This window comes from Halorussus salinisoli (assembly GCA_005239435.1).
Taxonomy (GTDB): domain Archaea; phylum Halobacteriota; class Halobacteria; order Halobacteriales; family Haladaptataceae; genus Halorussus; species Halorussus salinisoli.
On sequence record SZNP01000001.1, the window covers coordinates 786,506 to 1,008,760 of the forward strand.

The following is a 222,255-nucleotide window of genomic DNA, read 5'->3' on the forward strand; positions in this document are numbered from 1 at the left end:
CCGACGAGGACCGCCGAGAGCAGGACGCCGACCGCGGCACGGACCCACGGGAGCGTGGCCGGGCCGCCGAGTCCGACCGCGAGAGCGTCCGCCACGTCTACGAGGACGACTACCAGCAGGACCCACGAGACCTTGACCCGGGTCGGCCGGGAGACCTTCTCCGGCGGGTCCGGAACCGGGAAGACGAGTCGGATTCGCTCGGGGAGTTGCATCTCGGGGAGCGAAATCGGCGGGAGTGAGAAGCGGAACCCGGGGTCGTCGTCGCGCTCACGCGGACTCTCGCGGGGTCGGCTCCGACCGGCGTCCTCGTCAGCCATAACCTGTCTTACGTCACCGAGGCCCAAAGACTATTCGTCGCGGTCCGAGAGCAGTCGCTCGACCGCGACCACCGCCGAGTCGATTACCTCCTCGGGCGACCGGGTGGCGTCGATGCGGACGAATCGTTCGGGTTCGGCGTCCAGCAGCCGCTCGTAGTTCTGCTGGACTCGGCTCAGGAACGCGGCCTGCTCGAACTTGTTCGTCGCCCCGCTCCGGGCCGCGCCCGTCTCGGGGTCCACCTCGAAGTAGAGCGTGGCGTCCGGCGGCCGAGTCCACGGCTGGTGGACGCCGCGGATGTATTCGAGCGGTCGCTTGACTCGGTCCTCGATGCTGACCGCCTGATAGGCGTACCGCGAGTCGGAGTATCGGTCCGAGACGACGACCTTCCCGTCTTCGAGCGCGGGCCGAACCGTCTCCGAGAGGTGAGCGGCGTGGTCGGCGGTGTAGAGGAATAGCTCCGCGAGCGAGTCGGCATCGTCGTCCGACACCGAGCGATTCACCGCCTCGCCGTACCACGTCTCGGTCGGTTCGCGGGTGAAGACGAACTCGGGGAACTCCTCGCGCAGGACCTCCCAGACCGTCGTCTTGCCGCTCCCGTCGAGTCCCTCCAAGGTGATGAGCATACTGAAAGGTGGCTTCGGCTCGATATAAAGACCTGCGGGTCACCGTCGAAGCGGGTTCTCAGCAGTTAGTTTTACTTCCCGTCGGTACGTATTCCTGATATGAACGTTCTCGTCGTCGGAGGAACGGGTTTCGTCGGCACGCATCTCGTGGCCGAACTGGCCGACCGGGGCCACGACGTGACGGCGTTGGCGCGTGACCCCGACGAGGCCGACTTCTCCGCGAGCGTCGAGCGAGTGCGAGGCGACGTGACCGCCTACGACTCCATCGAAGGCGCGTTCGAGGGCCAGGACGCGGCGATAAATCTCGTCGCACTCTCACCCCTGTTCAAGCCCTCCGGCGGGAAGTCCCACATGGAGGTCCACCTCGGCGGAACGCAGAACGTGGTCGAGGCCGCCGAGGACCACGACGTGCGCAAAATCGTCCAGATGAGCGCGCTCGACGCGAACCCGACCGGTCCGACCGAGTATCTCCGCGCGAAGGGGCAGGCCGAGCAGGTCGTCGAGGACGCCGACGTGGCCCACACCATCTTCCGGCCCTCGGTCATCTTCGGTGACGGCGGCGAGTTCGTCTCGTTCACGAAGACGCTCACGACGCCCTACGTCACGGCCCTGCCCGGCGGCGGACGCTCGCGTTTCCAGCCGATCTGGGTCGAGGACGTCGTTCCGATACTCGCCGACGGGGTCGAAGCCGACCACGACGGCGAGACGTACGAAATCGGCGGTCCCGAGGTGTTGACGCTGGCCGACGTGACCCGCCTCGCCTACCGCGCCGACGGAAAGTCGGTGACGGTACTCCCCCTGCCGATGGCGCTCGCGCGAATCGGACTGACCGCGGCCGACCCGATTCCGTTCGTCCCGTTCGGGGCCGACCAGTATCGGTCGCTCCAACTGGACAACGTCGTAACCCACAACGACGTCGGTGCATTCGGCGTCGAGGAGTCCGACTTGACCACGCTCGCCGAGTATCTCGGCCTGTCGGACCGGCGGTAGCCGACCGACAAATCGGAGTCCGACGAGCGTCTGACGCGAGCGCAACTCCCGGTCGTTCTCGACATCTCTGGTTGCGTATAAACTTAAAGGGACATGTTCGAGAACTGGTGGTGGATTCCACTTGAGAGAAACGTCGGCGTACTGTCTTGCGATTTCTCGTAATGGGTCGTTTCTGTTTGTCGTGGAACGGACCAAAAAGATTATCACCCCTTCGCGGTTGTGTTTCTCCCAACGGAGTACGGTCCGGAAAATGAAGCTTGCAATGATTGGTTTCGGGCAGGCCGGTGGGAAAATCGTGGACAAGTTCCTGGAGTACGACCAGCGAACTGGAAGCGAGATCGTTCGGTCGGCGGTCGCGGTTAACTCCGCGAAAGCCGACCTGATGGGTCTCGACAAGGTTCCCCAGGACAACCGCGTCCTCATTGGTCAGTCCCGAGTGAAAGGACACGGAGTCGGAGCGGACAACGAACTCGGCGCGGAAATCGCCGAGGAGGACATCGACGAGATTCAGGGAGCTATCGACAACATCCCCGTTCACGAAGTCGACGCGTTCCTCATCGTCGCGGGGATGGGCGGTGGCACCGGTTCGGGTGGTGCCCCGGTCCTCGCCAAACACCTCAAACGAATCTACACCGAACCGGTGTACGGCCTCGGTATCCTGCCCGGTGGCGACGAAGGTGGGATTTACACGCTGAACGCCGCGCGGTCGTTCCAGACGTTCGTCCGCGAAGTGGACAACCTGATGGTGTTCGACAACGACGCGTGGCGACAGTCGGGCGAGTCCATCGAGAGCGGGTACGCCGAAATCAACGAGGAGATCGTCCGGCGATTCGGTATCCTGTTCGGCGCGGGCGAAGTCGGCGGCGACGACGAAGTCGCCGAGAGCGTCGTGGACTCCAGCGAAATCATCAACACGCTCGCTGGAGGCGGGATTTCGACCATCGGCTACGCCGCGGAGGAAGTCGAGAACCCCGGTTCCTCCAGCGGTCTGCTCTCGCGGTTCACCGGCAGCGACGAGGAGCAGACCGACACCGCCAACACCACGAACCGCATCACCAGCCTCGTCCGAAAGGCCGCCCTGGGGCGACTCACCCTGCCCTGCGAAATCGAGGGGACCGAGCGCGCGCTGCTCGTTCTGAGCGGTCCGCCGCGACATCTCAACCGGAAAGGCATCGAGCGCGGCCGGAAGTGGCTCGAAGAGCAGACCGGTTCGATGGAGGTCCGCGGTGGCGACTACCCGGTTGGCGACTCCCAATACGTCGCCAGCGTCGTGCTCCTGTCGGGCGTCAACAACGTCCCGCGCATCAAGGAGCTCCAGGAGATCGCCATCGAGGCACAGGACAACATCGACGAGATTCAGGAGGAGAGCGAAGAGAACTTGGAAGAACTCGTGGAGGACGACGACGATGAACTCGAACCACTGTTCTAAACTCCTCGCGCTGTTGCTCGCAACCACGCTGGTCGTCTCGGCGGTCGGTCCCGCCGCGGCGATGTCGGCGTCGGCCAGCGGCGCGCCCGACGAGAAGAAGGTCGGCGAAGAGGTGGAATCTACGTTCACGATCACCAAGCCGTTCAGCGAGTACGACACCTGGACGCTGAACGGGGGGACTCAACTGACGGACGTGACGTGGACCGTCCAACTGTACGACCAGGGCGGGTCCAAAATCGACCAGAAGTCCTACGACGGTCAGTCGTTCAACCACTCGCTCGAGAAGAGCGACGCCTTCGAGGTGAAAATCGTCGTCAAGGGTACGGTACCCGAAGTCGAGAACTTCACCTACGACCCGGCCCAGGAACTGGTGCTCGCCGAACTGAACCAGGTCCGGGACGGCGGTAGTAGCGACTCCATCGACACGTGGACGTTCCGACCGTACACCGAAGACAGCGCCGAGGCCCGCGACGCCATCGACGCGGCCCGCGAGTCCATCGACTCGGCCGACAGTTCGGGTGCGGACGTCTCCGAGGCCGAAGGCACGCTCGAAAACGCCGTCTCGGCCTTCGACGCTGAGAACTTCGGCAACGCAGTGGACCTCGCCAACGAGGCCCAGACGAAGGCCGAAGACTCCGAGCAGTCGAGCCAGCAGACCCAGATGCTGCTGTACGGCGGTGCCGGACTGCTCGCGCTGGTCGTCGTCGTCGGCGGTGCGCTCTGGTACCGCTCCAACCAGCAGGACGACTACGACAAACTGCGCTGACGCCGCCTCGGCTTCCGGACCGATTTCGGGAGAATACTTTTCCGCGCGTTTCGTTGCGGACGCGGACGTCACAACTGTAGATACTCTTCTCGGAAAGAATCCCCGTCCTCTCAGCAACGTCTTTCGTTCCCGGCGATTTTCCGTAGCCTCTTAAGGGAGGGCGAGCGAGTTGCTACTCGAATGCGGGTCGTCGTTCCGTACGCCGCGACCGAACCGAAGACCCGGCTAGCCGACGTGCTGTCGGCCGACGAGCGAGCGGCGTTCGCCGAGGCGATGCTGGCCGACGTGCTGGCCACGGTGCGAGCGACCGGCCGGGAACCGGAGGTGCTGGCCACCGCGCCGGTCGAAGTGGACGCTCCGGTGACGGTGGACGACCGACCGCTGACCGAGGCGGTCAACGCCGTGCTGGCCGAGACCGACGAAACGGTCGCGGTCGTGATGGCCGACCTCGCGCTGGCGACGCCCGACGCACTCGGGCGGTTGTTCGGCCGCGAGGACGTCACCGCGGAGTCGGCAATCGGCGGCGAGGTCGCCATCGCGCCGGGTCGCGGCGGCGGGACGAACGCACTGGTCGCTGGTCACCCCGAGTTCCGGGCGGACTACCACGGTACGTCGTTTCTGGACCATCTGGCGAACGCGCGAGAGGTGGGTGCGGCGGTTCGCGTGGTGGACTCGCACCGACTGGCGACCGACGTAGACGAGCGCGCGGACCTAGCAGAGGTGTTGATTCACGGTGACGGGGCGGCTTACGACTGGTTGAGAGAGGCGGGTTTCGGACTGGCGGGCGACGAGAGTCGGGTAGGTGTGGTTCGAGAGAAGTGACCATTCGGCGGACGACCGGCGTTTCCGAGTAGCAATCGTTTTGAGCGCCGCGTGAAAAGAAGGGGACGATGATTCCGGGGGCCGACGACTACGACGTCGACGTCACCTTCGACGAGACCGAAGTCCAACAACTCCTCTCAGTAGAACCCGCAGACGTAGACGCCGCCGACGAACTCACCTTCGCCAAGAACGTCTTCGTGCCCCTGACCACGGCGTGCCGGTACACCTGCACCTACTGCACCTACTTCGACGCGCCCGGCGAGGCCTCGCTGCTCTCGCCCGAGGAGGTCCGGGACGTCGTGAGGACCGGCGCGGACGCCGGATGCACCGAGGCGCTGTTCACCTTCGGCGACGACCCCGACGACCGCTACACGCGGATTCACGATCAACTCGCGGAGTGGGGCCATGACTCGATTCACACCTACCTCCGGGAGGTCTGCGAAATCGCCCTGGACGAGGGTCTGTTACCCCACAGCAACCCCGGCGACCAGACCCGCGACCAGATGGAACTGGTCGCGGACGTGAACTCTTCGATGGGCGTGATGCTCGAAACGACCGCCGACGTGGACGCCCACGCCGGACCCCGAGTCAAGAACCCCGGCCAGCGTCTGAACACCATCCGAAACGCGGGCGAGCTCGGGGTCCCGTTCACCACCGGCATCCTCGTCGGTATCGGCGAGGACTGGCGCGACCGGGCCGAGAGCCTGCTCGCCATCCGCGAGATGCACGAGCGATACGGCCACGTTCAGGAGGTCATCGTCCAGAACGTCGTCCCGAACGAGCGGTCGAACTACGACCGACCCTCGGTCGAGACGATGCGCCGGGTCGTGGCGATGGCCCGGTACTGTCTGCCGGAGGAGGTGTCGGTGCAGGTCCCGCCCAACCTCTCGCCGACCCGCGACCTGCTCGACTGCGGCGTGGACGACCTCGGCGGCGTCTCGCCGGTGACGGACGACCACATCAATCCGGAGTACAAGTGGCCCGCCTTGCAGGAATTAGAGGACATCGCCGACGAGGCCGGGGTCCCCCTGCGCGAGCGTCTACCGGTGTATCGGCGGTATCTCCCGGACGACCTCGGCGGCGATAGCGAGAGGAACGAGTGGGTTTCGGAGACAATTCGGGACGCCATCGCGGCCGACGACGAGGCGGGCGAGCGGTATCGGCGAGTTCTCGACGCCCGGTAATCACCGCAGGAACCGCGTCTCGATCTCCGGCAGTCGCTTCCTGACCGCGACGTACACCACCGACACCGCGAGGGCGACGACCGTTAGAGTCCGGACTGCGCCGTCGAAGACGAACAGGCCCGGCAACGAGAACACCCCGGCCAGCACGAGGTCTTCGGGCGCGCCGTCGTACCGAATCCAACGTCGCGGCCGAATCCACCTGCTCGCGGGGTGGACGTACACGCCGCGGTCGTCGGTCGCTTCCCACGGTCGGAGTTCCAGACCGCCACCGGCCGCGTCGGTGACGCAGTGAAGTGCGGCCGACAGTAGAAAGAACGCAGTGGCGACCGTCGCGGGGCCGGTAGCGACGACGGCCAGTGCGCTCGCCGCGAACGCGGCGACCGAGTAGTAGACCGGGAAGTGCAGCGTCCGGCGGTGCTGGCCCGACAGCAAGTCGAGATCGGGGAACGCGCCGCCGGCGAATCCGGCCAGCGCCGCCGCGGGCGCGAGTTCGGGCGCGACGAACGCGAGCGGGGCTGCCGAGGCGACTCCCATCGCGGCGTGAGTGGTGTTCATCATGCGTCGTGGCGCTCGTGCGTCGGCCCCTCAGTCGTCGGCGGGCGAGGGGTCCTCGGCCGGTGCGGGAGTCGCGTCGGAGTCCACCATCGGCGTCCCGTCCGCCGCAGGACCGAGTCGAGGACCGAACGGCGGGTCGTCGGGGTCGATAACGCGGGTCTGTCGGTAGTCGGTCGAGCGCTCGACCGGCGTCCGGCCGACCGCGGTTATCATCTCGACGTACTCCTCGAACGAGCGGAACTCGCCGAACTCGCCGCCCGCGCGCTTTGTGATTTCCTCCGAGAGGATAGTGCCCATGAAGTCGTTCGCACCGCACGAGAGCATCTTGAGGCCCTGCTCGTCGCCGTACTTGACCCAACTCGACTGTACGTTCTCGACGTTGTCGAGGAACAGGCGGGAGACGGCTATCATCAGTTCGTCCTCGTGTGTCGTCGCGCCCGAGTCTATCGTTCCGCGCTCGGCGAGTGGGGTGTTCGGGTGGACGAACGAGAGCGGGACGAACTCGGTGATGTTACCGGTTCGGTCCTGTAAGTCCCGGATTCGCTTCAGGTGGTGGACGCGGTGGGCCTCATTCTCGACGTGACCGTACATGATGGTCGCCGTCGTGTCGAGACCGACGCTGGCCGCGGCCTCCATGGCTTCGACCCACTCGTCGGAGCCGATTTTGCCGGGGCAGATGACCGACCGAACCTCGTCCACCAGAATCTCGGCCGCGGTGCCGGGCACGCTGTCGAGTCCGGCGTCCGCGAGTCGGCGGTACACCTCCTCGTAGGACCAGTCGGTGCCTCGGCGGGCGTGATACGCCTCCTCGGGGGTCATCGAGTGGAGGTGGAGACCGTCCACGTCCATGGCCTCCATCTGCTCGACGTAGGTTCCGGGGTCGGTCTCGTAAGCCCCCGGGGACTTGTAGTTCAGGTCGCCGCGGTCGCTCGATTCGAGGATCTCTTCGTGTTCGCCGTCCAGCACGAGACCGGGGTGGAGTCCGCTGACCGACGTGACCTCGTAGATGCCCATCTCGCGGGCCGATTCGACGATTTCCCGGGACTCGGCGGGCGTCTTGGTGAACCCGCCGTGGTCCTCGTCGCTGTCTTCCTCGAAGTTCTGGGCGGTGTCCTTGAAGTTGCAGAACAGACAGCCGGTGTTGCACGCGGTCGTGACGTTGTTGTTGAGGTTGGCGACGAAGGTGACGTCGTCACCGACCACCTCGGCCCGGCGGCGGTCGGCGGCCTCCAGCACCCGCTCCTTCCGGGCGAGGTCGATGCCCTCGCTACGGGTACCGGTGGTCAGGAGTTCGATGCCGTCCGCGACCGTGAGTCGGTCGCCGTCGCTGGCTTTCGCCAGTGCGTTCTCGAACGACTGGTCGGTCTCGGGCACGCACTCGAAGTCGAACTGCTCGCGCGGGACGTTCGTCCGGGCCGCGTCTTCCATCACCCGCCACGACGGGGCGAAGGGGTAAAAACCGACGGGTTACGGCAGAGTGAGGTCGGTGAGTCGAGCGGTTTCGTCGCGTGCGAGTTCGGTGTCGCTTCCGTCGATGGAATCGCTCTCCGCCCGATTCGATGCGCGAAAGTGCATACTTCAGGGAGTAAACGGTTCGGAAGTGCGCACAGGAATGGAAACGCCTTAGTCCGGCGGCGGCGACTCCTCGCACATGACTGACAGCGACGAGGTGCGCGCGAGTCGCGCGGCGAATCCCAGGTGGTTACGGTGACGAGCGTCAAGGAGTTCCGCATCGAGCGGGAACCGTCCGCGAACACCCTCGGGCGCGGGGCGTTCGTCTTCACCGACGCCTACTCGGTGTTCGACTGGGGCAAGATGCCCGACGAGATTCCCGACAAGGGCGCGAGTCTCTGCTCGATGGGCGCGTTCAACTTCGAGTTGCTGGAGGACGAGGGCGTGCCGACTCACTACCGAGGCGTCGTTAGCGAGGAGACCGGCGAGGTCGTCTCGCTCGCCAACGCCGACGAACCGCCGACCGAGATGGCGATCGAGTTGACGCAGGTGCCCGACCTGCCCCACGAGGGCCGGGACTACGACTACGACGCGTACCACGCTGCTGCGGCCGACAACTACCTGATTCCGCTCGAAGTCGTCTTCCGGAACAGCGTCCCCGTGGGGTCGAGTCTCCGGCGACGCACCGACCCCGCGGACCACGGTCTGGACTTCGACGAGTGGCCCGATGGCGTCGTCCAACTGGAGGAACCCATCGTGGAGTTCTCCACCAAGTACGAGGAGGGCGACCGCTACCTCTCGCGGGCGGAGGCCGACCGCATCGCGGGACTGGCCGACGTAACGGAACTGGAGCAGGTCGCCCGCGAGGTGAACCGAATCGTGACCGACCGCGCGGCCGAGGCGGAACTGGTCCACGAAGACGGCAAAATCGAGTGTCTCTACTTCGACGGCGAGGTTCGAGTCGCCGACGTGGTTGGGACCTTCGACGAGAACCGCTTCACGTTCCACGGCCAGCAGGTCAGCAAGGAGTTCCTCCGCCAGTTCCACAAGCGCACCCAACCGGAGTGGACGGCGGCGGTCGAGGAGGCCAAAGCCGAGGCCAAGGCCCAGGACGTCGCTTACTGGAAGTCGCTGTGCGAGACGTCGCCGGACCCGCTCGACGACGAGGTGGTCACGGCGGCCCGCGACCTCTACACCGCGGGGACGAACGCCTACGTCGGCCGGGACCTGTTCGACACGCCCTCGCTAGAGGACGCCGTGGCCGCGGTTCGGAACCTCTGAAACGCGCCCTCGAACCGCGAGACGAGCGGTTTGCTCGGTGGTGCGGTCCCCAACACACACCACGTTTCCATTGAAATCTCAGAAATCTAGACGTTGGTCGTTCTGTCCGGCGCTCTTCTGTCACTTTCCACTCGGGCGCACTTCTGTCACTTTTCGTCCCGGAGCGCACTTGCGTCATCGCGCCGTCGGCGCGATTGCTCGGCGGACGCGGGTCGTCCTCCGGCGCGGCGCACGAGCGCCGCGCCAACCGCGTGCGGTCTGCGACACACTCGGGCCGCCCGACCACCAAAAACGTGCCGAGAAGAGCAAAAATGATTCTTTAGCAAATGAAAATGCGCTTCTAAGAAATTAGAATACACGTTACGAGTCCAAAGCCCCGTCTCCACTGCGTACGTTACCCCGGCCCACAGACGCAGAACGCTTATCCACCGTCCCCGAGTCACTCGGACCAACGCCCCGACTCAGCATGACCGACCAGAAGCGAGCGGTTCGAGACGGCTACGACCAGTTGGCCAGCGAGTACGACGCCCGGCGGAGCGACGACCCCGACTTTCTAGACGAGTTCCGCGCCCGCCTGCCGGCAGGCGGGCGCGTCCTCGACGCGGGATGCGGCGCGGGCCGACCCGTCGCCGAGACCGTCGCCCGCGAGTACGACCTCGTGGGACTGGACCTCTCGCGCGAGCAGGTCGGCATGGCCCGCGAGCGCGTCCCCGACGGGCGGTTCGTGCAGGGCGACATGACCGGCCTCCCGTACGCGGACGAATCGTTCGACGGTATCGTGGCCTACCACTCGGTCATCCACGTCCCGACCGAGGACCATCCCACTACCGTCCGCGAGTTCTCCCGGGTTCTCCGGCCGGGCGGCCACCTCCTGATGACCATCGGCGCGAGCGAGTGGGAGGGTCGGAACGACGACTGGCTAGACACCGGCGTCGAGATGCGCTGGAGCGTTCCCGGTCCCGAGGAGAGCGAGTCGATGCTCGAAGACGCCGAATTCGAGGTGGTCTGGCGACGGGTCGTGGACGACGAACTCGGCGGCGAGACGTGCTTCGTGCTGGCGCGGAAATCGACCGGAGCGAACTCGACGTGACCGACGCGCCTACGCCGCCTTCGCGTCGGTCGACGGCGACTGCGTTTCAATCGTCGTCCGACGTGGGAGCGACGAGGTTCTCGTCCGTGGGTTCGTCGGGCGTCGCCCGGTCGAGTTCCGGACCCATGCCGAGTTGATAGGCCGCCGCAGTCTCGCCTTCGTCGGCGCCCTCCCTGAGTTCGGTCCGGCCGCGGTGGACGGTCAGGTCGTCGGCGAGGTGGAGTCGAACCGCCTCTAACAGAACGTCGGCTTCGAGTGGCTGACCGCGCTCTTTGAGGGTCTCGACCGTCGCCCCGTCCGGAACGTTGAACGCGCGCTGGGCGACGATGGGGCCCTGGTCGAGGTCCGTCGTGACGTAGTGGGCGGTCACGCCGGCGATGCGGACGCCTGCCTCCTTGGCCTGCCGGTAGGCCTTCGCGCCGGGGAACGCGGGCAGGAGGCTCGGGTGGACGTTGATGATGCGGCCCTCGTACCGGAAGACCACGTTTGGCCCCAGAATCCGCATGTACCGGGCCAGCACCACGAGGTCGGCGTCGTACTCCCCGAGCAGGTCGAGCAGTTCGTCCTCGTCGGGGTTGCCGTCGGCGTCGCCCACGTCGTGGAACGGGACGCCGTACTCCTCGGCGACCGACCGGAGGTCGGGATGGTTGCCGATGGCGACCGAAATTTCGGCGTCGAGGTCGCCGTCGGCCTCGGCCTCGCAGAGTTGGCGGAGGCAGTGGCTCTCCTTCGTGACCAGCACCGCGATGCTCCTGGTTTCGCGGTCGTCGGGGAATCGGACCCGGACGTCGACTCCGAGGTCCTCGCCGAGTTTCTGGAGGTCCGCGCGGAGGGCGTCCCGCGAGGCGTCCATTCCGCCGGTATCGACGTGCATCGTCATCCGGAAGAGGTCGTCCCGGACCGCCTGGTCCAAGTCCTCGATGTTGATTCCGCGCTCGAACAGCAGGCTCGTGACGCGGGCGACGAGTCCGGTGTCGTCGTCGCCGATGACGGTGATTTCGGTCAGTTCGCGCTGGCTCATCGTCTCACCTGCTCGGAGGACATACTTGGCGGTCCTCAGGGCGGTCGGAGGTAAAAGCCACCGCTTCGGGGCAACATTCCCTGACCTATGCACGTTCGTGAAACGAACACGGATTCCGAAAGGGCTTTTGAGCATGGACGACCACCTCCAACCGATGACTGCCTACACCGCCACGGTCACGGTTCGCCTGAAGGAGGGCGTCTTGGACCCCGAGGCAGAGACGACCAAGCAGGCCTTGGAGCGACTCGGCTTCGAGTTGGAGAGCCTTCGGTCGGCCGACCAGTTCGACCTCGACCTCGACGCCGAATCCGCCGATTCGGCCGCCGAGCGCGCCGAGGAGATGGCCGAGCGCCTGCTGGCGAACCCGACCATCCACGACTACGAGGTCGAAGTCGAGCAGCGATGACGGTAGCAATCGTCCAGTTCGGCGGCAGCAACTGCGACCGGGACGCCGAGCGCGCCCTCTCGCACCTCGACATCGACGCCGAACTCGTCTGGCACGAGGACGGCCTGCCGGAGGACGCCACCGGCATCGTGCTCCCCGGCGGGTTCTCCTACGGCGACTACCTCCGGGCCGGAGCCATCGCCGCCAACAGCCCCGTCATGGCCGAGATTCGGGAGGCCGCCGAATCGGGTACGCCCGTCCTCGGCGTCTGCAACGGCGCGCAGATCGGTTCGGAGTCCCGACTCACGCCCGGCGCGTTCACGACCAACGCCTCCGCACGGTTCCAGTGCGAACACGTCCACGTCCGGGTCGAGAACGCCGACACGCCGTGGACCGCCAACTACGACGAGGGCGAAGTCGTCGAACTCCCCATCGCGCACGGCGAAGGCCGATTCGAAGTCACCGACGACCACCTTGCGGAACTGAAAGCCGACGACCGAGTTCTCTTCCGGTACTGCGACGAGGACGGCGAGGTGACGCCGGAAGCGAACCCCAACGGCTCGAAGGAGAACGTCGCGGGCGTCCTCGGCGAATCGGAGAACGTGGCGGTGCTGATGCCTCACCCGGAGCGAATTTCGCTGCCGGACGTCGGCGGGACCGACGGGCAGGGCATCCTGCGCGGGTTCGAGTCGTAGGCACTCTCGGCTCGAGGCGCAGGAAGGCACCTCCAGTCCGGGTCAGAGTCTCGACTTCTGATTCCGACCGTAGGCGACGAACAGCAACCAGACGAGCGCGACGACGACCAGCCAACCGACTACCGCCACCAGCGACCACGCCGAAAGCGGACCTGCGGGAACCGTCATCGTTCTATCGATACAGGGGTGTCGCTCGCTATCCACTGGTCGTCGGTCTCGTCACTGTTGCGAATCTCGATCCACCCGTTCGAGCAGAAGATAGTTTCGTAGTCGCCCCATCCCTCGGACATTGTGTCCGACACACCGGGTCGGCGACGCCCGGCGAACTCCCCGGTCGCCGTCCGTCGCCTTCGATGTGTCCCCCCGGACGAACCCAAAGGCGACCGAGGACTTTGTTATCCGGGAGGTATCCGCCGAGTAGGGACGGCTTAGAGTACCGAAACGGGTGTTGAATTCGAGTAGCGTGTCACATCCCTGTAGGAGAGTTAGCACTTCGTCGGTCACGTCGGGGTCCGTCGCCACGACGTAGGTTTCCGACGCTCTTCTCTTCCCCGGAACTCCGACAGAAGACATTTGTCGGACGACCACTACTTCTCGGCCGATGCCCTCCAGACGACGCCTCCTCCGGATTTGCGCCACCGGACTACCCCTCGGAGTCGCTGGCTGTCTCGGAACCGGCGGCGAGTCACCGGACGAAACGGCCCGAACCACCGGAACCGAGACGACCGACTCCGGTACCGAGACGATGTCCGACCCGGGAACCGAGACGTCTCCCGGGCCCGAGACCACCGCCGTCGGCCCGCCGCCCGAGGTCCGGGAGGTCGAACCCGACGCCGTCGCCGACCGCGGCGTCCCCACAGGACCGAACGTCGAATCGACCGCCGAGCAACCCTTCCTCGCGTTCGCAGTCGGCGACCGGGACGACGTGGCTAACCCCGACGACAACCTGCCCCACCTCGTCTGGGTCTGGAACGACACCGACGACTCGCAGGAGGTCGGAGTCGCAGTCACGACTGGCGGAACGACCCTGCTGGACGAACGCTACGAGTTCCCGGCCCGTGCCGCACTGGGTTTCGAACTCCGCGAGCCGAGACCGTACGAGTTCACGGTCCGCGCGAGCGACCGCGAGGAGACGGTCGGCGTGGAGCGGTCGCGATTCGACTGCAACGACTCGGCCACCGACGTGATAGTCGAACCGGACGAAATTCGGGAGTTCTCGATTACGACCGATCTGGCCTGTTCGACCGCGACCGCTTCCGAGACGTCATGAACCGACGCCGCCTCCTCGCTGTCGGCGGGTCGGCGCTCGCCGCGTCGGTCTCGGGGTGTCTCTCGTCGGTGCCTCTCGTCGGCGGGCCGCCCGAGGTCCGCGAGAAGTCGGGCGAGTCCCTCGACAGGAGTGTTCCGCCAGCCGTGACCGACCTCTCGGCGGACTCGACGGTCACGACGCTCGTTGTCGGCCGGGGGAGTAACCCCCATCAGGTCTGGGTGTGGAACGAGACCGGTGAAACGCAGGAACTCGCTATCGAAATCGGCAAGCCGGACGCAGCACCGTGGGTCCGCCGGAGCTACGACTTCGGTGCCGACGCGAATCTCGCCATCGACTTGCGGGACGCCCGTCGGTACGCGGTTACGGTTTGGGTCGGCGGCCGCGAGAGGACGGTCGAAATCCCCGAGGCGCGGTTCGACTGCAACGACTCGGCCACCGACGTGTTGGTCCGTGGGGACGAGATGGAGACGACGGGTATCACGACCGACATGGGCTGTGGCGGTCTCTGGTAGAGGGGTTCGATTTTGGACTGCGAACACCGAATACGACGACACGCTAGCTTCGGGCCCGAGCAAATCATACCGCACCTCGGACCTCCCCAACCTCCTCACTCCCGCGCTACGCGCGGTCGTTCGTCCCTCGCACGAGTCGCTCCTTCGCTTCGCTCGTCGCTCCCGCGCGCCTGGATGAAGAAGTAGAGGAGTAGCTGAAAGAGTAGGTAGTAGCTAAAAGAGTAGGAAAGAAGCTGAAAGTGCTACTCTATCGCGCCAGCGGCAGGCTGAAGCTCTTCTCGCGCTCGACGACGGCCTCCCACGTCGCCTCGCAGTCGCACGAGACTTCAGAGAACACCGAGGGGTCCTGGCGGAGGTCGAAGTCCTTGATGGCCTTCTGAACCCGGTCGTCGCACTCGCCGCAGTTGTGCGGGCCGCGGTCGCTCCCGTGGCCCACCGGGTCCGAAACCACGATGGCGTCGGCGTCGGCGGTGTCTTCGAGGACTTCGGCGACCGACCAGAGCCACGGCGGGCGGTAGCCGTCCCGGAAGTAGAGTTGGTCGACCATGGTGTACCGCTGGACGTTGGTCGGATTCATCGAGACCGTGTGGGCGTACTCGGCGCACCGCCGGACGGACGACTTCATGTCCTCGATGGCCTCCGATTCGCTGAGGAACGGCGGCTTCATCAGGAGGTAGGCCTTGATGCCCGCTCCGGCGGCCTCGGCGTGTTCGCTCGCCTCGACGAAGTCCTCGAAGTCGAAGTACTTGTTCACGCAGTCGTGGCGCACGCGGTCGGTCGCTGTTTCGAGGCCGATCGCCACGTCGGTGTCGAGACCCTGCTCGGTGAAGTCCTCGATTTTCTCCTGCTCCACGAAATCCGGGAGGCTCTCGACTACGATTCGCTCGCGGTCGGCGAACGTTTCGGCGATGGCCCGTCGGGTCTCCGCGCCTACCTCGCGCTCGTCGAGGAACGACCCGGAGGTGTAGATTTTGATGAGACCCGACTCGCCGTCGGCCTCGCCCGCCTCGATTTTCTCCCGTTCGTGGTCGAGACAGACCTCTATCTGGTCCATCAGCGCGTCGTGGGCCACCGACCCGCCTTCGACCGACTCGGCGACGTAGCCACACATCGTGCAACCCCCGGCGCGCGCCCACCGACACCCGCCGGTGTTGAGGATGATGGTGAGGCTCTGGTAGACCCCGCCCGGCGTCCGGTCTTCGTCTATCCAGACTCGCGTCGGCTCGTGGGGGTCGTAGGTTTCGTCCTTCTCCGCGCGAATCTCGCGCATCACCTTGTTGTGGGCGTCCATCCCCCGGCCCTGCTCGTAGACGTCGGGCGTCGGCTTGCTCATTACCGGCGGGTAGCGGCCCTGCGCGTAAATCGGCTTCGGGTCCGAGTCAGAAACGTCTCGTGACCGTTCCGGCACTCGACATCCCTCTATTCCGGCGCGCGCTGGCGCGACCCGCGGTTTGGGTCGCGCCAACCGTGCGAGGGACGACTGAGCGAAGCGAGGGAGGGGCTGGGGAGGTGTGAGGCCGTTGCGGTGCTGTGCGGGGCGGTAACTCCTTGGAGTCGGGAGTAGCTAGCGCATTCTCGGCGGAAACAGCGAGAAGCTAGCTACTCCCGACTCCTATCATACCGCACCTCAGACCTCCCCAGCCTCCTCACTCCCGCGCTTCGCGCGGTCGTTCGTCCACTCGCGCGCGCGTTGTTCGCGCGTGCCAGAATATATAGAGCAATATGGAACTACCACAGGGAAATATGGAGAGGTTACCAAGAAATGTAGAGATATCATAGAGCAGTGTAGGAATATCATAGAACAATATAAAAACACCTCAGAACACGGCTGACGAGAACGAAAAACGAAATTCGGGATAGACCGCTACGTCTCCGATTCCGACCGGCGTTTCGACTGGGACCGACCCACGAACCCGACGAAGGCGCGCCAGCCAAGAACCGCCATGCCAGCGCCCACCGCGTCGGCTACCATGTCGGCGACCGAGAAGGACCGGGCCGCGAGCGGGGCCTGCACGAACTCGATGCCGACGCCGTACCCGACAGCGAGCAGGCCCGCGAGCGCGGCCACGACCGTGGGACTGCGGCCGGGCGCGAGTGCGCTCGCGAGCGTCCCGGCGAGCGCTGCGTACGCGAGCGCGTGGAGCCACTTGTCCATCCCGAACGTCCCGAGCGGGCCGAGCGACGGCACCCCCGACGACGGTGGGTCCAGAACCGAGGCGAAGAAGATACCACCGGCCACGACCGCGACCGCGACCCACCGGAGCCACGTCGGCGGTCGAACTGCGTCCATCTCCATCGTCCGAGCGTTGACACCTGCCGCGCTAAAAGGCGGCGGTCGCTGGCGGCGACGCCCGACTCCCGCACTCGACCGACGTAACCGATACCAGTTACCCTTTCAAGGCAATCACTAACACGTTTCCGGCCCAATACAAGTATAGACCGTTACTATGACCGACCTCGGCGGATTCCAAGACCACGTCGCTCGTATCGACCTCAGCGACGAAGGAGTAGACTACGAAAGCATCGACGACGAGGACGCCCAGAAGTACATCGGCGCGCGCGGCCTCGGCGTGAAGTACGTCTTCGACCAAGGACCGGACGTGGACCCACTCGGTCCCGACAACCTCCTCGCGTTCATGAACGGTCCGCTGACGGGGACCCAGACCGTGATGAGCGGTCGAATCGCGGTCTGTACCAAGTCGCCGCTGACGAACACCGTCACCGACTCCCACCACGGCGGTTGGTCGGGCGCGCGACTCAAGTGGGCCGGATTCGACGGTCTGCTGTTCGAGGGGAAGGCCGAGGACCCCGTCTACGCCGTCGTCGAGGACGGCGAAGTCGAGTTGCGAGACGCCTCCCACGTCTGGGGCCGGGGCGTCCACGACACCATCGAGGAACTCGGCGACGAGGTGGACGGACAGGTCGGCAAGAACCTCTCGGTGATGGCCATCGGGCCGGGCGGCGAGAATCAGGTCCGCTACGCCTGTATCATGAACGAAGACGACCGAGCGTCGGGCCGCGGCGGCACCGGCGCGGTGATGGGGTCGAAGAACCTCAAGGCCGTCGTCGTCAAGTCCTCGACCAAGATGCCCAAACCCGCCGACCAGGAGACCTTCCAGGAGGGCCACAAGCAGGCGATGCAGGTCATTCAGGAGTCGGACGTGACCGCCCCGAACGAGGGCGGCCTCTCGATGTACGGCACCAACGTCCTGATGAACCTGACCGAGGAGATGGACGGCCTGCCGACGCGGAACGCCCAGTACACCTCCACCAGTAGCGAACGGGAAGACGACAGCGACGAACCGAACATCGAAGCCGAGAACGTCTCTGGCGAGAACGTCCGGGAGAACATCCTCGTGGACGAACCCACCTGTCACTCCTGCCCGGTCGCATGCAAGAAGGAGGTCGAAGTCGACGTCCACCACAAGGGCGAGGACCACAACATCCGGATGGAGTCCTACGAGTACGAGTCGGCGTGGGCGCTCGGCCCGAACTCGATGAACGACGACCGCGACAAGGTCGCCATGATGATAGACCGGTGCAACGACATGGGCGTCGACACCATCGACGTGGGCAACACGATGGCCATGGCGATGGAAGCATCCGAGGAGGGCCACCTCGACGAAGGGTTGGACTGGGGCGACGCCGACACCATGATAGAGATGATAGAGCGCGTGGCCCACCGCGAGGACGACCTCGCGGACCTCCTCGCAGAAGGGGCCATGCGCGCCGCGGAGGAACTCGGCGACCCGGACATGTCCCTCGACGTGAAGGGCCAGACCATGGCGGCCTACGACCCCCGGTCGATGAAGGGCATGGCCATCGGCTACGCCACCTCGAACCGCGGTGCCTGCCACCTCCGGGGATACACCCCCTCGGCGGAGATTCTGGGCATCCCGAACAAGGTCGACCCCCACGAACCCGAGGGGAAGGGCGAACTCTGCGCGACGTTCCAGGACCTCCACGCCATCAGCGACTCGTTCGACATCTGCAAGTTCAACGCCTTCGCGGAGGGCATCGAGGAGTACGTCATGCAGTACAACGGGATGACGGGCCGCGACGTGAGCGAGGAAGAACTCATGGAGGCGGGCGAGCGCATCTACAACCTCGAACGCTACTACAACAACCTCGTCGGCTTCGACGGGAGCGACGACGACCTGCCGGTCCGCTTCGTGGAAGGCGAACCCAAGGCAATCCCCGGCCGCGGCGGTTCCGAGGGCCAACTCGTGGAACTCGACCAACTCAAAGACGAGTACTACGAGGTCCGCGGGTGGGAGGACGGCGTCGTCCCCGAGGAGAAACTGGAGGAGTTGGGCATCGACGTAGGGCCGGGAACCGGCGTGAGCAGTGGCGGTGCGGCGGCCTCCGGCGACGACTGAGGCTCTCTCCCGCGTTACGTCGCTCGTTTTATCTTCTCATCCTTCAGCGACGATACGAGACGAAACCGACCGCTACGGCTAACCACGATCCGCGCTAACACCGACCATGGAAATTCGAGAAGCCACCGACGACGACGTCTCGACCATCCGGTCGGTCGCCCGCGAATCGTGGCGGAAAGCCTACGCCGACGTGGTACCGGAGTCGGTCATCGAGGACGCGGTTTCGGAGTGGTACGCCGACGAGACGATGACGAGAATCATCGCCGACGACGAGCAGGCGTGTCTGGTCGCTACCGACGACGACGGGGAAATCGTCGGTTTCTGTCACGGCGCGACCCAGAACGGCGAGGGCGACATCCTCCGCCTGTACGTCCACCCCGACCGATGGCACGAGGGTATCGGGACCGACCTGCTGGAGGCGATGGAGGAGCGACTGACCGACATGGGTGCAGAGCGGATGCAGGCGATGGTGTTGGCCGACAACGAGATGGGCAACGCTTTCTACGAGGACCACGGCTTCGAGAAGCGCGACGAGGCCGAGACCCAACTCGACGGGACGACTCGCACCGAGAACGTCTACGTCCGCGCCCACTGAACAGGGGTCTCCGGACGATCGCGCGCGATTTCATACGGTCTTGTTCGGACGTGAAATTTCCGCTACGCGGGCGGCAATAACTGCCGGTATTTGCGACGGTAATATTCATACCGTTCAGATTCTTTCGGCGCATTATTTAGTCGAAGGAATGAAATAGCTCTGCGTCGGACGTTCGATGGTTGTGTATGTCCTCCGAAAAATCGACTGGGGCTGACGACAGACGGTTCGAGACGCTTTCCGTGACCTACGGCGAGGAGCCGGACCTGTCGAACGCAGGTGACGTCACGTCGCCGATTCACCTCGCATCGACGTACGCGGTAGACGGCATCGACATGGACACCGCGCTCGAAGACCTGGACCCCGAGGCCGACGAGTTCCTCTACACTCGGCTGTCGAATCCGACTCGCCACGCCGTCGAGAAGCGGGTGGCGGCGCTCGAAGGCGGCGACCACGCGATGGCGTTCGCGTCGGGCACGAGCGCGATCGTCTCGACCGTGATGGCCGCGGTCGAACCGGGCGACCACGTCGTCGCCTTCGAGGACCTCTACGGCGGCACGAACACGATGCTCAAAGAGCTGTTCCGCGACAAACTGAACGTCGCGGTGGACTTCGTGGACGCGACCGACCCCGAGACGGTCCGGGCCGCGACCACCGACGAGACCGCTCTGCTCTGGATGGAGACCCCGACGAACCCCCTCCTGCGGCTCTGTGACGTCGAAGCTATGGCCGCCATCGCCGACGAGTACGACGCCCTCCTCGGGGTGGACAACACCTTCATGGGACCGTACTTCCAGCGACCGCTCGAACTCGGCGCGGACGTGGTGGTCCACAGCACCACGAAGTACATCAACGGTCACAGCGACTCGCTGGGCGGCGTGGCCGTCCTCTCGGACGACGAGTACGCCCAGGAGATCGGCTTCCTCCAGCAGGTCGGGATGGGTAACGTGATGGCCCCGTTCGACGCCTACATGGTCCTGCGAGGACTGAAGACCCTGCCTCTGCGCATGCGCCAGCACGAGACCAACGCCGCGGAGGTCGCGGCCTACCTCGAATCCCACGAGGCGGTCTCGGCGGTCCACTACCCCGGTCTCGACTCCCATCCCCAGCACTACCTCGCCAACGACCAGATGGACGGTCACGGCGGCGTCCTCTCCTTCGAAATCGACGGCGACCTCGAAGCCGTCGAACGGTTCGTCGCCGCGCTGGAGGAGTTCACCCTCGCGGTGAGTCTGGGCGGCGTCGAGAGCCTGATCGAACATCCCGCGAGCATGACCCACTCGCCGCTTCCGGCCGAGGAGCGCGCCGAGTTGGGGATTACCGACAGCCTGCTCCGGGCCTCTGTGGGCGTCGAACACCCCAAGGACCTGATCGCGGACCTCGAACGCGGATTCGAGGCGATGAGCGAGGCGTCCGAATCGACCGCGGACGCCGAGGCCGAAGCGCCCGAGGCCAGTCCCGGCGACGATTAGGACCCGAGAGCGGCGGTTTCAGGCCCCGACGACGACCGCCTCTCGCACCTCCAGGGCGGTCTCGAACTCCTCGCGTCGGTCCTCGCGCCTGCCGACCCGGAGCAGTTGCTCGGCGTTCGCGCGGGCCACGGTCTCGCGCTCCCGGTCGGACCAATCGAGGTCCTCTCCGACTCGCTCCCAGAACCCCTCGGGCACGAGGAAGATGGTCCGCACGTCGTCCTCGTGGACTCGTTCGTACTGCCTGCGGAGTTCGTCGGCCCGGACCTCCACCGCTCGGCGACCCTCGGCCACGAGGTCCGGCACGCGCTGGCCGCCCACGCTGGCCTTCGCCGCGGTGAGAATCAACACCTGCCCCTCGATTGGATTCTCGGTTGTCATGATCGCTGACTCGGATTCGGGCCGGTCGCGTTCATCCGCCCGCTCGCATCGCCTTCTGCGAGAAGTCCGCGACGAGCGAGTCGAGCGTCGCCTCGTCGCCCTCGAAGACGACCGTGACCTCGGTGAGTTTCACGGACGGGCCGATTTCGACCTTCTCCGACGAGATGCTGGCCCGCCAGTCGTCGGCCACCACGTCGCCGTCGCCTTCCGGGTCGCCGCCCTCGATGTCGCCACCGAGGTTCGAGAGGTACCGACGTGCGAGGCGCTCGGAGATGCCCCGATAGGACTTCTCGACGCGCATCTATCCACCCGCGACCGGCGGGAAGACGCTCAGCGTGTCGCCGTCGTCGAGACGGGTGTCCACGCCCTCGATGTGAACCACGTCCTTGCCGTTCTTCATCACGGACAACTGGGTTCGGAGGTCGCCGTCTTCGAACAGGTCGAGCCCGTACTCGTCGGCGAGGTCGTGTAGCACGTCGCCGACGGTGGTGTCGTCGGGGTACTCGCGTTCGAGGGTCTTCTGGCCGACCGCCTCCCGAAAGTTGGCGAAGAAGCGCAGTTCCAGCGCCATTATCGCCCCGGTCGGATGCCGTCGCTCACGATGCGGGCGTGGCGCTCGCGGTCGATGCGCTCGCCGAGGTCCTCGTGGTCGTACAGCTGCTGCATCAGCGCGCCCATCAGGTCGCGCCACGCCATCGCGTAGATGGGCGACTGGCCCCACGCGCGCAACTCGGCTACGAAGTCGTCGTATTGCTCCCACCGGTTCTCGAACCGTTCGAGCGCGTCAACCACTGCGCCCGCGGCGTCGTCGTCGCTGTCGGCGTCCGCGATGGCGCGGTTGAGTCGTCGTTCCCACCCTTCGACCGCCCGTTCCATGTCGCGGGCGGCGTCCTCGCCGTCGGCCGGGAGCGATTCCGTGATGGGACCGGGCACGGAAAGCGTCAGTTCGTCCATGCCCGCCTCTTGGCCTTCTTCGCTCAAATACCTACGGCCCTCGGCAGCGTTCGGAGGCGGGTCGCGCCGACGGCACGACGACGCCGACGCTCGCCAACCGAGAATTGAAAATATTGCTTTAGCTATTGTAGATATGGTTACAGCGATTGCAGAACGTACCGAAACGTACGTCACGGCTCTCCCGGCAGACTCCCGAACGTGTTCGCACTGGCCTATTCCCCGACGGAGCGCGTACGTTCGGACATGAACGACGGAGAGGCGCGGACCGCCGAGACGACCGAGCGACGGGAACGAGCGCCGGAGCGACGGGACCGAACGGCGGAACGAGGAGACGAAACCGCCGCGAGTCCGACCGAGACCACCGTCGAGGTCCGATGCACCGGTCACGTTCGGACCGCGATCGGCGAGTCGAAGTTGGAGTTCACCTTCGAGGGGACCACGCTCCGGGACTTCCTCGACGCCTTCTTCGCCGAGTACGACGTGAAGGACCTGCTCATCGCCGAAACCGAGGACGAGGCGTCCACCAGCGGGTGGGCCGACCCGCCCGACGACCTCCCGGGAACGTGGAAGAAGAACCCCGAAGGCGAACAGACCCGAACCTACGCCCGCGTCACGGTCGACGGTACGTTCAACGAACACCTCGCGGGTCTCGACACCCGCCTCGACGACGGCGACCGCGTCGGACTTATGTATCCGTTCATCTTCTGTTGCTGACATGGGTGCAGGAGCAGTGACGCGGTGGGCGCGGCGGTTCGTCGCGGCGAGTGCGGTCTTCCTCGTCGCGTGGCAGGTCGCCGCGTTCGGCGCAGTTCTCCCGGCGCAGACCGGCGTCGCCGTCCCCCGCCAGACCCAGGTCGCGCTCGCCGTCTACGGGTTCGTCCTCCACACCGTCTTCGGGAAGGTCTACTCGCTGGTCCCCTCGTACTTCGACCGGTCGCTCGCGCTCCCGCGCGCGCCTGCCGTCCACTTCCCGCTCACGACGGTCGGCGCGGTCGGACTCGCCGTCGCTCCCGTCGCTGGCGTTCCCGAAGTCGTCGGCGCTCTCGGCGCGCTTCTCTGGACCGCTGGCGTCGTCGTCTTCGTCTCGGCGCTCGCGTGGACGCTCCGCGACAATCCGACCGGCCGCGAGACCGGGACGAGCGACGCCAACGCCGACCGCAGGCCGGTCGACCGCTTCGCAAACGCCTTCGTGCCGGTCGTCCTCGCGTATCTGCTCGTCGGGTCCTACGCCACGCTGACCCTCCACCTCGAACTCCCGGGGTTCGCGTCGCTCGGGTTCGCGCGAACGGCCCACCTGCTGGCCGCGGGCACCGCCGCGCTCCTCGTCTTCGCGGTCGGATTCCGTCTCTTCCCCCGGTTTCTGGTCGGCTCCCCGCCGCGAGCGCTGGTCGGCGTCGTCCTGCCCGCCGGAGCGACCGGTCCCGCAGTCCTCGCGTGGGGTCTCTATCGGGGCGCGTGGTTCCGCGCCGGGGCGGTCCTCGAAGCCCTCGCCGTCGCGGGGTTCGCACTGGCCTACGCCGTCCTCTTCGCTCGCTCGGAGCGCCGCCGGGTCGGCTTCTACGCGGTCCTCACCGGAGTCGCGTCGGGCGTCCTCGGCGTGCTGGTCGGCCTGTACTTCGCGTGGGGTAGCTTTGCCACCTTCACGTTCTCCGGGACCGGGTTCGGACTGGTCGAGACCCACTTCCGACTCAACGTCCTCGGGTTCCTCGGCCTGACGATCGTCGGCGCGACCTACCAGTTCTATCCGCCTACGGTCGGCACGTTCCCCGGCGCGTCCGACCGGACCGCGCTGGCGTCGGTCGCGCTCGTCGGCGTCGGCCTGCTCGCGGAACTCGTCGGTGTGCTGGCCGTGGAGCAGGCGGACTCCGCGGTCGTCGCCGGTCGCGCGAGCGCGCTGGTCGGGGCACTCCTGTTCGCGGGCCTCCTCCTCGGCGTGTTCGCCGAGCGGTGACTCCCGCGCTGCTCGCCGCGCCCTACCGCGCTCCGTCTCCGTCGAGTCGCTTCGCCATCTGCACCTCGTCCACGAGTTCGTCATCGACCTTGTAGTGGTCCGCGCGTGTCGCCTCGCGCGTCCACCCGTGTTCGTCGAGCATGTCGAGCGCCTCCTCGTTGGTCGCCGGGAGGCTCTGGTACACCTTCAGGTAGTCGCCGTCGTCGGCCCACGCCATGCCGCACTCGAGTAGCGTGCCACCGACGCCCTGCTCGCGGTACTCGGGAGCGACGCCGACGGTGAGTTCGACGGTGTGGTCCCGCGCCGGGAGTTCGAATCCCTGTAGCTGAACCCAGCCGACGATTTCCCGGTTCTGGCCGTCTCTCTCGTCGTCCTTGTTCGCTTCGTCTCCCTCGACTTTCTCCGCCACGAACACCATCCGGGACTCGCGCTCGTTGCGCCGAATCAGCGCACCGTCTTGTTCGATAGCCTCGGCCACGCGCTCGTCGACGACGATCGCTCCCTCGTCGGCGACGTCGCGGATGAGATCGGCGACCGCACGCCGGTCGTCTTCGCGCGCCGGTCGAACCTCGTACTCGAACTCGTCGGTCTCGTGGGACTCGGTCTCGGCGTCGGGTTCGACCGAGAGTCTCCCGTCGCGCTCGGTGAGGTGTCCGGAGTCGGTCAGCGCCGCGACGTGGCCGTTGAACTCCTCGACCGGCAGGCGAACCGACGGCTCGGTCCCCGACCGGGCGGGCTTGGACTCGGCGCTCTCCGAGACCCGAACCGCGTCCCGGACTTCCTCGCGCGTGGCCGACCCGTGGCGCTCGACGTACCGGTAGATGCGACCCCGGACGTCGCTCTCGAACTGTAGTTGCGGTGTCGCCATGTCGATGTCGAGTACGCCGTCGGCTACCATAGTTATCGTCCTGATACGCCAGATTATGCAGTCGATACACGGGGCGGGAGACGACTCACCGACCGGCGTCGAACGGCGACGTTAGCGCCACTGTCCGTCGTCCTCGACGCAAATTCGCTCGCCGTCGAGAAGTGGGTCCCACTCGTCTCCGACCGGCTCGCAGAGGTCAGGAAGTTCGTCGGAGTCTCCACTGATGAACACTCCGACCGCGGGGGGTCTCCGTCCGGTGAACGACGTTCGTCGTCGTCAGTTGCCACGGAAACTCCTCCTCGGCCACGAACTGTCGTTCTCGTCACCAACACCCATCGAGCGGGCGGTCGCCGAAAGCGGTCCGTTCCGGGCCACGGCCCGGATTCGTCCCGTCCTCCGATTCGAACTCCCGGCTACTTCTCCTCGACGTGTCGGACCGAGGTCGCGATTCCGCGCGTACTCTCGGCCATCTCGGGACCGGACATCTCGGCCCGGCCCACGGCGAACGCCTTCGGGCCTTCGACGACGACCTCGTCGCCGACTCGGATGTCGGCGTCGGCGTCCACGACGCCCGGCGCGAGGACGCTTCCGTGCGGCGCGAAGGCGTCGATTTCGACGCGCTTGGTCGGGGCCGCCGACTCGACCCAGTGCCGAGCGCCCGCGAGGGTGAACGAGAGGACGCCGTACTGGGGAACCATCGCGGCGAGTTGCTCGCCCTCCCGGTCCTGTACGCGGAGTTTGGGATACCGGGCCTCGGTCTGCACGTCCTCGAAGAGGGCGTCGCCCGAACCCTCGCCGAACTGGTAGTCGGCGATAGCCTTCAGGGTGTTGTGCTGGCGCTCGCGCTTGCCGTACTTGAGTTCGCCGTCGAGGGTCCGCATCAGGTTGCCGAGCGATTCGGTCGTCGTGGGGTGGTCTTCGACGGTGTACTCGAACTCCATCCCGAGTTCGGCCTCGACGCGTTCGCAGACCTCGCGGTAGCCCTCCGGCGGAACGTGGGCGATTACCCGGGGGTAGTCGTTGCGTTCGAGGTAGCGCCGGAGCACTTCGGCGACGAACTGCTTTTCGTCCTCCGACCAGCGACCCGTGACCACCGAGTCGTAGTGCTGGGCGGGGTAGGTGAGTTCGAGTTCCTGCGGGACGACCCCGATTGGCGAGGTCATCGAGACGGTGTGGCCTCGGAACTGGATGGCGTCGTGGAACTGACCGTGGCTCTGGGACTCGCTGTAGGGTTTCGCGGCCGAACAGGGAACCAGCACGAGAGGGTTGTCGAACCGGTTCCGATAGCGCGTCGTCACCCGGTCGGCGAACCGCTTGATTTCGACGCGCTGGAGGGTGTCTTCGGTGGTGGCCGAGAGTTCGGCGTCCCGGATGAGCGGCGTGCGCTGTTCGAGGTAGTTCCACTGCTGGTCGAACTCCCGGAAGGCGGCGGTCAGCCACTGCTCGTGGCGGGCCTGGCCTTCGAGGTAGTCCCGGAGTCGGCCCGCCCGGACGCGCTCGCGGACGACGCCCAACTCGGCCCGGAGGGCGTTCTCGTTGTGGTCGGCGCAGTCCTCGCGGGTGAACTCCGAGACGGGTTTCCGGCAGGCCGGACAGGCACAGGGGAGTTCCGTGAGGTCTTCGAGGTAGTGGGTGCCCTCCGAGGTCAGGTACTTCCCCTGGGTTCCGGCCACGACCGCTCGGTCGGTGTCCACGAGGTCCACCCCTGCGTAGACCAGCGTGGCGACGTTCGCGGGGGTCGCCACGCCCGGCAGGTAGAGCGCGCTGTCTGCCGGAATCGCCTCGCGGGTCTCGACGATGGCGTCCTCGAAGCCAGCGCCGTGGCCGACGAACCCCTGCGCGCCCGAGAGGACGTAGGCGTCCGCGCCGTGGTCGTCGGCAGTCTCCGGAGCGACGACTGCGGCGCTCGGGTAGTCCACGTCGGGGTACTCCACCGCGAAGGAGTCCATCACCTCCTCGTCGGTTCCGCTCGGGAATCCGCGGTGGGGTAGAACCGTGAGTTCGTCGTCGCTCCCCTCGGGAACCTCCCGGTCGGCGGTCCAGAGGCTTCCCGCGTCGGCGAGAAGGTCGTCGGCGACTGCGGGCGTCGTCACGGGGTCCGCGAGGCGCAACTCGGCGATTCGCGCCGGGCCGTCGCGCTCGTGGACCTCCAAGTAGTCGGTCATACCTGCCGGTCGGGGGCCGAGAGGCAACTATCTTGCGAGACGCGACTCCGGTTCCGGAGCCTTTCAGAACGTCGGAACCGGTGGATGCCCCCGAAGTGGTCCCGGAGCGTCGGACCCGGCGTGGGACCGACCGGGGTCGTCGTCACGTCGTCGTCACGTCGTCGGCGCGGTCGTCTCTTCGCGCGTCTCGGAGCTAGTGATGGCGTTGTAGCCACCGAATATCGCGACGAGCGCACCCACGACGATTGCGTTCCAGAACGCGACGCCGGTCGTCGTCCAGACGAACGCCGCGACTATCGTCCGAACTCCGAGCAGTGCGGTCAGTCCGCTACTCCACCGGGGAGTCGCGTCCTCGTCGGACGCCACGTAGTAGCCGTAGGCTCTGGGGATAGCGATAGCCGCACCGACTATCAGGTCGTTCCAGTAGTTCGCACCGCTGACACCCCACACGAACGTCGGCACGAGGAACAACCACAAGCCGAGTAGCACGTTCGCGCCGGAAAGCCACTTCGACGCTGCGTTCACTCTCGCACTCATGGTTTATCACCTCGTTCGGGGTGTTCGTCCCGGTTCGGACGTAGGGAAAAAACTCCCAATAAAATGGTTTCGACTCTCCCAGTCGGAAGTGACGGCGTAACCGTCGTTCAATCCGGGTTTGAAGCGCCGGCCTTCCCGAAACGGGCGTCGGTTCCCGTGATTACTCGACGGTCTGCTCGTGGTCGCGGCTATCGACGGCCCCGACCGTCAGCACGTTAGCGACGAGGTTCCCGTGACCTCGCCGGAGTCGTTCCGAGAGGGCCTGATGGGAGATGCCGAGTTCGTCGGCGAGGGTTCGCGCCGAGGTGTCGCGGGGGACCTCGTAGTAGCCGGTTTCGAGCGCAGTGGTCACGGCCTCGTACTGCTGGGTCGTCAGTCCGTGCTGGCTCTGCGTCTCCCGGTGGTCGAGTTCGTGAATCTGCTCGATGTCCGTGTCGAGGTCGCGGTCCAGACAGAACTCGTGGGTCTGGGAGACGGCCTCTCGGTCGGGAAACAGGATGCGGAGGTGCCACCGCTGGTCTCGGCCGTGTGCCTTCAGGATGGCGGCCCCGTGTTCGGTCATCGAGTGGAGCAGGACTTCGACCGACTCGACCCACTCCATCTGGTAGAATCGTCCGTCGGCGAGTTGGGTGAGTCGCTGCTCGTTCTCGACCGAGGGGTCCTCGGCGAGTGCGTCCTCGAAGGCGTCGAGGTTCTCGCCCGCGGCCCAGACGAACGGCATGATGCGGTTCTCGTCGTGGGCGACGACGCGCTCGGCTTCGACCTCCACGTCGGGGACTCGCGGGAGCGTCTCCCGGAGCGCGAACGTCTCTGCGGGAATGCCGAGTTGCGCGATGGTACTCATGTAGCGATGTATCACGACCAGCGGGATAGGGCTTGTAGCCGATTGCTTGCCAGTGTCGGGACTCGAACGAGGGACGAACCGTCGTCCGTCGGGCGCGATTACTCGGCCAAATCGACCAACTTCACGCGGTCGAGCACCAGCGCCAGCGCGCTCTCTGGCCAGTCGTGGTAGGCCAGCGTGAACTCCGTCTCGGGGTTCGCCTCGGCGAGGCGGGCCACTCCCTCCGCGGCCGACCGGTACCCTTCGCCGTCCATCTGCTCGGGGACCTCCGCGGTCAGGGGGTAGGTCTCCGAGAGGTCGCGCGGGAACGGACCGAACGGGGCCACGACCCGCCACGACTCGTCGTAGCGGTCGCTTGGGCCGCCTTCGGTCAGGAGGACTCGACCCTCGGGGTTCAGTCGTTCGAGGCGGTCGTGGTGGCGGACGACCTCTGGTCTGCGCGAACTCTCGCCCGAGAGGTAGAAGAACGCGCTCTTCGAGACCGAGTCCTCGCGCTCCAACTGCTCGGCGTGGTTCGTCAGCGCGCGGTAGCCGTCGAGCATCGCGGGGTGGGCGCGGGCGCGGGTCTCGACCAGTTCGAGCAGGTTCCCCGACCGCAGGGCCTGCTTGATAGTCCGAATCTCCCGGAACGTGACGTGGAGGTTGTGTTCGGCGAGCAGTTCCTCGCGCTCGCGGTCGGCCAGTCCTCGAACCTCCGCCGGGGCGTACTCCGCGCAGACCGGGCACGAGCAGGGGAAGTAGTCGAGGTCCTCTAACTGCTCGGTGCCCCGGACCGTGAGATACCTGTCGTCGCGGGCGTAGAGCGCGTAGGCCGCCGAGTCGAAGAGGTCACACCCCATCGCCACGGCGAGAGCGAACATCATCGGGTGGCCCGCGCCGAAGAGGTGAACCGGCGCGTCCACGCCGAGGCCCCGCTTCGCTCCGGCAACCACGTCCACCATCTCGGCGTACCGATAGTCGTTCATCAGGGGGACGACCGCGCCGACTGGAAATACGTCAAGGTCGGTGGCTTCGGCGTGGCGGCCCGCGTCTTCCCGCAGGTCGGGGTAGGTCGAACCCTGCACGGGCGCGTTCACCAGCATCTCGCCAACGTCCACGCCCTCGGCGACTTCGAGGCGCTTCTGCGTCGTCGCCAGCTCCTCGGCGGCCTGATCGCGGGGCACGTCCGGCGGCGTGGGGATGTCCACGGGCGTCCCGATATCGCTCCCGACGTCGTGCTGGAACTGGAGGATTTCGGGCGTGGTCACGTCGATTTCGCCGTACTCGGCGAGTTGGAAAGACCCGGAGTCGGTCATGATGGCCCCGTCGAACTCCAGCACGTCGTGGAGACCCCGGTCGAGCGCCTCGTCGCGGTAGTCGTCGCTCCCGTAGAAGATGTAGGAGTTGGTGATGAGTATCTCCGCGCCGAACTCGGATTCGAGCCGCGAGGGTTCGACGGTTTGCACGTGGGGATTGACGACCGGGAGAAGCGCGGGCGTCTCGACGGTCACGCCGGCGCGGGGGACCGTCAACTCCCCGATGCGACCAAGTCCGTCCTGGTCGCGTATCTCGAAGTTGTCTCTCATTGGCGCGCTATTGCCGGAGGAGTTGGGTAAGGGTTCCGTTCTCGGGTTCCTCGCTGCCGCCGGGAGTCGTCAGATCGGCACCTCGAACGTCCTCGTCATGCGGTCGCCCTCGACGACTCGGACGGTCAACCGGTCGTCGATGGTCACTTCTGCGTACGTCCCCGTGACGTCCGATTCCGGTCGTTCCTTGCCGAACGCGTTCACCGTGAAGTGGTGCGTCCCGCGGTAACGCGTATAGTCGGTCTCGTGGAGGTGGCCGTTGAAGACCGCGAGCACGCCGTCTCGGTGTTCGATAACGCGATTTACTTCCGCTTTGTTCCCGCAGAACGCCCGCTCCGGCGTCTCGCCGAACCAGTAGTTGTCACGTAGGTCGTGGTAGTGGACCGGGTGATGCACGAACAGCAGACGGTCGTCCGTTCCGTCGAGTTCGTCGTCGAGGAACGCCAGTTGTTCGTCGGTCACCTCGCCGCGCGCTCCCGAGAGCCACGGTGCGGCACTGTCCAGGTACAGCAGGTCAGTGCCGTCGATGCGACCCCAGCGGTCCTGGTCCAACAGCGCCGCGAGTTCGTCCGACGAGAGGTTCTCGACGTCGTGGTTCCCCGCCAAGAACGTGACCGGCGAGTCGAGGTCGTCGAGCGTCTCCGCTACCGCCCGGACGTGCTCGCTATCCCGGTCCGCCGACCCCTCGTCTTCGATGAGGTCGCCGAGTACGACCGTCACGTCCGGTTCGAACGAATCGTCGAACCGGTCGACGACGCCCGAAAGTTCCTCCAGGACCGACTCGCGGTTCTCGGACTGCAGGTGGATATCCGATACGAGACCTATCTTCATCCCGTCGGCCCCACGACCTACGAGAAGTTGAGTACTCCGGCCCGGAGACGCGTGCGATTGAGAAGGCTACTGGTCGGTAGTTCCGAACGCCTCGTAGTACAGTACCCCGAGCGTCGTCCGACCGTCTCGGATCTCTCGCTCGGCAACGTGGGCCCGAAGGTCGTCTAGCGTCGTCGTCTCCACGCGAATCGACTCATTGTGGTCCAACTCCTGCTCGGCGGTCGGCGTACACCCGCGGGCGACGAAGAAGTGCAGGACCGAGTTCGCGATTCCGTTCGCGGGTTCGACGCTGGTCAGGAACTCCACGCGGTCGGCCTCGTGGCCGGTCTCCTCGCGGAGTTCGCGGTGGGCCGCCGCCCCGCGGTCGTCGTCCTCGGGTTCCATCCCGCCGACCGGGAGGCTCCGATTCACCCGCCGGACGGCCTGTCGCCACTCCTCGATGACGACGACTTCGCCGTCGGGCGTGAACGGCAGGACGACGACGCTCTCGGGTTCCGCGAGGTAGTCGAAGTCGGTCTCGGTGCCGTCGGGCAGTCTCACTTCCTCGTGCTCCACGTCGAACCCGGGACAGGAGTACGCGATACGGGAGTCGAGGAGCTCCCACGCGAGCGGGTCGTCGGTCGGTGCGTCGTCGGACATGAGGGGCCGTTCGCCGGCGGAGCGGAAAAGTCCGGCCGTTCGGCCGCGACGCTCCGGCCGACCTCGACGGACGGCTGGTCGTGACTGTTCGCTCCCGTTATTAGCCGGTGTTCGTTTCTGTTTGCTTCTGCCGTCTGTCGGTGAAGGCCCCGAAATATCTCCGATTTCGTACGCGTCTCCGACCGATTCCGAACCAATTGGTGATTGGTACTGACTGAACGTGACTGGTTTTGCGCAAATTTTAAGTCGTTGCTGTATATGTTTATGAACGTCTATGGCAGACAACCGTTCACGGACGAGACGACGATTCATCACTGGTGCCGGCACGGCCGGCGTCGCCGCGCTCGCGGGCTGTAGCGGCGGAAACGACGACTCTACCGAAACGACGACCGACGGCTCCAGCGGCACGACCGTCGGCACCACGATGTCAGGTGGCGAGATGGCAGACAAGATCGTGTTCTACAACGCCGGGAGCCTGAAGTACGACCCCGGGACCGCGGAGAACATCAAGCGGTTCGAGGAGGAGACCGGAATCAAAGTGGAAGTGAACGAGGTCCCGTGGAACAACCTCAAGACCAGCCTCACCACCATCTGGCGGAACAAGGGAAGCAAGGTCGACGCGTTCAACGGGCCGACCTGGTGGCTCGCGGACTTCGTCCGCTCGGGCTGGCTCGAACCCATCGGACTCGACGACGACCACATGGGTAAGTTCCCCGACAACCTCCGGAGTCTGGTCACGTTCGACGGCCAGACGTACATGGCGCCCGAGTTCGGCAAGTGGGGCACGTACCTCTACGACCAGCAGTACCTCTCGGAGGAGGGCTTCGACTCGCCCCCGGACACGTGGGACGACGTGCGCGAGATGGGCAAACAGCTCTCGGGCGAGGACAAGTCCGGCTTCGCGTTCACGTGGGGCAACAAGGACGTGTTCTCGTTCAAGCAGTTCCTCTACCAGGCCGGCGGACAGCTGTTCACCGACGACTACGAGCCGACCTTCGTCGAGGACGGCAAGAAGGTCCTGAACTTCCTCACCGACCTCCGCGAGGAAGGCGTCCTCCCGGACGGCATCTCGAGCCTCGGCGAAGGCGGGGTCGGCGACGCGTTCGTCGCGGGCCAGTACGCCACGGTCGAGTCGTGGACGCCGCTGGGCTCGCGGGCGCTCGGTGCGGACGGCTGGGGCGAGGAGCGCCTCGGCAGTGCCAAACCGCCCAAGGGCCCCGGCGGCTCGCGCTCCACCTTCCAGGACACCAACGGCATCTCGGTGTCGGCCTTCTCCAAGCGCAAGGAGGCCGCCAAGGAGTTCGCGCGGTTCATGACCACTCGCAAATCCTCGAAGACCAACATGCTCGTCGAGGGCAATCCCGCAGTCGTGCCCGAAGTGTACGAAGACTCCGAGCTCCAGTCGGAGTACCCGTCGTGGCTGCTCGAGGACATGAAGTACAACCTCCAAAACGCGAAGAGCGAGACGTACCTCGCTCAGCCGCAGGTCGACGACTACCTCTCCGAACAGATTACGCCGGCGTTCCTCGGCGACAAGGACCCCGAGAAGGCGCTCACGCAAGCCCAGGACAACATCGAGCGTCTCTATCAGGACATCGGTATCCTGTAATCCGGCCACCCCTCTCCAACGTATCATACTTCACTGATGACACAGACGGACCAATCGATACGACGGTTACTCGACAAGCTGTTCGTCCCGCTAACGGTGGGGCCGACGCTCCTCTGGATAGCTGGTATTATCGTCTACCCGACGGCGAAGCTGTTCTGGTCGAGTCTCTTCTTCCAGAACCCGATTACGGGCGCGAAGGAGTTCGTCGGCCTCCGGAACTTCCGACGACTCCTACTGGGCGACGGCGGGGCGCTCCTGAACCCCAGCTTCGTTTCGTTCACGCGAAACACGCTCATTTACGTGGGGTTCAGCGTGACCATCTCGTTCCTGCTGGGGCTCGGTATCGCCATCCTGTTGAACAAGGACCTGAAGGGTCGCGGCTGGCTCCGAACCGCGGTCATCGTGCCGTGGGTTCTGCCCTACGTGATGAGCGGGCTGATGTGGCGCTGGATGTTCCAGACCCAGTACGGCGCGATAAACGGCGTCCTCGTCCAGTCGGGCCTGTTGGGAGACAAAATCGCGTTCCTGTCGGACGGAACGCTGGCGATGATGGCGCTCATCATCGCGGACGTGTGGGTGTTCACGCCGTTCATCATCATCATCCTGCTCGCGGGCCTCCAGAACGTGCCCGAACAGCTCTACGACGCGGCGGAGGTCGACGGTGCGAGTCGGTGGTCGCGCTTCCGGAACGTCACGTATCCGTTCCTCAAGCCGTCCATCCTCGTGGCGCTGACCATCCGCATCATCTTCGACATCCGCGCGCTCGACCTCGTCTGGGTCATGACCCAGGGCGGCCCCGGCAAGGAGACCGAGGTGTGGGCGTCGTGGCTCTACCGGACCGCGCAGGTGTTCGGCAAGCCCGGTGAAGGCGCGGCGCTCGGCGTCGTGATGCTCGCGATCACGTTCGGCATCGTGGCCGTGCTGTACAAGATATTCGGCGAAACTCCCTACGAATCATGAGTACGGAAACGTCTCGACTCGGCCGATTGACGGACAGTCTCGGCCTCGACGCGGACAACGAGTGGCCGAGCGTGGTGCGGGAGCGACTGGTGTCGTACGGCCTGCTCGGGCTGTACGTGTTCGTGGTGTGGTTCCCCATCTACTACATCCTCATCACGAGCTTCAAACCCACCTCGGAGGTCCTCTCGCTCCCGGTCACGTTCTACCCGCACGACGCGACGATCCAGAACTACGTGGACATCTTCAACAACCGACCGTTCGAGCTGTACACGCTCAACAGCCTGATAGTGGCCAGCACCACCACGGTCATCGTGGTGACGCTGGGAACGCTGTCGGGATACACGTTCTCGCGCTACGACTTCGTGGGCAACAAGGCGCTCCTGCTCAGCATCATCGCGGCGCGTATGATTCCGCCCATCGCGCTCATCGTCCCGTTCTTCCAGATAATGTCTCAGCCGCCGCTCGTCGGCGGCATCACGGGAAGTCTCTACGACACCAGAATCGCGCTGATCTTGACGTACACGTTCTTCAACCTGCCGTTCGCGGTGTGGATAATGAAGAACTACTTCGACGGCGTGCCCGAGAGCCTCGACGAACAGGCCAAGGTCGACGGTTGTTCGACGTGGGAGGGGTTCGTGAAAATCATCCTCCCCGTCGCGAAGCCCGGCATCGCCGCGACGGCGATTCTGGCGTTCATCTTCTCGTGGAACGAGTTCGTCTTCGCGCTCGTGCTCACGTCGTCCGAGCAGGCCCAGACGCTTCCCATCGCGGTGAGCCTGTTCGTCGCCGACGACTTCGTGGACTGGGCGCACCTCGCAGCCGGCGGGATGATAGCCGCGCTCCCCGGCATCCTGTTCGGCCTGTTCTTCCAGCGGTACATCGTCAGCGGCCTCACGCAGGGAGCGGTCAAAGAATGATTTCGGAACACACGACAGACGACGGTGGTATCGATGGCTGAAGTAACGCTCACGGACCTCGTCAAGCAGTTCGACGACGTGGTCGCGGTCGACGGCGTCTCGCTCGACATTCCCGACGAGAGCTTCACGGTCCTCGTCGGACCGTCGGGGTGCGGCAAGACGACGACGCTCCGACTCGTCGCGGGTCTCGAACGCGCCACCGACGGCACCATCGAGATCGGCGGTGAGGTCGTCAACGACAAGCGGGCCTACGAGCGCGACATCGCGATGGTGTTCCAGAACTACGCGCTCTACCCGCACAAGTCGGTCGAGGAGAACATGCGGTTCGGTCTCGAACAGCAGGGGACCGACGACGAGATAATCGAGGAGCGCGTGGCCGACGCCGCGCAACTCCTCCAGATAGAGGAGTTGCTCGACCGCCGACCGTCCGAGCTGTCGGGCGGCCAGCAACAGCGAGTCGCGCTCGGCCGGGCCATCGTCAGGGACCCCGACGTGTTCCTGATGGACGAACCCCTCTCGAATCTCGACGCCAAACTGCGGGTCCAGATGCGGGCCGAACTCAACAAACTCCACGACGAACTCGACACCACCACGGTCTACGTCACCCACGACCAGGTCGAGGCGATGACGCTCGGCGACCAGATAGCGGTGATGGACGCCGGGGAGATTCAGCAGGTGGGACCGCCCACGTTCGTCTACGAGAACCCGCGGAACACGTTCGTCGCGGACTTCCTCGGAAGCCCGTCGATGAACTTCCTCGAAGGCGACCTGCGCCGGGACGACGGCGAGTTCCTGCTCGATATCGGTCCCATCGAACACGAAGTGCCCGCCGGGTACCACGACGCGCTCGCCGGTTACGACGGGGAACGCGTCGTCCTCGGCGTCCGGCCGGAGGACGTGACGCTCCGGCCCGACGGTATCCCCGTGACCGTCAACGTCGTGGAACCGCAGGGCGAGAAGACCGTCCTCGAACTCACGCTCGGGGACGAGACCATCAAGGCCTCGGTCGACCCCGGCGTCGCGGTCGAGTCGAACGACCGCGTGAGCGTCGAGTTCGACCGGGAGTCGGTCCACTACTTCGACGCGGCGACCGGCGAGTGCCTCAACTTCGCGCCCGAGGACGAACCCGCGGTCGACTCCGATTCGACCGCAATCGCGGGCGGAAGCGAAGCGTGAATCTGGGGAACGTGAGCGCGCCCACCGCGGTGCTGTCGGCGCTCGGCGGGGTCCTGACCGCCATCGCCGCCGCGAACTACGCCCTCGGCGTCTACGGCGGCGCGACGGTCGCCGGAATCGGCGGCGTCGTCTCGTTCGCGTTCGTCCTGCTGGTCGAGTGACGAACGCGTTCGAGCGAAAACAAAAAGGGTCCCGAACACTTCCACGCGGATAGCGAACACGTCCACGCATGCTTCCAGCCGAACGCAAACGAGAGATACGCGACACCGTGACCGAGCGAGACGGCTGTTCCGTCTCCGAACTCGCCGAGATGCTCGACGTGTCGAAGGCGACCATCCGGCGGGACCTCCGCGACCTCGAAGACGAGGGTCTCGTCGAGCGGTCCCACGGTGGAGCGCTCCCGGTCAGGACCGTCGCCAGCGAGCAGTCCTACAGTCAGCGCGGCGTCCAGAATTTAGACGCGAAGCGCGCCATCGCGTCGCGCGCGCGCCGGGAGTTCCACGACGACCAGGTGGTCTTCTTCGACTCGGGGACGACGACCATGGAGGTCGCCAAGCAGGCACCGAGCGACGTGGGATTCATCGCGGCGACGAACTCGCCCATGCTGGCGCTGGAGTTCGCCGACAACGGGCGCGACGTGAAACTGACCGGCGGCACGCTCCGCCAGCAGACCCGGGCGCTCGTGGGACCGACCGGCGAGTCGTTTCTGGAGCGGACGAACTTCGACCAGGTGTTCCTCGGGACGAACGCCGTCGACCCCGACGCCGGTCTCACGACGCCCAACGAGGGCGAGGCCCGGATGAAGCAGTTGATGTGCGAGCAGGCCCAGCGCGTCGTGCTGGTGGCCGACGAGACGAAGTTCGGCCGCAAGAGCTTCGTGCGGTTCGCCGACATCGAGACGGTCGATTTGGTCATCACCGACGCCGAACTCGACGGCGAGATGCGCGAGGCGTTCGACGCGGCGTCGGTGGACGTGGTCGACGGGGTACGCGAATGATACTGACGGTCACGCTGAACCCCGCCGTCGACCACACCATCAAACTCGACGGCCCGCTGGAAGCCGACGAGGTGAACCGGACGACGCTCGACCAGTACGACGCCGGCGGCAAGGGCATCAACGTCTCGAAGTACCTCGACGCCCTGGAGGTCGAGACCGTGACGAGCGGTCTCCTCGGCGGACTCTTCGGCGAGTTCGTGAAGCGCCAACTCTCCCGGACGAAGGTCCCCCACGACTTCGTGGAGATGTCGGGTTGCACCCGGCTCAACACGACGATACTCTCCGAAGACGGCGAGTACAAGATAAATCAGTCGGGTCACCCGGTGAAGCGTCGGAGCGAGCGGGCCATCCTCGAGAAGATAGCGGACTACGACCCCGAGGTGGTGGTCGTCGCGGGGAGTCTCCCGCCCGGACTCGGTCCTGCGACCATCGACCGAATCGCGGACGCGGGCGACTGGGACACCGTCGTCGACGTCGGGGGCGGACTGCTCGACCGCCTCGGAGTCCCCTACGCGTGCTGTAAGCCCAACCGCACCGAACTGGCGACTGCGACGGGGATGCCGACCGAGACGGTCGAGGACTGCCGCGCGGCGGCCCGCGAACTCCGGGCGAACGGCTTCCGGCGCGTGGTGGCCTCGCTCGGCCCCGACGGCGCGATTCTGGTGACCGAGGACGACGAGTTGTACGTGCAGGCCCCGGAGTCCGACGTGGTGGACACGGCCGGCGCGGGCGACGCGCTCCTCGCGGGCGTGCTGAAGGCGGACGCGGACGGACTGTCGCCGGGCCAGACGCTCCGGTACGGCGTCGAGGTGGCCTCCCGCGTGGTGGAAGCGCCGGGGACCACCGTACCGTCGCTGTCGTCGGTCGCCGAGGAGGCCCGCTCGAACCCGTTGCAGTCGCTCTGACCGCGTAAGACCGAACAGAAACGCGCGAATTCAAAAACACTTTGAACGTTCACTCGCATATGAGGGACAGTAGCATGGAAGAGGGACCGGTCGGGAAGCGGGGGACGCTTCGGTCCGTCAGGGCCGACCTGATGACGGGCGTCACCTACATGATTCCGTTCGTCACGATAGCCGGCGTCTTTCAGGCCGTCGGCTACACTCTGGGTCAGTCGACGACCATCGGGGGCGACCTCGGGACTCTCCCGTGGTACGCCGTGACCGTCGGGTCGATAGCACTCAACGCGATGGTCCCCGTCCTCGGCGGTTTCGTCGCGTACGCCGTCGCCGACCGGCCGGGTCTCGCGCCCGGATTCGCGCTCACGGCCATGATTCAGGACCCCCGCCTCGTCCAGACGACCGGGACGCTGTTGGGCGTGAACACCGGGGACGCGCAGGCGGGCTATCTCGGCGCGCTCGTGGTCGGACTGCTCGCCGGGGTGGTGACGCGGCAGGCCGCGGAGTGGGACGCGCCGACGGCGATACGACCGTTACTCCCGGTCCTCGTCGTTCCGGTCGGCGTCACTGCACTCCTCGCGCCGGTCGTGCTGACCTTCGGCGTCCCGCTCGCGCTGACGATGAACTACGTGGAGTTGCTCCTCCGAGGAGCGTCGCTGCCCGTGCTGGTCCTCGTCGGCGGCACCCTCGGCGCGATGATGGCGCTCGACCTCGGCGGCCCCGTCAACAAGGTCGCGTACGTTTTCGCGGTCGGTCTCCTCCCGGAACTCCTCTTCCGACCGATGGCCGCGGTCATGGTCGCGGGGATGGTCCCGCCGCTCGGTCTCGCCGCCTCCCACCTGCTCGCGCCGAGTCGCTACTCCGACGCGGACCCCGGTCAGAAGAGAGCGGCGACCGTCGCGGGACTGTCGTTCGTCACCGAGGGCGCGCTGGCCTATACCACCCGGACCGCCGGTCGGTCCTCGCTGTCGTGCGTCGCCGGCGGGGCGGTCGGCGGTGCCGCGTCGATGGCGCTCGGGGTCACCATGCCGGCGCCCCACGGCGGACTCCTCGTCGTTCCGCTGGCGAACGACCCGCTCGCGTTCCTCGGGTGCATCGCGCTCGGCGCGGCGACCACCGCCGTGACCGCGACGGTTCGACGACCCAAGATTGATACACCGCGGGCCCCGCAAGGCGAGTAACCGACATGCAATCCGAGGATTTCGTCGCTCCTGCGCTCGTCACGCTGGACGAACCGCCCGCCGAGCGCCGGGCGTGCATCGACTTCCTGCTCGACCTCGCGGTCGACGCCGGACGGGTGACGAACCGATCGGCGGCGCGCGACGCGCTGCTGGAGCGGGAGGCGTCGACGCCGACGGGACTCGGAAACGGCGTCGCCGTCCCGCACGCGCGGACCGACGCGGTCGCCGCCCCGACCGTCGCGTTCGCGCGGTCGGACCGCGGCGTCGACTTCGGCGCGCCAGACGGCGACCCCGCGACGCTCCTGTTCTGCCTGCTCGCGCCCGCAGACGCCGACACGGACCACCTCGCAGTGCTGAGTCGACTCTCGCGGTCGCTCGCCGACCCGGCGTTCCGGACGCGACTCGCCGAGGCCGACTCGGAACGAACCGTCGTGGACGCGATCCGGGAGGCGGTCGCGTGACCGAGCGCCGCGTCACCGTCGCGCGCGAGACCGGACTCCACGCCAGGCCGGCGCGGGCGGTCGCCGACGCCGCCGCCGACTTCGACGCCGAGGTCGCGGTCGCGTACGACGGCGAGACCGCGCGGGCCGCCAGTCCGCTGGAACTCACCGCCCTCGGCGTCGAGTCCGGCGAGTCGGTGGTCGTGCGGGCACGGGGAGACGACGCCGACCCGGCGGTCGAGGCGGTCGCCGAAGTGCTGGTCGGGGAGGCCGACCCGTGACCGACCTCGACGGCGTCGGCGTCGGAACGGGCACAGCGACCGGACCGGCGGTGTGGCTGGCGGGACCCGACGAGACGCCGGACGCCGACGCGCCCGGTCGCGACCCCGACGTGGAGCGCGACCGCTTCGAGAGCGCGCGCGCTCGGACCGTCGAGGAACTCGGCGAGGAGCGCGACCGCGCGGCCGAGGCGGTGGGGAAAGCCGCCGAGGACGTGCTGGCCACTCACGAGACGTTCCTCTTCGACCCGGCGTTCGAGGAGCGCGTCGAGGACGGCCTCGCGGACGGCGACCCGGCCGAGCGTGCGGTCGCGCGCGCGCTCGAAGACTGGATAGAGGCCTTCGAGGAGACCGGCGGCAAGACCGCCGCCCGCGCAGACGACCTGCGCGACCTCCGGGGGCGACTCCTCCGCGCGCTCCGCGGCGAATCCCGGCGCTCGGGCGAGGACCCGCCGGAGGACGCCGTGGCGCTGGCCGAACGACTCGACCCCGGCCGGGCGGTCCGGCTCGCGACTGCCGGGGTCTCCGGCGTCGCGACCGTCGCGGGGAGTCGGACCGGCCACGCCGCGATAATCCTCCGGTCGCGCGGCGTCCCGACCGTGGTCGGCGTCGGCGACGCGCTGAAGACGGTCGACCAGGGCGCTCGCGTCGGCCTGAACGCTGCCGCGGATCGCGTCGCACTCGACCCGCGGGCCGACGACGACGCGAGCGCGACCGAGGCGGTCGCCCCGGACGCGGTCCGCGCGGCGTCGGGGACGCCGCTCGCGGTGACGGCGAACGTCGGGTCGGCGAGGGAGGCGGCGGCCGCTCGGGAGCGCGGCGCGGACGGCGTCGGCCTGTTCCGGAGCGAGTTCCTCGCATTGCGGTCCGACGGCGTCCCCGACGAAGACGACCAGACCGAGGCGTACGCCGCGGCGCTCGACCGATTTCCCGACGGAGAGGTCGCGATACGCACGTTCGACTTCGGCGGCGACAAACCGCTCCCCGGAGCGGACGAGACCGCTCCCCGCGGCGTCGCCCGGTCGCTCGCGGCCCCGGACCGCCACCGCGAGCAACTCCGGGCGCTCTGCCGGGCCGCGGCCAGAGGTGCGGGCGACCTCACCGTGGTCCTCCCGCACGTGACCCGAATCGAGGAGGTGACGGCGGTGCGCAACCACCTCGACGCAGCGACCGACGAACTCGCGATCGCCGACGTCCCCCACGAGCGACCCGCGCTCGGCGCGATGGTGGAGACTCCCGCCGCCGTCGAACTCGCCTCCGAACTCGCGTCGCGGGTCGCGTCCGTCTCGCTCGGCACGAACGACCTCTCGCGGCACGTCCTCGGGACGACGCGCGACGCCGACCCGTCGGTCGCGGAACCGGCCGTGGTCCGCGCCATCGAGCGGGCGGTCGACGCGGCGACCGACGCGCGAATCCCCGTACGGTGCTGCGGCGAAGCGGCGGCCGACCCCGAGTTCGCCGCGCTGTTGGTCGGACTCGGCGTGACCGAGTTGAGCGTCGCGCCCGACGCGGTGCCCGCGGTGAAGCGGCGACTCGACGGCATCGACCTGCCCGCGGCCGCGGCCCTCGCCGAGCGCGCGGCCGCGGCGAGTACGAAGAGTGAAGTGGATTCGCTGCTCACCGAGGGTCCATGAAGTTCGTCGCCGTCACCGCGTGCCCGACCGGTATCGCCCACAGCCAGATGGGCGCGGAGTCGCTGACTCGGGCCGCGACCGAGGCGGGACACGACGTCGAGGTCGAGGTCCACGGCGCGATGGGCACCGAGAACGAACTCGGAGAGGAAGACCTCGCGCGGGCCGACGCCGCCATCGTCGCGGCCGACGTGCGAGTCGACACCGACCGCTTCGCCGACCTCCCGACCGTCGTCGCCCCGGTCGGGACCGCGGTGTCCGACCCGGAGGGTCTCGTCGAGCGGGCCGTCGGTCTGGGTCGAGCCGGAGAGCCCGAGACCGTTCGCGTCGGCGACGACGCAGCAGACGGTGAGGGCCGAGGACTCCTCGACGGGCTCCGCCGACTGTTGGAGTAGGCCGGCACAGGCGCGGACGAACTCGCTAGTTCCTCTTTCTCACCTGTCCGCGCGGACGCGACCACGACCCGAATCGACCGACCAGACTCCGGACTCTCCGTCGTCGAACGACGACCGCGCTGCGCCGAGGCGGTACGTTCCGCTCGCCGACCCGGCGTCACGCCAGAAGAGGATTTCATATAGCTGGCAGAGGTTTACCTCCTCTCGATAGGTCCGACCGGAACCGCACGACCCTCCGCCGCGGCGGTTCGCCGCGCGCCGAAACGCAGTCGGGCGACCGCCGCGGCGACGGCAGTTCGGGCCGCCGGCCACCGACTCGTTCCGGCTATCGCTCGCCACGGTTTCCCGACGGCCTCCAAGGCGTCGACCGGACGGTACCGGAAGTCGAGTTTCGCTGTTACTTCGGGCGCGTGAGGCGGACCCGCACCACTCGTCGCTATCTTCCCGACCGGTTTCCGCGTCGGTTCCGCCGCGCTGTCCGGACCTTCCCCGACGAACCGGTACCTCGGCGGTCGAACTGCGGGCTTGCGCCGCGGGTTTCTGCCGAAACGGTGTCTGAATGGCTCCGGGAGAAGTCCGGACCGTCTACCGGGTCTCGTCCTCGGCGGTCGGAGTTGGCGCCCGGTCCCCTGATAGACGTCGTAGCCCGCGTGGACGGCGATAGCTCGGTCGTAAACCGATTGCTACGATAGGATTTACCCCGGAGCGTGTCGGAGAGATAGCCGTTCGACTTATCCTGTTCAACGACCAACGAATTACGGGGGGAGAAACCATGAGTGAAACGACGACAGCGAACCGAAACGACACGAGTGGGTACATCTCGGCAGCGACCGCGCTAATCGGGGGGTGGATAGTGATCTCGGCGTTCATCTATTCGCCACCCGCGGCCAACTTCTGGAACGACATCATCGTCGGTGCCGCGATCGGAATCATCGCGGGGTACAACGCCTTCAGGGCCGACGACCCGGAGGGCATCAACACCAGTGGTGCGTCGTTGGTCGCCCTGCTCGGTCTCTGGATGGTCATCGCGCCGTTCGTGTTCGAGACGGTCCTCGAAGCCGCGTTCTGGAGCGACGTGGTCAGTGGCGCATTGGTCGCCGTCCTCGCGGGGTACAACGCGTACCGGTCCCGCGAGACCAGACGCCGTGCGCCTGCTGCCGAAGCCGAGACCCGATGACCGAACAGAGTCGAACGAGTCCGCTGTCTCCGATCAGCGGTTATTTCTGACGTTTTGAGACGTAGAGAGGTTTCGTAACAGACAGAAAATATTTCTTAAAGACAATTAAAATTGGCTGAGGCCCCACGACGCGCTCGCTCGGGAGTTCCGGCCGGTCACTCCGTGACGGCCGGAGAGCACTTCCCGGCGCGTCCACAACGAACGGCAGGGAGAGACTGTGGCTTCGATACCACCGATTATCGACATCCGAGACGACCTACGACGTGCCCGAGAAGCGACCAGCGAGGACGTAGAGGAGGACTTCGAGACGGTGTACGACCGCCTCGACGCCTTCGCCGACCGCGACCGCGCCGATCGGGAGGGCGTCGTAGACGAGATAGACAACGAACTGCTCCGAGTCGAGGAACTCCTCGACGACGAAGAGGCGTCCCGTGCGATTCAGTCGGCGCGCAACCGCATCCACATCTACCGGGAGTCCCGTCAGCAGACCGACGAGGACTTCGTCGTCGTGGACTCGGGCGTCCGCCAGCACGAGGAACCGGACGCCGACGGCCTGCTCCCGGTCGGCGAGGTGACGCTGACCGTCACGGTTGCCAACACCGGCGACGACGCCGAAGTAGTGCCGCTCGTCGCGCTCTACGACGAGGACGGCGACGAGGTGGAGTCGGTCCGCGGTCCCGCGTTCGACCTTCCCGCGGGCGTCGAGGAGCGAATAGAGATGGACCTGGACGTGCCGAGCGACGCCACGCACTACGCGGTGTCGGTCACCGAAGCGGGAGTCTGAGTCGGTCTCGCCCGCCGACCGCAAGCCTTTCGGCCCCGCGCTCCACCGTATCGGGCATGGTACTTCCAGAGGGATTTGCGCTCCCGCCACTGCCGTATCTGGTCGTCCTGCTCGCGGCGGTGGCGCTGGTCGCCGGGGCGCTCGCCCGGTCGGACCCGCACGTCTCCGACCGGATCGTCCTCGCGCTCACGCCGTGGGTCGTCGTCGGGTCGAGCCTCCACGCGCTGTTCGTCCTCGAATGGGTGCCCGAAGCGGTCGCGCCGCTACTCGGCACGCCCTCGGTCTACCTGTCCACCTTCGTCGTTGCCGGACTCGTCTGGCTGGCCGGAATTCGTACCGCCGCCGACCCCGAGCGCCCGGTGGTCGTGGTCGGGGTGTTGGCCGCGAGCGCGGTCGTCGCTTACGCAATCGCTCGAGGTTCCGAGACCGGGCTTCGGCTCTTCTGGCCGCTGGTCGGTCTCGTACTCGCGTTCCTGCTCGCCGGGGCGCTCTGGGCCGCGACCAGATGGACGCATCCGAGCGTGACCGCGGCGACGGGCGCGACGGGCGCGCTGGCGCTGTTCGGCCACTCGCTCGACGCGGTTTCGACCGCCGTGGGCGTGGACCTGCTCGGGTTCGGCGAGCGAACCCCGGTCTCGCGGGCCGTCCTCGACGTGGCGGCCTCGCTTCCGACCGCCGAGACGTTCGGCGTCGGGTGGCTGTTCGTCCTCGTGAAACTCGTTATCGCGGAGGCCGTGGTAATCCTGTTCGCCGACTTCGTTCGGGAGGACCCGCGAGAGGGCTTCCTCCTGCTCGGCGCTGTCGCCGCGGTCGGCTTGGGTCCGGGCGCGCACAACCTGCTCCTGTTCGTCGTGACCGGCTGAGTCGGCGACTCACTGTTTCGCGAACCCGGATTCTCTGTCGCTCCGCGAAACTACTCCTTCCCGGCGACTCGAAGAGTCACCCGTCTCTCCTAGACCCTCGTTCCGATTCTCTCGGCACCCACCAGTATTTTGACCGCCGGGTGCATACCGTGGCGGTATGTCGCACGCAAATCGCCGCCACGGCCGCCAGCTATGGTCGAAGTAGTCACCGCCGGCCACGTCAACTGGGACGTGACCCTCCGCGTGGACGCCCTCCCGAACCCCGACGGCGAGGCCCGCATCGACTCCCAGTGCCGGTCCGGCGGTGGAAGCGCCGCCAACGTCGCGGTCGCGCTGGCTGGCATGGCGTTCGACGCCGGACTGGTCGGGAGCGTCGGCGACGACGAGACCGGCGAGTTCGCCCGCCGGGAGTTGCAGGCCGCGGGCGTGGACTGCTCGCACCTGCTGGAAGCCGCCGACAGCGAGACCACGACGAAGTACCTCATCGTAGACGAGCAGGGCGAGGTGATGGTCCTCGGCAACGAGGGCGCGAACGAGGCCGTCACGCCCGCCGACGTGGACCCCGAGTACGTCACCGCCGGCGACCACCTCCACCTGACCAGCCAGCGCCCCGACACCGCCGCGAAACTGGCCCGCGTCGCCACCCAGGCGGGCGTGAGCGTGAGTTTCGACCCCGGCCGACGCCTCGACGAGCGCGACTTCGGCGAGGCGCTGGCCTACTCGGACGTGGTGTTCCTCAACGACCGCGAGGCCCGGACCCTGCTGGACAGCGACCTCGAACACCCCTCGTCGGAACTCCACGGTCGCGTCGTCGTCATCAAGCACGGCGAGGACGGTGCGCAGGTGGACACGCCCGAGGCCTCGTTCGACCATCCGGGCTTCGACGCCGAGGTCGTAGACACCACGGGCGCGGGCGACGCCTTCGCCGCGGGGTTCCTCGCGGTGCTGTTGCGCGACCGTGGCGTCCTCGGAGCGAACGCCGACTACGAACGCGCGCTGGAGTTCGCCAACGCGTGCGGCGCGCTCGCGGCCATGGAGGAGGGCGCGCGGACCGCACCGACGTTCGGCGAAGCGGAAGCGTTCCTGGACGGGCAGTTCTAGAAGTCGTCTCCTTCGCCGGGCGGGAAGGGAAGTTCGCCGAGGTCTTCCTTCCGAACTACGTCCGCGATGAACCGTTTGGTCTCTTCGAGCAGTTCGTCCTCGTCGGTGAACGTGCGACGGTCTACGTTCCAGCGGTCGCCGATCGAACCTATCATCGCACTTCGCATACTCTCTTCGTGGACGAACAGGATGCGCTCGCGCTGGCGGTCGGTCACGTCTTCGAGGACTGCGCCGACTTCGATACCGACGCCGAGGTTCTTCCCGTCGTGAGGCACGACGAACAGCACGACGTTGCTCGCTCGGGCGAACTCGAGGGTCTGGGTTCCAGCGTCCATCTCGTCCAGCGGAATGTCCGGGTCGGTGGCGAGGAAAGCGTTGAACCCCTCGCGCCGGAGGTCGTCACGGACCGTTTCGAGGAAGTCGTACATCTCCTCGTTTTCGGTAACGTGGGACTTGTACGGCCCCATGACGTAGACGAGAAAACGCCTGTAGGAGGTGGAGTCGAGGGTGTCGAGGAGGCGGTCTCGCATTCGTTTGCGAGCGATGCATCACTACTACTTATAAATGGCGGCTATATCAACAGAGGTTGAGTCAAGAAGCATTAAGTGCGGACGACGCTTAGTAACACTCAGTGACACTAATCGGGAACAGCCGTCTCGAACCAACTCCGACAGGAGGCAGGAACTATGGCAAAAGCTGAACGCTACGACCCCCCGAAGCTCCCCGAGGAGAGCATCCTCGAACTCGAAGATTACCTCGCGATGCAACGAGCAGTCAGCGAGGAGACCCGCTACCGAATCGTCGCGGAACTCCTGCGGGAGGGCGAGATGAGCGCGACCGAACTCTCGGACGCCCTCGACACTCCCTCGAACAAACTCCACTACCACCTCGACAAACTCGTAGACGTTGGCGTCGTGAGCAATCGGCTAGAGAAGGAGCGCGGGGCCGACGGCCTCTACTCCTACTACGTCGCTACCTCACTCGGCGAGGCCGTGATGGAACACGGCATCGGCGAACTCATTCGGACCGAGTGGGACGCCCGCGAACGCTACGCCTGAACGTCGGTCTCGACGCGAACCCTCACGCTTTTTCTCCCTCTCCCGAGAACCAACGCGCATGGCGAAACAACCCCATCTCCTCGTCGAAGAGGGCGACCTGAACGACATCGCGCTCATCCCCGGCGACCCCGGCCGAGTGGACCGCATCGCGAACCTCTGTGATTCCTCCGAGGTCGTCGCCGAGAACCGCGAGTACAAGGTCGTCAACGCCGAGTACGAGGGGACCGACCTCACCATCTGCTCGACCGGTATCGGCTGTCCCTCCGCGGCTATCGCGGTCGAGGAACTCCACGCAGTCGGCGTCGAGACGGTCATCCGCGTGGGGACGACCGGCGCGCTCCAGTCGGGCATCGAAATCGGCGACATGGTGGTCGCCACCGGCGCGGCGAAGAACGAGGGCACCAGCAAGCGATACGAGTCGGTCGAGTACCCCGCGGTGCCGGACTACGGCGTCCTCTCGGCGCTCGTCGATTCCGCCGAGGCGAACGACGAGGACGTTCACGTGGGTCCCATCGCCAGCGACGACGCCTTCTACGCCGAGACCGACGAGTACGTCGAGGAGTGGGAGGAAGCCAACATCCTCTCGGTCGAGATGGAGGCCGCCGCCGTCTTCTCGCTGACCCGCCGCCGCGACATGCGCGCGGGAGCCATCTGTACCGTGGACGGCAACCTCGTGGAGGGCACCCAGAAGGGCGAGACCGAAGCGGACGAACTCCCCGAGAAGGCCAAGAACAACGTCGAGCGCGCGATTCGCATCACGCTCGACGCCGTGGTCGAACTCGCGGAGTAGTCGTCTCTTCTTTCTCCTCGCTCGCTACGAATCCCCGAGCGAACAGATATTTGAGTCGCGGCGGCCGACGTGTCGGTAATGTTGGACGGCCTGCGCTCGCGCTACCACGCGGTTCTCCGGCGCGTGCGCCGATTCGAGCGACGCGAAGTTCGGGAGTTCCGCCGGTGGATAGAACACACCACGAATCTCATCCACCTCTCGGTCCTGCTGTTCGTCCCGTTGCTCATCGCGGCCGTGACTGCGGTTTCGAACTCCGTGGACGTGCTGCCGTTCGTCCTCTTCCCGCCGCTGGCGTCGGGCACGTTCACCCTCTTCGCGGAACCGGAGGGCAAGTACGCCTCGCCGACGAAGTTCGTCGGTGGACTCACGGCCGGGGCGCTCTGCGGGACCGTCGCCATCTGGGTCGGCGTCCACACCTCGCTTCACGACCCGATTGCCGCGAACGAATTGGTAGTTTCGCCCGCCGAGGCCGCACTGGCCATCTTCCTCACCGGCGGGGTGACGTGGGCGCTCGACTTCGAGGAACCCTCGGCGTTCTCGACCGCACTGCTGGCGCTCATCGCACCCGTCTTCACCAATCCCGTCGGCTTCGACGAGTTCTTCCTCCAGTTCGTCGTCTCGGTCTTCGTCGCCAGCACCATCGTCGCCGCGGCGTTCCACGTCTGGCGCGAGCAGTTCTACGAGCGCCGGTCGCGACTCCTCTACCAGTCCACGAAGGGCGACGACCACGTACTCGTCCCGATGCGAGGCGAAAAGAGTCGGACCGCGGCGATGTTCGGCGCGCGCCTCGCGGCGGCCCACGACGCCGGAAAGGTCGTCCTGCTCGACGTAGTGGACGAGGAGGCCATCGAAGCGGCCGAGCGCACCATGCAGGTCCCGACCGAGCGGTCCGAGACCGAACTGGTGGACGCGACGGCGGCCGAGTCCGAAGGCGTCGAGACCGAGGAGGTGCAGGTCGCCGACGAGTCGGCCAAGCGACTGGAGACCGAGGCCAACCGCATCGAGACCAAGGTGGGCGTCCCCTGTCAGGTGGTCGTGGTCGGCGACGGCGACAGTCCCGCCCGGACGGTCCTGAAGACGGCCCGCGAGACGAACTGCGACCTCGTGGTCGCGCCCTACGAGGAGGAACGCGGCAGTCTGTCGGGGTTCGTCCGCGGCCTGTTTCGGAGCGACATCGACGCCATCGCGTTCCGGTCGGCGGGCGAACCTCACGACCGCTGGAAGCGAGTCCTGGTCCCGGTTCGACGACCGGGCGACACGGCCCACGCGATGATAGACTTCGCACAGCGCCTGACCGGACTCGCCGGGACCATCAGCGTCTGTACCTGCATCGACCGCGAGAACGAGCGCCGGTCGGCCGAGACGACGCTGGCCGACCTCGTGGAGACGTTCGAGGGGTCGTTCGAGACGCGAGTCTCGCGGTCGTCCATCGAGTCGTTCCTGAGCGCCAACGACACCTACTACGACCTCACTATCGTGGGCGCGAGTACCGACCGGTCGGCCGCCTCGCGGTTCGTCTCGCCGCCGACGTTCGAGCGCCTACACGATCTGGAGTGTGACGTGGCAATCGTTCACCGGGGCTGAAACGGAATCCCCAGTCACTCGGTCTTCGAGGATTCGCCCGCGAGTCGGTCGGCGACGCTCTCCATCTCGTCGCTGCCGAGCGCCGAGCGCACCAGCAGGTGGCCACCGATAGTCGCGGGGCTGATTACCGAATCCGCGCCCGCCCGACGGAGTTTATCCACGTTCTCGCGGTCGGTCGCGGCCGCGACGATGCGTACGTCCGGATTCAACTGTCGGGCGGTCAGGACCGCCAGCGCGTCCTCGGCGTCGTTGTTCGTGGCGGCGACGACGGCGCGGGCCTCTTCGATGCCGACCCGTCGCAGGGGTTCCTCGTCGCTCGGGTCGGCCTTCAGGACTTTGAACCCCCTGTCGCTGAGTTCCGTCGCGTGTTCTGACTGCGGCGTGACGACCACGAACTCGGAGCGTTCGCCGAGTTCGGTGATGATGGGTTCGGTCAGGTCGCCGTAGCCGAGGACGATAACGTGATCTTCGAGGAGTTCGAGTTGTGATTCTGTCATTCTTCCGAGTGCTGAGGCGAGGCGTGCTTCGATGGCCGGGCCGAGCAGGGAGGCCAGCGCGACGGCGAAACTCGCGGTGCCCAGGACGACCACAGACAGACTGAACAACCGGCCGGTCTGTGTCGTAGGCGTGAGGTCGCCGTACCCCACGGTGCTGGCCGTGACCAACGTGTAGTAGAAGGCGTCCAGTGGCGTTTCGACGTTCTGGAAGTGGTCGTCCAGCGCGTACGTGCCCACTGTGCCGTACACCTGTACGCCCGCGAGCGCGGCGACCGCCGCCAGTTGCGATGCCGTGAGGTCCACCTCACGGTCGAATCTGGACCGGACCCGGAGTACCACCGGCAGGGACGCCAGCGAGACCACGACCAGCGGGAGGGAGTAGGGACTCGACTGGACCAACCCCTGCGCCGCGGTCAGCGGGAGCAGGAACACCGTCGAGTACCACGCGATCCGGAGTCTCCGGCGCATCCAGATTGCGCTGGTCAACATCAGAAATCCGGTCAGCGTCCCGGTGAACCCGGCGGTTTCCTGTACCCACTCGGGGATCCGACCGCCGAAGAGGTTCTGAGTCGACGCCGCGGTGAAGCCGATGCTGGAGACGCCCGTGGCTATCGAGAGGACCGCCACCGCGAACGTCAGCGTCACTGTGAGTCGGACGCCGACCCGCTTTTGCCACGAATTCGCCTCCATACCCCTATCTGTTAGCGTCTTCGCCAATAAACGGTCGGTAGTTCTCTCGGAGCGTGCCGGTACTCCCCCTCGAAGTGCGTCGATAGTTCTTTAGGAGTCGTGTGTCTCCCGGACTACGTATGGCTCTCGGTCCGGACCTCCTCGTGGAACTCCTCCTGGGTCTCTACGTCGGCGTACTCACCGCGGTCGTTCCCGCACTGGTGGCGTGGACGCTCGGGTTCACGTTCAAGTACTTCACCGGCGTCACGATTCCGGGGTTCGGTGTCCTCGTCTTCGGAGTCGCCCTCGCCGGGATTCAAGGCGGCCTGCTCGGCCTGCTCGACCCCCAGTTCGTCACGTCGCCCACGGCACTGGTGTCGGCGCTGGTCGTGATGATGGCGACCCTCTACGCCCACGCGCAGGGCGACCGGATGGGAGCGGAGTTCCCGCGGCGACTCACGCTCAGTGGTCTCCGCGAGCGCGGCCTGTCGGCCGACGCCGTAGAGCGCGTCGGTCGGTTCGGCCAGGTTCGAGTGCGCGTGACGGGCGAAGTCGGCGACGTCGAGGGGTATCCGTCGCTCTCCGAGGACCTCCGGGCGTCCATCCGGAGCGACGAGTGGACGTTCCCCGCCGACCTCCCGCTGTCGGAACTAGAACTCCGCCTCGAAGAGCGACTTCGGACCGACCACGACCTCGCGGAGGCGACGGCGAGCATCGACTCGCGCGGCCGGGCGACCGTCAGCGCGGCCCCGCCCGCCGGCGCGCTCTCGCGGCGCGTCCCACAGGGCCAGCGAGCGGTCTCGGTGGACGCAATGGTTCCGACCGGCCTCGCTCGCAAGGACGAGGTGACGGTCTCGACGCCCGAGGGTGAGGTGACGGGAACCGTCCTGAGCGCCCGGTCCGATTCGACCGGTTCGACCCCGGCGGGTCCTCCGACGAGCGGCCCGTCTCCCCCCGACGACGAACCCGCCGAGGGGTCGCCCGAGATGGAGGGCCGGACCGCGACCACGAGCGGGACCGCTACGCAGGCTACAGGCGGGGACGGCCGGGTGACGGTCGCCGTGGCGCGGCGGGACGCCGAGACCCTGCTCGCGGCGGCGGCGGCCGCAGTCCGAGTCCGCGCCCGGGGCATCCGCCGGGAGTTCGAACTGCTCTCGCTCCTCCGGCGAGACGGTAAGCGAATCCAGCGCGTCGAACTGACGGCGGGTAGCCCGCTCGACGGCACGATTCTCGGCGAGGCGGGACTGCGCGAGCAGTACGCCGTCGCGGTGCTGGCGGTCCGGCGCGGCGGCGCGTGGACGGTCTCGCCGCGCGGCGGAACCGGACTCGCGGCGGGCGACGACCTCTACGTCGTCGGGTCGCGCGAGGCGCTCGACGACTTCGCGGCGGTCGCTCGCGGTCCGCGCGGCGCGGAGGTGGACCGATGAGCGTCCTCGCGGCGCTCGAACGCCCCGTGGTGGCACTCGGTCGCGTGGTCGGTCTCACGCTACTCGCCGGCGGTGCGGCCACCGTCGCGGGTCTGGCCTACCGGACGTACGCCCGCGAAGAGATGCCCGAAGGACTCGCCGTGCTGGTCGGTCTCGGGGCCGTCGGCGCGTGGCTGAACACCACCACGGCGCTCCGGCAGTTCCTCAACGACGGGCAGGCCATCCCACCGCCCGAGACCGCGCTGGTCAACGTCGCGGCGTTCGTCTTCGGTGCGGCCGCGGCCGCGGTCGGCGCGCGGTCGGGCGCTCGGTTCCTCGCGGGCGTCGTCGGCTCCGACGCCGACGTGAGTCGCTTCGTCGGGTCGGTCGGCCGATTCGTCGCGGTCGAACTCCCCGAGGATATCGAGGGAATCGACGGCTACGAACCCCTCGACGCCGAGACCACGGAGTCGCTGGCGGGCGAGACGCTCCGATTCCCGCGAGGGCTGACGGTCGCCGAACTCCGCGAACGCCTCGTCGCGCGCCTCCGGGACGACTACGAGGTCGGACACGTAGACGTGGAACTCGCCGACGACGGGACGGTCGAGTACCTCGCGGCCGGAGGTCGCACGGCGGGACTCGGCCCGACGCTCGCGCCGGGGACCGTCGCCGTCGCGGTCCGGGCGGACCCGGCTTTCGGGGCCAGCGCGGGCGACTTCGTCCAGGTGTGGTCGGACGGTCCCGACTCGGAGCGGGTCGCCACGGCCGAACTCCGGGCGGCGGTCGGCGACGTGGCGACGCTCGCGCTCGACGCCGCCGACGCCGCCCGTCTCGACCCCGAGACCGAGTACCGACTCGTGACGCTCCCGACCGAACCCCGCGCCGACCGGGAGTTCTCCGCGCAACTCCGGGCGGCCGACGAGACGGTCGGCGCGGTCACACTCGCCGCCGACAGTCCGCTGGTCGGTGCGCCGGTCGGGAGTATCGACGCGACGGTGGTCGCGGTCCGCGACGAGTCGGGCGTGGAGACGATTCCGCCGGACGACCGCCTCCTCGCTCCCGAGGATACCGTCTACGTGGTCGGCCGACCGGACCTGCTCAGGCGCATCGAGACCGCGGCGGGCGAGGCGAGCGCGACCGCTGACGACGATACGACGGTGGTCTCACAGCGGGACTTGAGCAACTAAATACGTGTCCTAAAGACAATTTCATATATCTCTAACACAGATATACGTTTTCTAACGGTGATTCGAGGTGTCTCTTCACCTCCTCGGCAATCCACGCGCGGCGCGTGCTGGCGCGGCCCGAAGTGGCCGCGCCAACCGCGCGAGGGACGGCGGCCGCATCCGCGACCGCCGAGGCTGGGGAGGCGTGAGGCCCGCACTCGGTGCAACAGACAATCGGGTGGGACTGAAAGGGGCCGCGCGCTCGCGGGCTTTCGAGACCACCGTCACTTCGATGTAGTAGATTCCGATGTAGCAGACTCTGACGTAGTAGATTCCGATTTCACCGATTTCGATTTCGTAGACGATGGACATAGGCGACGATAGAGAGCGATGGAACAAAGTCGGACGACCCCCAAACCCCGGACATGCAGTGGAAGTTGTTCGCGGACCTCGCCGAGATCGCGGGCGGAAAAGAGGTCGAAGTCGAGACCGACTCCGGCGAGACCGTCGGCGCGGCGCTCGCCGCGCTCGTCGCCGAACACCCGGACCTCGAAGACCGCATCTACGACGAGGGCGGCGACCTGCGCGACCACATCAACGTCCTGCGGAACGGGACGAACGTCCACACCGAAGACGGACTCGACACCGAACTCGACTCGGACGACGAACTCGCGCTGTTCCCACCGGTCAGCGGCGGGTGATGGCGGTGAGTGACGCCAGCGAGTGACAGCGGCGGTATAAGGACGGTCTAAAACTCCGTTAGGTGGTCCTTTCGCGGGTCGGACCAGCCAGAAGGTCTTAACGGTGGGGTCCGTTACTCGTAACGGAGATGGGGACCGGGGACTCCGAAAACGACGCCATCGACGAGTTGGTACCTAGCCACCGCTCGCTCGACACGTTGATACCCGGCGACCGCGGTGCACCGTCGTCGCTTCCGGAGCGGGTGAACCACTGGTTTCTCCTGCGGGGCAAGCGAGCGCACGTGACCGCAGTCCTGTTGCTCGGAGTCCTCGTCGTCCTGCTGACGCTGTCGTTCGTCCGACCGGTCGACGTGTACGCACTCCTCAAGGACACGAACACGATTCAGACGCTGTTCAACACGCTACTGAGCGGGATGATTCTGCTGGTCTCGGTCGTCGTCTCCATCAACTCCATCGTCCTCTCCGAGGAGATCACCGACATCGAACACCAGCGCGAGCGCATCGACGCCTCGATTCAGTACCGCGGCCGGATAGAGGAGTTCATCGAGGGCGACGTGAGTCCGGCACGTCCGGCGGAGTTCCTCCGGGCGATTCTCAAGATAATCGACCAGCAGTCGTCGGCGCTCGCCGACATCGCCGCCAACAGCGACGACGACGAGTTCCGCGAGGAGGCCGAGACCTTCTCGGACAACATCACCGACGAGGCCGAGCGCGCGGGCGAGACGCTGACCGACGCCCGATTCGGCACGTTCAGGGTTCTGCTCGCGGGCCTGAACTACGACTACTCGTGGCAACTCCACGTCGCCCGCCGGTTCAAGCGCAAGTACGGACACAATCTGGACGACGACGAGCAGGCGGCGATAGACGACATCGTGGAGACGCTGAAGGTGTTCGCGACCGGTCGGGAGTACTTCAAGTCGCTGTACTACAAGCGCGAGTTCGCCCGTCTGTCGAGTCGGCTTCTCTACGTCTCGCTGCCGGCCATCGTCTTCACCTCCTACGTCCTGCTCGCGCTCGACACCAATCTCTTCCCGGAGGTGTCGTTTTTCGCACTGACCCCGCTGATGGTGTTCGTCAGCGTGGCGTACACCATCGCGCTCGTTCCGTACCTGACCCTCACCGCGTACGTCCTCCGTGCGATGACGGTGACGCTCCGAACGCTCGCCTCCGGCCCGTTCGTCCTCCAGCACGGCGGTGAGTTGGACAACTTCGACTGGGAGGAGGACGACATCGAGGTGTCCGACCCGAACATCCCCACGGAAGACGACGAACGAACCGCCGACGAGCGCACGGACGACCAGCGCGAAGAGGCCCAGCAGGCCGACGAACAGCGCGCCGACGACTGACTCCTCAGCGACGAAGCGGGCGAGACGACGAAACGAACGGCGATAACAGTGCCAGCGACCGACCGTCCGGACCGCCGATCACGCCGTCAGGTCGGCACCCAGTACGAAGTCGGGTTCGTCGGAGACTTCGACCCGGGAGAGCGCGACGTCGCTGACGTGTCGCGGGGTCTCGGGAATCAGCACTCGGGTGTGATCGGCCCCGCGGTCGGCGGCGTCGCGGGCGATGGCGTCGAACAGCACTTGGGCACTCTCGGCGTCGGTCCACGCCCCGACGCCGTACTCGACCCACTGCTCGGTCTCGGGGTCGCCGTCGTCGGCGTCCGGGGCCGGGCGCTCGTACTCGCGGACGCGGTGGGCGAACCCGCGCGTCCCGTCGTTCTGGACCACGAACAGGCCGCCGTCGTCGGCCGCGTCGCGGAGGTCCTCGTGGGTGAGTTGGGAGAGCGCCCACGACTCCTCGGGGTCGAGCGCGAGTCCCCGGAGTCGGTCCCGGGCCTCGCTGTCGGTCCAGAACCGCCACGCGGCGTCTGGATTCGCGGTGATTTCCGTCCCGGACGCCGACGAAGCGTCGGCGTTCGGGTCCGGGTCGGAGTCGGGGTCGGGGTCGGGATGCGCCCACCGGAACTCGGTCACGGGGTCGTAGCCCGTGGCCCGCGACTGGCCGAGACCCGCCACGTTCCACGAGAACACCATGTTCCGGGCGACGGTCGCGCCCTGCTCGCGGGCCCACTCGAAGAGGTCTTCGGTGACGGCGACGCTGACGCCGCTCCCGCGGAACTCGGGGTTCACGCGCAGGCCCTGGTTCCACGCCTCCCACTCCGAGAGCAGGACGGTCTGGGCGAGACCCGCCACGTCGCCCTCGACCACGGCGACCGCGGTGCGCCTGTCCTCGCCGTCTATCCAGTCATGGTAGACGTCGGGGATGTAGTCGCCGCCGTCGCGGTCGGGCCACGTGTTCCGGGTGAACGCCGCGATCTCCTCGTAGTCGTCGTGGCGGGCCGCCCGGACTTCCACGCTCGCGTGCGTACTACTCACTGGACCTCACTCCCACGGAACCGACCGGTCGGTTATCTCGCCAGCGATGGGCGTCTGGACGGTCGCCTCGGGGTCGTCGCTGTTCGCCAGCGCCCACATCAGTTTGACCTTCGCGGTGCCGGGGAGCATGTCCTCGCCCTCCACGACGCCCGCTTCGAGCAGGTCCCGGCCGGTGTCGTACACCCGGTCGCAGACCCGGCCTTCGATGCACTGGCTGGTCATGACGACCGTGGTGCCCGCGTCAACGAGGTCGGCGATGCGGTCGGTCCAGTCGGAGTGGACGTGACCAAGTCCGGTGCCTTCGAGGACGAGACCCGCCTTGCCCTCGGCCACGTCGAGCGCCGACTCGTCCATGCCGGGCGTGAACTTCAGTAGTTCCACCTCGGATTCGAGGTCCGGTGCGATGTCCAACTCGGTCTCGCCGCGCTCGGCGTAGTCGCGCCGGAACGAAATTTCGGTCTCGCCGCCGCCGTACTCGACTTCGCCGAGGGGCTTGCGACCCACCGTCTCGAAGGCGTCCCGGCGCGAGGTGTGATTCTTCCGAACGCGCGTCCCGCGATGCAGGGCGCACACGTCGTCGCTCTCGGAGGCGTGCATGCAGACCATGACCTCCGCGGCGTCGGACTTGGCGGCCTCGACCGAGCAGACCGCGTTCATCACGTTGTCCGAGGAGGGTCGGTCGGCCGACCGCTGGCTCCCCGTGAAGACGACGGGGACCGGCGTGTCGAGCATAAAGGAGAGCGCCGACGCGGTGAACTGCATCGTGTCGGTGCCGTGCATCACGACCACGCCGTCCGCTCCCTTCTCGATTTCCTCGTGGACGGCCTCGGCGAGGTCCCGCCACACGTCGGGAGTCATGTTCTCCGAGAGGATGTTGGCCACCACGCGACCCCGGTAGTTGGCTCGGCCCGCGAGGTCCGGCACCGCCCGAAGCACATCCTCGGCGTCGAACTGGGCGGTCACGGCCCCGGTCCGGTAGTCCACCGTGGAGGCGATGGTCCCGCCGGTCGAGATGAGCGAGATGGTCGGCAGGTCGGGGTCGAACTCCACCGCCGACTCGTCGTCGGTGTCGCCCTCCACGATGTCGTACACGTCGCTTTCGAGCACGTCCACGTCGGCTTCCTCGCGGTCGATACCGACGTTGTAGCCGCCCTCTAGCTTGACGACGAGGTTCTGGCTCGTCGATGAGGGGAGCAGTACGCCCTCGTAGGTCTGGTCGGTCCGCTGGACGCGGACGCGGTCGCCGGGATTCATACCTCGGAGTACCGGCGCGCCGGACTTGAAACCATCTCTTCGGCGCGTGGGGAGTTTGCCCGACTCGCGCCGGGTTCCCACCTGGCGGGAATCGTCTCACCCGGTTATGCCAGAAACTCCCCTACACTCATCTAGGAGGGCCAACTCATGAACACGAAACGAAAAGCGGTCCTAGTCGGTCTCGTCAGCGTGACCATTCTCGGCCTCGCACTGACCGCGACGGCAGGCGCTCACCCGACCGACATCGCCGAAGACCCCGTCTCGACTGTCGGACACGTCGGCGATCACTTGGGGTGGCACAACGACTGGGGTGACCACCAGCACGGCGACTACTGGGGTGACCACCCGCACCACGACGAGAGCGCTGGCCATCATCACGATGGCGCTGGTGGCCCGCACGGCGGGCCTGCTGGACCTAACGACGAGCATCACGGCCCGCACGGCGGTCACCACGGCCACCAGTAGATAGCGATGGGTCACGGGAAAGACCCATAACCTCAGCCGACGACAACTCCACCATGCCCCAGCGCTCCGACCAGCGCACCCGCGACTCGCTCGCGGACGACCTCACCGAGACCCTCCAAGACGACGCCACGGAGGAACAATCGCGGTCCTCGTCGTCGTTCGTCGAGCGCCTCCAGCATCGCACGACCAGCGTGTTCTCGCCGCGCGTGTTCTTCTACGCGCTCGTCCTGCTCGGCGGCGGGATGGTCGCCGGGAACGCCTTCATCCCGCTTCCCTTCCTCGACAGTCTCGCGGGACTCGTCGGCGCGTTCGCTGGCGCGTTCGTCCTCGGTCTCGCTGTCGAGCGTTCGACCATCCTCGAATCGGCCGCCGCGGGCGCGGTCGCGGCCGGACTGGCGACCCTTCTCAGCCACCTCACGCTGACGGTCGCCAGCGGTTTCGGCGTCCCGCTCGCGGCGTTCGGCGCGGGGACCGGCCTGTTGGCTGGCGCGCTCGGAGCCTACTTCGGCGGCGACCTCCGAGACGGCCTGACCACCGACATCTAACCATCGCTCCTCACTCGCCCGCCAGCGTCCACTCCTCGTTCTCGTCGCGCTCCACGAGTCCGCGGTCGGCCAGTTCCGCCAGCGACGACTCCACGACGTGGCCGGGGGCCTCGACGGTCCGACTCACCTCCTCGACGGTGGTCGCGCCGCCCGCGACGGCCGCCAGCACTTCGGTGTGGAGGCGACTCTCCTCGTCGCCGTTCAGGGCCTCGCCGAGTCGGTCCTGTACGTCCGCGATACGGCCGTGAACCCACCGCTGTGCCAGCGATAGCTCGCGCTGGAGTTGCTGGAGTTCGTCGAGTTCCGCCGCGAGGTCGGTCGTCGTCTCGACCGCGTCCTTCCCGCCGACGTCGGAGTCCTCTCGGCCCTCTCCGGCGTCTTCCTCCGGTTCGCTCTCGTCGGCTTCGGCGTCGGTCGCGTCGAACTGGACGTTGAGCGAGAGGTAGCGCCATCGACTCGCGTCGAGGCTCGCGCTCGCGGGGTAGGCGCTCTTCATTCCGAACTCGTAGGGCGAGACGCTCACCTCCAGTCGGAGGTTGCGGGAGATGCTGAAGTACTTCCGACGCTGGTCGTCGGTCCGACTCTCGACGAGACCGGCGTCCTCCAGCTTCCGGAGGTGGTCGATGACGGCTTTGGGGCTGACGCCGAGGTACTCGCTAATCTCGGTGACGTAGCAGGGCCGGCGCGCGAGTAGGCGGAGGATGCGTCTTCGGTTCTCGTTCCCGAGGATGTCGAGTAACTCGGCGGAGTCCATTCGCTACCGGAGGTTAGGAATCGCGCGCTCAAAAGCGTGTCTTTCAGTATCGCGTTCGCGCGTCCCGGTAGCCGCCCGTTTACGCGGAAATCGGCGTGCGAAGGGCGAGTTAGCGAGGTGCGAAGGGCGAGCGAGCGAACGCGGCGGTGCGCGTGCCGAGCGCGGTCTCCACCGGTCCGAAGAGTCCGGTCGTCGCCACGTCCGAGAAGGCGGTCGGGGACGGGTTGTCGACGGTCACGGGCGGAGTCGTGGTGGTGGCGTTCGGAATCTCGCCCGTCGTTCCGTCGGTCCCGTTGTCGGCTAGCTGTGAGTCCCCCACGTCGCTGGGCGGCCCGCCGGGGGTGCTCGCGTCCGAGGTGCCGTTGCCGACGCCGTTCGACGGGCCGGTCGTTCCGTTGCTCGCGCCCGCCGCGTCGTTCCCGTTTCCGACGCCGCCGGGCGGGCCGCGCTCTCCGTTCCCGACGCCGTTTCCGGCCTCTATGCCGGTGACGCTGCGCGCGACCGCGGAGATCTCGGGACCGGTCAGGTTCTCCGTCTCGGTCCGGAGCTCGCCCAGAGCCTGGGTGTCGGCGTTCACCTTCTCCGCGCGCTTCGTGGTCGCGCCGATGGCCGATTCGAGAGCGTTGATCTGTCCGAGGAGGCGGCTAACCTTCGCTTTGTACGCGGTTTCGCTGACGTTGCCTTCCTCCCGTTCGGCGACGAGTTCGGCCTTGCGCTCCCGGAGGTCGTCGAGTTCGGTGCGGAGTTCGTCGGTTCGACGCTCGACCAGTTGGACTCGCCTCGACTGGTTCTCAGTGCTGTTGAACGACGCGTTCCACATGCCGGTCTCGACAGCACCGCCGACCTCGGCGGTGCTCGACTGCATGAACGACGAGATGTCCGCGCCCAGCGACGCGTTGTCGGTGCTGTTGTTCGCGGTAGATGCCTGCCGGACGTCTGCGAGGACGACGCCCGGTTCGGCCGCGTCGGCCGTGCCGGGGGTGGCCACGTCTGGGGTGGCATCGACGCCAGCGTCGGTCGTTGCGCCCGCCGGAACGGCGGCGGCGGTCAGCCCACCTCCGACGACGAACAGCGCCAACAGAACGACTCGGTAGAGGGTCATCGGTTGGTCCTTTAGCGCCCTGACTTAAAAAGTGAGACATTCGTTCGTTCTGTTCACGGTTGCAATTCGGGGACGGAGAGCGATTCTTAGAGTTTAAAATCGTGTTAGAATCACTTTACGTGCTTCCGTCGGCGACCGAAAGTCGGTCGAACACGCTGGCCGCGGCCGCCACTGCCGTCACGGAGAGCGCGACGGTCGCCGCGGGCAGAAGCAGGCCGGGTTCGTACCGGAGCGGCGGGTGGAGACCGAAGAGGTAGTCGATGGCGTCGTTGGCGAGGAGCGCGACGAGCGTCGTCGCCAGCGCTCCGCGGGTCGTCGCGCCGAAGTACGGGAGGACGTACGCCTCGGCGACGAACCCGAGGTGGGTGACGACGATGAACCAGTACGACCAGAAGGCGTCGGGGTTCCACGGCGGACCGAAGTAGGCCGAGAAGCCGAGGTTGAGCGAGACGAACGTCCAGACGCCGTACTTGACCAGCCACGCGAACGCCAGCGTGTGGAGATACGCTAGTGCCCGATTTGTGGGCGCGTCGTCGAGCGACCGACCGAGGTTCGGCAGGAGCGTGACCAGCGACAGCGTCACCAGAAACAGCGCGGCGGGCGAGTCGGCGTAGAACGGCCAGAGGTAGACCGGAACCTCGGGAAGCGTCTCGACGTAGAACTGCACGCCGACGAGCATCGCCAACACGTTCACGGCCAGCAACCACGCGAGGTTGGGACCGTCTTCGAGGTACCGACGCGCGTATCGCTCCAGCATCGTCATGCAGGAGCGGGGAGCGCCAGCGACAAATGTCTTCCCGGAGCGTGCCGGACGACTCGCCGGGGTCGTCGGCGTGGCCGGCCTCCGACGGCCCGCCGGGTCGCTTTTCGCGAGGTATGGAATCGAAAACGTTTCTCTACCGTGTGTTTCGTTGTCTTTAGGAAACGAATATATTCGTGTGCTCCGACGACGTCGGGACTCGGTGGGGACCCGTGGTCCGACGTGCGCCGGCACGATCTGCGCTCGCTTCGCTCGTGCCGAGCGTGCTGAACGTGGCGCTTATCAGGAACCGTCCGTTAGACCCACTCATGCAATTCTGCGACGAATGCGGCTCCATGATGAAGTCCATGGGGTCGAAGATGGTCTGCTCGAACGACGACTGTCAGGGCACTACCGACAAAGACGAGGAGAAGGCCGCCGAGTTCGTGAGTACCGAGGAACAGGGCGACTCCGAGGTCATCGAGACCTCGGAGGACGCCAACTTCGAGGGGAAGCCGACCGCCGAGGACGTAATCTGCGACGAGTGCGGCCACGGCAAGGCGTGGTACACTATCAAGCAAACCGGCTCTGCGGACGAACCGCCGACGCGCTTCTTCAAGTGTCAGGAGTGCGGCCATCGGTGGCGCGAATACAGCTAACGAGTTTCAACCGGTTCGAGGCGCATCGCCGTCTCGACGTGCCGCCGCTACCTTCTCGCGTTCTTCGTCGCCAACGTCTCGTTCCGAATCCATCGCCGAACCTACTCACCGCGTTCCGACTTCCGTCTGGCCGGCGGCGTTTTCGAGACGACGTTGCCGAGCAGGCCCCGGTGGTCGGCGATCTCCCGATAGACGCGCTCTCGGAAGCGTTCGTAGTCCTCGAAGTTCCGGAGGAATCGGACCACCGGACGCGCACCGTCGCCGACGTCCGACCGGACGAACGCCTGTTCGAGCGACTCGCCACAGGAGTACACCTCGCCGTCCGCGAGCAGGTGCGAACAGTCCTCGTAGTCGTCGGGGAGTCGGTCGCGCTCCACGTCGGTGAGTTCCGCGAAGCCGACGACCCGGAACTCCGACCGCGTTTCGAAGAAGTCGGCCCACCACGTACAGAAACCGCAATCGTCGTCGTAGACGAGCGTAACGTCGCTCATACTCCGACGTAGGAGCGTCGGCAACTAATTCCTGCTGGAACCGAGCGTTCGGCGTCCGACCGCGACCCGGGTCTCGTCGCCGTCGGCCTCCGATTTCGCCGCCGTCGGATTTCGGTCTCGCCGTGGTTCGACTCGGGTCTCGTTATCGTCACAACCCGCTGTACGTTGTCTTCAGTTCGAAGCTTAGAGTTCGATTTCAGCAAACACCAAGGTATAAATATCGGCGCTGAATGTCTGACAGTGGAAACAATGGGAGCGGACGTGACGGAACTCGTCGAGGCAGTAACCTCGTCGGACGGCTCTGCCGAAGTCGAGAACATTTCGGGCCACGAACTGCCGCCCGAAGTTCAGGCGCTGATAGACGAGTACGACACCTTCGCGGGAAGCCGCGACTCGTTTCTCTGGAAGTGGGTTCATCGGCTGACGCCTCACTTCACGTTCTCGTTCGTTCCCGACGAACACGTCACCGACGTTCGGACGGCCAAGACGCTCGCCACGGTTTTTATCACGATTCTCGACGATTTCCTGGAGAAGGACCGCGACAAGGAGACGTTCGACGAGGCCGCCAAGATTCCCTGCTCGGCCTACGAGATGAACGCGGAGCGAGCGGAAGTCCAGACCGAGCAGTTGCGGTTCGCTCGGCGCGTCTGGGACGAACTCCGGAACGTTCTGGACGGTGCGCCGCGGTCGGAGTTCTACTTCCCGCTCTTTCGATTCGACACCGAGCAGGCGGTCAACGCGATAGAGTACTCCTACCTACTCGGGCGCTACCCCGAACTCGGCAACTACCAGGAGTTGACGGTCCACGAGTCGCACAACGTCATGATGTTCGCCTACTCGGACATCGACCTGATGTACTCGCCGGCCCTCCCGACCGACGATCTGGCGCAACTCCGGCGCCTGGTCTGGCAGGCCCAGATGATGGCGCGCATCGGCAACTGGGTGGCGACCTGGGAGCGCGAGATTCACGAGACCGATTTCAGTTCCGGGCCGGTCGTCTACGCGCTCGAAGAGGGACTGCTCACCTACGACGAGTTGGAGCGACTCCGAGACGACCCCGAGTATCAGGACGAGGTGGTCGAGCGACTCCGAGACGCGAACGTCGACGCCGCCTTCTTCGACCGGTGGCAGAGCCACTACGAGGAACTCCAACGCCTCTCCGAGGACCTCTCGTCCGTCGACGCCTCATCGTACGTCGAGGGGATGGAGACGGTCCTGCGGTACTTCATCTGGGGCAAGGGGAAGGTCTAACTTCACTTGGTCGGGCGCGTGACCTGCACGTAGGGCGCGGTTTCGACGTGGTTGACGACTCCCATCGACTTGGTGGTTCCCGCGATGGACTTCTCGGCCGCGATGTACTGGATGTCGTTCTCGTGTTTCCACGTCCGGAACATGTGCTGGGCGTCGTAGACGAAGAACTCCGCGAGATTCGTCTCCATCGTCTCGGGGTTGTGGATGTACGTCACGGTGTCGGCGTCGAACGAGACGTTCTCGCGCGCCCAGTAGTAGAGTTCCCGAACCTGCGGTGCATCGAACCACCGGAGGAACGCCTCGGTGTACACCAGCGCGAGGACCGGCCGGTCGCGTCGGTCCGTGATGTCCCGAAGGACGCGCTTGACGAACTTCATCGACATCGTCGCGCTCATACTCATCAGCCGACTGAACAGTCCGCTGGACGACGCCGTGTAGACGTTCTGATGGTCGGCGTAGGTGCTCCAGACGTTGAACGAGTCCAGGACGAAGAGCGAGTCCGACTCCAGCAGTGCCGGGATGTCGTCCTCGCCGGCCGGGAGCATCGACTCGAACCGACCCGGCGTGAGCGACGGTGACGGAACGAGCCAGATTCCCATGCCGGAGTCGAGCGCGCTGGCGGCCATGCCGACGACCAGTCCGTCAACGAACGCCCGGCCGTCGTGTTCGAAGAGGACGCCGCTTCCCTTCGTGAGACCGCCGCTAATCTGGTCGAGACCCTCGAACCCGGTCGAGATTACGTCGTCGTTCACGCCGAAGTCGTGGGTCCGGTTGTGAGGTGTCAGGAACACGCCCTGCTCGTCGATTCCGAGTTCGTACTCGCGGGTGTCGTGGTCGACGCCGCGCATCTTGACGACCCGGAGGAAGCGACGGGAGTTCCCCTCGACCGGACTCCGACGGAGTCGAACGACGCCGTGGGTCGAGAACTCGAGGACGGTCCGGGGAGCGAGTCGACCGCCCTGGTCCCCGTCGGCGTCGGTCACGAGCGACTCGGCAGTGAGCAGTGAGGTCGCTTCGAACTCGTCGGTGAACAACCGAACGAGGTCGAGGATGGCGCGCTGGAAGAAGTGCGAATCGCTTCGGATACCCGCGAGGCTGGCCGTGCTGTCGAAGACGACCCGGTCGCACGGCGCGAAGCGGGAGAGATACTCCTCGATGTACTGCATCTCGAAGGGAGCGGAGTACCCCTCGCCCAGGACCTCGTCACCGTCCGTGGTCTGCATCGTCAGGTTCTGTTCTCCCTCTTCGATGGTTCGTCCGGTCCGAGCGTGGACGTGGACCAACGTCAGATTCGGATGGTCCAGGTCGAAGTCGAACTGGTCGAACGACGACCGGAGTTCCTCGGCCGTCTGCTCGGTCGAGACGTACAGACACTGGTCGCCGTCCGCCAGTCCGTCTTGGAGAAACTGCATGCCGAGCGTACTCTTTCCGACTCCCGGTCCGCCCGAAATCAGTATCGACCGGTTCTCCGGAAATCCGCCGTCGAGAATCCGGTCCAAAACGTCACTCCCCGTGGAGACTGGCATTTGTCGTAAGTTCTCGTCATCACGACTTGAACTTAACACTTTGTCTCCGTCTATTCGCGCACGAATGTTATGAATTTTAATAATAGGGCGATACACCGTCGGTCGGGCACGGTTCTGAACATATTAACTCGGTAACGAGTGGCAATTTTCACGGATTCCGGACGTTTTAGCCTCGCCAACACGTAGGGTGTGATATGCAACTCCACGCCAGAGACGTACGCCGGGACGTGCGCGAACTCGGTGCACTGCTCGGAGACGTGCTGGAAGCCCAATCCTCGGCGGAAGCGTTCGAGGTAGTCGAGTCGGTCCGAACCGAATCCATCGACTACCGGCGCGGCGACGCCGAAACCCGGGACGCCCTGCGCGCCGAACTCGCCGACCTGCCGCCCGAGCGTGCCGGGGTCGTTGCCCGCGCGTTCGCCACCTACTTCGAACTCATCAACCTCGCCGAGGAGCGAGAGCGCGTCCGGGCGATTCGAGAGGGGTCGCAACACGGGACTCTCGCCGACAGCGTGGCCGAGACCGCCGAGGCCCTCGCCGAATCGGGTGCGGATACCGAAACTGTCCAGCAGGTACTGGACGACGTGTTAGTCGAACCCACCTTCACGGCCCACCCGACCGAGGCCCGCCGCAAGACCGTGAAGGCCAAACTCCGGGCGGTCGCCGACGACCTCGAAACGCTGGACGAGCGCCGACTGACCGACCGCGAGCGGGAGACCGTCGAGCGCGACCTCGAAGCCGAAGTCACGAGTCTCTGGCAGACGCCCCAGGTTCGCCAGCGCAGGCCGGAAGTCACCGACGAGGCGCTCAACGTCCAGTGGTACCTCGAAAACACCCTCTTCGAGGTGGTGGGCGAGGTGTACGACGAACTGGAGCGAGAACTGGGCGAGGAGTTCGGGTCGATGGAGATTCCCAAACTCTTCGAGTTCCGGTCGTGGGCCGGGAGCGACCGCGACGGCAACCCCTACGTCACGCCCGACGTGACCGCCGAGACGCTCGAACGCCAGCGCGAGGTCGTCGTCGCGCGCTACCGCGAGGAGTGCAAGCGGCTCTCGGGGGTTCTCAGCCAGGCCGACCGGAGCATCGCGGTCGGCGACGACCTCCGCGAGCGCATCGAGTCCGACCGCGAGCGTCTGCCGGGAGTCGCCGCGGAGGCCCAGGAGCGGTATCCAGACGAACCGTACCGCCAGAAACTGAAGCTGATGCGCGAGCGACTCGACCGAGTGGACGACGTACGGCCGGGCGGCTACGAAGACAGCGACGAACTGCTGGCCGACGTAGACGCCATCACCGAGAGTCTACGGGCGAACGGCGCGGAGACCGTCGCCGAGGCGAAGGTCGCCCCGTTCCGGCGGCGGGTCGCCACCTTCGGCCTCTCGCTGGCGAGCCTCGACCTCCGCGACCACCAGCAGAACCACACCGAAGCAGTCGTCGAGGCACTGGCCCGCGAAGGCGTCGAGTACGACGAGATGGACGAGGACGAGCGCGTCGAGGTGCTGACCGAGGCCGTGCTACAGGACGAGCCAATCGTCGACGTCACGGACACCGACGGCCTCTCCGAGACCGCGAGTCGAGTCCTCACGCTCTTTTCCCGGACCGCCGACTGGCAGGTCGAGTACGGCGTCGAGGCCATCGACACCTACTGCATCAGCATGACCGAGGAGCCGAGTCACGTCCTCGAAGTCCTCTTCCTCGCGGACCAGGCCGGAATCGTGGACCTGCCGGGCTACTCGGGTCTCGACGTGGTCCCCCTGCTCGAAACCGAGTCGGCGCTCTCGGGCGCGCGCCGAATCATGGGTACGCTGTTCGAGAACGAGGCTTACTCGGCCGCAGTCGAGGCCCGCGGAGGCACCCAAGAGATCATGCTCGGCTACTCGGACTCCAACAAGGAGAACGGCTTTCTGGCGGCGAACTGGAGCCTCTACCGCAACCAGAAGCGCCTCGCGGAGATCTGCGACGACCACGACGTGCGACTCCGCCTGTTCCACGGTCGCGGCGGGTCCATCTCGCGCGGCGGCGGCCCGATGAACGACGCCCTGCTCGCGCTCCCGAACGAGACGGTCACGGGCGAGGTCAAGTTCACCGAGCAGGGCGAGGCCATCGCCGAGAAGTACGCCAACCCCCGAATCGCCGAGCGGAATCTAGAGCAGATGCTCGACGCCCAGATTCGGGCTCGCCACGAGTCCATCCGGGAACCGACCGAGGACGTACCCGACGAGTGGTCCGAGGCGATGGAGACCGCCGCCAACGCCGCGCGCGAGGCGTACCGTGACCTGCTCGAAACCGACGGCTTCGTCTCGTACTTCGAGGACGCGACCCCCATCGAGGTCATCGAGGAACTGAACCTGGGGTCGCGCCCGGCCTCGCGTTCGGGCGAGCGCACGGTCGAGGACCTCCGAGCGATTCCGTGGGTGTTCTCGTGGACGCAGGCCCGGTGTATCCTGCCGGGGTGGTACTCGCTGGCGAAGGGACTCGACGCGTATCTCGATTCCGGCGGTGACGTGGAGACGCTCCGAGAGATGTACGACGAGTGGCCGTTCTTCCAGACGACCCTGGACAACGCCGCCCTCGCGCTGGCCCGGACCGACCTCGAAATCGCGGCCGAGTACGCCCAACTCGCGCCCGCCGACCGCCGGGAGGCGTTCTTCCCCCGAATCGAGTCCGAGTACGACCGGGCGGTCGAACTCGTGACCGACATCACCGAGCGCGACAGTCTCCTCCGGCGGGAGTGGCTCGAAGATAGCTTAGACCGGCGCAACCCCTACGTGGACCCTCTGAACCTGCTTCAGACGCGACTGCTCGCCCAATCGCACCTGACCGACGAAGAAGAGCGTACCCTGCGACTGACGGTCAAGGGTATCGCGGCCGGGATGAAGAACACGGGATAGTCCTACAGCTTCGAGACCGTTTCGTCGAGGTCGGCCGGTGGGACTGATACGTCGGAGGCGTCATCGCCGGAAATCTAAGCTGTTTTAGAAGTCCGCGGAACACCTGTCGGGGTAATCAGATAGGTGCCGTTTCCGGTAGTGGCGACAACGATTACGGACGTCGATATCGTGGTGTGTCTGGGATGAGGAAAACGAACAGCGAGAACGAAATCGACCTCGATAGACGTAGCTTTCTGAAGCAGAGCGCGGTCGGCGCGTTCGGATTCGGTGGCGTGGCCGCACAGCAGGAACCGGACCGGTATCGCTCCACGCGTCGAATCGCTTTCGAAGAACCCGACCGACTCTCGGACGACTGGCGGCAACGACCGCTCCTCCTGACCGACCGGACGAACGACGACCCGGACGTGAGCGATGTAGACGGGTGTGCGTTCAGCAACTGGCCGCCCGAGAAGATGACCATCTGGGAGGGAATCGTCGTGGACGTGAAGGACATCGACGACGTAGCCGGATTCTTCGGCGCGGACCCGACGGTTCGCGCCGAGAAGTTGGTCGAACGCAAGCGAATCTTCGTGGACGAACAGCGGACGCCCGTCCCGCTCGGGACGACGTTCGTCATCAGCGGCGTCGTGGACTGCCCCGGCGAGTATCTCGGCGTGACCGCGACCCAGATACCCGGCATCCGAATCAAGACCGGCCCGGGCGTGAGTACCGGCGAGGCGGCGAACTCGACCGACCAGTCCTGAGATTCGGGAGCGAAGGCTTTTACCCGAGAGGAGGAGACCACGAACCGTGGATTCGGACGAACTGCCGCGCGTGGAGGTGTACCCCGGTCGGGAAGCGGTCGTGGAGTTCGACCCCGACCTCACCTTCGAGTGCGTCGAGGGGTGTACCTGGTGCTGTCAGCACGGCGTCCTCCTCTACGACAAGGACTTCCTCGAACTCGCCGAGCGCGCGGACCTGAGTGCGGCGACGACTCAGTTCCGCGGCGAGGACTTCGTGATTCGGGAGGAGAAGGACCGCGACGACCACGTCGCCGACGACGGCGCGGCCTGCTACTTCCTCCGGGAGGACGGTCTCTGCGAACTCCACGCCGAACACGACTGGAAGCCAGCGCGATGCTCGGTGTTCCCGCTGGAGGTGTACCTCGAAGACGGTGAGATACGGGTCACGACCCGCGACAAGGCGTGGGAACACTGCGAGGGGATGAACGTGAGCGACCGCCGGGTAATCGAGAATCTCGACGCCTTCCTCCCGGAGTACCTCTGGGAACTCGACGACCCGGTCACGAAGCGCGAACTCTGAACGACGAACGTCGCTGTCTCGAAGCCTGGTTTCCGCCAGTTGGTGATACGACTCCTGGGTCCTTCGTGCAGTCACGGGTCTTTCCCTCTAGCCTGCACTAACGACTCGTCCACCCCAGCGTGTGCTGGCGCGACTTCGTACCACGAAGTCGCGCCCACGCACGCGATGTCTTCGGGAGCGAAGCGACTGAAGGCTCGGCAGAGCGTGCCGCTGACGGTGGACGAGTAGCGCAGGCCCGTGGTCGAGCAACGCAGGAGGCCGGGGAGGTGTGAGGCTCTCGCGGTGCAGTGCGGTCTTCCTCGGCTCAAGCAGTAGCTAGCTTTCCGTTCTCGCCGACCGATTCCGCGCTAACGACACGACCCGCCGCTCAAGGAGTCGGGAGTGCCCGTCTCGAACTCGATGGCTCGGCCCTCGCGGGCTACCCGGACTGGCGGTCTCCGGCCCCGACTCCGGACGACCGCGCGAAGCGTCCGGGCGAAGTTGGTTCCGCCTTCGTACTTGAACCTTGGTACGGGCCGTAGGGACGTCTACAGCGGTTTCGTAAAAACACTTTCCATGCTCTAACAATTGTGCTAATACATTATAGAAATAGATAGGATTGCGATAGCGGATACGCTCGGATCAAGTTTGCCCGGCGCGGACCGAGCGTTCTCGAAGGCGTCGAGCGATTCCGGGCCGCGAACTCAGGACGGAAGCGGGCAGAGACTCGCTGTCAGGACGGCAGTCTCGTCGGTCTCGTTGCGCGCGCCGTGGACCACGCCGCGTTCGTGGAGGACCACGCCCGGTGCCTCGATGGACTCCTCGTCGTCGCCCTGTATCACGGTCACGGTGCCGTCGAGGACGTGGAAGACGTTGGTCGCGTCGGCGTGGTCGTGGGCCGAGAGTTCCGCGCCGGGGCCGAGCGCGAACGCCTTCACCAGTACGTCGTCGGTCACGGCCAGTTCCGCGTCGATGACCTCGCCCTCGTCGGGGTCGAGGTCCGGATAGCGGTCGAGTCCCATGCCACGGCAAACGCGCCACCGACTCTTAAAATCCGGTCCACTCTATCCCCGGTCGAGCGTCTGTCCTCGGTTCCGAGTTCAGATTCGGCCGGGGGCCGGGTCCACCCCGGCCGGGCGGCCGCCCCGAGAAAAGCGGGGCGACCGAGCAGATCGCAAGGGATAGCGTAGAGCGGCGGTCGATGGGTGCGGTGTGTGCCTCTGCGACGGTCTCTCGGGAGCGACGAGCGGACGCCGAGGCGGTCGGCTGTCGCGCTGACGGAAACCGGGCCAGTGGGCGGGTCCGGCCCGGCCGGGTGTGTTCGTCGTCGCTCGTCGCGCCGGGATGTGCGGTTGCGGTCGGTCGCGCACCACCGGGAGCGGAACGGTAGTGCGTCGGTCGGTGCGACCGCATCAGTTCCTATGGTCGTATCCCACTTCAACCGGAGTGACCGTCCAGATGGTTCAGACTCGTTCACCGCCGGATGAACGGTCGTGAACAGTTCAATAGGGCCGTGAGGCACTCGTCGCGCACTCGAATAAGAATCGAATCGGGAGGAGAGGAGGCGTCCGACCCGCCGGGGCAACTACGTCCGGTGTTCGCCGACGAAACCGGTCGAGAATGCGATCCACGCCAGCACGCTCACGAACAGAATCGGCGGTAGGATGGCGAATCCCCAGAGCGGGTCGATGCCCCACGCGAGCAGCAGTATCACGTCGAACAGCCCCAACGCCAGAAAGGGCAGGACGGCCAGCGCCGCCCGCTTGCGGTCTGTCGACCCCGAGGACGGGAAACGGTTCTCCATACTCGAACGAGGGGCCCGAACCGACAAAAAGCGTCCGTTCGGCGGCGGATGGAGAGCGTCTCTTTGGCGGTGACTGGAGAACGTCTATTCGTCGTCGGCGGAGAGTCCCCGTCCACCGGCGAGGAGCGGGGACAGTGATTTGGGGTATGGTACCGTACCACTCGATATGGCGACTGCGACCCAACTCGAAGCCAGTCCGGACACCGAGTCGGGCGTCTGGTGGCTCGACCTCGGCGGCGTCAACGCGTATCTCGCCGACGACGACGGCGACCTCGTGCTGGTAGACGCCGGAACCCCGCGGAACGCCGGCGACATCCGGGACGGCATCCACGAAGCGGGCTACCGAGTTACCGACGTGGCGCGCGTCCTCGTCACCCACTACGACCTCGACCACGTCGGCGCGCTGTCGAAACTCGGCATCGACGCGCCGGTCTACGTCGGCCGGGCGGACGCGGAGGTGCTGGTCGGACGCGAAAGACCGGACTGGCGCAACCACAAGGGACTGCTCCAGCGCGTGACCGACCCCCTCGTCTCGGTTCCCGACCTCGCCGTCCGGCCGGTCGAAGACGGCGACGAAATCGGAGGTTTCACCGCCTACCACGCGCCGGGTCACACGCCGGGCCACACCGTCTACGTCGGAGAGTCGCCGAGCGTGGCGTTTCTGGGTGACCTCGTGCGCGAATCAGCGGGCAGACTCGAAGCGTCGCCGTGGGCCATCAGCTACGACACCGACGAAGTAAAGCAGAGCATTCGGCGGGTGGTTCGGGTCGCGCCCGACTTCGAGATGGCCGCGATGGGTCACGGCACGCCCATCATGCGCCGCGGGAGCGAGCGCCTGCGGGAGCTAGCGAACCGGTTAGAGTGAACGAGGGAGCAGAACGCGTTCGGAAGGAGCGGATTTCAGGCGGTCAGTTCCTCGGCGACGGCCTCGGCCGACAGGAGCGCGGGGTCCACGATGAGGTCGGTCTGGCCCCGGGCGAAGTCCGGCAGGTCGGCGTCGGTGTAGACGACGACCCGCACGTCCTCGTTGAGGTCCTTGGCGACCGGGACGACGGTCGCACCTTCGGTCTCGGTCAGGACCAGCGTGTCGGCGTCGGTGATTCCGGCCTCTTCGAGGGCGGGCCGGTTGGCCACGTTCTCGATTCGCGTCAGTTCGACGCCCTCGGCTTCGAGGGCGTCGCCCAGTCCGTCTTCGTCAGGTCCGACGAGGATTGCCTTCATCGTCTCTCCGTCATTCGTACTCGATGGTCGCGGGCGGCTTGTGGGTCACGTCGTAGACGACCCGCGAGACGTTGTCGTTCTGTCCGGTGATGCGACTCTGGATGCGCTGGAGGGTCTCCCAGTCGATTTCCTGCGCTCGGGCGGTCATGCCGTCCCGACTCTCGACCGACCGGACCGAGACGACCCAGCCGTGAACTCGGTTGTCGCCCTTGACGCCGGTCGCCTTGCCGAGGACCGCGGCGAACGCCTGCCACGGGTCGTACTCGTCGAGTTCTTCCTCGACGACGTGGGTCGCCTCGCGGGCGACCTCCAACTTCTCGTCGGTGACTTCCCCGAGGATGCGGACCGCGAGGCCCGGACCGGGGAACGGCATGCGCTCGGAGATTATCTCTTCGAGGTCGAGCGCGCGAGCGACCTCGCGCACCTCGTCCTTGTAGAGGTCGCGCATGGGTTCGACGATGCCCTCGAAATCCACGACCTCGGGCAGGCCACCGACGTTGTGGTGGGACTTGATGGTGCCCTCGCTCTCGATGCGGTCGGGGTAGATGGTCCCCTGAACGAGGTAGTCGGCGTCGGTCTCCTCGGCGACCGTCTCGAACTCCCGGATGAACTGCTCGCCGATGACGTGGCGCTTCTTCTCGGGGTCGGTGACGCCCGAGAGCGCGTCGAGGAACCGGTCTTTCGCGTCCACGATGCGGAGACTGTCCATGTAGGAGAACGTCTCCCGAATCTCGTCGGTCTCGCCCTTCCGCATCAAGCCGGTGTCGACGTAGACCGGGGTGAGTTGGTCGCCGACCGCCTCGTAGGCCAGCGCGGCGGCCGTCGAGGAGTCGACGCCGCCCGACAGCGCGATAACGGCGTTGGCGTCGCCGACCTGTTCGCTAATCTCTGCGACCTTCTCGTCGATGAATTCCTCAGTCTGAACCATTAAGCTTCGACCTCCTCGTGCGTTGCGTTCGTTTCGGACTCGTCGAGTACGGCCTCTAGCAGGCCGACGAACGGCGGACTCGCGCGGGTCGGCCGGGACCGGAACTCGGGGTGGAACTGGGTTCCGACGAAGTACGGGTGGTCGGCGAGTTCCAGAATCTCCATCCGGTTACCGGAGCGACCCGAGAACACGAGACCGGTGTCCTCGAACTTCTCGAAGTATTCGGGGTTGACCTCGTAGCGGTGGCGGTGGCGCTCGGTGCAGGAGGTGCCGCCGTAGACCTGCTCGGCCAGCGTTCCGGCCTCGATTTCGGTCTCGTGGGCACCCAGTCGCATCGTGCCGCCGAGGTCTTCGAGGTCGTACTGCTCGGGCAGGAGATCGATGACCGGGTGGGGCGTGTCCGCCTCTATCTCCGCGGAGTGAGCGCCCTCCAGTCCGAGGACGTTCCGGGCGAACTCCACGACCGCGAGCTGGAAGCCCAGACACAGTCCGAGGTACGGGACGTCATTCTCGCGGGCGTACCGGACGGCCTCGATTTTGCCTTCGGTCCCTCGACTCCCGAACCCGCCGGGGACGACGATGCCGTCGGCCCGCCGGAGGCGGTCCTCGTGGTCGTCGTCCATCTTCTCGGAGTCGACCCAGAGGACGTTCACGTCGACGTTCTTCTCGAGTCCGGCGTGCTTGAGCGCCTCGTTGACCGAGAGGTAGGCGTCTTCGAGGTCGTACTTGCCGACCAGCGCGATGTCGACTTCGCCGTGGGTCTCCTGAGTGACGAGGTTCCGCCACTGGTTGTCGCGTTCGCCCTTGGGAATCGCTTCGTCCGCGAGGTCGAACCGGTCCATCACGTACTCGTCCAGTCCTTCCTCTTCGACCATCAGCGGGACGTGGTAGATATCCTCGACGTCGGGGTTCGAGAACACCGCGTCGGTCGGCACGTCGCAGAACAGCGCTATCTTCTCCTTGGTCGAGGGGTCGAGTTCGTCCTCGCATCGCCCGACCAGAATGTCGGGTTGGAGACCGATACTCCGGAGTTCCTTCACGGAGTGTTGGGTCGGCTTGGTCTTCTGCTCGCCGTTCTTCGAGTAGGGAACGAGCGTGACGTGAGTCAGCAGGAAGTCCTCGTCGTCCTCTTCGTGGGCGAACTGCCGGAGGGCTTCGAGGAACGGCATGCCCTCGATATCGCCCACCGTCCCGCCGACTTCCACGATGCACACGTCGTGGCCCTCGGCGGCCTCGCGGATACGGCGCTTGATATCGTCGGTGACGTGCGGGATGATCTGGACCGTCTTCCCGAGGTAGTCACCCGCGCGCTCCTTCTCGATGACGTGCTGGTAGGTCTTCCCCGTGGTGACGTTGTGGTCGAACGTCATGTCGATGTCGAGGAACCGCTCGTAGTTCCCGAGGTCGAGGTCTACTTCGCCGCCGTCCTTGAGAACGTACACCTCCCCGTGCTGGAAGGGGTTCATCGTGCCCGCGTCCACGTTGAGATAGGGGTCGATTTTGACCGCAGTCACGTCGAACCCGGCGTTGGCGAGCAGGCGGCCGGTCGAGGCGGCCGTGATGCCCTTGCCGAGTCCCGACATGACGCCCCCGGTGACGAATATGAACTTGTTCCCGAGGGAAGGGTCGTAATCAGTTTCCGGTTCTGTCGGCATACTGGGTGTCGGCGGGCGCGATTCAAAACCATTTCGGAGCGCGAAAGAGGGCGACAGATGATGCCACGGTAGGACGGACGACTGGGGGACTGCGACCTCCGAGACCGACCGGAGGGACGGGCAAGCACGACATCGATTGACGAGTATCGATCGATGAAACTACGTTATCGTTCCCCGAGCGCTTCGACCAGAAATCCACCTGCCGCGTCGGCAACCTTCCCGTGCTGGCCGACGAAGAAGTGGTCGGCGCTCATCTCGACCGTCTCGTGGCCCAACTCCTCGGCGCGCTTTACCATCGGTTTCCAGTCTGCGGTGTCGTCGCGCGTCCCGTAGACGACCTGCACTGCCCCCGTCACGTCCTCCAGCGCGGCCGCGGCGTCCAACTCCTCGGTCAGCCGAGAGGCGGGCGCGAGGAGCGAAACCGCCTCGGGTTGAGGGTCGACCGTCGCCGCCGCGAGCGTGGCAATCGCGCCGCCGAAACTGAAGCCGAAGATGCCCACGCGCTCGTACCGGTCGCGCGCCCACCGGAGGGCGTTGCGGGCGTCCTCGCGCTCGCCGTACCCCTCGTCCCAGTCGCCGTAGTCGAACCGGAGGCAGGCGATTCCGGACTGGGTGAGGGTTTCGCTCACGGCTTGCAGGCGTTCGTCGCCGCGGTGCCCTCGATGTCGGGGGTGCGGTGGGCAGGCGACCACGATCGCCTCGGCGTCGGATTCGGGGGTGTCCAGCGTCGCGCGCACGTCTCTACCGCCGGGAATCGGCAGGTCCTCAGATTTCATGGGTGGACGTTGTGGAACTGGTCGGATAAGGGTTGTACTCCGGTTTCGGTACCGGTCCGAGTCGGAGAGATCGACAGGAGAACTGATTTAAAATCCCTGCCCGGGTTTGCTGTTCGGCCGAGCGTTCGTGGGCGTACGAGTCGGCCCTCCCTTTCGCTTGCGAGTCGGGCGACCATCGGACTCGTCTGACGACTGTTGGGGAGGTGAGGATTTTAAGGGTCAGGTCACGAAAGAGGGTGATATGGGAGTGCTTTCACGCCTGTCGTACGTCGTCCGGTCGAAGATAAACGCCGCGCTGAATCGGGCCGAGGACCCGTCAGAGACGCTCGACTACTCCTACGAGCAGATGCGCGACGAGTTACAGGAGGTCAAGCAGGGCATCGCGGACCTGACGACTCAGAAGAAACGCCTCGAGATGCAGAAGCGCCGACTCGAAGAGAACGTCGAGAAACACAACGACCAGGCGCGTCAGGCCGTCAATCAGGACCGCGAGGACCTCGCCCGGCGCGCACTGGAGAAGAAAAAGCAGAAGATGAACCAGATCGAGGACCTCGAAGGCCAGATTGCCAGCCTTCAGGAGACCCAGGACAACCTCGTCGAGAAGAAAGACCAACTCCAGAATCGCATCGAGGAGTTCCGCACCAAGAAGGAGAGCATGAAGGCCCGCTACGAAGCCGCCGAGGCCCAGACTCGCGTCTCGGAGGCCATGACGGGGGCTGGCGACGAGATGGAGGACGTGGGGCGCGCCATCGAGCGTGCCGAGGAGCGCACCGAGGACATGGAGGCCCGTTCGGAGGCGATGGACGAACTACAGGAATCGGGCGTCTTCGAGGACGCGCTCTCGGACAAGGACTCGCTGGACCGCGAACTCGAAGAGGTCCGGACCTCGGGCGAGGTGGACGCCGAACTCGAAACGCTCAAAGCCGAGATGGGGAAGGGGTCGACCGACTCCGGCGACACCGAGACCGCCGACGTGGAGGCCGAAGTCGAGACCGAGACCGCCGACGAGGACGTCGAAGCCGAGTTGGAGGAACTCAAGGACGACGACGAGAGCTAACGTCGCTGCTCTCGTTCGGTTCCGTCGCTGCGTCAGCGAGTCGCTCGGCGGTGTCGGACAACTCGGCCGCCGTAATCCGAACCGTCGCGCCGTCGCGCTCCACCACGTAGTGGACGCCCGGCGCGTGGTCGCTGGCCGGGACGAAGATCGCATCGCCGGCCGAGCGTGCGCCGTTCGCGTCGAGCATCGACCGCCACGCCTCGGCGAACTCGCGGGCCTCGTGCTCGGATTCCCAGACCGTCACCCAGTGAGTCGTCGGTCCCGCCGCGCCCGCCGCGGCGTAGTAGTACATCCGGTCGCTGACCCACCCCTCGGCGGCGTCGGCCGCTCGGGCGAACGACAGACCGTTCATCCGGAGCGAGTGGCGGACGACCAACTCGCCCACGGTGTCGACGTGGTAGCGCGTCAGTTTCTCGGACTCAGAAATATCCGGGTCGGCAGGAAGCGGCGTGCGTTCGCTCTCTTCGGTCGGGTGGAGGAGTTCGGCCGTCGAGTTCGGCGGGCCTTCGATCGCGGCGGACCGTTCCGCGGGCGAACTCCCGGTCTTCGCGTAGAACTCGTAGCCGTAGTAGTAGGGCGTCCCGGCGATGCTGTGTGGCCACGCCGCCCGCGCCAGCGTCCGGTTGTACTCCGTGACCGAGTAGCTACCCTCGCCGTATCGCCGGACGTACTGCTCGGTCACCCACATGGCGTCGCCTTCGACCATCGCCGTGGTGACGAGTCGGGAGTCTGTCGTCCAGCGCGGGAACTGCGACCGGAACTGGGTGCGCGAGGGAGTCAGCAGTTCGTGCTGGAACTGGAGCGCGTGGACGAACTCGTGGGCCAACACCTCGTCCTGTGAGACGTCGTACTCCGCGAGGTCGGAGTCGTTCAGCAGGTAGATGTGGACGGCGGCCTGTCGCTGGACCGTGTAACCCAGCGGTTGACGGCGCTCGGTCGAAGCGTTCGAGTACAACTGAAGGGTCTGGGCTCCGACCGGTCGAATTGCACCGAACTCGTCGCGCATGTCGTACCGTTGGTCGGACTCGGCGTCGTACTCGTGGAGCGTGATGCCCTGCACGGCTTCGAGGCCGCGGAGTCGCTCGACCCGGTTCAACACGGTCGCCGGGTCGTAGTCCGGGTCGAACCCCTCCGTCTCTATCGTGACCGTTTCGTCGCTCGACTGTTCGTCGGTCGTTTCGGTCGTCGCTGGTTCGTCGTCCGCGAAGTCAATCTGACTCGGAACGGTCGGCCCGACCGCCGCGGGTTCGACGCTCGCGTCTCCTTCCCCCGGTGTTCGGTCGCTCACCGCCAGGGCCGCGCCCGCGAGCGCGAGCAGGACCGCCAACGCGAGAGCGAACCGCGCCCCCCTTGTCATGTGTTCACGCATGTTCCGGAACGGCAAAAGGCCCGCGGATGTTTCCGCCGGAGGCCCACAGGCGCGTCTACCGGAGGCCCGCGGGTATTTCTGTCGCGGTGTCGTATCCGAGCGCACATGTCGGACAGCGGAGGGTCGAAGAACGGCGGGTCGGGCGACAACGAACCTGACGACGACTCACAGCCCAACGACACGATGCGCGAGCGAGCAGACGAGAGTCGCGTGAAACTCTGGCTGTTACTGGAGGCCAATCGGTGGGCCGTCGCCGGCGGGTTGCTCGCGGGCGTGTTCGTCGCCATGGTCGCGCTCGGCGTTCTCGACCCCTCGCCGCTCCAGCAGTCCGTGGCCGCCTCGGACCCCACCGAGACGCTGTTTCAGGCGTACGTCACCACCATCGTGACGGGGGTGACGCTGGTCGTGACGCTGAACCAGTTGGTACTCTCGCAAGAACTCGGTCCAGTCGGCGACCAGCGAACCAAGATGGACGACGCGATGGAGTTCCGGAAAGACGTGGAGGAGATACTCGACGCTCCCGTCAGTCCGCCGGAACCGACGTCGTTCCTCCGCGAACTCGTCCGAGAGACCTGCTCGCGGGCCAACGCCCTCCGGGACGAGGTGGCCGACAGCCGCGACGAAGAACTGAAAAATCAGGTAGACGACTACGTCGACGGTCTGACCCGGAACGCCGACGCCGTCAACGACAGACTCGACGACGCCGAGTTCGGGAGCTACGACATGCTGTCGGCGGTGTTGGACTTCAACTACTCGTGGAAAATCTTCGTCACGCGGCGCATCCACAACCAGCACGCCGACTCGGTGTCGGACGACGCCCGGGACGCCTTCGACGACCTCGAAGAGGTGCTGACGTTCTTCGGCCCCGCCCGCGAGCACTTCAAGACGCTGTACTTCCAGTGGGAACTGGTGGACCTCTCGCGGGCGATGCTCTACTCGGCGGTCCCGGCGCTGGTCGTCGCCTCCTCGATGATAATCTACTACGACGCGAGGGCGGTTCCCGGCGCGACGCTGGGCATCAGCAACGACGTACTCGTGACCAGCCTCGCGGTCACGATCTCGACGGTGCCCTTCATGCTCCTGCTGTCGTACATCCTCCGCATCGCTACCGTGGCCAAGCGGACGCTCGCTATCGGCCCGTTCGTCCTCCGAGACGTGGACCGGAGCGACGAACTCGACATCGACTGAGGTGCGAGACGGCCGCGATCTCCGTCTGGGGTCGGAGGCGATGACGCTTCCATCTCGGTGCGTGCTGTCATTCCTGCGTCGGCGCGTGCTGTCCTGACCATCCTACCTCGGCGCGTGCTGTCCTGACCGTCCTGCGTCGGCGCGTGCTGGCGCGACCCGTGGCTCGGGTCGCGCCACGGCGCGCGAGGGACGAGCGAACGAAAGTGAGCGAGGAGGCTGGGGAGGCGTGAGGCCGTCGCGGTCGCGGTGCGGTCGCGGTGTGGTGCGGTACGATTGGCTCGATGAGTAGCTAGCTTACGCTCCCGTTCGTCCTCTCGTTCGCAGTTCCGATGAGTTTACGACTCCGACCGTTCCACGCGAACCGACTCCGCCACGAACTCCTCGCCGGTCCAGCGCCACGACCCGAGCGACCCTTCCCCGTCGCCCGCGAGCGACGCGATGACGTACGACCGGTCGGGCCACGTCGCCTGCGCCGCGTCGGTCGCACTCGGTGCGTCCGGTCCCTGCGGATGCGAGTGATAGAACCCGACTACATCCCGACCCGACTCCTCGACGGTCTCCATCAGCTCCAACTGCTCACGCGCGTCGATTTCGTAGCGCGTCCGCGGCGTCTCGGCGACGTTCTCGGCCGGGTGGCGGACCTCGACGCGGTGGTCGGTCGTTTCGTCCCCGCGAGTACCGGCGAGGACGCCACAGACCTCCTCGGGCGCGCCTTCGCGGGCCTGCGCGAGGATTTCCTCACGGACCGATTCGGGGAGGACGATAGCCGGAGCGTCGGGGTTGTCGGTCGGCACGGCGTCTCTGGTACTTCGATTGGTGAGTGGCCGGGATAAGTGCTTGTCCTCCTCTCTGTACGTGGCCAGTGTCGAGTCGGTCCGGCTCGGCAGTCGTCGGTGGCGTCGATGAGTGCGTTACTCGTTGGGCCACGGGGTCTACGCACCGCACAGCACCCCGATTACAGCGGAACGTCGAAGGGGCTAGCTACTCATCGAGCCAATCGTACCGCGACCGCACAGCACCGCACCGCGACTGTCCTGCACCGCGACCGCACCACACTGCGACCGCACATACTGCGACTGCACAGCACCGCGACCGCGACGGCCTCACACCTCCCCAGCCTCCTCGTTCGCTCCGCTCACTCGTCCACCGTCAGAGGCACACTCTGACGAGCCTTCAGTCACTTCGCTCCTGAAGACCTCGCGCGGTTGGCGCGGCGTTCGCGAGCACCGCGCAAGCACGCGCCGACCGCAAAGATATACAGACTCGTCCTAGACACAACAATATGATTGTTTTAGAAATAGTTATACATCTTAGGGACAGATATAGAAACCCGCGGAACCCAAGAGATCGAGCGCTCAGTCGCTTCGCTGGGCCGACCAGACCGCGACCGCGCCGAGCAGAATCGCCGGAATCATCGGCAGGACGAGGTAGGCGAACTTGAACGGGCGGACCGGCGGGAGGTAGAGAATCGTCGCCGGAATCACCAGAAAGCAGACGACGATGACGCCGACCAGCACCCACCCGCGCCAGTCCCACTCCTCGCGTCCGCGCTCGACGGGCGCGTTGGGGTTGGCGACCGCCTCCTCGTCGTCTCTCTCCTCGACCTGCCCGGGGCGGTGCGTGTAGGTGTCTTCGGTCATCTGTCGTACTCGCTGTCGGGCACGACCACGACCTTGCCGAAGCCCTCGCGGTCTTCGAGCATCTCGTGGGCGCGGGCCGTCTCGCTCATCGGGAGCGTCTCCCTGATTCGCGGTTCGATGGTTCCGTCCCAGACGAGTTCCAGTACGTCGTCGGCCTCGCCCGGGTTCGCCATCGTCGAACCGATCACCTTCAGTTGGTTCCAGAAGATGCGGTTGATATCGGTGTTGGGGGTCCCGCCCGTGGTCGCGCCGCAGGTCAGGAGGCGACCGCCCTTGGCGAGACTCTTGAGCGAGTCGCGCCACGTCGCCGCGCCGACGTGGTCTACCACCACGTCCACGCCGCGCTTGCCCGTCAGGTCTCGAATCCGGTCGGCGAAGTCCTCGGCCTCGTAGTCGATGACGTGGTCCGCGCCGAGGTCGCGGGCGTGGTCCAACTTCTCCTCGCTACTGGCGGTCGCGTAGACGTTCGCTCCGGCGTAGTCGGCGACCTGAACCGCGGCGTGGCCGACGCCGCCGGAGGCCCCCAGAACCAGTACGTCTTCGCCGGGCGAGACGTTCCCGCGTGAGAGGAGCATCCGCCACGCGGTCTGGAACACCAGCGGCGCGGCCGCGGCGGTCTCCCACTCGACGCCCGTGGGAACTTCCACGAGGTTGTCCTCCGGAATCGCGGCGCGCTCGCTGTGGACGCCCCGGACGTGTTCGCCGATGACGTGGAAGTTCACGCACATCGTGTACTCGCCGTGGCGACAGTACTCGCACTTCCCGCAGTAGACGCCCGCCGAGACCGCCACGCGGTCGCCCGGTTCGAACCGGGTCACGTCCTCGCCGACTTCGAGGACGACGCCCGCCGCGTCGCTACCCGGGACGTGTGGCATGTCGAGGGTCAGTCCGGGCAGTCCTTTCCGAGTCCACACGTCGAGGTGATTGAGCGCGCCCGCCTTCACGTCCACCAGTACCTCGTCGCGGTCCGGCGTCGGGTCCGGGAACTCGTCGTACTCGATGACGCTTCGGTCCCCGTGGTCGCTGAACTGGACGGCCTTCATACCTACGACGTAGGTTTCCCGGGGTAAAACTGTACCTCAACTCGGTGGCACTCGGAGCACAGAGAGTCACGGCGCGGCTGTAGAAAGGTAATTATTTTCACAGAAGCGATTCGTCGCGGCGTTGATTTAAGGTGCTGTCTGTCAAATACTCACGTATGGTCGATTTCCAATCGCGCGACACGCGGCGGCACGGCGACGACGAGGACGGCGACTCGTCGGGGCGCTCCGAGAACAGTTCTGACGACTCCACAGGTCACGGCGGCCCAGACCACGACGACCACGGCCACGACAACGCTCACGACGACCACGACCATCACGCCCACGACGTCGAGTCCCTCGGTGCGGCGGTCGTCACCGTCTCGTCGTCGCGGAGTCTCTCGGACGACCCCTCGGGCGATGCCGTGGTCGCCAGACTCGAAGACGAGGGTCACAAGGTGGTCAGCCGTGACCTCATCGCCGACGACTACGACAACGTGCAGGGGTCCATCGACGCGCTGACGGGTCGGGGCGACGTGGACGTGGTGGTCACGACCGGCGGAACCGGCGTGACGCCCGACGACGTGACCATCGAAGCGGTCGAACCCCTCTTCGACAAGGAACTCCCCGGTTTCGGCGAACTGTTCCGACTCCTCTCGCACGACGAAATCGGTACGAAAGTCGTCGGTACGCGCGCGACCGCGGGCATCATCGACGGCGTAGTGGTCTTCTGCCTCCCGGGGAGCGAGAACGCCGCGAAACTCGGCGTCGAGGAGATAATCGTCGAGGAAGCCGGACATCTGGCCGGACTGGCCTCGCGCGACGAAGAGAGTTGAACTGCCGAAATTCGAACTGCTGAAGCTCCGTCGGACTACTCGAAGTCACGCCGCATCGCGATCTCGAACCACGGGCAGAGCCGCAACTGGCGATACCACTCGGGATGCTCGTGGAGTCGCTCGTACGGAACCCACATCAGGCCCGAGACTTCCTCCTCGTTGGGGTCGAGCGAGAGGTCGTCCAGGGTCAACTGCAGCACGGCACAGACCTCGTGTTCGACGCCCGCGTTCTCGAAGTATCGCTTGTACTCGAATCGGTCGGTCACTTGCAGGTCGTCGTACTGGTCGGGCGAGATGCCCAACTCCTCTTCGAGTCGCTGGCGGGTCGCCTCCTTCTGGGTCTGGCCCTGTACCGGGTGGGAGGCCACGGTGCCGTCCCACCACGTCCCCCAGAGCCGCTTGTCGGGTGCGCGCTGGGCCAGCAGGATGTTGCCGTCGCCGTCGAACACCAGCGACGTGAACGCACGGTGGCGGATGCCGTCGTTCGTGTGGGCGTCGAGTCGGTTGACGGTCTCCTGCTCGTTGTCGTCGGCGTCCACCGCGACGACGTGCTGGCGTGCGTTCTCGTGGCGGTCCTCGGAAGTCGGCGTGCTGGCGTCAGCCGTCGTGTCGTCCGCGCTCATTGGCCTCTGCTTGTCGGGGATGGGTAAAACCGTCTTCGATAGTTCGCTGCTACGGAAGTCGGTAAATTGCCCCGGAAACCGAAACTAGGGTCGGGGGAGTCGAAGCAAAGCAGAACGAGACCTCTGTTTCCGAAATCCCCCGTCGCTCGCGGTCGTTCAGCGGGATATTTCGGGCGCGCAGTTCTGCGCGCACGAAAATGGCCACGCCGAGACGACCAAGCGATGCGCGAGTGGGCGGCCCTCTCAGTCCACCCAAACCGTGGTCAGTTCGGTCGGGCGCGATCCGGTGAATCGTTATACGGGGCTGCGTCCCGGAAATCGTTCACCGGTCCTTGCCGCGTATATTGGTTCGTCAGGCGCAAGCGCTGGCGCGCGGCGGAGCGCGCCGGCGCGGCCACGAGGAGAAAGCGACGTTCGAGGAGTCGAGATACGAATTTCGAAATCGAGTTCCGGAACTCGTAATTCATCGTCGGATTTATTACGATGAGCGAACTTCCCACTACCAACAGATGACCGAGGAAACCGTAGGCGAGGGACGTACCATCCTGCTCATCGGTAGCGGACCCATCCAGATCGGACAGGCGGCCGAGTTCGACTACTCCGGCGCGCAGGCCTGCCGCGCGCTACAGGAGGAGGGCGCACGAGTCGTGTTGGTCAACTCCAACCCGGCGACCATCATGACCGACCCGGAGATGGCCGACGAGGTGTACATCGAACCCATCACCACCGAAGCCATCGCCGAGATCATCCGGAAGGAGAACCCCGACGGCGTCATCGCGGGTCTCGGGGGCCAGACCGGCCTGAACGTCACGGCGGAACTCTCCGAGGAGGGCGTCTTGGACGAGTACGACGTCGAAATCATGGGGACGCCGCTGGAGACGATTTACGCGACGGAGGACCGGGACCTCTTCCGCCAGCGCATGGAGGAGTTGAACCAACCCGTCGCTCGCTCGACCACCATCTCGCTCGACGAGGGCGAGGAGGTCGCCGAACTCACCGAGGACGACCTCCGCGATCGCGTCGAGGCCGCGGTCGAGGAGGTCGGCGGCCTGCCCGTCATCGCCCGGACGACCTACACCCTCGGCGGGTCCGGTTCGGGCGTCGTCTCGGAGATGGACGAACTCCTCGTTCGCGTCCGGAAGGGACTGCGCCTCTCGCGCAACAGCGAGGTCCTCATCACCGAGTCCATCTCCGGGTGGGTCGAACTGGAGTACGAGGTCATGCGCGACGCCGGGGATTCGTGCATCATCATCTGCAACATGGAGAACATCGACCCGATGGGCATCCACACCGGCGAATCGACGGTCGTCACGCCCTCGCAGGTCATCCCCGACGACGGCCACCAGGAGATGCGCGACGCGGCCCTCGAAGTGATTCGGGACCTCGGGATTCAGGGCGGCTGTAACATCCAGTTCGCGTGGCGCGACGACGGCACCCCCGGCGGGGAGTACCGCGTCGTGGAGGTCAATCCCCGCGTCTCGCGCTCGTCGGCCCTCGCCTCGAAGGCGACCGGGTACCCCATCGCTCGCGTGACCGCGAAGGTCGCGCTCGGCAAGCGCCTCCACGAAATCGAGAACGAGATTACGGGCCAGACCACCGCGGCGTTCGAGCCAGCAATCGACTACGTGGTCACGAAGGTTCCGCGCTGGCCCAAGGACAAGTTCTCCGACGTGGACTTCGAGTTGGGCACCGCGATGAAATCGACCGGCGAAGCCATGGCCATCGGTCGGACGTTCGAGGAGAGCCTCCTGAAGGCGCTGCGCTCCTCGGAGTACGACCCCGACGTGGACTGGGCCGACGTGGACGACGAGAGCCTCGAAACCGACTTCCTCGAAACGCCCACTCCGGACCGGCCCTACGCGATGTTCGAGGCGTTCGACCGGGGCTACACCGTCGAAGACGTGGTGGACCTGACGGGCATCGAGGAGTGGTACGTCGAGCGCTACGAGAACGTCTCCGATGCGGTCGTCGCGGCCCAGGACGGCGACTTCGAGCGCGCCGCCGAGACCGGCTTCACGAACCAACAGGTCGCCGCGGTCGCCGGCGGCGAGACCGAGGGCGCGGCGGAGGCCGCCCCGCGGAATCCGAGCAGTGGCGCGACCGCGATAGACGAGGTCGAGGCAACCGCACCCGACCGCGACTTCAAACAGGTGGACACCTGCGCCGGCGAGTTCGCGGCCTCGACGCCGTACTACTACTCGTCGCGCAGACCCGGCGCGGGACTCGGCCGCGACGAGGTGCAGGTCGACAGGGACGTCGAGAGCGTGGTCGTGGTCGGCGGCGGCCCGATTCGCATCGGGCAGGGCGTCGAGTTCGACTACTGCTCGGTCCACGCGGTCCGGGCCTTGCGCGAGGCGGGCATCGAGGCCCACGTCGTGAACAACAACCCCGAGACGGTCTCGACCGACTACGACACGAGCGACGGCCTGTTCTTCGAGCCGATTACGGCCGAGGAGGTCGCCGACGTCATCGAGACGACCAACGCCGACGGCGTGATGGTCCAGTTCGGCGGCCAGACTTCGGTGGACATCGGCGACCCCCTCGAAGCCGAAATCGAGCGCAGGGGGTTGGACTGCGAGATTCTGGGCACCTCGGTCGAGGCGATGGACCTCGCGGAGGACCGCGACCGGTTCAACCGCCTGATGGACGACCTCGGAATCGCACAACCGGAGGGCGGTTCGGCGACCAGCGAGGAGGAGGCCCTCGAACTCGCCCACGACATCGGCTACCCGGTCCTGGTCCGCCCGTCCTACGTCCTCGGCGGCCGGGCGATGGACGTGGTCCACGACGACGACGAACTGAAGGAGTACATCGAGGAGGCGGTCCGGGTCTCGCCGGACAAGCCGATTCTCGTGGACGAGTTCCTCGCGAACGCGGTCGAACTGGACGTCGACGCGGTGGCCGACGGTGGGGACGTGCTGATAGGGGGAATCATGGAACACGTCGAATCTGCCGGGGTCCACTCGGGCGACTCGGCCTGCATGATTCCGACTCGGGCGCTCGACGAGGAGACGCTCGGTCGGGTCCGCGAAGTCGTGGAGGACATCGCGGTGGCGCTCGACACCGTCGGCCTGCTGAACGTCCAGTTGGCGGTCCAGGACGGCGAAGTGTACGTCCTCGAAGCCAACCCGCGCTCGTCGCGGACGGTCCCGTTCGTCTCGAAGGCCACGGGTGTCCCCATCGCCAAACTCGCCGCGAAGGTGATGGCGGGCGAGTCGCTGGCGGAGTTGGACGCCGACGAGCAGATTCCCGAGCAGGTCAGCGTCAAGGAGGTCGTCCTGCCCTTCGACCGCCTGCCGGGGAGCGACCCCCGCCTCGGCCCGGAGATGAAGTCCACGGGCGAGGTCATGGGCACCGCCGACACCTTCGGGAAGGCCTACGACAAGGCTCAGGACTCGACCGGGAAGCCGATTCCCGAGGGCGGCACCGCGGTCGTGGACCTCACCGACGACTTCGGGGAGTACTTCAGCACCGAGGAGTTCGCCGACTACTTCGAGGTCGTCACGCCCGACGAGTTCGAGGACGACGGCGAGGAGTGGACCGACCGCGCGGAGCGGGCGGTCCTCGACGGCGACGTCGACCTCATCGTCTCGCGGAACCGCGACCTGCTGGAGACCGCCGTCGAGGAGGAGATAACCTACTTCTCGACCGAGGCGAGCGCCGCGGCCGCGCTGGAGGCGCTCGCGGCGACGGACGAACCGCTCGACGTGGAACCCGTCGGCGACCGGCCGAAGCAGTCCCGCGAGTGGGGCAAGTAGCGCCCGAACGCCCTTTCAAACGACGAGTAGTCCGACCACGCCGCCCGCGAGCAGGGCCGCGAGCGCGTACCACGGTTCGCGACGGATCGTCTGCTGTGCGGCCGGAATCTCTCCGGTGTACTGGATGCCCAGCGCTACGCCGACGAAGGCAGTGGTGAAAGCCACTGCTACCGTCGTCCGGCCGATGCCGTGGGCGTAGCCGACCAGAACGCCGACGACCGCGCCGAGGACGACGGCGTGGACCTCGGTGTAGGTCAGCGGATTGTCCGACTCGAAAACCGGCTTTGCCATGGACGTGTCTAGCCGCCACGCGGTTTAAATTATTTTTCCAGTGTATAAAATTACCGACGGGTCAGGTGCCGACGCCGGGCGTCGCTTCCTGATACCGAAGCAGTTGGTCCGCGCGGTCGGCTTTCGCCAGTAACACTTCCTTGAGCTTCGGCGGGTTCCGGATGCGAGTGTCGTCGAGGAGGTCCTCGGGAAGCGCCAGCGTCCCTTCGGGGACGCCCTCGTCCCCGCGGACTGCGACGTGGTGTTGGTCTACCTTCATCACGAGCGGATTGTCGAGTCGTTCGATACCCTCCCCGGAGGTGTACAACTGTTCGTTGATGCGCCTGTGTTCGTCGCGGCGCATGACCGCGTGTTCTTCGTCGGACGGTTCTACGTAGAGCCGTCCGAGGTAGTAGCCGCTCGAAAACTCCTCGAACATGAGACGTGTTATCGTATGCCACTACAAAGTATTAAACGTTCCGTAAAGTTTTATATAGTAGGGCAATCCCACTACTTAATTAGTTTCGACTGGGTTCCGTCAGCGAACGCCGGAGTAGAGACTCCTCGGAGGCGAACAGCAAATTACTCCATGCCGAAGAAAACGAAAATATCTTTTTGAGAAACGTGTAGTAGTCCGAGACCATCGCGGTCGCCCCGGCCTCACTCGGAGCCGTCGTCGCTCTCCACGCCGATACCGCGTACGTCTTCCTCGCCGTCGACCACCATCGGACAGTCGGCCACGCGGAAGTGGTCCGTGTCGGGCATCGCCAGAATCTCGGTGCCCTCGTGCGTGCAGGCGAGGTCCGGCGGGTCGCCGAAGTACGGACAGCCGTGGCACGTCGCCGTCGGAATCGTGCGCACGTCGCGGTCGTCGGACCAGTCGGTCGCGCCTGTCGCGTCGGCGGCGTCGGGCGAGACCGTCACCGTCGGTCCGTCGTCGCCCTCGGCCAACCGCTCCCAGAGTTGCTCGCCGTCGAGGTCGCCCACCTCGACCGACTCGAAGGCGTCGGTCTCGTCGCGGTCGCGCCGCCGTCGCTCGTCCACCTCCGCGGCCACGTCGGCCAGCGGGCCTTCGCGGGTCCGACTGCCAGCGCGCTCGCCGCGCTCGCCCGGGGGTCGCTCGCCGGTTCGCTCCCGAACCTCCTCAGCGAGGTCGCCGAGGGGTTCTTCGGGCTGGTTCCGCCGGTCGCGGACGTCGCGCTGGTTCCGCCCGTCCTGCCGGTCCGGTCCGTCTCGTCCGTCGCGCTCGTCGCTCATACGTCGTCCTCCGCGACGATGTCGTCGAGGGCGTTGCCGCCGTCCCGGCCGTCGGCGTCCATCACGCTCCCGAGGTCCCAGTCGGCGCGCTCGCCTTCCAGCGCGGGCGGGTCGCCGACCACGAGACGGGCAGACCCGAACAGCCCCTGTTTGGGCTCCACGTCGTTGAACGTGCTCGCGCAGTGGGGGCACTTGGGTTCGGCGAGCAGGCCGACGTGGACCGTCTCGGAGCAGTGACTACACTTGGCGCTCTCGACGCCGCGGCGATTGGCGAGATGGGCGAGTTCGTCGGCCGCCGCGCGGGCGGCGTGGCGGGCCGCCAGCGTCTTGGTCTGGTCGCGCAGGTCGGTCGTCACCTCCGCCAGCGTCGTGAGTTTGGCTTCGAGGTCGTCGGTCGTGTCGGTCAGATACTCCAGTACGTCCTCGTAGTTCTCGAAGCCGGTCTCGACTCGCTCGTCCAGTTGCTCGACGGTGTCGGACAGCGCGTCGAGTTCGTCGGCCAGTCGGTCGGCCCGGTCGGCCACCTCCTCGGTCCGGTCGCGGAGGTCGGGGTGGTCGTGGTCGGCCGGTGCCTTTCCGTCGGCCTCGCGCTTGACCTGCACCACTCGCTCGCGCACGTCCTGAATCTTCCCGTCGAAGTCGCTCTCGGCGTCGGCGAGGTCGGCCTCCACTTCGGCCAGTTGGGTCTCGAACTCCTCTCTGGTGGCCGAGAGGCGCTCGCCGAACTCCCGGCGGAGCGCGTCGAACGCCTCGCCGTTCTCGACTCCTTCGGGCGCGTCGCCGTCGCGGAGTCGCGCGAGGAGTTCGTCTCGACTCAGGTCCAACTCCTCGGCTTTCGCGTCGAGCCACCCCTCCAGCGAGTCGTCGGTCGGGTCGGACGCCTCGCTGACATCTTCGCCAGCCATTCGATTTCAGTTCTCACAGGCCCAACTTAATGGTTAGCCTCCGTCGGTCCAAGCTGGTCGTTTGTCGACAGAATTTTCAGGTGTCCGGACCGACCACCGACCGACGACCGCATGCCCGACGACCACGCCACCGACGTAGACGCCGTTCTCTTCGACCTCGACGGGACGCTCGTGGAGTACGAGCGCCCGACCGCACAACTCCTCGACCTCGCCTTCGAGTCGGCCGAAATCGATCCGTTCTTCGACGTGACCGACTACCTCGACCGGTTCGGCGACCACCTCACGCCCGGCGTGACCATCCGGGAAGGCCGGGCGAACTGCTTCGCGGAAATCGCCGACGACTACGGGTACGACCCCGAACGCGGTCGGGCGGTCGCCGAGGCCTTCGCCGCCGAGCGCGACCACTCGCGGGTCGAGCGCCTGTCCGGCGCACGCGAGACCCTCGACGCGCTGGCCGCGGACCACGCGCTCGGGGTCGTGACCAACGGCCCGCCCGAGATGCAGACCACGAAACTGGAGGCCGCGGGACTGGCCGACCGCTTCGAGACGGTGGTGTTCGCGGGCCACGACGCCGCCGCCAAGCCCGACCCCGAACCCTTCGAGGTCGCGCTGGCGGACCTCGGAGCGAAGGCGGACCGCGCGATTCACGTCGGCAACTCGCTCTCGTCGGACGTTGCTGGCGCGCACGCCGCAGGGTTGCGGTCGGTATGGGTCCCGGCCGAGGAGGGCGTCGAACCCGACCCGGAACCGCACCACGCCTTCGAGTCGCTGGAGTCGCTGGCAGGTTCCGGGCGACTGCCGTGGCGCGACTGATTACCGTAAGTCGAGTAGATTCGCAACGACCATCACGACGCCCAGCACCGCGAGCAACAGCGAGAACAGGTCGCCGGACGTGGCGTACTCGTAGCCTCCCCAGACCGCGACCCCGCCGAAGAAGGCGAGTTGCCAGTTCCTGGTGTCGATGGCGTCTCGGAGGACGCCGCCGAGCAGGAGACCCGTGAGGTAGACTGCGAACAGCGAGGAGACGACGCCCTCACCGGTCCGGACCGAGACGGCGAGACCGGCCGCGCTCAGGACGAACAGGAGGCCGGCGAGGAGCGTCGTGGTCAGTTCGAGGGCGCGGTCTCGGTCCACCGGTCAGTCGGACCCGGCGGTGCTGGTCCCGGCGTCGTCGCTGGTCTCGGCGTCGTCGCCCGGATTCACGTCGGTCACGGTACCGACGCCTTTGCTCTGGCCCTCGCGGAAGACGAACCGCTGGCCCTCCTCGACGAGGTAGGGCCGGAACTTGAACCGGACCGTGGTGGTCCCGGAGTCGCCGGGGAGGAGTTGACCTCCGTGAGGGTGGAAGGTCACGGCCTCGCTCACGGTTTCGAGGTGGATGACCGGTTCGTAGCCGTCGCCGATGCGGGTCGGGTGGTTGAGGACCACGACCTCGGCCTCGAACTCCCGAACCGGGTCGGGGTCGGCCTCCTTCGGAAGCAGGACCATCCCGCGCTCCACGTCGGCCTCGCGGACGCCTTTCAGCGCGATGCCGACGATGCGGCCCGCCTTGGCCTTGTCCACGCGATGGTAGTGCATCTCGATGGATCGGACTTGGACCTCGCGGAAGGCCCCGTCCGCCATCGGTCCGAGCAGGAGTTCGTCGCCGGCCTCGACTTCGCCCGACATGATGGTGCCCGAGGCGACCGCACCGACTCCGGTCACCGAGTAAGTACGGTCGATGTACATCCGGAACTCCCCGGAGTCGGCGGTCGTCTTGGGCAGGCGTTCGAGCAGTTCGTCGAGCGTGTCCAGACCCTCCATCGTGACCGCGCTGGTCGTGAGGACCGGCACGACGCTCTCGCCTATCTCCTCGATTGCGGCGTCGATGCCGTGGCGCTCGATGCGCAGCGGCGTCTTCCCCACGTCGCGGAGCAGGCGCTCGACTTCGCGCTCGACCTCCGCGACTCGCTCGTCGTCCACCACGTCGGCCTTCGTGATGGCGACGATGGTCGGAAGTTCCGTGGCGAGCAGGACCCCGAGATGCTCGCGGGTCGTCTTGGTCGGGCCGTCGTCTGCGGCCACTGTCAACAGGCCGTAGTCGAGTTTCTGACCGACCAGTCCTCGAATCGTGGTTCGGAGCCACGGCTCGTGACCCACGGTGTCCACGAACGAGACCAGTCGGTCGGACTCCTCGACGACGCGGGCGCGGTCGGACTTCCGGTGTGGGTTGTCCATCCGGACCGGTCCCTCGCCGTCGAAGCCGTAGACGGCGTACGAGAGGTCGGCCGAGAGGCCGCGCTCGACCTCGTGGGGTTGCACGTCGAGGAAGCCCCGCGTGCCGCCCTCGCCGTCGTCGGGTTGGCCGGTCACGAGCGACCCGACCAGCGTGGACTTGCCGTGGTCGACGTGGCCCGCGGTCCCGACCACGATGTGTTCGCTGTCGGTGTCGAGCATCGCTCCTTCTCGAACCGTCGCCACGCCGACCAGTCCGTCGGCGTCGTCGTCGGTGTCGCGGTTGGTCACGAACAGCTCGTCCTTCTCGGTCGCAGAGCCGTCGGCGTCGATGCCCCACGTCTGTACGTCTTCGATGTGGGCACCCGCCTCCTCGGCGAGCAGGCTCAGTACGTCCATCGACTCCGAGAAGGCCTCGTGACTGATTCCTGCGATGCCGCCGTCGTCGGTCACACCGACGACGTAGGTCGCTTCACCGTCGCCCGATAGCACGCGATGACGGAGCTGGGCCGCGAGACTCTCCATCCGGCCGTCGGCGAGGTGCAGGTCCTTGGTGAGTCGCTCTTTGAACTCGACGTTGCCGCCCTCTCGTTCGCCGCGTTCGAGGGCGCTTTGCAATACGGCCCGGTTAGGGCACATACGACCGGGTTAGGTCGGCGTCATGAAAAGCTTGCCGCCCATTGTCGCGGTAACTCGCCGCAGACGATGATTCGGGAGGTTCGACCTCGGAAACTACCGTTGGGTCACGTTCACCGCGAGATTCGGGTCGTAGTCGAACTCGACGGAGACGGGCGCGTCGGAGGCGTTCTGGTCGTAGACCAGCGTCCCGGTCGTCCCCTCCGGCACCGCGAAGACCGTCCAACCGACGTAGTTCGTGTCCGGCGAGATGGGGAAGTCCACGAAGCCGTCGTGGTCGTTGAGCGGTTGGTGGCTGTAGGTCCGTTCGTCGGTCCGGAGTTCGAATCCTGCTTGCTTCACCGTCACCTCCTCCTCGCCGGTGTTGTCGAGACTCATCCGGACGAGGACGAACTGCTCGCCCCGCGGTGCGTGGTAGGCCCTGCCGTCGCTCTCGTTGGGGTCGATTGTATCGACCACCTTCGCGTTCCAGGTCACGCTGAGGGTGGTCGTGCTGTTGGCGGGCGCGGCCGACTCGGCCGAGATGGGACCGCTCCCCCCGCCGACGAAGGGAAGCGACGGGGTCCAGAGGACGCCCGCGGCCAGCAGGGCGGCGACCACGACGATCGCGAGTACGGGTTTCGTCGGAACCGACCCGTCGGCGTCTCCGAGGACGCCCGAGACCAGCGACGACGCGCGTCCGTCGACCGCCTTCAACGTGTCGAGCGGCGAGTCGCCGTCGTCGCCTTCGGCCGCCGCGTCACCGTCACTGCCGCCACCGCCGCCGTACTGCTCGGCGAGGTCGGTCCACTCCTTGCGCTGGAGTATCCGTGCGATGCCCTCGCCGTCGAGCAGTTCGACGCCGGACCCTTGCGAGACCTTGTCGGCGTGGTCGGAGAACGTCCCCGCTGTGACGATTGCGGCCTCCGCGACGTCGTACTGCTGGCACAGCGAGGCGAACTGCTGGACTTGCTGTCCGCCGACTTCGCCGTCGTCGGCCATGGCCCAGAGAAGACCCTCCTCGCCGGTTTGGGACCGCTGGACCGCGACGATGACGCGGCCGTCGTCGCGCTTGACCTGCGTCTGCCAGCCCTGTCGCTCCCAGAGGGCCGCAACGAACTGCCCGAACTCCGACTGGTCCATTCCCTGCAACATGATTTCACCGCGGGGGAACCGTGTTCGAGTTCATATCCTCAGCCCCCGTATAAAAAACATCGGCCCTATCGCCGTCGGGCGGCCAACAGGGCGGCCGCCAGCACTGCCGCGACTCCCGCGACTCCGTCGAACCCGGGGACGGGGACGAGACCGCTGTTTCCGCCGCTCTCGTCGTCGTCGCCGCTTCCGTTCTTGCTGGCCTGTTGAGTCAGCGGTTTCGCGGTACCGTCCAGGGGTGCCTGCGTCAGGCCCGCCGTGGTCGTCGCCACGGTCGTCGTGGTCGCGGTCGTCGTGGTCGTCTTCGCCGTAGTCGTCTTCGTCGCGGTGGTCTTATTCGGCGTCGTCGTAGTCTGATTCGGCGTGGTGGTGGTCTCCTCCGGCGCGACCATCCCGGCGACGGTCGCCTCCTGATCGGGGAGTCGGAACTCGAACTTCCGACCGGGTTCGAGGTCCGAGAAGTCGAACGTCGTCGCGAAGGTTCGGTCGTCTTCGACCGTCACCGTCTCGGAAAGTAAGATCGGCGGGAGGTCGTCGTCCCGGGCGCTGATATTGATCGTCGTCCCGGGCGTGAACGACGTCGTCCCGTTGATTTCGGTTCTCCCCTCGACCACGACGGCCTCACCGGGGCCGTTTCGGTTCACGTGGAGGCGACGCGGGACGACTCGCATCCTCGTCGAGACGGTCTCCTTCCGGTCGGTGAGTTCACTCTCGGGCGTGACGGTGAAGGTGACGTTGTACGTCGAACCCGGTTCGATGCCGTGTTCACCGGTATCGACGAACGCGTAGAAGCCGTCGCCCGCGCCGTCGCGCACGAATCGCTCGACCTCGTCACCCCAGAACTGGTGGGCGTTCGCGTTCATGCCGCTGTCCGACTGAGTGAACTTCAAGTGGACTCCGTCGTCCCCGGGACCGAGCCGTTCTCTCGTTACCATTCCGGACAGCCCCGTCGCGTTGACGTGGACGACGAACCAGTCCTCGGCCGCGACGGACCCGTTGTTCCACGGCGGTACCGTCGCGTCCGCTATCCCGGCGGGCGAGTCCAGTTCCGAAATTCCCGTCGACCCCGGTGCGATACGGGCGTCCATATCGTTGGTCGCTCGGTCTTCGATGACGAACGCTCCTATCGCCTGTTCTTGGCCGTTGGCGGTGACGTTCATCGGGTACTTAGCGGGCTCGAGCGGCGCGTCTATCCGCTCGGTCTGGAGTTCGAGGTTACTTATCGACCCTTCCGTCGCGCTTACCATCTCGCCGAGTCCGTATCCCTCCCGTCCGGCCTTGAACGTGTTCAGTCGCAGTTTCGTCGTTCCCTTTCCGACGTTCGCCTGTAACCAGAAGTTCTCCTCGGGCGACCCGATGTTCAAGGTTCCCGCTTTCGGAGTCGTGACGGTGATGTTCATCACGTCTCCACGTTCCTCGTAGACCACCGACGGCGTGAACGAACCGTCGGCCGCGGTCCCCGCTCTCGCCAGCGGTGCAGTCGTCACGCCTGCGCCCGGCCCGACGGCCGGAACGACGCTCGCGGCGAGCAGGACTACGACGACTGTGACGACGCGATACTGCGGAGGTCTCGCTGACATGGCGGGGTGAAAGTTAGCGAGGTGTTATGACCCATCCGTAATAAATCCGCTTGGTGACAGTCCGGGCCTGCGGGAAATTTAGGACCGGCGTTGGCGTCGAGGGAGGGACGGCACGCCCTCAGTTCCGTTCCTGGAGTCGCTCGTAGGCTTCCTTCACGCGCTTGAATTCGGACTCGTCGCCGGACTCCCGGTCGGGGTGGACCGTCTTGACCTTCTCGCGGTAGGCCTGCTTGACCTCCTCGGAGTCGGCGTCGGCGTCGAGTCCCAGGACGCGGTAGGCTTCGGCCGCGCTCGGCCCGGAGTCCCCTCCGACCCGTGCGCTGCCCGCGCGCGCTCTCCGACCGCGGCCGCCGCGGGCACCTCGCGCGCCGAACCCGCCGCGGCGCTCGGAGTAGGAGTCGCGCGGTCCCGCGCCGAATCCGCCTCGCTCGGACGCCGTACGCTGGTAACGCCCGGCCCGACCGCTCTCGACTCGCTCGCGGAGGCGACCGCTGGCGTGGTACCAGACGAGGTAGGCGGCCACCGCGAACGGGACGGCGATGGCGAACAGCGCGGGGGTGTAGACGAACGCCAGCACGAATTCGAGCGTGGCGATGCCCGCGAGAACTGCTGCCAGCCCGAACAGGAGCCGGTCTTGCTGCACGCGTGGGTCTTGGTGGCGTGGGATTGTAAGCGTCTCGCTAGGTATTTTGCGACGCGATAGCTGGTCTTTCGTCTCGACGCGTGCTGGCGCGACCCGCGAGGGGTCGCGCCAACCGCGCGAGGGAGGCGGCCGCATCCGCGGCCGCCGAGGCTGGGGAGGTGTGAGGCTGTCGCGGTCCAGTGCCGTGCGGTATGAGTGGCTCAAGGAGTAGCTAGCTTCCTCTCGTTTCTCTTTGCTCTCGTTCTGCCCTCTCCACTCCCTCGTTCTCCAACTCCTCTCTCGCCTCCAATCACCGCACGGTTCCGACATAGCAAGACCCATCCCGGCCCACTTCCAACGCCAACACATGAACGAAAGCGCCGAGGAGACCAAAGTCGAGTGGCGCGAGTGGGGCGAGGACGCCTTCGAGGAGGCCCGGGAGACCGACACGCCGGTCCTGCTCTCGCTGTCGGCGACGTGGTGTTCGTGGTGTCACGAGATGGACCGCGAGGCGTACAGCAACCCCATGGTCGCGGCGAACGTCAACGACTCGTTCGTTCCGGTTCGGGTGGACATCGACCGCCAGCCCCGGGTTCGGGAGCGGTACAACATGGGCGGGTTCCCCTCGACCGTGTTCACCACGCCCGACGGCGACCTGCTCACGGGCGCGACCTACCTCGGCATCGACGGGATGCGGCAGGTCGTCCAGCGCGTCCGGGACCTCTGGACCCACAAGGGCGAGGACGCCGCCCGAATTCCGCGGAGTCTCCGCGAGGACCCGCCCGCCGGAGAGCTTTCGCCCGAAATCGAGCGCCTCGTCGCGGGCCAGTTAGGCGACAAGTTCGACTCCCAGTTCGGCGGGTGGGGCGACAGCGAGAAGTTCCCGCTCCCCCGGACCGTGGAGTTCGCACTGAAGCGCGAGCGCGAGCAGGCCCTGGCGACCCTCCAGGCGGTCAGCCAGAACCTCTACGACGACTACGACGGCGGCTTCTTCCGGTTCGCCGAGGGACGCGACTGGACCGAGGTCCACCACGAGAAACTCGCCTCGACCAACGCCGCGCTCGTGCGGGCGTTCGCCAACTCCTACCTCTACACCGGCGACGAGGAGTACCGCGACCCGGCCGAGCGAACCGTCGAGTATCTGACCACGACGCTCTGGAACGGCGAGGCCTTCGCCGGGAGCCAGGCCCCCGGCGACTCGCCGAGCGTCCCCGACGAGGACGACGCGCCGGAGGACGAAGACGAGACGGCGGAAACGGAGGTGGCCGGGACCGACGACGGCGCAACCGACGACCCCGACTACTACGGACTCGCGCCGAGCGACCGCGAGGCGGCCGACTCGCCCGCGGTGGACCCGACCGCGTTCGCCGACGCGAACGCGATGGCGGCCGACGCCCTGCTGACCTACCACGCCTACACCGACGCCGAGCGCGCACGCACGTATGCCGAGCGCGCACTGGACTACGTACTGTCCGAACTGGTCGAAGACGGCGAGGTCACGCACTTCGATGCGACCGAGGACGGCTCGGATGAGCGAAGTGAGTCCGGCCTGCTCGCCGACCACGCCCACCTGCTGGGCGCGCTCACCACCGCCCGGCAGGTCACGGGCGACGACGAGTATCTCGACACTGCGCGCGAGGTGGCCGACTACGCGCTCGACGAACTGCGGGAGGAGGGCGACGACTCCGGCGCGTTCGTGGACGGACCACGCGAGGGGCCGGGCCTGCTCGACCGCCCGATGCGGCCGCTCGACCACAACGCCGAAATCGCCGACGCGCTGACCGACCTCGCGCTCCTGACCGGCGAGGACCGCTACCGGGAGGCCGCCGAAGGTGCCGTCGCGGCGTTCGCCGACGCGGCCGACCGCTTCGGCGTGCAGGTCGCGTCCTACGCCACCGCCGCGGCCCGACTCTGCCGGGACCCGCTCGTGGTCGAAGTCGCCGACGACGCCGGGTCGGACCTCCACCGCGCAGCCATGCGAATCGCCGACCACGAGAAGGTCGTGATTCCGGCGGTTTCGGGCGACGAGTACGAGCAGGGGGCCGCCTACGTGGTCGTGGACGGCGAGCGTTCGGACCCCGTGACCACGCCCGAGGCACTGAGCGAGCGCGTGGCCGAATCGACGGAGTAGTACGGTCTCTTTTCGAGTATTCGACCACGAAATCCGCCACTTCGACTGCCGAATCGAAGACCTGTTCGACCCGGAACTCGGCGGCGACGGGTCGGCCGACCGCGACCAGTGAGGCGGCCGAGAGACGCGCTTCGGTCGTGACCGTTCTTCAACAACAAACGAGGGGAGAGTTTATAGGGGCCGAGCGTCTGGACTCCTACATGGCGAGTTTACGAGACCTCGGCCTCTCTGAGTACGAGGCGCGAGCGTATCGGGCGCTGTTGGACGCGGGGCCGACAACTGCGAAAGAGTTGTCGCGAGCGAGCGACGTGCCGATGGGTCGCATCTACGACGTGCTGAGCAGTCTGGAGACCCACAACCTCGCGCGGTCCCAGAGCGCGAGTCGGCCCAAGAAGTATGTCGCGGTCGAACCCGAGACCGCGTTGAACCGACTACTGGAGGACAAACTCTCCGACCTCGAAGAGCAGGCCGAACAGTACGAGGGCATCGTGGACGACCTCACCGACGAACTCGACGCGGCCGAACCCGTCGAGGAGGGGTTCTGGACCGCCGCGGTCGGTCGCGAGGAGTCCACCGACCTGCTGGTCGAGCGACTCGACGCGGCCGACGACCGGATAGTGATGGTCGCGGGCGACTCGTCGGCCCAGTTCGACATCGGCGACGTGGGCGACCTCGTGGCCCAACACCTCGAATCGGCGCTCGACCGCGGCGTGGCGGTGTCGCTCCTGATGTCGCCCGACCTCGTGGAGACCCTCCCGCCGAGCGTGGGCGAGCGCTACACCGAGACGTTCGCCGACCACCCCGAGTTCGCGGTTCGGACCGCTGAGGGTCTTCAGGGGACTTTCAACCTCATCGACGACGTGGAGGTCTGCGTCGAGGTTCCCAATCCCCTGAACCCCGGCGAGGCGTTCGCCATGATAGACATGAAAGACCCCGAGTTCGCGGCCGGAGTGCGCGAGAAGTTCGCGCCTCGTTGGGAGTCGGCCGAACCGCTCTCGTTCGGCGACTGAGCCAGTCACACTTCTCGAACTCTCGGTCGGTGGTGCGCAGGTCATCGACGAGGGGGCACCGGGACTCTCCATCGAAAAACTCACTCCTCGCATCCAGGACACGGCCCGCGCTGTGGCTGATTCACGCCGCGTTCACGCTCGGCCGCCGCGACCACGCGGGCGGCACCGTCGTTCTCTCGAAGCCGACGGTCGGCATCGTCGCCGCGCCGGTTCCATCACGCGTTGATTTCGGAAACGACGCGTTTCTCGATTGAATCTCGGTTGATTCGGCTCCAGCGGGCGAAAGACGGCTAGACGAGCGTCCGGTTTCAAATCCTTCGCGTCCGTCGAATCGGTCGGGGTGTGGAACGAATGACCGACTCAGCAGACGACCGAGAATCGAACATCGACCGTCGGACGGTCCTGAAAGGAACTGCGGCCGCGGGTTTCGCGGCTTCCGGACTGGCCGGAACCGCGAGCGCAGACGGCTTCGACGAAATCACGTTCTGCGCGGTTGGCGAGGAGGTCTTCTCCTACGTGGTCAGTGTGACCGGTAAGGTCGAGCGCGGCGGAACGTACGAGAGCGATAGCGGCGACGAGATTCTGGACGAGAACTCCGCCAGAGGTGCCGTCAGCGATGGGCGATGCGATAGCTGGCTGTTCACCGGGGAACCCACCGAACTCAAACTCGACGGGCCGGGCAAGGTGTTCGTCAACGGCGAACTCTTCGAGGACACGACGGAAGACGACGAGAAGCGACTGCCCAACACGATAACCGTCGAGGGAGAGGGTCCGAAGACGGAGTACAAGTTTAGGGTGAGCGGTCGGGTCGAGGCGGCCGACAACGTCGAATCGAGCGACAGGATATCGGACTCGAACACGGTCCGAGGCGTCGTCAACGGCGGGTTCGACGTGTACAGATACTCGGGAGCCATCGCGTTCGACGAACCCGACGGTTCGCTGACGGTGACGCTGGACTTCGACTCGGACTGAGACGCCGTGGCCCTCGACTCGCGGCCGAACGAAGAGCGGAATCGGGACGAAAGCATAAACCGACGCACGTCGTGTCAGTCAGCATGAACCGGGAGCGACGGGCGGTCCTGAGAGGGATGGTCGCCCTGACGGGGGTAGCGGTCGGAAGCGGAGCGGCGGTCGCCGACACGGACGTCGGCGATCGGTCGGTGCGCCAGCAGGTAGACACGTCGCTACCGCCGGGCGTCACGCTGTTCGACCTGAACGACGACGGCGCGTACGCCGCGAGGGTCGAAGCGGCGTCGGCCGAGATGCGGGACGACGACCACCCACGCCCGATTCACGTCACCTCGGGCGGGAACTCGACCGTCGATTACGCGGTGTCGATAGCCGCCCCGAGTACCGAGACGACGGTGGGCGGTCTCGATAACCTCACCTACGACTACTACGAGGGGCCGAACAACGTCAGTTCGGATGGGTCGGATGCGAGCGCACCCGACGCGACGTTCCTGGTGGTCGAGAACGCCGACGGCCGACACGGGATGTACCTCACGTACGACGCGGGCGAGGACGACGACGAACAGTGGGCCACGTTCGACGTGCTCGACAGGATGCAGGGCGACACCGCCGGGACGAGCGGATGGTTCGAGTACACCGAGATAGAGTCGGGGTACGACGGCGAGAACTTCGACGACGTAGTCGGACGGTTCGGCGATGACGCCCGACTCGTCCGGGTCGGGATCGGCCACGGCAACGCGGTCGACCCGGCGACGCTCGACGTGTTCTACGACAACCTCTCGATAGACGGCCGGACGAACAGGTTCCCCGTCTCCGTGACTAAACGGGTGTCGCAGGCGAACCAGTCCTGATTCAACGCGCGCGGCGCGAAGGGACGATTATATTTATTTCCTAAAGAAACAATTTCCTTTCTTAGGATGAAGTACGTCTGTCCCCGGGTTCGCCGCGCTCCGACCGCGACGGTTCGCCGAGGACGCCGAACGGACCTCGCGATGGACGCCGTCCCGTCGGCTTTCCGCCCGACGCGTCGGGGGAATCCGTCGGAGCGACGTTGCGACTTCCGATTCTCGGTCCCCGTCCGGAAAGGAAATAATCATACGATGGGGCTTGTAAAGACCTGCAAGAATGAGGGAGGACTCTGATGCACGTTATCATCATCGGCGCGGGTGAGGTCGGTTCCTCCATCGCGTCGAGTCTCGCGGACACTCACGAGGTCGTCGTCGTGGACATCGACGGCGAGCGGGTGGACGCCCTGACCTACTCCGAGGACGTACTGGCGATTCAAGGCGACGGCACGTCGATATCGACGCTCCGGGAAGCGGGCATCGACGAGGCCGACATGATAATCGCCAGCACCGACGACGACGAGACGAATCTGGTCACCTGTGGCACCGCCAAGACCGTCGACGACCCGTTCACCATCGCGCGGGTCAAGAACGTCGACTACCTCGAAACGTGGCAACACGCCGCCAACCGGACCGCGTTCGGCGTGGACTTCATGGTGTGCACGAACCTGCTGACGGCCCAGGACATCGTACGCGTCATCGGTCTCCCCGCCGCGCGCGACGTGGACCCCTTCGCTGGCGGCATCGTCCAGATGGCCGAGTTCAGGGTCGACGAGGGCAGTCCGGTCGCCGACCAGACCGTCAGCGAGGCCGACCGTTTCGACTCGCTGACGTTCGCGGCCGTCCTCCGGAACGGCGACGTGGAGATACCTCGCGGCGAGACCCGTATCCGGGCCGACGACAAACTGGTCGTCATCGGAAGCCCCGAGAGCGTCCAGGAGTTCGCCCGCGAAATCGCGCCCAGCGAGACGCCCTCCCGCAACGAGGACCTGGTCATCATCGGCGGGAGCGAAATCGGTTACCACATCGCCCGTCTGCTCGAAGACCGGGGGCTCCACCCCCGACTCATCGAGCGGGACCCCGACCGCGCCCGCGAACTCGCCGAGCAGTTGCCCGACACGGTCGTCATGCAGAACGACGCGACCGACGCCGAGTTCCTCGCACGCGAACACGTCGACGAAGCCGACGCCGTGGTCGCCACGCTCGAAAGCGACGAGAAGAACCTGCTGGTATCGGTGCTGGCCAAGCAGTTGGGCGCGCGCCGGACCGTAGCAGTGGTCGAGAGCGGCGAGTACGTCAGCGTCTTCGAGACGGTCGGCGTGGACGTGGGCGTCAACCCCCGCGAAGTCACCGCCGAGGAGATAACCCGGTTCACCCGCGAACTCCACACCGAGAACGTCGCCCTCATCGAGAACGACAAGGCCGAAGTCCTCGAAGTCGAGGTGGACGAAGAGTCGGTTCTGGCGGGCCGACCAATCCGAGAATCCGTCGCCGACCTGCCGGAAGGGTTCGTGGTCGGAGCCATCACTCGCGATGACGAGTTCGTGGTGCCGCGAGGCGACACCGTGATCGAACCGGGCGACCACGTCGTCGTCTTCGTGAGCAGAGACGCGCTGGAAGCCGTGAACGAGAAACTATGACGCGGGACGGGAGATAGCGATGAACCTGCGCGTAGACTGGCGTGCGAGTTGCAGTCTGGTCGGCACCGTCGTCAAGTGGCTGGCGGTAGCGATGGTGTTCCCGCTCGCACTCGCACTCTTCTACGGCGAGGGGGTGACGACGTTCCTCGCGTCGATGGCGCTGGCGGTCGGTATCGGTTGGGGCCTCGAGCAGTTGGACGACGACCCCGACCTCGGCGCGCGCGAGGGGTTCCTGATGGTCGCGCTGACGTGGCTCGCGGTCTCTATCGTCGGCGCGGCCCCCTACGTCATCGCGGGACAGGGGTCGGTCGGTCAACCGGTCAACGCCCTGTTCGAGTCGATGAGCGGGTTCACGACCACGGGAGCGACCGTGATGAAGAACATCGGCTTCGAGGACCACTCCCGGGCGCTGATGATGTGGCGACAGCAGACCCAGTGGCTCGGCGGCATGGGAATCGTCGTCCTCGCGGTCGCCATCCTGCCCGAACTCTCGGTCGGTGGCGCGCAACTCATGGACGCCGAAGCACCCGGTCCGGGCATCCAGAAACTCACGCCGCGAATCGCCGAGACCGCCCGCGCGCTCTGGAAGGCGTATCTGGGCATCACCGCGCTAGAGATGGGACTGCTCTTCGGTCTCCACCTCGCCGGTCTCGCGCCCGAGATGACCCTGTACCAGTCGGTCGCCCACGGCTTCACCACGATGGCGACCGGCGGTTTCTCGCCCGCCGCGCGGAGCATCGAGTTCTTCTCGGCCGCGGTCCAGTGGCTGATAATCCCATTCATGGTGGCCGCGGGGACCAACTTCGCGCTGTTCTGGCACGCATCGAACGGCGAACCCGAGGTGTTCGGAGAAGACACCGAGTTCCGGTTCTACACGGGATTGCTGGGGGTCTTCGCCGGATTGCTCGCCGTCTTGCTATTCACGGGGGGTGGCATGGCCGAGACGCCCTCTATCGGTCCGCTCGCCGGAAACGCAGAGAAGGCACTCCGCCACGCCGTGTTCCAGACCGTCTCTATCGTAACGACCACGGGATACGCCAGCATGGACTTCAACACGTGGGGGACGCCTGCCCAGTACCTGCTGTTCGTGGCGCTGTTTATCGGTGGCTCGGCGGGTTCGACCGGCGGTGCCATCAAAATCGTGCGTTGGCTGGTCATCCTGAAGTCGCTCAAGCGCGAACTGTTCACCACGGTCCACCCCGAAGCGGTCCGGCCGGTCCGACTCGGCGGCCGGTCGCTCGACGAGCGAGCGGTACGGGGTATCTACGCGTTCACCTTGCTCTATCTCGTCCTCTTCCTCGTCAGCGTGATGGTCGTCTACTTGGACGCGGCCCGCGGGGGAACGAACCTCGTCGCGCTCGACGCGATGAGCGCGACCGCGGCGACCCTCGGCAACGTGGGTCCGGGGTTCGGCATCGTCGGGCCGATGAACAGTTACAGACCGTTCCCACCGACGACGAAGCTATTCATGGTGTTCCTGATGTGGGCCGGCCGCCTCGAAATCCTGCCCGTACTCGTCCTGCTGACTCCGGCGTACTGGCAGTCCTGACCCGACTCAGTCCGATTCTTCGCCCTTCCCGAGAAAGTCGGCGACCAGTAACTCGTGGCCGCGGCGCAGGCGTTCGGAGACCGCCTGTCGGGAGATGTCGAGTCGCTCGCCGACTCCTTCGAGGTCCACGCTTCGGGGGACCTCGTAGTAGCCCGACTCGAACGCGGTTTCGAGCGCCCGTTGCTGTTTGTCGGTCACGTCCGCCCGGACCGTCGGCGCGTCGTTCGGTCCGTAGAGTCGCGTAACGGTCGCCTCGTACTCCCGGACGAACTCGTCGTCGAACACGTCGCTCACGTCGTTGCGGTCGGCGAATCGGAGTTGGAGCCTCCAGACTCCCTCGGTGGCGCTCGCGCGCAACACCACGCCGTCGCGGTCGAAGATGGCTTCGATGAACCGACAGATGCCGCCGTCGAACCGGATTTCGTACAGTTCGGCGTCGCCGTCCTCGCCGAGCTTTTCGAATTCGGCGACCGATTGGTCGGTCGCGAGCAGGTCGGAGAGACGGTCGAACTCGACGCTCGTGACCCACACGAACGCCGTGTCTCGGTCGCTCGCCTCGCCGACCGTACGCTCTATTCGGACGGTCGCGTCGGGAGCGCGTTCGAACGTCTCCGCGAGCGCGAACGTCGATGCCGGAATCTCGATCTCGAAGACAGTCGCTACCCCCATGTGTTTCTGAAACCCCGCTCTCTCGTCGCGCGACGACTCGTCGTGACGCCGACTGCCTCTGATACCATCGTATTCACGATTGATAGAAAACCTGTATAAGAACTCGGCCTCGATATTAATGCCGGCTTCAGACCCGCCGCCCTCGCCCGTTGACGACCAGGGTGTTCCGGACCAGCGCGTCGTGGGCGCGCCGCAGGCGCTGGGAGACCGAGTTGGTCGAGATGTCGAGACGGTCGGCGATGTCCTCGACAGTGGCCTCGCGCGGCACCGAGAAGTAGCCCAACTCCGAGGCCAGCACCAGCGTCTCGCGTTGTTCGGGCGTCAGGCCGAACTCGCCGTGCTTGGGTTCGGTGGTCCGGTACTTCCGGTGGAGTTCGAACTCCGACTCGAAGTGGTCGCGGAACGCCGAGAGTCGGTCTTCGTCGGAGAACCGGAGTTTGAGGAACCAGTCGCGGTCGGCGACCGCCTGCTGTACGATGGCGTGTTTGTCTACCATCGCGTCCACGCGGCGTTCGACCGACTCGCTCCATTCGACCATGTAGAGACCCGTGCCGTCGAGTCGGTCGAGCGTCGTCACCTCCGCGACGGTTTCGTCGTCGGCCATCGCGTCCTCGAACGCGTCGAGGTCGCCCTCCGAGGCCCAGAGGAACGGCATCACCCACTCCCTGCTGTGGGTGGCGAGTCGTTCGACCTCGACCTGCATCTCCGGAACCGCGGCGAGTGCGCTCCCCAGCGCGAAATCGTCGGCCGGAACTGAAAACTCCGCGACGAAACTCATGATATCGGGATTGGACCTCCGGACGGAAACCTCGTGTGGCAGGTCGGACGGAGGAGATGTCGAACCGATCACTGTCGCCAAGCCGCCGAGACCGGACAGAACCGCGGACGAACCGGCAGTAATGCTTTGGTCGCGCTCGTCGTATTCGGGGTATGGTCCGTGCCTACGTAACGATAATTACGGGAACGGGAGCGTCGGAGGACGCCGTGACCGCCATCCGCGACCTGTCGGGGGTCACGTCGGCCCACGTCGTCTCGGGAGACTTCGACATCGTGGCCGAAATCGAAGCCGAGACCGTCCGAGACCTCCAGAAGGTCGTTACCGCCGGAATCCACGAGGTGGAGGGCGTCGGAACGACCCGGACGTACATCCAGATGGACTGAGGGGCGACGACTGCGTCGTACAGTCTCGGCAACGTAGAAGGGGCTTTAACGAACGATTTCATTCCTCAAGAAATCAAAATGGTTTTCGAGTGGGCGGTCTAGAATCGGTGACGCAGACTCAGACCGCGGTCACCCACGCTCGGAACGCTTCGGGTTGGTCGTACACCTCGCGGAAGACGCGCTCGACGCACTGGCCGACCCGGTTCGGGTCGGCCAGCGCGGACACCCGGACGTTGACGCCCTCTGTCTCCTCGGGTCGGGTGAGGTCGTCTATCTTGAACGCCGGGAACTCGCCGAGGACGGACTTGAGGGCGTCGAGTTCGGCGTCGGTGCAGTCGAGGTTGAGGAGGCCGTCGCCGAACTGAATCCACGGCGGGGCTTGCTCCGGGTCGTCGGCTTCGTCCGGGTCGCCGGTCTCCGCCGACTCCTCGGTTTCGCCGTCTTCGACTGCCCGTTCGGCTTCGAGCGCGGAGGCGTCGGCGTCGGCCTCGAAGGTGGCGAACGGACTCCCGCGCTCGCGGTGGGCGGTGATGGCCTCCGCGAAGAGTTTCTGGCGCTCCTCGGGCGTCGCGGCGTCGAATCGGGTCATGGTCGTTGGTACGCGGTCGGCCCTGAAAAAGGCCACCTGAACGGCGGGATTTTTGACGGTGCGTCAGCATACCGATGGTATGACGCTCGACCCGGTGCACTTCGACGGCATCGCGGGGTTGGCCGACCACATCGACTACGACGCCGAGGACCAGGACCACCGGGACTCCGCCGAATCCGTCTGGCAGAACTTCCTCGACCCGCTCTACGACGGCGACGGCAGACCGATACTCGAACCGATGGACGACCTGTCGCGCCGTCGGGTCAGCGCCGAGGAAATCGCGCTCGAAGACGAACCGTTCCCGACGACCCACGGTCTCGACGCCGGGACGCTCAATCCCCGGCCGTTCAAGAACGGACTCGTCCTCGACGTAGCCCACGCCGCGATGAGCGCCAACCCGTCGGACCTCGACCTCCACGACTGCCGGACCGTGGTGAAGGCGCTCCACTCGAACGACACGTCGAAGAACTTCGGTACCGAGTGGGAGTCGTACAACGACGGAAGCCAGCGTCGCATCGTCCACACGCACCTCCCGCAGAACCAGTACGAGGAGGACGTGGTTCACGCCCTCGCGCTCTACCTCGCCGAGAGTAGCCACGCGCTCGAACACGCCGACCGAGTCTCGGAGTTCCTCCTGCTCGACGGTCCCATCTACCCTAAGGGCGTCCTGCGGTGGTACTCCCGGAGTTCGGTGCTGACCGACCTGTTCGAGGAGTCCGACCACGTCTCCCGGATTCTCGACAACTACGTCGAACTGGTCGAGACGTTCGCCGACCGCGGCGTCCCGTTCGCCGGGTTCGTCAAGAACGTCTCGGCGAAGTCGGTGGTCCGGACGCTCAAGCGCGAGACCGACTTCGGACCGGTGCCGTGGGCCCACGACGCGGGCCTGTTCGCCCAAATCCTCGAACGCCGCGAGCTGGTGGACGGCGAGTTCGAGCGCCTGACCGACGACCTGACGCTCACGAACTGGTTCGAATCCCGTGCGGGGCTCGACGGCTTCTTCGACGACGAGGACAACCCGCACCTCGACCGGCGTCTCGACTCCGACCAGTACAAAGTCACGTTCTGCGTGGTGTACGACCCGCGCCGGGACCTCGTGTTCAAAGTCGAGGCTCCGAAGGCGTTCACCGACGACCCCGAGACCCGCGACCGAATCGAGCGACAGGTGCTTCAGGAGGTCGCGCTCCAGCGCGGGCCGCCACAGGCCATCTCGAAGGCCGACGGCCTCGCGGCCATCGACCGCGGGAGCGTCGATTCGCTCGTCAAATCGTTCGAGCGGTCGCTCGACACGGAACTCGACGAGAACTACAACGCGGTCCGGTGGGGCCGGGACTACTAAAGACGACGTTTTTCTTCGCCGGGTGCCCTGCTGGCACCATTCCCGAAAAACGTCGACGAAAGAAGCCGACGGTGAGGCCGAAGGCCGAGCAGTCGGTGAAACGCCTCACTTCGCTCGGCGTACGAGTCGGGTCGCCGGATCTCCAGAACAGAACTTACTGGGGTTCGGCCGTCTCGGCTTCCTGCTTCTCGACAGCGATTTCCACGTCGTCGGCTTCGATGCCGATGCGGGCGAACTGGGTCCTGATGTGTTCGCGGGCGGCCTCGGTGGCCTGCTCGCGGGTGTCGAAGCCGCGGGGCATCGGCGACTCGAAGGCGACGTTGACCTCCTCGCCGTCGACCTTCTGGACCGTCCCGCCGCTCTCGACCTGATAGAACTCGTCGCAGACCCACACGTAGGGAGCGTCCTCGTCGGGCGCACCCTTGAACCGCGGCGCGCGCTCGCCTCGCTCGTACAGCGTGCCCGTCAGGGTGGTGCCCCCTGCTTCGCCACGGATGAGTAGCATGAACAGATGTAGGACGCGGGCAGGTAAAAGGGGTGCGACCGGCCAGAGGGAAACCTGTTTGTCCCATGCGCTCATTCCCGGGAACGATGACCGACCTCGGCGACTTCAGCAGGTCCGACGGGGCCGACGACTCGGACGCTCCCGAGTCAGAGACCTCCGAGACCGACGACTTCGAGACGGACACCTCCGACTTCGACGCGGACGACGCTCCCACCGACCTCGACGGCGTGGGCGACTTCGACACCGGAACGTCGAGTTCCGGGACTCGGGACGACGACCGCTTCGACTCGATGGCGACCGATCCCGCGGGAAGCGACCGGGGCATCGGCACGCTCTCGGCGGCCGAGGGCCTCCGAATCGGCGAGGACGAGGACGAGACCCACCTGCAGGCGTACGTGACCGCCGACAACCGCGAGGACGTGCGGGTCGGCAAGTACTTGCTCGTGGGCTACCCCGACGGCGAGAAACTCTTCTGTCGAGTCTGCGCGCTGGAGTACCGCCAAGAGTACCGGGTGGACGACGCGACCGAAATCCACTCCAAGCGCGCGATGCGCCGCGAGGACATCGAGGAGACCGACTACAAACTGATGGCGGACCTCGAACCCGTCGCGGTGCTGTACGAGGACGGCGGGGAGTTGAAGCGCCGGATGACCGACCGAGTGCCCAAGCCCAAGTCGGTCGTCCGCGAGGCCGACGACAAGCCCGAAATCAAGACCGGTCTCAAGATGCCCGAGGACGGCGTGTTCCTCGGCCACCTCTCGGTCGGCGGCGAGAAGGTCCGGACCGCGGCCGAACCCCCGACCATCGACTACCGTCTCAAGGACGACTACGAGGACGGCGACCCCCTCGTGTTCCGACACACGCTCGTCGCCGGTGGCACGGGGTCGGGCAAGACCCACGGCGCGAAGAACGTGCTCCGGCAGTTCCTCTCGGAGGAGCGCCGGTACGAGATGGAGGACGGCGCTGACCGGCGGGCCGCGGTGGTCCAGTTCGACCCGCAGGACGAGTACGCCCAGATGCACGACGACAACCCCGACGTGACCCGCGAGGACGAGCGTCGGTGGGAGTCCGAGGGCGTCGCTCACGGCGGCCACGACGACACCGTGGCGTTCGTGCCGAAGGTCGGCGACGGACGCTACGCCGCGGACCACCACCGGGCCGAACAGGTCGAGTTCACGATTCCGTTCTCGATGGTCAAGCGTCGCCCGTGGCTGGTCGCGGGCGCGAGCCTCAACGACAACCAGTACAACGCGCTTCGCCTCCTACTCGACCGCTTCTTCGAGCAGTACGGCGACGCGGGCACCTACGAGGAGTTCGTGAACTACGTCGACGACCCCGCGCTCCGCGAGGAACTCGACGAGAGCGGCCGGGTCCACGAGGCGACCTACGACGCGGTGAAGCGCCGGGCCATCAGTTCGGCGTTCTACAGCGTGTTCGACCAAGACGCTCGGCCCATCACCGACCAGATACGGTCGTTCGTCAAGCCCGGCCAGTTGAGCGTCGTGCCGACCTACCACCTCAACGACTCGCGGGCGACCGAGGTGGTCGTGCTGGCGCTCGCCAGTCTGCTCGTGGACGAGAAACTGTCGAACGACCCTACGCACGACCGCATCAAGGAGACGCCACTCGTGGTCGGGATGGACGAGGCCCACAACTTCCTGACCGACGCCGACAGCGTGCAGGCCCGGAAGGTCATCGGGAAGTTCACCGAGGCCGCCAAGCAGGGCCGCAAGGAGCGCCTCGGTCTGTTCCTCATCACCCAGGACCCTCAGGACATCGCCGAACCCGTCTTCAAGCAGATCAACACGACCGTCGTCCTAAATCTGGGCGACGAGGACGCCATCAAGAGCGTCAACATCCCCGCGAAACTGGAGGGGAAGGTCCCCTACATGGAGAAGGGCCAGATGGTGGTCTACTCGCCCGACAACTCCGAACCGGTCGAAATCATCGGTCTCTCGAAGTGCGTGACGAAGCACGGGCGGGAGTAGACCGGAGTAGACTCGGAGAACCCGAACGTCGCGCGGTTCGCTGGCGCGGAGTCGGAGTTCTCACATCGCGGGAACTGCCTGAAACCTTAACCGACTACTCGACGTCTCTTCGAACATGACCAAGCAGATTATCGTCCCCATCGACGGGTCACCGCAGTCAGACGACGCGCTCGATTACGCCCTCGAAGAGTTCGCCGGCCACGACATCACCGTCCTCCACGTCATCGACCCCATCGACGCGGGTTACAGCGCGCCGGTCGGCATGCCCGGCGGGTCCGAGGAGTGGTACGAGAACGCCCAGAAGGAGAGCGAGGCTCTGTTCGAGGAGGCCCAAGAGGTCGCCGACGAGTACGGCGTCACCCTCGACACCGCCACGGAACTGGGCCGACCCGCCCGAACCATCGTGGGGTACGCCGACGACGAGGGGTTCGACCAGATCGTGATGGGAAGCCACGGGCGCTCGGGCGTCTCGCGCATCCTGCTCGGGAGCGTCGCCGAGACGGTCGTTCGGCGCGCGACGATGCCGGTTACGGTGGTGCGCTAACCTCCCGAGTTACTGCATCAAAATATGTTCGCCTGCCGGTAGACGCTGATTCCCTCGTTCGTGATGGAGTAGGGCTTGATTTCCCGGGAGTGGTTCGCGTCCCGAATCTTCTGAATCTCGACCGCGAGTCGGGTCTCCCGGAAGTCGTCGGTACTCCGGATGTAGCGCAGGATAAACACCGCGTCGACGAGGTACTCGATGATGCCGTGCCGGGAGGCGTAGGCGTTGTCCTCGCTGGCCTCGCTGGTGAGCATGGTCGTCACCCCGGCCTCCTTCAGGCTCTTGGTGAAGTCGTAGACTTCGTTCCGGCGGGTGGACTGCTCGTCGTACATCATCTCCAGTAGCGACACCGAGTCCAGCACGAGGCGGGTCGCGCCGAACTGCTCGACCAGTCGGGGCAGGTCGTTGCGGATGGAGGTGAGGCTGTTCGCCATCTCGATGGGGTCCAGGTCGATGACGGCGAGTTGGCCCTCCTCCTCGTACTCGTCGAAGGCCCACCCTTTCTCGGTCGCGGTGTTGACGATGCGGTCGTGGCTCTCTTCGAGGGTGATGAACACCGCGTTCTCGCCCGCTTCGAGGGCCTCGTGGAGGAACTGGAGACCGAAGGTGGTCTTGCCCGTCCCGGCCGACCCGATGGTCGTGACGAGCGAGCGCTCGGGCACGCCTCCCTGAATCATGCTGTCGAGACCCTCGATGCCGATGTCGATGCGCGGAATCGACGACTCGAACTCCTCGTCGTCGAACTCCTCGCTCTCGAACGGTTCGCCGTCGCCGAAGCCACCACCGAACCCCTCGTCGGTGTCCATTCCGAAGTCGCCGCCTCCGCCCGCGCCGAAGTCGCCACCCGCGTCGCCACCGCTGGCGGGACCGCCGCCACCTGCTGGCTCGGGCCCACCGCCGGGTGCGCTATCGAAGGCGCTGGCGAAGTCCTCGTCGAAGAGTTCGTCGTCCTCGGCGACCTCGTCGTCATCGTAGGGGTCGGCGTCGGCGAACCCCCCGCTCGGCGAATCGTCTGCCGGTGGTTCGTCCGTCGCCGGAGTGTCCGCCGGCGGGTCGTTCGCCGGCGAGTCACCGAACCCGCCCGGACCGTCGGCCGGTTCGGTTTCGGGGAGTTCGGCGTCGGTCGCTCCGGTCTCTCCGGGTTCCGTACCGTCGGCTTTCGAGTCCGTAGCCTCGGTCTCGACCGTCGCAGACTCCTCGTCTGCCGAGCCGTCGTCGCCTTCGTCTTCGCGGAGTGCGCGCTCGAACCAGTCGTCGTCCTCGGTCACGGGGGCCACCTCCTCGTCGGTCGAGCGCGATGCATGTCGGGCACCTCGGACCGACCGCATTTCAATGTTTCTCGCGTCGGCGGGATTCGTCTCCGTGGACTTCGCGTCGGCGGGCCTGCGTCGGCGGACTTTTGACGGGCGGGCGAGAAGGGTCAACGATGAGAGTCGGCATCGTCGCCCAGAAGGGGAACTCCCGCGCCGCCTTTCTGGCCGAACGGATACGCGAAACGCTGCCCGACGAGGTCACGGTTCGACTGGACGACGCGACCGCCGAGCGGTTGGACGGCGACGGCCACCCGGTCGAGGAGATGAACGAGTGCGACCTCGTGGTCTCTATCGGTGGCGACGGCACCTTCCTGTTCGCGGCCCGCGGCGCAGGTCCGACACCGATTCTTGGCGTCAACCTCGGCGAAGTCGGATTCCTGAACGGGGTCGCGCCCGACGACGCGGTCGAGACGGTCGAGGCGGTCGTCGCGGGGTATCGAGAGACCGATACGATTCCGGCGCGCGAGGTACCCCGGCTTCGGGCCGAGGGCGACGGCGACTGGTCGGTCCACCCCGCACTGAACGAAATCGTCGTCCAGGGGCCACAGCGAGGCCACGGCGAGGGACTCGACTACGAGGTTCGGGTGGACGGCCGCCTGTTCACCGGCGGGCACGGCGACGGCGTGCTGGTCTCGACGCCGACCGGAAGCACCGCGTACAACCTGAGCGAGGGCGGCCCCCTCGTCCACCCGGAGACCGACGCGCTCGTCGTCACGGAGATGTGTGCCGCCGAGTCGATGCCGTCACTCGTGACTTCGAGCGACAGCGAGGTCGAGATTCGGGCGACGGGGGCCGAGTTCGGCTACGTGAGTTCCGACAGCACGCGCGAGCGATTCGAGATGCCCGAATCGGTGACGGTCCGGCCGGACCCGGAGCCGACTCGGATTGCAGAGCCGTCGAGCGACTTCTTCCAGGCGCTCGGGAAACTCGATTGAGCCTTTCCGGAAGGGAAAGTCCTAATCCCACGGATTCGCTACCCTCCGATAATGGAAGAGCAACTGCCGGACGTACAAGCCTCCGAACCGGACGTGACCGTGGGGCTGAACCGCGTCGGCGTGACCGGCGTCAAGAAGTTAGTCGAACTCGCCCGCCCGGAGAAGCGCCCTATCGTGTTGACCGCGGAGTTCGAGGTGTTGGTGGACCTGCCGAGTTGGCGCAAGGGCGCGGACATGAGTCGGAACATGGAGGTCATCGACGAGATTCTGGAGGACGCGGTGAGCGAACCCACCTACCGCGTCGAGGACGTGTGTGGCGACGCCGCCGAGCGCCTGCTCGACAAACACGACTACACCTCGAAGGCCGAGGTCCGGATGGAAGCCGAGTACATGATCAAAGACCGGACGCCCGAGAGCGACCGCCCGACGCAGGCCACCGCCGACATCATCGCCAGCGCGACCGCGACCGACGAAGGGACCCGCGAGGAGATCGGTGCCCGAGTCACGGGCATGACGGTCTGTCCCTGCTCGCAGGGCATGATGGGCCAGACCGCGCGCGAGAAACTGGAGGACCTCGGCGTCGGCGAGGAGGAGGTCCGGGAGTTCCTCCAGGAGGTCCCGCAGGCGGGCCACTCCCAGCGCGGCCACGCGACCCTCACGGTCGAGAGCGACGGCGCGCCCGAGGCGAACCTCAACGACATCATCGAAATCGCGCGCGACTCGATGAGCGCCCGCATCTACAACCTCGCCAAGCGACCGGACGAGGACCACATGACCTTCGAGGCCCACGCGAACGCGAAGTTCGTGGAAGACTGCGTGCGCGACATGGCCGAGGGCGTCGTCTCGGAGTTCACCGACCTGCCCGACCACGCCGTGGTGACGATGAAGCAGAGCAACGACGAGTCCATCCACCAGCACAACGCCCACGCCGAGCGAGTCGCCGAGATGGAGATGCTCCGCGAGGAACTCGCCGACGACTGATATCGGACGAGCAGTCACTCGTCGATTCTCGTCTCTCCGTGCGGACGGACCCGGTTTGGCGCTTCAATCGATGCCTTCGCGACCGACAGTAACTACATAACTATATAATAAAATACATTAGTCGAATATCGATGCAGTTGACCGGGTTCGACCTCGCGGACTACGAACGACTCCTCGACGTGGCGCTGGCCAACGGCTGGCAGTTCGTCACCGTCGAGGAGTACCTTCGAGACGACGACCTCGAAGAGCCGTTCGTCGTTCTGAGGCACGACGTTGATCGGAAAGTAGGGAGCGCCGTGGCGATGGCGAACGCCGAGGCCGACCGAGACGTCCAGTCGACGTACTACTTCCGGACCAGTAAGTTCGATTCGGAGACGGCGCGTGCGATGAGCGAGCAGGGCCACGAGATCGGCTATCACTACGAGGATCTCGCCAAGACCCACGGCGACGTCGCCGCCGCTTACGACCGCTTCGAGAGGAACCTCGAACGATTCCGCAAACACGTCGACGTGACGACCGCGTGCGCTCACGGGAGTCCGCTGTCACCCCACAACAACACCGACATGTGGAGCGACGACCCGAACTTCGACGAGTACGACCTCCTCGGCGAGGCCTACCTCTCGATAAACTTCGACAACGACCGGCCGGCGGGACTCTACTACCTCTCGGACACCAGTCGGGACTGGAACCTCGACCTCCCGGGGTTCGGTCTCATCCGGAATACTGACGACGTGGTGGACGCGCTCCGCGCTCGCGCACGCTCGCGGCTCTACATGCTCGCGCACCCGTGCCGGTGGTCGAAGTCGCGCGTCGAGTTCCTGGAACGGTCGGGGTGGGACGTCACGACCGAGACCGTGAAGTCGCTCGTCGAGCGAGCGCATCGCATCCAGCGCGCGTAGCTTCCGGCGTCAGTTCGTAGCCACGGAGCAGTATCTCCGGTTCGTAATTGGAGTGAGTAGTTCCGCCTCCCGGCAGCCTCGTCGCCGACGGAGTTCGGACGGCGATTTCGGGTCGAGAGACCTCCAGACGACCTCGGCGCTGCCACCGTCGATTTCCGTAGCGGCGAGTGCCGGAGGAGAGACAGCGAGGTCGAAATCGTGCGGCTCGGAACTTTACTCCTCGTCGGCGTCGTCGAGTTGCGAGAGCGCGTACGCCGCCAGACTGCCCAACGCCCCGAGCGACGCGACCCACCCGAAACCGGGGACGGGAACGTCGGGGGAGTCGTCCGCCCGAGTGGTCGCCGTCGTGGTGAGCGCTTCGGTCGGGGTCGAGGTCTCGGCCGAAGTCATCGTTTCGGTCATCGGCGTCTCCGTCTCCATCGCTATTTCGGTCGTGGTCGGCGTTCGCGTCGTCGTAGTCGTCGTTTCGGTCGTCGTGGTCGTCGTCGTGGTCGAAGTGGTGTCCTCGTCCACCGACTCGCCGCCCGCGTAGTCGAAATCGTTTCCGCCACCTACACCGCCGCCACCGCCGCCACCACCACCGCCACCGCCACCACCGCCGCCGTCGCTTCGCTCCGTCGTTTCGGTAGTCGTAGTCGTCGTTTCGGTAGTCGTAGTCGTCGTTTCGGTAGTCGTAGTGGTCGGGTCGTCCGTAGCTGTCGTGGTGGTTGGCGTTTCTGTGGTCGTAGTGGTCGTCTCGGATGGGGTTGTCGTGGTGGTCGGGTCGGCTGTAGTTGTCGTGGTAGTCGTCTCGGATGGAGTGGTCGTAGTCGGGTCTTCGGTGGTCGTTGTCGTCGTTGCGGTAGTCGCCGTAGTGGTGGTCGGCGTTCCCGTGGTCGTGTCCGTCGTCTCCGTCGTCCGGGTGGTCGTCTGCGTGCCCGTGTATCCGAGTTCGTCGAGGGCGTGCTGGAGGGTCACGATTTCGACGTTCCGCTCTTTCGCCATCTGGATGGTCTCGCGGATGCGCTCGGGCGGGAGTTTGTCCTCTCCGTGGCGGTTCCACCAGCTGTGGCCGCCGAAGATGCCCAGCACGTCCTCGTCGCGTACTCTGTCGAGGAAGGTGCCGATCTCGTCGTACGTCATCTGTCCCTCGCGGAAGTAGCGCCGCGAGAGGTGCGGGAGATTGAGGTTATCCACGGGATTCAGCCCCGGGTCGCCGTTCACGTCGTCCGAGTTGTCGGCACCGGCGTTCGGAACCGCGGTGTAGTACTCCGGAACGAGCTCCTGGGTTCGCCCGCCGAACCCGCCGTACGGCATTACGACGTTGGTGACGTCGAGGCCGTACTCCTCCAAGGTCGACTGGGACTGCCCGAGCGCGTGACGGATGAGGTCGTCGGAGTACCGCTCGACCGTCTCCGAGGCGCTGAACGACTGCCCCACGGGCTCTTGGAGCGTGAGGTACTCTTCTCCGCCGTCCTCGCTCCCTTGGCCCGAGACGGTGACTATCTCCCACGTACTCCCGTCGGTGATTCGGATCGTGTCGCCGGCGATCTTGCCGTGGTTGTTCCCGGTGACGTAGATCCGGCTATCGCCCGCTGCGACGTCGCGAGTCACGGAGATGGTCGCCAGCGCCCGGTGTTGGACGGTGTGGGACATAATCTCCCAGCCCGCATCGCCGAGTTCACGGAGTTGGGACTCCGAGAGCGCGCCGCTGTCTCCGAGTCGCGAGGAGACGACCGCCGAACAGGCGGGGACCCCTTCGGGCTCGTGGGCCTCCTGATACGTCTGGGTGTAGTCCTCGACCACGCCGTCGTCGTAGGTGAACACCAGCATTCCGGCCGCGCTCTCCTGAGCGACGGAGCCGAAGACGAGACCGCTGGTCGTCGCTCCGACGGCACCGACCGCGGCCGCCTTCAGGAACGTCCGTCGGTTCTGAGACGTGGAGTCGCTCATCTATCCGTAGGTGCGAGCGACCGGGTGACCGTTTGCGAGACGCCTCGTGCTGAGAACCTTCTCCGTGTGTACTCTGCGTTCGGATTCATGGGGACCACTGTTGCGGAACTTGGGTACGGGTATCGCTACCATTGTTATGCGGACCCGAACGCGTCTACAGAGAGGGTCTGTAGCGACGCGGCTTCCGAGATGGCAGTGCCTGACTGCCCGCACACTCATGCCCCTCGAAGCCCTATCGAAACCGAGTAAAACCCCATGAGTGTCACAGGCCTCTGTCAGATCTGCGAGCAGAACGAAGCCGAACACTCCTGTTCCAACTGCGGGACGCTCGCGTGCGAGGAGCACTGGGACGAGGCGCTCGGTCTCTGCGCGCAGTGCGCCGCCACCGTCGAACGCGGCGAAGGCGGCGACGGGACCGTCCGGCCCGACGACCTCGACGACGACGAAGTGATGCGGTTCTGAGGGCGATTCGGGTCTGACGCCGGAAACCGCCTCGTCGCTCACCGATGCCGGTTCAGTTGGCGCTTGAGTCGCCGGGCCGACTCGCGGGCCGCCGCGGCGTAGTCGTCCTGCCCGCGGCGGCGGCCGCGGCCCGCGGTCTCGCCAGCGTAGAGGACCTCTCGGGACGTCTCGACAAGTCCGACGGCTTCGCCCGCGCCACGATGCGGAGCGACTCCCTCACCGCCCTCCGAGACGGCGTGCGCGGCCACCTCGGGGTCGTTTCTCGCGCCGCCGACCACGAGAAACGGGAGGCCCGGCGCGCGCTCTCGGAGCGATTCGACCGCCTCGCTCGGCCCGCCGACGAGGAGGCCCACGTCGGCCGCGGCGTCGTCGGCCCACGACGCCGCGAGGTCGGCCACGCCGTGAGCCAGTGTCGCTCGTTCCTCGTCGTCGCCTCGGGTGGTTTCCTCCTCTCCGTCGCCCTCCTCGGTAGGTTCCGCTTCGCGTTCCTCGCCAGCGAGGTCTCGGTCCTGAAGGTCCGTCGCGCCCGCGTTCGGCGTCCGGCAGGTCACGAAGACGCCGAGACCCTCGGACCGACCGGAGTCGCCGTCGAGAAGCGGCGCGAGGGCGTCCCGGCCGAGATACGGCGAGACCGTCACGGCGTCCACGCTGTCGAGCAACTCGGCGTCCGGGTTCGGCACGTCGCTGTACTTCGCGTCGAGGACGACCGGGACGCCGCGACCGTGAGCGAGCGCGACGGTCTCGGCCATCGCGGTCCACCCCTCGGCGTCGGCGTAGAACGCGGGCGTCACCGCGTACGCCGCCGCGTGGTCGTGGGTCGCGTCGATGATCCGACGGTTGAACGCCCGTCGCGGGTAGTCGTACTCCCGGCAGTCGTCGGGCAGACGGGCGAGGTCGGGGTTCAACCCTATCGAGAGCATCCCGTCGGTCGCCCGGATTCGCTCGCGGAGGCGGTCGAAGAACGCCATACCCGAGGTTGCGATGGCGCGGTCAAGGCTCTTGTCTTCGGACGTTCGAGCAATATATATGAATGTTTGAAGCACCACATTATGTGTATAAGAATCAAATGCATTCACTTCCGTCTCGTTTGGGTTGTGAGTCGTGGCTTGCCTGCGGTGCTTGGAGAGCGGACTCGTGGACGAACGCAGCAGGGGAGCTAGCTACTCCGCGAGTCACGGAAGACTGCACAGCACGGCCCCGCACCGCAACTGCACCGCGACAGCCTCACGCCTCCCCTCCCGTTCACTCCCTTCAGTCGTTTGTCCCTCACGCGCATGTGTGCGACCTCGAACAGCGAGTTCGCTCCAGCGCGCGCCGGGGTGGAAAAGTCAGAGCCCCGACGGAGTGGAATCGTGTTCGGTCGCTGCCGTAGGTCTCAAGAGGGCGTTGGACCAAGAGAGTCGCGTGACCATCTCTGCCGTCGTGTTCGACTTCGACTACACGCTGGCCGTGCCCGAGCGTTCGCGCGAAGCGGTGCTGGCCGAGAGTACCGAGGCGGTCGGCGCGCCCGACCTGTCGCGCGAGGCGTACCTCGAAGCCCACGCCGAGCATCTCGACAGCGAGAGTCGGACGCCCATCTTCGCGGAGTTGCTCCCCGAGGAGAGCGATACCGATCCCGAGGCGCTCGCCGCCGTCTACCGCGAGAACGTCGCCGAGTCGCTTCGCCCCGTCGAGGGCACGCCCGGCCTGCTGGCTGACCTCAGCCGGGAGTACGCGCTCGGACTGCTCACCAACGGTCCGTCGGAGGCCCAACAGAGCAAACTCGACCAGTTCGACTGGGTGGACTGCTTCGACGCCATCGCGATTACGGGCGACCTCGACGCCGGGAAACCCGACGAGCGCGCCTTCGAGGCGGTTCTCGCCGACCTCGGCGTCACGCCCGGCGAGGCCGTCTACGTCGGCGACGACCCCGAGGCCGACGTGGAGGGCGCGCGGGACGCCGGACTGTACGTCGTGCAGGTCGTCTTCGAGGGCGGACCCGACCCCCATCCGGACGCCGACGCCTACGTCGAGCGCGACTCGCTCGCGACCGACTTGCCGGGCGTCCTCGCCGAGCTATAGCACCGCGACGAGCACGTCGGTCGCTCGCTTGACCTCTGCGCCGTCCTCCACGAAGACGAGCGTCCGCGGGGGCTGGACCGACTTCGGTCGGACGCGCAGGTCCGCCGATTCCGCGACTTCGGCCGCGGCGTCGGCCTCGGCGCGGAACTCGACGCGGACCCGGTCGTCGTGGACGTAGACCTCCGCGAGAATCTCGGCGTTCTCCCCGGGGTCGTCCTCCCCGAGTTGGCGTGCGATTTCGTAGGCCAGTTCCCCGTCGGCCGACCCCTCCACGTCGGCGTCGGCGTTGACGACTTCGAGGGCGTCGAGTCCGGAGTCCTCCCGGCTCGACACCTCCGAGGAGAGCAGTTGGGCGATGCGCTTGCCGTCGGTGGTTCGGTCCTCGACCATACTCCAAAATCGACGCGGGACCGAATCAGCCTTCGGCTTTGGGTTTCTCGGAGTCAGTCCTCGGCTTTCAACTCCGCGCGGGCCTCGGCGGCCTCGCTACTGGCGTCCACGCCGCGTCGCCGGGCGTACACGACTGCCGCGGCCTCGATGGTCACGCCGAGGTGACTCTGGAGTTCGTTGATTTCGGCCACCGCGGTCTGCTTGTCGGTCCCGGCGGCGACCACCTTGTCGAGTAGTTTCTCGAACGTCGATTGCTCCTGGAGGATGGACTCGTCGGGCACGAACTCGTCGGGGACCTCTACGTCGCTAAGTTCGAACTCCGCGACCACCTCGCCGTCGCGTTGGGCGAGCAGGCCCTGTCCGGCCGCCACGTCGATGAGACGCTCGGCTTGGTCGGGCGAGAACCAGTCGCGGTCCAGCGACAGCGCGACGACGAACTCGCTCTCGGGCATCGACTCGCGTCCCTTCTGCTGGAACGGAGCGGCGACTGCACTTCGGAGACTCATCGGTCTGAAGGGTGTGGTTTTGGCGCGTAAAGGTGGCGGTTCTAGGTTGGAGACGGTCCGTCATTTATTCGTGATATCTCGGGAGCGTAGGTGCGAACTCGTTTTAGAAAGCCCTCGCGCGCTCGCGGTCGCTCAGCGGGATATTCAGCGCGCGCAGAACTGCGCGCGCTGAATAGTGGCCTGTCTGAGACGACCACGGGCCTGCGGCCGCGAGCGCGCGACCCCTTTATCCCACCCGCGGTGGTTTGGTCAGTTAGCGCATTTCGGTGGGTTGGTCGGGCGAGCGTTACTGGTGATTGGTCGGCCGGGCGCGAAACGCGGGCTGACGGAGTACCGCGAAAGCTTGGGGTTTAACCTCTCGTCACCGCAACGGGGGCATATGCAGACCCACATCGTCCCGGTCGGCTTCGACTACGACCGGCTTATCGCGCCGCTCGTGCGCGACCAGTTGGACGTGGACCGCGTCATCCTGCTGGAGGGCGCGGTCGGGAGCGAGGCCAACGTCGAGTACTCTCAGAACCTCTCTCAGAAACTGGAACAGGACTTCCAGAACCTGCTCGGGGCGACCACCGAGCGCGTAGTCGTCGCCGACGTGTACGACTACGACGCCGCCTTCGAGCAGGCCTACGACCTCATCAACGCCGAGTTGGACGAGGGCCGCGAGGTCTGGGTCAACATCTCCGCGATGCCCCGGACCGTCAGTTTCGCCTTCGCCACGGCGGCCCACTCGGTGATGGTCGAGCGCGAGGAGGACCGCGAGAAGATTCACACCTACTACACCGCCCCGGAGAAGTACCTCGAAACCGAACTCGCCGAGGAACTCCGGCGGCAGGCCGACCTGCTCGAAGACCTCTCCGGGGAGACCGAAACCCCCGACGAAGTCGCGGACGACCGCATCGAAGGGCGCCTCGACAGCGCCCGGGAACTCCTCTCGGAGTTCGACGAGCGCGGCACGACCATCGGCGCGAAGCGCGTCGGCGACGGCCACATCGCGGAGATTCCGGTCGCCTCCTTCTCCAACGTCAAGCCCTTCGAGGAGGTCATCCTGTTCAAACTCGGCGAGGAGGGCGTGTTCGAGTCGGTCTCGGAACTCGCGGAGGCTCTCGCCAGCGAACTCGACGAGGAGTACACCGACAGTTTCCGGTCGAAGGTCATCTACAACGTCGATAGGTTGGGACCGGGCGGGAAGGGGTACATCGAGCAGGAGGAACACGGAAAATCGTATCGAACTCGGTTGTCCAGAATCGGCGAGTTGTGGGTCCGGGCGCACGCGAACGGCGAGGTAATCGAAGACGAGACGTAGGAGCTACGCGCTCACTTCCAACTTCTTCACTCTGGTCGCCAGCGCCAAGAACGTCGCCGCGATGGTAATCACGACGGCCCCGGCCGCCGCGATCTCGTGGATCGGCGAGGGGTGCGAGAACCCGTACGCCAGTGCCTCCTGCCCCGGAAGCACGGTGTGGTGTGGCGTCCCGACGACGGGGAGGAAGTAGTCCACGACGTCGTTGAACCCGTACCAGACCACCGCGACGAACACCGCACCGACCGGGAAGTCGCTGTACCGATGAATCAGGAACGCCTCGGCGACCATGGCGAGGTGGCTCCAGAACAGGAAGTTGTACATCAGCACCGAGTTGTACGAGAACCCCTCCATGAACGCCAGCAGGACGAAGGGCGTCCAGAGACCCAACTTGAGACAGCCGAAGAACGCGAGGGCGTTGACGACCTCCGAGTTCCGGCCGAGTTTCCAGAGCGCGAGACTGGCCGCGATGAAGAGCGTCGCCACCGGGCTGTCGGGGACGAACGGCCACATCACCGGCGGTTCGGCCGCGAACTGCCACGTTATTAGGGGGTCCGACAGGGGGAACGGGTGGAAGCCGTAGTACCAGAATCCGAACGCGGTCCCGGCGAGGTTGACCGCGACGATGGCCCACGCGTACCGGAGCGCGAAGTCCTCCAACGACTCCGGCAGCGGCGCGAGATACCGCGGCAGGTCGGCGCGGTCGGGGAGCATACCCGACTCGTCTCACGTCCGGCGCAAAGCTTTGGCGGTCTGGCGTCGAAGTCGCGGCCCTCCGGTCAGCGACGCTATCGCCGACCGAAGAGGCGCTGGCGAACGCTCCGGTCGGTCGGGCGCTCGGCGAGCACCATCGAGCGGTCCACCTCGTTGACGACGTCGAAGTGCAGGGAGTTGGTCACGAGCCGCGAGAGCAGGCCCTGCTCCGTCGCGCCGAGAAGTATCAGCGAGTGGTCGACGGCCCGGCGAGCGATCGCTCCCTCGACGTCGCCGGAGTCGTCGACCGCGAGCGCGGCGTCGTCCAAACCGTGGTCGGCGGCCCAGTCGGCGAGGAACTGCTGGCCCGCCTCCTGCTCGTCGGGGCCGTCTACGACACGCAGGAGCGTGACGTCCGAACCGGCGGTCGCGCGGAGCGCCCGCGCGACTTCGGCGTTCAGATCGGCGTGGGCGTTGTCCGCGACCGGCAGGAGAATCCGCGACGCGTCCAATCCGCGGTCCTTGAACACGAGGACGTCGGCGGGTAGTCGGCTCGTGAGCTCATCCAGCGGGCGCTCGGCGCGACCGGCCGACCACAGTCGGTCGTCACCCCAACCCATCACCACGAGGTCGGCGCGCTTGCGCTCGGCGGTGTCGAAGATTTCCTCGAACGAGCGGTGGGAGACGACCGTCGAGGTCTCGTATTCGACGTGGTAGTCGTCCGCGATGTCGCGGATGCTCGCCATCAGCGCGTCGGAGTCGGCGACGATGCGCTCGCGCTGGTTGACGCTGTACCCCCGAGGCGTCCGGTCGGGAGTCTGAACGACGTGGACGACGTGGACGACGGCGTCGTCCTTCTGGCTGGCGAGCGCGCAGGCGAGTTCCACGAGTGCCGACTCGGTCCGCGGATTCGATATCGGAACGACCAGCCGATACCGGTCCGCGTCGGATGCTGGCGCCTCGTGGGTGTCGATGAGCGGGACGTAGGAACGGCCCGCCAGTCCTCCCAACAGCCACTCGCGGATCGACAGCTGTCGTTCGGCGCCGTCGAAACGGGCCGATTGGAGGCGGTTCTCGGTCGTCTGGAAGTAGTTGACGACCGTGACGAGCACGACCCCGCCGAGGGTGTTGCCCAACAGGACCGGGAGGACGAACTCGCCGAGGCCGACCGCGACGGCGAGCTCTCCGTGGAGAACCAGGTACACCATCTCGGTGAACGAGACGACCGAGTGGTACAGTCCGCCGATTGGAATCGACAAAAAGGCGATGTAGACGACGGCGAGTCGGGATATCGTGTCACGGGCGGCGTACTCCACCCAGACGACGCCAGCGACTATCAGTCCGGCGAAGGCGGCCTTGGAGAACAGGCTCCACCAGGCCGTCTCGACTCCCTTCTGGCCGAGGTCGGCCGCCACCGTCGCGGCCTCCGGCGAGAGTACGCCACCGAAGGCGAGCGCGGCCGCCCCGAGTGCCCCGCCCGTGAAGTTCCCGGCCAGCACGACCGTCCAGTTGCGCAACAGCGCCGGGATACTGGCCAGTCGTTCGAGCGTCAGCGCCACCGGCGGGAGCGTGTTCTCCGTGTACAACTGGTAGCCCCCGATGATGATGTATATGAACCCGAGCGGGTACAACAGCGCGCTCACCACGGGGTCGCCGCCCGTCGAGGCCGTCAGCGAGACGTACAGCATGAACGTGATCGTGATGGCGAAGCCGGCGGCGAGGGCGCTGAAAAACAGTTCGCGGCTCCCCGAGGTGATCTCCTCGTCGGCCGCCGCGATGATTCGCTGGAAGATCTCGTCCGAGGAGAACCGGTCGCGGACGACCGAACCGACCGCCGGCGCGCCGCTTCTGGAGCGTTCGACCGCTTCTCGTACCGACTCCTCCGGGTCGAGAGAATCAGCGTCGGGGTCCGTCATTGTCGAGTTTGTCTCGCAGAAAGACTAATGATTTGGCATCTCGGTTCGAACGCCGGTGTGGTCGCCGGAACTCGAACGACGGCGGATGGCGGGAGACCGACCCACAACGTCGTCAATAATCGGTACGCAGTGCACTACTCCTGTCTACTCTGTTTCGTTCCGCGCCACGCTCGCATTCGATTGCGGACCCAGGAAGAGTAAATACTGTCTATAGTACGATTCCCTGATTACAGGCGTCGTTTCAGGAGCAATTTAATCGCGTGACGGCTGTGTTCCCGTGTTTGAAGAACGAGAACCCGAGGAGTGAACCGACCGAATAGTGCAGGCGGACAGGGACCGAACCTCGCAAAAGTTAACCCGTCGCGTCCTCAGTTTCCAGACATGGCCGAAGAGACAGACATCGAGGAACTCAAGCGAGGAAGCGAACTCGTCAAGCGCGGGTTCGCCCGGATGCAGAAGGGCGGCGTCATCATGGACGTAGTGAACCGCGAGCAGGCCCGCATCGCCGAGGACGCGGGCGCTGTCGCGGTGATGGCGCTCGAAGCCGTCCCCGCCGACATCCGTAAGCGTGGCGGCGTCGCGCGGATGGCCGACCCCGCCGACGTAGAGGAAATCATCGACGAGGTGTCCATCCCGGTGATGGGCAAGTCCCGCATCGGCCACACCAAGGAGGCCCAGATTCTGGAGGCCGTCGGTGTGGACATGATAGACGAGTCGGAAGTGCTGACCCCGGCCGACGACCGCTACCACATCGACAAGCGCGAGTTCACCTCGCCGTTCGTCTGCGGCGCGCGCAACCTCGGCGAGGCCCTACGCCGAATCGAGGAGGGCGCGGCGATGATTCGGACGAAGGGCGAGGCCGGGACCGGCGACGTGAATCAGGCGGTCCACCACCAGCGCGCCATCAAGGGCGCGATTCGGAAAATCGAGGGGATGACCCACGAGGAGCGCGAGGCCTTCGCCCGCGAAATCGAGGCCCCCGCGCCGCTCGTCCACGAGACCGCAGAGGAGGGTCGCCTCCCGGTCGTCAACTTCGCGGCTGGCGGCATCGCCACGCCCGCGGACGCCGCGCTGATGATGCACCACGGCTGTGACGGCATCTTCGTCGGGTCGGGCATCTTCGGTGCCGAGGACCCCGAGGCGATGGCCGACGCCATCGTGGAGGCGACGAACAACTGGGACGACCCCGAGCGACTCGCCGCCATCAGCAAGGACATCGGGTCGGGCATGAAGGGCGAGGCCAACGCCGACCTGTCCGAGGAAGAGAAGTTGCAGGGTCGCGGGAACTGAGCAGGCGTCGTACTCCGTCGTTCGCGCACTGCGGGAACCGACGGACGAACTTTTCGTGACGGCCGACGTCGGTCCGACCGAACCATGCCATCGGTCTCCGCCTCGGCGTTCGGCGACTGGCTTCGGAACGGTCCCACCGGAGACCTCTGGGGCTACTTCCTCTTTTCACACGGCTGGGCGTGGCTCTGGTGGAGCGTGAACATCGTCGCTGGCTTCGACGCCTTCGGATTCCCCGGCGTCGTCTTCACGGTACTCGGCGGGGCCGGACCGCCCCTCGGTGGTATCGTCATGTCGCGGGTCACGTACGGTCGTACGGGAGTGCGCGACCTCCGGAACCGCCTGACCGACGTTCGGCGGATTCCGCCTCGCTGGCTCGCGGTCGTCGTCCTCTTCGAACCGGCGATTACCGTCGTCTCGGGGGTCGTCGCGACGATTCTCGACCCCGGTACTCGCCACCTCTCGGTCGAGGAGTTGACCGGACTCGCGGCCGACCCGCTCGGCCTGCTGGCGTACGCGGGGTTCGTCCTGATACTCGGCCCGCTACCGGAGGAAATCGGCTGGCGGGGGTACCTCCTCGACCGGTTTCAGGTCCGGTGGTCGGCGCTCACTTCCGGGGGCGCGGTCGGCGTGGCGTGGGCCGCGTGGCACGCGCCGCTGTTCGTAATGGCGGGTTACTACGCGAACCTCGACTTCACGCCGAATCCGGCGGAGTTCGGATTCCTGATAATCGTCGGGTCGGTGGTGTACACGTGGGTCTTCGACAACACCAGTCGGAGCGTGTTGGCCGCCGTCCTCTACCACTTCGTCGGGAACTTCACCGGGCAGGTCGTCGAGCGCTCACCGCTGGCCGACGACGTGTGGACGGCGGTGTTCGTCGTCGCGACCGTCGTGGTCGTCCTCTGGTGGGGACCGACGAACCTCCGACGGGAGGGAGCGCGGCCGCGCCCGCCGGTGGGGAGTCCCGACCGGAGACCGCCGACCGAAGAAAAGCCGACCGACTGAAAGAACGCCGACCGACTGACGGAAAGGGGGAGCGCTACCTGCTTCAACGATGGAGTTCCGCGCCGGTTCCGATTTCGGTCTGGTAGGCGCACGCATCGACTCCGGCATCGCCGAAGGCTCCGACCATCGCCGAGGCGACGGCCCGGCGCTGGTCGCGGTGGCGACACACCGCCAGGACGCCGGGACCCGCGCCGGAGACGGTCACGCCGGTCGCGCCCGCTTCGCGGGCGGCCTCGTCCACCGCGTCGTAGCCGTCGATGAGGTCTGCGCGAGCGGGCGTCACCACCGGGTCGGTCAGGCCTCGGCCGACGAGTTCGGGGTCGTCGCGGGTCATCCCCGCGACCAGCGTCGAGGCGTTGCCGACCGTCTCGACCATCTGGTCCATCCCGACCGACTCGGGGACGACGCCGCGGGCGTCGCGGGTCGAGACGACGGTTTCCGGCAGGCAGACCACGACCGGGAGGTCGGCGTCGATTCGCGTGATGCCCTCGTCGGTGACGATGGTGAACCCGCCCAGAATCGAGGGGGCCACGTTGTCGGCGTGGGCGTCGCCCGAGACGACCGCCTCGCCTTCGGCCGCGAGCCAGACCAACTCCTCGTCGGAGAGTTCGCGGTCGTAGAGTTCGTTCAGTGCGACCGCCGCGCCCGCGGCGCTCGCCGCCGAAGAGCCGAGGCCCGACGAGGGCCGGACGCCTTTGTCGATTTCAATGTGGGCCGGCGCGTCGAGTTCCCGGGCGACGACGCCCGCGGTGTTCTCCGCCGGGTCGGTCGGGACGTACTCCGCGCCCGTCCCGGTCACTTCGATGGTCGTTTCGCTGGCGCGCTCGACCCGCACTACGTCGGCGGGGCGGGTCAACGCCACCCCGAACACGTCGAAGCCACTCCCTAGGTTTGCACTCGTCGCCGGGGCCCGCACCGTAAGCATGCCCGTGCATAATCAGGGCCAAATCAAAAACTTGCCGGGGTCGTTCCGAGAAGTGGCGTTCCGAGAGGAGCGTTCGGTGGGGAGACTGGTTCGGTTTCGAGAGTTCTTGTCTGTACTCGCGGTTGCGGTGCCGTGCGGTGCGGACTGATTGGTTCGACGACAGTCGGCGTCGTGGAGGGTGGCGACGACGATATCGTGAGACGATCGAACGCCCGGCGGGTCACGTCCGTCCGGTTTCTTTAAGCCTTTATGCGAGGGCGATGGAGTTCCAGATATGAACCCGCACGTTCTGATACTCGGTGCGCCGGGCGCAGGAAAAGGAACCCAAAGCGACAGAATCGTCGAGGAGTTCGGCGTCGAACACGTCACGACCGGCGACGCCCTCCGCGGGAACAAACAGATGGACATCAGCCATCTCGGCCTCGAGTACGACACGCCCGGGGAGTACATGGACCAGGGCGAACTCGTCCCCGACGCCGTCGTCAACGAAATCGTCGAGAAGGCGCTCTCGGACGCCGACGGCTACGTGCTGGACGGCTACCCGCGGAATCTCGACCAGGCCGAACACCTCTCGGACATCACGGACCTCGACGCGGTGGTCTACCTCGACGTGGACGAGGACGTGCTGGTCGACCGACTGACCGGCCGCCGGGTCTGCGAGGAGTGCGGCGCGACCTACCACGTCGATTTCAACCCGCCGGAGGAGGAAGGCGTCTGCGACGTGTGCGGCGGCGACCTCTACCAGCGCGAGGACGACACCGAGGAGACCGCCCGCGAGCGCATCAGAGTGTACGAGGAGAACACCGCGCCGGTCGTGGAGTTCTACGACGACGAGGGGAGTCTGGTCCGCATCGACGGCGAGCAGACCCCCGACGAGGTGTGGGAGGACGTGAAAGCCGCTATCGAGTCCCAGGCGTAACCGTCGCACTCGATTTCGTCGCCTCTTTTCGCAGTTCCGCGATTTCGTTCCGAATGCAGACCCGTCAGAGCGAGACCGTATCGGTGCGCGCCGCGTCAGCGCCCGAAAACAGAACCGACTACCTCGGCATCAGAATCAACCTCCTCGGAAATATTTCTATACCTTTAGAACGGGGAAATGTGTATCAAAGAAACGAGATTATTTCTTCGAGCAGTCACTCCGACCACTCCGCCATCACGTCGTCGCCCGACGAGCAGCGCACGACGAGTTCGCCGACGGGCACGTCGTCGGGTATCTGGAACACCAGCCATCCCGAGTGGGTCTCGCCCGGTCCGTACTCCGACTTGGGGGAGTAGAACCGCCCCTCGACCGGCGAACCGAGGCGCCCGTCGTCGTCGGACGACTGGTGGAACACCGAGTAGGCGTCACCGTCCGCGACGACCGAGAAGGCGCTCCGTTCAGGGAACGCGACCGGTTCTGCGGCGTCGTTCTCGACGGCCACCGAGACGAACGCGAACGTGTTCCCGTCCGGTGCCCGATACGTCTGATTTCCGCCCTCGTCGTAGATGTACGACGGGAGCAGTCCCTCGAAGTAGTCGGACCCCACGTCGACGCGAACCGTCGCACCGTCGGGCGTCGTGAACGACTCGGCCAGCGCGCGAGTCGCCGGATTGACCGTCACGCTCTCGCTCGCCGACCCCGGCCTGAACCGGTATCGGGCGCGACCCGACGCGGGAGGCGCGAGTTCGGTCGTCCACGTCGCGCGTGACCCGGCGGCCACCTCCAGTTCGAGCGTCTCGCTCGCGCGCCAGTCGGTCTCGTCGGCGTATCGGCGTTCGAGACCGGCGCGATACGTCCCCGTCACCGAACCCGTGTTCTCGACGGTCGCGGACACAGTGACCGACGTGCCGAGTTCGATTTCGGCGGGCACCTGTACGTCCGTGACCTCGAATCGGGGAAGTTCGACTCCATCGAATCGCCATCGGGCCTCCGGAATCGAGTCGCGTCCCTGGTCGCTGGCGTCGGTCGTTTCGCCGGACGCTTCGGTCGTTTCGCCGGACGCTTCGGTCGTTTCGCCGGATGCGTCGGGTTCGTCTCGCGTTCGGTTCCACCCGACCTGAAGACCCTCGATCGCTCGCGCTCGGGGGACTTCGGCGAGGAGCCACCCCGACCGCGTCTCGCCCGGGCCGACCGCTCCCCGATGGAAGGGGTCACCGTCGAGGCCCGCGACGGCGTCGAGGCCGCGGTCGCTCCCGTCGAGTCCGGTGAGTACCTCGCCGTCGGCCACGTCGAAGGAGTCCGGACCGATGCGAACGTCGCTACTCCCTCCGGTCTCTACTGCGACTTCGACGGCGACGAGGACCGACCCGCGGTCCGGAGCGAGGACGGCCCGTCCGTCCGCGGCGTCGTAGAACACCGCGGAGAGGAACGACGCCTCCGAGACGGAGACGCCGGGACCGTCCGAGAGTTCGAATCGCTCACCGGGCCGGAGCGACCGACTCGCGGCCGAGACGACGTGGGACGCGCCGGTCTCGGCGAGTCGGAACCGCTGGTGCCCGGCGTGGCCCATCGAGAAGGGACCCGCCTCGACCGTTCTGGACTCCGAGGCCCCGACGTCTCGAATACGGATTTTCGTCTCCGCGTCGGCGTCGCCGACGGTCAGCACGTCGGCGAAGTCGCCCGACCGTCCGCCGCCGTTCGTCACGGACACCGACAGCGAGAACGACTCGCCGACTCCGACCTCGCTCGGGCCGGACAGCGATACGTCTTCGAACTCGGCCGGTTCTCCGCGGAGCGTACTGCCGAACGCCTGACATCCCGAGAGCGAGGGAAGAGTGGCGACACCGGCGAGAGAGAGGAGTTTCCGACGGTTCATATTCCCACGTCTGACAGGCCGTTTATAGTTCCACCGGCCGAAGCGGCGACCGTCGCGGTGGCCGAAACGCGAGCTACTGCGGTGGGCCGACGATTCGAGGTGAGTCGCGCCCGAGAGCGAAAGTTGATTAACCGGGGAATTCCAAATCTGTCACAATGGCACGGACCGCGGACAAGATAGAGTCGCTCATCGCCGAGGATTCGGCGATGGCCGACGCCTTAGCGGTCGTCTACGACCGCACCGACGGCGGCTCCGAACGAATCGAGTGGGCCGAGGTGAACGACGAACTCACGAGCGGCCAGTGGGGCCGCCTCATCGAGAAAGACGTGTTGGAGAGCGTCGGCGACGAGTTCCGACTCGCGGACCCCGACGCAGTCGAGGCGGCGCTCGACGACGAACCGACCACTACCGTCACGACGGACACCGACATAGAGGACGTGGACACCGAAGAGTCGTCGTGGACGAAGTGGGACAAACTGGCGGCGGTCGGGGCTGGCGGACTGTTCCTCGGTTACTCGCAGACGGCGGTTCGGGACGTCATCGGGGGTGCCGTGAACCTGCTTCTGGGTCCCATCGACGCGGTGGTCCCCTTCTACATGGTCGTGTTGGTCGTGGCGGTCCTGACGGGCCTGTTCACCACTCTCCTGCAAGCGAACCTGATGGACATGGACAAGATGAGCGCGTATCAGGACCGCATGAAGGACATTCAGGAGAAGCGCAAGCAGGCCAAAGAGCGCGGCGACGACGAGGCGCTCGAACAGATTCGAGAGGAGCAGATGGACGCCATGGGCGACCAGTTGGGCATGTTCAAGGAGCAGTTCCGCCCGATGGTGTGGACGATGTTCTTCACCATTCCGGTGTTCCTCTGGATCTACTGGATGGTGCTGGACGGCCACGTCAGTTCCGGGGAGTGGACCATCGTCGCGCCGCTCATCGGCGAGGCACGGTGGACCTCGAAGATCCTCGGTCCGATGCAACTCTGGATCGTCTGGTACTTCCTCTGCTCGATGAGCTTCACGCAGTTGCTTCGGAAGGCGCTGAACATCCAGACGACGCCGACGTAACGGCCGTCTCGACGCCGGCGTAACGGACGACTTCGTTCCAGTTTCGCTGCCGGAATATCGGTTTTCGCCGCCGTTTCGTTCTCGAACGACGAGACCACTCCTCGAACGACGGAGGACCGTCGCGAGTTCAAAACCTCTTTCATACCTCCACTCCGAGATGAGATATGCTAATTACAGTCTCTGGACCGCCGGGGAGCGGAAAGAGTACGACCGCCTCCAAACTGGCGGAGGCGCTCGACCTCGACCACGTCAGCGGCGGAGACATCTTCCGGGAACTCGCAGACGAGCGCGGGTACACGCCTTTGGAGTTCAACAAACTCGCCGAGGAGAACGAACAGATAGACCGTGACCTCGACCGTCGCCTGCGGTCGGTCGCGGTAGACCGCGACGACGTGGTGCTGGAGTCGCGTCTCGCCGGATGGCTAGCGGGCGACGTGGCCGACTTCCGGGTGTGGCTCGACGCACCGCTCGACGTTCGGGCCAAACGCGTGGCCGACCGCGAGGGGAAACCCGTCTCGGAGGCCCGCGAGGAGAGCGCGGCCCGCCAGAGCAGCGAGGCCGACCGCTACGAGGAGTACTACGGTATCGACATCACCGACCTCACCATCTACGACCTCTCGATAAATACGGCCCGCTGGAACGCCGACGCGGTGCTGGACATGCTCGTGACCGCCGTCGACGAGTACGACGCCGAGGTAGACGAGGGGAAGTACCCGGTCGAAGCCGACTACGACTTCTGACACCATGCTCCGCGGACCTCCAGACGAACGGTCGCCGGACGAACTGCTCGCCTTCGGTGTCGTGAACCTCGACAAACCGCCCGGTCCCTCGGCCCATCAGGTCGCGGGCTGGGTTCGGGACCTCGCAGACGTCACGCAGGCCGCCCACGCCGGAACACTGGACCCGAAGGTTACGGGCTGTCTGCCCGTCCTGACGGGCGCGGCGACCCGCCTCTCGCAGGTGTTTCTGGAGGGCGCGAAGGAGTACGTCGCGGTGCTGGAACTCCACGACGACCCGCCCGCCGACGTGGAGGCCGTCGTCTCGGAGTTCGAGGGACCGCTCTACCAGAAGCCACCGCGGAAGAGCGCGGTCGCTCGCAGACTGCGCGTCCGAGAGATATACGACCTGGACCTGTTGGAGGTGAAGGACCGTCAGGCCCTCCTCCGGATGCGATGCGAGAGCGGGACGTACGTCCGGAAGCTCTGTCACGACCTCGGTCTCGCGCTCGGCACGGGCGCGCACATGGGCCACCTCCGCCGGACCGCGACCGACCCCTTCGACGACTCGACGCTGGTGACGATGGAGGACCTCGCGGACGGACTCGTACGCTGGCGCGAGGACGGCGAGGACGACTGGCTTCGAGAGGTCGTCAGTCCTGCCGAGCGCGCGCTGACCCACCTCCCCGAAGTCACCATCGCACCGAGCGCCGCCGAGGAAGTCGCCCACGGCGCGCAGGTGTACGCGCCGGGCGTCATCGACGCGGAGGAGGCCGACGAGGGCCAGTTGATCGCCTGCTACACCCCGGACGGGGCCGCGGTCTGTCTGGGGACGATGGTCGGTGACCCGGCGGCCGAGGAGGGCGTCGTCGTGGAACTGGAGCGCGTACTGGTCTAAAGGTGTGGGAAACACGCCTCTATAATGGCGTGACAAAGGAAAATATTTCTATCAGGTCTAGATAGATGCCCGAAACCGTTCGAGTCCGAGATACTTCGACCGACCTGCTGTCGGCATGCCCTTGACTGACTAACGGCTGTCGGCGCGCGAGGAACGCGTGCGAGGGACGAGCATCGGAGGGAGCGCAGCGACCGAGAAGCGCAGTCGGTTGGGGAGGATGTGGTTGCGGTCTTTCATAGGTGTCGGGAGTAGCTAGCTCGTTCGTGTTCTCCACTTTCGGAGCGACGGAGCAAGTCGCAACGGAGACGCTAGCTACTCCTTGAGCCGAGGAGTCTACCACACCTGCACAGCACCGCAACCGCACCGCGAGCGCAGGCCTCACACCTCCCCAGCCTCCTCCTTCGCTCCCTGCGGTCGCTCAGTCGTCCCTCGCACGCGTTGCTCGCGCGCGCCGGAGTAGAAACTGTCAACACTCACACTCGGTCGATTGGGAGCGAGTCGTGCGTACGGAGTAGAAATCCCATCCCGAATCCTCGCTGCCGCCACGCCCACCTTTTTCACCCCGCTACGACACCACCCACGCATGCAACTCGGAACCGCGGAATCCGAACCCGGCGAACTCGTCACCGGGTGGCTAGAAGTGACCGACCTCCCGACCGGCACCCCCGAGCGACTCCCCGTTCTCGTCGCGGAGGGCGAGGAGGACGGCCCGACGCTCTGGATTACGGCCGCCATCCACGGCAACGAGGTGACGGGTCTCGCGGTCGCACAGGACGTGATGACCGACGACCTGGCCGACGAAATCCGCGGAACCGTGGTCTGCATCCCGAACCTCAACCCCGCCGGCCTCCGCCGGACGACCCGCACCTCCTACTACGACGACGAGGACCCCAATCGCTTCTTCCCCGACCCGGACGCCGAGAGCACGCGCCCGCCGAGCGTCCAGCAACTCGTGGACGAGCGCATCTACGAGGCGTTCGCCGACTCCGCCGACGCCCTCGTGGACCTCCACACCGCCCACGTCGGGTCGATGCCATTCCTGATTCGGGACCGGGTTCTCTTTGGAGAAGAGCGCACGGAATCGGAGGCCCGCGACCTCGCCGACGACCTCGAATCGCTCGTGGAGGCCTTCGGGATGCCCGTAGTCAACGAGTACGCCGCCGAGGAGTACACCGAGCAGAACCTCCAGCGCTCGACCGCGGGCGCGGCCCTGAACAACGCGGGCATCCCCGCCTTCACCGCGGAGTTGGGCGGCCACGACGTGGTCGAAGAGGACACCCGCGAGTCGGGCGTCGGGGGCGTCCGGAACGTCATGCGCGAACTCGGCGTGCTTCCCGGCGACCCGGACCCCGACGCGGTGGGTCCCGAGGCCCCGGTCGAGTTCCCCGTCAAGCGCGCCGTCCACCCGCACGCCGACACGCCGGGAATCGCGCGCCACCGCGTCGAGGCGGGCGACGTGGTGGCGGAAGGCGACGTCGTTGCGGACGTCTGCACGCCGCACGGCGACCGGAAGGCGACGGTCGAGTCCGACTACGACGGCTACGTCCTCGGTCGGCGACACGGGGTCGCGGTGTACGAGAACGACCCGGTAGCGAGCATGGCGGTCCGTGACGACGCCGACCTCGTGGTCCCGCGGGACGCGAACGAGGACGAGTCGGCGTGACGCTTCGGAGCGCCGAGTCGTCCCGAAACCGCTCGACGTGAAACGAAGCGCTTAACTCAAGGACGTGCTTTTGTCGAATTGCACACGTCGTGCACTGCGGGACCGTGGGGTAGCGGTATCCTCAGCCGATGGGGTCGGTTGGACCTGAGTTCGAATCTCGGCGGTCCCATACCAATTTTACTGAACCCGATACGTCGCCGAGCGCGCGCTCCTCGTACGCGCTGGAGAGCTATCCTACGCCCTCTACGGTGGACTGGACCGACTGGCCGTTAACTTTGGCTCTACTGTCGTTTTGTAGACTGTAACAATCGATAACGGCGCGGCGGTCTCAGTTCCCCCGGTCGGTTGTTCGATTCGACTTCGGACCGGCGGGGTCGCCCGTACACGTTATCCGGACGTCACGGGAGAGTCGGACGGAGACGTCGCCGTCGTTCGCGGAGGCGTTGATTCGGACGGTGAAGACTTCGGTGTTGTTCACGTTGTTCGCACACGTCACGTCCGCGACTATCGCCTTCGTAGCGCCGCCGTCTTCGGACGCGACGGACAGGTTTCTGACCCTCGGCGGTTGCGATTCGTCGCTCCCGACGACGCTGACCGACGAGACGACGAGAGGACCGTCTCCGAACCGGTTTCGGAGCGTCAGGAGACGGACGTTCCGATGGTCGCCGTTGGGAAGCGACTCGTTCTCGCGGTCGACTTCGAGCAATGCGTCGTCGTCGTCGGCGACTGTGACCTGGAAGCCTCGTTGGGTGTCCGCCGAACTGAATCCGCCGGTGCTGACGGTCAGAACGACGACTCCGAGCAGTGCCAGTGCGAGCGAGACGCGGCGTGGTGTCATTTTCGGTCGGTTTCGGGCGGAGTCTTGCCCACGCCGAGTTTCGTCTTCTGGGCGTGATAGTGGTGGACGAGCGCCGACACTCCGAACATCGTCGTGAGGAACACCGCCCACGCCGTGTCCGAGAGCAAGACGAACGGGTACGCGTCGAGCCAGAGCGCGCCGACCAGCGCGGCCCCCACCGCGGAGAGACCGACGTAGTACTTGCTCCACGGAATCTCGTCGCCCTTCACCACGTCCATGTAGATGTCGAGTTCCTCGACCGCCTCGGACGGGTCGATGGTTCCGCGTCGTTTGTCGAACTCCACGACGCCGGCGGCGTCCATCTTCGGCAGGTGGGACTGCTGGAGCGCACAGTAGACTCGCTTGCGTTCGCCCGTCGAGAGTTGCTCGACGCCCTTGTCGTTCTCCCACGCGGCGACGTGTTCCGCGAGGTCCCCGAGCTGGGTTTCCCCCGATTCGACGAGATAGTGAAGCGCGTATCGTCTCCGCCGATGCGACAACACCTCGAACACCTCCTCTTCGGATAGCTCCGACGTGGATTCGGCCGATACAGGACCGGGTTCCATCTTCTCCGATGGGCTCCGAGTGACGCTCCCTAACATCGTTCTGCTCGGTTACACGAACGATATCGAAGACGTAGTTAATCGGGGGTTACCGGCTCGAACACCGGTTTCTGGGGCTTGCTAAATTACCGACAAGGAGTGTCAGAAGCCGGTCTGGATTCCTTTGCACTGCTTCTGACAAATCAATACGAATACCGTAGCGGTCCAGGCTGGAAGTGGGCACGCCGGGCGACACCGGGTCGCGGTGACTCGGGCACGGAGTCGCAGTGACTCGACGTCGACGGCGTGTACGAACACAGGTGAAACAACCAATGGACCGACGCAAATTCCTGATCGGTGCTGGATCGCTCGCCGCCGGCTCGGCGGCTGCAATAGGAACCGGTGCGTTCACGAGTGTGAGCGCGAACCGGAAACTGACTGTCGAGACGGCCGACGACGCCGACGCGCTGTTGGCGATGGAGGCCGAGGACACGAAGAACGGAGACGAGTACGTCGACGAGACCGGTAACGCGATCTCCATCGACATCTCGACCGACAACGGCGACGGCGTCAACGACGACGCGACCACGTACGTCAACGACCTCCTCAAAATCACGAATCAGGGGACCCAGAACGTGTACGTGTGGGCACAGGGGCTTCCGGACGGGGTCCGGATGTATCACGACAGCACGAGTGGGTACCAGAACCACGGTACCGGCGCTGGGAACAACCAGGGCGCGTTCTCCGACACGAGCAACCTCAACGTTCCCGACGACCCGGCCGACGCCAACGACCCGGCGAACCCCGGCGGCTACGAGGCCGCACCCCTGCTCGCACCCGGCGACGAAGTGAGCGAAATCGGTCTCGTCGTCGACACCACGAACGGCGAAGTCAACTTCGACGACGACATCGTAATCAAGGCCGTCGCCGAGAGCGAGGTCTAACTACACAATTGGGCGCGCTCGCCGCGCCCGCATCTTCCAACCATGAAACGACGACGATTCATCGTCGGTCTCGGAGGTCTGGCGGCCGGAGCCGGCGTCACGCTCGGAACAGGTGCCTTCACGAGCACCAGCGCGAACCGGCGTCTCGAAGTCCAGACCGCGGACGACAACGAGGCCCTGCTGGCGCTAACGCAACTCGGTGACGGCAAGCGAAGCATCGAGGACGACACCCCCGAGAAAGTGGAGTTCAGTCTCCCCGGACTCGAAGAGCGACTGGACGACCCGGACCTCGGACTGGGAACAGACTCGGTCTACGAGTTCGACAGAGATGCCGACGAGTCCGAGCAGAGCGAACCGGTAGAGGGACTCCTCCGCATCGAGAACAGGGGTACCCAGCCAGTCGAGGTCTACTCCGAACACGAGACTGACTCCGAACTGGAAGTGGAACTGTACGACGTCGACGACCCCGACGAGACAGCCCTCCGGGACGACCCAGCAACACTCGGCGTGGGCGACTCCGTAGACGTGGGATTCCGAGTCCGGACGTTCGGTGCTTCCGTCGATACTTTCGACGAGACGCTCACTATCGTCGCCGAGGCCCTCACGACGTGAGGTCCCTCCGGCGGCCGGACCTCCGACGACCGAGGGTTTTTTGCGATTTGATACGTCGATGCGCTTGTCCGAAATGAGAATCCGTCGCACGCTAACGCTCGCCCTCGAGGTGCTGACGATCGTGGTCGTCACTTCGCTCGTCGTCGGCCAGACTCTGGGCTACCCGATTCTCCTCGGCTACGTCGAGACCGGGAGCATGTCGCCGACGATGGAACCCGGCGACGGGTTCGTCGCAGTGCCCCACCAGATTGCCGGTCCCGTAGAGGAAGGCGACGTGGTGGTCTTCGAGGCCGAACGACTCCACGGCGGCGGCCTCACGACCCACCGCGTCGTGGACGCGACCGACCGGGGCTACGTCACGAAAGGCGACGCGAATCCGTTCCCCGATCAAGACGGCAAAGAGCCACCGGTGAAGCGGGCGCAAGTGGTCGCCAAGGCGTTACAGGTGAACGGCCACGTCGTCGTGATTCCCCGACTCGGAGCGGGCGTCGAGACCGTCCAGAACGCGCTCGTCACGGTCCAGCGACGAATGGCGAGGCTGTTCGGTGTGGAGTCGCTCCTCGGCGCGCAGGGAGTCGCGTACCTGCTTCTGGGCGCGAGTGTCGTCGCGTACGCGGTCGAAACGCTTAGAGAGGAGGGCAGAGACGACAGACGCCGCGACCGGTCGCGCACCGACGGTTATGACGCCCGCCTCGTCCTCGGAGTACTCGCGCTCGTCTTGGTCGCAACGGCCACCGCGAGCATGGTGATCCCGGCGGGAACCCAGAAGTTCGGCGTCGTAAGCGCGGAGTCGGACGCGCCCGGGCCGCGAATCATCGAAACGGGAACCGCGGAGAACCTGACCTACCGCGTCCCGAACGGCGGCCTCGTCCCGGTCGTCGTCTTCCTCGACCCCGCGAGCGAGGGCGTCGACGTCGCGCCGCGCGAGACACAGGTCGGGAGCCGTACGACCGTCAACGCCACCGTCACCCTGTCGGCACCGCCGGAAACCGGCTACTACCGGCGATTCCTCGTCGAACGCCGATACCTCGCGGTCCTCCCCCGGTCGACCATCGGCGCGCTCTATCGCGTCCATCCGTGGGCACCGATTGTGGCCATCGATCTGCTTCTGGGCGGAGGGTTCTACCTCGTCGGCCGCGCGGTGGTCGGCACGGGCCGTATTCGCGTCCGGTCGCGCGACCGGCCGACTTCGACGCTGGCCCGCCTCCGGCGTTCGCTCCGGTAACGCGACTGACTCCCGTTCACGTCTCGAAAGAGGGATTACCGTTCTCCGAGGCCTCGTCTCTGAACCGCCGTAGTCGCGTCATACGAGGCTCTTAAGTGCCGCCCCCGGTCAGATGTGAACGATGGACGACCCGACGCTCTCTCGACTGCTCCGGGAGTTCGGTCTCTCGGACAAGGAGATAGACACCTATCTGACGATACTCGACCACGGCGAAGCGAAGGCCAGTGTCATCGCCGACGACGCGGGCGTCTCCAAGCGGTACGTCTACAGCGTCAGCGAGGACCTAGAGGAGCGAGGATTCGTCTCGGTCAACGACCACGCGGTTCCGACGACCATCCGGGCAGTCCCGCCCGAAGAGGTAGTCGATTCGCTGTCCCAACACGTCGAGCGGATGGGTCCGGCGCTCGAAGCCCGCTACTCCCGGACCACGCCCGAGTCCGACGAGTTCGAGGTCATCAAGGCCCGCGTGACGGTTCTCAAGCGCGTCTCCGCGCTCATCCGGGAGGCCGACGAGGAAGTGGCGCTGTCGCTCCCGCACGACCACCTCTCGGAGGTTGCCGACGAGTTGCGCGACGCTGTCGAACGCGGCGTTCTCGTCCTGCTGGTCGTCACCGGCGCGGACCCCGGCGACGACCTCGCGCTCGACGGCCTCGCCACGGTCGCCCGCGCGTGGGAGGAACCGACGCCGACGCTGATAACCGTGGACCGAACGCACAGCCTCGTCGCGCCGCCGCAGATGATAGCTCGGTCGAACAGCGGCGAGCGCGCCATCGCGTTCACTCAGCCGCAACTCGCGCCCGTGATAATCGGCTCTTTCTTCGGCAACTACTGGCCGATGGCCGAGGAGGTGTACGTCGCCGACCCCCACCATCTCCCCGAGACGTACGACGACTTCCGGCAGGCGGTGCTACAGGCGACCCTCCACCTCCGGGCCGGGACCGACCTCGTGGCGACCGTTCAGGGCCGACCGCTCAACGCCGACGACGGACCCGACGAACTCGAAGGCCGAGTCGTCGCGGTGCGACAGGGACTGGTCGAACCCGCGAACAACTCCTTCCCGGTGGAGGCCGCGCTGGTCGTCGAGACCGGCGCGGGCCGGTACAGCGTCGGCGGCGACGGCGCGTTCGTCGAGGACTACGAAGCCGACGCGGTCGTTCTCGGACTCGCCGAGTAGCAGACCGTCGGCGGGCACGCCGGGAGTTGTGGGCACCCGAACGCGTTCGAGTCGGACGGACCTATTCGAGTCTGGCGAACTCGTTCGAATCGGCCGAACGCGTTCGGATCGAACAGCAACGTTTGTCCGAGGGCAGTGATTTAAGCCCCTCCGGGGCTACCCCCGGGTATGACCGAGAAACCCGACGACCTCCCGAGCAACGAGGTCACCGAAGGAGTCGAGCGCGCGCCGCACCGAGCGATGTTCCGCGCGATGGGCTACGACGACGCCGACCTCTCGTCGCCGATGGTCGGCATCGCCAACCCCGCGGCCGACATCACGCCGTGCAACGTCCACCTCGACGACGTGGCCGACGCGGCGTACGACGGCGTGGACCTCGCGGGCGGGATGCCGATAGAGTTCGGAACCATCACCATCTCGGACGCCATCTCGATGGGGACCGAGGGGATGCGCGCCTCGCTCGTATCGCGGGAGGTCATCGCCGACTCGGTGGAACTGGTCGCCTTCGGCGAGCGCATGGACGGTCTCGTCACGATCGGCGGGTGCGACAAGAACCTTCCGGGGATGATGATGGCCGCGATTCGGACCGACCTGCCCTCCGTGTTCCTCTACGGCGGGTCCATCATGCCGGGCGAACACGAGGGTCGGGAAGTCACCATCCAGAACGTCTTCGAGGGCGTCGGTGCGGTGGCCGAGGGCGAGATGAGCGAGGAGGAACTGGACGACCTGGAGCGCCACGCCTGCCCCGGCGCGGGGTCGTGTGGCGGGATGTTCACCGCGAACACGATGGCCTCGATTTCGGAGGCGCTCGGTCTCGCGCCGCTCGGGAGCGCGGGCGCACCCGCGGAGTTCGAGGAACGCTACGACGTCGCGGAGCGCGCGGGGGAACTCGCGCTCGACTGCATCGAGAACGACCGCAAGCCGTCCGACATCCTCGACAAACGGTCGTTCGAGAACGCCATCGCCTTGCAGGTCGCCATCGGCGGTTCGACCAACGGCGTCCTCCACCTGCTCGCGCTGGCCGCCGAGGCCGGAATCGACCTCGACATCGAGGAGTTCGACGAAATTTCGCGTCGGACGCCCAAGATAGCCAACCTCCAACCCGGCGGTCAGAAGACCATGTTCGACCTCTACGAACAGGGCGGGGTTCCGGTCGTGATTCGGCGACTCGTGGACGCGGGTCTGTTCGACGGCGACGCCAAGACGGTCACGGGCCGGACGATTTCCGAGGAGTTGGAGCGACTCGACCTGCCCGCCGATTCGGAAATCGACGCCGAGTTCGTCCGCCCGGTCTCGGACCCCTTCCACGAGGAGGGAGCCATCAAGATTCTCACGGGCAATCTCGCGCCCGACGGCGCGGTCCTGAAGGTCACGGGCGAGGACAACTTCCACCACGAGGGACCGGCGCGCGTCTTCGAGGCCGAGGAGGACGCGATGCGGTACGTCCAGGAGGGTCGCATCGAGTCGGGCGACGTCATCGTCATCCGCAACGAGGGACCGCAGGGCGGTCCCGGCATGCGCGAGATGCTGGGCGTCACCGCCGCCGTGGTCGGCGCGGGCCACGAGGACGACGTGGCGATGGTGACCGACGGCCGGTTCTCGGGCGCGACCCGCGGGCCGATGATCGGCCACGCCGCCCCGGAGTCGTTCGCGGGCGGTCCCATCGGCGCGCTGGAGGACGGCGACCACGTCACCGTGGACATCCGCGACCGGACGCTCGACGTCGACCTCTCCGAGGAGGAGATGGAGGACCGACTCGACGCCCGCGACGAACCGGAGCTATCGTATCAGAACGGCGTGCTGGCGAAGTACGGCGCGACGTTCGGCTCTGCGGCCAACGGCGCAGTGACGAACCCGGGTGTGAAGCGCGACGGGGAGTAGTTGCCTCCGTCGTTGACCGTAGTCGAATCTGGTAGTTGTTTTTGAATCTATCGGAACGGTCGGGGTGTCGGCTACGGTCGAATAACCCGAGAAGACACCGAAATGGCGCCGAATCGGACGGGACCCTCGGCTTCAGTAGTGGGAAATCAGTCGGTCGTCTGGACCGGTTCGTCGTCTTCGCGGTTCTCGTCAGAGGTTACGGTTTCGCGGTCCTCGTCCGGTTCTCCGGAGTCGCCCGCTTCGCCGAGACCGACGTCAGAGGTGCCCCCGTCGCCCGTCTCGTCGCCAGCGTCCTCGTCGCGCGTCGGTCGCGCTGGCGGGTCGTAGACGTAGCGGTAGACGCCGTGGACCACCGCGAACTCCCCGGTGTCAGGGTGTTCGACGACGGCGTTGTCGGTGTCGATTGCGAAGTCCACGAGGTCGGCCAGCGTCTCGGCCTCCGCACGCGGCAGGTCGCGCGCCTGTTCGGGGAGTCGGACCGTGACTATCCACTCCTCGAAGTCCGAGCGGTCGGCCCTGAAGTCGAGCCACGCGCGCTCGTCTGCCGCGAGTCCGAGTCGGTCGCGGCGGCGGGCGACGACCACCGCCGCGGTAGCGCCGGTGGCGACGACGAACAGGAGCGGCCCGCCGACGCCAGCGAACGCACCCGGGTCGTCGCGCACGGTCACGGTGCGAGTCTCCTCGTGGCGCTGGTCCATCGGTCCGGGATCGTCGACGCGATAGACGCCGCCGTCGACGCCCAGCGCCATCGCGTGTTCGACGGTCCGGTTGACCTGTCGCCCCTCGACCATCCCGGTGTACCGGACGTTCGCCCGAACGGTGGCCTCCACCTCGCCCGGTCCGGAACCCAGTTCGGTCCGGATTCGAGAGGTCCGGTTCTGGAGTTCGTTCACGTCTACCTCGAACGGAACCGACACCGACTCGCGCGGCGACACCGACTCGACTCGCTCGCTGGCGAGTTCGCGCTCGTCTCGCCAGTACTCGGTTCTGGGTTCGCCGCTCTCGCCGTCGCCGACCGAGCGCAGGACGAGCGTGACGGTGACTCGCGCCGAGAGGTTGCCCCTCGCGGCCCCGTCGTAGCGACTCCGAAACGTGCCGTCGAGGACTGGCGCGACCGACCGGAAGTACGTCGTCCGGTTGGACAGCCTCGCCCCGACCGAGAACACGGAGTTCTCCTCGGTGACGGTCGCTCCGTGGTCGAACTGTCCGGTGGTTCGCCACGACGAGACGGGTCGTTCCTCGGCGTGCGTTCCCGGGGAGACGTACGCGCCGTAGGTCAGCCACCCGCCGAGCAGTGCGAGGACCACGAGCGCACCCACGACGACGGCGTAGTTCCCGTCGAGGAGCGCCCGTAGCCGGAGTGGCCAGCGTGGCATCGAACCCCCATTATCACCAACGTCACATAAGAGTACGGGGTAGTTTCGGCGTGGCTTTTTAGAGCGTCTCTGCCCGGTCGCTCGTGGCATCGAGCACGTCGAGGTGACAAATACAAATAATACTAAAAGAACGAATGTCGATTGTTTAATAAATATTTTAACCTGTCTCGGCTCCGTGCGCCTCGAATACTCAGGTCTCGCTTTCGAGGACGACCGCGTCTGCGACCTCGACGGCGTCTCCGACGGCGACCGACTCGCCGGTCAGCAGGTCGGTCTCCCTCACGGATTCGCCGACCGCGACCTCGCGGAGGTCGTCGCCGAAGTTGAGGACGACGACCAACCGCGTCTCGCCGTCGTCGCGGGCGTACGCGACGGTTCGGTCGTCGCCGTCCCAGTCGACGCTCTCGACGCGGCCGGTCCGCAGGACCGGCCGCTCGCTCCGCAGGCGCGAGAGTCGGCGGTGGAACTCGGTGAGGTCGGCGTCACCGTCGTACCACTTCATCTCGCCGCGTTGTTCCTCGACGCCGCGCTCCTGGCCGTAGTAGATCATGGGCGTGCCCGGCAGGGTGAACGTCGCGGCCGCGGCCGCCCGGAGCGCCGACTCGTCGCACTCGGTGACGTAGCGCGTCTCGTCGTGGTTCTCGACGTACCGGAGCAGGAGCGACGATTCGGGGAACCCCTCCCGGTGATTCGCGTCGAGCGCGTCGAACAGCGCGTCGGCGGGGGCCTCGTCCCGCCCGATGTCGCGGAGCGCGCCGTAGAGCGCGGTGTCGTAGTGGGCGTCGAACTCGTTCTCGTGGAACTGGGGATCGCGCGGGATGGTCTCGTCCAACAGGAAGAACTCCGAGTCGTCGGTCTTCACTCGGTCGCGGACTTCCTTCCAGAAGCCGTGGGGGACGCCCCACGCCACGTCGGCCCGGAAGCCGTCGACCAGCGGTGCCCACTCGTCTACCACGTCGAGCATCCACTTTCGGACCGCGAGCGAGTCGTAGTTGACGTTCGGGATGCGGGTCCAGTTGAAGTAGTACCCCGGCGCGCCCTCGCCCGCCCAGTCCACGTCGTCGGTGTCGACGACGGTATCGCCGCTTTCGGCGTCGGTTTCGTCGGCATCCCCGTCGTCCGGGTCGGATTCCGCGGGCACTCGCTCGTAGTGGTCGGCGTACTCGGCCACGCCCGCCGAGTGCATCTGGAACGCGGGGTGGTCCCGCGACGTGTGGTTGATGACGAGGTCGAACACGACCCGAATTCCGGCCTCTCGGAGGCGCTCGACCAGCGACTCGAACTCCGCGCGCGTGCCGAGGTCGTCGGCGGTGTCGAAGTAGTTGGTGACGTGGTAGCCGTGGTCGGTGGGACTCTCCACGACGGGCGTGAGCCAGAGGCAGTCCACGTCGAGCGATTCGAGGTACGCCACCCGGCGCTCTATTTCCTCGAACGTCGTCTCGACGGTCTCGCCCGCGAACCGCCGGACGAAAATCTGGTAGACGGTCGCGTGGCGCGCCCACTCCGGCGGGTCGTTGGGCCGCGAGACGGTCACGTCTCCGCGGCGGTCCGCGTCTGACGGTCCGTCGACGACCAGCGTGTCGGCGACGCTGTGGCGCTCGGCCACTGCGACGGCGTGGACGCGGGCACGGTCGGGCAGGTCGGCGACCGGAACGCGGAGTTCCGTCGCGTTCTCGGTCACGGCCGACTCCGGGAGGTCGTCGCGGTCGTCCAGCCAGAACTCCACGTCGGGGTCTCCCCCGTCGGGCGCGGCCTCTGCCTCCGCGGTCACGACGAGGGTCTCGCCTTCGACCCGGCCGTCGAGGTGGACGCGGGGACGGCCCGGCCCGGGGACCGAGACCTCGACCGTGTGGGAGTGTTCGAAGTCGTCGTTGACGACGCAGATGCCCTCGTGGTCGCCCGGCGGCAGGTCGAAGTCGGCGACGTAGCTGTCGCCGTCCCGGACCATCCTGTCGCGTCCGAGCGTGTACTCGTTGAACGGACCGGTCAGCGAGATGGTCTCTATCTCATCGGCCGGAAGCGGAAGGTCCGAGACGGGTGCGCCGAACTGGACCGTTCGGCGTGGGTCGGGGAACGCCCGGACGGTCTGGCGGTGGGTGCCGTCGGGCGCGGTCAGTTCGAGCGCGTAAGTGCCGGGCGCGTCGGGTTCGAGGTGGACGACCGCGCCGTCGCCGACGCCGGCCTCGCTCTCGGCGGGCCGGTCGAGGACGCGCCACGAGAATCGGGCATCGGCGTCCTGTCGTGCGTCGGCGTTCTGCCGAGCGTCGGCGTCGGGCCGTCGGGGAGCGAGTTCCACCGACTCGCCGACGTGGGCGAATCTTGGCGGACCGGGTTCGTGCATACGCCTACCGCGCGCGCCGACGCACTTCACTGTTCCGCAAACTGTGTACGTGTGAACAACAATTACACCAAAGGTTATTAACAGGGTCGTCGCGTTCGTTTTTTCAATGCAACTCCGCGACGCTCTCGACGACTTCAAACGCTACGAGGGCCACGACACGCGATTTCCCGGCGAGCGTCGAACCACGACCGGGCTGTTCACCGGATTCACTCCTGCGAACGACTCGGGGCGACTCGTCCACGTCGATTACGACGGCTATCCCCGCGACTTCGGGTCGCCGCTGACCGGTCGCCACGGTCTCGACACCGCCAGATTCGGCGTCCGGCGCGACGGCGACCTGCTGTGGTTCGACGCCTGCGATACGGTCTCCCAGTCGTACCACGGTGAGACCACGCTGGTCGTCACCGAACACCGACTCCCCGACGGTGAGACGGTCGTCCAGTACGACCTCACGCTCGGGCGCGCGCACGTGACTCACGTGAAATACGATGGCCCGGAACACGACAGTTCAGAGTCCGACGGTTCCGAGACCGACGATTCTGACCGCTCGGAACTGGTCGCCTTCCTCGGATTCTCGCCCGACGGCCGCGACACCGGGGTCGCCCAACTCCATCACGCCGACGCGGTGGAACTCTACCACGACGACGAACACGACTTCGTGGCCAGCGCGACCGGGTTCGCCGCCGCCCGAGGCTGTATCCCGGCCGACTTCGAGCAACTGCTCGACGCCGACCCGGTCGAGCGACCCCGACCCGACGACGGCGGCCGACGCGAGGAGTCGAGTCTGAGCGGCGACCTGCTCTGTGACCTCCCCTTCGAGGACGGCACGGCGACGCTCGCAACACTGCTGACCGACGCGGCCCGGACCGACCGCGAGGCGGCGCTCGACCATCTCTCGTCGGTTCTCGCCGAGTACGGCGACGCCGACGCCCTGAAGCGGGCCGCCGACGAGCGCGCACTTCCGATTTCCGACGACTTGCCCGAGCGCGACGCCGTGACCGCCGACCTCCGCGTTCTCGGCGTGCTGTCGGCCCCGACCGGACTCCGCATCGCCGGGCCGGAGTTCGACCCCTACCACGTCCACTCGGGCGGCTACGGCTACACCTGGTTCCGCGACGACGCCGAAATCTCGCGGTTCCTCCTCCACGCCGACCGCCGGTTCGACCTCGGACTCGACGACTGGCACGCCCGGAGCGCCGAGAGTTACTGCGAGACCCAACTCCGTGACGGGACGTGGCCCCACCGAGTCTGGCCCCGCAACCGAACTCTCGCACCGGGGTGGGCCAACAGCCACCTCTCGGTCGGCGACGACCCGGACTACCTCGACTATCAGGCCGACCAGACCGCCAGCGTCGTCGCGTACCTCGCCGACGCGCTCCCGGCGCTCGACGTCGACCTCGCCGACCGGACGGCGGAGACGCTCGCGGACGCGCTCGACGGACTCGACCGGACGGTCGCGGCCGACGGACTTCCGGTGGCCTGTCAGAACGCGTGGGAGGACGCCACCGGCCGATTCACGCACACCGCCGCGACGTTCCTCGAAGCGTACGCCACGGCCGCCGGCGTCGAGACCGGCGACGCCGACCGTGCAGACGACCGGACCGACTTCCCCGACCGTGCCGCCGAACGGGCCGACCGGGTGTACGAGGCGCTGGACGACCTCTGGGTTCCCGACCGAGGAATCTACGGCTACCGCATCGTCGCGGAGGACGAGACCGGCGACGGGGGAACTGCCTCCTTCGACGCCGGCGGCCTCGACGCTCGGTGCGACTCGGGGTCGCTCGCGCTGGCGAGCGCGCACCTCGCGTACGACCGGGTGGCCGAGGTCGGCGACCGTCGCCTCGACAGACTGGTCTCGCACGTCCGGACCGTCGTGGACGAACTCTCCCGCGACCCGGACGCGAGTCCGGTCCGAGGGCTGGTCCGCTACGAGGGCGACGACTGGCGGACGCGCTCGCAGGACGACGAGAAGATATGGTCGGTTTCGACGGCGTGGGGCGCGTTCGCGTCGGCGAACCTCGCGGTACTGCTGGCCGACCGCGACGACCCGCGGGCCGAGGAGTTCGCCGCGACGGCCCGCGACCTGCTCGGTCTGGTCCTCCCCGACGGGCCGCTCTGTCCGAACGGCGCGTTGCTCCCCGAGCAGATGTTCGACGACGGCACGCCCGACAGCGCCACGCCGCTCGGGTGGCCTCACGCGCTCCGGACGACGACTCTCGCGCTGTTGGCCGAGCGCGACCTGCTGGCCGACGAACCGGCGACGGTAGCAGGCGAATAAAACGGACTTTCTTCAGACGGTCGGGGTCGCCGACTGCTCGGGCTCGTACAGGAGCGACTCGCCGTCGTCGGCGTCGAAGAGGTGGAGGTCCCCGGCGTCGAACGAGACGTGAATCCTCTCGCCGTTGTCCGGTTCCACGTCCGAGGCGACCCGCGCGATGAAGTCCTCGCCCACGTCGAGGTGGAGGTAGTTGTCCGACCCGACGGGTTCGATGACCTCGACGGTCGTCTCGACGGCGTTACCGCCCGGTCCCGAGACGGAGACGTCTTCGGGTCGGACGCCGAGCGTCAACTGCTGGTGGCCCCGGACTGCGTTCCGGAGGCGCTCGTCGTGCAGTTCGTAGGAGAACTCGCTGTCGCCATCGCCGACGAGTCGGGTCGTCCCACCGTCGGTTTCGACGGTCACGTCGAGGAAGTTCATGCTCGGTGAACCGATGAACCCGCCGACGAACTCGTTGGCCGGGTCGTTGTACACCTCCTTGGGGACGCCGGTCTGCTGGATTTCGCCGCCGTCGAGGATGACGATGCGGTCGCCCATCGTCATCGCCTCCTCCTGGTCGTGGGTCACGTAGATGGAGGTCGTCGCCAGTTCGTTCTGGAGTCGCTGAATCTCGGTCCGCATGGTCGTCCGGAGCTTCGCGTCGAGGTTCGAGAGCGGTTCGTCGAACAGGAACACGTCGGGGTCGCGGACGATGGCCCGGCCGAGCGCGACTCGCTGTTTCTGCCCGCCGGAGAGTTCGTCTGGCTTCTGGTCGAGCAGGTCCTCGATGCCCATCATCGCGGCGGTCTCGCGGACCTTCTCGCTGCGCTCGTCTTTCGTGAGGTCGGTACTCATCCGCAGGCCGAACGCCATGTTCTGTTCGACCGTCTTGTGGGGGTAGAGCGCGTAGTTCTGGAACACCATCGCCACGTCGCGCTTGCGAGCGTGTACGTCGGTCACGTCGTTACCGCCGACGTAGATGTTACCGTCGGTCGGCCGTTCGAGACCGGCGATCATCCGCAGAGTCGTCGATTTGCCGCATCCCGAAGGGCCGACGACGGTGACGAACTCCCCGTCTTCGACGGACAGGTCGATGTCGTCCACGGCCACGATTTGACCGTTACCGTACTCTTTTCTGAGGTCACGTAGGGTTACTGTCGCCATCCTTCTCCTTGAGTACGTCTGCCACGCTTTAGTTCTTGCCTTCTTCGCTAAATCTGTGACGCATTATTTCGTCTTTTTTTTGAATCACCTTCGGTCGCGTTCCGCCGCGACCCGGCGACGTCTCCCGCTCGAAGGCGGGTGTAGCGTGGTTCGGACGGGGTGTACAAATAAACATTTTTGCAGTCTTCGAATACCTATATATTTCTATTAACCATCTGTTATGGGGTAAGATGTTAGGTAGTATGGCTAGAGGTGAGAGTTGGCCCGCACGCGCTGGTGACGCCAGCGCGTGCGGTAGCGGCAGTGACGCGCAGGACGACCACTCTACCGCGGACGCACTCGACTGACCATGCTACCGGCGAACGCTCGACCAATCAGGCCACGCGCGAACGCTGGCTGACGCAGCGAATCGGTGGGACCGAAAGGGGCCGCCCGGCCGCGTTCGTTTTAGTCGTCTCTGCAGGCCCTGTTCGCGGGCCGTGTCGTGGGGAGAGGTCCGCGAATATCTCGCAGAGCGACCGCCGGAAGACGACCCGCGTCTTCCGAGGTCACTCGCTTGCTCGCGGTTGCACCGCTCGCATCGCGGCGCATCACGCCGCCCCCTCGCGTGATCGCGACCGGGCGGGGATTTTCCGGGACCGGAACTATCTCGCCGATTCCTGCGGTGCGTAACCGGCGTTCCACCCGCGACGAACCGGGAGATTTAGGTGGGCTTCACACCCGAACGATGCCGAACAGCGCGCCGGGTTTCGACTCGGGACACCGCGTCTTCAGTGAAAGACCGTGTTGAAACCCAAGGCTTTAAGTTATGAACAACTAATTCAACACTTATTCACCCCATGACAATGAATCGCAGAAAAGCTCTCAAGAGTATCGGCGTGACGGGCCTCGCCGGTGTTCTCGCGGGCTGTACGAGCGTGCAGGAACAGGACGACACGACGACCAGCGACGACGGTGGGGCCGACACCACCGCCGGGGACGACTCCGGGCAGACCGAGACCACCGCGACCGGTCCGGCGGGGACCGCGAAAGCGTGGTACAGTCTTCAGGACACTGAGCTAGAGGCTCGCAAGGCGGCCTTGAAGCAGTTCAACGACAACTCCAAGCACACGATGGAGGGGTCGGACGTCTCCGACCTGAAGAAGAAGACCACGAGCGCGATTCCGGCCGGGCAGGGGCCGGAACTGTTCGACTGGGCCCACGACTGGGTGGGCGACTACCACCAGCGCGGGTTCATCACCGACCGGAGCGAACAACTGAACGTCGAACTCGACGTGTTCACCGACGCCGCGGCCGAGGCCGTCCAGTTCGACGGGAACGTGGTCGGTCTCCCCTACGCCGCCGAGACGGTGACGCTCGTCTACAACACCGAGATAGTCGACGAACCGCCCGAAACCGTCGCCGACATGAAGTCCGTGATGGAAGAGCATCACGACCCCGGGAACAACGCCTACGGCCTCAGTTACCCCTTCGACCCGTACTTCGTCAGCGCGTGGGCACAGGCGTTCGGCGGTTACTACTTCGACCCGGAGAAAGACCCGATGCTCGGGTTGACGGACTCGAAAACCATCGAGGGCGTCCAGTTCGCGCTCGACAACCTCAAGCCCTACATGCCGAACGACCCCAGTTACGAAACCCAAGCCGCGCCGTTCGCCGAGGGCAACGCCGCGTTCGCCATCAACGGACCGTGGTACCTCGCCACGCTGAACGAGAAGGGCGTCGACTTCGGCGTCACCACGCTGCCGACGCCCGAAGGCGGTGAGGCCCGGCCGTACACCGGAATCCAGATGTGGTACTTCGCCAAGGCGATGGAGGACGACGGAGCGAACGCCGCGGCCGCCCAGTCGTTCGCCGAGTGGTACGCGACCAACGAGGACATGCTCGAACAGGCCGCCAAAGACCAGGGGAGCATCCCGGTTCTCGAAAGTCTCGCCGGAAGCGACGCCCTCCCGGACGACGTGAAGGCGTTCTCCGAGACGGTTCGAAAGGGCGTCCCGATGCCGACCGACCCGAAGATGGGGAAGGTCTGGCAACCGCTCACCGACGCGATGACGAAGGTGTTCAACGGCGACGCTGGCGTCGAGGCGGCGATGCAGCAGGCCGAGGAAACCGTCCGCGAAAACTGGGAGTAACCCCAACTCATGAGCACTGCCTCTCGCGTCGCGCGACGAGTCGAGGACGTGCCGTTTCTCGAACGAGAAGACGCTTCGCTGTTGCTCGTACTGCCGGGGCTGTTCGTCTTCTCGGCGTTCATGCTGTTCCCGATACTCTACTTGCTGGGCATCTCGTTCACGAACGCCGAGCCTTCGAACCTGTTCGCGGGCGAGGGCGCGCTGTCGGTGTTGACCTTCGGGGAGGCGGCGTTCGTCGGGTTCGAGAACTACGTCACGGTCCTGACCGACGTACAGTTCTGGAACTCGTTCGGCATCACGTGGCTGTTCGTGGCCACGAGCGTCGCGCTGAAGTTGACGCTGAGCATCGGCGTCGCGCTGATAGTCACGGGCGACCGCGTCCGAGGCAAACGCGTGATGCGCTCGCTCATCATCATCCCGATGGGCCTGCCCGCCATCTTCACCATCACGGTGTGGCGCGGCATCTTCAGTTCGGCGGAGTTCGGACTGGCGAATCAGGTCCTCCGGTCGGTGGGCTTGTCGTCGGTGTCGTGGCTGAGCGACCGCTGGATGGCGTTTCTCGCGTACAACGTCACCGAGGCGTGGCTGGCGTACCCCTTCATGGTCATCATCACCGTGAGCGCGCTTCAGGACGTACCCGAGGAGCTCCACGAGGCCGCGAAGGTCGACGGCGCGGGCTACCTCGCGCGATTCCTCCACGTCACCCTCCCCTCGATAAAGCGGCCGGTCCTGTTCGCGTCGATACTCACGGCTGCCGCCTCGTTCCAGCAGTTCCTCATCCCGTACGTGTTCAACGAGGGCGGGCCGGCCAGGGCGAACGAACTCGTCGTCGTCTACGGCTATCGGGAGGCGTTCACCTACTTCGAGTACGGACAGGGTGCCGCGATTAGCCTCGTCGCCATCGCGTTCATCGGCGCGTTCATGTGGCTGAACGTCAAGCGCGGGAAACTCGCAGACGGGGTGAGCGACGAGTGAGTCTCCTCCGCTCGGTCGTTCGCAACGTCAAGGACGACGCGGTCGGACTGGCGACGACGCCGGTCGACGTGCTCCGGGAGATGCGCTACACCGCCGCCGGGATTCGGAAGGGCGAGATTTCGCCGGTTCGACCGCTGAAGAGTCTCGGACTGACGGCGGGCGCACTGGTCGTCGTCGTCACGCTCCTGTTCCCCATCTACTGGATACTCATCTCGGCGCTGTCGGGCACCGGCGGGTCGATACACTCGGTGGACGGTCTGCGGTTGTTCCCGGAAGAACCGTCGATACAACCGTTCGTCTGGGTTCTCGGCGACCTCATCGTACCGGCCTACCGCATCGGGTTGGCCATTCCGTTCACCGAATCGGTGCTGGTGTTCGACACGCCGCAACTGACGTTCCTCGACGCCTCGACCCACGGCGTCGACAACCCGTCGAGTTTCAAGAAGTTCCTGTGGAACAGCCTCACGGTCGCTATCCCGACGGTCATCCTGTCGATGTGTCTCGTCGTCCCCGCCGCGTACGCGCTCTCGCGCCGGAAGTTCATCGGCCGCCGGAAGATCCTGTTCGGCTACGTGCTGCTGACGCAGGTCGGCGGTGGACTCGGAATCGCGCTACTCATCGGTCTCTACACCGTGTTCGTGCAGATCGGCCTCAACGACAGCAAACTCGCGCTGTCGGTCTACTACGCCGCGACTGCGGTGCCGTTCAACACTTGGCTCCTGAAGACCTACATGGACGGCATCCCGGTTTCCTACGAGGAGGCCGCGGTCGTGGACGGCGCGCCCGCGTGGCGGGTCGTCGTCGAGGTCATCCTCCCGCTGTCGAAGGCCGGGTTGGCGACTATCTTCATCTTCACCTTCCTCACGGGGTGGACCGAGTTCGTCGTCGCCCAGACCTTGCTCGGGACCGACAACTACACTCTCCCGGTAGGGCTGTTCTCGCTGGTCGACGAGTACTCGGTGCCGTGGGCGCGGTTCTCGGCGTTCGCACTCACGTTCGCGTCGCCGATAATGCTCGTCTACCTGTTCGCCCAGCAGTACATCGAAGGCGGACTCTCGTTCAGCGGGATGGAAGGCTGACCACTTCCACCCCCGTCCCATAAACTCGAAGTCACTTTTTCGACTCGTCGGTGACTTTCGTTCGATTGGGTCGGAAACGAAGCCGAAGCGATGTATTCCGAGGAGTTGCCCCAGACCCATCGAAGCCCTGGGAAATCCTAGAATGGGAACATACTTTCCGGGCGGCCTTCGAAAGAACGCCATGGACCAGACGGTCGCCGTCGCTCACTACCCTGAAGGCGCTGGCCACGCGACCCGGATGCTCGCCGTCGCGCAGGCCTTCGAGGACGCGGGTGCGGAGATCACGCTCGCTGGCGGCGGCCCCGGTTCCCGGTTCATCGAGCACAACGGCTACGAGGTGTTTCGGGCCGCGCCGGTCGATTACATCGGCGACTACCAGCAGGGGTCGCTCAGTCGAGTCGTCACTCGAAGCCTCCCCTACAGCGGCAAGCGCGTGGTCGACTTCGTTCGGTGGCTCCGCAGGGAAGACCCGGCGGCGCTGGTGACCGACGACATGTTCGCCGCGATGGCAGCGTCGCTGACCGGGACCCCGCTCTACATCGTCACGCACAACGCGGCCTCGTACTACGACGCCGCCGTCGAGCAGGTGTTTACGTGGCTCATCAACCGTTTCCAGTTGGGAGCGGCCGAGTCGTTCCTCTACCCGGCGGTGTGGCCGCCCGACGAGGGCGACCCGCCGGGCGTGACCCACGTCCCGCCAATCGCGCTCGACCCCGACGGCTGTCCACCGCCGGACGACGACGTCGACGTGCTGGTCGTTCCGAGTGTCTACTCGACGAACTTCGACGTACTCGCCGAGACCCTGCGAACCGAGGGTCACGACGTGACGCTCGTCGGCGGCGACCGCTGGGAACCCGTGCCCGCGCTCTTACCGTGGATTCGAGCAGCCGACGTTGTCGTCTGCTCGGGCTACTCCACCGTGATGGAGGCCGCAGTCGGGGGGACGCCCTGCGTCGTCTACCCGTTCACCGACGAGCAACACGGCGTGACGCGCGTCCTCGAACGGAGAGGAGTCCGCGGCTTCCAGGTCGAACACTCCGTGGCCCACGTCGCTCGGGCGGTCCGGCATCGGCCGAACGAACCCGACTACGACAACGGGGTCGAGCGCATCGCCGACCACGTTCTCGGGGAGTTGACCTGACCAGTTTTTGCCACTGTCGGAACTACGAACCCCTCTCCTCTCCAACCGGGGACATGGCTCGGGTCACGGCCGGAGCGCGCCTCCACTTCGGCTTTCAGAATCTCTCGCTGGCGCATCAGCGACTGTACGGGTCGCTCGGCGTCGCGCTCGACTCGCCGCGCGTCGTCGTGACTGCAGACCCCGCCGAGACGGTGCGTTGCGACCACGACGCCGCCCGCGAGTACGCACGGCGGGCGGTCGAACTGCTAGACGTGCCGGGCGTAGACGTGACCGTCGAGCGGACGCTCCCCCGCCACGTCGGTCTCGGGAGCGGGACCCAGTTGGCACTCACCGTTCTCGCAGCAGTCGCACACGCCTACGACTGCGAGCGACGAGTCCGCGAGCGCGCGCCCAAACTGGGCCGCGGCGGCCGGAGCGGCGTCGGGGTCGCCACCTTCGAGACCGGCGGGTTCGTCCTCGACTCCGGCCATCCCACGGAGCGATTCACGGCCGACCGACCGCCGCGCGGGGAGTGGTCGGTCCCGGCAGTCGCGGCCCACCACGAGGTGCCCGACGAGTGGCGGTTCGTCGTGGCCCTGCCGGACTCCGAACCCGGCCGGAGTGGTAACGACGAGGACGCGAGCATGCGGTCGGTCGTCGAGCGCGCGGACCCCGACCTCGCCGACGAAATCGCCGCCGTCGTCACTCGGCGCGTCCTGCCCGCGGTTGCGGTGGGCGACTCCGAGAAGTTCGGCGCGGCGGTCGCCGAGGTCGGCCGACTCAACGGTGCGTGGTACGCCGACGAGCAGGGCGGGGTCTACCGACCGCCGGTCGGCGAGGTGGTCGCACGGCTCTCGGAGTCGCCAGCTATCGCTGGCGCTGGCCAGTCGTCGTGGGGGCCCGCGGTCTACGGCGTGACGACCGAGCGCCGCGTCGGTGCGGCCCGCGAGGCGGCCTACGCGGCGCTGTCGGTGGCGGGCGTCGGCGGCGAGGTGCTGGTCGCCGAACCCCGGAATCGGGGTGCGCGAATCGAGGGGTGACGCTTGGCTCCGTCCTTTCGGATTAGTCGGACTGGTGGTTACGAGGTAGCGGCGACTTCCCGCTGGCCAGCGGGAGTCACCGAAGCGGCCGCGCTGGCTGACTCGCCAGCTATCTGCCCGCAACCGCGCGAAACGTCCGGGAGGGGTTCGTCCTGTTCTCGGATTTAAACCTTCGCGTGGTCGGCCCGCTCTGTGAACTACGTGGAGTGACACCGACCACGGGACGTGCCATTGAGTCAGACCACCGGACGCGCCGCGCTCGCGCTCGGCCGTATCGATGCGGTCGCGGCCGAGCGCTCGCACGCGGGGAGGCACGGGGCGCGGTGCGGGCGCGGTTGCGGTGGAGTTGCGGTCCCGATTCGCTCGATCGGTAGCTACCGGTCCGCTGGCGGCTTCGGTTCGGCATCGAACCCCGGCCGTATTCCTCTACATTTCTATAACATACAACCCTATATGTACTAGAAATAATATTCTGTCTCCCGTGCTGGAAGTACGACCTGTCCGAGACGACGGACAGTCCGACGAGTTACCTCGGACACACGAAAGACCCAAGCACCCCGATTGAGACGCCCAACACGAGAAGCACATGGACCGAGTTCCGTTCGGCGTCTCCCGACTCGACGACATCATCGGCGGCGGTGCCCCGCCCGGAAGCGTAGTCCTGCTGGCAGGCGAGGCCGGGGCCGGTGCCCGCGAGTTCTGCTACACTGCCGCGACCATCAACGGGTTGGCCCACACCGACGAGGACCAGTTCGAACTCCACTACGGCAACGTTTCCGACCAGGCCGCGGTGCCCGAGGACATCCACTACGTCTCGTTCACCGCCAGCGGCGACGAACTCCGACAGGAGATCGAGTTCACGATGAGCGAGGACCTCGTCCACGCGGGCGTCGAAACGGTGGAGTTCGCCGACTTCAGCCAGGAGTACTTCCAACTCTCGGCGATTCCCCGCGAGTGGTACACCCGCAAGACCCAGACCATCACCGACCTCGGACAGGGGAGCGACCGCCGCGGCGTACTGGAGGCGCTCGGCGAGTACCTCAACGAGTACGCCTCGGGCAATCTCGTCGTCATCGACTCGCTGACCGACCTCGCTCGCGCGCCCAGCGAACACCTCGACTGGAGCGACATCACCCTGCTCGTCAAGGGGCTTCAGAAGGCCTCCCGAGCGTGGGACGGCCTGATTCTCGTCCTCGTCAATCAGGAAGCCCTCTCGGACACCCAGATGGGGAGTCTGATGGGCGCGGCCGACGGTACCATCGCCTTCGAGTGGGAGACCGGCGGCAACGAGCGCGACCGGGTGATGTTCGTCCGGGAGTTCCGCGGCGTGCTGCCGCGGTTGGAGGCCGAGGACATCATCCGATTCGAGACGGAGATTCACGACGGCGGGTTCGACATCAGCAACGTCCGGAAGATTCGGTGAACTGACTCGGTTGGGTCTACGGGGAGTCGTGGCCGCTAGCAGGAGTTGAGGTGGGACGTACGCAGTGCGAATGGAGGACGGTATCCTCAAAAACGTGCTCGGGACGTAAGAGGGGTGCAGATGTTCCACAACTGTGGTACCGATGCCACCCTGTGCGACTCTATAAAAGAGACGCCATAGTTTCCCCTCAGGCATCTACGTTTACATGTTGGATAACACACCGATACTGGAGAGGGTCGGAGTGGAAGGGATATAACCGAGCGACGTCGTCGTCTTGACTTTCCTACGAGGGTAATCGAAATTCCGTCCGCTTCAGTGGGCCGTGGCGGCCGACCATAAATATAATGATAAAATATGGAGGATATGCGGGGTTGATACTCATGGCCGGTGTCCTGCCGGGACGGTGGAAGCACAGATGACCCGATCTGCGGAAAGAAGCGACGAGTTGGCTGGCACTGACGGGGTCAGGAATGACCGTCGGACGTTCCTGAAACACCTTGCACTGGTCGCCCCCGTTGGACGGGTGGGGAGAGCGACGTCGTTCGATGCCGGGGACCTGGTTCACGAGCAGGCAGACACTGGTGAAGACGTCTGGCGGCAGTTGGGCCACGACGCGGCGAACACCTCGTACAACCCCGCCGCGACGGGCCCCTCGGAGCCCATCGAGGAACGGTGGCGCTTCGAATTGCCAGACGACGGTGTGGTGTACGCGCCAGTCGTCGCCGGAGACACCCTCTATACCACCAACAATTTCCTCGCGGGGACGTTGCACGCCATCGCTACCGAGGACGGGACCGAACGTTGGCAGTTCTCGGCTCCCGAAGGTAGATTCGGCATGCAGGCAGTGGTGGACGACACCGTCTACGTCGGAAGCACAGACGGCACCGTGTATGCCTTAGACGCGGCGACTGGCGACCCACGCTGGCTGTTCGTGACATCTAGTGACACGATCAAGAACGGGAAGGTACACGACGATACGGTCTACTTCGGCGACGACACCGACGTCAAAGCGCTGGACGCGACGACCGGCGAACTACGGTGGCGTTTCGACGATGTGGACGCCCCGCAACACTATCTTTCGGTCGGTAGCGGCGGCGTCTACGTCCCGGCGGAGGACGAGAACGTGTACGCACTCGACGCCGAGACGGGCGAGGAGCGCTGGCGCTTCGAGGAACCAACTGCCGCCACGCTCTCCACAGCAGTGGCCGACGGCACGGTCTACGTCGGTGGTGAAGACACGAACGTCTACGCGGTGGACGCAGAAACGGGCGAGGAGCGCTGGCGCTTCGAAGCGCCGACGTTCCCGACGCTAGAGCCAGCGGTGGCTGACGACACGATATACATTCAGGATCTGGAAACGGTGTACGCACTGTCGAGCGAAACCGGCGAGGAGCGTTGGCGATTCGAGGACCTCCACAGGGTAACTTGGACGTTGACGACAGTCGTTCCCGGTACTATCTACGTCGGACGGATGTTCAACCTGTACGCGCTGGACGCGGCGAGCGGCGAGGAGCGCTGGCGCTTCGAAGTACGACCGGACGAGACGTACGAGGGCAAGGCGTTTGCCTCTCCAGCCGTGGTGGACGACACTGCGTACGTCGGGATGACGAGGGGAGCAGGGGAAAGACCGCTTAGGGGTGTCATACTCGCATTGGAGTGAACTGGTCTCCACGTGTTCAGTCTGCGAGTTGCACCTATCGCAAGCGCTCGGAGCCCGCCGTGGGCCGAGGGTGTCGATAGAACGCTAATCTGTGTACTTCCCGTTGGCTTCCTCCACTAACTCCAACAACAGGCACCAGTCCAACAGATACCCCACGCGCTCGCCCCAGATTTCCTCCCACGAGTTCGGATTCTTGTGGTGTTCCCACGTCGGCACTTCGTCGCGGAACTGCTCGAACACCTCGCCCGCGGAGAGCGGCCCCTCTGCTTCGGCCAGAATCTCGAGGACCGCCGGCACTCCGAAGACGTTCTCGCGGAACTGCTCTCGCAGGAATTCGGTCGTGGGGTCCTGACGAGTCCGGGTGAATCCCGACGACTGCTCCTCGGCCAGTCCGAGCGCCCGCAGGAAGGTCAGCCACGTCCGGGCGGCGTCGCGACTCGTCAGGTCGGTCCGGTCGAGCATCCGGGCACAGCAGTCGTCTTCGCTCCCGGGGACCAGTGGGACCGCGCGCTGGGCGTCGGCCACGAAGTCGAGGTCCGCGGGGGGTTCGGGAACCAGTTTGAATTTCATCGCTGTTCTCGGTCCCTCCGTTTCAGAGGCCGAAGCTCTCGGCCAGCAGGTCCTCGTCTCGCTCACCCACGACGTAGGTGTCGCCGCCGACCACGTTGACGGTGGCCTGGGCGGGCGCGAAGACGCTCTCGTCCACCTCGTAGAAGTCCCAGTCCACCGACTCGAAGATGTCGGCGAAGTGGGTACCGTACTCGTCGTTGGCGGTCGAGACGATCTCGTCGAAGCGGTCGAACTCCTCGCGGACCGTCAGGTGGACCTGCCCGCCGTAGGCCAGCGCGTCGTTGGTCCGGGCGATGGCGGACTCCTCGTCGCCAGCGACGGGCGCGACCGGAGCGGACCCCGTGGCGCTCACCACGTCCAGCGGGTCGTAGCCGAGTTCCGAGAGTCGGAAGACGGCCATCTCCGCGGCGCGCGAGGCCACGCTGACGCTCCCGGCCACGCTCGCGGTCGGGACCGACGGGAGGAAGACGCTGCTCGGTTCGACGCCGGTCAGGTCGGCGACGTGGTCGGCGACGCTCGCGGTCGGGTAGTCGTCGCTCTCGACCGCCAGCACCGCGAAGTCCGACACGTCCTGGTAGCCGACGCGCGCGAACTCGTCTTCTTCGGCCACGAGCGCGCGGGCCGGACCGCTCCCGAGACCCTCGAAGTCCTCGGTCGTGACCTCCCATCCGGCCTTCTGGGAACAGAGCAGGGCCAGCGCGGGATGGTCGCTCGTCAGTTCGACGTACTGGAAGGGTGCGCCAGCCACCTCGTCCATCCGCGTCTGGACGGTGGCGAGTCCGGCGGTCTGCATCTCGGCCAGCAGGAGTCCGGCCTCGACGCCGCCGTCGAACTCGTGACCGAAGTCGAGGACGGTGGCCCCGTTGTCGAGTTCTCTCGCTCCGATGTCCAACTCCTCGGCGAAGTCGAGTGCCTCGTCGGCTAGTTCGAGTGCGTTCCGATTGAGACTGTCCATGCGCGTGGATTGGGCGTCACCCCCTAAACCGTTTATCAGTCGCTGTCAGTTCGGGATGGTTTCTCTCGAAACGTTCTCGACTTCCGCGGCGTGAAAGCTGTCGGCTCTGGTTCTTCGTCGAGAGCCCTCGGTGGTTGGCGAGGACGGCGCTACCGGCGGTCTGCCGGGAACTACCGCTCTCGTTTGGCTTCCCGGCCCAGTGCGTCCTCGACTGCATCTACTTTCTCGTGCGCGCGTTGCTCGCGCGTGCGCTTGTCGTCTATCTTCAGAAACGTACTCACGCGGTCGCCATCGACGGCCTCGTGGGCGGCCTGCGCGGCGGCGAACAGTTCGTCCACGGTGTCGGCTTCGACGACGGTGCCCATCGGGTTGGTCTCGTAGGACACGTCGAAGTCGTCCAGCGCGGCGACGGCCTTCGCTACTTCGCCGGCCATGCTTCCTTCGACGACCGGTGCGACGCTCAGGAGTGCGATTGCGGTCACAGGTCGTCGGACGACCGGCGAACACTAATGATTTCGGGGGTCGTCGTCTGGCGTTATTGGATTTGATAACGATAGCAGAGAATAAATGATAGAGATGGCATCTGTCGGTCAGTAGCTACATGAGAGGCGATTCGACGCGACACGGCGAACGTCGTACGACCGAGGGAGTGACGGCACTGCTACTCTCGGTTTTGCTTCTGACCAGTGCCGTCGCGCCCGCGGTCGGCGGGGACGTACGAACCACGTCCGGACCCCCGACGACTCCGGGAGTCGTTTCACAGACGACCGACCACGCGAGGACGACCGAACACCCCGCAGAGATCTCTGGCGCGGACGCGACGACCGTAAGCGAAGATACCGAGAACGAGTCGCTCTCGAAGAACGCGACGACCAAGCGGGTGACACTCGTCACGGGCCAGACCGTCACCGTCGTGGAGACCGGAAACCGGACCGAGTACAGCATCGATTCGAACGTGACGATGCAACGGGTCTCGACTCCGAAGGGGACCTATATTTTCCCCGAAGGGGTCGATTTCGACACGTTCGACCGGGACCTCTTCAACGTCGACCTGCTGGTTCAGCAGAACGCAACCGACGAGGAGACGAGTTCGATTCCGGTCATCGTGAGCCACGAGCAACGGAAGCGGTACGCCGACTCGGACGGGAACCAGGGGTCCGTCGACGTCCTCGACTCCGTTGCCGGGACAGAGAAGACGGACGAGTTGGAGACCATCGATGCCGTGGCAGGGCGGCTCTCGAAGGACGACGCCAAGAACGCGTACCGGACCCTCGCGGAGAGTGAAGAAGTCGAGCGCGTGCACCTCGACGTGAAATACGAGGTCGACCTCGACGATGCAGCGACCATCGTTTCGGGCGAAGAGGCCCGTGAAAAGTACGGCGTCACAGGCGATGGTGTGACGGTTGCCGTTCTCGACACCGGCATCGACGACGCGCATCCCGACCTCGACGACGCAGTCGTTCACCAGAAGGACTTCACCGGCGAGGGCACGACCGAGGACAAGTACGGTCACGGGACCCACGTCGCGGGTATCATCGCTGGCGACGGAAGTGCGAGCAACGGCACATACACTGGCATCGCACCTGACGCTGAACTCTACAACGTTCGGGTGCTGGGCAAGTACGGGTACGGATACACTTCGGACATCGTCGCCGGCATGGAGCACGCGGTCGATAACGGTGCGGACGTTTTGAGTATGAGTCTCGGCGGGTCACCGGACGGACTCCGCTCGAACGACCCGTACTCGGAGGCGGTGAACTACGCGTACGACAACGGGGTTCCCGTCGTCGTCTCAGCAGGCAATTCGGGGGACTACGGATACGGAACGGTCGGCAGTCCGGGAATCGCGAAACACGCCATCACGGTCGGTGCGACCGACAAATCCGGCGGCATCACGAGTTTCTCGTCTCGCGGGCCGACGCCGTACGGCCTGTACATGAAACCCGACGTCGTGGGGCCCGGAGCGAACGTCGTCAGTACTCGTGCGAGCGACACCAGCATGGGCGACCCGGTGGACGACCACTACACGTCCGCTAGCGGAACGAGCATGTCCGCACCCATCGTGAGCGGGACCGCAGCACTGATGCTCGACGAGCACTCCGACTGGTCGCCACAGCGCGTCAAAAGCGTGCTCACGACGACAGCGGATCCGCTGTCGGCCGACGTGAACGAGTACAAACAGGGTGCGGGGATGGTGAACGCCACCGAAGCCGTCGACAGCGACGTCGTCGTGACGCCCGGGACTGTCGACTTCGGGACCTACACGAACGACACGAACGTGTCCCGGGTCGTCACCGTGCAGAACCTCGGCGATTCGTCGGTAACGCTCAACGTCAGCGCGTCGGCGGAGTCCATCGCGGGCGACACCGGCAAAGTCAGTGTCAACGAGAGCACGATAACGCTGTCCGGAGGCGAGACCGCACACCTCGGTCTCGCGGTCGATACGAATACCCCCGCTGGCGTGTACTCCGGACGGCTTTCGTTCGACGGCGGTCGGTACACGGGCATCTTCGGGTACGCTCGCGCGCACACGGTGACCGTCGAGAAGAACGCAATCGACACAACCTCGGCCGACGACGACCCGATTTGGCTGTTCGCCGACACGGAGGGAACGTTCAAAACGAGTGGGTTCCGCGGACTCGATCAGTTGGACAACGGAACGACGACCTACCACCTCCTCAGCGACGGCACGTACAACATCCTCTCGTCGGGAGTCAACGAGAACAACAACCAGAGCATCCTGCTCTCCCACGAGGTTTCGGTTTCGTCCGACACGTCCGTCACGCTCGACGAGAGCAACACCGTCGAGTACGATCTGAACACGACGGAGCCGAACGAGATTCACGGTCGACTGTTCAACAAGAGTGTCGAAGTCCAGTACGAGAAGCGGACGTCGTCCGACTGGTGGTACGCAGGTGGTGTGTTCACCCAGTCGGTCGGAACGCAAACGATGCGTTTCAGCACGGACGACCGACTGAACGTGAGCGTCGAACACGTTCTCGTTCCGGAAGCGGACGTCGATACCGACGACCCCTCGTACGACGTGCCGACGATTTACCACTTGATACACGGGACGGCCGGGGTTTCGACCGGCCGAACGTTCGACGTGAAGCAGGACGACCTCGCAGCGAAGAACACGAGTTACTATCGAACCAGCGCGTCTCAATCCTACTGGGCCGGGCTGGCCGCGTCGAACACGGAGTGGGAGCCGATGGTCCGGTTCGCGTTGGCCGACGACATCGGCGACCGTCGAACGCAGACGGTGTACGTCTCCCCCGACAGTGGACGCTACGAGCACTTCGTCTACGGGGAATCGTTGTGGAACACATACGGGAAGACGGACGTATTCCGGCCAGGCGAACGCGTCGAGCGAGACGTCAACAGGCATCCACTCACCGGGAACGTGACCGGATGGGACGTTTCGGACGGCAACCTGAACTTCACCGCCGTTCCCCAGTCTACGCAGGCCATCGGCACGAGGACGTTCGACGACTTCGAGTGGGACGAGACTCTGGAAGTCCGACTCGACGGTTCGACGGAACTGCGCGCGACTGACTACATGACGTACGGTCAGATGACCGTCGGGGATGGCGGCTACTACGACGCGATTCCGGTCGACTCGGGGACGGACATCGTGGTCGAGATGCACGCGGACAACCAGCAGACTCTCTCGGAGCGGACAGTCACGACGTTCGAGACGACGTACGTGCCGGGCGAGGACAACACTCCGCCGCTGATCGAGCGAGCGAACGTCGTGGGAATGAACCACGACGGCACGGCCCCCATCGAACCCATGACAGTTCGATTCACGGTTCGCAACCAGAGCAGGGTCGACGCCGAGAACGTCACCGCGTGGCTTTCGCCCGGAGACGCCACCACGGTCCCGTCCGAGGACGCGAGCGACTGGTCGCAGGCGTCGATAGCTCGCGTCGACGACGACACCTACGAAGCGACTCTGACTCCCACCGACCCCGACGCGTACATCGGAACGGTCGACCTCGCGCTCAGGGTGACCGAGGACAACGGCGACACCGTCGAGATAACGACGTTCGACGCGTTCCGGGGTGCCGACACTGCACCGCCGCGGATTTCGGTCGCGACGTCGCCGAGCGAGCGGGTCAGCCAGTACAACCCGGCCGCCGTCACCGTCGAACGAACGGACCTGCATCCGAAGGCGACGGAACTCGTAATCGAGGACAACAGCTCCGGAGATGTCGTCCACGAGCGAGACCTGTCCTCGGGCGATATCGAGACCCAAACCACCGTGAACTGGAACGCGACGGACGCGAGCGGAACCCCGGTCGAGAGCGGCGAGTACGACGTCGTCGTTCAGAGTTCCGACGCGTACGGGAACGCGAACGTCACTGCGACGACGCTCACCGTGGACAACAAGAAGCCGACGGCTACCGTTACCGCCGTCGGTGCAACCACCGACCCGACTTCGACCGAAGGTCCGGTCTACACGAACGGCACGGTCGGTCTCGAAGCGACTGCGAACGGGACGCCCGGCGAGGCCGAGCAGGTAAAGTTCGTCCTGTCGGCCGACTTCACCAACTTCCGCGTGCCCGTTTCGGGTGACCCGTCTGACGGGGGGACGACTTGGACCGGCGTCGGCAACCTCTCGGACGTTCCGGACGACGGGAACTACACCGTGGACGCGGTCGCGGTCGACCCGGCGGACAACCGGGGCGTGACGACCACCGAAACGACCGTCGTCCTCGACCGCGACGAACCGGTCCTCGGCGCGACTGTCGAGAAAGTCGGCAACGACGGCAGGGTGACGCTCACAAGTAACGAACCGCTGGAGTCCGTACCCACTGCGACGGTCGAAAAACCCGCCGGAAACGACGAGCAGGTCACGCTGACGCGGAACACGACCGCTGACGGATACGTCTGGGAGGAGAACTTCGCTCTCGCGGGCGACGGTAACTACAGCGTGACGGCAAGCGGTACCGACCTGGCCGGAAACGTCGGGAAGACCAACTCGTCGGCCGAAATCGAGACGCTGAACGTTACGAGCAGGAACGTCACGGTCGTCCTGGAGAAGTCCGGACTGTTCATCGAGTTCCGGACCGACGAGACGGACTTCTCCAGCACCGTGACCATCACCGAGAGTCGGTCCGCGCTCGCACCACTCTCGCGGAACCTCGCGGGTCTGAACTTCCTGAACGGCGAACTCGGGACGAAGTTGACCGAGCACCTCGACAACGCCACCATCGGTATCCCGGCGAACGAGTCGAGACTCCCGCCGGGCATCGACGAGAAGCACGTCGACGTCGGCTACTACGACGAGAGCGACGGCTCGTGGGAACTGCTGGACACGAGCGTCGAAGACCGGACCGTCGGCAACGAGACGCGAACCTACTGGGTGACCGAGGTCGAACACTTCTCGACCTACGGCGCAGTCGCCGACGACCAGGAGCCGCCGACCCTGGACGCCAAGTCGCCGACGGCCACCTTCGACCACGAGACGACTCGGAAGACGGTGAGGTTCGACTACAGCGACGACATCAGCGGCGTCGACGCGAGCGCGGTCGAACTGTACTTCGACGGCCAGCGAGTCACCGACGAGAACGCGGCGACCGTCACGGGTTCGTACGCGACTTACGACGCCACCGGACTCGACGCGGGTGACCACGAGGCGGTCGTCACCCTCGAAGACGAGGCCGGAAACGCGAAGAACTACTCCGCGTCGTTCACCATCGAGAAAGAGACCACCGGTGACGGTGGCGGCGGAGGCAGCGGAGGCGGTGGCGGTGGAGGCGGCAGCGACGTGCCCCCGCCGTCCGTGCTCGTGGAGATAACGGAACTGACCGACACCTACGCCGAGGGGAAGGTCACGAACGCCCGCGCGTCCAATCCGGGCGAAATCTCGTTCGACGGCGGTCTCGTCGGCGAGGACGTTACCTTCACGGACCTGAGGTTCGTTCCGAAGAGTAGTGACGCCGAACCGCGGTTCTTCGTCGAGGCGGAATCGGCCGGGTCCGCTCCGAGCGGCGTGGACGCCTTCGACGGTGCAGACGAAACCCTCGGCTACCTGACGGTGACGCCGAAGTACATCAGCGACTCCGAACTCGACGCCGTGACGGTCGCGTTCGACGTAGACTCCGCGACCGCTGGTTCGCCGGAGAACGTGGCGTTGTACCGCTATAACGACAGTACGTGGTCGAACGTCGAGACGACGTTCGTCGACGAACAGGACGGGTCCTACCGGTTCGAGGCGTCGGCCGACGCCACCGGAACGTACGCCGTCGGTCTGGCCACGGCGTCGTTCGAGGTGAGCGACGCGACCCTCGACGCGTCCTCGGTCGAGATGGGCGAGGAGGTCACGGTGACTGCGACCGTCGAGAACGTCGGAACGGGCGAGGGAACGTACACGGTCGAACTGACGATGGACGGCGAGGTCGTCGCCACCGAGCAGGTGACGCTCGCCGGCGGCGAGGAGACGACGGTCGAGTTCGTCCGGACGTTCGAGGCGGGCGAACACGCGGTCGCCGTGGGTTCGACCGAGGCGGGCGTCCTCACGGTCTCGGCCGACGGGTCCGACGACGCCGCGATAGACGACGAGGAGAACCGGGGGACGAAGCAGAGCGGGCAGGGGTCCGGTCCCGGCATCCCCGGATTCGGAATCCCCGCCGCGCTGGCCGCGCTCCTCCTCGGGGCGTTGCTCGCTCGCCGGGGCGAATCGTAACCGCGGCCAGAAGCGGTCGTCGCAGTCTTTCGCGCTTAGGTCGGCGGTTCGGCGTCTTCGGAGAGTCGCGTCTCGTGGAGGTGGACCCACTCGACGCCGTTCGGCGCGTCGGCCGCCCGCCGGAACAGACCGCTACTGACGCGCCAGTCCCAGTCGCCGTCGATGCGTTGCCCCTCCTCGTAGGTCACGAGACAGTGTTCGTCGCGCTCGACCCGGGTGCGAACGTTCGCCACCCGAATCTCGAACTCCGGGTCCGAGTCCGCGAACGCGCCGTGACCGTTCCGGAGGTCGGCCCGAATCTGCGGGCCGTCGCGTCGCTCGCCGGTCGGCGAGACGATCTCGAAGTCGTCGGGGAGGACGGCTTCGGCGCGACCGTACTCGCGTCCGGTGGGCGTCCGGCCAGCCAGTCTTCGATGAACTCGTGGAACTCTCGAACCTCGCGCTCGGCGTCGTCTCGGAGTGACATCCGTCGTGCGTTCGTGTGCGCTTGTCGGCCTCAATCGTGGGTCTTCGGGAGTCCGTCACCGTCTCCCCGCTCTGTTTGCTTCCCGTCGGCCGGGTGGAACCGTAGAGACAGTAGTAGATGTTTCTAAGGCTCGTATAGATTGCTTTTAGAAACATATTTCTTCAGCTGTATCACTCGTCCAAGGACTACGCTCGCATTCTGCGGGTACCCTTCGACGGTTTCAGTCCGCTCACTTGCGCGCACGATCGTCGGTCTCGACGACGAGGTCTTTCACGTCCACGAGGAACACGATAGCACTGGCGATTACCAGCACGATGCCGACCGTGGTCAGCATCGCGTCCGCGAAGAGTATCAGCGCGACGCCGACGAGCAACAGCACCGTCGTTCCAGCGGTGAGCAGAGTGTCGCGCGTCCCGAGCTTCATGTGGTAACTTACTGCACGGTCGTGGAAAAGCGACTCGGCTGTTGGGTACCGAGTGGTTCGAAATCGGTAGAACCGGCGGAGCAGTATCGCCCGACCAATCGAAGTCACGGTCGGGTGGTTCCACCTCTCTCCGTTGCAGTCCGTCGCCTCGGATTCAGTTCGAACTCATCGACCGTTCACCGGGGAGTCTAGTGTCACTCGATTCCTCAAAACACTCACTCTGCGTGAATTTGTTAACGTTTCACATACTTGGAGTCGTTAGCAAGGACATGGGCAACCGTTCGGAAGGGGAGTTGTGCGACGACCGACTGGAGGCGTTAGGACGCTACGAGCGACGCCGACTGTTACTCGGGTTATCGACGGCGAATCCCCACGAAGATTCACGCATCGATTTCGGCGAACTGGACCGTAATTCGGGAGAACTCGACCCGTTAGTGGTGATGCGACACCTCCACCTCCCCTACCTGGAAGAACGCGGGTTCATCCGGTGGGACCGCGATAATCAGGTGGTCTCGAAGGGGTCGCGCTTCGACGAAATGGAACCGTTGCTCCAACTGTTACGAGAGATCGAGGACGAACTTCCCGGCAGGTGGACGTAACGGAAGACGGCGGGTAGAGGCGTGCTCTACGCGTACAACCTCCGGTTACTGATAGACCGTTAAGCGTCGCTCGATAGTCGACGTCCGAGAGAAGTGCGCTGGCGGGGATTTGAACCCCGGTTGCGACCATGGCAAGGTCACGTGATACCACTACACTACCAGCGCCCTGTTGCATTTCCAGATAATGCCGGGATACTAAATAAGGCTTCCGAATCGAAGTAGAATCGGGAGACGGTGACACGATTCAAGCACCGATTTCCGGCGCTAGGGGCTTTGTGACGGCCCCCCACGGCCGGAACCAAAGCGGCACCCTTTTAAGAACTAAGCCGGTACGATTCGCTACAGTCTAGTGACGGGGCGTCGAAGCGTCACGGTATGACCGTCAGCGTACTCGTTCCGTCATCCCTCGTCCGGGAAGCCGAAGACAAGCGCGAGGCGACTCGCAAAATCGGCTACGTCGCCCGCGCGGCGACGGTGTTCCGGGCCGACCGCCTCGGGGTCTTTCCCGACCCCGAGGGGGAGGAAAAGTGGGGTGGCGGGTTCGTAAGTACCGTACTGAACTACGCCGCGACGCCGCCCTACCTCCGAAAGGAGGTATTCGGCAAGCGGGACGAACTGGAGTACGCGGGCGTCCTACCGCCGCTCCGCGCCCCGTCACTGACCGGCTCCGAATCCGAGGGTTCGGGGTCGTTAAGACAGGGAATCGTGACCGAGGTCGGACCTGAAGGGCGCGTTCGGGTCAATTGCGGACTGCAACACCCGATCTCACTCGTCGTACCGCCAGAAATGGAGGTCGGCGAGGGGGAGCGCGTAACCGTCAGGATCTCTTCGCGAAGTCCGGTCCGTGCGAAGCTCGTAGACGAGCCCCTCTCGGGCTTGTCGGTGACGCGCACGGACCTTCCGGCGGCTCTCGACCGCGACGACGCGGGCGTCCGAATCGGGACGTCCCGTCACGGAGTCGAGTTGACGACCCGGCGGCTGACCGAACTGGTCGGCCGGACCGGCCGCGACGGTATGACCGTCGCGTTCGGCGCTCCGGGTCGCGGTCTGCCGGAGATGCTCGACCTCCCGACCGAAACGCTGGCCCACGAGTGGCCGAGCGACGACCGGGAGGACGAGGCGGACGCGGAGTCCGGAGTCGAATCGGGCGCACCCGGCCGGTTTGACCTCTGGCTGAACGCGGTTCCGAATCAAGGCAGCGAGGTCGTGCGAACCGAAGAAGCGATGTTCGCCACACTCGGCTGCCTGAACCTCAAAGAGAAGTGATACGATGCCAGAAACAAGCAGACCACGCAAAGGTTCGTTAGGGTTTGGCCCCCGGACGCGCGCGACCAGTGAGGTTCCGCGCTTCAACTCGTGGCCCGAAGGAGACGGCAATCCGTCTCTGCAGGGCTTCGCGGGTTACAAGGTCGGCATGAGCCACGTGGTGATGGTCAACGACGAGTCCGACTCCCCCCGTGAAGGGATGGAGGAGACCGTTCCCGTCACCATCGTGGAGACGCCGCCCATGCGGGCGGTCGCTCTGCGAGCCTACGAAGACACGCCGTACGGCAAGAAGCCGCTGACGGAAGTGTGGGGCGACGACTTCCACGACGACCTCTCGCGCACGCTTGACGTGCCGGAGGACTACGACGTCGACGCCGCCGAAGACGAACTGCGCGAAGCAGTTACGAACGGCGACGTCGCCGACCTTCGCGTCGTCACCCACACCGTCCCGGACGAGATACCCAGCGTTCCGAAGAAGAAGCCCGACGTGATGGAGAGTCGCGTCGGCGGCGGGTCGCTCGACGACCGCGTCGACTTCGCGCTGGACCTCCTCACCGACGGCGGGGAACACGACATGAACGACGTGTTCCGCGCGGGTGAGTACATGGACGTCAGTGGCGTTACGAAAGGTAAAGGCACGCAGGGTCCCGTCAAGCGATGGGGCGTCCAGAAGCGGAAGGGCAAGCACGCCCGGCAGGGATGGCGACGACGGATCGGCAACCTCGGTCCGTGGAACCCGTCCCGCGTCCGCTCGACGGTGCCCCAGCAGGGCCAGACCGGCTACCACCAGCGTACCGAACTCAACAAGCGCCTCATCGACCTCGGTGAGGGCGACGACATCAACGTCGACGGCGGCTTCGTCAACTACGGCGAAGTCGACGGTTCGTACGCGCTGGTCAAGGGCTCGGTCCCCGGTCCGGACAAGCGCCTCCTGCGTTTCCGCCCGGCCATCCGGCCGAAAGACCAGCCGCGCCTCGACCCCGAGGTGCGGTACGTAAGCACCGAATCGAACCAGGGATAAACTATGCAGGCAACTATTCGCAACCTCGACGGCGAGGAAGACGGTTCCGTGGACCTGCCGGACGTGTTCTCGAAGACGGTCCGGCCGGACCTCATTAAGCGAGCCGTCCTCGCCGCGCAGGCAAACCGCAAGCAGGACTACGGTTCGGACGACTACGCCGGGATGCGAACCTCGGCGGAGTCGCCCGGCAGTGGTCGCGGGATGGCCCACGTCCCCCGGACGAACGGTCAGGGTGCGCGAGTACCTCAGACCGTCGGGGGTCGCAAGGCCCACCCGCCGAAGGAAGAGAAAGATCGAACGCTCGACATCAACACGAAAGAGCGCAAGAAGGCGATTCGGAGCGCCATCGCGGCGACGACCGACGCCGACCTCGTGGCCGAGCGCGGTCACCAGTTCGACGACGAGACCGACCTGCCGCTGGTCGTCTCCGACGACTTCGAGGACCTCGTGAAGACCAAGGAGGTCGTCTCGTTCCTCGAAGCTGTCGGCCTGGACGCCGACATCGAGCGCGCCGAAGAGAACAAGACGGTTCGAGCCGGTAAGGGTACGACCCGTGGTCGCAAGTACAAGACCCCGAAGTCGGTCCTGTTCGTGACCAGCGAGGAACCCTCGAAGGCCGCCCGCAACCTCGCGGGCGCAGACGTTGCGACCGCAGCGGAAGTCAACGCCGAGGACCTCGCGCCCGGCACGCACCCCGGCCGACTCACCGTCTGGACCGAGAGTGCAGTCGAGGAGGTGGCCGACCGATGAGCGTCATCGAGTACCCGTGGGTCACCGAGAAGGCGATGAACGAGATGGACTTCGAGAACAAGCTCCAGTTCATCGTGGACCTCGACGCAGACAAGCCCGAAATCCGCGAGGAGATCGAGAACCAGTACGAAGTCACCATCGAGAAGGTGAACACGATGGTCACCATGAACGGTGACAAGAAAGCCACGGTGACGCTCTCGGAGGACGACGACGCGCAGGAAGTCGCCTCTCGAATCGGGGTGTTCTGACACATGGGACGACGAATTCAAGGACAGCGACGTGGTCGCGGGACGCCGACGTTCCGCGCCCCCTCGCACCAGTACAAGGCGGACCTCACGCACAAGAAACCCGAAGACGTCGACACCGTCTCCGGGACGATCGTGGACATCGAACACGACCCGGCACGGAGCGCGCCGGTCGCCGCCGTCGAGTTCGAGGACGGCGACCAGCGACTCATCCTCGTGCCCGAAGGCGTCGGCGTCGGCGAGACCATCCAGATCGGCGTCAGCGCCGAAATCAAGGAGGGCAACACGCTGCCGCTAGCCGAGATTCCGGAAGGAGTCCCGGTCTGTAACGTCGAGCGCCAGCCCGGCGACGGCGGCAAGTTCGCTCGCGCCTCCGGCGTGAGCGCCAATCTCGTCACGCACGACCGCAACGCCGCAGTCGTCGAGCTTCCGAGCGGTGAAGTCAAGCGCCTCTCGCCCGACTGTCGGGCGACCATCGGCGTGGTCGCAGGCGGCGGCCGGACCGAGAAGCCGATGGTGAAGGCGGGGAACAAGTATCACAAGATGAAAGCGCGCGGCACCAAGTGGCCGAACGTCCGTGGCGTGGCGATGAACGCCGTGGACCACCCGTTCGGTGGCGGTGGCCGCCAGCACCCCGGCCAACCCAAGTCCGTCTCGCGGAACGCTCCGCCGGGGCGTAAGGTCGGGGACATCTCGTCTCGACGCACGGGACGAGGAGGTAACTGAGCCATGAGCGAAGGCGAATACCGAACCGGCCGTGAAGGTGAGTTCACCTACCGCGGCTACGATCTCGACGAGTTGCAGGACATGAGCGTCGACGAAGTCGCGGAACTGCTTCCCGCACGTCAGCGGCGAACCATCGAGCGCGGTCTGTCCACCGAGCAGGAGAAACTGCTCGAAGAGGCCCGTGAAGCGACCGAAGAAGGGTCGGCCAACGACCCGATCCGGACCCACCTGCGAAACATGCCGATTCTGCCGGAGTTCGTCGGCAAGACGTTCGCAGTGTACACCGGTCAGAGCTTCGAGCGCGTGGAAGTCGAACCGGAGATGCTGGGCCACTACCTCGGCGAGTTCCAGTTGACCCGCACGTCGGTCGAACACGGACAGGCCGGTATCGGCGCGACCCGCTCCTCGAAGTTCGTGCCACTCAAGTAAACCATGGGAATCAGTTACAGCGTCGAAACCGACCCGGACACCACCGCCAAGGGGATGCTCCGGGAGCGGCACATGAGCCACAAGCACAGCAAAGCCATCGCCCGCGAAATCAAGGGCATGACTGCAGCGGAGGCCCGCGAGTACCTCCAGCAGGTCATCGACGGCGAGCGGTCGGTTCCGTTCAAGTCCCACAACAGCGGCGTCGGCCACCGAAGCGACATCGACGGCTGGGACGCCGGTCGCTACCCCGAGAAGGCCAGCAACGCCTTCCTCGACCTCATCGAGAACGTCGTCAACAACGCCGACGAGCAGGGCTTCGAGGGTGAGTCGATGGAGATCATGCACGTCGCCGCCCACAAGATCGGCGAGGTGCAGGGCCGCAAACCCCGAGCGATGGGGCGAGCCAGCGCGTGGAACACGCCCGAGGTAGACGTCGAACTCGTACTCAAAGAGGTGCAAGAATAATGGCAGACGAACAACAGTTCATTCACGACGGGCTTCAGCGGTCCCAGATCGACGAGTTCTTCGCCGACGAACTCGGCCGCGCGGGCTACGGTGGCATGGAAGTCGCCAAGACCCCGATGGGCACTCAGATCGTGCTCAAGGCCGAGAAGCCAGGTATGGTCATCGGCAAGGGCGGGAAGAACATCCGGAAGATCACGACTCAGCTCGAAGAGCGGTTCGACCTCGAAGACCCGCAAATCGACGTGCAGGAAGTGGACGAACCGGACCTCAACGCCCGCATCGTCGCGGACCGACTCGCCAACGCGCTCGAACGCGGCTGGTACTTCCGGAAGGCCGGTCACACGACCATCGACCGCATCATGGACGCCGGCGCACTCGGTGCCGAAATCGTCCTCTCCGGAAAGGTGACTGGCGCGCGGTCGCGCGTCGAGAAGTTCAACCGCGGCTACATCAAGCACAACGGCGAACCCGCCGAGGACATCGTCGACCACGGACAGGGCGTCGCGGTCCTCAAACTCGGCACCATCGGCGTGGACGTGAAGATCATCCCGCCGGGAGCCAACCTGCCCGACGACTTCGAGATTCAGGAGGGCGCGAGCCCCGAAGAGATCGTCCCCGAGGCCGTCGAGGCCAACGAGCAGGCCGGCGTCGAGGAACTCCTCGAAGAGCCGACCGACGACGAACTCGAAGACCTCCGCGAAGAGGAGGAGGCAGGCGAGGAGCCCGCCGAACCCGGCGAGGAGGAGATCGACGAGGAAGTCGTCGAAGAGGTCATCGAAGAGGAGACCGAGAGCGAGGAGTCGGCTGAAGAAGCCGAGTCCGACGAGTCGGTCGAAGAGGAGCTCGACGAACTCGAAGAAGAGGTCGAGCAGGAAGCCGAAGACCTCATGGACGAGATGGAAGACGAAGAGAGCGACTCCGAGGAGGGTGACGAATAATGGCCATCCTTCACACCGAGGAGATCCGCGACATGACTCCCGCAGAGCGAGAGTCGGAACTGGAAGACCTCGAAACCGAACTCCTGAACGCGAAGGCCGTGAAGGCCGCCGGTGGCGCACCGGAGGACCCCGGCCGATTCAAGGAACTTCGCCGGACTATCGCGCGAATCAAGACGGTTCAGCGCGAGGAAGGCGACCTCGAAGACGAAGAGTAAGACAACGATGCCACTAACACCCGAGAATCTGACGCGACACGAGCTCAACGGACTTCACGTCCGCGTCGTGGACGCGGCGAACTCGGACCTCGTAGGAATCGAGGGCCGAGTCGTCGCCGAGACGCAGGGCACGTTGAGCGTCGCGTCCGACGCTCGGGTGCGACAGGTACCAAAGCAGGGCTCCACGTTCGAGTTCGCGCTCACAGATGAACCCGCCGACCTCGCCAAGAGGTCGGGGACCGCGTCCAAACGTGGGTCGGAAACTGCCGGAGTCCGCTCCGGTCAGTCTGGCCCGTCCGGCGAGTGTGTCTCGCCGGACTCCGGGGGAGGCCCCCGCGACTGCGAGGGCGTGGCCTACGTTACGGTGGATGGCGCGCGTCTGCTCTCACGACCCGCATTGCGTACCGAGAAGGCAGGTGACTCCAAATGGCAATAGGACTGAACGTATCAGAACCGGAGGGAACCTGCTCCGACGAGAACTGTCCGTTCCACGGAACGCTTTCCGTGCGCGGCCAGACACTCGAAGGAGAGGTTGCCTCCACCGACATGGACAAAACCGTGATCGTCGAGCGAGAGTACGACGTTCCGGTTCCGAAGTACGACCGGTACATGAAGCGCCGGTCCCGCGTTCCGGCACACCACCCGGACTGCATGGAACTGGAAGTCGGCGACACGGTTCGTATCGCAGAGACCCGACCGCTTTCGAAGACGAAGAGTCACGTCGTCGTCGAGCAGTTCGAGACGACGCGGAGCTTCGGCGCGGGCGGCACCGAACAACAGGACGAAACGGACGGTGAAGAATAATGGAAGCGCTCAAAGCCGACGTGACGCAGGGCCTCTCGAAGGGGTCGCTGCTGACGTGTGCCGACAACACCGGCGCGCGTGAACTCAAGGTCATCAGCGTTTCCGGCTACTCGGGCACCAAGAGCCGCCACCCCAAAGCGGGCATCGGCGACAAAGTGACCGTCTCGGTCACGAAGGGTACCCCCGAGATGCGACGACAGGTGCTGGAAGCAGTCGTCGTCCGCCAGCGACAGTCCATCCGCCGTCCCGACGGCACCCGCGTCAAGTTCGAAGACAACGCGGCCGTCATCATCGACGACGTGGAGGAACCGCGCGGGACCGAAATCAAGGGTCCCATCGCGCGGGAAGTCGCTGAGCGGTTCGGAAGTATCGCGAGCACCGCTACGATGATAGTATGACTACGCAACCACACAAACAGCGAAACCAGACCGAGCGTGCCTCGCTCCACGAGCGACACGAGCAGGTCAAGGCGACGCTCGCTGACGACCTCCGCGAGGAGTTCGACGCCCGCAGCGTCCGCGTCAACGCGGGCGACACCGTCGAAGTGATGCGCGGGGACTTCGCAGGCGAAGAAGGCGAAGTCATCAACGTCGACCTGCGCGACGCCGTCGTCCACGTCGAGGACGTTACCCTCGAGAAGGCAGACGGCGAAGAGGTCCCGCGGCCGCTCGACGCGAGCAACCTCCGCGTGACCGACCTCGACCTCGAGGACGACCGACGCGAGGCGCGCCTCCGAGGTGAGAACGAATGACGAAGCATCAGAAACGACTCTCAGTTCCGAAGTCCTGGCCGGTCGAGCGCAAGACCGAAACCTTCACCGTGAAGGCCGATTCCGGCCCGCACGGCGAGGACGGCGTTCCCCTCATCATCCTGCTGCGGGACGTGCTGGGCTACGTCCAGTCCCGGAAGGAAGCCCGGTACGCTCTCGACCAAGGGAACGTGCTGGTCAACGGTGACGAGAACGTCGCCGAGGACCGTCCCATCGGGATGTTCGACATCGTCGCGTTCACCGAGCGCGAAGAGTACTACCGCGTCTTCCCCGACGAAGGCGGTCGGCTCGCGCTGACCGAAATCGACGGCGACGCCGCCGGTAGCAAGCTCGGGAAGATCGAGGACAAGACGAAGGTCGCTGGCGACCGGACCCAGCTCAACCTCCACGACGGGCAGAACCTGCTCCTCGAAGACGCGAGCGAGTACGACGCTGGCGACTCCATCGTCATCAGCAACGACGACAGCGAAGTCGTCGCTCACTTCCCCTACGAGGAAGGCAGTCTCGTGACCGCGGTTCGAGGCGCACACGCGGGCGAAATCGGTGAAATCACCGAGATTCAGGTGACGCCCGGTAGCGGCTCGAACAACGTCGTGGTCGAACTCCTCGACGGTGACGACACCTTCGAGACGGTCGAAGAGTACGTCGTGGTCATCGACGAGAACTTCGTGGGCGACGCGGACGCGTCGGAAACCCCGAGCGGTGAAGACCGCGAGGACGGAGGTGACGACGAATGAGCGAAGCCGAGTCCGACTTCCACGAGATGCGCGAACCGACCATCGAGAAGGTCGTCGTCCACATGGGCGTCGGCGAGGGCGGCCGCGAACTCGCGGACGCCGAGGACATTCTCGAGGACGTGACCGGCCAGCAGAGCGTGCGAACGCTGGCCAAGTCCACCAAGCCCGAGTTCGGCATCCGTCAGGGTGACCCCATCGGCGCGAAGGTGACCATGCGCGACGACGAAGCAGAGGAGTTCCTCCGAAAGGCGCTGCCGCTGGCCGACGTCTCGGCCAAGCAATTCGACGAAACGGGGAACTTCAGCTTCGGCGTCGAAGAGCACACCGAGTTCCCGGGACAGGAGTACGACCCGAACGTCGGCATCTACGGACTCGACGTGACGGTCAATCTCGTGCGACCCGGTTACCGCATCAGCAAGCGCGACAAGGTGACTCGCTCGGTGCCGTCGGGTCACAAACTGAATGTCGAGGACGCAGTCGCGTACCTCGAATCCAACTTCGACGTTGAGGTCGAACAATGAGTGAAAGCGAAACCGACTCCGAGGCGACCGGAGAACACGCCGCCAAGCGCACCGGCCAGATCGAAGAGTGCCAGCGCTGCGGTCGAAAGCAGGGTCTCGTCGGCAAGTACGACATCTACCTGTGTCGGCAGTGTTTCCGCGAAGTCGCCCGGAGCATGGGCTTCAAGAAGTATCGATAATCATGGCAGGAAACGATCCGCTGGCCAACGCGCTCTCGGGCATCGACAACGCAGAGAGCGTCGGTCATCTCGACCACACGGTACAGCCCGCCTCGAACGAAATCGGCAGCGTACTCGAGGTCTTCTACGACCGCGGGTACATCGACGGCTTCGAGTTCGTCGACGACGGTAAAGCCGGGCAGTTCGAGGTCGAACTGAAAGGCGCGATAAACGAGTGCGGTTCGGTCAAGCCCCGGTACTCCGCCGGAGCAGACGAGTTCGAGAAGTGGGAGAAGCGATTCCTCCCCGCCCGTGACTACGGGGCGCTCGTCGTGACGACCAGCCGCGGCGTCATGAGCCACTACGAGGCCCGCGAGAAGGGCGTCGGTGGCCAAGTCATCGCGTACGTCTACTAACAATGGCACGAACAGAACTCGAAATTCCGGACGACGTGACCGCGGAGAAGGACCACCTCGAACTCACCGTCGAGGGGCCGGAGGGGAGCGTCACGCGACGCCTCTGGTACCCCGACGTATCGGTCGAAGTGGAAGACGGAACCGTAGTCATCGAAAGCGAAACCGAGGACGCCAAGACCAACGCGACCGTGGGCACGTTCGAGAGCCACGTTCGCAACATGATTCACGGCGTGACCGAGGGCTGGGAGTACACCATGGAGGTCTTCTACTCTCACTTCCCGATGCAGGTTCGCGCCGAGAACGGCGAGGTCGTCATCGAGAACTTCCTCGGTGAGAAGGCCCCGCGACGAACGAACATTCACGGTGACACGACCGTCGAAGTGGACGACGAGGTCCTCACCCTGAGCGGGCCGAGCATCGAGGACGTCGGCCAGACGGCCGCGGACATCGAGCAGTTGACCCGCGTCCAGGACAAGGACACTCGCGTCTTCCAGGACGGCGTCTACATCACCGAGAAGCCACAGACTGGAGGTGTCTAACGAATGGCAGACGACGAACCCGAAACACTCGAAGACGTAAGCGGGGTCGGCCCGAGCAAGGCCGACGCGCTCCGCGAAGCGGGCTTCTCGTCCGTCGAGGACGTGAAGGGCGCGAGTCAGGACGAACTCGCAGAGGTCGAAGGCATCGGGAACGCTCTCGCGGCCCGTATCAAGGCCGACGTGGGCGGTCTCGAAGTCGAAGAGGAGACCGAAGCCGAGATCGAAGAAGAAGAGCCGGAAGCCGACGAGGAAGCTGACGAGGAGGTCGAGACCGAACTTCAGCCCCGCGGGCTGGTCGACAAGACTCCCGACCTCAGCGAGCGCGAGGAGGAACTCCTCACCCAGCGCAAGCGCGTCGGCAAGCCGCAGTTCAACCGGCAGGACTACCACAAGAAGAAGCGGACGCCGACTTCGTGGCGACGCCCGCGCGGTCAGCTGTCGAAGCAGCGCCGCGGCATCAAGGGCAAAGGCCCGACGGTCGAGGCCGGTTTCCGCACGCCGAAGGCCGTGCGCGGCAAGCACCCCAGCGGCTTCGAGGAGGTTCGCGTTCACAACGTGGACGACCTCGAAGGCGTCGACGGCGACACGGAAGCGGTCCGCATCGCCTCGAAAGTCGGTGCCCGCAAGCGCGAGCGCATCGAGGAACAGGCCGAGGAGAACGGCATTCGCGTCCTTAACCCGACCTACGTCGAAGTGGAGGTCGAAGAATGAGTGACCTGAGTGCACAGAAGCGACTCGCCGCAGACGTCCTCGACGTCGGTCAGAGTCGCGTCTGGTTCGACCCGGACGCGCAGGGTGACATCGCGGAAGCGATTACCCGCGAGGACATCCGCGAACTGGTCGACGACGGCTCCATCGCCGCCAAGGAGAAGAAAGGCAACTCGCGCGGTCGTGCGCGCAAGCGCAAGGCCAAGCGCGACTACGGCCACCAGACCGGCGCTGGAACCCGCAAGGGCAAGTCCGGCGGTCGCCAGCAGCAGAAAGAACAGTGGCAACAGACGATTCGCGCGCAGCGACGGAAGCTCCGCGAACTCCGCGCCGAGGGTGAGATCACCCAGTCGCAGTACCGCGACTTGTACGACAAGTCGAAGGGCGGGGAGTTCCGTAGCGTCCAGTACCTGCTGAACTACATCGAGAGCAACTACTAACAATGGCAACAGGACCACGATACACGGTGCCGATGCGCCGTCGCCGCGAGGTCCGGACTGACTACCATCAGAGGTTGCGCCTGCTGAAATCGGGTAAACCCCGGCTGGTGGCTCGCAAGAGCAACCGGCACGTCAGGGCGCAGCTGGTCACGATGGGTCCCAACGGCGACGAGACGGTCGTGAGCGCCTTTTCGGGCGACCTCGAAGAGTACGGCTGGGAAGCCCCGACGGGCAATCTCCCCAGCGCGTACCTGACGGGGCTGCTCGCCGGAAAGCGAGCGCTCGAAGCCGGAGTCGAGGAAGCCGTCCTCGACATCGGCCTCAACACCGCGACACCCGGAGGCAAAGTATTCGCAGTGCAGGAAGGCGCTATCGACGCAGGGCTCGACATCCCCCACAACGACAGCGTGCTGGCCGACTGGTCGCGTAACCGCGGCGAGCACATCGCCGAGTACGCCGAGCAGTTGGACGAACCGCTGTACAGCGGGGACTTCGACGCCACAGAACTACCCGAGCACTTCGACGAAGTGCGCGAGAACCTCATGGAGGACTAACGTATGTGTGCAAACCACGACGGCTGGGAACCCCAGACCCGTCTCGGCCGCAAAGTCGCCGAGGGCGAAATCGACACGATGGAGGACGCCCTCAACTCCGGTCTCCCGCTGAAGGAGTCGGAACTGGTCGACCAGCTTCTGCCGGGACTGGAGGACGAAGTGCTGGACATCAACATGGTCCAGCGCATGACCGACTCCGGTCGCCGCGTGAAGTTCCGGTGCGTCGTCGCCATCGGTAACCGCGATGGCTACGTCGGCTACGCCGAAGGCCGCGACGACCAGGTCGGCGGCGCTATCCAGAAGGCGATAGACATCGCCAAGCTGAATCTGATTCAGGTCAACCGCGGCGCGGGGTCGTGGGAGGACCGAAGCGAACGACCGCACTCGCTGGCTCGCCGGACGAAAGGCAAGGCAGGCAGCGTCGAGGTCGAACTGATTCCGGCCCCGACCGGACTCGGACTCGCGGCGACCGATACCGTCCGGAAGATTCTGGAACTGGGCGGCGTCGAGAACGCGTGGACCAAGAGCCACGGCAACACCCGGACCACGCTCAACCTCGCCAAGGCAACCTACAACGCGCTGGAGAACGCCGCGGAATCCCGCGGTCCGCGAGGTCGAACCGACTACAGCGAGGAGGTGGCCGAGTGATGAAGGCAGTCGTTCAGATTCGCGGCGAGGTCGACATGACCGGCGAGACCCAGGACACGTTGGAGATGCTGAACCTCCACCGCGTGAACCACTGCGCGCTCGTTCCGGACACCGACACCTACCGCGGGATGATCACCAAGGTCAACGACTACACCGCGTACGGCGAACCGAGCCAGGACGTGCTGGAGACGCTGCTCGAAAAGCGGGCCGAACCCCTCGAGGGCGACGCAGACATCGACGACGAGTGGGTCGCCGACGAGACCGACTACGACGACGTGAGCGACCTCGCGTCGGCGCTGTTGGACGACGAGACGACCCTGCGCGAGCAGGGCCTCGCTCCGGTCCTCCGACTTCACCCGCCGCGCGGCGGTCACGACGGACTCAAGCACCCCACCCAGGAAGGTGGCCAACTCGGCAAGCACGACACCGAGCAAATCGATTCGCTCCTGAAGGCGATGCGATAACCATGACCGACAAGAAACGACGACAACGCGGCTCCCGCACGCACGGCGGCGGTAGTCACAAGAACCGGCGCGGTGCCGGACACCGCGGCGGTCGCGGACGCGCGGGTCGCGCCAAACACGAGTTCCACAACTATGAACCGCTCGGCAAACACGGCTTCTCCCGACCGGAGAAGGTTCAGGAAGAGGTCCTGACCGTCACGGTCCAGAAGCTCGACGAGGACGCGGCCCTGCTGGCCGCGGACGGCGACGCCGAGGAGACCGACTTCGGCTACCGCCTCGACGCCCGCGACGTGGTCGAGGACGGTTGGGACGCCGACGCCGTGAAGGTTCTCGGCGACGGTCAAGTCCGCAACCAGCTAGAAGTGACGGCCGACGCCTTCTCCGCGACTGCGGTCGAACTCATCGAGGAGGAAGGCGGCGACGCCGTTCTCAGCGACCGCGCCGAAGAGGCCGAAGAGGAAGAAGAAGCGTCGGACGACGACGAGTAACTACGGATTTCGTTTTTCGTTTTGTCACGTTCGTTCCCGGGCCGCGAGTAGTGACTTCTGTAGAATTCGATGGACGTCGGCGAGTTCGTTCGTGATTCCTCGCGAGTATTCCACCCGACGTATCTATACGTTCTCGACGCTCCTGGCACTCGGACGGGCGGATCTGTCAGATTCGCGCGCTCGGGGGTGCATCGACTGAAACACTTATATCGGAGGCTCTCTATGACTTGATATGACCTACGATACCGTCGTCTTCGACAACGACGGTGTCCTCGTCGGTCGAACGAGCTTCGACGTCCTCCGGGAAGCGACCCAGGAGACGTTCGAACAGTTCGGCGTGACCGACCTGGACCCTGACCACGTCGACGACATGACCGTGGGAGCGACCCCTAGTCGAGTTGCCGACGTCTGTGACGAGTACGACCTCGACCCGGAGCGGTTCTGGCGTGCGCTCGACCGCACGTCGTCCCGAGCCCAGCAGCAAGAAGCGCGTGCGGGACGCAAGACTCCCTACGACGACATCCACACGCTGGCCGACCTCGATACCTCGATGGGAATCGTGAGTTCGAACCAGCAGGAGACGGTCGACTTCCTTCTCGACCACTTCGACGTGTCCCACATGTTCGACACCGCCTACGGCCGCGAAGCGACCATCGAGAGCCTCGACCGCCGGAAGCCCAACTCTCACTACATCGACCGCGCGCTGGCCGACCTCGACGCCGACTCGGCGCTGTTCGTCGGCGACAACGAGTCCGACATCCGGGCGGCCGAGAACGCGGGCATCGACTCGGCGTTCATCCGGCGGCCCCACCGCCGCGACTGGGAACTCAACGTCTGGCCGACGTGGGACATCGAGTGCCTGGACGACCTCCACAGAGTCTGTAGCGCCTGAGAAGCCCGCGGCCAGGGAGACGACCCGGTGCGAGCAGTGGAGTCGCGGCGCGAGACGGAAGTTACCCGAGTGGCTCCGACGGCTCCGGACAGTCGTACGTCTCGCGAAGGGTGTCGGCGAACTGCCCGCCTTTCCGGAGCGTGATCGTGACGGCGACGAACTGCTCGTCTGCGGGACGGAGGACGAACACCTCCCGTGGCGACGAGCCTTCGCGGTCGTTCACCCTGTCGACCAGCGGTTCGAGCGGGCGAGTGCCGTCGCGAAACGCCTCGAACGTGCCACCCACTCCGTCGTCGGCGAACACGTAGAGGACGCCGTTGACCTCGTTGTCGGTGTTGCGGGTTACGCGACTGTTCATACCGTCGCCCGCGGCACGCGCCTCGGTCCACGTCTCCTGTGCCGCCTCGAACACCGGTTCGATGTCGTCGGCGAAGACGTACAGCGTCGGACGACGCACCGACACCGACCGGACCGTCGGCCGGGCCGACGACCAGTCGAGGTCGGCGTCTACGAGGTACCCCGGCCGGAGGTCGGTGACCGGGGCGTCGTGGCCCGTCTCGGCGGTGACGACCGGTTCGTACGTCTCTCGGTCGAGGAGGCGCAGGCTCCCGTCTTCGGGAGCGGCCAGCACGCGGTAGCGCTTCTCGTCGGTGGTCTGGTCGTCCGCTGTGGGTTCGTCGCGTTCCGTGGTCTGGTCGTCTCTTGCGTTCCGGCCATCTGTGGCCCGGTCGTCGGTGGACTGTACGCCTTCTGCGGTTTCGTCGTTGTCCGCGGCCCAGATGTCGTCCGTGGCCGGGTCGTCGTTCATGGAGTCCGTTAGGGAGTGGTGCCGGGAAAAGTACTCGCATCGATACTCCCGTCGGACGACGCGGTGCGGTTTCTACCGAGGGGAACGAGGTGGGACGAAAGCGTGGACGAGGACGAGGGCGACGTAGGGTCGAAACGCCCGTAATTCTCGTGCAACCCGTGCAATTTCATCATATCCCACGCCGTGGCTCAAAGCGAAGCACATACAAGCCCCCGTCCGATGTATTGCGATATATGAGTTGGAAAGAAGCGGCAGAACCAGTACTCACGCGGATGCCCTCCGTGCGACGGCCGGAGGGCCACGTTCCGTTCAAGCGAAAGCTTGGGTGGACCGCGGGCGTGTTGGTTCTGTATTTCTTCCTCACGAACGTCTTCCTGTACGGGGTAAACATCGGAGGCAACGACGCCTTCGGACAGTTCCGCTCGATTCTAGCGGGCGGACAAGGGACAGTCCTCCAACTTGGTATCGGTCCGATAGTCACCGCGAGCATCGTCCTCCAGTTGCTCGGCGGTGCGGACTTGCTCGGACTCGACACCGACGACCCCCGCGATCAGATTCTGTATCAGGGCCTCCAGAAGCTCCTGGTGGTCGTGATGATCTTCCTGACCGGTCTGCCGATGGTGTTCGCCGGCGGTTTCCTGCAGGTCGACCCGCAGGTCGCCCAGAACCTCGGTATCGGCGTGATGGGCGTCAAGTGGCTCATCTTCGCCCAAATCGCGGTCGGTGGTATCCTCATCCTGTTCATGGACGAGATCATCAGCAAGTGGGGCGTCGGCTCCGGTATCGGCCTGTTCATCATCGCGGGAGTCAGCCAGAAGCTCCTCGGCGGACTGTTCGCGTGGCCGAGTCTGCCGGGCCAGACCGGCCTCATCCCGACGTGGATAGCCCTGATTACCGGGAGCGCAGAGAACGTGCCCTCGCTGCTCACCAGCGACGGAATCCAGTACCTGTTCCTCGGTGACGGCGACATCATCGCGCTCGTCACGACGGTACTCATCTTCGCCATCGTCGTGTACGCCGAGAGCGTCCGGGTCGAGATTCCCCTGAGCCACGCCCGCGTGAAGGGCGCTCGGGGCCGATTCCCCGTGAAGCTCATCTACGCCAGCGTCCTGCCGATGATTCTCGTCCGGGCGCTCCAGGCCAACCTCCAGTTCCTCGGGCGCATCCTCTACAGCCAACTCGGCGACGGGATGCCCGCGTGGCTCGGCACCTACGGCCAGGCCGGAAATCCGACCGGCGGGTTGTTCTACTATCTCGCGCCGATTCAGACTCCCGGCCAGTGGATGTGGTGGACCGGGACGGTCGCCCAAGAACCGTGGCAGGTCATCCTCCGGGTCCTCATCGACCTCACGTTCATGGTCGTCGGCGGTGCCATCTTCGCCATCTTCTGGGTGGAGACCACCGACATGGGACCGGAAGCGACCGCCAAGCAGATTCAGAACTCCGGGATGCAGATTCCCGGCTTCCGGCAGAACACGGGCGTCATCGAGAAAGTGATGGAGCGGTACATCCCGCAAGTCACCGTCATCGGCGGCGCGCTCGTCGGCCTGCTGGCCGTGCTGGCGAACATGCTCGGCACCATCGGCGGCGTCTCCGGGACGGGCCTGCTGCTGACCGTCTCCATCACGTACAAGCTCTACGAGGAGATCGCCGAGGAGCAGTTGATGGAGATGCACCCGATGATGCGGGACATGTTCGGGTAGAGAGATATACAAACGATATACAAACCGCGTTCGGGCGGTTTGGAACTTCGATCGGTCGTTCGGTCCCTTGACCGAATACGGCCACACCGCTATTTCTCAGGAGTTACTACCCTGAGCCGCTGTACGGGTTCAATCTCGTCGACACGGTGCAGTCACTTCTACAACTACCCCTCCTGAACTGCGACCGTCACTAACGAGGGGCCTTGTTGAAACCCTCACCCGCTGATAGGATTGAACCGACTGTTCACAATACAGAGCGTCTATTTATCAGTGTCACCCGCGTCCGAGAACTAGCGTACTCGTCTAGGGGTACTCACCGAAATCTCGTATAAGTAGTGCTCAATTGATGGTGCATATTTCTCATCGGATTTGGTTGTCTCACGTCTGGACATCGACAACAGTACCTTCCTCGTCGAGCGTCACGGCAAGTTGGTCGTCGTCGATGACGACCGTGGCCTCAATTGTCAGCGGGTCTTCGGATACGACGGTCTGGTCGGCGATAGTCTCCGTCGCCAGGCGGGGCCACTTGTGGCCCCAGGGGTCGTAGCCGTGGTCATGATAGAATGCCGTCACTGTCGGATGTTGAAGCATGTGTACCCCGGTAGACAGTTGCCAGGCTCCCTTACAGACGGAACAGACGCTCTTGAACTGGATCTCGACGGTGCGGTCGCAGTTAGGGCAAACTTGGCCGTCGCCGACCACGTGGTCCTCACAGATGAGGGGGATCACGGCTATCTCTCCGGAACACTCGGGACAGACCCCCTCGATTCGCATCAGGAGTCGGTGTTTTTTCCATGTAAGTAGTTTCCGGTACATTTCGGTCACTGACCGGGCGCTGACCCCCGCTGGCGGCAACATTCCGATTCGCATCAGCACACCCGATGGGATTTCAGGGAAATCGTAATTCCCTTCGCAAGCCGTACATCGGATAAGTAAGCCCTCAGGTGATCGGTTAGTTCCATGGTCGAGGACGACCTGGCCGCCACACCGGGGACAGGGGTCGTCGATCGGCTCGGCGTCGAACACCACTTCGTCAGTCAGCGTGCCTGCGAGTATCGTACTGATGATTTGCCAGCCTGCTCGCCGGAGGGCATATCCCTCGTCGGTCTGGCGGACGAACGGCCCGACGAGCTGGGTGAGGTGGTAGTTGAACTGCGAGCCATCCCGCATCCCGACGCGCTTGCGTAAATCCGCGAACGACAGTGCCTTGCGCTCAAAAGTAGAGTCTGGGTCGTCTAATGGGTCGTCTAGATCCCAGAGCTCGCTGAGGATGGCCAACCGAGTTTCGTGGCCGAGGATTGCGAACGTCTCGTCCGGCGAGAGCCCGCTTCGGCGCTCGGTGTCGCTGGACATAGTAACATCGGAGGCCAGTAGGACGTATGGAATGTTAACTATTGCTACGAATTAGATGGTGTGTGCGACCGATGTCCAGGCATGCCGACTTGTTGGGTGGGTCAGGTATACGGAGTTCAGTTCGAGTGCTTAGAGAAATATATTCCAGTTTGGGCGCTTATTGAAATGGTTTTCAGCTAACATTTATTCCGGCGGTGAGCGTGGTTTTGTCTGGAGGCACTACCGATGGAACCCAAGACTGGCCCAGAGGACGCGGGCCAGACCGATGACAAATCAGAGTATACGACCAGCCGTATGCTCCCGACAGGAGGTGACCGGCAAGCATCCCAGTTCAAGCACGCCGTCCTTGTGGCAGCGTATTTCGTGTTGGCTGGCGTGAGCCTCCTATTAGCTGCGCTCGGGGTCGTGACCGCGTCGGCAGCCGTACTACCACCGGGGCCGCTGGGCGTCGTCCTCATCCTCACCGTGGGGATAGGACTCATGGTCGCCGCGCCGACTATCGCTCGGTGGGTGTTCATCACGGGTCTTGACGTCATAGAACGGTGGCTCGTGACGCCCGACACGGATTCAGTCCCCACTCCAGCATACAACGAGGACACCGCAGTCGCGCTGCAGGTGATTGCGCTCCACGATGCCGGTCAGTCTGAGGCAGCCATCGAAGCCGTGACAGGGATTTCCCAAGATACCATTGCCACGATTCTTGAGCGGCGCGGGGAATATCTCGCGACTGCCACACCGGTGGGGGATGGATAGCGCCATGCCTCCACAGGAACGCGACACTGCTCGTGGTTGGCCTGCTCATCCTCGCTGTCCGCTCACAACAAGACGTGTAACTGGAACTCGGGGCAAGGGTGATACGTTCACGCTCTAAATTTATCACGATGAGAAGCCACCCTGTCCGAGGACGACCGTTTTCGTCTACGCTGTACGTATTCCCGATTCATTATTGCCGGACTTCTCTGTCTGGGTAATCTCCCTGCTCAATTCGCACCACGTGTTGCTCACGCCACCTACTGTCAGTCCCCAAGGATTTCAACAGAGCCGTTTGAACCGGAGTAAGGTAGAACAAGCGCGAACTGATGGCGCGGAGGAGTCGGTTCAGACTTACTCCGAGAATATAGACGGAATGGCGGAGTAACCAATTTCAGGACAGAAGGTATAAGTCGTCTATTCTCTAACTTTACTAGAAGACTGCGTCGACGATTTTATAGAATTGACGTTCGGGTTGCTAGTCCAGTCACAAAAAAGCCCGCCGGACAAGAAGTCCGACTGACTCACCAAAGCCGTCGGGCAGATGTCCCGACAGACTCACCGTGGACGTACCAGCGTGGCTGGCTTGCCCATATACAGTGTCGATGTCGATCATAAAAAACTGGTAACGAATCGTCTTGGACTCGGTTTATATCCGTTCCGGTGGATAGAGGCAGACACAGGTAGTTTTCTGCGGGTAATAGTACGACCACGACTGGATACGAGGTCCGAGGTCCTATTGGTCGGCGAAGTTGAGGAATGCTTTTAGCTCGTCCTGTCCCAGATCGTAGAGATGGTTGCCGCTGGATAGGCACCTAAATACGGCCTTTTCGCGATTCCAGATGTATTCGAGATACCAGCGTGTAGTTAGCTATTATCAGGACTAATCTCCTACAAGGGGTCTAGTTACCAAGAGGTAGAGACGAGAGCTACATGCTCTGTATTCGGCGACGGTTATCCGGACTATTTAAATCCGAGAACGCGACGAAACGTGAGAGGATGATGAAGTATGGTCCTTGCTGAAACCCGCTGACAACGAGAACGAGGCAAAGCAGTATTGTAGAGACTGAAATCGGGGTTACGATGGGAGAGTGCAATACTCTTTTCCCGCCGGGGACATATCTCCGTATATTATGACACTGGTGAAACTGGGGGTCGCGGGATTGCGTTCTCGAAGCGAAAGGAGGGAGACAACGTGAGTGAACACGCATCTCCGACCGCCGGGACGGGCAACCCGGTGACACTCCGGAATGGGCTCGAAGCGTTCGAGTCGAGCGTGGAGTTCGACGGCCCTGTCGAGCAGCTCGACGGTCACTACTGTAACGACCACTTCGCCCAGATTTACGAGTCCGACGCCGAGCGGTTCGCCGCTGCCGTCCCGTTCGTGCGCCACGGCCTCGAACAGGGCGAGCGCGTCATGTACGTCGTCGATGAGACAAACGAGGCGGAGGTCAGAGCGGCACTTCGCAGCGGGGATATCGACGTCGACGCCGCGCTCGACTCCGGGGCGCTGTCGTTCCACACTGCAAAGGAGACGTATCTCCAAAACGACTCGTTCGACCCCGACGAGATGGTCGAGTTCTACGGCGACACCGTTGCGGCGGCAACCGAGGAGTACGAGGCGCTCCGGATTCTCGCCGAGACGTCGTGGCTCGACGGCAACGCCATCCCGTCCGAGCAGTTCATGGAGTACGAGGCGAAGGTAAACCAACTGTTCGACGCCGAAGACTGCCTCGCACTCTGTCAGTACGACCGTAACGGCTTCCCGCCGGAGTTCATTCGGAACATCGTCCGGTCCCACCCGCACCTCATCTACGACGGCACGGCGTGTCACAACGTCTACTACACGCCGCCCGCCGAGGTCTTCGACGACGACCCCGATCGGGAGGTCGACCGGATGCTCGGCACGCTCCGCGACCGCACCGAGGCGAGGGCAGAACTCCAGCAACGGGACAGATTTCTGCAGGACCTCTACACCATCACGGCCGACCAGAGCAAGTCGTTCGAGGAGAAGATTCACGCGCTCCTCGACCTCGGATGTGAGCAGTTCGGCCTCGACGTCGGCGGTGTGAACCGCGTCGACCCGGAGGCGGACTACTTCGAGGTCGAATACCTCAACGGCGACCACGAACTCTTCGAACCCGGGGCTGAATTCCCGCTGGCGGACACGTACTGTCAAGCCGCCACCGACATCGAGGCAGCCGCACTCGTGTCGGACCCGGTCAAAGAAAGCTTGGACGACGTCCCCGTCTTCGACGAGTTCGGTATCGAAGGGTACATCGGAACGTACATTCCGGTGAATGGCGGCATGGACCGGACGCTCGGCTTCCTCCCCGCCGAGAACGAACCGGTGTCGTTCTCCGAGCAGGACCGGACGTACCTCGAACTGATAGGCCAGTGGGTCAGCTACGAGCTCAACCGCCGCCAGCGCGAGCAGTTCCTCCGGGAGTGCTACCAGATTACGGCCGACCCTGACCGCGAGTTTGAGGAGAAGGTCGAACACCTGCTCGAACTCGGCCGGGACTGGTTCGACCTCGACATGGCTGGCCTCCATCACTTGCCGTCCGACAACGGTAAGTTCCAACTGGAGCAGGGCGTCGGTCTCGACGTCGACCCCGACGAACTGTTGATCACCGATCCGGGCGAGGGCGCGTACTGTCGGCAAGCAATTGCGTCCGACCAACCGGTCGGGATGCCAGACGTACGGGGCACCGACTGGGAGGACGACCAAATCTACGAGGAGCTGGGGGTGACGAGTTATCTCGGTACCACAGTCTCGGGAGGGAGCACACCGTTTGGCACGCTATGGTTCGGCAGCACCGACCCGCGTGACGTGCCGTTCTCGGAGGTCGAGCACACGTTCCTCGATCTGATGGGCCAGTGGATCGGCTACGAACTGGAGCGTCGCCGCCGCGAACGCTTCCTACGTGAGTGCTACGGAATCACGGCCGATCCCGACCTGTCGTTCGAGGAAAAACTCGAACAGTTACTCGAGTTAGGACGTGAGCAGTTCGACGTCGAGATGGCCGGATTGAATCACCTCCCGTCGTGGGACGGGCCGTTCCGACTCGAGAAGGGCGTCGGTTTCAACGTCGACTCCGACACCGAAGTCTGGACCGACCCGGGCGAGGGGTGCTTCTGTCGGCAAACCATCGAGCAGGACGAACCAGTCGCAATGGCAGACGTCAGTGACACCGACTGGGCCGAGGACACGATTCACCAGCAGTTCGGTCTGACAAGCTATCTCGGTACCAAGGTGATGAGCGGTGCCACTCCCTATGGGACGCTCTGGTTCGGAAGTACGAACTCACGTAATCGCTCGTTCTCGGAGACTGAACGGACGTTCCTCGAGTTGATGGGGCAGTGGGTGAGCTACGAACTGGAGCGCCGCGAACACAAGCAGGATCAACAGGAATTGTATAGGATCACGGCCGACCGCGACCTCTCGACCGATGAGAAGATCGCGGAACTGCTGGAGTTAGGATGTGAACGGTTCGACCTGCCCGTGGGGATGCTGACCCGCAAGCGCGAGGAGGCGTTCGAAATCACGAAGATGCGCGGCTCTCATCCCGAACTCGATGAGGGGACGCTCACACCCCCACTGACCGACAACTACTGTCGCCGGGTCGTAGACACCGGGTCGACGATCATTGCCGCCGACACCGGGGAAGCGGGTTGGGACGGGGATGCCCTCTACCACGAGTTCGGGCTCAAATGCTATGCTGGGGTACAACTGACCGTCGGCGATGAGGCCTACGGCACCATTTGCTTCACGGACTTGTCACCCCGAGATGTGGAGTTTACCGAGGCCGAGGAGACGTTCCTCGAGTTGATGGGGCAGTGCGTGAGTTACGAGCTCGAACGCAACCACCGGGAAGCCCAACTTGAGCACAAGAACGACCGGCTCGAATCGTTCGCCAGTATGCTCGCGCATGAACTCCGGAATCCGGTTGCAATTGGCCAAATATATAGTCAGCAACTTCCGGACGAGGCAGATGCGGAGGCGGTCGAATACGTCACAGATGCGTTTGACCGCATTGAGGACATGGTCGACGTCCTGCTTATACTCACCCGGGGCCGCGAGGCCATCAGTGAGCGGACTCCAGTGGACCTCGCCGACATGGTCCACAAGGCGTGGGACACGGTGGAAGCACCTAATGCCGTGCTCGATACCGAACTTGACCAGACGATCGAGGCCGACGAGACGTACATCCGGCATCTGTTCCGGAACTTACTCGAGAACACCGTGGAACACGGCGGCGAGGACGTGACGATCAGGGTTGGCAATCTTGATGACGGGTTCTACGTGGCCGACGACGGCACTGGCATCCCGCCCGAGGACCGCAACGTGATCTTCGACGAGGGATACACGACGGCCGCGGACAACGGCGGGACTGGCCTCGGATTGGCGTTCGTCCAGAAACTTGCCGAGGTGTACGAGTGGGACATCACAGTCACCGAAAGCGAGGACGGCGGTGCCCGGTTCGAGTTTCGCGACCTCGCCTGAAGCGGTCGGAGTCGATATCGTAATCCGAACTGGTTTCGCTTTCGAGCTGTAGCGGGCCACTCATGGCCGTGCGTGACCACTGTTGCGGGAATGTTCGGGTAGAGAGATATACAAACGATATACAAACCGCGTTCGGGCGGTTTGGAACTTCGATCGGTCGTTCGGTCCTTTGACCGGATACGACCACATCGCTATTTCTCAGGACTCACTACCCTGAGCCACTGTTCTATATTCAATATCGACACCGTACAGTCACTTCTACAACTCCCCCTTCTGGTGTCTGACTTGGACCATGTTAATCGTCCTGATGACGCCATCCGTTCTCGGGGCCCTCCTCTATCTGGCCGTGCTTTCGACCGCTGCTGCATGGTACCTCTGGTATAACGGATTAGAATACGTTGACGCGGGGACGGTTGCGGTCTTCTTTTTATCCAACCGTTGGTTGGGACTCTTCTTGGCGCACCCTCGTTAGGTGAAGTGATTGGTCCCGGTTTCGTCGCTGGTGGCCTTGTCATGGCTCTCGGCGTATACATCGTATCTACGTCGACCACCACCTAAGCGAACGAATCCAATCCACAGACGGCCTCGCCAAAATCTGGTGTTCAGTCTTTCTAGAGGTGATTTGCCATTCTTCGTCCCTACCTTACGGACAATCAGTCCAAGAGGCGTCACCGGAATCCCACAATCTGTTCCACGACCGGCAAGACTGACGAACGTTTTTCACAGCGAAAAACGTACTCAGCGTATGATTTCACAAGTTCTCGTCGCTATGGATGGATCGGAGGTGGCGGAGCAGGCACTCAGGTATGCACTCGACGCCCACCCTAACGCGGAAATCACGGTTCTAACAGTGGTTGGCGAACCATCGGCGATGTTTGGGGAAGCAACAGCTATCGCTCTCGCAGACGATCCTGAACAATCGGCGAAGGAACACGCTCAGCCGGTGATAAATCGTGCACAGGAGATCGCCTCTGAGTACGATACCGAGATTGGCACCAAGATAGAGACTGGACATCCGGTGAGGGTGATTCTCGATCGGGCCGATGATTTCGATACGGTCGTAATCGGAAGCCACGGTGGGACCCTAGCAGATCGAATATTCGTTGGGAACGTCGCCGAGAAAATCGTTCGTCAATCACCGGTCCCGGTAACTGTCGTCCGATAGCAAAAACGGTCTCCCAACAGTAGAATGCCCGTGGTCGATATTGATTATCTCCCTTATAGAAGAAAATAGGGGGATAGGTCCCGACGACCGACAACGCGGGTGAGATCACCCAGAGAACGACGGTTCAAGCCGTGAGCTTGGGGTCGAATAGACTTTCGGCAGACACTTCTTCGGTGCGTTCCTCCCCCGATTCGCGCCACGCCGCCGTCAGTAGTCTGCTGCTCGTCGGGACGAAGAGCTTCACCTTCTGCAAGTTCTCCAACTCTCGCTCACAATAAGAATGCGAATACTGGATAGGAAGCGGCAACCGATAGTGCTGGCGTCAACACCCAAAATACGACAATACGCTTGGCTGCTCTCGGGTCGAAGAGACTTCGCTCGTCGAGATCAGCCGGTCCTTCCGCGCCGATATCCGGCACGTCCGGTATCTCCTTCGGTTCGTCCATCGGTTCCTCATGTCGGGCAATATCTCCGATTGTCGGGCTCACGGGGGCTTCCTCGACGCGTGAGGTGACCAACGCTCCTGTCGAGACCTCTAGGTCGGGATTTTCAGGCGCAGGTGTCGCCAGTTCTGCCAGTGTCGCCGCTCGACTTGCCCGACCCCACCCGAGCCCGATAATCGTCGATGTCGTACTCACCGCTAGACTCGCAGGTATCCCAAAATAGGAGAGGATCGTGATGACTGTGCCACCCACGACGGAAACGATCAGCGACGCGAGGATTGGGAGTTCCGTAATATCGTCTCCGACCGTCTCCAGCGTGCGGCGGGCAATGGTGAAACTTCCCAACCCGAAGGCGAACACCGCGAGCAGGACCCCCTGATTGACCGTGAGTGATCCTCCCTCACCAACGAGGGGAGCCACGGCGTTCGCCGCGTTTGACGCACCTGCGGAGAACGCCATGTAACAGGCAATGACGACCACCGAGAGCGATCCAGCGATGTCCTGTAGTGACGCATTCCGATTAAATCGCGGACGTGGAATCGATCCCGAGCGGTCGAGTTGGATGAGATGGAGATCGAACTTCGTGAACGCTACGTAGCGATCGAGATATGGGTAGATGTAGCGGCCTACCACGACCCCGATGGTCAAACTGAATAGCGGCGCAATAATCCACGCCGAAACGATGGTAAACATGAGTGCCTGATTGAGTGTTTCAGACGCAAGACCGAGCCCAACGATGGCGCCGACAGCCGTCATCGAGGTTGAGGCTGGAACGCCGTAGAGATTCGAGATGAGTAGCGACGCGCCGGTGAAAAACAAGACGGCGACGCTTGCGACAGGTGTGAACTGGGTTGCAGGCACGATGCTGCTACTCATTGTTGCGATGACGTTCCGACCAACAGTCCACGCACCAAGCAGGGCGAAGCCGACGAACAAGCCCCCCGCGGTCGTCTTCCGAACGAGGCGTGAGCCGACTGCCGGACCGAATGCCACGCCCGTCGATGACCCACCAATGTTGAACCCGACGAATACAGCGACAACGACACCAGCTACGGCTAGTAGTGACACCATTGTACCGTTCCTCACTCACAATGGACTATCTCTCGTATATAATTCCCAGCATCCGCTCCGGGTTGCGACAGAACGTGGACACATACTTACGTCTCGAAGCGCGGAGGAGTCAATCTTCTCGGGGCTGCCCGTGCGCGTCGATCAAGTCGGTCGGCCTCGCGGAGCACGATGGAGACGCTCCGGGATGCTGGCGTCGGACAGGCCGACGCAGTGATTACCACGGCTGATACCGACTCGACGAACGTGATGGTGTGTCTCCTCGCAAAACGACAGGGGATTACAGCTGTCGTCTCGGTCGTCCACGACCCCGATCATATGGCCCTCTTTGAGGAGATTGGCGTGAATACCATGCAGAATCCACAGCGATTCATCGCTGAATACTTCTTCCGTGCTGTCATGTGCTCTTCGATTGTCGATTACATGCCCGTCGGTGACGACGCCGAGGTACTCGAGATTCGGGTCGACGAAGATGCACCTCTCACGGGAAAGACCATTCGAGACGCGGGGCCGACTTCACCTCGTTCGAGACGCATCTCCATTACGGGACGGACGTCGCTGAGACTATCTACGACGCCTGCGAGGAGGTGGATGCGACGGCGGTCGTCTTCGTAACCCGCGATACGAGCCGGTGGAAACGACTGTTGACTGGAGACGTGGCACTAAACCTGATTACGGAAAATTCTTATCCGGCCGTCGTGCTTCCTGAGGTCGAATCAGAAACGGAGCCAAACCACGAAGGAGGTGAGCATGCGTAGCTCACCGCGTGCTCGCCACCAATCTATGTACGTCATCATCGTGAGTGCGGGCGAAATCGGGATGCCCCTCACTGATTTGCGACTCGCGCTGGCCACAACGTTGTCGTCATCGAACGAGACGACGGCCGGGCCGACGATTCTAACCGAGTAGTGACGACGATTCTCGACTGCAGTACCGACGTTTTGGGACGCCACCGGAGCGTCCGGCCGAGAACTCGTTACGGTCCCGCCCCCGAATCGTCCGGCGTGTCTTCCAGAAGCGTCTCGGCCCGTTCGCGGAGCGATTCCGGTACGTCCCCGTCTTCGGCGACTTCGCGGAGCATCGACTTACACTGCGGGTGTGCCAGACCGGCCAGCGCTTGCTCCCGGTACGTCTCGTCGAGGTCGTCCTCCCGGGCGAGGTCCGCGAGTTTGTCGCAGTCGTTCGCGGTTTCGAGTTCGCCGATTGCCCGCTCTCGGGCCGCCGCGTCGCTCGACGCGTCGAGTGCGGTCTCGTAGTTGTCCTCGGGTGTACTCATGCGGAACAACGGCTATTGGACATCGACCACGTTATTCCTGCGGGCCGACGGCGTTCCCGACTGTTCTACTCCCCGACCGAATCCGCGGTGGTGGCCACGTTCTCACTCGCCGGTCCGATAGCCGTCGAGCCACGACGTGACCACCTGCTCGACGGCCCCGGTGGTACTCCCGAGATTCAGTATCTGGTACCCCGAGTCGGCCTTCTCGTTCACGTCGTCCATCCCGAAACCGAGTCCGCCGACCGGGACGTCGGCGTCGAGGCTGGCCTCGCGTATCTCTTCGACGGCGTCCTGCACGTCGGGGTGGTCCGGTTTGCCGGGGTGGCCGAGAGAAACGGCGAGGTCGAGCGGACCGACGAACACGAAGCCGAGTTCCGGCACGTCGAGTATCTCGTCGAGATTGTCGACCGCGGTTTGGCTCTCTATCGTCACGCCGACGAGTGTCTCCTCGTCCTCCGTCTGAACGTAGTCGTCCGTCGTCCCCCAGCGACTCGCCCGCGGATTCGCGAACCCGCGCTCGCCCGCTTCGCCGTCGTACCGAAACCGCGAGGCACGGACCACTCGCCGAACCTCGTCGGCCGTCTCGATTCGAGAGACGAACAGGTTCCGGACGCCGGCGTCGAGGGCCTTCCGCACCAGAGCCGGGTCGGGCGACGGCAGTCGAACCAGTAGTTCGGTCTCGGTCCCGTCGACCGCGCGAAGCAGGTCGTCCAGTCGCTCGCCGTCCAACGGACTGGGCCCGCCGTGTTCGAGGTCCAACCAGACGAAGTCGAGACCGAGTTCGCCGTAGAACTCCACGAGCGTCGGACTGTACGCGTTGTCGAGTACGCCGAGCGCGACCTCCCCGTCGTCGAGCGTGCGGCGCAGTTCGTTGGCTTGCGGTGACTTCCCCATGAGACGGGGAACGAGAGAACGTTCCATAAGCGTGATTGCCCGAGCCGTCCTGCGGGAACGAGGGCGCCATCGACGACTCGCCGACGCGGAGGTGACGCGACCCTGTCTAACGGCGAGGAGTTTCTTTGTCCTCGCTCGCGTCACTGGATGCATGACCGAGTTCGATCTCGTCGTTCTCGGCGGCGGAACCGGGAACGCCGTGGCGTCTGCGGGGGCCGAGGAGGGACTCGACGTGGCGCTGGTCGAGCGCGACCGACTCGGAGGAACCTGCCTCAATCGGGGGTGTAACCCCTCGAAGAAGCTGATTCACCGGGCCGACGTGGCCGAGACCGTCCGGCAAGCCGGGTCGCTGGGCGTCGAAGCCAGCGTCGAGGACGTCGCCTTCGCCGACGTCGTGGACGACGTGAACGCCACGATAACGGCAGAGGCCGAGTCGAAGGCCGAGACCGCCCGCGAGAGCGACCGCCTCACCTTCTTCCAGAACGAGGGCCGATTCGTCGGCGAGCGAACCGTCGAGGTGGACGCCGACGGTGGACGCGAAGAGATCACCGCGGAGAAGATCGTCCTCGCTGGCGGGTCGCGACCCCTGATTCCCGACGCCATCGACGGGACCGACGAGGTGGACTTCCTGACGAGCGCCGACGCCCTCCGCCTCCGCGAGCGCCCGGACCGCCTCGTGATCGTCGGCGGGGGTTACATCGCGGCCGAGATGGGCCACTTCTTCGGTGCGATGGGTGCCGAAGTCGCCGTCGTGAGCCACAGCGACGTGCTGGTGAGCCGTGAGGACCGGGACGTGGCCGAGTTCGTGACCGACGCCTACGCCGAGAGGTACGACGTCTACACCGGCTACGGCGCGACCGAACTGGTCGAGGAGGGCGACGAGAACGAGGGCACCAAACTCGTCCGGGCCGAGCCCGAGGACGGCGAGCAGATCGAGGTCCGCGGCGACGAGGTGTTGGTAGCGACCGGCCGCCGGCCAAACTCCGACACTTGGAACGTCGAAGCCGCGGGCATCGACACCGACGAGAAGGGGTTCGTGGAGACCGACCGGTTCCTCGAAACGTCGGTCGACGGCGTGTGGGCCATCGGCGACATCGCGGGCAACTACATGTTCAAGCACTCGGGCGACAAGGAGGCCGAGTACGCGGTCCGGAACGCGGTCCGCGGCGAGCGCGCGTCGGTCGAGTACCCCGGCATGGCCCACGCTATCTTCGGGTCGCCGCAGGTCGGGAGCCTCGGGAAGACCGAGGGCGACCTCGACCGCGAGGAGTACGACGTGGGGACCTTCGCGTACGACGACACCGCGCTCGGGGTCGCACTCGCGGACGACGGCTTCGCCAAGGCCATCGCGGCACCCGACGGCGAGATACTGGGGTTCCACGTCGTCGGCCCCCACGCCTCGATGCTGGTCCACGAGGTCGCCACCGCGGTCTCCGCGGGGGCCGACGCCGACCGCCTCGCGGAGACGATTCACGTCCACCCGGCGCTCTCGGAGGTCGTGCAGGGCGCGTTCCGGGAGGTTCGGGGGCACCCGCCGACCGGAATCTGAGGCGGTCGAAAAACCGAACTTTCAGATTCGATACAGCCGAGTCGCCCAGAACTCGTGGAACGCGTCGTCCAAGGCCTCTCTGGGCTTTCCGGTCGCGTCCACGGCGCGGGTAACGTCGGCGCGCTCTTCGAACTCGCCCAGGAGCGTGCGCTGGCCCACGACGAAGAGGCGGTCGGCGTCGGTCTCCCGGAGGGCGTCCTCGACGGCGTCCTCGCACTTCTCTACGTGCTCCTCGATTTGGGCGTCGCGTCGGCGCTCGAACCGACCCTGCGAGAAACCGCCCTTCGAGTGGTCTCCCTTCACGTCGCTCTCGAATCCCTCGAACTCGCGGCGCTCGCGGCCCTCGTAGGTGCCGAGCGCGAACACGTCCGACCGGACCAGCGCCAGCACGAACCCGCCGGTCGGCAGGAACCACTCGCGGTCGATGCGGAAGCCGTCGCCCCACTCCGCGAAGGGGTCGGGCGCGACCGGCGGCGCGAGCGCGGCCCTCACGAGGCCGGCGTCGTCGGTGACGGCGAGGCAGGGCGCGGCCCGGCCGACCAGCGCAGCGTGGTCGCCGAACGCGGATTCGACGGCCTCGGGCAGGTCGCCGTCCCCCACCATCGCGGTCAGCGCGCCCTCGGGGTCGGTCTCGACGGATTCGAGTCGAGCGAGGACCTCCGCGAGTCGGTCGCCGCGGACGGTCTCGGCCGACCTGAAGTCGAGGTCGGCGTCGTCGGTCTCGGTGCGTTCCACGCGGTCTTCCAACTCGGTGATGCGGTCCTCCAGCCGGTTGACCCGCTCCTCGGCGGCCTGACGGGCGGTGGCGGCCTCGGCCCGGCGCTCTTCCTCGGCCTCCAGTTGGCGTTCGAGGTGGCGCTTCTCGTCTTCGAGGTCGGCGATGCGCTCCTTCAGCTCTGCGCGCCCGAGCAACTCGTCGAGCATTCGCCGGAAAACGCGAGTGGAGGCTTCTTGTAGTTTCTGTTTGGCGCGAGTCGGAACGGCGGGCGACGAACGCAGACCCTCTCCGCTCGGTCCGCATCGGTCTCGGCAGGGGCGGTCGTGAGATTTTCGCCAGCGCACGACGAGGCGAAAGCGTTCACCGACAGCCGGGAAGACAGGAATACATTTCCAAAAGAATTAGAAAGTTTGCTTTCAGAATTGTACGTGTTGTCAGGGGAGTATCCGCCACGCCCGAGCAGGCAGGGACGTCGGCGTCGGGAGAGTCGCGGTTTTTAAACGTCCCGAACGCCAACCCCGTCGCATGGCAGAACCGCGCGTTCCGGGCGGTCGGGGGGCCGAAATCGACCTCCCCTGCGGCGAGTCGGTCTACGTCCACGACCTCGACATGGGCATGCGCGAGTACGAGTGTGCGTGCGGCCAGAACCACGCGGTCGTCACGGACGTACATCCGCCCTCGCGCTTCGTCCCCGAGTTCCTCGTAGAAGTTCTCCGGGCGACCGTCGATACCGACGACGACCTGGGCGAGTTCGGTACGCCTCACGTCATGGGCGTCGTGTTGGAAGAGTTCCCCGAGGAAGTCGTCAGCGAGAACGTCGAGGACGACCAGGACGTCGGTTACGCGCTGGTCTGGTTGACCGACTTCGACTCGCGCCGCCTCCACGAAATCGTGGTCGAACTCCTCGTGGAACTGATGGAACACGCCGTCAGTCACGCCGACGACGACAGCGCGATGGCCCAGTTCGAAGACGACATGCTCGACTTCGACGTGGCGGAGTTCGTCGAGCAGTACCGTCGAGAACGGGATTTCTCCGGCCCGCACGACCAGGCGGTCTGACGCTCGTTCCTCACCGATACGTCGGCCGACCCGATATTTATTTACCCAAGAACAAATACTAATAAACGTCTGACGCACGTCTGACTGAAGGTTAAGTGGGAATCGGACGCATACGAAAATAGACGTATGGCCCAGTGTGCGAGGGATTACGAGCGGATACGTACCGTCCTCGCCGAAGCTGACGCCGACGAGCCGTTGACCGCGCGCGAAATCCTCCAGTTGCTCGAAGCTCACGGCGAAACAATCGAGAGTGCCCACCGCGTCGCCACCGTCCTCGGGCGACGCGCGCGCGACGACGACGTTACGGTCATCCAGTCGTCGCCGTATCGGTACCGACTCGAAACGTAGTCGGACGACCGGATCTCGGTCCGGGCGATTGTACCGCAGTCCGGACGACCGCATCTCGGTCCGGACGACCGAACCTCAGTCCGGGTCCGGTTCGTAGCTCTCGCCGACGCAGAGTTCTACGGTTCGCTCGCCGGTCCCCATCGTCAACGACTCGTAGGACTCCGTCTCGCCGTCGAAACTGAAGCCGACCGGTTCGTCGCGTCGCACGTCCACCCGGAGTTCCGACGCGAAGAGATTGGTGACGTGTTCGGTCTCGTCGCCGAACAGTCGGTGAATCGTGGCCTCCTCCAACAGGTTGGTCGCCGGGGTCTGCTCGATTATCGTCACCTCCAGCAGGCCGTCTTCGCAGTTGGCCTGCGAGCGCCCTTCCGCGGGGAACCGACGGGCGTTGCCGACAAGAACCATCACGGCCTCGCCCGACCACGTCTTGTCGGTGTCCGGACAGCTAGCCTCGACCGTCAACGGGAGTCCGTCGAACTCCCTGACCGCCCGGAGTCCGGTGACGACGTAGGCCAGCGTGCCGAGTCGGTCCTTCAACTCCGGCGTGGTCGAGGCGCTGGCCTCGGCGGTCAACCCCGCGATGCAGGAGTTCAGAAAGCGTTCGCCGTCGGCAGTCGCCACGTCGATGCGGCGGCGCTCGCCCTCGGCGAGGACCTCGAAGGCGTGTTCGACGCCCTCGATGCCGAGGTTTCCGGCGAAGTTGTTGCCCGTTCCGACCGGGACGACGCCGAAGGTCACGTCGTCGAGCGCGTCGGCGGCGTCGAGACCGCGGAACACCTCGTTGACGGTTCCGTCGCCGCCCGCGGCCGCCACGAGGTCGGCCCCGGACTCCGCGGCGAGGCGACCGAACGTGATTCCCTCGCCGCCGTCTTGGGTCTCCAGCACGGTGAACCCGGCTTCGTCGGCTATCTCCCGCACCCGTTCGCGGTGGTTCCCGTTCCCGCTGACCGGGTTGAGAACGAGTATTCGGTCGTTCGGGTCGCCGCCGTCGGCGAAAGTCGCCTCGCCCGTGGGTCGTCCCCCACTTTCGGGCATGTGACCTCGATTTGGGGGCAGAAAGCCAAAGGTCTACTGGCTACAAGGATTCAGCGTGTACACGGTCGACCTTCACGCGCACACTCGATTCTTCCACGGCCACGAGCGGGCCGCCCACTACTACGACCCGCTTGGGGTTCGCCTGCTGGCAGGGGCCGCCGAGTGGCGGGGACTCGACGGGGTGGCGCTGACCAACCACGACTACTTCCGGTCGTTCGACCTCGGCGGTTCCGGGCCGGGCGGCCGGTTCGCGGGGACGATTCCGGGCATCGAGGTCACGACGACTCACGGCCACGTCTTGGTGGTCGGACCGGACCCGCCCAGAGAGACCGACCCCGGCGAACTCACGCCCGAGGAGGCCGTCAAACTCGCCCACGACCGCGGATGCGCGGCCGTCGTCGCCCACCCGTACCGCAACAGCACCGTCCGGCAGGTCGAGGCCGACTTCGACGCCATCGAGGTCAACGGGAAACATCCCCGGACGGAGGAGTGGGCCCGAAAACTGGCCGAGAGCCACGACCTGCCGCTGGTCGGTGGAAGCGACGCCCACTATCCTGTCGAGGTGGGCCGGGCCTACACCGAAATCGACGCCGACGAGTTCTCGCCGGAAGCCGTGGTCGAGGCGATACGGGATGGTCGAGTCGAACCGCGGGTCCACCAGGGACCGTTCGATAGGGGACTGCGGACGCTCTACCGGCGCGTCCACGAGGGAAAGGGGAATCTTCAGCGACCAGACTGGTTGGAGACGCCGGGCGTTGGCGACCCCCCGAAGTAAGCATCAGCTACGTTTCGGGTCCGCTTCGGAGGCTTCCCGAGCTCGTTTCAGAGGTTCGTTTCAGGGGTTCGCTACGGACGGTTTTCGGTTCGTTTCAACGGATAGTCGAATACGAAACACGTAGTCGAACTTAAACACGTAGCTTCGTTTCGCGTTTCGGCTACGAATAGCATCTAATTAACTAACCCTCAATCTCCCAAGTCTCGAACCGAAACGTAAATGAGACGAACGACGAGAGACGAGTCTTCGGACGCGGAGCGAAACGACGACGACGGCTGCCTGTCGATGGACCGACGCCGACTGTTACAGGCGGCGGGCGTCGGGTTCGGTGGTCTGTCGCTCGCCGGATTCGGCGGCGAAGTCGCGACTGCCCAGACCGACTCCGCCGACGGCCCGTTCGAGCGGACGTACGCAGGCGGGACGGTACACCTCGGACAGATCCGGGCCGAACAGGCCCGCGGCGAGGCGCCCGGCTCGGTCGGCGCGTCGAGTCCGGGCGGTGACGATACGGCGGCCGACCTGCGGCGGACGGCCAGCGAAGGGTCGGGCCGACAGCCACCGCGGCGGGCCGCCCAGGAGTCGAACGCCGACGACCCCGGCCCGCTGACCGCCAGAACCGAGTACGACGGCGTGAACGCCGAGCAGACGCGCGGCGGCGTCCCCTCCGACTCGCAGGTCGCCGCGGGCGACGGGAAAATCGTCCACGCCCTCAACCAGCAGGTCGCCATCTTCAACAAGCAGAGCGGGCGACGTGAACAGCAGATACGCCTCGAACGACTCTGGGAACCGATCATCCCCGAACCCGAAGGCGGGTTCGTCTACGGCGAACCGTTCGTGTTCGACCCGCGGGCGCGCTACGACCGGGAGTCCGACCGGTTCGTCGTTGCGGCGACCCAGTACGAACCCGGCCTGACGACCGACGGTGAGTTAATCGACCGCGAGACGCTCGAAGAGGGCGAACTCGAGGACGAACAGGTCAGTCGCTCGCCGCAAGGCTGGTGGGTCGTCGCGGTGTCGGCCACCAGCAACCCGAACGGTAAGTGGTACGTCTACCGCGTCCCGCCGCTGAACAACGAGGGCCTCGTGGACTATCCGATGCTCGGACTCGACCGCGACGCCATCTACCTCACGCAGAACTTCTTCGGCGAGGTGTTCGAGGTGACGATGATCACCCTCGACAAGGCCGCGATGTACGCCGGGGAGGACGTGACCACTCACCACTTCACGGGGATGAGAGACCCGAACGCCGACGGGCTGACGTTCACGGTTCAGCCAGCACTTCAGCCGTTCTCGGGCGGAAGTTCGGGGACGTACTATCTGGTGAACAGCGACTTCCCGGTACCGGATTCCGGCACGCTCACGCTCTGGGAGGTGACCGACCCGACCGGCGACCCGGCGCTCGACTGCTACACGCTCGACGTGGACCCCTACAGCTACCCGCCGCCAGCGCGTCAGAAGGGCGGCGACGAGACCGACTACGTGGACACCATCGGCACGCGCCTGATGAACGCCGACTTCGACGACGGGTCGCTGTGGACGGCCCACACCATCCAGTACGACTGGGACGGCGACGGGCGCGCTGTCGCGGCCATCCGGTGGTACGAAATCGACGTGGCCTCGCGGTCGGTCGTCCAGAGCGGCGTCTACGGCGAATCCGGAACCTCGTACTACATCCCGACGGTCGGGGCCGACGACGGCCGGATGGTCATCGCGCACGACCGGAGCGGACCCGACACTTACGTCCAGTCTGTCGTCTCTGGCCGGACCGCCGACCACACGCAGGGTGAACTGGAGGACTCGCTTCTCGTGCAGGACGGCGAATCGAACTACGACTTCGGCGAGGGCTTCGGCACGGTCGGCAACCCCCTGCGCTGGGGCGACTACAACGGCGTCTCGGTGGACCCCTCCTCCGGGACCTTCTGGACCGTGAGCCAGTACTCGCCGGACGTGGAGATTCCGCCGGAAGCCGACGAGCGCGACCCCTACCACACCCGCATCGCCGAGGTGTACTTCGACGACGACGGTCTGAGCGAGAGTAACTGACCACTCGGCCGGAATCGGCGCGAGCAGTCCAGATTCCAAGTATCGTTTTTTCCGGGTTCGAGTATTGTGTCCTTGGTCCCGGCGCGCGCTGGCGCGCGCGGTCTTCAGGAGCGAAGTGACTGAAGGCTCGTCAGAGCGTGCCTCTGACGGTGAACGACTGAGCGAAGCGAACGAGGGGGATGGGGAGGTGTGAGGCCGTCGCGATGCGGAGCGGTGCAGTTGCGGTACTGTGCGGTTGCGGTAACTCCGTTGCTCAAGGAGTAGCTAGCTTCTTTGCTCACCCTGAGAAATCGTTACGTCTCTGCTCACTCCGAGAAATCGTACACCCCAATCCAGTTCAGGTTCACAGTTCGGCGAAGCAGATGCCAGTGACCCCGACTTCAACGAAGCAGACGCTCGACTCCACCAACCTACGGAACGACGCCACTGGAGCGTTATCCTAGTTTCTCGTCCAGAATCAGCCTCGTCTTCGTATTCACCACTTCCTCTAACTCCCGCGCCTTCGAAATCAGTTGATTCACGCTTTGCGTGTCCGCCGCGTCCACGACCAGTACGATGTCCTCCTCGCCCGAGACCTGCCACACGAAGTCTACCTGTTTCCAGTCGGCCACGCGCTCGCCGAGTATCGAGGTGTTCACGTCTACCGCCACGTCGAGTTCTATCATCGCCTTCACGTTGCCGGTCCGGGTGGTGACGGTGAATCGCTCGATGACGCCCTCGTCGGTCATGCGCTCGACGCGATTGCGGACCGTCCCCTCGCTGGTGCCGACCTCCTCGGCGATTTCGGTGTAGGGTTTTCGGGCGTCTCGGCGCAGGATGGCCAGGATTTCGCGGTCCAGTTCGTCCATCGAGATGTGACAGTAGACGGGGACGGTACTTGACAATTACGAAATTCGTAATCTCGCTACGAAAGCAAGGTTTATACCCCGCCATTCCGTATGAATCTCGTAATGTCGGCCGCATACGTCGCACTGGAGGGGGGCAGCGTCGTAGAGGCGCGCTGTCGCGCTCCAGGCACGTCCCACGGGGAACTGGTATTCACAACCGCGTACACTGGGTACGAAGAGAGCCTGACCGACCCCTCGTACGAGGAACAGGTCCTGACGTTCTCGTACCCGCTTATCGGAAACTACGGCGTCCGAGACGAGCGATTCGAGGACGACCGAGTTCACCCGCGCGCGGTCGTGGCCCGCGAACTCACCGACGACGTGGCCGAGTGGCTCGAATCCGAGGGTGTCCCCGCCGTGGACCACCTCGACACCCGCGACCTCGTGGGTCAGATCCGCGAGGGCGGCGCGATGAAGTGCGGCATCTCGGCCGGACCCGACGCCTCGCCCGAGAAGGCCAAGGAAGCCCTCGCGGACTGTCCGGGCATGAGCGATCACACCGACATCGGCGCGCAGGTCAGCGTCTCCCGCCGGAAGACGTACGACGGCGGCGACGGCCCCGACGTGGCGCTCGTCGACTGCGGCGCGAAGGGGTCCATCGTGGAGTCGCTGCTCGAACGCGACGCGACGGTCCACGTCCTCCCCTACGACGTGACCCCCGGCGAAGTCGCGGAGTTAGATCCCGACGTGCTGTTCGTCTCCAACGGGCCGGGCGACCCTGCGAATTTCGAAGCCGCCCAGTCGCTCGTGGAGGAGTTCGTCGGCGAGGTTCCGCTCGCGGGCATCTGTCTCGGCCAGCAGATCGTCGCCCGCGCGCTCGGTGGCACCACCGAGAAGATGGCCTTCGGACACCGCGGCGTCAACCAGCCGGTTCGGGACCTCCGCTCGGACAAGGTCGTGATGACGACGCAGAACCACGGCTACACGGTCGACGAACCCGGCCCGAAACTCGACGTGACGCAGGTCAACGTCAACGACGACACCGCGGAGGGACTGGAGAGCGACGACTTGCAGGTCCTGACTCGCCAGTACCACCCCGAAGCCAACCCCGGCCCGCACGACACGCTGGGCTTCTTCGACGACGTGGTGGCGATGGCGGGCGACGAGTGTCGAACGCCCGTGGCCGCCGACTGACTAGCGAGCGGTTCCCCCGACGTTGCTCTTTTCGTGCGTTCGTTCGCGTAGTGACTGCTGTTTCGTCCGCTCGGCTTCGACTTGTTCTGTCGCCCGGGTCGCAGTCACGAAGTCGCTCCGCCGGAGCGTCCTCGCCTCGTTCGCGTCAGATTTACATCCGCGGTGGGAGAGTCGTCGGTACGATGGTTCCGGAACTGGTCTTCGGCTTTCTGGTCCTCGTCGCGGCCTCCTACGTCGGTACGACGATGGCGCTCAGGGGCTTTTTCGGCCGAGAGCGCTACGTGTCGCCCTTCGGGAACGAGTCCGATGCCTCACCGAGAACTGACGACCGGTCCGAGGACGAGACGGAAGACGAGTGAGAAGCTTCGGCGGCGAGTCGAGCGTTATCGCTCGTCGGCCAGCGGCAGGTCCGCCAACTGCGCCTCCACCATCTCGGCGATGTCCGCGCTCCGGTCGGAGTGGTTCCGGGCGAGGTCGCGGGCCTCCTCGACGCCCTCGGGGTCGGCCACCGGAACCATCTCGAGGGTCGTGCCCTCGGGACCGACGCTGGCGAGGACGTACGCCTGCGGGAACGACGAGAGCGCGGGACAGACCAGTCCTCGCACGTCGCCCGAGACGGCCGCGGGCAGGTGGACGTGGCCCGAGAGGTGGAGGGCGTCGTGGCCCGCCAGCGCGTCCACGAGCGCGGGGGCGTCGCCGACCGGCGGGTGCGGCGCGTAGCCTGACTCACCTACTGCGGCGTCGAGACCCGGCAAGTTGTGGTGGCTCACGACGACCGCGGCGTCGGTCTCGGGGAGCGTCGATTCGAGCCACGCGAGTTGGTCGTCGGAAATCGCACCGTCGTGGGTGGCGTCGAGTTCGCCGTCGGGCGCGGACGCCGAGTTCAGTCCAAGTACGTCCACGCCGCCGAACTGCTTCCGGAACGGGAACTCGTCGGGCGCGAACCGGTCTTCGAACTCGGCGACGGGCGGCGTGTCGTGGCCGTCGAACGCCTTCGGCACGTCGTGGTTGCCCGGCACGGCCACGAACGGGGTGCGGAGGTCCGCCAGTACGTCGGCCACGCCGTCGAAGTCCGCGCGTCTCCCGTCCTCGGTCAGGTCGCCCGCGAACACCACGCCGTCCACGTCGCGGTCGTTCACGTCGGCGACGGCGGCCCGGAGGTGGGCCTCCGTCCGGTGATAGGCCTTCCACGTCCCGTCCTTCTCGGTCGAGAGGTGCGGGTCGGCGATTACGGCCAACGTGGTCTCGGTGTCGGTCCGCGGGCGCTCGAACCGGGCCAGCGTGACCGGTTCGGAGTGAGAGCTGAGTTCGGAGATTTCGGCGCTTTCGGGCGTCGCGTTTCGTCGGTGGAAGACGCCGCTTCCTCGAGCAGTCATCGTTAGTCGTTGGTAGCCGATTGAGACGCTTAAACGTAGCGCAGAAAGTATATATTTGACACCCGAATCTATATAGGATGGGTCGGTTCGGGTGCTCGGAAGACGCCGTCGGCCGCGGGTCCTCACGGCAACCGAAAAACGGCTTTCGGCCGGAAACAGAGCCTTATATCCTGTTTTCAGTTGCTTCTAACAATCAAAAATATCGTCCACCGTCGGCTATCGGGCGTTCGTACCTGGTGCGACGAGACCGAGCGGCGGGTAGTGGACACGCGCGAAGGTTCAAATACTAGGGTGAAACAATCCGGAGATACCGGACGATGGCGAAGAAAATCTGCATTTCCCGCGAGGCTCACGAGCGACTGAAGGCCCTCAGACGCGACGGAGAGACGTTTTCGGAGGCTATCCTCCGACTCGCTACCGAGTGAGGCTCACGGCCAGTCGTCGCGCTGGTCCTCTTCGACCGCGTCCGCGTCGTCGTCGGCCCCTCCGGCGAGTTGCCACTCGGCGGCCTCGGCGGCCGCTGTGACGTCGAGGAACTCCCACTCGTACTCGTCGGCGAGGTCGCTGTCCGCGTCGGTCGTGCCGACGAAGACGTGACGGTCGGTGTCGAACTGCTCGCGGACGCTCTCGAGACTCTCGCCTTTCCCCTTCGGGCCGGAGAAGAAGTCCTGCCGGATGCGGTTCTTCCGAGTGAAGTTCGTCACGACGTAAGTGGGTTTGTCCGAGACTACGCCGACGTACTTGCTCCACCTGCGGGCGTCGTCGAACACCGCGCCGGGTTCGGCCAACTCCTCCAGCGCCGAGAGTTCGAAGGCGAGCGTCATCTCGCCGCTTCCGTTCATACCATCTTCTCGGCCCGTGGCGGGCAAAACGCCTTCGGTCCGGAGCTACGTTCCGAGTCGAGACGCGGAACGGACGCGAAACGTAACCCACGCGCGACCCGGACTCGCGCCCGACTCAGGCGAGTTCGACTCGGAGATACTCGGAGAACACGACCACCGGTTCGTCGGCGAAGAGAGTGGCGATTTCGGGCGTCACGGCGACCGTTCCCCGCCCGTCGTACTCGGCGAGCAACTGCTGGGCGCGCTCTGGTAACTCGTCGAAGTGCCGCACCGGCGCACCGGCCGGCACGGTCGCTGTCGGACGGAGGCGAAGGGTTCGCCAGTCGCTGTCGGTTCCGGAAGTCGTATTCGAGGACATTGTGCTACATGGTACCAATTGTCGCAGAGTATCTTAAACCTTCTGGCGAGTGGAACCAACGGGTCAGGGAGATAGATACGCTTCGAGGAGCGGAGTACCGAAAAGCAGTTTCGGGGACCGAGCGGCGAGAGAGCGGTTAGAACCGGTAGCCTTCGTCTTCGTCGCCGAGCGAACGCTCGGTGGTCTCCATCATCTCGTCGGCGAACTCCATCTCGTCGCGGGTGTCGCTCTCCATCGTAGTCTGGTACTCCTTGATGCCGAGCGACAGAATCTCTTCGAGGGCTTCCTGGCGGTCGACGAACTCCTCTTGGGTGACCAACTGGTCGATCTGCATGTCCACGTCGTCCGACAGGGCGATTTCGAGTTGGGGCATGTACGTCGGGTAGCAGTTCCAACTACTACAACGTTTGGTTGACCCGCCGTTTTGCTCCGACCGGCGAGTCGTCCGACCGACGGTCCGACTCCCGGCGACTACAGTTTTGGGCGTCCGGGCCGTCGTTCGACGCATGACGAGCGTAGACGACCACCTCCGAGACATCGCCGCACTCGCGGACGACGAACTCAGCGACCGGTCCGGGCCTGCGCCCGAGGACCACGACTACGCCGAGGCGCTGCGGTCGATGCGAGCGATAGGCGGCGAGTCGGCCGTCGACCGACTTGCCGAGGACCTGAAGCGGTCGATACGCAAGTCCGAAACGCTCCCGCAAGAACAGTCGGTGCGGTCACTCGGTCGAGATATCTGCGACGAAGAGGGGTACGCGATTCCGGACGACTCGTGGTTCGCGCGCTGACTACTGTTCCGGGGGAATCGCCAGTTCTTCGGGGTCGAAGTCCTTCTCGAGCAGGACTTCCTTCTGGTCGGCGACTTCGGCTTCCTGCCGGATGAGGTCCTTGTACCGGCCCTGCGGGGCGATGTCGCCGATGAGGACGCCGCCGATGAGTTTGCCGTCCTTGAACGCGAGTCGACGCCACTCGGTGTCGCTGTACTTGCGCTCGCACTCGTCGTCGCCCAGCGTCGGGAAGCCGAAACTGAGGAACGGGAAGTCGAAGTGCGTGATGGAGTACGACGAGACCCACCGGAACGCCTCTTCTTCGCCGTCGGCGACCATGTTCTTCGCGGCGGTTTGGCCCTGCTCTTTCGCACTCCCCCAGGACCCGTTCTGGGCGTACTCGTCGAGGATGGTGTCGTAGTACCGGGTGATGTCACCGGCCGCGTAGATGTCCTCGACGCTGGTCTGCATGTACTCGTCGACGACGATGCCGCTGTCCTCCTCGATACCGGTTCCTTGGAGGTACTCGGTGTTGAAGTTCAGGCCGATGGCGACGCCGACGAACTCGCTGTCGAACTCGTCGCCGTTGGCGTCGATGGTCGAGACGACGCGGCCGTCGTCGTCGGTCTCGAAGCCTTCGACGCCGCTTTCGAGGACGGGTTCGACGCCCTTCTCTTCGAGGGCGTCGTGGATGATTTCGGCACCGTCGAGGCTCAGGCCGTAGCGCCACCAGCGGTTGCCTCGCATGATGTACTTGGCGTCCACGTCTTGGGCGGCGCAGACCGCCGCGAGGTCGATACCGAGCAGGCCCGCACCGACGACGACGCCGGTGTCGGCCTCGCTTGCGTTCTCCTGAATCTTCCGGGCGTCCTGGAACGTCCAGAAGTGGTGGATGCCCTCGGCGTCGCTGTTGTCAACCGGAAGTTGGGTCGGCGTGCCACCCGTGGCGACGAGCAGTTTGTCGTATTCGAACGTGCCGCTGTCGTGGGTGTGGACCTCGTGGGCCTCGGGGTCTACGTCCGTGACGAACGTGTTGAGTTCGAGGTCGATATCGCGTTCGGCGTACCAGTCCTCTTCGTGGATGGAGATGGGCGCTTCTGGGAGTTTTCCTTTGGCGAACTCCTTGATGAGAATGCGATTGTACAGCGCCTCACCCTCGTCTGTGATGACGGAGACGTCGGCATCCGGGTCCTCCTCGCGGATGGTCTCCGCGGCGGAACTGCCCGCAATTCCGTCACCGATTATCACGTACGACTCGCTCATAGCCGAACCTTCATCTTCGGGGTTAAAGTGGGTTGCTATCTCAAAATCATGCGAGAAGTTCACGAACAGACGAACTTTTGGGCATCGGGTCCCAAACATCGTTCGATGAAAATAAACCAGAACGTCCGCCACTTCGCGTCCCGGAAGGCACTGGAACTACCGGTGGTTTCGGACCTCGTGAAGAACAAACTCGTGGACATGCACACTGGCATCTTCCTGAAGAAGGCCGACGCCGACCACCGCGAGGAGCGCCGCGATCGCCTCGACGCCTTCTTCGACGCTACGATGGACACCTACCTGACGGCGCTACAGGCGGGCGCGCCCGAGGCCGAAGCCCGCGAAATCACCCACATTCAGGCCAACTTCGACTTCTACAACCACGGCTGGACCGAGATGATGGAGTTCCCGAGCGACGAGTTGGACCAGCACTACGACCGTTACGCCGAGTTCTTCGAGCGTCACGGTATCTCCATCGACGACCCCCTCGGCGAGTTCGAACCCGCGGGCGGAATTCCGGACGCTCCTTCGACGCCCGAGAAACTGGAAGAGCCGGAACACCCCTATGCAGAGGGCGGCTTCGCCGACGACGTGTACGTGCAAGGCCCCGACGGCGAGGTTCGGGTCGGCGGGCAGGAGGAGCCCGACGAGGTGGACGTGACCGACGCACCCGGCGTCAGCGACGACGACGCCGAAGCGTAGCTACAGTCGGGAATCGGCTTCCGAAACGTGTTCCCGAGGTCGTCTCGGCGCGGGTCGAAAAACCGGTGGTTCGCAGTTACCGCGATAGGGCGGCCGTCACTCCTCGCTCTCCTCGTCTTCTCCGCTTTCGCTACCCGTGTCCTCCGCCTTCTCCTCGGCTTCTTCTGTCGCGTCGGCGGCCTCCTCGATTTCGTCGGCCGCCATCTCGCCGCTCTCCTGCACGTGGTCGGCCGCCATCTCTCCGCCTTCCCGCACTCGGTCGGCGGCCTCGTCGGTGACTGCTCCGCCGGTCTCCTCGATTCGGTCGGCGGCCTCTCCGGCGGCGGCTTCCGTCTGTCCGGCCATCTCACCCGAGCGCATCTCGGCTTGGTCGGCGACCGACCGCGCGCGGTCGGTCGCTTGGCTGACGACCTGACCCATCGACTCGGACCGTCTGCTCAACACGTAACCGAGACCGACGACGACGCCGAGGAGGAACAGGCGCTGGAGGACGCCACGCCCCTGACCGCCTTCGTCCGACTCGGCTTCGAGTTCGACTTCCGGGGCCAGTTCGGTGAGTGCTTCCGCGGCCTCGGACCCGCCCCGGCGACCGCGAAGATAGCGCATCGCCGCTCCGAGGTCCACGAGCAGGAACGTCCGGACGAGTCTGTTCTCTCGAGACGGCCCCGACCGCTCCCCGTCGCCGTCCTCCATCGCCGCCCTGAGTATCCGTACCGCCGGGTCGCGCACGCTGTCGTCGGCCCGTTTCGTTCGCCTCTCCTCCGCGTCTTCTGACAGAATGCTACTCATTGTTCTCCCCGGATAACAATAGGCGGAAATCGCGGAAAAGCATTCTGGGCATTTTCCGGAGCGTGGCGACTCGCTCGGCCGATTCCGTCTCCGACTCCGAGTCGCCGACCACCGACTGCCGACCGACTCACTCCGGACTGACGACCTGCTTCTGACCCGCGATTCTGTCGGCGCACTCGTAGCCAGCCACGATGCCGCCGTTCAGACTTCGCTCGGGGTACTGGGCTCGACTCGCCATCCCGGCGTAGTAGAGACCCTCGGCGACCTCGTCGGCGAGGTCGTAGGGAATCACCATGTCGAGGTAGCCTCGCTCGTAGATGGGCGCGGCGCGGGGGTTCTTGGCGAGGCGGAACTGCTCGACGTGCGAACGGTCCCAGTCGGGGAACATCTCCTCTACGTGGCCGAGCCAGAGGTCCTCGATTTCGTTTTCGTCCATCTGCCAGAGGTCCTCGTCGTAGTCCTGAATGTAGCTGGCGACGTAGAGCAGGTGGTCGCCGCCGTAGTTCTCGGGCGGCATGTAGTTGGTGTGTTCGATGAGCGCGCCGAACGGCGCGTCGTGGGCGACGTTGAGCCAGTAGGTGTCGGTCAACGCCTCGTCCATCGTCACCAGCGCACAGACCGCGCCCTGGAAGTCGATTTCGCACTCGTAGCCGGCGAGTGATTCGAGGACGTTGGGCATCGCCGCGACCACGACGTCGTCCACTTCGTGGGTCTCGGTGGTCGTTCCGCCGTCGGGGGCTTCTGCTTTCGGTTCCTCCGTCGCCGCATCTTCGACGGCCACGGTCATCCCGCTGACCTCGCCGTCGTCGATGTCGAGGTCGGTCACGCGGGCATTCGTCGTGATGTTCTCCCGGCCGACCGCCTCCACGAGGGCGTCGAGTAACTGGCCGAACCCGCCTTCGAGGTAGCCCAGCGGTTCGCCACGCAGGAGGTCGCGCTCGCCGCGGAACTTGATTCGCCCGAGGAGCCACGCCGCGCTCACGTCGTCTTTCCGGTCGCCGAACTTGGCGTCGAGCAGAGGTTCGAAGAAGCCTTCGTAGACACCGTGGGACGTGTGTTCGCGCAGGAAGTCCTCGATCGGCACGTCCTCGAAGTCCTCCAGGTTCTCGTAGGTGTCGAACTTGGGGATTCCGCCGCGCACGTCGATTTCCTGCGTGAGCATCGTGAGGCGGAACTTGTCGTAGACGCTCATGTGGGGGTAGGCCAGAATCTCCCACGGCTTGTCCATCGGGTAGACGGTCCCGTCCCAGTAGTAGGCGTTCTTGCCGATGGGCCACTCCAGGTTCTCCGCCAGTCCCAGTTCCTCGATGAGGTCCACGATGGTCTCCTCGGAGGCCGAGAGGTGGTGGTAGAACTTCTCGATCTGGTCGCCCGCGGTCTCGTACACTGCGGCGAGACCGCCGACTTGGTCGCTGGCTTCGAACACCTGCACGTCGTGACCGTGTTGCTGGAGGCGGTAGGCGGCCGCGAGACCCGCGATTCCCCCACCGACGACACCTTTCATACCACGTCGTTCACCCCGGTCGGCCAAAGTTCTTGTTGAAGCGCCCGAACGTTGGACTCCTGTCACGGTTCGGGGTGGACCGTCTTCGGCAGTGACGTCCCGGTTGCGATTTCTCGCCAAGCGAAGGGTAGTTACGACAAGACGCCTTCTGTTCGCCCATGAAGGCCGCGCTGATAATCCTCGACGGGTGGGGATTGGGAAGTGAAGACGGTGGACGGAACGCCATCGAGGCCGCCGACACGCCGAACTTCGACCGGTACGCCGACGCGGGCGCGTACGGCACGCTCGACGTGACCGGGCGGCGGGTCGGACTGCCAGAGGGCCAGATGGGCAACAGCGAGGTCGGCCACCTCAACATCGGTTCGGGCCGGGTGGTCAGACAGGAGTACACCCGCATCTCCGACGCCATCGAGGAGGGCGAACTCGGCGAGAACGACGCCATCGACTCGGCGTTCGAGTACGCACGGGACAACGACGGCCGGGTCCACTTCATGGGGCTGGTCAGCGAGGGCGGCGTCCACTCCGACCAGAAGCACCTCTACGCACTCGTCGAGTTGGCCGCAGAGCGCGGCGTCGATGCGGTGACCCACGCCTTCACCGACGGTCGGGACACCGCGCCCAAGAGCGGCACGGCGTTCCTCGCCGACTTGCAGGAGGTCGTAGACCGCGAAGGGACCGGCGAGGTGGCGACCGTCTCGGGGCGGTACTACGCGATGGACCGCGACCAGAACTGGGAGCGCACGAGGCGGGCGTACGAGGCCATCGTCGAGCGCGAATCCGAGTACACCGCGGAATCGGCGGTCGAAGCGGTCCGCCAGTCCTACGAGCGCGACACCACCGACGAGTTCGTGGAACCGACGCTCGTGGAGGGCGGCCCCGCGATGGAGGACGGTGACGCCGCGCTCTTCTTCAACTTCCGGGCCGACCGCGCCCGCCAGTTGACCCGGATGCTCGCCGACATCGACCCCGTCTGGCCGTTCGACACCTCGCCGCCCGAGATTCGACTGGCGACCATGACCCAGTACGACAAGACGTTCGACCTCCCCGTCGCCTTCCCGCCGCACCAGCCGACGGACGTTCTCGGCGAAGTCCTCGCCGACCACGGACTCACCCAACTCCGCATCGCCGAGTCCGAGAAGTACGCCCACGTCACCTACTTCCTCAACGGGGGCCGGGAAGTCGAGTTCGACGGCGAGATTCGGAAGATCGTCGAATCGCCCAACGTGCCGACCTACGACCAGCAACCCGAGATGAGCGCCGAGGAGGTCACCGACACCGCCATCGCCACCATCGAGTCCGACGACCCGGACGTACTGGTCCTCAACTACGCGAATCCCGACATGGTGGGCCACACGGGCGACTTCGACGCCGCAGTCGAGGCGGTCGAAGCCGTGGACGCCCAACTCGGCCGACTCGTGGAGGCCGTCTCCGCCGCGGGCGGGCACGTCCTCGTCACCGCCGACCACGGTAACGCCGACGACATGGGTACCCCGGAGAACCCTCACACCGCCCACACCTACAATCTGGTTCCCTTCGTCTACCTCACGCCGGAGGGCGACAGCGGCGGAAAGCGAGTCCGAGAGGGCGGGTCGCTCTGCGACATCGCGCCGACGATGCTGTCGCTCATCGGCGTCGAACGACCCGACGCGATGACCGGCGAGAATCTACTGGAGTAGACGTTTCGGGAGTTCGGAGATTCGGACTGCACTTTCGGGAGGACGAATTTTCCATTCCCGCGCGTGTTGACTTCTCCCCCCGGCTCGGCGCGTGCTGACTTTTCTTCTCGGTTCGGCGCGCGCTGGCGCGACCCGTGGCTGGCGCGACCCGTGGTTTGGGTCGCGCCCGTGCGCACGAGGGACGACGAACGAAGTGAGCGAGGAGGCTGGGGAGGTCTGAGGCCGTCGCGGTGCGGTTGCGGTACCGTGTGGTGCAGTATGATTGGCTCACGAAGTAGCTAGCTTCGTGTTGCCCTCCTTCGTGCCGTGAACTTCGCAACGACTTGCGCAACCGGTACGGAACTGCCGGAAAGTCGGCGTGGCGGTCCTGACGACGGCACCGCCGAGCGCGAAAACAATTGTATAATGCCTCATCGGAAACGAAAACACGCTACAGAGAAATAACTATAATCCTAAGACGATTATATACAATTCTGAGGCCGCGTTCGCTGGCCGAGACCTTCGAGGAGTTGCTGTTCGAACCTGCCGGCGTCGCCGTCCCGCTCGCCGCCGCGGCGACGCTCGGCTACCTCCACGACCGGGCCGCGCTCGCGGTACTTCCGTCTCTCCCCCGACACCCGCCACTATCGATACGTCCCAACCAACCGAGGACTTTCGGGTAGAATCAGAAGCCGTTTTGCCCGCCGAGCTCCGAACTCGACGCATGCTCTCGCCGCTTCACCTCGGAGTCGAACACCCGAACCTGGTCTGGATAGCCGCGGTCGGACTGCTGGCGTTCGTCGTCGGACTCGGCGTCAACCTGTGTCGCTCGCTCGCCGACGCTCCTCGAATCGCCTCGCGCACTTCCGACGGCGAGTCGGAGTAGCCCGCTCGAATCGCTCGGGAAGGGCCGTCCCTCCGCAGAGAAGTCGTTTCCTCGCCACTCACTCCCCGGTCCGGAACGACAGGTCCACCGTCTCGGCCGAGTGAGTCAGCGACCCCATCGAAATCACGTCCACGCCGGTAGCCGCGTACTCCGGCACGTCCGAGAGACCGATGCCGCCGCTGGCCTCCGCCAGGACGCCGTCCGGTAGCATCTCGACGCCCTCCTCGACTCGGGCGGGAGGCATGTTGTCCAGTAGGACGATGTCGGCCCCGGCTTTGGCGGCCCGGATTCCCTCCTCCGGAGACTCCACCTCGACTTCGATTTTCGTGGCGAACGACTTCCGCTCGCGGAAGTGGCGGACGGCCGCCTCCAAGCCCATCTCGGCGACGTGGTTGTCCTTGACCATCACCATCCCCGAGAGCGTGAGGCGGTGGGTGTCGCCGCCGCCCGCCGCGATCGCGCGCTTCTCGACGCCGCGCAGGCCGGGCGTCGTCTTCCGAGTCCCGGCAATCGACACGTCGTCGCTGATTTGGCGGGCGAGGTCCACGGCCTGCCGGGTCGCGGTCGCCACGCCCGAGGCGTGGCCCGCGACGTTGACCGCGACGCGCTCGCCGCGGAGGACCGCCTCGGCGGGACCTTCGACTTCCAGCACCGCGTCGCCCGGTTGGATTCGGTCGCCCGCTTCGACGGTCGCCGCGGCGTCTACGTCGAGATAGTCGAAGACGGCTTCTGCGGCGTCGAGACCCGCGACGACGCCCGACTCCTTGGCGACGAGGCGACCCGTCGTCTCGCCGGGGACGTGGTTGGTCACGTCGCGGTGGCCCACGTCCTCCCGAAGCCAGTCCTCGACCTTCCGGTCAGTCACTCGCACGGGCCTCGGCCTCCTCGGAGTTCGCTTCCGATGTATCGTCTTCGAGCGCGTGGCACCCGACCGGTTCGGCGTCCATCGCCTGCCGGGTGACCAGCAGGGCGACCACGCTGGCGTTCCGGAGTTCGTAGAGGCTCCGACTCGTCCGAGTTCGCGTGTAGGCGTCCACCTCGCCCTTGAGTCGCCGGAGGACCGCAGTCGCGCGCTCGAGACCCTCGGGCGTCCGGCGAAGCCCCACTTGCTCGTCCATCACGCGGCGCAGGCGGACGAACTTCTCGCGGGCGAACCCCGAGGGGAGGTCGGGGTCGCTGTCGCGCAGGTCCGGTGCTTCGACCGGTTCGGGGTCGAACCCGGCCGCGGCCTCCCCGGCGCGCAGGCCCCAGACCAGTCCCTCCAGCAGACTCGTGGAGGCGAGGCGGTTCGCCCCGTGGACTCCGGTTCGGGCGCACTCGCCCACGGCGAAGAGTCGGTCCAGGTCGGTCCGGCCGCGGTCGTCCACCGCGATGCCGCCACAGAGGAAGTGCTCGCTCGGTTCGACCGGAATCCCCTCGCGCCAGTCCACGCCGCGGGCCTCGCACTTCCCTGCGAGGTCCGGGAACTCGTCGGCGAAGTTGAGGGACGACACGTCCAGAACGACTTCGCCCGTGCGCTCGCGCTCGTCGGCGACTGCGCGCGCGACCACGTCGCGCGGAGCCAACTCGGCGTCTGCGTGATAGTCGGGCATGAATCGCTCGCCCTCCGCGTTCCGGAGGACCGCGCCCTCTCCGCGGACCGCCTCGCTCACGAGGAAGGGGTCCTCCCCGGAGTACGCCGTGGGGTGGAACTGCACGTAGGCCACGTCTTCGACGTCGGCCCCCGCGAGCGCGGCCATCGCGATGCCGTCGCCGGTCGCGGTCTCGGGATTGGTCGAGTTCCGGTAGAGCGCGCCGATGCCGCCCGTGGCGAGGACGGTCGACCCCGCGAAGACGGGTTCGGGGTCTGGCAGGTCGCTTCGCTCCCCGCTCGATTCGTCCGAGGCGCATCGCGCCTCGTAGTCCACGAGCGCGCCGTGAACTCGCCCCTCGTTGGTAATCAGGTCGAGCGCCGCAGTGTCGGACCGAATCGTCACTCGGTCGTGAGCGTCGAGGTGGTTCAGGAACGGGCCGAGGACGTGCTTGCCTGTGCTGGCGTCTACGTGGAGGATGCGCGGTTCGGAGTGGGCGGCCTCCCGGCCGTAATCGAAGTCGGAACCCTCGGCGTCCCCGTCGTCGTCCGCGCGGTCGAAGGGCACGTCGAGCGTCTCGACCAGCACGTCCTCGACCGCCTCGCGCGATTCTTCGACCAGCACCTCGACCGCATCGGGGTCGGCGGTGTCTGCGCTGGCGGCCAGCACGTCGCGCTCGAACGACTCGGGGTCCGAGCGCGTCGTGGCGACCCCGCCCTGCGCCCAGTGGGAGGTCGTCTCTTCCGGGCGGGTCGCCTTCGTGACGACCAGCACGTCCGCGCCCTCGCGTGCGGCGGCGAGCGCGGTCGCGCACCCGGCAACGCCGCTTCCCACGACGAGTACGTCGGTCTCGGTCGGGAGGTCGGAGTCGTCGCTCCCGTTCGGAATGTCGCCGGTCATCGTCATATCTCCAGCATTCGCTCCATCGCCACGTCGGCCAGTTCGGCCTCCTGTGCGGCGACTTCGATGACGTTGCGCTCGCGCCCGGCGACCAGTTCCTCCAGCACCCACGTCAGGTAGTTGGGGTCTATCTGGCGCATCGCGTTGCAGTCCATGCAGGCCTCCCCGCAGAGGGGGACGACGTTCACCTCGGGGTGCCACCGCTGGAGGTGGTTCGTGAGGTGAATCTCGGTGCCGATGGCCCACGTCTCCCCGGAGTCGGCCTCCGCGACGGTCTCGCAGATGGTGGCGGTGCTTCCGGCAACGTCTGCGGCCTCCACGACATCCCGTCTGCACTCGGGATGGACGATGACGTTGGCGTCGTCGTACTCCTCGCGGACCTGCTCGACGTGGTCCTCGCGGAATCGCTCGTGGACCTGACAGTAGCCGTCCCAGAGGACGATGTCGCTCTCGGCGACCTCCTCGGCGTCCTTGCCCTCGGGGTCCCACGGGTCCCACTCGGCGATGGACTCCTCCATGCCGAGGCGATGGGCGGTGTTTTCGCCGAGGTGCTTGTCGGGCAGGAACAGCACCTTGTCGCCCTGCTCGAACGCCCACTCGAACACGTCGTCGGCGTTCGAGGAGGTACAGACCGCGCCGCCCTGCTCGGCGCAGAACGCCTTCAGGTCGGCGTAGGAGTTCATGTACGAGATGGGGACGATGTCGGCGTCGGGCGCGGCCCGCGTAATCTCGGCCCACGCGGCGTCCACCTGGAGGGCCTCGGCCATCCCGGCCATCGGACACGACGCCTCCATCGAGGGCAGAATCACGGTCTGGTCGTCGTCGGTGATGATGTCGGCCGACTCGGCCATGAACGTCACTCCGCCGAAGACCACGTACTCGGCGTCGGCCTCGGCGGCCTCGACGCTCAACTGGTAGGAGTCGCCGACGAAGTCGGCGTGTTCGACTATCTCCCGACGCTGGTAGTTGTGGCCCAGAATCACGAGGTCGTCGCCCAGTTCCTCTTTCGCGGCTTCGATGCGGTCTCGCCGCTCGGCCTCGTCCAACTCCCGATACGCGTCGGGCAACTGTTCGAGGTTGTCGTATTTGAAGAGACTTAGGTCGGTTTCGATGTCCGCTGTTTCCATTTCGGGCATGATGTAGCTCCTCCGATTACGACAGTCTTCGGTAGGCTTCTTTGAAAATATTTTCTATTCATAGGTGGATGGTGAATTGGCTGCGGACGTTTCAAGCTAGTTCGTGCGACTCGTTTACGACGATAGTTCGACGACGAGAAGAACCACATTCACAGCCGACTGGCCACGCCCACGGCCCCTGCACCCGCGATTGCGACCGCCCCGGCGGCGACAAACACCGGGTCGTACGTGCCCCACCGCGCGTAGCCCACGCCAGCCAGATACGGCGCGGTTAACCCGCTCACCGCGAACGAGACCGAGACGAGGCCGAACACCGCGTTGATGTGCTCGCGGCCGAACAGGTCCGCGACGAGGGGTGCCAGCAACGCCCCGTTTCCGCCGTAGGCCAGCCCGTACACCAGCACGAACGCCCACAGTCCGACAACCGTTCCGACGCCAGCCAGCGCCACGGTCGCCAACCCCATGGCCGCCGAGCAGGTGACGAACACCCGAACCCGACCGAGTCGGTCCCCGAGGAGGCCGATGGCCACACGCCCGGCCGCGCTCGCCACGCCGATCAGCGCGATGCCGGTCGCGCCGACGCCCCGGGACAGCCCAACGTCGGTCGCGTACAACACCAGATTGACGAGCACGACGTACAGCGTCGCGTAGACGAGCGTCCAGCCGAGGAACGTCAGGACGAACGCGGGAGTTCGCGCCACGGTCACCACGTCGTCCAGTTGCGTACGCCAGTCCACCCCGCCCGCCTGCTCGACGCCGTCGGGGAACTCTTCGTCGGGCGCGGTGTCGGGCGAGGGTTCGCCGCGGACCAGTAGTACTGCGACGACCAGCACTGCGGCCACCCCGGCCGCCAGAACAACCATCGCGTCGCGCCATCCGAGTCGGGCGATGAGTGTAGTTGCTACGGGTGCGACGACCAGCATTCCCACGCCGAGGCCCGCCGACGCCAGCCCGCTGGCCAGCCCGACGCGACGGTCGAACCAGCGCGCGGGCGTGGCGTAGGCGACGACGTAGACCACGCTGAGCCCCGCGCCGGTGACGAGACCGTAGGCGACAACCAGCCCGGCCAGCGACTCGACCCGGCTGGTCCAGACGAGTCCAGCGCAGAGGAGAACCGTCCCGACGGCGAGCATCTGCCGGGTCCCGTAGCGATCCACCAGCGCGCCGATGGCGACGGCTCCGACGTAGATGGCCGCTGTCTGGACGCCGAAGGCCGTCGAGGTGGCACTCCGCGAGCCACCGAACTCCGCGAGGATCGGTTCGAAGAACACGCCGAACGAGTACGAGAGGCCGAAGACGACGAACGACCCGAGAAAGCACCCCGCGACGACGACCCAACCGTAGTACCAGTCGCTCCGGCCTCCGTACGAGTCCATGTCCGGCGACTATGTAACCGGCCGTCATAATTCCGACGACCGAAAGTATTAGTTCGAATATGGAAATGGGTCGGGATCGCCACAGACGCCCCGAATCGACCTCCACATCGCGTCTTCTATCGGCGGGTCCGTATCGAAGGACCGTCATATTTCCCCTACACTTAAGAGGTCCACCTATAAACCTTGGGACGGTATGTCAACACAGGACGTAGAACCGCGGTCGGGTGGCAACGTGTTCGAGCGGGCCGGGCATCGGCTGGCGGACGTGGTCGAGCGGTGGATGCCGAGCCCGTTCCTGTTCGCGATCATCCTGAGTTACGTGGTGTTCGTGGCGGGCGTCGTCGTGGAGGGCGCAGGTCCCGCGGACATGGTCACGTACTGGTACGATGGCTTCTGGGCGTTCCTGACGTTCGCCATGCAGATGGTGCTCATCCTCATGACGGGGTTCGTCATCGCCTACCATCCGCGAGTCAACGGCTGGCTCCGGAAACTGACCGAGCTACCGAACTCGGGCGCGCAGGCCGTGGTCATGGTCGGCGTCTTCGCGATGGCCATCGCATGGATTCACTGGGGCTTCAGCCTGATCCTCGGCGCGATCTTCGCCCGCGAAATGGGCAGGACCGCCGCCGAGAACGACATCGACGTCCACTACCCGCTCCTCTGTGTGGCGGGCTACATGGGTCTCGGGCTGACGTGGCACTGGGGCCTGTCGGGATCCGCCTCGCTCCTGATCGCAACTGAGGGCAACGAGTTCATCGAGCAGGGCGTCCTCGATTCCGTGGTCCCGGCGACCCAGACCATCTTCTCGGGCTACGCGCTCGCGCTGACCGTCCTGTCCATCGTCTACGCCTCGCTCGTGCTCTACCTCCTCTCGCCGACGGGCGACCGCTCGGAGTCGATCCACGAGTACGTGGACGCGAGTAATCTGGGGAGCCCGGCCGCTGCGGCCGACGGCGGGAGCGCCGAGGCCGGTTCCGCCTCCGGGTCGTCCGATTCGACCGCCCCCGCCGAGCGCATCGACAACAGCCGGATTCTGGGCGGCGTCATCGCGGCGACGGGCGTGCTCTACGTCGCCTACCTGTTCGCCACGCAGGGGCTGGACGCGCTCGGCCTCAACGTGGTCAACTTCGGCTTCCTGTTCATCGGGCTGCTGATCTACACGCAACCCGCCGTCTACCGCGAGCGGTTCGGCGAGGCGGCCACGGCCGCGGCGGGCATCATCCTGCTGTTCCCGTTCTTCGCGGGCATCCAGGGCATGATGAACGGTTCGGGCCTCTCGGCCACGCTCGCCGAGTCCATCCTCGCAGTCTCGACCGAAGCGACCTTCCCCATCGTCGCGTGGATCACAGGCTCCATCGTCAACCTGTTCGTGCCGTCGGGCGGCGGCGAGTGGATCGTCCTCGGGCCGTCGGTCGTCTCCGCGGCGCAGGACCTCGGCGTCCCGGTCGGGAAGGCGACCATCGCCTACGCGGTCGGCGACGCCCACACCAACCTGCTCAATCCGTTCTGGGCGCTCCCGCTGCTGGCGATTACGGGCATCAAGGCCCGCGAGATGTTCGGGTACGCCATCGCGATGCTGTTG

228 protein-coding genes and 2 tRNA genes (2 of these 230 only partly in view) are annotated in these 222,255 nt (G+C 65.5%); 135 read left to right on the forward strand and 95 right to left on the reverse strand.

All coding sequences use genetic code 11. The features are described 5' to 3' along the window. Both E2484_RS08275 and tmk read right to left on the reverse strand, forming a co-directional pair. On the reverse strand, window positions 1–317 hold the 5' portion of the coding sequence (locus E2484_RS08275; protein ID WP_137284728.1) for a hypothetical protein. Its footprint begins 118 nt before the window's first position; only the first 317 of its 435 coding nucleotides appear in the window; the start codon lies at window positions 315–317; its stop codon lies off the left edge, out of view. 30 nt (window positions 318–347) lie between these two features. Continuing rightward, window positions 348–941, reverse strand: coding sequence for a dTMP kinase (gene tmk, locus E2484_RS08280; RefSeq protein WP_137284729.1), 594 nt, complete (start codon window positions 939–941; stop codon window positions 348–350). A gap of 99 nt (window positions 942–1,040) precedes the next feature. On the opposite strand from tmk, the gene E2484_RS08285 reads away from it, so the two are divergent. From E2484_RS08285 to cofG, 5 genes are all read left to right on the forward strand, one after another. Further along, the gene (locus tag E2484_RS08285; RefSeq protein ID WP_137284730.1) at window positions 1,041–1,931 is read left to right on the forward strand and encodes a complex I NDUFA9 subunit family protein; all 891 of its coding nucleotides are present in this window, start codon (window positions 1,041–1,043) and stop codon (window positions 1,929–1,931) included. A 250-nt stretch (window positions 1,932–2,181) separates the two neighbouring features. Then, window positions 2,182–3,360: a tubulin/FtsZ family protein gene (locus tag E2484_RS08290; RefSeq protein WP_137284731.1), complete on the forward strand. Its 1,179-nt coding sequence runs from the start codon at window positions 2,182–2,184 to the stop codon at window positions 3,358–3,360. Further along, complete coding sequence (locus tag E2484_RS08295) at window positions 3,338–4,126, forward strand: hypothetical protein (RefSeq protein ID WP_137284732.1); 789 nt, start codon at window positions 3,338–3,340, stop codon at window positions 4,124–4,126. The genes E2484_RS08290 and E2484_RS08295 overlap by 23 nt, the downstream gene beginning before the upstream one ends. 180 nt (window positions 4,127–4,306) lie before the next feature. Then, window positions 4,307–4,948 carry a 2-phospho-L-lactate guanylyltransferase gene (gene cofC, locus E2484_RS08300; RefSeq protein WP_137284733.1) on the forward strand — a complete coding sequence of 214 codons (642 nt, stop codon included), beginning with the start codon at window positions 4,307–4,309 and terminating at the stop codon, window positions 4,946–4,948. A gap of 68 nt (window positions 4,949–5,016) precedes the next feature. Next, window positions 5,017–6,132 carry a 7,8-didemethyl-8-hydroxy-5-deazariboflavin synthase subunit CofG gene (cofG, locus tag E2484_RS08305; RefSeq protein WP_137284734.1) on the forward strand — a complete coding sequence of 372 codons (1,116 nt, stop codon included), beginning with the start codon at window positions 5,017–5,019 and terminating at the stop codon, window positions 6,130–6,132. On the opposite strand, the gene E2484_RS08310 is transcribed toward cofG, so the two are convergent. Beyond that, window positions 6,133–6,690 carry a metal-dependent hydrolase gene (locus tag E2484_RS08310; RefSeq protein WP_137284735.1) on the reverse strand — a complete coding sequence of 186 codons (558 nt, stop codon included), beginning with the start codon at window positions 6,688–6,690 and terminating at the stop codon, window positions 6,133–6,135. Between the two features lie 27 nt (window positions 6,691–6,717). After that, a complete protein-coding gene (cofH, locus tag E2484_RS08315) occupies window positions 6,718–8,115 on the reverse strand; it encodes a 7,8-didemethyl-8-hydroxy-5-deazariboflavin synthase subunit CofH (protein WP_137284736.1) in 1,398 nt (465 codons plus the stop codon). A 279-nt stretch (window positions 8,116–8,394) separates the two neighbouring features. Here cofH and E2484_RS08320 point away from each other — a divergent pair, with 279 nt between their 5' ends. Both E2484_RS08320 and E2484_RS08325 read left to right on the forward strand, forming a co-directional pair. After that, complete coding sequence (locus E2484_RS08320; protein ID WP_137284737.1) at window positions 8,395–9,420, forward strand: phosphoribosylaminoimidazolesuccinocarboxamide synthase; 1,026 nt, start codon at window positions 8,395–8,397, stop codon at window positions 9,418–9,420. A 466-nt stretch (window positions 9,421–9,886) separates the two neighbouring features. Beyond that, window positions 9,887–10,510: a class I SAM-dependent methyltransferase gene (locus tag E2484_RS08325; RefSeq protein ID WP_137284738.1), complete on the forward strand. Its 624-nt coding sequence runs from the start codon at window positions 9,887–9,889 to the stop codon at window positions 10,508–10,510. 46 nt (window positions 10,511–10,556) lie between these two features. Here E2484_RS08325 and E2484_RS08330 read toward each other — a convergent pair whose 3' ends face one another. Further along, window positions 10,557–11,531 (reverse strand): formyltetrahydrofolate deformylase, encoded by a 975-nt coding sequence (locus tag E2484_RS08330; protein ID WP_137284739.1) that lies wholly within the window; start codon window positions 11,529–11,531, stop codon window positions 10,557–10,559. A 154-nt stretch (window positions 11,532–11,685) separates the two neighbouring features. Here E2484_RS08330 and purS point away from each other — a divergent pair, with 154 nt between their 5' ends. Together purS and purQ are read left to right on the forward strand one after the other, a co-directional pair. Next, window positions 11,686–11,937, forward strand: a complete 252-nt coding sequence (purS, locus tag E2484_RS08335) for a phosphoribosylformylglycinamidine synthase subunit PurS (RefSeq protein WP_137285336.1) — start codon at window positions 11,686–11,688, stop codon at window positions 11,935–11,937. Next, entirely contained in the window at window positions 11,934–12,611 is a 678-nt protein-coding gene (gene purQ / locus E2484_RS08340; protein ID WP_137284740.1) for a phosphoribosylformylglycinamidine synthase I, read from the forward strand. The genes purS and purQ overlap by 4 nt, the downstream gene beginning before the upstream one ends. A gap of 42 nt (window positions 12,612–12,653) precedes the next feature. Here purQ and E2484_RS25490 read toward each other — a convergent pair whose 3' ends face one another. Together E2484_RS25490 and E2484_RS24845 are read right to left on the reverse strand one after the other, a co-directional pair. Continuing rightward, complete coding sequence (locus tag E2484_RS25490) at window positions 12,654–12,779, reverse strand: hypothetical protein (RefSeq protein WP_321112153.1); 126 nt, start codon at window positions 12,777–12,779, stop codon at window positions 12,654–12,656. Next, a complete protein-coding gene (locus tag E2484_RS24845; protein ID WP_170977242.1) occupies window positions 12,776–12,913 on the reverse strand; it encodes a hypothetical protein in 138 nt (45 codons plus the stop codon). The genes E2484_RS25490 and E2484_RS24845 overlap by 4 nt, the downstream gene beginning before the upstream one ends. 299 nt (window positions 12,914–13,212) lie before the next feature. Here E2484_RS24845 and E2484_RS08345 point away from each other — a divergent pair, with 299 nt between their 5' ends. Further along, complete coding sequence (locus tag E2484_RS08345; protein WP_137284741.1) at window positions 13,213–13,881, forward strand: hypothetical protein; 669 nt, start codon at window positions 13,213–13,215, stop codon at window positions 13,879–13,881. Next, window positions 13,878–14,393, forward strand: a complete 516-nt coding sequence (locus tag E2484_RS08350; protein WP_137284742.1) for a hypothetical protein — start codon at window positions 13,878–13,880, stop codon at window positions 14,391–14,393. The genes E2484_RS08345 and E2484_RS08350 overlap by 4 nt, the downstream gene beginning before the upstream one ends. 247 nt (window positions 14,394–14,640) lie before the next feature. Here E2484_RS08350 and E2484_RS08355 read toward each other — a convergent pair whose 3' ends face one another. Further along, on the reverse strand, window positions 14,641–15,726 hold the full coding sequence (locus E2484_RS08355; protein WP_137284743.1) for an archaeosine biosynthesis radical SAM protein RaSEA: 1,086 nt from the start codon (window positions 15,724–15,726) through the stop codon (window positions 14,641–14,643). 531 nt (window positions 15,727–16,257) lie between these two features. Beyond that, complete coding sequence (locus tag E2484_RS08360; protein WP_321112156.1) at window positions 16,258–16,683, reverse strand: VanZ family protein; 426 nt, start codon at window positions 16,681–16,683, stop codon at window positions 16,258–16,260. A 157-nt stretch (window positions 16,684–16,840) separates the two neighbouring features. Between E2484_RS08360 and E2484_RS08365 the strand changes: the two genes are divergently transcribed. The 3 genes from E2484_RS08365 (at window position 16,841) to E2484_RS08375 (ending at window position 20,836) form a co-directional block, all read left to right on the forward strand. After that, window positions 16,841–18,772 (forward strand): aldehyde ferredoxin oxidoreductase family protein, encoded by a 1,932-nt coding sequence (locus E2484_RS08365; protein WP_137284745.1) that lies wholly within the window; start codon window positions 16,841–16,843, stop codon window positions 18,770–18,772. A 106-nt stretch (window positions 18,773–18,878) separates the two neighbouring features. Beyond that, window positions 18,879–19,367 carry a GNAT family N-acetyltransferase gene (locus E2484_RS08370; protein ID WP_137284746.1) on the forward strand — a complete coding sequence of 163 codons (489 nt, stop codon included), beginning with the start codon at window positions 18,879–18,881 and terminating at the stop codon, window positions 19,365–19,367. A gap of 185 nt (window positions 19,368–19,552) precedes the next feature. Then, entirely contained in the window at window positions 19,553–20,836 is a 1,284-nt protein-coding gene (locus E2484_RS08375) for a trans-sulfuration enzyme family protein (RefSeq protein WP_137284747.1), read from the forward strand. 18 nt (window positions 20,837–20,854) lie between these two features. Here E2484_RS08375 and E2484_RS08380 read toward each other — a convergent pair whose 3' ends face one another. Genes E2484_RS08380 through E2484_RS08395 form a run of 4 tightly spaced genes read right to left on the reverse strand, consistent with a single transcriptional unit; the run spans window position 20,855 to window position 22,168 of the window. Then, complete coding sequence (locus tag E2484_RS08380) at window positions 20,855–21,214, reverse strand: hypothetical protein (RefSeq protein WP_137284748.1); 360 nt, start codon at window positions 21,212–21,214, stop codon at window positions 20,855–20,857. A 31-nt stretch (window positions 21,215–21,245) separates the two neighbouring features. Continuing rightward, a complete protein-coding gene (locus E2484_RS08385) occupies window positions 21,246–21,515 on the reverse strand; it encodes a hypothetical protein (protein WP_137284749.1) in 270 nt (89 codons plus the stop codon). Next, window positions 21,516–21,785, reverse strand: a complete 270-nt coding sequence (locus E2484_RS08390; RefSeq protein ID WP_137284750.1) for a ubiquitin-like small modifier protein 1 — start codon at window positions 21,783–21,785, stop codon at window positions 21,516–21,518. Further along, window positions 21,785–22,168, reverse strand: coding sequence for a hypothetical protein (locus E2484_RS08395; RefSeq protein ID WP_137285337.1), 384 nt, complete (start codon window positions 22,166–22,168; stop codon window positions 21,785–21,787). The genes E2484_RS08390 and E2484_RS08395 overlap by 1 nt, the downstream gene beginning before the upstream one ends. A gap of 243 nt (window positions 22,169–22,411) precedes the next feature. Here E2484_RS08395 and E2484_RS08400 point away from each other — a divergent pair, with 243 nt between their 5' ends. Both E2484_RS08400 and E2484_RS08405 read left to right on the forward strand, forming a co-directional pair. Then, window positions 22,412–22,882 carry a ubiquitin family protein gene (locus E2484_RS08400; protein WP_137284751.1) on the forward strand — a complete coding sequence of 157 codons (471 nt, stop codon included), beginning with the start codon at window positions 22,412–22,414 and terminating at the stop codon, window positions 22,880–22,882. A gap of 1 nt (window position 22,883) precedes the next feature. Then, entirely contained in the window at window positions 22,884–24,119 is a 1,236-nt protein-coding gene (locus tag E2484_RS08405) for a hypothetical protein (RefSeq protein ID WP_137284752.1), read from the forward strand. 22 nt (window positions 24,120–24,141) lie between these two features. On the opposite strand, the gene E2484_RS08410 is transcribed toward E2484_RS08405, so the two are convergent. The 7 genes from E2484_RS08410 to E2484_RS08440 all read right to left on the reverse strand — a co-directional run bounded on the left by E2484_RS08410 (window position 24,142) and on the right by E2484_RS08440 (window position 31,568). Further along, on the reverse strand, window positions 24,142–25,017 hold the full coding sequence (locus E2484_RS08410) for a GNAT family N-acetyltransferase (protein ID WP_321112161.1): 876 nt from the start codon (window positions 25,015–25,017) through the stop codon (window positions 24,142–24,144). 383 nt (window positions 25,018–25,400) lie between these two features. Further along, on the reverse strand, window positions 25,401–27,152 hold the full coding sequence (gene arcS, locus E2484_RS08415; protein WP_137284753.1) for an archaeosine synthase subunit alpha: 1,752 nt from the start codon (window positions 27,150–27,152) through the stop codon (window positions 25,401–25,403). Window positions 27,153–27,305: 153 nt separating this feature from the next. Further along, window positions 27,306–27,689: an SPW repeat domain-containing protein gene (locus E2484_RS08420; protein WP_137284754.1), complete on the reverse strand. Its 384-nt coding sequence runs from the start codon at window positions 27,687–27,689 to the stop codon at window positions 27,306–27,308. Between the two features lie 160 nt (window positions 27,690–27,849). Beyond that, entirely contained in the window at window positions 27,850–28,533 is a 684-nt protein-coding gene (locus tag E2484_RS08425; RefSeq protein ID WP_137284755.1) for a helix-turn-helix domain-containing protein, read from the reverse strand. Between the two features lie 98 nt (window positions 28,534–28,631). Beyond that, window positions 28,632–30,098 (reverse strand): tRNA guanosine(15) transglycosylase TgtA, encoded by a 1,467-nt coding sequence (tgtA, locus tag E2484_RS08430; protein WP_137284756.1) that lies wholly within the window; start codon window positions 30,096–30,098, stop codon window positions 28,632–28,634. 69 nt (window positions 30,099–30,167) lie between these two features. After that, window positions 30,168–30,929: a metallophosphoesterase family protein gene (locus E2484_RS08435; protein WP_137284757.1), complete on the reverse strand. Its 762-nt coding sequence runs from the start codon at window positions 30,927–30,929 to the stop codon at window positions 30,168–30,170. 66 nt (window positions 30,930–30,995) lie between these two features. Beyond that, window positions 30,996–31,568, reverse strand: a complete 573-nt coding sequence (locus E2484_RS08440; RefSeq protein ID WP_137284758.1) for an NUDIX hydrolase — start codon at window positions 31,566–31,568, stop codon at window positions 30,996–30,998. A 274-nt stretch (window positions 31,569–31,842) separates the two neighbouring features. Here E2484_RS08440 and E2484_RS08445 point away from each other — a divergent pair, with 274 nt between their 5' ends. The 12 genes from E2484_RS08445 to E2484_RS08495 all read left to right on the forward strand — a co-directional run bounded on the left by E2484_RS08445 (window position 31,843) and on the right by E2484_RS08495 (window position 42,051). Beyond that, window positions 31,843–33,177, forward strand: coding sequence for a sugar ABC transporter substrate-binding protein (locus tag E2484_RS08445; protein ID WP_137284759.1), 1,335 nt, complete (start codon window positions 31,843–31,845; stop codon window positions 33,175–33,177). A gap of 36 nt (window positions 33,178–33,213) precedes the next feature. Beyond that, a complete protein-coding gene (locus E2484_RS08450; RefSeq protein ID WP_137284760.1) occupies window positions 33,214–34,137 on the forward strand; it encodes a carbohydrate ABC transporter permease in 924 nt (307 codons plus the stop codon). After that, on the forward strand, window positions 34,134–35,054 hold the full coding sequence (locus E2484_RS08455; RefSeq protein WP_137284761.1) for a carbohydrate ABC transporter permease: 921 nt from the start codon (window positions 34,134–34,136) through the stop codon (window positions 35,052–35,054). The genes E2484_RS08450 and E2484_RS08455 overlap by 4 nt, the downstream gene beginning before the upstream one ends. Window positions 35,055–35,087: 33 nt before the next feature. Continuing rightward, on the forward strand, window positions 35,088–36,230 hold the full coding sequence (locus E2484_RS08460) for an ABC transporter ATP-binding protein (RefSeq protein ID WP_137284762.1): 1,143 nt from the start codon (window positions 35,088–35,090) through the stop codon (window positions 36,228–36,230). Next, a complete protein-coding gene (locus E2484_RS24850; RefSeq protein ID WP_170977273.1) occupies window positions 36,227–36,391 on the forward strand; it encodes a hypothetical protein in 165 nt (54 codons plus the stop codon). The genes E2484_RS08460 and E2484_RS24850 overlap by 4 nt, the downstream gene beginning before the upstream one ends. 68 nt (window positions 36,392–36,459) lie before the next feature. Then, entirely contained in the window at window positions 36,460–37,227 is a 768-nt protein-coding gene (gene glpR / locus E2484_RS08465; protein ID WP_137284763.1) for an HTH-type transcriptional regulator GlpR, read from the forward strand. Next, the gene (pfkB, locus tag E2484_RS08470; RefSeq protein WP_137284764.1) at window positions 37,224–38,132 is read left to right on the forward strand and encodes a 1-phosphofructokinase; all 909 of its coding nucleotides are present in this window, start codon (window positions 37,224–37,226) and stop codon (window positions 38,130–38,132) included. The genes glpR and pfkB overlap by 4 nt, the downstream gene beginning before the upstream one ends. Window positions 38,133–38,191: 59 nt before the next feature. Continuing rightward, entirely contained in the window at window positions 38,192–39,307 is a 1,116-nt protein-coding gene (locus E2484_RS08475) for a PTS fructose transporter subunit IIC (RefSeq protein WP_321112167.1), read from the forward strand. 5 nt (window positions 39,308–39,312) lie between these two features. Further along, window positions 39,313–39,768: a PTS sugar transporter subunit IIA gene (locus tag E2484_RS08480; RefSeq protein ID WP_137284765.1), complete on the forward strand. Its 456-nt coding sequence runs from the start codon at window positions 39,313–39,315 to the stop codon at window positions 39,766–39,768. After that, window positions 39,765–40,028: an HPr family phosphocarrier protein gene (locus E2484_RS08485; RefSeq protein WP_137284766.1), complete on the forward strand. Its 264-nt coding sequence runs from the start codon at window positions 39,765–39,767 to the stop codon at window positions 40,026–40,028. The genes E2484_RS08480 and E2484_RS08485 overlap by 4 nt, the downstream gene beginning before the upstream one ends. Then, on the forward strand, window positions 40,025–41,659 hold the full coding sequence (locus tag E2484_RS08490) for a putative PEP-binding protein (RefSeq protein WP_137284767.1): 1,635 nt from the start codon (window positions 40,025–40,027) through the stop codon (window positions 41,657–41,659). Before E2484_RS08485 ends, E2484_RS08490 begins: the two co-directional genes overlap by 4 nt. Next, the gene (locus tag E2484_RS08495) at window positions 41,656–42,051 is read left to right on the forward strand and encodes a PTS fructose transporter subunit IIB (RefSeq protein ID WP_137284768.1); all 396 of its coding nucleotides are present in this window, start codon (window positions 41,656–41,658) and stop codon (window positions 42,049–42,051) included. Before E2484_RS08490 ends, E2484_RS08495 begins: the two co-directional genes overlap by 4 nt. Window positions 42,052–42,090: 39 nt before the next feature. On the opposite strand, the gene E2484_RS08500 is transcribed toward E2484_RS08495, so the two are convergent. Further along, window positions 42,091–42,390 carry a hypothetical protein gene (locus E2484_RS08500; RefSeq protein ID WP_137284769.1) on the reverse strand — a complete coding sequence of 100 codons (300 nt, stop codon included), beginning with the start codon at window positions 42,388–42,390 and terminating at the stop codon, window positions 42,091–42,093. Window positions 42,391–42,823: 433 nt separating this feature from the next. Here E2484_RS08500 and E2484_RS08505 point away from each other — a divergent pair, with 433 nt between their 5' ends. From E2484_RS08505 to E2484_RS08520, 4 genes are all read left to right on the forward strand, one after another. Then, window positions 42,824–43,228 carry an SPW repeat protein gene (locus tag E2484_RS08505; RefSeq protein WP_137284770.1) on the forward strand — a complete coding sequence of 135 codons (405 nt, stop codon included), beginning with the start codon at window positions 42,824–42,826 and terminating at the stop codon, window positions 43,226–43,228. 217 nt (window positions 43,229–43,445) lie between these two features. Beyond that, window positions 43,446–44,012 (forward strand): DUF7553 family protein, encoded by a 567-nt coding sequence (locus E2484_RS08510; RefSeq protein WP_137284771.1) that lies wholly within the window; start codon window positions 43,446–43,448, stop codon window positions 44,010–44,012. A 56-nt stretch (window positions 44,013–44,068) separates the two neighbouring features. Beyond that, window positions 44,069–44,875: a DUF63 family protein gene (locus E2484_RS08515; protein ID WP_137284772.1), complete on the forward strand. Its 807-nt coding sequence runs from the start codon at window positions 44,069–44,071 to the stop codon at window positions 44,873–44,875. 192 nt (window positions 44,876–45,067) lie between these two features. Further along, window positions 45,068–45,976 carry a carbohydrate kinase family protein gene (locus tag E2484_RS08520; RefSeq protein WP_137284773.1) on the forward strand — a complete coding sequence of 303 codons (909 nt, stop codon included), beginning with the start codon at window positions 45,068–45,070 and terminating at the stop codon, window positions 45,974–45,976. On the opposite strand, the gene E2484_RS08525 is transcribed toward E2484_RS08520, so the two are convergent. Continuing rightward, window positions 45,973–46,506: a DUF7509 family protein gene (locus E2484_RS08525; RefSeq protein WP_137284774.1), complete on the reverse strand. Its 534-nt coding sequence runs from the start codon at window positions 46,504–46,506 to the stop codon at window positions 45,973–45,975. The genes E2484_RS08520 and E2484_RS08525 overlap by 4 nt on opposite strands. A gap of 156 nt (window positions 46,507–46,662) precedes the next feature. On the opposite strand from E2484_RS08525, the gene E2484_RS08530 reads away from it, so the two are divergent. The 3 genes from E2484_RS08530 (at window position 46,663) to E2484_RS08540 (ending at window position 49,408) form a co-directional block, all read left to right on the forward strand. Continuing rightward, the gene (locus E2484_RS08530) at window positions 46,663–47,034 is read left to right on the forward strand and encodes a winged helix-turn-helix domain-containing protein (protein ID WP_137284775.1); all 372 of its coding nucleotides are present in this window, start codon (window positions 46,663–46,665) and stop codon (window positions 47,032–47,034) included. A 58-nt stretch (window positions 47,035–47,092) separates the two neighbouring features. Further along, entirely contained in the window at window positions 47,093–47,824 is a 732-nt protein-coding gene (locus E2484_RS08535; RefSeq protein WP_137284776.1) for a nucleoside phosphorylase, read from the forward strand. A gap of 78 nt (window positions 47,825–47,902) precedes the next feature. Continuing rightward, complete coding sequence (locus E2484_RS08540) at window positions 47,903–49,408, forward strand: universal stress protein (RefSeq protein WP_137284777.1); 1,506 nt, start codon at window positions 47,903–47,905, stop codon at window positions 49,406–49,408. Window positions 49,409–49,422: 14 nt separating this feature from the next. Here E2484_RS08540 and E2484_RS08545 read toward each other — a convergent pair whose 3' ends face one another. After that, the gene (locus tag E2484_RS08545; RefSeq protein ID WP_137284778.1) at window positions 49,423–50,595 is read right to left on the reverse strand and encodes an NAD-binding protein; all 1,173 of its coding nucleotides are present in this window, start codon (window positions 50,593–50,595) and stop codon (window positions 49,423–49,425) included. A 119-nt stretch (window positions 50,596–50,714) separates the two neighbouring features. Between E2484_RS08545 and E2484_RS08550 the strand changes: the two genes are divergently transcribed. Both E2484_RS08550 and E2484_RS08555 read left to right on the forward strand, forming a co-directional pair. Next, complete coding sequence (locus E2484_RS08550) at window positions 50,715–52,001, forward strand: potassium channel family protein (protein ID WP_137284779.1); 1,287 nt, start codon at window positions 50,715–50,717, stop codon at window positions 51,999–52,001. Then, entirely contained in the window at window positions 51,998–53,167 is a 1,170-nt protein-coding gene (locus E2484_RS08555) for a TrkA C-terminal domain-containing protein (protein WP_137284780.1), read from the forward strand. Before E2484_RS08550 ends, E2484_RS08555 begins: the two co-directional genes overlap by 4 nt. A gap of 75 nt (window positions 53,168–53,242) precedes the next feature. Here the strand turns inward: E2484_RS08555 and E2484_RS08560 are convergent, their stop codons facing one another. Then, window positions 53,243–53,518, reverse strand: coding sequence for a hypothetical protein (locus tag E2484_RS08560; RefSeq protein ID WP_137284781.1), 276 nt, complete (start codon window positions 53,516–53,518; stop codon window positions 53,243–53,245). A 53-nt stretch (window positions 53,519–53,571) separates the two neighbouring features. Between E2484_RS08560 and E2484_RS08565 the strand changes: the two genes are divergently transcribed. Then, window positions 53,572–53,847 carry a ubiquitin-like small modifier protein 1 gene (locus E2484_RS08565; protein ID WP_137284782.1) on the forward strand — a complete coding sequence of 92 codons (276 nt, stop codon included), beginning with the start codon at window positions 53,572–53,574 and terminating at the stop codon, window positions 53,845–53,847. A gap of 128 nt (window positions 53,848–53,975) precedes the next feature. Beyond that, the gene (locus E2484_RS08570; RefSeq protein WP_137284783.1) at window positions 53,976–55,193 is read left to right on the forward strand and encodes a hypothetical protein; all 1,218 of its coding nucleotides are present in this window, start codon (window positions 53,976–53,978) and stop codon (window positions 55,191–55,193) included. Between the two features lie 78 nt (window positions 55,194–55,271). Here E2484_RS08570 and E2484_RS08575 read toward each other — a convergent pair whose 3' ends face one another. Next, the gene (locus tag E2484_RS08575) at window positions 55,272–56,228 is read right to left on the reverse strand and encodes a GNAT family N-acetyltransferase (RefSeq protein ID WP_137284784.1); all 957 of its coding nucleotides are present in this window, start codon (window positions 56,226–56,228) and stop codon (window positions 55,272–55,274) included. Window positions 56,229–56,234: 6 nt separating this feature from the next. Next, the gene (gatD, locus tag E2484_RS08580; RefSeq protein WP_137284785.1) at window positions 56,235–57,482 is read right to left on the reverse strand and encodes a Glu-tRNA(Gln) amidotransferase subunit GatD; all 1,248 of its coding nucleotides are present in this window, start codon (window positions 57,480–57,482) and stop codon (window positions 56,235–56,237) included. Between the two features lie 147 nt (window positions 57,483–57,629). Between gatD and E2484_RS08585 the strand changes: the two genes are divergently transcribed. Together E2484_RS08585 and E2484_RS08590 are read left to right on the forward strand one after the other, a co-directional pair. After that, window positions 57,630–57,947, forward strand: a complete 318-nt coding sequence (locus E2484_RS08585; RefSeq protein WP_137284786.1) for a hypothetical protein — start codon at window positions 57,630–57,632, stop codon at window positions 57,945–57,947. A gap of 53 nt (window positions 57,948–58,000) precedes the next feature. Beyond that, a complete protein-coding gene (locus E2484_RS08590) occupies window positions 58,001–58,492 on the forward strand; it encodes a hypothetical protein (RefSeq protein ID WP_137284787.1) in 492 nt (163 codons plus the stop codon). A 10-nt stretch (window positions 58,493–58,502) separates the two neighbouring features. Here E2484_RS08590 and E2484_RS08595 read toward each other — a convergent pair whose 3' ends face one another. From E2484_RS08595 to E2484_RS08605, 3 genes are all read right to left on the reverse strand, one after another. After that, on the reverse strand, window positions 58,503–59,246 hold the full coding sequence (locus E2484_RS08595) for an ArsR/SmtB family transcription factor (protein ID WP_137284788.1): 744 nt from the start codon (window positions 59,244–59,246) through the stop codon (window positions 58,503–58,505). A 109-nt stretch (window positions 59,247–59,355) separates the two neighbouring features. Then, window positions 59,356–60,348, reverse strand: a complete 993-nt coding sequence (locus E2484_RS08600) for a DUF7096 domain-containing protein (RefSeq protein ID WP_137284789.1) — start codon at window positions 60,346–60,348, stop codon at window positions 59,356–59,358. A gap of 115 nt (window positions 60,349–60,463) precedes the next feature. Then, window positions 60,464–61,111, reverse strand: a complete 648-nt coding sequence (locus E2484_RS08605) for a DUF1405 domain-containing protein (RefSeq protein ID WP_137284790.1) — start codon at window positions 61,109–61,111, stop codon at window positions 60,464–60,466. A gap of 305 nt (window positions 61,112–61,416) precedes the next feature. On the opposite strand from E2484_RS08605, the gene E2484_RS08610 reads away from it, so the two are divergent. Then, window positions 61,417–61,746 (forward strand): transcription factor S, encoded by a 330-nt coding sequence (locus tag E2484_RS08610; protein ID WP_137284791.1) that lies wholly within the window; start codon window positions 61,417–61,419, stop codon window positions 61,744–61,746. A 101-nt stretch (window positions 61,747–61,847) separates the two neighbouring features. Here E2484_RS08610 and E2484_RS08615 read toward each other — a convergent pair whose 3' ends face one another. Further along, window positions 61,848–62,237 carry a DCC1-like thiol-disulfide oxidoreductase family protein gene (locus E2484_RS08615; RefSeq protein ID WP_137284792.1) on the reverse strand — a complete coding sequence of 130 codons (390 nt, stop codon included), beginning with the start codon at window positions 62,235–62,237 and terminating at the stop codon, window positions 61,848–61,850. Between the two features lie 249 nt (window positions 62,238–62,486). On the opposite strand from E2484_RS08615, the gene E2484_RS08620 reads away from it, so the two are divergent. Continuing rightward, window positions 62,487–63,488, forward strand: a complete 1,002-nt coding sequence (locus E2484_RS08620) for a terpene synthase family protein (protein WP_137284793.1) — start codon at window positions 62,487–62,489, stop codon at window positions 63,486–63,488. A gap of 2 nt (window positions 63,489–63,490) precedes the next feature. Here E2484_RS08620 and E2484_RS08625 read toward each other — a convergent pair whose 3' ends face one another. Next, entirely contained in the window at window positions 63,491–65,014 is a 1,524-nt protein-coding gene (locus tag E2484_RS08625; RefSeq protein ID WP_137284794.1) for an RAD55 family ATPase, read from the reverse strand. Between the two features lie 194 nt (window positions 65,015–65,208). On the opposite strand from E2484_RS08625, the gene ppc reads away from it, so the two are divergent. From ppc to E2484_RS08640, 3 genes are all read left to right on the forward strand, one after another. Next, a complete protein-coding gene (gene ppc / locus E2484_RS08630) occupies window positions 65,209–67,902 on the forward strand; it encodes a phosphoenolpyruvate carboxylase (RefSeq protein ID WP_137284795.1) in 2,694 nt (897 codons plus the stop codon). Between the two features lie 182 nt (window positions 67,903–68,084). After that, complete coding sequence (locus tag E2484_RS08635; protein ID WP_137284796.1) at window positions 68,085–68,645, forward strand: hypothetical protein; 561 nt, start codon at window positions 68,085–68,087, stop codon at window positions 68,643–68,645. Between the two features lie 46 nt (window positions 68,646–68,691). Beyond that, complete coding sequence (locus E2484_RS08640) at window positions 68,692–69,204, forward strand: hypothetical protein (protein WP_137284797.1); 513 nt, start codon at window positions 68,692–68,694, stop codon at window positions 69,202–69,204. Window positions 69,205–69,887: 683 nt separating this feature from the next. Here E2484_RS08640 and E2484_RS08645 read toward each other — a convergent pair. After that, the gene (locus tag E2484_RS08645; RefSeq protein WP_137284798.1) at window positions 69,888–70,205 is read right to left on the reverse strand and encodes a cupin domain-containing protein; all 318 of its coding nucleotides are present in this window, start codon (window positions 70,203–70,205) and stop codon (window positions 69,888–69,890) included. A 563-nt stretch (window positions 70,206–70,768) separates the two neighbouring features. Further along, entirely contained in the window at window positions 70,769–70,987 is a 219-nt protein-coding gene (locus E2484_RS08650; protein ID WP_137284799.1) for a hypothetical protein, read from the reverse strand. A gap of 166 nt (window positions 70,988–71,153) precedes the next feature. Here E2484_RS08650 and E2484_RS08655 point away from each other — a divergent pair, with 166 nt between their 5' ends. Continuing rightward, the gene (locus E2484_RS08655) at window positions 71,154–71,852 is read left to right on the forward strand and encodes an MBL fold metallo-hydrolase (protein ID WP_137284800.1); all 699 of its coding nucleotides are present in this window, start codon (window positions 71,154–71,156) and stop codon (window positions 71,850–71,852) included. A gap of 35 nt (window positions 71,853–71,887) precedes the next feature. Here E2484_RS08655 and E2484_RS08660 read toward each other — a convergent pair whose 3' ends face one another. From E2484_RS08660 to E2484_RS08675, 4 genes are all read right to left on the reverse strand, one after another. Continuing rightward, the gene (locus E2484_RS08660) at window positions 71,888–72,208 is read right to left on the reverse strand and encodes a DUF7126 family protein (RefSeq protein WP_137284801.1); all 321 of its coding nucleotides are present in this window, start codon (window positions 72,206–72,208) and stop codon (window positions 71,888–71,890) included. 10 nt (window positions 72,209–72,218) lie between these two features. Next, window positions 72,219–73,136, reverse strand: a complete 918-nt coding sequence (gene guaA, locus E2484_RS08665) for a glutamine-hydrolyzing GMP synthase (protein ID WP_137284802.1) — start codon at window positions 73,134–73,136, stop codon at window positions 72,219–72,221. Continuing rightward, a complete protein-coding gene (pyrG, locus tag E2484_RS08670) occupies window positions 73,136–74,791 on the reverse strand; it encodes a glutamine hydrolyzing CTP synthase (RefSeq protein WP_137284803.1) in 1,656 nt (551 codons plus the stop codon). The genes guaA and pyrG overlap by 1 nt, the downstream gene beginning before the upstream one ends. Before the next feature lie 164 nt (window positions 74,792–74,955). Beyond that, window positions 74,956–75,567, reverse strand: coding sequence for an alpha/beta hydrolase (locus E2484_RS08675; protein WP_137284804.1), 612 nt, complete (start codon window positions 75,565–75,567; stop codon window positions 74,956–74,958). Between the two features lie 241 nt (window positions 75,568–75,808). Here E2484_RS08675 and E2484_RS08680 point away from each other — a divergent pair, with 241 nt between their 5' ends. Further along, the gene (locus E2484_RS08680; RefSeq protein WP_137284805.1) at window positions 75,809–76,624 is read left to right on the forward strand and encodes a PspA/IM30 family protein; all 816 of its coding nucleotides are present in this window, start codon (window positions 75,809–75,811) and stop codon (window positions 76,622–76,624) included. On the opposite strand, the gene E2484_RS08685 is transcribed toward E2484_RS08680, so the two are convergent. Next, entirely contained in the window at window positions 76,602–77,981 is a 1,380-nt protein-coding gene (locus E2484_RS08685; protein ID WP_137284806.1) for a hypothetical protein, read from the reverse strand. The genes E2484_RS08680 and E2484_RS08685 overlap by 23 nt on opposite strands. Before the next feature lie 117 nt (window positions 77,982–78,098). Here E2484_RS08685 and E2484_RS08690 point away from each other — a divergent pair, with 117 nt between their 5' ends. Next, complete coding sequence (locus tag E2484_RS08690) at window positions 78,099–79,181, forward strand: hypothetical protein (RefSeq protein WP_321112184.1); 1,083 nt, start codon at window positions 78,099–78,101, stop codon at window positions 79,179–79,181. 335 nt (window positions 79,182–79,516) lie between these two features. Here the strand turns inward: E2484_RS08690 and E2484_RS08695 are convergent, their stop codons facing one another. From E2484_RS08695 to E2484_RS08705, 3 genes are all read right to left on the reverse strand, one after another. Further along, window positions 79,517–79,975 (reverse strand): desampylase, encoded by a 459-nt coding sequence (locus tag E2484_RS08695; RefSeq protein WP_170977274.1) that lies wholly within the window; start codon window positions 79,973–79,975, stop codon window positions 79,517–79,519. A 561-nt stretch (window positions 79,976–80,536) separates the two neighbouring features. Next, window positions 80,537–80,821 (reverse strand): hypothetical protein, encoded by a 285-nt coding sequence (locus E2484_RS08700; protein WP_137284807.1) that lies wholly within the window; start codon window positions 80,819–80,821, stop codon window positions 80,537–80,539. After that, a complete protein-coding gene (locus E2484_RS08705) occupies window positions 80,818–81,864 on the reverse strand; it encodes a zinc-binding dehydrogenase (RefSeq protein ID WP_137284808.1) in 1,047 nt (348 codons plus the stop codon). Before E2484_RS08705 ends, E2484_RS08700 begins: the two co-directional genes overlap by 4 nt. Window positions 81,865–82,019: 155 nt before the next feature. Between E2484_RS08705 and E2484_RS08710 the strand changes: the two genes are divergently transcribed. Then, window positions 82,020–82,676 carry a MogA/MoaB family molybdenum cofactor biosynthesis protein gene (locus E2484_RS08710; protein ID WP_137284809.1) on the forward strand — a complete coding sequence of 219 codons (657 nt, stop codon included), beginning with the start codon at window positions 82,020–82,022 and terminating at the stop codon, window positions 82,674–82,676. 35 nt (window positions 82,677–82,711) lie between these two features. Here E2484_RS08710 and E2484_RS08715 read toward each other — a convergent pair whose 3' ends face one another. Continuing rightward, a complete protein-coding gene (locus E2484_RS08715) occupies window positions 82,712–83,299 on the reverse strand; it encodes an NUDIX hydrolase (protein WP_137284810.1) in 588 nt (195 codons plus the stop codon). 509 nt (window positions 83,300–83,808) lie between these two features. Between E2484_RS08715 and carB the strand changes: the two genes are divergently transcribed. Continuing rightward, window positions 83,809–87,057: a carbamoyl-phosphate synthase large subunit gene (gene carB / locus E2484_RS08720; protein ID WP_137284811.1), complete on the forward strand. Its 3,249-nt coding sequence runs from the start codon at window positions 83,809–83,811 to the stop codon at window positions 87,055–87,057. A gap of 15 nt (window positions 87,058–87,072) precedes the next feature. Here carB and E2484_RS08725 read toward each other — a convergent pair whose 3' ends face one another. From E2484_RS08725 to E2484_RS08740, 4 genes are all read right to left on the reverse strand, one after another. Beyond that, complete coding sequence (locus E2484_RS08725) at window positions 87,073–87,348, reverse strand: hypothetical protein (RefSeq protein WP_137284812.1); 276 nt, start codon at window positions 87,346–87,348, stop codon at window positions 87,073–87,075. A 61-nt stretch (window positions 87,349–87,409) separates the two neighbouring features. Further along, on the reverse strand, window positions 87,410–87,766 hold the full coding sequence (locus E2484_RS08730) for a DUF5802 family protein (protein ID WP_137284813.1): 357 nt from the start codon (window positions 87,764–87,766) through the stop codon (window positions 87,410–87,412). 221 nt (window positions 87,767–87,987) lie between these two features. After that, window positions 87,988–88,584 carry a hypothetical protein gene (locus tag E2484_RS08735; RefSeq protein WP_321112189.1) on the reverse strand — a complete coding sequence of 199 codons (597 nt, stop codon included), beginning with the start codon at window positions 88,582–88,584 and terminating at the stop codon, window positions 87,988–87,990. Next, on the reverse strand, window positions 88,581–89,489 hold the full coding sequence (locus E2484_RS08740) for a magnesium transporter CorA family protein (RefSeq protein WP_137284814.1): 909 nt from the start codon (window positions 89,487–89,489) through the stop codon (window positions 88,581–88,583). The genes E2484_RS08735 and E2484_RS08740 overlap by 4 nt, the downstream gene beginning before the upstream one ends. A 111-nt stretch (window positions 89,490–89,600) precedes the next feature. On the opposite strand from E2484_RS08740, the gene E2484_RS08745 reads away from it, so the two are divergent. Next, window positions 89,601–90,302, forward strand: coding sequence for an HAD family hydrolase (locus tag E2484_RS08745; protein ID WP_137284815.1), 702 nt, complete (start codon window positions 89,601–89,603; stop codon window positions 90,300–90,302). Here the strand turns inward: E2484_RS08745 and E2484_RS08750 are convergent, their stop codons facing one another. The 5 genes from E2484_RS08750 to E2484_RS08770 form a co-directional block, all read right to left on the reverse strand. Further along, on the reverse strand, window positions 90,303–90,623 hold the full coding sequence (locus E2484_RS08750) for a hypothetical protein (protein ID WP_137284816.1): 321 nt from the start codon (window positions 90,621–90,623) through the stop codon (window positions 90,303–90,305). Between the two features lie 3 nt (window positions 90,624–90,626). Continuing rightward, on the reverse strand, window positions 90,627–92,342 hold the full coding sequence (locus E2484_RS08755) for a GTPBP1 family GTP-binding protein (protein WP_137284817.1): 1,716 nt from the start codon (window positions 92,340–92,342) through the stop codon (window positions 90,627–90,629). Window positions 92,343–92,435: 93 nt separating this feature from the next. Continuing rightward, on the reverse strand, window positions 92,436–93,473 hold the full coding sequence (locus E2484_RS08760; RefSeq protein ID WP_137284818.1) for a restriction endonuclease: 1,038 nt from the start codon (window positions 93,471–93,473) through the stop codon (window positions 92,436–92,438). A 65-nt stretch (window positions 93,474–93,538) separates the two neighbouring features. Beyond that, window positions 93,539–95,050, reverse strand: coding sequence for a BGTF surface domain-containing protein (locus E2484_RS08765; protein WP_137284819.1), 1,512 nt, complete (start codon window positions 95,048–95,050; stop codon window positions 93,539–93,541). A 118-nt stretch (window positions 95,051–95,168) separates the two neighbouring features. Then, window positions 95,169–95,693: a J domain-containing protein gene (locus tag E2484_RS08770; RefSeq protein WP_137284820.1), complete on the reverse strand. Its 525-nt coding sequence runs from the start codon at window positions 95,691–95,693 to the stop codon at window positions 95,169–95,171. Between the two features lie 346 nt (window positions 95,694–96,039). Between E2484_RS08770 and E2484_RS08775 the strand changes: the two genes are divergently transcribed. From E2484_RS08775 to E2484_RS08800, 6 genes are all read left to right on the forward strand, one after another. Continuing rightward, the gene (locus tag E2484_RS08775) at window positions 96,040–97,803 is read left to right on the forward strand and encodes a DUF255 domain-containing protein (RefSeq protein ID WP_137284821.1); all 1,764 of its coding nucleotides are present in this window, start codon (window positions 96,040–96,042) and stop codon (window positions 97,801–97,803) included. 200 nt (window positions 97,804–98,003) lie between these two features. Next, window positions 98,004–98,813 carry a TrmB family transcriptional regulator gene (locus E2484_RS08780; RefSeq protein WP_137284822.1) on the forward strand — a complete coding sequence of 270 codons (810 nt, stop codon included), beginning with the start codon at window positions 98,004–98,006 and terminating at the stop codon, window positions 98,811–98,813. Between the two features lie 351 nt (window positions 98,814–99,164). Beyond that, entirely contained in the window at window positions 99,165–99,785 is a 621-nt protein-coding gene (locus tag E2484_RS08785; RefSeq protein WP_137284823.1) for a twin-arginine translocation signal domain-containing protein, read from the forward strand. Window positions 99,786–99,868: 83 nt separating this feature from the next. After that, entirely contained in the window at window positions 99,869–100,633 is a 765-nt protein-coding gene (locus E2484_RS08790) for a hypothetical protein (RefSeq protein WP_137284824.1), read from the forward strand. A 290-nt stretch (window positions 100,634–100,923) separates the two neighbouring features. After that, complete coding sequence (gene trkA / locus E2484_RS08795; RefSeq protein WP_137284825.1) at window positions 100,924–102,267, forward strand: Trk system potassium transporter TrkA; 1,344 nt, start codon at window positions 100,924–100,926, stop codon at window positions 102,265–102,267. Between the two features lie 19 nt (window positions 102,268–102,286). Further along, window positions 102,287–103,816, forward strand: a complete 1,530-nt coding sequence (locus E2484_RS08800) for a TrkH family potassium uptake protein (protein ID WP_137284826.1) — start codon at window positions 102,287–102,289, stop codon at window positions 103,814–103,816. Between the two features lie 6 nt (window positions 103,817–103,822). Here the strand turns inward: E2484_RS08800 and E2484_RS08805 are convergent, their stop codons facing one another. Both E2484_RS08805 and E2484_RS08810 read right to left on the reverse strand, forming a co-directional pair. Further along, a complete protein-coding gene (locus E2484_RS08805; protein ID WP_137284827.1) occupies window positions 103,823–104,485 on the reverse strand; it encodes a helix-turn-helix domain-containing protein in 663 nt (220 codons plus the stop codon). Window positions 104,486–104,612: 127 nt separating this feature from the next. Next, a complete protein-coding gene (locus E2484_RS08810) occupies window positions 104,613–105,263 on the reverse strand; it encodes a helix-turn-helix domain-containing protein (RefSeq protein WP_137284828.1) in 651 nt (216 codons plus the stop codon). 152 nt (window positions 105,264–105,415) lie between these two features. Between E2484_RS08810 and E2484_RS08815 the strand changes: the two genes are divergently transcribed. Then, window positions 105,416–105,646, forward strand: a complete 231-nt coding sequence (locus tag E2484_RS08815) for an Lrp/AsnC ligand binding domain-containing protein (RefSeq protein WP_137284829.1) — start codon at window positions 105,416–105,418, stop codon at window positions 105,644–105,646. 118 nt (window positions 105,647–105,764) lie between these two features. On the opposite strand, the gene E2484_RS08820 is transcribed toward E2484_RS08815, so the two are convergent. Continuing rightward, window positions 105,765–106,235: a hypothetical protein gene (locus E2484_RS08820; protein ID WP_137284830.1), complete on the reverse strand. Its 471-nt coding sequence runs from the start codon at window positions 106,233–106,235 to the stop codon at window positions 105,765–105,767. 79 nt (window positions 106,236–106,314) lie between these two features. Between E2484_RS08820 and E2484_RS08825 the strand changes: the two genes are divergently transcribed. After that, the gene (locus E2484_RS08825; RefSeq protein ID WP_137284831.1) at window positions 106,315–107,574 is read left to right on the forward strand and encodes a DNA double-strand break repair nuclease NurA; all 1,260 of its coding nucleotides are present in this window, start codon (window positions 106,315–106,317) and stop codon (window positions 107,572–107,574) included. Window positions 107,575–107,728: 154 nt separating this feature from the next. Here the strand turns inward: E2484_RS08825 and E2484_RS08830 are convergent, their stop codons facing one another. After that, entirely contained in the window at window positions 107,729–108,079 is a 351-nt protein-coding gene (locus tag E2484_RS08830; protein WP_137284832.1) for a DUF7113 family protein, read from the reverse strand. A gap of 86 nt (window positions 108,080–108,165) precedes the next feature. On the opposite strand from E2484_RS08830, the gene E2484_RS08835 reads away from it, so the two are divergent. Together E2484_RS08835 and E2484_RS08840 are read left to right on the forward strand one after the other, a co-directional pair. Continuing rightward, window positions 108,166–110,067 carry an ATP-binding protein gene (locus tag E2484_RS08835; protein WP_137284833.1) on the forward strand — a complete coding sequence of 634 codons (1,902 nt, stop codon included), beginning with the start codon at window positions 108,166–108,168 and terminating at the stop codon, window positions 110,065–110,067. A gap of 115 nt (window positions 110,068–110,182) precedes the next feature. Next, window positions 110,183–110,611 (forward strand): universal stress protein, encoded by a 429-nt coding sequence (locus tag E2484_RS08840; protein WP_137284834.1) that lies wholly within the window; start codon window positions 110,183–110,185, stop codon window positions 110,609–110,611. A gap of 17 nt (window positions 110,612–110,628) precedes the next feature. On the opposite strand, the gene E2484_RS08845 is transcribed toward E2484_RS08840, so the two are convergent. Then, on the reverse strand, window positions 110,629–111,939 hold the full coding sequence (locus tag E2484_RS08845) for a KaiC domain-containing protein (RefSeq protein WP_321112200.1): 1,311 nt from the start codon (window positions 111,937–111,939) through the stop codon (window positions 110,629–110,631). A 98-nt stretch (window positions 111,940–112,037) separates the two neighbouring features. Between E2484_RS08845 and E2484_RS08850 the strand changes: the two genes are divergently transcribed. The 3 genes from E2484_RS08850 to E2484_RS08860 all read left to right on the forward strand — a co-directional run bounded on the left by E2484_RS08850 (window position 112,038) and on the right by E2484_RS08860 (window position 114,739). Then, window positions 112,038–112,859: an NAD(+)/NADH kinase gene (locus E2484_RS08850; protein ID WP_137284835.1), complete on the forward strand. Its 822-nt coding sequence runs from the start codon at window positions 112,038–112,040 to the stop codon at window positions 112,857–112,859. 51 nt (window positions 112,860–112,910) lie between these two features. Beyond that, complete coding sequence (gene mptA / locus E2484_RS08855; protein ID WP_137284836.1) at window positions 112,911–113,840, forward strand: GTP cyclohydrolase MptA; 930 nt, start codon at window positions 112,911–112,913, stop codon at window positions 113,838–113,840. Window positions 113,841–113,971: 131 nt separating this feature from the next. After that, on the forward strand, window positions 113,972–114,739 hold the full coding sequence (locus E2484_RS08860) for a hypothetical protein (RefSeq protein WP_321112203.1): 768 nt from the start codon (window positions 113,972–113,974) through the stop codon (window positions 114,737–114,739). A gap of 213 nt (window positions 114,740–114,952) precedes the next feature. On the opposite strand, the gene E2484_RS08865 is transcribed toward E2484_RS08860, so the two are convergent. Beyond that, a complete protein-coding gene (locus E2484_RS08865; RefSeq protein ID WP_137284837.1) occupies window positions 114,953–116,671 on the reverse strand; it encodes a twin-arginine translocation signal domain-containing protein in 1,719 nt (572 codons plus the stop codon). A gap of 255 nt (window positions 116,672–116,926) precedes the next feature. Between E2484_RS08865 and E2484_RS08870 the strand changes: the two genes are divergently transcribed. Then, a complete protein-coding gene (locus E2484_RS08870; protein ID WP_137284838.1) occupies window positions 116,927–117,133 on the forward strand; it encodes a hypothetical protein in 207 nt (68 codons plus the stop codon). Window positions 117,134–117,171: 38 nt separating this feature from the next. On the opposite strand, the gene pyrF is transcribed toward E2484_RS08870, so the two are convergent. Further along, window positions 117,172–118,101 carry an orotidine-5'-phosphate decarboxylase gene (gene pyrF / locus E2484_RS08875; protein WP_137284839.1) on the reverse strand — a complete coding sequence of 310 codons (930 nt, stop codon included), beginning with the start codon at window positions 118,099–118,101 and terminating at the stop codon, window positions 117,172–117,174. Window positions 118,102–118,537: 436 nt separating this feature from the next. Here pyrF and E2484_RS08880 point away from each other — a divergent pair, with 436 nt between their 5' ends. After that, the gene (locus E2484_RS08880; RefSeq protein ID WP_137284840.1) at window positions 118,538–119,194 is read left to right on the forward strand and encodes an HAD family hydrolase; all 657 of its coding nucleotides are present in this window, start codon (window positions 118,538–118,540) and stop codon (window positions 119,192–119,194) included. Here the strand turns inward: E2484_RS08880 and E2484_RS08885 are convergent. Continuing rightward, window positions 119,189–119,584 (reverse strand): hypothetical protein, encoded by a 396-nt coding sequence (locus E2484_RS08885; RefSeq protein WP_137284841.1) that lies wholly within the window; start codon window positions 119,582–119,584, stop codon window positions 119,189–119,191. The genes E2484_RS08880 and E2484_RS08885 overlap by 6 nt on opposite strands. Window positions 119,585–119,637: 53 nt before the next feature. Next, window positions 119,638–120,090, reverse strand: coding sequence for a DUF2240 family protein (locus tag E2484_RS08890; RefSeq protein WP_137284842.1), 453 nt, complete (start codon window positions 120,088–120,090; stop codon window positions 119,638–119,640). Between the two features lie 379 nt (window positions 120,091–120,469). Here E2484_RS08890 and E2484_RS08895 point away from each other — a divergent pair, with 379 nt between their 5' ends. Beyond that, window positions 120,470–121,393: an HFX_2341 family transcriptional regulator gene (locus tag E2484_RS08895; RefSeq protein WP_137284843.1), complete on the forward strand. Its 924-nt coding sequence runs from the start codon at window positions 120,470–120,472 to the stop codon at window positions 121,391–121,393. A gap of 3 nt (window positions 121,394–121,396) precedes the next feature. Here the strand turns inward: E2484_RS08895 and E2484_RS08900 are convergent, their stop codons facing one another. Continuing rightward, a complete protein-coding gene (locus tag E2484_RS08900; protein ID WP_137284844.1) occupies window positions 121,397–122,104 on the reverse strand; it encodes a DUF1405 domain-containing protein in 708 nt (235 codons plus the stop codon). A 74-nt stretch (window positions 122,105–122,178) separates the two neighbouring features. Continuing rightward, window positions 122,179–123,999, reverse strand: a complete 1,821-nt coding sequence (locus tag E2484_RS08905) for a formate/nitrite transporter family protein (protein ID WP_137284845.1) — start codon at window positions 123,997–123,999, stop codon at window positions 122,179–122,181. Window positions 124,000–124,380: 381 nt separating this feature from the next. Here E2484_RS08905 and pdxS point away from each other — a divergent pair, with 381 nt between their 5' ends. Together pdxS and E2484_RS08915 are read left to right on the forward strand one after the other, a co-directional pair. Then, window positions 124,381–125,289 carry a pyridoxal 5'-phosphate synthase lyase subunit PdxS gene (gene pdxS, locus E2484_RS08910; RefSeq protein WP_137284846.1) on the forward strand — a complete coding sequence of 303 codons (909 nt, stop codon included), beginning with the start codon at window positions 124,381–124,383 and terminating at the stop codon, window positions 125,287–125,289. 84 nt (window positions 125,290–125,373) lie between these two features. Beyond that, on the forward strand, window positions 125,374–126,291 hold the full coding sequence (locus E2484_RS08915; RefSeq protein WP_137284847.1) for a CPBP family intramembrane glutamic endopeptidase: 918 nt from the start codon (window positions 125,374–125,376) through the stop codon (window positions 126,289–126,291). 43 nt (window positions 126,292–126,334) lie between these two features. On the opposite strand, the gene E2484_RS08920 is transcribed toward E2484_RS08915, so the two are convergent. Further along, window positions 126,335–127,216, reverse strand: coding sequence for a homoserine kinase (locus E2484_RS08920; RefSeq protein ID WP_137284848.1), 882 nt, complete (start codon window positions 127,214–127,216; stop codon window positions 126,335–126,337). A 274-nt stretch (window positions 127,217–127,490) separates the two neighbouring features. On the opposite strand from E2484_RS08920, the gene E2484_RS08925 reads away from it, so the two are divergent. Further along, window positions 127,491–128,135, forward strand: coding sequence for an adenylate kinase (locus E2484_RS08925; protein ID WP_137284849.1), 645 nt, complete (start codon window positions 127,491–127,493; stop codon window positions 128,133–128,135). Between the two features lie 214 nt (window positions 128,136–128,349). Here E2484_RS08925 and E2484_RS08930 read toward each other — a convergent pair whose 3' ends face one another. Beyond that, complete coding sequence (locus tag E2484_RS08930) at window positions 128,350–130,011, reverse strand: DUF4352 domain-containing protein (RefSeq protein WP_137284850.1); 1,662 nt, start codon at window positions 130,009–130,011, stop codon at window positions 128,350–128,352. A 155-nt stretch (window positions 130,012–130,166) separates the two neighbouring features. Here E2484_RS08930 and E2484_RS08935 point away from each other — a divergent pair, with 155 nt between their 5' ends. From E2484_RS08935 to E2484_RS08955, 5 genes are all read left to right on the forward strand, one after another. After that, on the forward strand, window positions 130,167–131,075 hold the full coding sequence (locus E2484_RS08935; RefSeq protein ID WP_137284851.1) for a DUF106 domain-containing protein: 909 nt from the start codon (window positions 130,167–130,169) through the stop codon (window positions 131,073–131,075). Between the two features lie 164 nt (window positions 131,076–131,239). Beyond that, window positions 131,240–131,815: a (d)CMP kinase gene (gene cmk / locus E2484_RS08940; RefSeq protein WP_137284852.1), complete on the forward strand. Its 576-nt coding sequence runs from the start codon at window positions 131,240–131,242 to the stop codon at window positions 131,813–131,815. 4 nt (window positions 131,816–131,819) lie between these two features. Further along, window positions 131,820–132,689, forward strand: a complete 870-nt coding sequence (locus E2484_RS08945) for an RNA-guided pseudouridylation complex pseudouridine synthase subunit Cbf5 (RefSeq protein ID WP_137284853.1) — start codon at window positions 131,820–131,822, stop codon at window positions 132,687–132,689. Between the two features lie 583 nt (window positions 132,690–133,272). Beyond that, window positions 133,273–134,352, forward strand: a complete 1,080-nt coding sequence (locus E2484_RS08950) for a succinylglutamate desuccinylase/aspartoacylase family protein (protein ID WP_137284854.1) — start codon at window positions 133,273–133,275, stop codon at window positions 134,350–134,352. A gap of 98 nt (window positions 134,353–134,450) precedes the next feature. After that, window positions 134,451–134,521, forward strand: a tRNA-Pro gene (locus E2484_RS08955). Between the two features lie 159 nt (window positions 134,522–134,680). On the opposite strand, the gene E2484_RS08960 is transcribed toward E2484_RS08955, so the two are convergent. Both E2484_RS08960 and E2484_RS08965 read right to left on the reverse strand, forming a co-directional pair. Beyond that, a complete protein-coding gene (locus tag E2484_RS08960; RefSeq protein ID WP_137284855.1) occupies window positions 134,681–135,190 on the reverse strand; it encodes a hypothetical protein in 510 nt (169 codons plus the stop codon). After that, window positions 135,187–135,756 (reverse strand): DUF7344 domain-containing protein, encoded by a 570-nt coding sequence (locus E2484_RS08965; RefSeq protein WP_170977275.1) that lies wholly within the window; start codon window positions 135,754–135,756, stop codon window positions 135,187–135,189. The genes E2484_RS08960 and E2484_RS08965 overlap by 4 nt, the downstream gene beginning before the upstream one ends. A 308-nt stretch (window positions 135,757–136,064) precedes the next feature. Here E2484_RS08965 and E2484_RS08970 point away from each other — a divergent pair, with 308 nt between their 5' ends. The 5 genes from E2484_RS08970 to ilvD all read left to right on the forward strand — a co-directional run bounded on the left by E2484_RS08970 (window position 136,065) and on the right by ilvD (window position 141,568). Then, window positions 136,065–136,676: a hypothetical protein gene (locus tag E2484_RS08970; protein WP_137284857.1), complete on the forward strand. Its 612-nt coding sequence runs from the start codon at window positions 136,065–136,067 to the stop codon at window positions 136,674–136,676. Window positions 136,677–136,718: 42 nt separating this feature from the next. Beyond that, a complete protein-coding gene (locus E2484_RS08975) occupies window positions 136,719–137,288 on the forward strand; it encodes a hypothetical protein (protein WP_137284858.1) in 570 nt (189 codons plus the stop codon). Between the two features lie 73 nt (window positions 137,289–137,361). Then, complete coding sequence (locus tag E2484_RS08980; protein WP_137284859.1) at window positions 137,362–138,513, forward strand: signal peptidase I; 1,152 nt, start codon at window positions 137,362–137,364, stop codon at window positions 138,511–138,513. A gap of 121 nt (window positions 138,514–138,634) precedes the next feature. Then, window positions 138,635–139,687: a TrmB family transcriptional regulator gene (locus E2484_RS08985; RefSeq protein ID WP_137284860.1), complete on the forward strand. Its 1,053-nt coding sequence runs from the start codon at window positions 138,635–138,637 to the stop codon at window positions 139,685–139,687. Window positions 139,688–139,855: 168 nt separating this feature from the next. Then, window positions 139,856–141,568: a dihydroxy-acid dehydratase gene (gene ilvD, locus E2484_RS08990; protein WP_137284861.1), complete on the forward strand. Its 1,713-nt coding sequence runs from the start codon at window positions 139,856–139,858 to the stop codon at window positions 141,566–141,568. A 146-nt stretch (window positions 141,569–141,714) separates the two neighbouring features. Here the strand turns inward: ilvD and E2484_RS08995 are convergent, their stop codons facing one another. Then, window positions 141,715–142,944, reverse strand: a complete 1,230-nt coding sequence (locus E2484_RS08995) for a DUF5305 domain-containing protein (protein WP_137284862.1) — start codon at window positions 142,942–142,944, stop codon at window positions 141,715–141,717. 190 nt (window positions 142,945–143,134) lie between these two features. Continuing rightward, complete coding sequence (locus E2484_RS09000) at window positions 143,135–145,285, reverse strand: alpha-amylase family glycosyl hydrolase (protein WP_137284863.1); 2,151 nt, start codon at window positions 145,283–145,285, stop codon at window positions 143,135–143,137. 106 nt (window positions 145,286–145,391) lie between these two features. Here E2484_RS09000 and E2484_RS09005 point away from each other — a divergent pair, with 106 nt between their 5' ends. Continuing rightward, window positions 145,392–147,563, forward strand: a complete 2,172-nt coding sequence (locus tag E2484_RS09005; RefSeq protein WP_137284864.1) for a glycoside hydrolase family 15 protein — start codon at window positions 145,392–145,394, stop codon at window positions 147,561–147,563. A gap of 12 nt (window positions 147,564–147,575) precedes the next feature. On the opposite strand, the gene E2484_RS09010 is transcribed toward E2484_RS09005, so the two are convergent. Beyond that, window positions 147,576–148,706 (reverse strand): ABC transporter ATP-binding protein, encoded by a 1,131-nt coding sequence (locus tag E2484_RS09010; RefSeq protein WP_137284865.1) that lies wholly within the window; start codon window positions 148,704–148,706, stop codon window positions 147,576–147,578. A gap of 839 nt (window positions 148,707–149,545) precedes the next feature. On the opposite strand from E2484_RS09010, the gene E2484_RS09015 reads away from it, so the two are divergent. The 7 genes from E2484_RS09015 to E2484_RS09045 all read left to right on the forward strand — a co-directional run bounded on the left by E2484_RS09015 (window position 149,546) and on the right by E2484_RS09045 (window position 158,135). Further along, entirely contained in the window at window positions 149,546–150,838 is a 1,293-nt protein-coding gene (locus E2484_RS09015) for an extracellular solute-binding protein (protein WP_137284866.1), read from the forward strand. Between the two features lie 9 nt (window positions 150,839–150,847). Further along, complete coding sequence (locus E2484_RS09020) at window positions 150,848–151,813, forward strand: carbohydrate ABC transporter permease (RefSeq protein ID WP_137284867.1); 966 nt, start codon at window positions 150,848–150,850, stop codon at window positions 151,811–151,813. Then, on the forward strand, window positions 151,810–152,892 hold the full coding sequence (locus tag E2484_RS09025) for a sugar ABC transporter permease (RefSeq protein WP_321112217.1): 1,083 nt from the start codon (window positions 151,810–151,812) through the stop codon (window positions 152,890–152,892). Before E2484_RS09020 ends, E2484_RS09025 begins: the two co-directional genes overlap by 4 nt. Window positions 152,893–153,073: 181 nt before the next feature. Continuing rightward, window positions 153,074–154,033 carry a glycosyltransferase gene (locus tag E2484_RS09030; protein WP_137284868.1) on the forward strand — a complete coding sequence of 320 codons (960 nt, stop codon included), beginning with the start codon at window positions 153,074–153,076 and terminating at the stop codon, window positions 154,031–154,033. A 53-nt stretch (window positions 154,034–154,086) separates the two neighbouring features. After that, window positions 154,087–155,052, forward strand: coding sequence for a beta-ribofuranosylaminobenzene 5'-phosphate synthase family protein (locus E2484_RS09035; protein WP_137284869.1), 966 nt, complete (start codon window positions 154,087–154,089; stop codon window positions 155,050–155,052). A 586-nt stretch (window positions 155,053–155,638) separates the two neighbouring features. Beyond that, window positions 155,639–156,475: an RAD55 family ATPase gene (locus E2484_RS09040; RefSeq protein ID WP_137284870.1), complete on the forward strand. Its 837-nt coding sequence runs from the start codon at window positions 155,639–155,641 to the stop codon at window positions 156,473–156,475. 322 nt (window positions 156,476–156,797) lie between these two features. After that, the gene (locus E2484_RS09045; protein ID WP_137284871.1) at window positions 156,798–158,135 is read left to right on the forward strand and encodes an outer membrane protein assembly factor BamB family protein; all 1,338 of its coding nucleotides are present in this window, start codon (window positions 156,798–156,800) and stop codon (window positions 158,133–158,135) included. Between the two features lie 84 nt (window positions 158,136–158,219). Here the strand turns inward: E2484_RS09045 and E2484_RS09050 are convergent, their stop codons facing one another. The 3 genes from E2484_RS09050 to E2484_RS09060 form a co-directional block, all read right to left on the reverse strand. Next, a complete protein-coding gene (locus E2484_RS09050; RefSeq protein ID WP_137284872.1) occupies window positions 158,220–158,705 on the reverse strand; it encodes a hypothetical protein in 486 nt (161 codons plus the stop codon). Window positions 158,706–158,727: 22 nt separating this feature from the next. Continuing rightward, window positions 158,728–159,660 carry a methenyltetrahydromethanopterin cyclohydrolase gene (gene mch / locus E2484_RS09055; protein WP_137284873.1) on the reverse strand — a complete coding sequence of 311 codons (933 nt, stop codon included), beginning with the start codon at window positions 159,658–159,660 and terminating at the stop codon, window positions 158,728–158,730. Window positions 159,661–159,830: 170 nt separating this feature from the next. Beyond that, window positions 159,831–160,142 (reverse strand): MTH1187 family thiamine-binding protein, encoded by a 312-nt coding sequence (locus E2484_RS09060; protein WP_137284874.1) that lies wholly within the window; start codon window positions 160,140–160,142, stop codon window positions 159,831–159,833. 119 nt (window positions 160,143–160,261) lie between these two features. Here E2484_RS09060 and E2484_RS09065 point away from each other — a divergent pair, with 119 nt between their 5' ends. Continuing rightward, window positions 160,262–166,351, forward strand: coding sequence for a S8 family serine peptidase (locus tag E2484_RS09065; protein WP_137284875.1), 6,090 nt, complete (start codon window positions 160,262–160,264; stop codon window positions 166,349–166,351). Window positions 166,352–166,386: 35 nt separating this feature from the next. Here the strand turns inward: E2484_RS09065 and E2484_RS09070 are convergent, their stop codons facing one another. Then, complete coding sequence (locus E2484_RS09070; RefSeq protein WP_137284876.1) at window positions 166,387–166,851, reverse strand: hypothetical protein; 465 nt, start codon at window positions 166,849–166,851, stop codon at window positions 166,387–166,389. A 195-nt stretch (window positions 166,852–167,046) separates the two neighbouring features. After that, the gene (locus E2484_RS09075) at window positions 167,047–167,241 is read right to left on the reverse strand and encodes a hypothetical protein (protein WP_137284877.1); all 195 of its coding nucleotides are present in this window, start codon (window positions 167,239–167,241) and stop codon (window positions 167,047–167,049) included. Window positions 167,242–167,510: 269 nt separating this feature from the next. Here E2484_RS09075 and E2484_RS09080 point away from each other — a divergent pair, with 269 nt between their 5' ends. Continuing rightward, the gene (locus E2484_RS09080; protein WP_137284878.1) at window positions 167,511–167,840 is read left to right on the forward strand and encodes an ArsR family transcriptional regulator; all 330 of its coding nucleotides are present in this window, start codon (window positions 167,511–167,513) and stop codon (window positions 167,838–167,840) included. Between the two features lie 94 nt (window positions 167,841–167,934). Here E2484_RS09080 and E2484_RS09085 read toward each other — a convergent pair. Next, window positions 167,935–168,005: transfer RNA gene (locus E2484_RS09085), tRNA-Gly, on the reverse strand. Between the two features lie 210 nt (window positions 168,006–168,215). Here E2484_RS09085 and E2484_RS09090 point away from each other — a divergent pair. The 25 genes from E2484_RS09090 (at window position 168,216) to E2484_RS09210 (ending at window position 182,033) form a co-directional block, all read left to right on the forward strand. Continuing rightward, complete coding sequence (locus E2484_RS09090; RefSeq protein ID WP_137284879.1) at window positions 168,216–169,106, forward strand: putative RNA uridine N3 methyltransferase; 891 nt, start codon at window positions 168,216–168,218, stop codon at window positions 169,104–169,106. 4 nt (window positions 169,107–169,110) lie between these two features. Beyond that, a complete protein-coding gene (locus tag E2484_RS09095) occupies window positions 169,111–170,127 on the forward strand; it encodes a 50S ribosomal protein L3 (protein WP_137284880.1) in 1,017 nt (338 codons plus the stop codon). A gap of 3 nt (window positions 170,128–170,130) precedes the next feature. After that, the gene (rpl4p, locus tag E2484_RS09100; protein WP_137284881.1) at window positions 170,131–170,877 is read left to right on the forward strand and encodes a 50S ribosomal protein L4; all 747 of its coding nucleotides are present in this window, start codon (window positions 170,131–170,133) and stop codon (window positions 170,875–170,877) included. Continuing rightward, window positions 170,874–171,125, forward strand: a complete 252-nt coding sequence (locus E2484_RS09105) for a 50S ribosomal protein L23 (RefSeq protein WP_137284882.1) — start codon at window positions 170,874–170,876, stop codon at window positions 171,123–171,125. Before rpl4p ends, E2484_RS09105 begins: the two co-directional genes overlap by 4 nt. A 3-nt stretch (window positions 171,126–171,128) precedes the next feature. Further along, on the forward strand, window positions 171,129–171,848 hold the full coding sequence (locus tag E2484_RS09110; RefSeq protein ID WP_137284883.1) for a 50S ribosomal protein L2: 720 nt from the start codon (window positions 171,129–171,131) through the stop codon (window positions 171,846–171,848). A 3-nt stretch (window positions 171,849–171,851) separates the two neighbouring features. Beyond that, complete coding sequence (locus E2484_RS09115; protein ID WP_137284884.1) at window positions 171,852–172,277, forward strand: 30S ribosomal protein S19; 426 nt, start codon at window positions 171,852–171,854, stop codon at window positions 172,275–172,277. Between the two features lie 3 nt (window positions 172,278–172,280). Continuing rightward, window positions 172,281–172,742 (forward strand): 50S ribosomal protein L22, encoded by a 462-nt coding sequence (locus E2484_RS09120; protein ID WP_137284885.1) that lies wholly within the window; start codon window positions 172,281–172,283, stop codon window positions 172,740–172,742. Next, on the forward strand, window positions 172,742–173,680 hold the full coding sequence (locus tag E2484_RS09125) for a 30S ribosomal protein S3 (protein ID WP_137284886.1): 939 nt from the start codon (window positions 172,742–172,744) through the stop codon (window positions 173,678–173,680). Before E2484_RS09120 ends, E2484_RS09125 begins: the two co-directional genes overlap by 1 nt. Beyond that, window positions 173,680–173,895 (forward strand): 50S ribosomal protein L29, encoded by a 216-nt coding sequence (gene rpmC, locus E2484_RS09130; RefSeq protein WP_137284887.1) that lies wholly within the window; start codon window positions 173,680–173,682, stop codon window positions 173,893–173,895. The genes E2484_RS09125 and rpmC overlap by 1 nt, the downstream gene beginning before the upstream one ends. A 7-nt stretch (window positions 173,896–173,902) precedes the next feature. Beyond that, complete coding sequence (locus tag E2484_RS09135; RefSeq protein ID WP_137284888.1) at window positions 173,903–174,331, forward strand: ribonuclease P protein component 1; 429 nt, start codon at window positions 173,903–173,905, stop codon at window positions 174,329–174,331. Beyond that, entirely contained in the window at window positions 174,322–174,699 is a 378-nt protein-coding gene (locus E2484_RS09140) for a 30S ribosomal protein S17 (RefSeq protein WP_137284889.1), read from the forward strand. Before E2484_RS09135 ends, E2484_RS09140 begins: the two co-directional genes overlap by 10 nt. After that, a complete protein-coding gene (locus E2484_RS09145) occupies window positions 174,699–175,097 on the forward strand; it encodes a 50S ribosomal protein L14 (RefSeq protein WP_137284890.1) in 399 nt (132 codons plus the stop codon). The genes E2484_RS09140 and E2484_RS09145 overlap by 1 nt, the downstream gene beginning before the upstream one ends. Then, window positions 175,094–175,450 carry a 50S ribosomal protein L24 gene (gene rplX / locus E2484_RS09150; RefSeq protein ID WP_137284891.1) on the forward strand — a complete coding sequence of 119 codons (357 nt, stop codon included), beginning with the start codon at window positions 175,094–175,096 and terminating at the stop codon, window positions 175,448–175,450. The genes E2484_RS09145 and rplX overlap by 4 nt, the downstream gene beginning before the upstream one ends. Beyond that, window positions 175,447–176,205 (forward strand): 30S ribosomal protein S4e, encoded by a 759-nt coding sequence (locus E2484_RS09155; protein ID WP_137284892.1) that lies wholly within the window; start codon window positions 175,447–175,449, stop codon window positions 176,203–176,205. Before rplX ends, E2484_RS09155 begins: the two co-directional genes overlap by 4 nt. Beyond that, a complete protein-coding gene (locus E2484_RS09160) occupies window positions 176,202–176,726 on the forward strand; it encodes a 50S ribosomal protein L5 (protein ID WP_137284893.1) in 525 nt (174 codons plus the stop codon). The genes E2484_RS09155 and E2484_RS09160 overlap by 4 nt, the downstream gene beginning before the upstream one ends. Beyond that, window positions 176,723–176,905, forward strand: coding sequence for a 30S ribosomal protein S14 (locus E2484_RS09165; protein WP_137284894.1), 183 nt, complete (start codon window positions 176,723–176,725; stop codon window positions 176,903–176,905). The genes E2484_RS09160 and E2484_RS09165 overlap by 4 nt, the downstream gene beginning before the upstream one ends. A gap of 2 nt (window positions 176,906–176,907) precedes the next feature. Further along, window positions 176,908–177,300, forward strand: a complete 393-nt coding sequence (locus tag E2484_RS09170) for a 30S ribosomal protein S8 (RefSeq protein WP_137284895.1) — start codon at window positions 176,908–176,910, stop codon at window positions 177,298–177,300. Window positions 177,301–177,302: 2 nt separating this feature from the next. Beyond that, window positions 177,303–177,839 (forward strand): 50S ribosomal protein L6, encoded by a 537-nt coding sequence (locus E2484_RS09175; RefSeq protein ID WP_137284896.1) that lies wholly within the window; start codon window positions 177,303–177,305, stop codon window positions 177,837–177,839. A gap of 3 nt (window positions 177,840–177,842) precedes the next feature. Next, window positions 177,843–178,550, forward strand: a complete 708-nt coding sequence (locus E2484_RS09180; protein ID WP_137284897.1) for a 50S ribosomal protein L32e — start codon at window positions 177,843–177,845, stop codon at window positions 178,548–178,550. Beyond that, window positions 178,547–178,987, forward strand: coding sequence for a 50S ribosomal protein L19e (locus E2484_RS09185; protein WP_137284898.1), 441 nt, complete (start codon window positions 178,547–178,549; stop codon window positions 178,985–178,987). The genes E2484_RS09180 and E2484_RS09185 overlap by 4 nt, the downstream gene beginning before the upstream one ends. 2 nt (window positions 178,988–178,989) lie before the next feature. Then, on the forward strand, window positions 178,990–179,541 hold the full coding sequence (locus E2484_RS09190) for a 50S ribosomal protein L18 (RefSeq protein ID WP_137284899.1): 552 nt from the start codon (window positions 178,990–178,992) through the stop codon (window positions 179,539–179,541). A 3-nt stretch (window positions 179,542–179,544) separates the two neighbouring features. Further along, complete coding sequence (locus E2484_RS09195) at window positions 179,545–180,189, forward strand: 30S ribosomal protein S5 (protein WP_137284900.1); 645 nt, start codon at window positions 179,545–179,547, stop codon at window positions 180,187–180,189. Next, window positions 180,189–180,653 (forward strand): 50S ribosomal protein L30, encoded by a 465-nt coding sequence (gene rpmD / locus E2484_RS09200; RefSeq protein WP_137284901.1) that lies wholly within the window; start codon window positions 180,189–180,191, stop codon window positions 180,651–180,653. The genes E2484_RS09195 and rpmD overlap by 1 nt, the downstream gene beginning before the upstream one ends. Before the next feature lie 2 nt (window positions 180,654–180,655). After that, window positions 180,656–181,141: an uL15m family ribosomal protein gene (locus tag E2484_RS09205; RefSeq protein WP_137284902.1), complete on the forward strand. Its 486-nt coding sequence runs from the start codon at window positions 180,656–180,658 to the stop codon at window positions 181,139–181,141. A 232-nt stretch (window positions 181,142–181,373) separates the two neighbouring features. Continuing rightward, window positions 181,374–182,033: an HAD family hydrolase gene (locus tag E2484_RS09210; protein ID WP_137284903.1), complete on the forward strand. Its 660-nt coding sequence runs from the start codon at window positions 181,374–181,376 to the stop codon at window positions 182,031–182,033. 61 nt (window positions 182,034–182,094) lie between these two features. On the opposite strand, the gene E2484_RS09215 is transcribed toward E2484_RS09210, so the two are convergent. Beyond that, complete coding sequence (locus tag E2484_RS09215; protein ID WP_321112228.1) at window positions 182,095–182,841, reverse strand: DUF6663 family protein; 747 nt, start codon at window positions 182,839–182,841, stop codon at window positions 182,095–182,097. 233 nt (window positions 182,842–183,074) lie between these two features. Between E2484_RS09215 and secY the strand changes: the two genes are divergently transcribed. Continuing rightward, window positions 183,075–184,544, forward strand: coding sequence for a preprotein translocase subunit SecY (gene secY / locus E2484_RS09220; RefSeq protein ID WP_137284904.1), 1,470 nt, complete (start codon window positions 183,075–183,077; stop codon window positions 184,542–184,544). A gap of 378 nt (window positions 184,545–184,922) precedes the next feature. Here secY and E2484_RS09225 read toward each other — a convergent pair whose 3' ends face one another. Next, entirely contained in the window at window positions 184,923–185,897 is a 975-nt protein-coding gene (locus tag E2484_RS09225) for a DUF7351 domain-containing protein (protein WP_137284905.1), read from the reverse strand. A gap of 225 nt (window positions 185,898–186,122) precedes the next feature. On the opposite strand from E2484_RS09225, the gene E2484_RS09230 reads away from it, so the two are divergent. The 3 genes from E2484_RS09230 (at window position 186,123) to E2484_RS09240 (ending at window position 192,319) form a co-directional block, all read left to right on the forward strand. Then, the gene (locus E2484_RS09230; protein ID WP_137284906.1) at window positions 186,123–186,650 is read left to right on the forward strand and encodes a hypothetical protein; all 528 of its coding nucleotides are present in this window, start codon (window positions 186,123–186,125) and stop codon (window positions 186,648–186,650) included. Between the two features lie 1,192 nt (window positions 186,651–187,842). Then, window positions 187,843–191,154, forward strand: a complete 3,312-nt coding sequence (locus E2484_RS09235; protein WP_137284907.1) for an MEDS domain-containing protein — start codon at window positions 187,843–187,845, stop codon at window positions 191,152–191,154. Window positions 191,155–191,899: 745 nt separating this feature from the next. Continuing rightward, window positions 191,900–192,319: a universal stress protein gene (locus tag E2484_RS09240; RefSeq protein ID WP_137284908.1), complete on the forward strand. Its 420-nt coding sequence runs from the start codon at window positions 191,900–191,902 to the stop codon at window positions 192,317–192,319. A gap of 269 nt (window positions 192,320–192,588) precedes the next feature. Here the strand turns inward: E2484_RS09240 and E2484_RS09245 are convergent, their stop codons facing one another. Further along, window positions 192,589–193,833, reverse strand: coding sequence for an inorganic phosphate transporter (locus E2484_RS09245; protein ID WP_137284909.1), 1,245 nt, complete (start codon window positions 193,831–193,833; stop codon window positions 192,589–192,591). A 168-nt stretch (window positions 193,834–194,001) separates the two neighbouring features. Between E2484_RS09245 and E2484_RS09250 the strand changes: the two genes are divergently transcribed. Further along, on the forward strand, window positions 194,002–194,445 hold the full coding sequence (locus tag E2484_RS09250; RefSeq protein ID WP_137284910.1) for a potassium channel family protein: 444 nt from the start codon (window positions 194,002–194,004) through the stop codon (window positions 194,443–194,445). Window positions 194,446–194,580: 135 nt separating this feature from the next. Then, window positions 194,581–194,739 (forward strand): hypothetical protein, encoded by a 159-nt coding sequence (locus E2484_RS24855; protein ID WP_170977276.1) that lies wholly within the window; start codon window positions 194,581–194,583, stop codon window positions 194,737–194,739. Window positions 194,740–194,806: 67 nt separating this feature from the next. Here E2484_RS24855 and E2484_RS09255 read toward each other — a convergent pair whose 3' ends face one another. Then, window positions 194,807–195,106 (reverse strand): hypothetical protein, encoded by a 300-nt coding sequence (locus E2484_RS09255; RefSeq protein ID WP_137284911.1) that lies wholly within the window; start codon window positions 195,104–195,106, stop codon window positions 194,807–194,809. Window positions 195,107–195,208: 102 nt separating this feature from the next. Next, a complete protein-coding gene (locus tag E2484_RS09260) occupies window positions 195,209–196,000 on the reverse strand; it encodes an HpcH/HpaI aldolase family protein (RefSeq protein ID WP_137284912.1) in 792 nt (263 codons plus the stop codon). Window positions 196,001–196,151: 151 nt separating this feature from the next. Here E2484_RS09260 and E2484_RS09265 point away from each other — a divergent pair, with 151 nt between their 5' ends. After that, window positions 196,152–197,549: a dihydrolipoyl dehydrogenase family protein gene (locus E2484_RS09265; RefSeq protein WP_137284913.1), complete on the forward strand. Its 1,398-nt coding sequence runs from the start codon at window positions 196,152–196,154 to the stop codon at window positions 197,547–197,549. Window positions 197,550–197,570: 21 nt separating this feature from the next. Here E2484_RS09265 and E2484_RS09270 read toward each other — a convergent pair whose 3' ends face one another. After that, window positions 197,571–198,473: a Vms1/Ankzf1 family peptidyl-tRNA hydrolase gene (locus tag E2484_RS09270; protein WP_137284914.1), complete on the reverse strand. Its 903-nt coding sequence runs from the start codon at window positions 198,471–198,473 to the stop codon at window positions 197,571–197,573. A gap of 319 nt (window positions 198,474–198,792) precedes the next feature. Here E2484_RS09270 and E2484_RS09275 point away from each other — a divergent pair, with 319 nt between their 5' ends. Then, entirely contained in the window at window positions 198,793–199,326 is a 534-nt protein-coding gene (locus tag E2484_RS09275) for a DUF5815 family protein (protein ID WP_137284915.1), read from the forward strand. Window positions 199,327–199,452: 126 nt separating this feature from the next. Then, complete coding sequence (locus tag E2484_RS09280) at window positions 199,453–199,674, forward strand: hypothetical protein (RefSeq protein ID WP_137284916.1); 222 nt, start codon at window positions 199,453–199,455, stop codon at window positions 199,672–199,674. Window positions 199,675–199,749: 75 nt separating this feature from the next. Here E2484_RS09280 and E2484_RS09285 read toward each other — a convergent pair whose 3' ends face one another. After that, window positions 199,750–200,709, reverse strand: coding sequence for a YegS/Rv2252/BmrU family lipid kinase (locus E2484_RS09285; protein ID WP_137284917.1), 960 nt, complete (start codon window positions 200,707–200,709; stop codon window positions 199,750–199,752). A 55-nt stretch (window positions 200,710–200,764) separates the two neighbouring features. On the opposite strand from E2484_RS09285, the gene E2484_RS09290 reads away from it, so the two are divergent. Both E2484_RS09290 and E2484_RS09300 read left to right on the forward strand, forming a co-directional pair. Then, entirely contained in the window at window positions 200,765–201,484 is a 720-nt protein-coding gene (locus E2484_RS09290) for a CehA/McbA family metallohydrolase (protein WP_137284918.1), read from the forward strand. Window positions 201,485–201,703: 219 nt separating this feature from the next. Next, entirely contained in the window at window positions 201,704–203,527 is a 1,824-nt protein-coding gene (locus E2484_RS09300) for a cupredoxin domain-containing protein (protein ID WP_170977277.1), read from the forward strand. Between the two features lie 434 nt (window positions 203,528–203,961). On the opposite strand, the gene E2484_RS09305 is transcribed toward E2484_RS09300, so the two are convergent. Further along, on the reverse strand, window positions 203,962–204,375 hold the full coding sequence (locus E2484_RS09305; protein ID WP_137285346.1) for an Lrp/AsnC family transcriptional regulator: 414 nt from the start codon (window positions 204,373–204,375) through the stop codon (window positions 203,962–203,964). Between the two features lie 102 nt (window positions 204,376–204,477). On the opposite strand from E2484_RS09305, the gene carA reads away from it, so the two are divergent. Both carA and E2484_RS24860 read left to right on the forward strand, forming a co-directional pair. Beyond that, the gene (carA, locus tag E2484_RS09310; protein WP_137284921.1) at window positions 204,478–205,548 is read left to right on the forward strand and encodes a glutamine-hydrolyzing carbamoyl-phosphate synthase small subunit; all 1,071 of its coding nucleotides are present in this window, start codon (window positions 204,478–204,480) and stop codon (window positions 205,546–205,548) included. Between the two features lie 182 nt (window positions 205,549–205,730). Then, on the forward strand, window positions 205,731–205,907 hold the full coding sequence (locus E2484_RS24860; RefSeq protein ID WP_170977243.1) for a hypothetical protein: 177 nt from the start codon (window positions 205,731–205,733) through the stop codon (window positions 205,905–205,907). Between the two features lie 24 nt (window positions 205,908–205,931). Here E2484_RS24860 and E2484_RS09315 read toward each other — a convergent pair whose 3' ends face one another. Beyond that, on the reverse strand, window positions 205,932–206,924 hold the full coding sequence (locus E2484_RS09315) for a metallophosphoesterase family protein (protein WP_137284922.1): 993 nt from the start codon (window positions 206,922–206,924) through the stop codon (window positions 205,932–205,934). Between the two features lie 317 nt (window positions 206,925–207,241). On the opposite strand from E2484_RS09315, the gene E2484_RS09320 reads away from it, so the two are divergent. Then, the gene (locus E2484_RS09320) at window positions 207,242–207,349 is read left to right on the forward strand and encodes an antitoxin VapB family protein (protein WP_137284923.1); all 108 of its coding nucleotides are present in this window, start codon (window positions 207,242–207,244) and stop codon (window positions 207,347–207,349) included. A gap of 3 nt (window positions 207,350–207,352) precedes the next feature. Here the strand turns inward: E2484_RS09320 and E2484_RS09325 are convergent, their stop codons facing one another. The 3 genes from E2484_RS09325 to E2484_RS09335 form a co-directional block, all read right to left on the reverse strand. After that, a complete protein-coding gene (locus E2484_RS09325; RefSeq protein WP_137284924.1) occupies window positions 207,353–207,766 on the reverse strand; it encodes a DUF7124 domain-containing protein in 414 nt (137 codons plus the stop codon). A 115-nt stretch (window positions 207,767–207,881) separates the two neighbouring features. Next, the gene (locus E2484_RS09330; protein ID WP_137284925.1) at window positions 207,882–208,124 is read right to left on the reverse strand and encodes a hypothetical protein; all 243 of its coding nucleotides are present in this window, start codon (window positions 208,122–208,124) and stop codon (window positions 207,882–207,884) included. Window positions 208,125–208,260: 136 nt separating this feature from the next. Beyond that, window positions 208,261–208,497, reverse strand: a complete 237-nt coding sequence (locus E2484_RS09335) for a DUF7120 family protein (protein WP_137284926.1) — start codon at window positions 208,495–208,497, stop codon at window positions 208,261–208,263. Between the two features lie 133 nt (window positions 208,498–208,630). Here E2484_RS09335 and E2484_RS09340 point away from each other — a divergent pair, with 133 nt between their 5' ends. After that, window positions 208,631–208,915 (forward strand): hypothetical protein, encoded by a 285-nt coding sequence (locus tag E2484_RS09340; protein ID WP_137284927.1) that lies wholly within the window; start codon window positions 208,631–208,633, stop codon window positions 208,913–208,915. Here the strand turns inward: E2484_RS09340 and E2484_RS09345 are convergent, their stop codons facing one another. After that, entirely contained in the window at window positions 208,916–210,157 is a 1,242-nt protein-coding gene (locus E2484_RS09345; RefSeq protein ID WP_137284928.1) for an NAD(P)/FAD-dependent oxidoreductase, read from the reverse strand. It lies immediately after the preceding gene. 105 nt (window positions 210,158–210,262) lie between these two features. Between E2484_RS09345 and E2484_RS09350 the strand changes: the two genes are divergently transcribed. After that, complete coding sequence (locus E2484_RS09350; protein ID WP_137284929.1) at window positions 210,263–210,856, forward strand: DUF6149 family protein; 594 nt, start codon at window positions 210,263–210,265, stop codon at window positions 210,854–210,856. 96 nt (window positions 210,857–210,952) lie between these two features. On the opposite strand, the gene E2484_RS09355 is transcribed toward E2484_RS09350, so the two are convergent. Together E2484_RS09355 and E2484_RS09360 are read right to left on the reverse strand one after the other, a co-directional pair. Then, window positions 210,953–211,645, reverse strand: coding sequence for a hypothetical protein (locus E2484_RS09355; RefSeq protein ID WP_137284930.1), 693 nt, complete (start codon window positions 211,643–211,645; stop codon window positions 210,953–210,955). A gap of 127 nt (window positions 211,646–211,772) precedes the next feature. Next, window positions 211,773–213,149: an NAD(P)/FAD-dependent oxidoreductase gene (locus tag E2484_RS09360; RefSeq protein WP_137284931.1), complete on the reverse strand. Its 1,377-nt coding sequence runs from the start codon at window positions 213,147–213,149 to the stop codon at window positions 211,773–211,775. Window positions 213,150–213,307: 158 nt separating this feature from the next. Between E2484_RS09360 and gpmI the strand changes: the two genes are divergently transcribed. Further along, a complete protein-coding gene (gene gpmI, locus E2484_RS09365) occupies window positions 213,308–214,825 on the forward strand; it encodes a 2,3-bisphosphoglycerate-independent phosphoglycerate mutase (protein ID WP_137284932.1) in 1,518 nt (505 codons plus the stop codon). 461 nt (window positions 214,826–215,286) lie between these two features. Here gpmI and E2484_RS24865 read toward each other — a convergent pair whose 3' ends face one another. Next, window positions 215,287–215,442, reverse strand: a complete 156-nt coding sequence (locus E2484_RS24865) for a hypothetical protein (protein WP_170977278.1) — start codon at window positions 215,440–215,442, stop codon at window positions 215,287–215,289. An 86-nt stretch (window positions 215,443–215,528) separates the two neighbouring features. Between E2484_RS24865 and E2484_RS24870 the strand changes: the two genes are divergently transcribed. Next, on the forward strand, window positions 215,529–215,690 hold the full coding sequence (locus E2484_RS24870; protein WP_170977279.1) for a hypothetical protein: 162 nt from the start codon (window positions 215,529–215,531) through the stop codon (window positions 215,688–215,690). A 58-nt stretch (window positions 215,691–215,748) separates the two neighbouring features. On the opposite strand, the gene nadC is transcribed toward E2484_RS24870, so the two are convergent. From nadC to E2484_RS09385, 4 genes are all read right to left on the reverse strand, one after another. Then, window positions 215,749–216,561, reverse strand: a complete 813-nt coding sequence (gene nadC, locus E2484_RS09370) for a carboxylating nicotinate-nucleotide diphosphorylase (RefSeq protein ID WP_321112238.1) — start codon at window positions 216,559–216,561, stop codon at window positions 215,749–215,751. Then, a complete protein-coding gene (locus E2484_RS09375) occupies window positions 216,548–218,161 on the reverse strand; it encodes an L-aspartate oxidase (RefSeq protein WP_137284933.1) in 1,614 nt (537 codons plus the stop codon). Before E2484_RS09375 ends, nadC begins: the two co-directional genes overlap by 14 nt. 2 nt (window positions 218,162–218,163) lie before the next feature. After that, the gene (nadA, locus tag E2484_RS09380) at window positions 218,164–219,297 is read right to left on the reverse strand and encodes a quinolinate synthase NadA (protein ID WP_137284934.1); all 1,134 of its coding nucleotides are present in this window, start codon (window positions 219,295–219,297) and stop codon (window positions 218,164–218,166) included. A 149-nt stretch (window positions 219,298–219,446) separates the two neighbouring features. Continuing rightward, window positions 219,447–220,673 (reverse strand): MFS transporter, encoded by a 1,227-nt coding sequence (locus E2484_RS09385; protein ID WP_137284935.1) that lies wholly within the window; start codon window positions 220,671–220,673, stop codon window positions 219,447–219,449. 193 nt (window positions 220,674–220,866) lie between these two features. On the opposite strand from E2484_RS09385, the gene E2484_RS09390 reads away from it, so the two are divergent. Then, a protein-coding gene (locus E2484_RS09390; RefSeq protein WP_137284936.1) for a short-chain fatty acid transporter crosses the window boundary here: on the forward strand, window positions 220,867–222,255 show its 5' portion. Its footprint extends 48 nt past the window's final position; only the first 1,389 of its 1,437 coding nucleotides appear in the window; the start codon lies at window positions 220,867–220,869; its stop codon lies off the right edge, out of view.

Coding starts and splice junctions, on each gene's coding strand:
- tmk (WP_137284729.1), bottom strand. CDS start 941: ATGCTCATCACCTTGGAGGGACTCGACGGGAGCGGCAAGACGACGGTC.
- E2484_RS08285 (WP_137284730.1), top strand. CDS start 1,041: ATGAACGTTCTCGTCGTCGGAGGAACGGGTTTCGTCGGCACGCATCTC.
- E2484_RS08290 (WP_137284731.1), top strand. CDS start 2,182: ATGAAGCTTGCAATGATTGGTTTCGGGCAGGCCGGTGGGAAAATCGTG.
- E2484_RS08295 (WP_137284732.1), top strand. CDS start 3,338: ATGAACTCGAACCACTGTTCTAAACTCCTCGCGCTGTTGCTCGCAACC.
- cofC (WP_137284733.1), top strand. CDS start 4,307: ATGCGGGTCGTCGTTCCGTACGCCGCGACCGAACCGAAGACCCGGCTA.
- cofG (WP_137284734.1), top strand. CDS start 5,017: ATGATTCCGGGGGCCGACGACTACGACGTCGACGTCACCTTCGACGAG.
- E2484_RS08310 (WP_137284735.1), bottom strand. CDS start 6,690: ATGATGAACACCACTCACGCCGCGATGGGAGTCGCCTCGGCAGCCCCG.
- cofH (WP_137284736.1), bottom strand. CDS start 8,115: ATGGAAGACGCGGCCCGGACGAACGTCCCGCGCGAGCAGTTCGACTTC.
- E2484_RS08325 (WP_137284738.1), top strand. CDS start 9,887: ATGACCGACCAGAAGCGAGCGGTTCGAGACGGCTACGACCAGTTGGCC.
- E2484_RS08330 (WP_137284739.1), bottom strand. CDS start 11,531: ATGAGCCAGCGCGAACTGACCGAAATCACCGTCATCGGCGACGACGAC.
- purS (WP_137285336.1), top strand. CDS start 11,686: ATGACTGCCTACACCGCCACGGTCACGGTTCGCCTGAAGGAGGGCGTC.
- purQ (WP_137284740.1), top strand. CDS start 11,934: ATGACGGTAGCAATCGTCCAGTTCGGCGGCAGCAACTGCGACCGGGAC.
- E2484_RS25490 (WP_321112153.1), bottom strand. CDS start 12,779: ATGACGGTTCCCGCAGGTCCGCTTTCGGCGTGGTCGCTGGTGGCGGTA.
- E2484_RS08345 (WP_137284741.1), top strand. CDS start 13,213: ATGCCCTCCAGACGACGCCTCCTCCGGATTTGCGCCACCGGACTACCC.
- E2484_RS08350 (WP_137284742.1), top strand. CDS start 13,878: ATGAACCGACGCCGCCTCCTCGCTGTCGGCGGGTCGGCGCTCGCCGCG.
- E2484_RS08355 (WP_137284743.1), bottom strand. CDS start 15,726: ATGAGCAAGCCGACGCCCGACGTCTACGAGCAGGGCCGGGGGATGGAC.
- E2484_RS08360 (WP_321112156.1), bottom strand. CDS start 16,683: ATGGACGCAGTTCGACCGCCGACGTGGCTCCGGTGGGTCGCGGTCGCG.
- E2484_RS08365 (WP_137284745.1), top strand. CDS start 16,841: ATGACCGACCTCGGCGGATTCCAAGACCACGTCGCTCGTATCGACCTC.
- E2484_RS08370 (WP_137284746.1), top strand. CDS start 18,879: ATGGAAATTCGAGAAGCCACCGACGACGACGTCTCGACCATCCGGTCG.
- E2484_RS08375 (WP_137284747.1), top strand. CDS start 19,553: ATGTCCTCCGAAAAATCGACTGGGGCTGACGACAGACGGTTCGAGACG.
- E2484_RS08380 (WP_137284748.1), bottom strand. CDS start 21,214: ATGACAACCGAGAATCCAATCGAGGGGCAGGTGTTGATTCTCACCGCG.
- E2484_RS08385 (WP_137284749.1), bottom strand. CDS start 21,515: ATGCGCGTCGAGAAGTCCTATCGGGGCATCTCCGAGCGCCTCGCACGT.
- E2484_RS08390 (WP_137284750.1), bottom strand. CDS start 21,785: ATGGCGCTGGAACTGCGCTTCTTCGCCAACTTTCGGGAGGCGGTCGGC.
- E2484_RS08395 (WP_137285337.1), bottom strand. CDS start 22,168: ATGGACGAACTGACGCTTTCCGTGCCCGGTCCCATCACGGAATCGCTC.
- E2484_RS08400 (WP_137284751.1), top strand. CDS start 22,412: ATGAACGACGGAGAGGCGCGGACCGCCGAGACGACCGAGCGACGGGAA.
- E2484_RS08405 (WP_137284752.1), top strand. CDS start 22,884: ATGGGTGCAGGAGCAGTGACGCGGTGGGCGCGGCGGTTCGTCGCGGCG.
- E2484_RS08410 (WP_321112161.1), bottom strand. CDS start 25,017: ATGGTAGCCGACGGCGTACTCGACATCGACATGGCGACACCGCAACTA.
- arcS (WP_137284753.1), bottom strand. CDS start 27,152: ATGACCGACTACTTGGAGGTCCACGAGCGCGACGGCCCGGCGCGAATC.
- E2484_RS08420 (WP_137284754.1), bottom strand. CDS start 27,689: ATGAGTGCGAGAGTGAACGCAGCGTCGAAGTGGCTTTCCGGCGCGAAC.
- E2484_RS08425 (WP_137284755.1), bottom strand. CDS start 28,533: ATGAGTACCATCGCGCAACTCGGCATTCCCGCAGAGACGTTCGCGCTC.
- tgtA (WP_137284756.1), bottom strand. CDS start 30,098: ATGAGAGACAACTTCGAGATACGCGACCAGGACGGACTTGGTCGCATC.
- E2484_RS08435 (WP_137284757.1), bottom strand. CDS start 30,929: ATGAAGATAGGTCTCGTATCGGATATCCACCTGCAGTCCGAGAACCGC.
- E2484_RS08440 (WP_137284758.1), bottom strand. CDS start 31,568: ATGTCCGACGACGCACCGACCGACGACCCGCTCGCGTGGGAGCTCCTC.
- E2484_RS08445 (WP_137284759.1), top strand. CDS start 31,843: ATGGCAGACAACCGTTCACGGACGAGACGACGATTCATCACTGGTGCC.
- E2484_RS08450 (WP_137284760.1), top strand. CDS start 33,214: ATGACACAGACGGACCAATCGATACGACGGTTACTCGACAAGCTGTTC.
- E2484_RS08455 (WP_137284761.1), top strand. CDS start 34,134: ATGAGTACGGAAACGTCTCGACTCGGCCGATTGACGGACAGTCTCGGC.
- E2484_RS08460 (WP_137284762.1), top strand. CDS start 35,088: ATGGCTGAAGTAACGCTCACGGACCTCGTCAAGCAGTTCGACGACGTG.
- glpR (WP_137284763.1), top strand. CDS start 36,460: ATGCTTCCAGCCGAACGCAAACGAGAGATACGCGACACCGTGACCGAG.
- pfkB (WP_137284764.1), top strand. CDS start 37,224: ATGATACTGACGGTCACGCTGAACCCCGCCGTCGACCACACCATCAAA.
- E2484_RS08475 (WP_321112167.1), top strand. CDS start 38,192: ATGAGGGACAGTAGCATGGAAGAGGGACCGGTCGGGAAGCGGGGGACG.
- E2484_RS08480 (WP_137284765.1), top strand. CDS start 39,313: ATGCAATCCGAGGATTTCGTCGCTCCTGCGCTCGTCACGCTGGACGAA.
- E2484_RS08495 (WP_137284768.1), top strand. CDS start 41,656: ATGAAGTTCGTCGCCGTCACCGCGTGCCCGACCGGTATCGCCCACAGC.
- E2484_RS08505 (WP_137284770.1), top strand. CDS start 42,824: ATGAGTGAAACGACGACAGCGAACCGAAACGACACGAGTGGGTACATC.
- E2484_RS08515 (WP_137284772.1), top strand. CDS start 44,069: ATGGTACTTCCAGAGGGATTTGCGCTCCCGCCACTGCCGTATCTGGTC.
- E2484_RS08520 (WP_137284773.1), top strand. CDS start 45,068: ATGGTCGAAGTAGTCACCGCCGGCCACGTCAACTGGGACGTGACCCTC.
- E2484_RS08525 (WP_137284774.1), bottom strand. CDS start 46,506: ATGCGAGACCGCCTCCTCGACACCCTCGACTCCACCTCCTACAGGCGT.
- E2484_RS08530 (WP_137284775.1), top strand. CDS start 46,663: ATGGCAAAAGCTGAACGCTACGACCCCCCGAAGCTCCCCGAGGAGAGC.
- E2484_RS08535 (WP_137284776.1), top strand. CDS start 47,093: ATGGCGAAACAACCCCATCTCCTCGTCGAAGAGGGCGACCTGAACGAC.
- E2484_RS08540 (WP_137284777.1), top strand. CDS start 47,903: ATGTTGGACGGCCTGCGCTCGCGCTACCACGCGGTTCTCCGGCGCGTG.
- E2484_RS08545 (WP_137284778.1), bottom strand. CDS start 50,595: ATGGAGGCGAATTCGTGGCAAAAGCGGGTCGGCGTCCGACTCACAGTG.
- E2484_RS08550 (WP_137284779.1), top strand. CDS start 50,715: ATGGCTCTCGGTCCGGACCTCCTCGTGGAACTCCTCCTGGGTCTCTAC.
- E2484_RS08555 (WP_137284780.1), top strand. CDS start 51,998: ATGAGCGTCCTCGCGGCGCTCGAACGCCCCGTGGTGGCACTCGGTCGC.
- E2484_RS08560 (WP_137284781.1), bottom strand. CDS start 53,518: ATGTCCATCGTCTACGAAATCGAAATCGGTGAAATCGGAATCTACTAC.
- E2484_RS08565 (WP_137284782.1), top strand. CDS start 53,572: ATGCAGTGGAAGTTGTTCGCGGACCTCGCCGAGATCGCGGGCGGAAAA.
- E2484_RS08570 (WP_137284783.1), top strand. CDS start 53,976: ATGGGGACCGGGGACTCCGAAAACGACGCCATCGACGAGTTGGTACCT.
- gatD (WP_137284785.1), bottom strand. CDS start 57,482: ATGAATCCCGGCGACCGCGTCCGCGTCCAGCGGACCGACCAGACCTAC.
- E2484_RS08585 (WP_137284786.1), top strand. CDS start 57,630: ATGAACACGAAACGAAAAGCGGTCCTAGTCGGTCTCGTCAGCGTGACC.
- E2484_RS08590 (WP_137284787.1), top strand. CDS start 58,001: ATGCCCCAGCGCTCCGACCAGCGCACCCGCGACTCGCTCGCGGACGAC.
- E2484_RS08595 (WP_137284788.1), bottom strand. CDS start 59,246: ATGGACTCCGCCGAGTTACTCGACATCCTCGGGAACGAGAACCGAAGA.
- E2484_RS08600 (WP_137284789.1), bottom strand. CDS start 60,348: ATGACCCTCTACCGAGTCGTTCTGTTGGCGCTGTTCGTCGTCGGAGGT.
- E2484_RS08605 (WP_137284790.1), bottom strand. CDS start 61,111: ATGACGATGCTGGAGCGATACGCGCGTCGGTACCTCGAAGACGGTCCC.
- E2484_RS08610 (WP_137284791.1), top strand. CDS start 61,417: ATGCAATTCTGCGACGAATGCGGCTCCATGATGAAGTCCATGGGGTCG.
- E2484_RS08615 (WP_137284792.1), bottom strand. CDS start 62,237: ATGAGCGACGTTACGCTCGTCTACGACGACGATTGCGGTTTCTGTACG.
- E2484_RS08620 (WP_137284793.1), top strand. CDS start 62,487: ATGGGAGCGGACGTGACGGAACTCGTCGAGGCAGTAACCTCGTCGGAC.
- E2484_RS08625 (WP_137284794.1), bottom strand. CDS start 65,014: ATGCCAGTCTCCACGGGGAGTGACGTTTTGGACCGGATTCTCGACGGC.
- ppc (WP_137284795.1), top strand. CDS start 65,209: ATGCAACTCCACGCCAGAGACGTACGCCGGGACGTGCGCGAACTCGGT.
- E2484_RS08635 (WP_137284796.1), top strand. CDS start 68,085: ATGAGGAAAACGAACAGCGAGAACGAAATCGACCTCGATAGACGTAGC.
- E2484_RS08645 (WP_137284798.1), bottom strand. CDS start 70,205: ATGGGACTCGACCGCTATCCGGACCTCGACCCCGACGAGGGCGAGGTC.
- E2484_RS08650 (WP_137284799.1), bottom strand. CDS start 70,987: ATGGAGAACCGTTTCCCGTCCTCGGGGTCGACAGACCGCAAGCGGGCG.
- E2484_RS08655 (WP_137284800.1), top strand. CDS start 71,154: ATGGCGACTGCGACCCAACTCGAAGCCAGTCCGGACACCGAGTCGGGC.
- E2484_RS08660 (WP_137284801.1), bottom strand. CDS start 72,208: ATGAAGGCAATCCTCGTCGGACCTGACGAAGACGGACTGGGCGACGCC.
- guaA (WP_137284802.1), bottom strand. CDS start 73,136: ATGGTTCAGACTGAGGAATTCATCGACGAGAAGGTCGCAGAGATTAGC.
- pyrG (WP_137284803.1), bottom strand. CDS start 74,791: ATGCCGACAGAACCGGAAACTGATTACGACCCTTCCCTCGGGAACAAG.
- E2484_RS08675 (WP_137284804.1), bottom strand. CDS start 75,567: ATGAAATCTGAGGACCTGCCGATTCCCGGCGGTAGAGACGTGCGCGCG.
- E2484_RS08680 (WP_137284805.1), top strand. CDS start 75,809: ATGGGAGTGCTTTCACGCCTGTCGTACGTCGTCCGGTCGAAGATAAAC.
- E2484_RS08685 (WP_137284806.1), bottom strand. CDS start 77,981: ATGACAAGGGGGGCGCGGTTCGCTCTCGCGTTGGCGGTCCTGCTCGCG.
- E2484_RS08690 (WP_321112184.1), top strand. CDS start 78,099: ATGTCGGACAGCGGAGGGTCGAAGAACGGCGGGTCGGGCGACAACGAA.
- E2484_RS08700 (WP_137284807.1), bottom strand. CDS start 80,821: ATGACCGAAGACACCTACACGCACCGCCCCGGGCAGGTCGAGGAGAGA.
- E2484_RS08705 (WP_137284808.1), bottom strand. CDS start 81,864: ATGAAGGCCGTCCAGTTCAGCGACCACGGGGACCGAAGCGTCATCGAG.
- E2484_RS08710 (WP_137284809.1), top strand. CDS start 82,020: ATGGTCGATTTCCAATCGCGCGACACGCGGCGGCACGGCGACGACGAG.
- E2484_RS08715 (WP_137284810.1), bottom strand. CDS start 83,299: ATGAGCGCGGACGACACGACGGCTGACGCCAGCACGCCGACTTCCGAG.
- carB (WP_137284811.1), top strand. CDS start 83,809: ATGACCGAGGAAACCGTAGGCGAGGGACGTACCATCCTGCTCATCGGT.
- E2484_RS08725 (WP_137284812.1), bottom strand. CDS start 87,348: ATGGCAAAGCCGGTTTTCGAGTCGGACAATCCGCTGACCTACACCGAG.
- E2484_RS08730 (WP_137284813.1), bottom strand. CDS start 87,766: ATGTTCGAGGAGTTTTCGAGCGGCTACTACCTCGGACGGCTCTACGTA.
- E2484_RS08735 (WP_321112189.1), bottom strand. CDS start 88,584: ATGAGCGACGAGCGCGACGGACGAGACGGACCGGACCGGCAGGACGGG.
- E2484_RS08740 (WP_137284814.1), bottom strand. CDS start 89,489: ATGGCTGGCGAAGATGTCAGCGAGGCGTCCGACCCGACCGACGACTCG.
- E2484_RS08745 (WP_137284815.1), top strand. CDS start 89,601: ATGCCCGACGACCACGCCACCGACGTAGACGCCGTTCTCTTCGACCTC.
- E2484_RS08755 (WP_137284817.1), bottom strand. CDS start 92,342: ATGTGCCCTAACCGGGCCGTATTGCAAAGCGCCCTCGAACGCGGCGAA.
- E2484_RS08760 (WP_137284818.1), bottom strand. CDS start 93,473: ATGTTGCAGGGAATGGACCAGTCGGAGTTCGGGCAGTTCGTTGCGGCC.
- E2484_RS08765 (WP_137284819.1), bottom strand. CDS start 95,050: ATGTCAGCGAGACCTCCGCAGTATCGCGTCGTCACAGTCGTCGTAGTC.
- E2484_RS08775 (WP_137284821.1), top strand. CDS start 96,040: ATGAACGAAAGCGCCGAGGAGACCAAAGTCGAGTGGCGCGAGTGGGGC.
- E2484_RS08780 (WP_137284822.1), top strand. CDS start 98,004: ATGGCGAGTTTACGAGACCTCGGCCTCTCTGAGTACGAGGCGCGAGCG.
- E2484_RS08785 (WP_137284823.1), top strand. CDS start 99,165: ATGACCGACTCAGCAGACGACCGAGAATCGAACATCGACCGTCGGACG.
- E2484_RS08790 (WP_137284824.1), top strand. CDS start 99,869: ATGAACCGGGAGCGACGGGCGGTCCTGAGAGGGATGGTCGCCCTGACG.
- trkA (WP_137284825.1), top strand. CDS start 100,924: ATGCACGTTATCATCATCGGCGCGGGTGAGGTCGGTTCCTCCATCGCG.
- E2484_RS08800 (WP_137284826.1), top strand. CDS start 102,287: ATGAACCTGCGCGTAGACTGGCGTGCGAGTTGCAGTCTGGTCGGCACC.
- E2484_RS08805 (WP_137284827.1), bottom strand. CDS start 104,485: ATGGGGGTAGCGACTGTCTTCGAGATCGAGATTCCGGCATCGACGTTC.
- E2484_RS08810 (WP_137284828.1), bottom strand. CDS start 105,263: ATGAGTTTCGTCGCGGAGTTTTCAGTTCCGGCCGACGATTTCGCGCTG.
- E2484_RS08815 (WP_137284829.1), top strand. CDS start 105,416: ATGGTCCGTGCCTACGTAACGATAATTACGGGAACGGGAGCGTCGGAG.
- E2484_RS08820 (WP_137284830.1), bottom strand. CDS start 106,235: ATGACCCGATTCGACGCCGCGACGCCCGAGGAGCGCCAGAAACTCTTC.
- E2484_RS08825 (WP_137284831.1), top strand. CDS start 106,315: ATGACGCTCGACCCGGTGCACTTCGACGGCATCGCGGGGTTGGCCGAC.
- E2484_RS08830 (WP_137284832.1), bottom strand. CDS start 108,079: ATGCTACTCATCCGTGGCGAAGCAGGGGGCACCACCCTGACGGGCACG.
- E2484_RS08835 (WP_137284833.1), top strand. CDS start 108,166: ATGACCGACCTCGGCGACTTCAGCAGGTCCGACGGGGCCGACGACTCG.
- E2484_RS08840 (WP_137284834.1), top strand. CDS start 110,183: ATGACCAAGCAGATTATCGTCCCCATCGACGGGTCACCGCAGTCAGAC.
- E2484_RS08845 (WP_321112200.1), bottom strand. CDS start 111,939: ATGCGGTCGGTCCGAGGTGCCCGACATGCATCGCGCTCGACCGACGAG.
- E2484_RS08850 (WP_137284835.1), top strand. CDS start 112,038: ATGAGAGTCGGCATCGTCGCCCAGAAGGGGAACTCCCGCGCCGCCTTT.
- mptA (WP_137284836.1), top strand. CDS start 112,911: ATGGAAGAGCAACTGCCGGACGTACAAGCCTCCGAACCGGACGTGACC.
- E2484_RS08860 (WP_321112203.1), top strand. CDS start 113,972: ATGCAGTTGACCGGGTTCGACCTCGCGGACTACGAACGACTCCTCGAC.
- E2484_RS08865 (WP_137284837.1), bottom strand. CDS start 116,671: ATGAGCGACTCCACGTCTCAGAACCGACGGACGTTCCTGAAGGCGGCC.
- E2484_RS08870 (WP_137284838.1), top strand. CDS start 116,927: ATGAGTGTCACAGGCCTCTGTCAGATCTGCGAGCAGAACGAAGCCGAA.
- pyrF (WP_137284839.1), bottom strand. CDS start 118,101: ATGGCGTTCTTCGACCGCCTCCGCGAGCGAATCCGGGCGACCGACGGG.
- E2484_RS08885 (WP_137284841.1), bottom strand. CDS start 119,584: ATGGTCGAGGACCGAACCACCGACGGCAAGCGCATCGCCCAACTGCTC.
- E2484_RS08890 (WP_137284842.1), bottom strand. CDS start 120,090: ATGAGTCTCCGAAGTGCAGTCGCCGCTCCGTTCCAGCAGAAGGGACGC.
- E2484_RS08895 (WP_137284843.1), top strand. CDS start 120,470: ATGCAGACCCACATCGTCCCGGTCGGCTTCGACTACGACCGGCTTATC.
- E2484_RS08900 (WP_137284844.1), bottom strand. CDS start 122,104: ATGCTCCCCGACCGCGCCGACCTGCCGCGGTATCTCGCGCCGCTGCCG.
- E2484_RS08905 (WP_137284845.1), bottom strand. CDS start 123,999: ATGACGGACCCCGACGCTGATTCTCTCGACCCGGAGGAGTCGGTACGA.
- pdxS (WP_137284846.1), top strand. CDS start 124,381: ATGGCCGAAGAGACAGACATCGAGGAACTCAAGCGAGGAAGCGAACTC.
- E2484_RS08915 (WP_137284847.1), top strand. CDS start 125,374: ATGCCATCGGTCTCCGCCTCGGCGTTCGGCGACTGGCTTCGGAACGGT.
- E2484_RS08920 (WP_137284848.1), bottom strand. CDS start 127,216: ATGCTTACGGTGCGGGCCCCGGCGACGAGTGCAAACCTAGGGAGTGGC.
- E2484_RS08925 (WP_137284849.1), top strand. CDS start 127,491: ATGAACCCGCACGTTCTGATACTCGGTGCGCCGGGCGCAGGAAAAGGA.
- E2484_RS08930 (WP_137284850.1), bottom strand. CDS start 130,011: ATGAACCGTCGGAAACTCCTCTCTCTCGCCGGTGTCGCCACTCTTCCC.
- E2484_RS08935 (WP_137284851.1), top strand. CDS start 130,167: ATGGCACGGACCGCGGACAAGATAGAGTCGCTCATCGCCGAGGATTCG.
- cmk (WP_137284852.1), top strand. CDS start 131,240: ATGCTAATTACAGTCTCTGGACCGCCGGGGAGCGGAAAGAGTACGACC.
- E2484_RS08945 (WP_137284853.1), top strand. CDS start 131,820: ATGCTCCGCGGACCTCCAGACGAACGGTCGCCGGACGAACTGCTCGCC.
- E2484_RS08950 (WP_137284854.1), top strand. CDS start 133,273: ATGCAACTCGGAACCGCGGAATCCGAACCCGGCGAACTCGTCACCGGG.
- E2484_RS08960 (WP_137284855.1), bottom strand. CDS start 135,190: ATGACACCACGCCGCGTCTCGCTCGCACTGGCACTGCTCGGAGTCGTC.
- E2484_RS08965 (WP_170977275.1), bottom strand. CDS start 135,756: ATGGAACCCGGTCCTGTATCGGCCGAATCCACGTCGGAGCTATCCGAA.
- E2484_RS08970 (WP_137284857.1), top strand. CDS start 136,065: ATGGACCGACGCAAATTCCTGATCGGTGCTGGATCGCTCGCCGCCGGC.
- E2484_RS08975 (WP_137284858.1), top strand. CDS start 136,719: ATGAAACGACGACGATTCATCGTCGGTCTCGGAGGTCTGGCGGCCGGA.
- E2484_RS08980 (WP_137284859.1), top strand. CDS start 137,362: ATGAGAATCCGTCGCACGCTAACGCTCGCCCTCGAGGTGCTGACGATC.
- E2484_RS08985 (WP_137284860.1), top strand. CDS start 138,635: ATGGACGACCCGACGCTCTCTCGACTGCTCCGGGAGTTCGGTCTCTCG.
- ilvD (WP_137284861.1), top strand. CDS start 139,856: ATGACCGAGAAACCCGACGACCTCCCGAGCAACGAGGTCACCGAAGGA.
- E2484_RS08995 (WP_137284862.1), bottom strand. CDS start 142,944: ATGCCACGCTGGCCACTCCGGCTACGGGCGCTCCTCGACGGGAACTAC.
- E2484_RS09000 (WP_137284863.1), bottom strand. CDS start 145,285: ATGCACGAACCCGGTCCGCCAAGATTCGCCCACGTCGGCGAGTCGGTG.
- E2484_RS09005 (WP_137284864.1), top strand. CDS start 145,392: ATGCAACTCCGCGACGCTCTCGACGACTTCAAACGCTACGAGGGCCAC.
- E2484_RS09010 (WP_137284865.1), bottom strand. CDS start 148,706: ATGGCGACAGTAACCCTACGTGACCTCAGAAAAGAGTACGGTAACGGT.
- E2484_RS09015 (WP_137284866.1), top strand. CDS start 149,546: ATGACAATGAATCGCAGAAAAGCTCTCAAGAGTATCGGCGTGACGGGC.
- E2484_RS09020 (WP_137284867.1), top strand. CDS start 150,848: ATGAGCACTGCCTCTCGCGTCGCGCGACGAGTCGAGGACGTGCCGTTT.
- E2484_RS09030 (WP_137284868.1), top strand. CDS start 153,074: ATGGACCAGACGGTCGCCGTCGCTCACTACCCTGAAGGCGCTGGCCAC.
- E2484_RS09035 (WP_137284869.1), top strand. CDS start 154,087: ATGGCTCGGGTCACGGCCGGAGCGCGCCTCCACTTCGGCTTTCAGAAT.
- E2484_RS09040 (WP_137284870.1), top strand. CDS start 155,639: ATGGACCGAGTTCCGTTCGGCGTCTCCCGACTCGACGACATCATCGGC.
- E2484_RS09050 (WP_137284872.1), bottom strand. CDS start 158,705: ATGAAATTCAAACTGGTTCCCGAACCCCCCGCGGACCTCGACTTCGTG.
- mch (WP_137284873.1), bottom strand. CDS start 159,660: ATGGACAGTCTCAATCGGAACGCACTCGAACTAGCCGACGAGGCACTC.
- E2484_RS09065 (WP_137284875.1), top strand. CDS start 160,262: ATGAGAGGCGATTCGACGCGACACGGCGAACGTCGTACGACCGAGGGA.
- E2484_RS09075 (WP_137284877.1), bottom strand. CDS start 167,241: ATGAAGCTCGGGACGCGCGACACTCTGCTCACCGCTGGAACGACGGTG.
- E2484_RS09080 (WP_137284878.1), top strand. CDS start 167,511: ATGGGCAACCGTTCGGAAGGGGAGTTGTGCGACGACCGACTGGAGGCG.
- E2484_RS09090 (WP_137284879.1), top strand. CDS start 168,216: ATGACCGTCAGCGTACTCGTTCCGTCATCCCTCGTCCGGGAAGCCGAA.
- E2484_RS09095 (WP_137284880.1), top strand. CDS start 169,111: ATGCCAGAAACAAGCAGACCACGCAAAGGTTCGTTAGGGTTTGGCCCC.
- rpl4p (WP_137284881.1), top strand. CDS start 170,131: ATGCAGGCAACTATTCGCAACCTCGACGGCGAGGAAGACGGTTCCGTG.
- E2484_RS09105 (WP_137284882.1), top strand. CDS start 170,874: ATGAGCGTCATCGAGTACCCGTGGGTCACCGAGAAGGCGATGAACGAG.
- E2484_RS09110 (WP_137284883.1), top strand. CDS start 171,129: ATGGGACGACGAATTCAAGGACAGCGACGTGGTCGCGGGACGCCGACG.
- E2484_RS09115 (WP_137284884.1), top strand. CDS start 171,852: ATGAGCGAAGGCGAATACCGAACCGGCCGTGAAGGTGAGTTCACCTAC.
- E2484_RS09120 (WP_137284885.1), top strand. CDS start 172,281: ATGGGAATCAGTTACAGCGTCGAAACCGACCCGGACACCACCGCCAAG.
- E2484_RS09125 (WP_137284886.1), top strand. CDS start 172,742: ATGGCAGACGAACAACAGTTCATTCACGACGGGCTTCAGCGGTCCCAG.
- rpmC (WP_137284887.1), top strand. CDS start 173,680: ATGGCCATCCTTCACACCGAGGAGATCCGCGACATGACTCCCGCAGAG.
- E2484_RS09135 (WP_137284888.1), top strand. CDS start 173,903: ATGCCACTAACACCCGAGAATCTGACGCGACACGAGCTCAACGGACTT.
- E2484_RS09140 (WP_137284889.1), top strand. CDS start 174,322: ATGGCAATAGGACTGAACGTATCAGAACCGGAGGGAACCTGCTCCGAC.
- E2484_RS09145 (WP_137284890.1), top strand. CDS start 174,699: ATGGAAGCGCTCAAAGCCGACGTGACGCAGGGCCTCTCGAAGGGGTCG.
- rplX (WP_137284891.1), top strand. CDS start 175,094: ATGACTACGCAACCACACAAACAGCGAAACCAGACCGAGCGTGCCTCG.
- E2484_RS09155 (WP_137284892.1), top strand. CDS start 175,447: ATGACGAAGCATCAGAAACGACTCTCAGTTCCGAAGTCCTGGCCGGTC.
- E2484_RS09160 (WP_137284893.1), top strand. CDS start 176,202: ATGAGCGAAGCCGAGTCCGACTTCCACGAGATGCGCGAACCGACCATC.
- E2484_RS09165 (WP_137284894.1), top strand. CDS start 176,723: ATGAGTGAAAGCGAAACCGACTCCGAGGCGACCGGAGAACACGCCGCC.
- E2484_RS09170 (WP_137284895.1), top strand. CDS start 176,908: ATGGCAGGAAACGATCCGCTGGCCAACGCGCTCTCGGGCATCGACAAC.
- E2484_RS09175 (WP_137284896.1), top strand. CDS start 177,303: ATGGCACGAACAGAACTCGAAATTCCGGACGACGTGACCGCGGAGAAG.
- E2484_RS09180 (WP_137284897.1), top strand. CDS start 177,843: ATGGCAGACGACGAACCCGAAACACTCGAAGACGTAAGCGGGGTCGGC.
- E2484_RS09185 (WP_137284898.1), top strand. CDS start 178,547: ATGAGTGACCTGAGTGCACAGAAGCGACTCGCCGCAGACGTCCTCGAC.
- E2484_RS09190 (WP_137284899.1), top strand. CDS start 178,990: ATGGCAACAGGACCACGATACACGGTGCCGATGCGCCGTCGCCGCGAG.
- E2484_RS09195 (WP_137284900.1), top strand. CDS start 179,545: ATGTGTGCAAACCACGACGGCTGGGAACCCCAGACCCGTCTCGGCCGC.
- rpmD (WP_137284901.1), top strand. CDS start 180,189: ATGAAGGCAGTCGTTCAGATTCGCGGCGAGGTCGACATGACCGGCGAG.
- E2484_RS09205 (WP_137284902.1), top strand. CDS start 180,656: ATGACCGACAAGAAACGACGACAACGCGGCTCCCGCACGCACGGCGGC.
- E2484_RS09210 (WP_137284903.1), top strand. CDS start 181,374: ATGACCTACGATACCGTCGTCTTCGACAACGACGGTGTCCTCGTCGGT.
- E2484_RS09215 (WP_321112228.1), bottom strand. CDS start 182,841: ATGAACGACGACCCGGCCACGGACGACATCTGGGCCGCGGACAACGAC.
- secY (WP_137284904.1), top strand. CDS start 183,075: ATGAGTTGGAAAGAAGCGGCAGAACCAGTACTCACGCGGATGCCCTCC.
- E2484_RS09225 (WP_137284905.1), bottom strand. CDS start 185,897: ATGTCCAGCGACACCGAGCGCCGAAGCGGGCTCTCGCCGGACGAGACG.
- E2484_RS09230 (WP_137284906.1), top strand. CDS start 186,123: ATGGAACCCAAGACTGGCCCAGAGGACGCGGGCCAGACCGATGACAAA.
- E2484_RS09240 (WP_137284908.1), top strand. CDS start 191,900: ATGATTTCACAAGTTCTCGTCGCTATGGATGGATCGGAGGTGGCGGAG.
- E2484_RS09245 (WP_137284909.1), bottom strand. CDS start 193,833: ATGGTGTCACTACTAGCCGTAGCTGGTGTCGTTGTCGCTGTATTCGTC.
- E2484_RS09250 (WP_137284910.1), top strand. CDS start 194,002: ATGGAGACGCTCCGGGATGCTGGCGTCGGACAGGCCGACGCAGTGATT.
- E2484_RS24855 (WP_170977276.1), top strand. CDS start 194,581: ATGCGTAGCTCACCGCGTGCTCGCCACCAATCTATGTACGTCATCATC.
- E2484_RS09255 (WP_137284911.1), bottom strand. CDS start 195,106: ATGAGTACACCCGAGGACAACTACGAGACCGCACTCGACGCGTCGAGC.
- E2484_RS09260 (WP_137284912.1), bottom strand. CDS start 196,000: ATGGGGAAGTCACCGCAAGCCAACGAACTGCGCCGCACGCTCGACGAC.
- E2484_RS09265 (WP_137284913.1), top strand. CDS start 196,152: ATGACCGAGTTCGATCTCGTCGTTCTCGGCGGCGGAACCGGGAACGCC.
- E2484_RS09270 (WP_137284914.1), bottom strand. CDS start 198,473: ATGCTCGACGAGTTGCTCGGGCGCGCAGAGCTGAAGGAGCGCATCGCC.
- E2484_RS09275 (WP_137284915.1), top strand. CDS start 198,793: ATGGCAGAACCGCGCGTTCCGGGCGGTCGGGGGGCCGAAATCGACCTC.
- E2484_RS09280 (WP_137284916.1), top strand. CDS start 199,453: ATGGCCCAGTGTGCGAGGGATTACGAGCGGATACGTACCGTCCTCGCC.
- E2484_RS09285 (WP_137284917.1), bottom strand. CDS start 200,709: ATGCCCGAAAGTGGGGGACGACCCACGGGCGAGGCGACTTTCGCCGAC.
- E2484_RS09300 (WP_170977277.1), top strand. CDS start 201,704: ATGAGACGAACGACGAGAGACGAGTCTTCGGACGCGGAGCGAAACGAC.
- E2484_RS09305 (WP_137285346.1), bottom strand. CDS start 204,375: ATGGACGAACTGGACCGCGAAATCCTGGCCATCCTGCGCCGAGACGCC.
- carA (WP_137284921.1), top strand. CDS start 204,478: ATGTCGGCCGCATACGTCGCACTGGAGGGGGGCAGCGTCGTAGAGGCG.
- E2484_RS24860 (WP_170977243.1), top strand. CDS start 205,731: ATGGTTCCGGAACTGGTCTTCGGCTTTCTGGTCCTCGTCGCGGCCTCC.
- E2484_RS09315 (WP_137284922.1), bottom strand. CDS start 206,924: ATGACTGCTCGAGGAAGCGGCGTCTTCCACCGACGAAACGCGACGCCC.
- E2484_RS09320 (WP_137284923.1), top strand. CDS start 207,242: ATGGCGAAGAAAATCTGCATTTCCCGCGAGGCTCACGAGCGACTGAAG.
- E2484_RS09325 (WP_137284924.1), bottom strand. CDS start 207,766: ATGAACGGAAGCGGCGAGATGACGCTCGCCTTCGAACTCTCGGCGCTG.
- E2484_RS09330 (WP_137284925.1), bottom strand. CDS start 208,124: ATGTCCTCGAATACGACTTCCGGAACCGACAGCGACTGGCGAACCCTT.
- E2484_RS09335 (WP_137284926.1), bottom strand. CDS start 208,497: ATGCCCCAACTCGAAATCGCCCTGTCGGACGACGTGGACATGCAGATC.
- E2484_RS09340 (WP_137284927.1), top strand. CDS start 208,631: ATGACGAGCGTAGACGACCACCTCCGAGACATCGCCGCACTCGCGGAC.
- E2484_RS09345 (WP_137284928.1), bottom strand. CDS start 210,157: ATGAGCGAGTCGTACGTGATAATCGGTGACGGAATTGCGGGCAGTTCC.
- E2484_RS09350 (WP_137284929.1), top strand. CDS start 210,263: ATGAAAATAAACCAGAACGTCCGCCACTTCGCGTCCCGGAAGGCACTG.
- E2484_RS09355 (WP_137284930.1), bottom strand. CDS start 211,645: ATGAGTAGCATTCTGTCAGAAGACGCGGAGGAGAGGCGAACGAAACGG.
- E2484_RS09360 (WP_137284931.1), bottom strand. CDS start 213,149: ATGAAAGGTGTCGTCGGTGGGGGAATCGCGGGTCTCGCGGCCGCCTAC.
- gpmI (WP_137284932.1), top strand. CDS start 213,308: ATGAAGGCCGCGCTGATAATCCTCGACGGGTGGGGATTGGGAAGTGAA.
- E2484_RS24870 (WP_170977279.1), top strand. CDS start 215,529: ATGCTCTCGCCGCTTCACCTCGGAGTCGAACACCCGAACCTGGTCTGG.
- E2484_RS09375 (WP_137284933.1), bottom strand. CDS start 218,161: ATGACCGGCGACATTCCGAACGGGAGCGACGACTCCGACCTCCCGACC.
- nadA (WP_137284934.1), bottom strand. CDS start 219,297: ATGCCCGAAATGGAAACAGCGGACATCGAAACCGACCTAAGTCTCTTC.
- E2484_RS09385 (WP_137284935.1), bottom strand. CDS start 220,673: ATGGACTCGTACGGAGGCCGGAGCGACTGGTACTACGGTTGGGTCGTC.